Origin of the sequence: Yokenella regensburgei (assembly GCF_003634235.1) — a bacterium.
Classification (GTDB): domain Bacteria; phylum Pseudomonadota; class Gammaproteobacteria; order Enterobacterales; family Enterobacteriaceae; genus Yokenella; species Yokenella regensburgei.
The window spans coordinates 2,140,282-2,332,034 of record NZ_RBIZ01000003.1; the positions used below are offsets into that span (position 1 = coordinate 2,140,282).

General features: G+C 54.4%; 171 protein-coding genes, 7 tRNA genes and 3 pseudogenes (1 of these 181 running past the window's edge). 102 read left to right on the forward strand and 79 right to left on the reverse strand.

The window, feature by feature from the left end; translation table 11 throughout:
• A protein-coding gene (gene pxpB, locus C7387_RS10480; protein WP_006819063.1) for a 5-oxoprolinase subunit PxpB crosses the window boundary here: on the reverse strand, positions 1-336 show its 5' portion. Its footprint begins 321 nt before the window's first position; only the first 336 of its 657 coding nucleotides appear in the window; its start codon is at positions 334-336; its stop codon lies beyond the left edge, outside the window.
• Positions 337-348: 12 nt separating this feature from the next.
• Positions 349-1,092 (reverse strand): type 2 GTP cyclohydrolase I, encoded by a 744-nt coding sequence (locus C7387_RS10485; RefSeq protein ID WP_006819062.1) that lies wholly within the window; start codon positions 1,090-1,092, stop codon positions 349-351.
• Between the two features lie 227 nt (positions 1,093-1,319).
• Here C7387_RS10485 and dtpD point away from each other — a divergent pair, with 227 nt between their 5' ends.
• The gene (gene dtpD / locus C7387_RS10490) at positions 1,320-2,801 is read left to right on the forward strand and encodes a dipeptide permease DtpD (RefSeq protein WP_006819061.1); all 1,482 of its coding nucleotides are present in this window, start codon (positions 1,320-1,322) and stop codon (positions 2,799-2,801) included.
• On the opposite strand, the gene phrB is transcribed toward dtpD, so the two are convergent.
• Complete coding sequence (gene phrB, locus C7387_RS10495) at positions 2,798-4,222, reverse strand: deoxyribodipyrimidine photo-lyase (RefSeq protein WP_120816631.1); 1,425 nt, start codon at positions 4,220-4,222, stop codon at positions 2,798-2,800. The genes dtpD and phrB overlap by 4 nt on opposite strands.
• Positions 4,223-4,379: 157 nt before the next feature.
• Positions 4,380-4,586, reverse strand: coding sequence for a DUF2517 family protein (locus tag C7387_RS10500; protein ID WP_038254803.1), 207 nt, complete (start codon positions 4,584-4,586; stop codon positions 4,380-4,382).
• Between the two features lie 299 nt (positions 4,587-4,885).
• On the opposite strand from C7387_RS10500, the gene kdpF reads away from it, so the two are divergent.
• From kdpF to C7387_RS10550, 10 genes are all read left to right on the forward strand, one after another.
• Positions 4,886-4,975, forward strand: a complete 90-nt coding sequence (gene kdpF, locus C7387_RS10505; RefSeq protein ID WP_081874643.1) for a K(+)-transporting ATPase subunit F — start codon at positions 4,886-4,888, stop codon at positions 4,973-4,975.
• Positions 4,975-6,654 carry a potassium-transporting ATPase subunit KdpA gene (gene kdpA / locus C7387_RS10510; protein ID WP_006819057.1) on the forward strand — a complete coding sequence of 560 codons (1,680 nt, stop codon included), beginning with the start codon at positions 4,975-4,977 and terminating at the stop codon, positions 6,652-6,654. The genes kdpF and kdpA overlap by 1 nt, the downstream gene beginning before the upstream one ends.
• 20 nt (positions 6,655-6,674) lie before the next feature.
• The gene (kdpB, locus tag C7387_RS10515) at positions 6,675-8,723 is read left to right on the forward strand and encodes a potassium-transporting ATPase subunit KdpB (RefSeq protein WP_038254801.1); all 2,049 of its coding nucleotides are present in this window, start codon (positions 6,675-6,677) and stop codon (positions 8,721-8,723) included.
• Positions 8,724-8,733: 10 nt separating this feature from the next.
• The gene (gene kdpC, locus C7387_RS10520; RefSeq protein ID WP_120816632.1) at positions 8,734-9,309 is read left to right on the forward strand and encodes a potassium-transporting ATPase subunit KdpC; all 576 of its coding nucleotides are present in this window, start codon (positions 8,734-8,736) and stop codon (positions 9,307-9,309) included.
• A gap of 1 nt (position 9,310) precedes the next feature.
• On the forward strand, positions 9,311-11,995 hold the full coding sequence (kdpD, locus tag C7387_RS10525; RefSeq protein ID WP_006819054.1) for a two-component system sensor histidine kinase KdpD: 2,685 nt from the start codon (positions 9,311-9,313) through the stop codon (positions 11,993-11,995).
• Positions 11,992-12,669, forward strand: a complete 678-nt coding sequence (kdpE, locus tag C7387_RS10530) for a two-component system response regulator KdpE (protein WP_006819053.1) — start codon at positions 11,992-11,994, stop codon at positions 12,667-12,669. The genes kdpD and kdpE overlap by 4 nt, the downstream gene beginning before the upstream one ends.
• 282 nt (positions 12,670-12,951) lie before the next feature.
• Positions 12,952-13,056 carry a leader peptide SpeFL gene (gene speFL / locus C7387_RS10535; protein ID WP_006819052.1) on the forward strand — a complete coding sequence of 35 codons (105 nt, stop codon included), beginning with the start codon at positions 12,952-12,954 and terminating at the stop codon, positions 13,054-13,056.
• A 259-nt stretch (positions 13,057-13,315) separates the two neighbouring features.
• Positions 13,316-15,514, forward strand: coding sequence for an ornithine decarboxylase SpeF (gene speF / locus C7387_RS10540; protein ID WP_120816633.1), 2,199 nt, complete (start codon positions 13,316-13,318; stop codon positions 15,512-15,514).
• Positions 15,511-16,830 (forward strand): putrescine-ornithine antiporter, encoded by a 1,320-nt coding sequence (potE, locus tag C7387_RS10545; RefSeq protein WP_006819049.1) that lies wholly within the window; start codon positions 15,511-15,513, stop codon positions 16,828-16,830. The genes speF and potE (C7387_RS10545) overlap by 4 nt, the downstream gene beginning before the upstream one ends.
• A 62-nt stretch (positions 16,831-16,892) precedes the next feature.
• Positions 16,893-17,378, forward strand: a complete 486-nt coding sequence (locus tag C7387_RS10550; RefSeq protein ID WP_120816634.1) for a pyridoxamine 5'-phosphate oxidase family protein — start codon at positions 16,893-16,895, stop codon at positions 17,376-17,378.
• Positions 17,379-17,410: 32 nt separating this feature from the next.
• On the opposite strand, the gene pgm is transcribed toward C7387_RS10550, so the two are convergent.
• On the reverse strand, positions 17,411-19,051 hold the full coding sequence (pgm, locus tag C7387_RS10555; protein ID WP_120816635.1) for a phosphoglucomutase (alpha-D-glucose-1,6-bisphosphate-dependent): 1,641 nt from the start codon (positions 19,049-19,051) through the stop codon (positions 17,411-17,413).
• 25 nt (positions 19,052-19,076) lie between these two features.
• A complete protein-coding gene (seqA, locus tag C7387_RS10560) occupies positions 19,077-19,616 on the reverse strand; it encodes a replication initiation negative regulator SeqA (protein ID WP_120816636.1) in 540 nt (179 codons plus the stop codon).
• 183 nt (positions 19,617-19,799) lie between these two features.
• Between seqA and ybfF the strand changes: the two genes are divergently transcribed.
• The 4 genes from ybfF to fur all read left to right on the forward strand — a co-directional run bounded on the left by ybfF (position 19,800) and on the right by fur (position 22,359).
• On the forward strand, positions 19,800-20,567 hold the full coding sequence (gene ybfF, locus C7387_RS10565; RefSeq protein WP_038254789.1) for an esterase: 768 nt from the start codon (positions 19,800-19,802) through the stop codon (positions 20,565-20,567).
• A gap of 133 nt (positions 20,568-20,700) precedes the next feature.
• Positions 20,701-20,991 (forward strand): LexA regulated protein, encoded by a 291-nt coding sequence (ybfE, locus tag C7387_RS10570; protein ID WP_006819043.1) that lies wholly within the window; start codon positions 20,701-20,703, stop codon positions 20,989-20,991.
• A gap of 149 nt (positions 20,992-21,140) precedes the next feature.
• Entirely contained in the window at positions 21,141-21,671 is a 531-nt protein-coding gene (gene fldA, locus C7387_RS10575; protein ID WP_006819042.1) for a flavodoxin FldA, read from the forward strand.
• Between the two features lie 241 nt (positions 21,672-21,912).
• On the forward strand, positions 21,913-22,359 hold the full coding sequence (gene fur / locus C7387_RS10580; protein ID WP_006819041.1) for a ferric iron uptake transcriptional regulator: 447 nt from the start codon (positions 21,913-21,915) through the stop codon (positions 22,357-22,359).
• A gap of 106 nt (positions 22,360-22,465) precedes the next feature.
• Here fur and C7387_RS10585 read toward each other — a convergent pair whose 3' ends face one another.
• From C7387_RS10585 to nagE, 4 genes are all read right to left on the reverse strand, one after another.
• The gene (locus tag C7387_RS10585; RefSeq protein ID WP_038254787.1) at positions 22,466-22,792 is read right to left on the reverse strand and encodes a ChiQ/YbfN family lipoprotein; all 327 of its coding nucleotides are present in this window, start codon (positions 22,790-22,792) and stop codon (positions 22,466-22,468) included.
• Positions 22,793-22,838: 46 nt separating this feature from the next.
• The gene (chiP, locus tag C7387_RS10590) at positions 22,839-24,251 is read right to left on the reverse strand and encodes a chitoporin ChiP (RefSeq protein ID WP_038254785.1); all 1,413 of its coding nucleotides are present in this window, start codon (positions 24,249-24,251) and stop codon (positions 22,839-22,841) included.
• Positions 24,252-24,645: 394 nt separating this feature from the next.
• Complete coding sequence (gene glnS, locus C7387_RS10600; protein WP_006819037.1) at positions 24,646-26,313, reverse strand: glutamine--tRNA ligase; 1,668 nt, start codon at positions 26,311-26,313, stop codon at positions 24,646-24,648.
• A gap of 179 nt (positions 26,314-26,492) precedes the next feature.
• A complete protein-coding gene (nagE, locus tag C7387_RS10605) occupies positions 26,493-28,517 on the reverse strand; it encodes an N-acetylglucosamine-specific PTS transporter subunit IIBC (RefSeq protein ID WP_040903406.1) in 2,025 nt (674 codons plus the stop codon).
• 321 nt (positions 28,518-28,838) lie between these two features.
• Between nagE and nagB the strand changes: the two genes are divergently transcribed.
• The 12 genes from nagB (at position 28,839) to C7387_RS10670 (ending at position 35,710) form a co-directional block, all read left to right on the forward strand.
• Positions 28,839-29,639, forward strand: a complete 801-nt coding sequence (gene nagB, locus C7387_RS10610; RefSeq protein WP_006819035.1) for a glucosamine-6-phosphate deaminase — start codon at positions 28,839-28,841, stop codon at positions 29,637-29,639.
• Between the two features lie 56 nt (positions 29,640-29,695).
• On the forward strand, positions 29,696-30,844 hold the full coding sequence (gene nagA, locus C7387_RS10615) for an N-acetylglucosamine-6-phosphate deacetylase (protein WP_006819034.1): 1,149 nt from the start codon (positions 29,696-29,698) through the stop codon (positions 30,842-30,844).
• 8 nt (positions 30,845-30,852) lie between these two features.
• Positions 30,853-32,073, forward strand: a complete 1,221-nt coding sequence (nagC, locus tag C7387_RS10620; RefSeq protein WP_006819033.1) for a DNA-binding transcriptional regulator NagC — start codon at positions 30,853-30,855, stop codon at positions 32,071-32,073.
• Positions 32,074-32,123: 50 nt separating this feature from the next.
• Positions 32,124-32,876 carry a ribonucleotide monophosphatase NagD gene (gene nagD, locus C7387_RS10625; RefSeq protein ID WP_006819032.1) on the forward strand — a complete coding sequence of 251 codons (753 nt, stop codon included), beginning with the start codon at positions 32,124-32,126 and terminating at the stop codon, positions 32,874-32,876.
• A 246-nt stretch (positions 32,877-33,122) separates the two neighbouring features.
• The gene (gene asnB / locus C7387_RS10630) at positions 33,123-34,787 is read left to right on the forward strand and encodes an asparagine synthase B (protein WP_120816638.1); all 1,665 of its coding nucleotides are present in this window, start codon (positions 33,123-33,125) and stop codon (positions 34,785-34,787) included.
• Positions 34,788-35,006: 219 nt separating this feature from the next.
• Positions 35,007-35,083, forward strand: a tRNA-Met gene (locus C7387_RS10640).
• Between the two features lie 7 nt (positions 35,084-35,090).
• Positions 35,091-35,175: transfer RNA gene (locus tag C7387_RS10645), tRNA-Leu, on the forward strand.
• A 23-nt stretch (positions 35,176-35,198) separates the two neighbouring features.
• Positions 35,199-35,273: transfer RNA gene (locus tag C7387_RS10650), tRNA-Gln, on the forward strand.
• A gap of 32 nt (positions 35,274-35,305) precedes the next feature.
• Positions 35,306-35,380, forward strand: a tRNA-Gln gene (locus tag C7387_RS10655).
• Positions 35,381-35,399: 19 nt separating this feature from the next.
• Positions 35,400-35,476 (forward strand) — tRNA-Met (locus C7387_RS10660).
• 44 nt (positions 35,477-35,520) lie between these two features.
• Positions 35,521-35,595: transfer RNA gene (locus tag C7387_RS10665), tRNA-Gln, on the forward strand.
• A 40-nt stretch (positions 35,596-35,635) separates the two neighbouring features.
• A tRNA-Gln gene (locus C7387_RS10670) sits at positions 35,636-35,710 on the forward strand.
• A gap of 95 nt (positions 35,711-35,805) precedes the next feature.
• Here the strand turns inward: C7387_RS10670 and ubiF are convergent.
• Positions 35,806-36,981, reverse strand: coding sequence for a 3-demethoxyubiquinol 3-hydroxylase (gene ubiF, locus C7387_RS10675; RefSeq protein ID WP_120816639.1), 1,176 nt, complete (start codon positions 36,979-36,981; stop codon positions 35,806-35,808).
• 173 nt (positions 36,982-37,154) lie between these two features.
• On the opposite strand from ubiF, the gene miaB reads away from it, so the two are divergent.
• The 9 genes from miaB (at position 37,155) to C7387_RS10725 (ending at position 46,510) form a co-directional block, all read left to right on the forward strand.
• Positions 37,155-38,579, forward strand: a complete 1,425-nt coding sequence (miaB, locus tag C7387_RS10680; RefSeq protein WP_006819029.1) for a tRNA (N6-isopentenyl adenosine(37)-C2)-methylthiotransferase MiaB — start codon at positions 37,155-37,157, stop codon at positions 38,577-38,579.
• A gap of 174 nt (positions 38,580-38,753) precedes the next feature.
• A complete protein-coding gene (locus tag C7387_RS10685) occupies positions 38,754-39,803 on the forward strand; it encodes a PhoH family protein (RefSeq protein ID WP_038254750.1) in 1,050 nt (349 codons plus the stop codon).
• On the forward strand, positions 39,800-40,267 hold the full coding sequence (ybeY, locus tag C7387_RS10690) for an rRNA maturation RNase YbeY (RefSeq protein WP_006819027.1): 468 nt from the start codon (positions 39,800-39,802) through the stop codon (positions 40,265-40,267). The genes C7387_RS10685 and ybeY overlap by 4 nt, the downstream gene beginning before the upstream one ends.
• A 73-nt stretch (positions 40,268-40,340) precedes the next feature.
• Entirely contained in the window at positions 40,341-41,219 is an 879-nt protein-coding gene (gene corC, locus C7387_RS10695; protein WP_006819026.1) for a CNNM family magnesium/cobalt transport protein CorC, read from the forward strand.
• Positions 41,220-41,241: 22 nt separating this feature from the next.
• Positions 41,242-42,777, forward strand: a complete 1,536-nt coding sequence (gene lnt, locus C7387_RS10700; RefSeq protein ID WP_006819025.1) for an apolipoprotein N-acyltransferase — start codon at positions 41,242-41,244, stop codon at positions 42,775-42,777.
• Between the two features lie 351 nt (positions 42,778-43,128).
• Entirely contained in the window at positions 43,129-44,034 is a 906-nt protein-coding gene (locus tag C7387_RS10710; protein ID WP_006819024.1) for an amino acid ABC transporter substrate-binding protein, read from the forward strand.
• Between the two features lie 336 nt (positions 44,035-44,370).
• Complete coding sequence (locus C7387_RS10715) at positions 44,371-45,111, forward strand: amino acid ABC transporter permease (protein WP_006819023.1); 741 nt, start codon at positions 44,371-44,373, stop codon at positions 45,109-45,111.
• Entirely contained in the window at positions 45,111-45,788 is a 678-nt protein-coding gene (gene gltK, locus C7387_RS10720; RefSeq protein ID WP_006819022.1) for a glutamate/aspartate ABC transporter permease GltK, read from the forward strand. The genes C7387_RS10715 and gltK overlap by 1 nt, the downstream gene beginning before the upstream one ends.
• Positions 45,785-46,510: an amino acid ABC transporter ATP-binding protein gene (locus tag C7387_RS10725; RefSeq protein WP_006819021.1), complete on the forward strand. Its 726-nt coding sequence runs from the start codon at positions 45,785-45,787 to the stop codon at positions 46,508-46,510. Before gltK ends, C7387_RS10725 begins: the two co-directional genes overlap by 4 nt.
• A 39-nt stretch (positions 46,511-46,549) precedes the next feature.
• Here C7387_RS10725 and C7387_RS10730 read toward each other — a convergent pair whose 3' ends face one another.
• Positions 46,550-47,032, reverse strand: coding sequence for a zinc ribbon-containing protein (locus C7387_RS10730; RefSeq protein WP_006819020.1), 483 nt, complete (start codon positions 47,030-47,032; stop codon positions 46,550-46,552).
• 214 nt (positions 47,033-47,246) lie between these two features.
• On the opposite strand from C7387_RS10730, the gene leuS reads away from it, so the two are divergent.
• The 15 genes from leuS to lipA all read left to right on the forward strand — a co-directional run bounded on the left by leuS (position 47,247) and on the right by lipA (position 62,838).
• Entirely contained in the window at positions 47,247-49,829 is a 2,583-nt protein-coding gene (gene leuS / locus C7387_RS10735; RefSeq protein WP_120816641.1) for a leucine--tRNA ligase, read from the forward strand.
• Between the two features lie 14 nt (positions 49,830-49,843).
• Complete coding sequence (gene lptE, locus C7387_RS10740; protein WP_040903405.1) at positions 49,844-50,428, forward strand: LPS assembly lipoprotein LptE; 585 nt, start codon at positions 49,844-49,846, stop codon at positions 50,426-50,428.
• Positions 50,428-51,459, forward strand: a complete 1,032-nt coding sequence (gene holA / locus C7387_RS10745) for a DNA polymerase III subunit delta (RefSeq protein ID WP_006819017.1) — start codon at positions 50,428-50,430, stop codon at positions 51,457-51,459. The genes lptE and holA overlap by 1 nt, the downstream gene beginning before the upstream one ends.
• A 1-nt stretch (position 51,460) precedes the next feature.
• Positions 51,461-52,108 (forward strand): nicotinate-nucleotide adenylyltransferase, encoded by a 648-nt coding sequence (nadD, locus tag C7387_RS10750; protein ID WP_087943296.1) that lies wholly within the window; start codon positions 51,461-51,463, stop codon positions 52,106-52,108.
• A gap of 20 nt (positions 52,109-52,128) precedes the next feature.
• The gene (locus C7387_RS10755) at positions 52,129-52,743 is read left to right on the forward strand and encodes an adenosylcobalamin/alpha-ribazole phosphatase (protein ID WP_038254734.1); all 615 of its coding nucleotides are present in this window, start codon (positions 52,129-52,131) and stop codon (positions 52,741-52,743) included.
• 256 nt (positions 52,744-52,999) lie between these two features.
• Positions 53,000-53,317: a ribosome silencing factor gene (gene rsfS, locus C7387_RS10760; protein ID WP_038254731.1), complete on the forward strand. Its 318-nt coding sequence runs from the start codon at positions 53,000-53,002 to the stop codon at positions 53,315-53,317.
• A 3-nt stretch (positions 53,318-53,320) separates the two neighbouring features.
• Complete coding sequence (rlmH, locus tag C7387_RS10765; protein WP_006819013.1) at positions 53,321-53,788, forward strand: 23S rRNA (pseudouridine(1915)-N(3))-methyltransferase RlmH; 468 nt, start codon at positions 53,321-53,323, stop codon at positions 53,786-53,788.
• 27 nt (positions 53,789-53,815) lie between these two features.
• Complete coding sequence (mrdA, locus tag C7387_RS10770; RefSeq protein WP_006819012.1) at positions 53,816-55,717, forward strand: peptidoglycan DD-transpeptidase MrdA; 1,902 nt, start codon at positions 53,816-53,818, stop codon at positions 55,715-55,717.
• Positions 55,718-55,719: 2 nt separating this feature from the next.
• Positions 55,720-56,832: a peptidoglycan glycosyltransferase MrdB gene (gene mrdB, locus C7387_RS10775; protein ID WP_006819011.1), complete on the forward strand. Its 1,113-nt coding sequence runs from the start codon at positions 55,720-55,722 to the stop codon at positions 56,830-56,832.
• Between the two features lie 10 nt (positions 56,833-56,842).
• Positions 56,843-57,961, forward strand: a complete 1,119-nt coding sequence (rlpA, locus tag C7387_RS10780) for an endolytic peptidoglycan transglycosylase RlpA (RefSeq protein ID WP_038254728.1) — start codon at positions 56,843-56,845, stop codon at positions 57,959-57,961.
• Positions 57,962-58,105: 144 nt separating this feature from the next.
• Positions 58,106-59,305 (forward strand): D-alanyl-D-alanine carboxypeptidase DacA, encoded by a 1,200-nt coding sequence (gene dacA, locus C7387_RS10785; protein ID WP_006819009.1) that lies wholly within the window; start codon positions 58,106-58,108, stop codon positions 59,303-59,305.
• Positions 59,306-59,410: 105 nt separating this feature from the next.
• Entirely contained in the window at positions 59,411-59,674 is a 264-nt protein-coding gene (gene ybeD / locus C7387_RS10790) for a DUF493 family protein YbeD (protein ID WP_006819008.1), read from the forward strand.
• 90 nt (positions 59,675-59,764) lie between these two features.
• The gene (gene lipB / locus C7387_RS10795) at positions 59,765-60,406 is read left to right on the forward strand and encodes a lipoyl(octanoyl) transferase LipB (RefSeq protein WP_006819007.1); all 642 of its coding nucleotides are present in this window, start codon (positions 59,765-59,767) and stop codon (positions 60,404-60,406) included.
• Positions 60,407-60,708: 302 nt separating this feature from the next.
• Positions 60,709-61,662 (forward strand): YbeF family transcriptional regulator, encoded by a 954-nt coding sequence (locus tag C7387_RS10800; protein WP_006819006.1) that lies wholly within the window; start codon positions 60,709-60,711, stop codon positions 61,660-61,662.
• 210 nt (positions 61,663-61,872) lie between these two features.
• Entirely contained in the window at positions 61,873-62,838 is a 966-nt protein-coding gene (lipA, locus tag C7387_RS10805; RefSeq protein ID WP_038254723.1) for a lipoyl synthase, read from the forward strand.
• Between the two features lie 83 nt (positions 62,839-62,921).
• On the opposite strand, the gene tatE is transcribed toward lipA, so the two are convergent.
• Positions 62,922-63,128, reverse strand: coding sequence for a twin-arginine translocase subunit TatE (gene tatE / locus C7387_RS10810; protein WP_038254721.1), 207 nt, complete (start codon positions 63,126-63,128; stop codon positions 62,922-62,924).
• Positions 63,129-63,255: 127 nt separating this feature from the next.
• Positions 63,256-64,044 carry a deaminated glutathione amidase gene (locus C7387_RS10815; RefSeq protein ID WP_006819003.1) on the reverse strand — a complete coding sequence of 263 codons (789 nt, stop codon included), beginning with the start codon at positions 64,042-64,044 and terminating at the stop codon, positions 63,256-63,258.
• Positions 64,045-64,133: 89 nt separating this feature from the next.
• On the opposite strand from C7387_RS10815, the gene crcB reads away from it, so the two are divergent.
• On the forward strand, positions 64,134-64,517 hold the full coding sequence (crcB, locus tag C7387_RS10820) for a fluoride efflux transporter CrcB (RefSeq protein ID WP_038254765.1): 384 nt from the start codon (positions 64,134-64,136) through the stop codon (positions 64,515-64,517).
• 48 nt (positions 64,518-64,565) lie between these two features.
• Here crcB and cspE read toward each other — a convergent pair whose 3' ends face one another.
• Both cspE and pagP read right to left on the reverse strand, forming a co-directional pair.
• Positions 64,566-64,775, reverse strand: a complete 210-nt coding sequence (gene cspE, locus C7387_RS10825) for a transcription antiterminator/RNA stability regulator CspE (RefSeq protein WP_000034826.1) — start codon at positions 64,773-64,775, stop codon at positions 64,566-64,568.
• Between the two features lie 195 nt (positions 64,776-64,970).
• Positions 64,971-65,546, reverse strand: a complete 576-nt coding sequence (gene pagP / locus C7387_RS10830) for a lipid IV(A) palmitoyltransferase PagP (protein ID WP_038254763.1) — start codon at positions 65,544-65,546, stop codon at positions 64,971-64,973.
• 355 nt (positions 65,547-65,901) lie between these two features.
• Between pagP and dcuC the strand changes: the two genes are divergently transcribed.
• Both dcuC and rna read left to right on the forward strand, forming a co-directional pair.
• Entirely contained in the window at positions 65,902-67,275 is a 1,374-nt protein-coding gene (dcuC, locus tag C7387_RS10835) for an anaerobic C4-dicarboxylate transporter DcuC (RefSeq protein ID WP_038254714.1), read from the forward strand.
• Positions 67,276-67,367: 92 nt separating this feature from the next.
• Positions 67,368-68,174 carry a ribonuclease I gene (gene rna / locus C7387_RS10840; protein WP_038254712.1) on the forward strand — a complete coding sequence of 269 codons (807 nt, stop codon included), beginning with the start codon at positions 67,368-67,370 and terminating at the stop codon, positions 68,172-68,174.
• Between the two features lie 57 nt (positions 68,175-68,231).
• Here rna and C7387_RS10845 read toward each other — a convergent pair whose 3' ends face one another.
• Positions 68,232-69,062, reverse strand: a complete 831-nt coding sequence (locus tag C7387_RS10845) for an alpha/beta fold hydrolase (protein ID WP_040903400.1) — start codon at positions 69,060-69,062, stop codon at positions 68,232-68,234.
• A 247-nt stretch (positions 69,063-69,309) separates the two neighbouring features.
• On the opposite strand from C7387_RS10845, the gene rnk reads away from it, so the two are divergent.
• Both rnk and uspG read left to right on the forward strand, forming a co-directional pair.
• Complete coding sequence (rnk, locus tag C7387_RS10850) at positions 69,310-69,720, forward strand: nucleoside diphosphate kinase regulator (protein WP_038254708.1); 411 nt, start codon at positions 69,310-69,312, stop codon at positions 69,718-69,720.
• A gap of 165 nt (positions 69,721-69,885) precedes the next feature.
• Positions 69,886-70,314, forward strand: a complete 429-nt coding sequence (gene uspG, locus C7387_RS10855) for a universal stress protein UspG (RefSeq protein ID WP_006818995.1) — start codon at positions 69,886-69,888, stop codon at positions 70,312-70,314.
• A gap of 63 nt (positions 70,315-70,377) precedes the next feature.
• Here the strand turns inward: uspG and ahpF are convergent, their stop codons facing one another.
• The gene (gene ahpF / locus C7387_RS10860) at positions 70,378-71,943 is read right to left on the reverse strand and encodes an alkyl hydroperoxide reductase subunit F (protein WP_120816642.1); all 1,566 of its coding nucleotides are present in this window, start codon (positions 71,941-71,943) and stop codon (positions 70,378-70,380) included.
• 128 nt (positions 71,944-72,071) lie between these two features.
• Positions 72,072-72,635, reverse strand: coding sequence for an alkyl hydroperoxide reductase subunit C (ahpC, locus tag C7387_RS10865; RefSeq protein WP_006818993.1), 564 nt, complete (start codon positions 72,633-72,635; stop codon positions 72,072-72,074).
• Positions 72,636-72,960: 325 nt separating this feature from the next.
• On the opposite strand from ahpC, the gene dsbG reads away from it, so the two are divergent.
• The 6 genes from dsbG to C7387_RS10895 all read left to right on the forward strand — a co-directional run bounded on the left by dsbG (position 72,961) and on the right by C7387_RS10895 (position 77,695).
• The gene (gene dsbG / locus C7387_RS10870; protein WP_120816643.1) at positions 72,961-73,710 is read left to right on the forward strand and encodes a thiol:disulfide interchange protein DsbG; all 750 of its coding nucleotides are present in this window, start codon (positions 72,961-72,963) and stop codon (positions 73,708-73,710) included.
• A gap of 206 nt (positions 73,711-73,916) precedes the next feature.
• Entirely contained in the window at positions 73,917-74,816 is a 900-nt protein-coding gene (gene citR, locus C7387_RS10875) for a DNA-binding transcriptional repressor CitR (protein ID WP_120816644.1), read from the forward strand.
• A 155-nt stretch (positions 74,817-74,971) separates the two neighbouring features.
• Positions 74,972-76,192 carry a phosphoadenosine phosphosulfate reductase gene (locus tag C7387_RS10880; protein ID WP_120816645.1) on the forward strand — a complete coding sequence of 407 codons (1,221 nt, stop codon included), beginning with the start codon at positions 74,972-74,974 and terminating at the stop codon, positions 76,190-76,192.
• Positions 76,177-76,803, forward strand: coding sequence for an IbrB-like domain-containing protein (locus C7387_RS10885; protein ID WP_038254702.1), 627 nt, complete (start codon positions 76,177-76,179; stop codon positions 76,801-76,803). The genes C7387_RS10880 and C7387_RS10885 overlap by 16 nt, the downstream gene beginning before the upstream one ends.
• Positions 76,804-77,022: 219 nt before the next feature.
• Positions 77,023-77,319 carry a type II toxin-antitoxin system RelE family toxin gene (locus tag C7387_RS10890; protein ID WP_038254700.1) on the forward strand — a complete coding sequence of 99 codons (297 nt, stop codon included), beginning with the start codon at positions 77,023-77,025 and terminating at the stop codon, positions 77,317-77,319.
• Positions 77,300-77,695, forward strand: coding sequence for a helix-turn-helix domain-containing protein (locus tag C7387_RS10895; protein ID WP_006818985.1), 396 nt, complete (start codon positions 77,300-77,302; stop codon positions 77,693-77,695). The genes C7387_RS10890 and C7387_RS10895 overlap by 20 nt, the downstream gene beginning before the upstream one ends.
• On the opposite strand, the gene C7387_RS10900 is transcribed toward C7387_RS10895, so the two are convergent.
• Positions 77,692-77,889, reverse strand: coding sequence for a YbdD/YjiX family protein (locus C7387_RS10900; protein WP_006818984.1), 198 nt, complete (start codon positions 77,887-77,889; stop codon positions 77,692-77,694). The genes C7387_RS10895 and C7387_RS10900 overlap by 4 nt on opposite strands.
• A 58-nt stretch (positions 77,890-77,947) precedes the next feature.
• Entirely contained in the window at positions 77,948-80,053 is a 2,106-nt protein-coding gene (gene cstA / locus C7387_RS10905) for a pyruvate/proton symporter CstA (protein WP_006818983.1), read from the reverse strand.
• A gap of 295 nt (positions 80,054-80,348) precedes the next feature.
• Here cstA and C7387_RS10910 point away from each other — a divergent pair, with 295 nt between their 5' ends.
• Genes C7387_RS10910 through C7387_RS10920 form a run of 3 tightly spaced genes read left to right on the forward strand, consistent with a single transcriptional unit; the run spans position 80,349 to position 82,658 of the window.
• A complete protein-coding gene (locus C7387_RS10910) occupies positions 80,349-81,071 on the forward strand; it encodes a nucleoside recognition domain-containing protein (protein WP_172635575.1) in 723 nt (240 codons plus the stop codon).
• Positions 81,068-81,532 (forward strand): YjiG family protein, encoded by a 465-nt coding sequence (locus C7387_RS10915; RefSeq protein ID WP_006818981.1) that lies wholly within the window; start codon positions 81,068-81,070, stop codon positions 81,530-81,532. The genes C7387_RS10910 and C7387_RS10915 overlap by 4 nt, the downstream gene beginning before the upstream one ends.
• Positions 81,533-81,545: 13 nt before the next feature.
• Positions 81,546-82,658: a M20 family metallopeptidase gene (locus C7387_RS10920; RefSeq protein ID WP_006818980.1), complete on the forward strand. Its 1,113-nt coding sequence runs from the start codon at positions 81,546-81,548 to the stop codon at positions 82,656-82,658.
• On the opposite strand, the gene entH is transcribed toward C7387_RS10920, so the two are convergent.
• From entH to entC, 5 genes are read right to left on the reverse strand one after another with little or no spacing between them, the layout of a single operon-like run.
• A complete protein-coding gene (gene entH / locus C7387_RS10925; RefSeq protein WP_038254698.1) occupies positions 82,655-83,068 on the reverse strand; it encodes a proofreading thioesterase EntH in 414 nt (137 codons plus the stop codon). The genes C7387_RS10920 and entH overlap by 4 nt on opposite strands.
• Positions 83,069-83,824, reverse strand: a complete 756-nt coding sequence (entA, locus tag C7387_RS10930; RefSeq protein ID WP_120816646.1) for a 2,3-dihydro-2,3-dihydroxybenzoate dehydrogenase EntA — start codon at positions 83,822-83,824, stop codon at positions 83,069-83,071.
• Positions 83,824-84,675, reverse strand: a complete 852-nt coding sequence (locus C7387_RS10935) for an isochorismatase (RefSeq protein WP_120816647.1) — start codon at positions 84,673-84,675, stop codon at positions 83,824-83,826. The genes entA and C7387_RS10935 overlap by 1 nt, the downstream gene beginning before the upstream one ends.
• Positions 84,676-84,688: 13 nt before the next feature.
• Positions 84,689-86,299 (reverse strand): (2,3-dihydroxybenzoyl)adenylate synthase EntE, encoded by a 1,611-nt coding sequence (entE, locus tag C7387_RS10940; RefSeq protein ID WP_120816648.1) that lies wholly within the window; start codon positions 86,297-86,299, stop codon positions 84,689-84,691.
• Positions 86,300-86,308: 9 nt separating this feature from the next.
• Entirely contained in the window at positions 86,309-87,484 is a 1,176-nt protein-coding gene (entC, locus tag C7387_RS10945; RefSeq protein WP_040903923.1) for an isochorismate synthase EntC, read from the reverse strand.
• A 186-nt stretch (positions 87,485-87,670) separates the two neighbouring features.
• Here entC and fepB point away from each other — a divergent pair, with 186 nt between their 5' ends.
• Positions 87,671-88,630: a Fe2+-enterobactin ABC transporter substrate-binding protein gene (fepB, locus tag C7387_RS10950; RefSeq protein ID WP_120816649.1), complete on the forward strand. Its 960-nt coding sequence runs from the start codon at positions 87,671-87,673 to the stop codon at positions 88,628-88,630.
• Here the strand turns inward: fepB and entS are convergent.
• Positions 88,619-89,881, reverse strand: a complete 1,263-nt coding sequence (gene entS / locus C7387_RS10955) for an enterobactin transporter EntS (protein WP_120816650.1) — start codon at positions 89,879-89,881, stop codon at positions 88,619-88,621. The two genes, fepB and entS, sit on opposite strands and share 12 nt — an antisense overlap.
• Positions 89,882-89,991: 110 nt before the next feature.
• On the opposite strand from entS, the gene fepD reads away from it, so the two are divergent.
• From fepD to fepC, 3 genes are read left to right on the forward strand one after another with little or no spacing between them, the layout of a single operon-like run.
• Positions 89,992-90,999 (forward strand): Fe(3+)-siderophore ABC transporter permease, encoded by a 1,008-nt coding sequence (gene fepD, locus C7387_RS10960; protein ID WP_120816651.1) that lies wholly within the window; start codon positions 89,992-89,994, stop codon positions 90,997-90,999.
• Complete coding sequence (gene fepG / locus C7387_RS10965) at positions 90,996-91,988, forward strand: iron-enterobactin ABC transporter permease (protein WP_006818971.1); 993 nt, start codon at positions 90,996-90,998, stop codon at positions 91,986-91,988. Before fepD ends, fepG begins: the two co-directional genes overlap by 4 nt.
• Entirely contained in the window at positions 91,985-92,782 is a 798-nt protein-coding gene (gene fepC, locus C7387_RS10970; RefSeq protein WP_006818970.1) for an iron-enterobactin ABC transporter ATP-binding protein, read from the forward strand. The genes fepG and fepC overlap by 4 nt, the downstream gene beginning before the upstream one ends.
• 34 nt (positions 92,783-92,816) lie before the next feature.
• Here fepC and entF read toward each other — a convergent pair whose 3' ends face one another.
• Genes entF through fes form a run of 3 tightly spaced genes read right to left on the reverse strand, consistent with a single transcriptional unit; the run spans position 92,817 to position 98,125 of the window.
• Positions 92,817-96,683: an enterobactin non-ribosomal peptide synthetase EntF gene (entF, locus tag C7387_RS10975; RefSeq protein ID WP_120816652.1), complete on the reverse strand. Its 3,867-nt coding sequence runs from the start codon at positions 96,681-96,683 to the stop codon at positions 92,817-92,819.
• Positions 96,680-96,898: an MbtH family protein gene (locus C7387_RS10980; RefSeq protein WP_120816653.1), complete on the reverse strand. Its 219-nt coding sequence runs from the start codon at positions 96,896-96,898 to the stop codon at positions 96,680-96,682. Before C7387_RS10980 ends, entF begins: the two co-directional genes overlap by 4 nt.
• Positions 96,899-96,910: 12 nt before the next feature.
• Positions 96,911-98,125, reverse strand: coding sequence for an enterochelin esterase (gene fes / locus C7387_RS10985; RefSeq protein WP_120816654.1), 1,215 nt, complete (start codon positions 98,123-98,125; stop codon positions 96,911-96,913).
• Between the two features lie 134 nt (positions 98,126-98,259).
• Here fes and C7387_RS10995 point away from each other — a divergent pair, with 134 nt between their 5' ends.
• Positions 98,260-100,467, forward strand: a complete 2,208-nt coding sequence (locus C7387_RS10995) for a TonB-dependent siderophore receptor (protein WP_006818965.1) — start codon at positions 98,260-98,262, stop codon at positions 100,465-100,467.
• A 58-nt stretch (positions 100,468-100,525) separates the two neighbouring features.
• Positions 100,526-101,182, forward strand: coding sequence for an enterobactin synthase subunit EntD (entD, locus tag C7387_RS11000; RefSeq protein WP_120816656.1), 657 nt, complete (start codon positions 100,526-100,528; stop codon positions 101,180-101,182).
• Here entD and C7387_RS11005 read toward each other — a convergent pair.
• On the reverse strand, positions 101,160-101,891 hold the full coding sequence (locus C7387_RS11005; RefSeq protein ID WP_006818963.1) for a GNAT family N-acetyltransferase: 732 nt from the start codon (positions 101,889-101,891) through the stop codon (positions 101,160-101,162). The genes entD and C7387_RS11005 overlap by 23 nt on opposite strands.
• A gap of 163 nt (positions 101,892-102,054) precedes the next feature.
• Between C7387_RS11005 and C7387_RS11010 the strand changes: the two genes are divergently transcribed.
• The 9 genes from C7387_RS11010 (at position 102,055) to C7387_RS11050 (ending at position 110,276) form a co-directional block, all read left to right on the forward strand.
• On the forward strand, positions 102,055-103,623 hold the full coding sequence (locus C7387_RS11010; RefSeq protein ID WP_120816657.1) for an ABC transporter substrate-binding protein: 1,569 nt from the start codon (positions 102,055-102,057) through the stop codon (positions 103,621-103,623).
• Between the two features lie 21 nt (positions 103,624-103,644).
• Entirely contained in the window at positions 103,645-104,667 is a 1,023-nt protein-coding gene (locus C7387_RS11015) for an ABC transporter permease (protein ID WP_120816658.1), read from the forward strand.
• Complete coding sequence (locus C7387_RS11020; RefSeq protein ID WP_006818960.1) at positions 104,667-105,500, forward strand: ABC transporter permease; 834 nt, start codon at positions 104,667-104,669, stop codon at positions 105,498-105,500. Before C7387_RS11015 ends, C7387_RS11020 begins: the two co-directional genes overlap by 1 nt.
• The gene (locus C7387_RS11025; RefSeq protein ID WP_038254664.1) at positions 105,493-106,329 is read left to right on the forward strand and encodes an ABC transporter ATP-binding protein; all 837 of its coding nucleotides are present in this window, start codon (positions 105,493-105,495) and stop codon (positions 106,327-106,329) included. The genes C7387_RS11020 and C7387_RS11025 overlap by 8 nt, the downstream gene beginning before the upstream one ends.
• The gene (locus tag C7387_RS11030; RefSeq protein ID WP_120816659.1) at positions 106,316-107,020 is read left to right on the forward strand and encodes an ABC transporter ATP-binding protein; all 705 of its coding nucleotides are present in this window, start codon (positions 106,316-106,318) and stop codon (positions 107,018-107,020) included. Before C7387_RS11025 ends, C7387_RS11030 begins: the two co-directional genes overlap by 14 nt.
• Before the next feature lie 70 nt (positions 107,021-107,090).
• On the forward strand, positions 107,091-107,345 hold the full coding sequence (locus C7387_RS11035) for a DUF1158 domain-containing protein (protein WP_006818957.1): 255 nt from the start codon (positions 107,091-107,093) through the stop codon (positions 107,343-107,345).
• A 100-nt stretch (positions 107,346-107,445) separates the two neighbouring features.
• Entirely contained in the window at positions 107,446-108,222 is a 777-nt protein-coding gene (locus tag C7387_RS11040) for a COG4705 family protein (protein ID WP_120816660.1), read from the forward strand.
• A 3-nt stretch (positions 108,223-108,225) separates the two neighbouring features.
• Positions 108,226-108,894 (forward strand): response regulator, encoded by a 669-nt coding sequence (locus C7387_RS11045; RefSeq protein WP_038254655.1) that lies wholly within the window; start codon positions 108,226-108,228, stop codon positions 108,892-108,894.
• Entirely contained in the window at positions 108,870-110,276 is a 1,407-nt protein-coding gene (locus C7387_RS11050; RefSeq protein WP_120816661.1) for a sensor histidine kinase, read from the forward strand. The genes C7387_RS11045 and C7387_RS11050 overlap by 25 nt, the downstream gene beginning before the upstream one ends.
• Before the next feature lies 1 nt (position 110,277).
• Here the strand turns inward: C7387_RS11050 and C7387_RS11055 are convergent, their stop codons facing one another.
• Both C7387_RS11055 and C7387_RS11060 read right to left on the reverse strand, forming a co-directional pair.
• A complete protein-coding gene (locus C7387_RS11055) occupies positions 110,278-110,619 on the reverse strand; it encodes a RamA family antibiotic efflux transcriptional regulator (RefSeq protein WP_038254648.1) in 342 nt (113 codons plus the stop codon).
• A gap of 33 nt (positions 110,620-110,652) precedes the next feature.
• Positions 110,653-111,753, reverse strand: coding sequence for an MBL fold metallo-hydrolase (locus C7387_RS11060; RefSeq protein WP_120816662.1), 1,101 nt, complete (start codon positions 111,751-111,753; stop codon positions 110,653-110,655).
• Positions 111,754-111,945: 192 nt separating this feature from the next.
• Here C7387_RS11060 and C7387_RS11065 point away from each other — a divergent pair, with 192 nt between their 5' ends.
• The 3 genes from C7387_RS11065 to nfsB all read left to right on the forward strand — a co-directional run bounded on the left by C7387_RS11065 (position 111,946) and on the right by nfsB (position 113,666).
• Positions 111,946-112,527 (forward strand): TetR/AcrR family transcriptional regulator, encoded by a 582-nt coding sequence (locus tag C7387_RS11065; protein ID WP_006818951.1) that lies wholly within the window; start codon positions 111,946-111,948, stop codon positions 112,525-112,527.
• The gene (locus tag C7387_RS11070; RefSeq protein ID WP_038254638.1) at positions 112,527-112,895 is read left to right on the forward strand and encodes an MmcQ/YjbR family DNA-binding protein; all 369 of its coding nucleotides are present in this window, start codon (positions 112,527-112,529) and stop codon (positions 112,893-112,895) included. The genes C7387_RS11065 and C7387_RS11070 overlap by 1 nt, the downstream gene beginning before the upstream one ends.
• A 117-nt stretch (positions 112,896-113,012) precedes the next feature.
• Complete coding sequence (gene nfsB, locus C7387_RS11075) at positions 113,013-113,666, forward strand: oxygen-insensitive NAD(P)H nitroreductase (protein ID WP_006818949.1); 654 nt, start codon at positions 113,013-113,015, stop codon at positions 113,664-113,666.
• Positions 113,667-113,706: 40 nt separating this feature from the next.
• Here the strand turns inward: nfsB and C7387_RS11080 are convergent, their stop codons facing one another.
• Both C7387_RS11080 and C7387_RS11085 read right to left on the reverse strand, forming a co-directional pair.
• Complete coding sequence (locus tag C7387_RS11080) at positions 113,707-114,741, reverse strand: DUF2157 domain-containing protein (protein ID WP_120816663.1); 1,035 nt, start codon at positions 114,739-114,741, stop codon at positions 113,707-113,709.
• A 24-nt stretch (positions 114,742-114,765) separates the two neighbouring features.
• Entirely contained in the window at positions 114,766-115,638 is an 873-nt protein-coding gene (locus C7387_RS11085) for a helix-turn-helix transcriptional regulator (RefSeq protein WP_038254630.1), read from the reverse strand.
• Positions 115,639-115,747: 109 nt separating this feature from the next.
• Between C7387_RS11085 and C7387_RS11090 the strand changes: the two genes are divergently transcribed.
• On the forward strand, positions 115,748-117,193 hold the full coding sequence (locus tag C7387_RS11090; RefSeq protein WP_120816664.1) for an MFS transporter: 1,446 nt from the start codon (positions 115,748-115,750) through the stop codon (positions 117,191-117,193).
• Between the two features lie 84 nt (positions 117,194-117,277).
• Positions 117,278-118,522, forward strand: coding sequence for a mechanosensitive ion channel family protein (locus C7387_RS11095; protein ID WP_006818943.1), 1,245 nt, complete (start codon positions 117,278-117,280; stop codon positions 118,520-118,522).
• Positions 118,523-118,552: 30 nt separating this feature from the next.
• Here the strand turns inward: C7387_RS11095 and pheP are convergent, their stop codons facing one another.
• Both pheP and C7387_RS11105 read right to left on the reverse strand, forming a co-directional pair.
• Positions 118,553-119,941, reverse strand: a complete 1,389-nt coding sequence (pheP, locus tag C7387_RS11100) for a phenylalanine transporter (RefSeq protein WP_120816665.1) — start codon at positions 119,939-119,941, stop codon at positions 118,553-118,555.
• 116 nt (positions 119,942-120,057) lie between these two features.
• A complete protein-coding gene (locus C7387_RS11105) occupies positions 120,058-120,966 on the reverse strand; it encodes an N-acetylmuramic acid 6-phosphate etherase (protein ID WP_120816666.1) in 909 nt (302 codons plus the stop codon).
• Between the two features lie 176 nt (positions 120,967-121,142).
• Between C7387_RS11105 and C7387_RS11110 the strand changes: the two genes are divergently transcribed.
• Together C7387_RS11110 and dcuR are read left to right on the forward strand one after the other, a co-directional pair.
• Positions 121,143-122,729, forward strand: coding sequence for a sensor histidine kinase (locus C7387_RS11110; protein WP_006818940.1), 1,587 nt, complete (start codon positions 121,143-121,145; stop codon positions 122,727-122,729).
• Positions 122,730-122,739: 10 nt separating this feature from the next.
• A complete protein-coding gene (dcuR, locus tag C7387_RS11115; protein ID WP_006818939.1) occupies positions 122,740-123,459 on the forward strand; it encodes a two-component system response regulator DcuR in 720 nt (239 codons plus the stop codon).
• Here the strand turns inward: dcuR and C7387_RS11120 are convergent.
• Both C7387_RS11120 and C7387_RS11125 read right to left on the reverse strand, forming a co-directional pair.
• Positions 123,440-124,405: an FAD:protein FMN transferase gene (locus C7387_RS11120; protein ID WP_040903392.1), complete on the reverse strand. Its 966-nt coding sequence runs from the start codon at positions 124,403-124,405 to the stop codon at positions 123,440-123,442. The two genes, dcuR and C7387_RS11120, sit on opposite strands and share 20 nt — an antisense overlap.
• Positions 124,406-124,423: 18 nt before the next feature.
• Positions 124,424-127,201 (reverse strand): flavocytochrome c, encoded by a 2,778-nt coding sequence (locus C7387_RS11125; RefSeq protein ID WP_120816667.1) that lies wholly within the window; start codon positions 127,199-127,201, stop codon positions 124,424-124,426.
• A gap of 641 nt (positions 127,202-127,842) precedes the next feature.
• On the opposite strand from C7387_RS11125, the gene C7387_RS11130 reads away from it, so the two are divergent.
• From C7387_RS11130 to C7387_RS11150, 5 genes are all read left to right on the forward strand, one after another.
• Positions 127,843-129,345 carry a DASS family sodium-coupled anion symporter gene (locus C7387_RS11130; RefSeq protein ID WP_120816668.1) on the forward strand — a complete coding sequence of 501 codons (1,503 nt, stop codon included), beginning with the start codon at positions 127,843-127,845 and terminating at the stop codon, positions 129,343-129,345.
• A gap of 56 nt (positions 129,346-129,401) precedes the next feature.
• Entirely contained in the window at positions 129,402-131,051 is a 1,650-nt protein-coding gene (fumA, locus tag C7387_RS11135; protein WP_120816669.1) for a class I fumarate hydratase FumA, read from the forward strand.
• 125 nt (positions 131,052-131,176) lie between these two features.
• Positions 131,177-131,626: a peptidoglycan-binding protein LysM gene (gene lysM, locus C7387_RS11140; protein ID WP_006818933.1), complete on the forward strand. Its 450-nt coding sequence runs from the start codon at positions 131,177-131,179 to the stop codon at positions 131,624-131,626.
• A 34-nt stretch (positions 131,627-131,660) separates the two neighbouring features.
• Positions 131,661-132,053 (forward strand): YidB family protein, encoded by a 393-nt coding sequence (locus tag C7387_RS11145; protein WP_006818932.1) that lies wholly within the window; start codon positions 131,661-131,663, stop codon positions 132,051-132,053.
• Positions 132,054-132,182: 129 nt separating this feature from the next.
• A complete protein-coding gene (locus C7387_RS11150) occupies positions 132,183-132,818 on the forward strand; it encodes an ECs1377 family protein (protein WP_038254612.1) in 636 nt (211 codons plus the stop codon).
• Here the strand turns inward: C7387_RS11150 and C7387_RS11155 are convergent.
• From C7387_RS11155 to glaH, 6 genes are all read right to left on the reverse strand, one after another.
• The gene (locus C7387_RS11155) at positions 132,815-133,927 is read right to left on the reverse strand and encodes an agmatine deiminase family protein (protein ID WP_006818930.1); all 1,113 of its coding nucleotides are present in this window, start codon (positions 133,925-133,927) and stop codon (positions 132,815-132,817) included. The two genes, C7387_RS11150 and C7387_RS11155, sit on opposite strands and share 4 nt — an antisense overlap.
• Before the next feature lie 253 nt (positions 133,928-134,180).
• A complete protein-coding gene (gene csiR, locus C7387_RS11160) occupies positions 134,181-134,852 on the reverse strand; it encodes a DNA-binding transcriptional regulator CsiR (protein WP_038254610.1) in 672 nt (223 codons plus the stop codon).
• A gap of 53 nt (positions 134,853-134,905) precedes the next feature.
• The gene (gene gabP, locus C7387_RS11165) at positions 134,906-136,306 is read right to left on the reverse strand and encodes a GABA permease (RefSeq protein ID WP_040903390.1); all 1,401 of its coding nucleotides are present in this window, start codon (positions 136,304-136,306) and stop codon (positions 134,906-134,908) included.
• Positions 136,307-136,330: 24 nt separating this feature from the next.
• Entirely contained in the window at positions 136,331-137,779 is a 1,449-nt protein-coding gene (gene gabD / locus C7387_RS11170) for an NADP-dependent succinate-semialdehyde dehydrogenase (protein WP_120816670.1), read from the reverse strand.
• A gap of 22 nt (positions 137,780-137,801) precedes the next feature.
• Positions 137,802-139,070: an L-2-hydroxyglutarate oxidase gene (lhgO, locus tag C7387_RS11175; RefSeq protein WP_120816671.1), complete on the reverse strand. Its 1,269-nt coding sequence runs from the start codon at positions 139,068-139,070 to the stop codon at positions 137,802-137,804.
• Between the two features lie 27 nt (positions 139,071-139,097).
• Positions 139,098-140,075, reverse strand: a complete 978-nt coding sequence (gene glaH, locus C7387_RS11180; RefSeq protein ID WP_006818925.1) for a glutarate dioxygenase GlaH — start codon at positions 140,073-140,075, stop codon at positions 139,098-139,100.
• An 853-nt stretch (positions 140,076-140,928) separates the two neighbouring features.
• On the opposite strand from glaH, the gene C7387_RS11185 reads away from it, so the two are divergent.
• Positions 140,929-142,107: a multidrug effflux MFS transporter gene (locus C7387_RS11185; protein ID WP_147424902.1), complete on the forward strand. Its 1,179-nt coding sequence runs from the start codon at positions 140,929-140,931 to the stop codon at positions 142,105-142,107.
• A 353-nt stretch (positions 142,108-142,460) separates the two neighbouring features.
• On the opposite strand, the gene C7387_RS11190 is transcribed toward C7387_RS11185, so the two are convergent.
• Positions 142,461-145,361: an inverse autotransporter beta domain-containing protein gene (locus C7387_RS11190; RefSeq protein WP_120816673.1), complete on the reverse strand. Its 2,901-nt coding sequence runs from the start codon at positions 145,359-145,361 to the stop codon at positions 142,461-142,463.
• Between the two features lie 637 nt (positions 145,362-145,998).
• Here C7387_RS11190 and lpxO point away from each other — a divergent pair.
• Positions 145,999-146,901, forward strand: a complete 903-nt coding sequence (gene lpxO / locus C7387_RS11200; protein WP_006818920.1) for a lipid A hydroxylase LpxO — start codon at positions 145,999-146,001, stop codon at positions 146,899-146,901.
• Between the two features lie 74 nt (positions 146,902-146,975).
• On the opposite strand, the gene potE (C7387_RS11205) is transcribed toward lpxO, so the two are convergent.
• Both potE (C7387_RS11205) and C7387_RS11210 read right to left on the reverse strand, forming a co-directional pair.
• Positions 146,976-148,400, reverse strand: a complete 1,425-nt coding sequence (gene potE / locus C7387_RS11205) for a putrescine-ornithine antiporter (protein WP_038254574.1) — start codon at positions 148,398-148,400, stop codon at positions 146,976-146,978.
• 33 nt (positions 148,401-148,433) lie between these two features.
• Positions 148,434-150,737, reverse strand: a complete 2,304-nt coding sequence (locus C7387_RS11210) for an Orn/Lys/Arg family decarboxylase (RefSeq protein WP_120816674.1) — start codon at positions 150,735-150,737, stop codon at positions 148,434-148,436.
• A gap of 494 nt (positions 150,738-151,231) precedes the next feature.
• On the opposite strand from C7387_RS11210, the gene C7387_RS11215 reads away from it, so the two are divergent.
• From C7387_RS11215 to C7387_RS11245, 7 genes are all read left to right on the forward strand, one after another.
• Positions 151,232-152,611: a serine hydrolase domain-containing protein gene (locus C7387_RS11215; protein ID WP_120816675.1), complete on the forward strand. Its 1,380-nt coding sequence runs from the start codon at positions 151,232-151,234 to the stop codon at positions 152,609-152,611.
• Between the two features lie 275 nt (positions 152,612-152,886).
• Positions 152,887-153,093 carry a hypothetical protein gene (locus C7387_RS23165; protein ID WP_120816676.1) on the forward strand — a complete coding sequence of 69 codons (207 nt, stop codon included), beginning with the start codon at positions 152,887-152,889 and terminating at the stop codon, positions 153,091-153,093.
• Positions 153,094-153,464: 371 nt separating this feature from the next.
• Entirely contained in the window at positions 153,465-154,166 is a 702-nt protein-coding gene (locus C7387_RS11225) for an oligogalacturonate-specific porin KdgM family protein (protein ID WP_006818913.1), read from the forward strand.
• 136 nt (positions 154,167-154,302) lie between these two features.
• A complete protein-coding gene (locus tag C7387_RS11230) occupies positions 154,303-156,768 on the forward strand; it encodes a hypothetical protein (protein ID WP_244922360.1) in 2,466 nt (821 codons plus the stop codon).
• Positions 156,765-157,838 carry a beta-galactosidase BglB gene (bglB, locus tag C7387_RS11235; protein ID WP_120816678.1) on the forward strand — a complete coding sequence of 358 codons (1,074 nt, stop codon included), beginning with the start codon at positions 156,765-156,767 and terminating at the stop codon, positions 157,836-157,838. Before C7387_RS11230 ends, bglB begins: the two co-directional genes overlap by 4 nt.
• A gap of 35 nt (positions 157,839-157,873) precedes the next feature.
• The gene (locus C7387_RS11240; RefSeq protein ID WP_120816679.1) at positions 157,874-159,514 is read left to right on the forward strand and encodes an alpha-glucoside-specific PTS transporter subunit IIBC; all 1,641 of its coding nucleotides are present in this window, start codon (positions 157,874-157,876) and stop codon (positions 159,512-159,514) included.
• A 69-nt stretch (positions 159,515-159,583) separates the two neighbouring features.
• Positions 159,584-160,417 carry a sugar phosphate isomerase/epimerase family protein gene (locus C7387_RS11245; protein WP_120816680.1) on the forward strand — a complete coding sequence of 278 codons (834 nt, stop codon included), beginning with the start codon at positions 159,584-159,586 and terminating at the stop codon, positions 160,415-160,417.
• A gap of 69 nt (positions 160,418-160,486) precedes the next feature.
• Here the strand turns inward: C7387_RS11245 and C7387_RS11250 are convergent, their stop codons facing one another.
• A complete protein-coding gene (locus C7387_RS11250; RefSeq protein ID WP_174706373.1) occupies positions 160,487-160,819 on the reverse strand; it encodes a SemiSWEET family sugar transporter in 333 nt (110 codons plus the stop codon).
• A 531-nt stretch (positions 160,820-161,350) separates the two neighbouring features.
• Between C7387_RS11250 and C7387_RS11260 the strand changes: the two genes are divergently transcribed.
• A complete protein-coding gene (locus tag C7387_RS11260) occupies positions 161,351-162,388 on the forward strand; it encodes a GGDEF domain-containing protein (protein ID WP_038254559.1) in 1,038 nt (345 codons plus the stop codon).
• Between the two features lie 258 nt (positions 162,389-162,646).
• Here the strand turns inward: C7387_RS11260 and C7387_RS11265 are convergent.
• From C7387_RS11265 to C7387_RS11400, 30 genes and pseudogenes are all read right to left on the reverse strand, one after another.
• Positions 162,647-168,163 (reverse strand): annotated as a pseudogene (locus C7387_RS11265) (autotransporter outer membrane beta-barrel domain-containing protein); the annotation flags it as partial.
• Between the two features lie 267 nt (positions 168,164-168,430).
• Positions 168,431-168,544, reverse strand: a pseudogene (locus tag C7387_RS23380) (ESPR-type extended signal peptide-containing protein); the annotation flags it as partial.
• A gap of 965 nt (positions 168,545-169,509) precedes the next feature.
• On the reverse strand, positions 169,510-171,879 hold the full coding sequence (locus C7387_RS11270; RefSeq protein ID WP_120816683.1) for an SGNH/GDSL hydrolase family protein: 2,370 nt from the start codon (positions 171,877-171,879) through the stop codon (positions 169,510-169,512).
• A gap of 302 nt (positions 171,880-172,181) precedes the next feature.
• The gene (locus tag C7387_RS11275; RefSeq protein ID WP_120816684.1) at positions 172,182-174,302 is read right to left on the reverse strand and encodes a DNA transfer protein; all 2,121 of its coding nucleotides are present in this window, start codon (positions 174,300-174,302) and stop codon (positions 172,182-172,184) included.
• Positions 174,302-175,600, reverse strand: coding sequence for a phage DNA ejection protein (locus tag C7387_RS11280; RefSeq protein WP_120816685.1), 1,299 nt, complete (start codon positions 175,598-175,600; stop codon positions 174,302-174,304). Before C7387_RS11280 ends, C7387_RS11275 begins: the two co-directional genes overlap by 1 nt.
• Before the next feature lie 8 nt (positions 175,601-175,608).
• A complete protein-coding gene (locus C7387_RS11285) occupies positions 175,609-176,265 on the reverse strand; it encodes a DNA transfer protein (protein WP_120816686.1) in 657 nt (218 codons plus the stop codon).
• The gene (locus tag C7387_RS11290; protein ID WP_120816687.1) at positions 176,243-176,719 is read right to left on the reverse strand and encodes a DUF2824 family protein; all 477 of its coding nucleotides are present in this window, start codon (positions 176,717-176,719) and stop codon (positions 176,243-176,245) included. The genes C7387_RS11285 and C7387_RS11290 overlap by 23 nt, the downstream gene beginning before the upstream one ends.
• A complete protein-coding gene (locus C7387_RS11295; protein WP_120816688.1) occupies positions 176,719-177,429 on the reverse strand; it encodes a phage tail protein in 711 nt (236 codons plus the stop codon). The genes C7387_RS11290 and C7387_RS11295 overlap by 1 nt, the downstream gene beginning before the upstream one ends.
• Positions 177,429-178,847: a packaged DNA stabilization protein gene (locus C7387_RS11300; protein WP_120816689.1), complete on the reverse strand. Its 1,419-nt coding sequence runs from the start codon at positions 178,845-178,847 to the stop codon at positions 177,429-177,431. The genes C7387_RS11295 and C7387_RS11300 overlap by 1 nt, the downstream gene beginning before the upstream one ends.
• 8 nt (positions 178,848-178,855) lie before the next feature.
• Positions 178,856-179,338, reverse strand: a complete 483-nt coding sequence (locus tag C7387_RS11305) for a packaged DNA stabilization gp4 family protein (protein WP_120816690.1) — start codon at positions 179,336-179,338, stop codon at positions 178,856-178,858.
• Positions 179,313-179,498: a hypothetical protein gene (locus C7387_RS11310; RefSeq protein ID WP_120816691.1), complete on the reverse strand. Its 186-nt coding sequence runs from the start codon at positions 179,496-179,498 to the stop codon at positions 179,313-179,315. Before C7387_RS11310 ends, C7387_RS11305 begins: the two co-directional genes overlap by 26 nt.
• A 41-nt stretch (positions 179,499-179,539) precedes the next feature.
• Positions 179,540-180,820: a P22 phage gp5 family major capsid protein gene (locus tag C7387_RS11315; RefSeq protein ID WP_120816692.1), complete on the reverse strand. Its 1,281-nt coding sequence runs from the start codon at positions 180,818-180,820 to the stop codon at positions 179,540-179,542.
• Positions 180,821-180,831: 11 nt separating this feature from the next.
• Positions 180,832-181,719, reverse strand: coding sequence for a phage capsid protein (locus C7387_RS11320; RefSeq protein ID WP_120816693.1), 888 nt, complete (start codon positions 181,717-181,719; stop codon positions 180,832-180,834).
• A 13-nt stretch (positions 181,720-181,732) separates the two neighbouring features.
• Positions 181,733-183,856: a portal protein gene (locus C7387_RS11325; RefSeq protein ID WP_120816694.1), complete on the reverse strand. Its 2,124-nt coding sequence runs from the start codon at positions 183,854-183,856 to the stop codon at positions 181,733-181,735.
• A 2-nt stretch (positions 183,857-183,858) separates the two neighbouring features.
• Positions 183,859-185,274: a PBSX family phage terminase large subunit gene (locus C7387_RS11330; RefSeq protein WP_120816695.1), complete on the reverse strand. Its 1,416-nt coding sequence runs from the start codon at positions 185,272-185,274 to the stop codon at positions 183,859-183,861.
• The gene (locus C7387_RS11335) at positions 185,271-185,696 is read right to left on the reverse strand and encodes a terminase small subunit-like protein (RefSeq protein ID WP_120816696.1); all 426 of its coding nucleotides are present in this window, start codon (positions 185,694-185,696) and stop codon (positions 185,271-185,273) included. The genes C7387_RS11330 and C7387_RS11335 overlap by 4 nt, the downstream gene beginning before the upstream one ends.
• 6 nt (positions 185,697-185,702) lie before the next feature.
• Positions 185,703-186,035 (reverse strand): DUF1737 domain-containing protein, encoded by a 333-nt coding sequence (locus tag C7387_RS11340; protein WP_120816697.1) that lies wholly within the window; start codon positions 186,033-186,035, stop codon positions 185,703-185,705.
• 11 nt (positions 186,036-186,046) lie between these two features.
• Positions 186,047-186,304 (reverse strand): hypothetical protein, encoded by a 258-nt coding sequence (locus C7387_RS22880; RefSeq protein ID WP_134436762.1) that lies wholly within the window; start codon positions 186,302-186,304, stop codon positions 186,047-186,049.
• Positions 186,305-186,313: 9 nt separating this feature from the next.
• Positions 186,314-187,006 carry a hypothetical protein gene (locus C7387_RS22885; RefSeq protein WP_134436764.1) on the reverse strand — a complete coding sequence of 231 codons (693 nt, stop codon included), beginning with the start codon at positions 187,004-187,006 and terminating at the stop codon, positions 186,314-186,316.
• A 28-nt stretch (positions 187,007-187,034) separates the two neighbouring features.
• The gene (locus C7387_RS11345) at positions 187,035-187,253 is read right to left on the reverse strand and encodes a hypothetical protein (protein WP_120816698.1); all 219 of its coding nucleotides are present in this window, start codon (positions 187,251-187,253) and stop codon (positions 187,035-187,037) included.
• A 374-nt stretch (positions 187,254-187,627) separates the two neighbouring features.
• Positions 187,628-187,870, reverse strand: coding sequence for a DUF2560 family protein (locus C7387_RS11355; protein ID WP_120816700.1), 243 nt, complete (start codon positions 187,868-187,870; stop codon positions 187,628-187,630).
• A gap of 87 nt (positions 187,871-187,957) precedes the next feature.
• Positions 187,958-188,227 carry an Rz1-like lysis system protein LysC gene (gene lysC / locus C7387_RS23385; RefSeq protein WP_120816745.1) on the reverse strand — a complete coding sequence of 90 codons (270 nt, stop codon included), beginning with the start codon at positions 188,225-188,227 and terminating at the stop codon, positions 187,958-187,960.
• The gene (locus tag C7387_RS22890) at positions 188,109-188,525 is read right to left on the reverse strand and encodes a DUF2570 domain-containing protein (protein ID WP_134436766.1); all 417 of its coding nucleotides are present in this window, start codon (positions 188,523-188,525) and stop codon (positions 188,109-188,111) included. The genes lysC and C7387_RS22890 overlap by 119 nt, the downstream gene beginning before the upstream one ends.
• Positions 188,518-189,012, reverse strand: coding sequence for a lysozyme (locus C7387_RS11365; RefSeq protein WP_120816701.1), 495 nt, complete (start codon positions 189,010-189,012; stop codon positions 188,518-188,520). Before C7387_RS11365 ends, C7387_RS22890 begins: the two co-directional genes overlap by 8 nt.
• Positions 189,012-189,284: a phage holin family protein gene (locus tag C7387_RS11370; RefSeq protein ID WP_021241270.1), complete on the reverse strand. Its 273-nt coding sequence runs from the start codon at positions 189,282-189,284 to the stop codon at positions 189,012-189,014. Before C7387_RS11370 ends, C7387_RS11365 begins: the two co-directional genes overlap by 1 nt.
• Positions 189,285-189,686: 402 nt before the next feature.
• The gene (locus C7387_RS11380) at positions 189,687-190,451 is read right to left on the reverse strand and encodes an antitermination protein (RefSeq protein WP_120816702.1); all 765 of its coding nucleotides are present in this window, start codon (positions 190,449-190,451) and stop codon (positions 189,687-189,689) included.
• Between the two features lie 158 nt (positions 190,452-190,609).
• Positions 190,610-190,789 carry a hypothetical protein gene (locus C7387_RS11385; RefSeq protein ID WP_120816703.1) on the reverse strand — a complete coding sequence of 60 codons (180 nt, stop codon included), beginning with the start codon at positions 190,787-190,789 and terminating at the stop codon, positions 190,610-190,612.
• Positions 190,786-191,325: an HNH endonuclease signature motif containing protein gene (locus C7387_RS11390; RefSeq protein WP_120816704.1), complete on the reverse strand. Its 540-nt coding sequence runs from the start codon at positions 191,323-191,325 to the stop codon at positions 190,786-190,788. Before C7387_RS11390 ends, C7387_RS11385 begins: the two co-directional genes overlap by 4 nt.
• The gene (locus C7387_RS11395; protein WP_120816705.1) at positions 191,322-191,510 is read right to left on the reverse strand and encodes a protein ninH; all 189 of its coding nucleotides are present in this window, start codon (positions 191,508-191,510) and stop codon (positions 191,322-191,324) included. The genes C7387_RS11390 and C7387_RS11395 overlap by 4 nt, the downstream gene beginning before the upstream one ends.
• Positions 191,507-191,753, reverse strand: a pseudogene (locus C7387_RS11400) (recombination protein NinG); the annotation flags it as partial. The gene C7387_RS11395 and the pseudogene C7387_RS11400, both read right to left, overlap by 4 nt.

The window sequence follows — 191,753 nt, forward strand, 5'->3', positions numbered from 1 at the left end:
GCTAAGCTCAGCATGGCGCGCCACATGGGCGAGATCTGGCCCACCGCTGCCGCCATAGGTCACCGGGATCTCGATAAGCCGGGACTCCGGCTCCAGCGCGTCGCTCTCCTCCCACCAGCGCTGCAGCTGCTCTATTACATCCAGCGCCAGGTTCTGCGGGTTGCGCAGAACAACGGTAATGTTATTCATGCCGGGGATGGCTTCCAGCACTTCGGGGACGGTCGCCAGCCGCTGCGTCAGTCGCCAGATCCGTTTTTGCGTGGCAAGGGTGACCGGCGGTTCCAGCTCCAGCACTACCGCCGTTTCTCCCAGAAGATAACAACGCGCTCGCTGCACTTTTCTTCTCCGTCAGGCTGGGTTTGGAATATCAACAAAGGTGACATCGAGGTCGGTCGTTTCATTCAACCATTCGCTGAGCGCGCGAATGCCGCCCCGCTCGGTCGCGTGATGTCCCGCCGCATAAAAATGCAAACCTTGCTCACGCGCCGAATGAATCGTTTGTTCAGAAACTTCGCCGGTAATGAAAGCATCGACGCCGAAGCTGGCGGCGCTGTCGATGAAACTTTGTCCACCACCGGTGCACCAGGCAACGCGTGAAACACGGTCCGGGCCAGTATCACCACACCACAGCGGTTTGCGCCCCAGACGCGCTTCAAGCCAGGAAGCCAGCTCCACGCCGGAAACCGGCATCGACAGCTCCCCCCACGGCACCAGTGGTTCGATTTCACCTTTCACATTAATGCCGAGTAGCGCCGCCAGCTGGACGTTATTGCCAAGCTCAGGATGCGCATCCAGCGGCAGGTGCCAGCCGTAGAGGTTTATGTCGTTTTCCAGCAGCGCTTTCAGGCGGCGGCGCTTCATGCCACGAATGACCGGAGACTCCCCTTTCCAGAAGTAGCCGTGGTGAACAATTACCGCATCGGCCTGTTGGCGCACCGCTTCGTCGATAAGCGCCTGGCTTGCCGTCACGCCGGTGACAATTTTTTGTACCGTCTCGCGCCCCTCGACCTGCAGGCCGTTGGGTGCGTAATCGCTGAACGCCCCGCTGTTGAGTTTTTCATTAATCAGTTGTTCCAGTTCGCTATTTTTCATGACTACTCCTCTTTGGCGGCAGGTACAGAGAATAACATAGCGTATCCTCCCTTCCCCATCAGCAAAAACGCCGCAAAATGATTACCCCACCCTGGTGCAATAATGTATATTTATTCACTCAGGCAGCATATTATCAATGATGTGTTGCTTAAGACCTCACGATAAGATTAAAAAAACAACAAAATGCGGAAGGATGACCTTTCGCGCGACACCGGGATTGCAAGGAAATGAAAACTTCACCGTCACAGCCCCGCGCTATCTATTACGTAGTGGCGCTACAGATATGGGAATACTTCAGTTTTTACGGCATGCGCGCGCTGCTGATCCTGTATCTCACCAACCAGCTCAAGTACGACGACAACCACGCCTACGCGCTGTTCAGCGCTTACTGTTCACTGGTGTACGTCACGCCTATTCTGGGCGGCTGGCTTGCCGATAAGGTGCTCGGCAACCGGATGGCGGTGATGATAGGCGCGCTATTGATGGTGGTGGGTCATCTGGTGCTGGGCGCCAGTGAAATATCTCCCGTCTGGCTATATCTGTCGCTGTCGATAATCGTCTGCGGTTATGGCCTGTTTAAATCCAACGTCAGCTGTCTGCTGGGCGAACTGTACGATCCGGCCGATCCGCGCCGTGACGGTGGTTTCTCCCTGCTTTACGCCGCCGGGAATATTGGCTCCATCGTCGCCCCGATTGCCTGTGGTTTTGTGCAGGAAGAGTACAGCTGGGCAATGGGCTTTGCGCTGGCCGCTATCGGGATGCTCGCCGGGCTGGTGATCTTCCTCTGTGGCCATCGCCATTTTCAGCATACGACTGGGGTGAATAAAGCTGCCCTGCATGCCAGAACCTTCGTACTGCCAAACTGGAGCTGGCTGCTGGGACTGCTGGTGGTCTCTCCGTTACTTATCGCGGTCCTGTTCTGGAAAGAGTGGTCGGTGTATGCGCTGATCGTCGCAACGCTTATCGGGCTGGCGGTACTGGGGAAAATTTATCTGCGGGCAGAAACGCGCAAACAGCGTAAAGAGCTGGGGCTTATCGTGGTACTGACCTTCTTCAGCCTGCTGTTCTGGGCTTTCGCTCAGCAGGGCGGTAGTTCCATCAGCCTGTATATCGACCGCTTCGTCAACCGTCAGATCCTTGGCTATGAAGTACCAACCGCCATGTTCCAGTCGGTGAACGGTTTTGCGGTGATGCTGTGCGGCTTTGTCCTCGCGTGGCTCATCAAAGAGAGCGTGACCGGCAACCGCACCCTGCGCATCTGGGGGAAATATGCCCTCGGACTCGGCCTGATGAGCGCTGGTTTTTGTATTTTGACGCTGAGCGCCCGCTGGTCGGCCATTTACGGCCACTCCTCCATGCCGCTGATGATCCTCGGCATGGCCGTCATGGGCTTCGCTGAATTGTTTATCGATCCGGTGGCGATGGCGCAGATAACCCGTATTGAGATCCCCGGCGTCACCGGCGTGTTAACCGGGATTTATATGTTGCTTTCTGGCGCTATTGCGAACTATCTGGCCGGCGTTATCGCCGATCAAACCTCTCAGAGCGCTTTTGATGCCTCCGGGGCGATCAACTACTCGATTGATGCCTATATCAACGTATTCAGCCAGATAACCTGGGGCGCCCTCGCCTGTGTGGTAATGGTGCTGGCTATCTGGCTGTATCAGGCACTGAAAGTGAAGTTCCGCCCGCTGGCGCTGCAGTCTTAAGCCTCTCCTTTCCTGGCGGCCTCATAGGCCGCCAGCGTCTTCAACCGCGCCTCTTTATGGCTGACAATCGGACGCGGATAATCGAGCTTAACCCCCACTTTATCCGCCCACCCCCACGGCTCATGAATATCGCTATCCGGCACCTCTGCAAGCGCAGGCAGCCAATGGCGAATAAACTCGCCTTTCTTATCAAAACGCTCCCCCTGAGTCGTGGGGTTAAAAATGCGAAAATAGGGCGCAGCGTCTGTCCCGGTTGATGCCGCCCACTGCCAGCCGCCGTTGTTCGCAGCGAGATCGCCGTCGATAAGCTGCGACATGAAATAGCGCTCTCCTTCCCGCCAGTCAATGAGCAGGTCTTTAACGAGGAAACTGGCGACAATCATGCGCAGGCGGTTATGCATCCAGCCGGTATGATTGAGCTGCTGCATGGCGGCATCCACAACAGGAAACCCGGTTTCCCCCTGCTGCCAGGCACGGAGCATTACCGGGTTACTCTGCCACTGTACGTTGTCGGTCCAGGTAATAAACGGACGATGACGGCAGAGTTTCGGATGGTAAGTCATCAGGTGACGATAGAATTCACGCCAGATAAGTTCGCTCAGCCACACGGCCCCGTTTTCACCTTCCAGCGCCTGCGGGTGCTCCTTCAGCAACCGGTGCAGGCACTGGCGTGGCGATAACGCCCCGATGGCCAGGCAAGCCGACAGCCTGCTGGTTCCCTCAATGGCCGGGAAGTCACGGTCAGTATCGTAATTTACCACTCGCTGCTGGCAGAACTGACGCAATTGGTTCAGTGCGTTTTTTTCATCTGCGGCGAATAACGTGTGATCAAAATCCTGCTGTGGGTAGTTGAGTTCGACCGCAGTCAGCGCCTCACGAAGCGCACCGCCAGGGCGAACGTCGGGTGCACGTACGCACTCCGGCAGCCCTTCCCGCAGCCGCCGCAGGTACGCATTTTTAAATGGGGTAAACACTTTATACATTTCGTGGTTACCGGTCATGATACTACCGGGAGCCAGCATGACGCTGTCGTCAAACCCCTGGCACATTACGTTGCTCAGCGTTTTTTCAACGGCGGCATCACGCTGGCGCTCGTTGATTTCATACTGATAGTTGTAGAAAAGCGCATCCACCCGATGCGTTTCGCACGCCTCACGCAGTACTGTGATGCTCGCGGCAAAATCATCAACCGTTTTCACCAGCAGCGGGATCCCCCGCTCGCCAAGCGCCTGTTGCAGGCTATTGAGATGGCCCTGGATAAACGCGGCTTGCCGTGGCGCCATCTGATGCTGGTGCCATTGCCCGGGGGTAGCAATATAGAGTGCCAGCACGGTGGCGTTGGGATGGCGGCAGGCCGCGGCGAGCGCCAGATTATCGTGGATGCGTAGATCGTTACGAAACCAGACCAGATGCGTGGTCATACTGCTCCTTTCAGGGCGATAGTAAAACGTCACCGAAGCCCTCGGTCAGGACCCACGGTTTTGCCCTAAGTGTAACCATTGTGAGGGAGCAGGCACAAAAAAACCGCCCATTATCAGGCGGTTTTTTATGCTGTGTGCAGGCTTTGCGCCTGAAATTTTAGTAGAAGTCGCAGACGGCTTTTTCAGCCTGCTCCATCCACACCGGTTTTTCGCTGGTTTTAGACCAGACGCGGTGCAGGTAGCTGTAAAAACGTGCGCGATCTTTCCAGAACAGCATCACCGGCAGTGCGACAACCCCCGCTACGACGGCGAAAGCGCGACGCAGAAAAACGATGTGTGCCGGATAGTCTTTATACAGATCCATAATTCTCTCCCCATTTAGTAGCCGGTAATCATCACCAGCAATAATCATCTGGCTAAAATAATACCCGTTTGCTTGTAATTTTACTACTCATCCGACCACTTTTTTTAGAACATTTACGATTAGTTTATGAATATCGCGTAACTGAGTTACAGAAAAGTTAAATTAATACTAACCAACAGTTAAATTGTGCCTTTTGCCATTTTTATACTTTTTTTACACCCGCCATCGCGATTTTTGCGAAATCTTTGCACCGAAATTTCTATCCTCATTTCAATAACTCATACATCCGGAGGTGGATTGTGACTGCAGGTGTAATTGCTGGCGTGGTGCTGGTGTTCCTGATACTGGCGTATCTCATTTATGCCCTGATTAATGCGGAGGCATTCTGATGGCCGCACAAGGATTTTTACTGATCGCCGGTTTCTTGCTGGTGCTGTTTGTCCTGGCGCGCCCGCTTGGCACTGTACTGGCGAGAATGATTGGCGATTCACCGCTCCCGGGCGTGGCAGGTATTGAGCGCGGATTATGGCGAGTACTGGGGATCCGCACGGATGAAATGGGCTGGTGCCAGTACCTGATGGCTCTGTTGCTGCTGAACCTGTTCGGCCTGGTCATACTGTTCGCTATGCTGATGCTGCAGGGTATTCTGCCGCTGAATCCGCAAAACTATCCGGGGCTCTCCTGGGACCTGGCGCTGAACACGGCGGTCAGCTTTGTCGCCAACACCAACTGGCAGTCTTACGGTGGCGAAACCACCATGAGCTACCTGAGCCAGATGGCCGGTCTGACCGTGCAGAACTTCCTGTCGGCGGCAACCGGGATTGCGGTTGTTTTCGCGCTGATACGCGCTTTCTCCCGCCATAGTGTGAAAACCCTCGGCAACGCCTGGGTGGATTTAACCCGTATCACCCTGTGGGTGCTGCTGCCAATCTCTCTGGTGATCGCCCTGTTCTTCATTCAGCAAGGCGTGCTGCAGAACTTCCATCCGTACCAGGCTTTTACCTCGCTTGAAGGCGCAAAACAGCTCCTGCCTATGGGGCCAGTGGCGTCTCAGGAAGCGATCAAAATGCTGGGTACCAACGGCGGTGGTTTCTTTAACGCCAACTCCTCACACCCGTTTGAAAACCCTACAGCGCTGACTAACTTCGTCCAGATGCTGTCAATTTTCCTGATCCCGGCCGCGCTGTGCTTTGCCTTTGGCGAGGCGGTAGGCGACCGCCGTCAGGGGCGTACGCTGCTGTGGACGATGACGCTTATCTTCATCGTGGCTGCGGCTGTGGTGATGTGGGCGGAAACTCAGGGTAACCCGCACCTGATGGCGCTCGGTGCCGACAGCAATATCAACATGGAAGGCAAAGAGAGTCGCTTTGGTATTCTCGCCAGCAGTCTGTTTGCGGTGGTGACCACAGCGGCATCCTGCGGTGCGGTCAACGCCATGCATGACTCCTTCACTGCCCTCGGCGGCATGGTACCAATGTGGCTGATGCAGATAGGTGAAGTCGTCTTCGGCGGCGTCGGCGCGGGCCTGTACGGCATGCTGCTGTTCGTTCTGCTGGCGGTGTTTATCGCCGGGCTGATGATTGGCCGTACCCCGGAATACCTCGGCAAGAAAATCGATGTCCGCGAGATGAAAATGACCGCGCTGGCCATTCTGGTGACACCAACGCTGGTACTGCTTGGCACTGCGCTGGCGATGATGACCGACGCAGGTCGTAGTGCGATGCTCAATCCGGGCACCCACGGCTTCAGCGAAGTGCTGTATGCGGTATCTTCTGCGGCCAACAATAACGGTAGCGCCTTCGCCGGACTTAGCGCCAATACGCCGTTCTGGAACTGCCTGCTGGCCTTCTGCATGTTCTTTGGCCGCTTCGCGGTGATTGTTCCGGTAATGGCAATTGCGGGTTCTCTGGTGACGAAGAAATCGCAGCCCGCCAGTATCGGGACGCTGCCGACCCACGGCCCGCTGTTTATCGGCCTGCTTATCGGCACCATTCTGCTGGTTGGCGCACTGACCTTTATCCCCGCACTGGCACTGGGCCCGGTGGCGGAACATCTGTCATTACTTTAAGCGATGTGGAGCCTTATTCTATGAGTCGCAAACAACTGGCCCTGTTTGAACCTTCCCTGGTCCGTCAGGCCATACTCGATGCCGTTAAGAAGCTGAGTCCCGCCACCCAATGGCGCAACCCGGTCATGTTCCTCGTCTGGCTCGGCAGCGTTCTGACTACCGTGCTGGCGATTGCCATGGCCACCGGTCACATCAGCGGCAGCGCGGGTTTCACCGCTGCGGTCAGCGTGTGGCTGTGGTTCACCGTGCTGTTCGCCAACTTCGCGGAAGCGATGGCGGAAGGTCGTAGTAAAGCGCAGGCCAACAGCCTGAAAGGGGTGAAGAAAACCTCTTTCGCCCGCAAACTTCGCGCACCACATCATGACGCCCAGATGGATCACATCCCGGCGGAGGATCTGCGTAAAGGCGATATCGTGCTGGTCGAAGCAGGCGATATCATCCCCTGCGACGGTGAAGTCATTGAGGGCGGCGCCTCGGTTGATGAGAGCGCCATTACCGGGGAATCGGCTCCGGTTATCCGTGAATCCGGCGGCGACTTCGCCTCGGTCACCGGCGGGACGCGTATCCTTTCCGACTGGCTGGTCATCCAGTGCAGCGTAAACCCGGGCGAAACCTTCCTTGACCGGATGATCGCCATGGTGGAAGGCGCGCAGCGTCGCAAAACGCCAAACGAAATCGCCCTGACCATTCTGCTGATCGCACTGACCATCGTGTTCCTGCTGGCAACCGCCACCATCTGGCCGTTCTCCAGCTGGGGCGGTGCCGCGGTCAGCGTCACCGTGCTGGTCGCGCTGCTGGTATGCCTGATCCCCACCACCATCGGCGGCCTGCTGTCGGCCATCGGTGTTGCCGGGATGAGCCGCATGCTCGGCGCCAACGTGATTGCCACCAGCGGCCGTGCCGTTGAGGCCGCAGGCGATGTCGACGTACTGCTGCTGGATAAAACCGGCACCATCACGCTGGGTAACCGTCAGGCCTCCGACTTCCTGCCAGCCAAAGGTGTGGATGAGAAAACCCTGGCCGACGCTGCACAACTCTCTTCGCTGGCGGATGAGACCCCGGAAGGCCGCAGCATTGTGATCCTCGCCAAACAACGTTTCAATCTGCGCGAGCGGGACGTGCAGTCGCTGCACGCCACTTTCGTACCGTTTACCGCCCAGACGCGCATGAGCGGCATCAATATCGATAACCGCCAGATCCGTAAAGGTTCCGTCGATGCCATTCGTCGTCATGTGGAAGCCAACAACGGTCACTTCCCGGCGGATGTCGACAATCTGGTGGAGAGCGTCGCCCGTCAGGGTGCCACTCCGCTGGTGGTGGTCGAAGGTGCACAGGTGCTGGGCGTTATCGCACTGAAGGATATCGTGAAAGGCGGGATCAAAGAGCGTTTCGCCCAGATGCGCAAAATGGGCATCAAAACGGTGATGATCACCGGTGATAACCGTCTTACCGCCGCCGCGATTGCCGCCGAAGCCGGCGTGGATGACTTCCTCGCTGAAGCAACGCCGGAAGCGAAGCTGGCGCTGATCCGTCAGTATCAGGCTGAGGGTCGTCTGGTCGCGATGACCGGCGACGGCACCAACGATGCCCCTGCCCTGGCGCAGGCTGACGTGGCGGTGGCGATGAACTCCGGCACTCAGGCGGCAAAAGAAGCAGGCAACATGGTTGACCTTGATTCTAACCCGACCAAGCTCATCGAAGTCGTACACATCGGTAAGCAAATGCTGATGACCCGTGGATCGCTAACCACCTTCAGTATCGCCAACGACGTGGCTAAGTATTTCGCCATCATTCCGGCGGCGTTCGCGGCGACCTATCCACAGCTTGGCGCGCTGAACGTCATGCATCTGCACTCTCCGGCATCGGCGATTTTAAGCGCGGTGATTTTTAACGCCCTGATTATTGTGTTCCTGATCCCGCTGGCGTTGAAAGGGGTGAGCTACAAGCCGCTGAGCGCGTCGGCAATGCTGCGCCGTAACCTGTGGATCTATGGCCTGGGTGGCCTGCTGGTGCCGTTTATTGGCATCAAGATTATCGACCTGGTGTTAACCGTTCTGGGTCTGGTGTGAGGAAGAAATGATGACTCTTATTCGTCCGGCTTTTGTATTAATGATTTTCCTGACGCTGGTGACCGGTGGTCTGTATCCTCTGCTCACCACGGCGCTTGGCCAGTGGTGGTTTCAGGATCAGGCCAACGGTTCGCTGATTCAGCAGCAGGATGAAGTGCGCGGCTCTCGCCTGATTGGCCAGCTTTTCACTTCTCCGGGTTACTTCCAGGGCCGCCCTTCTGCCACCTCAGACGTGGCCGATAACCCGATGGCCTCCGGCGGGAGCAACCTTGCGGTCAGCAACCCGGCGCAGGATAAAGCCATCGGCGACCGTGTGAAGGCGCTGCGCGCTGCTAACCCGGACGCCCCGGCCCAGATCCCGGTTGAGCTGGTCACCGCCTCGGCAAGCGGCCTTGATAATAACCTGACGCCACAGGCCGTGCTCTGGCAGGTTCCTCGTGTGGCAAAGGCCCGAAACCTGTCGGTGGAAGCGGTCACGCAGCTGGTGAATCGTCAAACCGAAAAACCGCTGGTCAGCTTTATCGGCCAACCTGTGGTAAATATAAATGAGTTGAATATGGCACTGGATGCCCTGAAGGATAAGTAATATGACCGACGAGCCGCTGCGCCCGGACCCGGACCGACTGCTGGAACAGACCGCCTCGCTGCATCGCGGGAAGCTGAAGGTATTCTTCGGCGCCTGCGCGGGCGTGGGGAAAACCTACGCCATGCTGGCGGAAGCGCAGCGGCTACGGGCGCAGGGGCTTGATATCCTGATTGGGGTGGTGGAGACCCATGGTCGCAAAGAGACGGCGGCCATGCTGACAGGGCTTGCCACACAGCCGTTGAAGCGCATCTCTCACCGGGGACGCTACGTTCTCGAATTCGATCTCGATGCCGCGCTTGCGCGGCGTCCGGCGTTAATTCTGATGGACGAACTGGCGCACAGCAATGCTCAGGGATCACGCCATCCGAAGCGCTGGCAGGACGTAGAAGAGCTGCTGGAAGCAGGCATCGACGTCTTTACTACCGTCAACGTGCAGCATCTCGAAAGCCTTAACGACGTGGTGAGCGGCGTGACCGGCATTCAGGTACGTGAAACCGTCCCCGACCCTTTCTTTGATGCCGCCGACGAAGTGGTGCTGGTGGACTTACCGCCGGACGATCTCCGCCAACGCCTGAACGAAGGTAAAGTCTATATCGGTGGCCAGGCCGAGCGAGCTATCGAGAACTTCTTCCGTAAAGGCAACCTGATTGCCCTGCGTGAGCTGGCGCTGCGCCGTACCGCCGACCGGGTTGATGACCAGATGCGCGCCTGGCGCGACCGCCAGGGACAGGAAAAAGTCTGGCACACCCGCGATGCCATTTTGCTGTGCATCGGCCATAACACCGGCAGCGAAAAGCTGGTGCGTACCGCTGCCCGACTGGCCGCCAAGCTCGGCAGCGTCTGGCACGCCGTGTATGTAGAAACCCCTGCCCTGCACCGCCTGCCGGAACATCAACGGCGCGCCATTCTCAGCGCTCTGCGACTCGCGCAGGAGCTTGGAGCCGAAACGTCGACGCTCTCCGATCCTTCTGAAGAACTCGCGGTACTGCGCTACGCCCGTGAGCATAACCTTGGCAAAATCGTCATCGGCCGCTACAACAAACGCCAGTGGTTCCACTCCCGCACCTTTGCCGACCGTTTATCCGCGCACGCCCCCGACCTGGATGTAATGATCGTCGCGCTGGATGAAAAGCCGGTGCCGGCGCCGCGTACTAACGATACCCGCCCGTGGATGGAAAAATGGCGCGTTCAGCTCCGCGGCTGCGCCGTTGCCGTGGCGCTCTGTGCCGCTATTACCATGGTAGCGATGCAGTGGATGTACGCCTTTGATGCCGCCAACCTGGTGATGATCTACCTGCTGGGCGTGGTGGTCATCGCGCTGTTTTATGGTCGCTGGCCGTCGGTGCTGGCGACCGTGATTAACGTGATTAGCTTTGATCTGTTCTTTATTGCCCCTCGCGGTACGCTGGCGGTATCCGACGTGCAGTATGTGTTGACCTTCGGCGTTATGCTGACCGTCGGTCTGGTCATCGGTAACCTGACGGCCGGGGTGCGTTACCAGGCGAGGATCGCCCGCTACCGGGAGCAGCGCACCCGCCATCTGTACGAAATGTCGAAAGCGCTCGCCGTCGGGCGTAGCGCCAAAGATATCGCCACCACCAGCGAGCAATTTATTCATTCAACCTTTGATGCCCGCAGCCAGGTGCTGCTGCCAAACGACGCCGGTAAGCTGATGCCGCTCACCCAGCAGCAAGGAATGACACCGTGGGACGACGCTATCGCCCGCTGGAGCTTTGATAAAGGCCAGCCTGCGGGTGCGGGCACCGATACCCTTCCCGGCGTGCCGTACCAGATCCTCCCGCTCAGAAGCGCCGACCGTACGCACGGGCTGGTAGTGGTAGAACCGAGCAATCTGCGGCAGCTGATGATCCCCGAGCAGCAGCGACTGCTGGAAACCTTCACCCTGCTGGTAGCAAGCGCGCTGGAGCGTCTGTCGCTGACCGAAAGCGAAGAGCAATCGCGGCTTGCCAGCGAACGTGAGAGCATTCGTAACTCGCTGCTGGCGGCGCTATCGCATGACCTGCGTACCCCGCTCACCGTGCTGTTCGGCCAGGCAGAAATCCTGACGCTCGATCTGGCAAGCGAAGGCTCGAAACATGCGCCACAGGCTAACGAAATTCGCCAGCACGTACTGAATACCACCCGCCTGGTGAACAATCTGCTCGATATGGCGCGGATCCAGTCCGGCGGTTTCAACCTGCGTAAAGAGTGGCTGACGCTGGAAGAAGTGGTAGGCAGCGCACTCAAAACGCTTGAACCTACCCTCGGCGGACGGCACATCGCCCTCTCCCTTCCGGACCCGCTGATGCTGGTGCACGTCGACGGCCCGCTGTTTGAACGGGTGCTGATCAATCTGCTGGAGAACGCCGCCAAATATGCCGGATATCGCGCACAGATTGGCATTAAGGCGGAAACCGTGGGCGAACACCTGCAGCTGGACGTCTGGGACAATGGCCCCGGGATCCCGCCCGGACAAGAGCAGGCTATCTTCGATAAATTTGCCCGTGGGACGAAAGAATCTGCTATCCCGGGCGTTGGGCTCGGACTCGCAATTTGCGAAGCAATTGTTGATGTTCACGGTGGCACCATTTCAGCGTGGAACCGTCCCGAAGGCGGCGCCTGTTTTCGTGTTACACTTCCACTGGAAACCCCTCCGCAGTTGGAAGACTTTCATGAGGACCTGTGATTAACGTACTCATTGTTGAAGATGAACAAGCCATCCGTCGTTTTCTGCGCACCGCGCTGGAAGCCGAAAGCATGCGCGTATTTGAAGCCGATACGCTACAGCGTGGCCTGATTGAAGCGGCTACGCGCAAGCCCGATCTGGTTATCCTCGATCTGGGCCTGCCTGACGGTGACGGCATTGATTTTATTCGCGACCTGCGACAGTGGAGCCAGATCCCGGTGATTGTGCTTTCTGCCCGGATAGAGGAGACGGATAAAATCGCCGCGCTGGACGCCGGTGCCGACGACTATCTCAGCAAACCTTTCGGCATTGGCGAGCTGCAGGCACGTCTGCGCGTTGCGCTGCGCCGTCATGCGGGTAAACCGCAGGACGAGCCGGTTATCCAGTTTTCCAGTATCGAGGTGGACCTTGCCTCACACCGCATTACCCGTGGTGAAGAGGAAATTCACCTGACGCCCATTGAGTTTCGCCTGCTGGCCGTATTACTTAATAACCCTGGGAAAGTCCTCACGCAGCGCCACCTGTTAAACCAGGTATGGGGACCGAATGCGATTGAACATAGCCATTATTTGCGTATTTATATGGGTCACCTGCGGCAAAAACTGGAAATTGATCCAGCGCGCCCCCAGCATTTACTCACTGAAACCGGTATCGGTTATCGCTTTATGTTTTGAATAGCTATTCATTAATAATTCAAAACCGCCCCACCTTATTTATTTAATAATAAACGCTGCGCCAGTAATTATTATTCTGCGCAGCATCGATCTATTTTCACCATCAAACTAAACAATGTATTCACAACTGCATTACAATAAAGCAAATTGCTCACCGATATGCATAAGAATCGACTAATTATTTCTGAAATGATCGATATTTATTGATCACCTTCACAGAACGTAGCGCTTTCCTGGATAAAATAGCCATACCTTCAGTTAATCATGTGAAAGGTACATATCATGGAAAACAACAACCGAATGATGCCCCATATAAGGCGGACAACTCATATTATGATGTTTGCCCACCGCAACAGCTTCGATTTTCATTTCTTTAATGCCCGGTAGTCGTTCGACTACGGGCGCTTCAGCATACAGGTCTTCCTGAATCCTCGTTAATGCAGGCTATTGCCTGTAGCTAATCGCGCTCACCCTGATGAATCCTGCTTTTACCAGTGACCGGACTGGTGGGATTTATTGCATCCGAAAAAGCACTCTACTGATGTTTTAACTGTCAGCGGTGAAGTATTGCTTTTTTTCCGGAGTAATCAGTTTCTCATTCGAGAAATTGAGGACCTGCTATTACCTGAAAATAAAGAGATAAAAAATGACTGATTTAAAAATTGCCGTTAGCCATACCTGTCCGGACTGTTTTTCTACACAGCGTAGTATTGTAAACACCTCTGAAACTAATTTTATTGATGTTGCCACAGCAGTATTGACGATCGAAGATGTCGAATGCGGTAAACTCGATGAAATCCAGGCAACCGGATATAATATTCCGGTGTTCATTGCTATTAATAAAGAAGAAGTCGTTCCTTCAGAATATCTTTCAGCTATTCAGGGGGTATTTGAGCACGACGAAACCCGCAATGACTTCTACGGCCGTCAGCTGGAAGCCGCCGCGCATAAATACGAAACGCAGCTGCGCCCACCGTTCTTCCGTGCGTTGGTCGATTACGTGAAACAGGGTAACAGCGCCTTCGACTGCCCGGGGCACCAGGGTGGTGAATTCTTCCGCCGTCATCCGGCCGGGAATCAGTTTGTTGAGTACTTTGGCGAAACCCTGTTCCGCTCAGACCTGTGCAACGCCGACGTCGCGATGGGCGATCTGCTTATCCACGAAGGTGCGCCATGTGTCGCTCAGCAGCATGCTGCTAAAGTCTTCAACGCTGACAAAACCTACTTCGTACTGAACGGTACGTCTTCATCCAACAAAGTGGTGCTGAACGCCCTGCTCACCCCGGGTGACCTGGTGCTGTTTGACCGCAACAACCACAAGTCTAACCACCACGGTGCACTGCTGCAGGCGGGTGCAACGCCGGTGTATCTGGAAACCGCACGTAACCCGTACGGCTTCATCGGTGGGATTGACGCACACTGCTTCGAAGAGAGCTATCTGCGCGAACTGATTGCCGAAGTTGCACCGCAGCGTAAACAGGAAGCACGTCCTTTCCGCCTGGCGGTTATTCAGCTCGGCACCTACGACGGCACCATCTATAACGCCCGTCAGGTCGTCGATAAGATTGGTCATCTGTGCGACTACATCCTGTTTGACTCCGCCTGGGTAGGCTACGAGCAGTTCATTCCGATGATGGCTGACTGTTCCCCGCTGCTGCTGGATCTGAATGAAAACGATCCGGGTATCCTCGTCACTCAGTCCGTGCATAAACAGCAGGCAGGTTTCTCTCAGACCTCACAGATCCACAAAAAAGACAGCCATATCAAAGGGCAACAGCGTTACGTCCCGCATAAGCGTCTTAACAACGCCTTTATGATGCACGCCTCCACCAGCCCGTTCTACCCGCTGTTTGCCGCGCTCGACGTCAACGCCAAAATGCATGAAGGCGAAAGCGGACGCAACATGTGGATGGACTGCGTGGTGAACGGCATCAACGCGCGTAAGCTGATTCTGGAAAGCTGCAACCATATCCGTCCGTTCGTACCAGCAATGGTTGATGGTAAACCGTGGCAGTCTTATGAAACTGCGCAAATCGCCGTGGACCTGCGTTTCTTCGAATTTGTGCCTGGTGAACACTGGCACGCGTTTGAAGGCTACGCAGCACACCAATACTTCGTTGACCCATGCAAACTGCTGCTCACCACGCCGGGCATTAATGCCGCCACCGGCGAGTACGAGAAGTTTGGTGTTCCGGCCACGATTCTCGCCAACTTCCTGCGTGAAAACGGCGTCGTCCCGGAAAAATGCGACCTCAACTCAATCCTGTTCCTGCTGACCCCGGCGGAAGACATGGCCAAACTGCAACAGCTGGTGGCCCTGCTGGCGCGCTTTGACAAACTGCTCGACGCCGATGCGCCGCTGCAGGAAGTGCTGCCGTCTATCTACAGCCAGCACAAAGAGCGTTATGCCGGTTATACCCTGCGCCAGCTGTGCCAGGAAATGCATGACCTGTACGCCCGCCATAACGTTAAACAGCTGCAAAAAGAGATGTTCCGTAAGGATCACTTCCCACGCGTCAGCATGAACCCACAGGACGCTAACTACGCCTATCTGCGCGGCGAAGTCGACCTGGTTCCGCTGCCGAAGGCTGAAGGTCGTATTGCCGCTGAAGGTGCGCTTCCTTACCCGCCAGGAGTGCTGTGTGTCGTTCCGGGCGAAATCTGGGGTGGTGCCGTTCTGCAGTATTTCACCGCGCTTGAGGAAGGTATCAACCTGCTGCCGGGCTTTGCGCCAGAGCTGCAGGGGGTTTACATCCAGGAGCACGACGGTCGCAAACAGGTCTGGTGTTATGTGATAGCACCGCGCGATAAACAAGGCGCGCTGCTGGCAGGGGAAAAATTATGAGTAAATCGAGCAACAAGATGGGCGTTGTTCAGCTCACCATCCTGACCATGGTTAACATGATGGGCTCCGGCATCATCATGTTACCCACCAAGCTTGCGGAGGTGGGGACCATCTCCATCATCTCCTGGCTGGTGACGGCGGTGGGTTCAATGGCGCTGGCGTGGGCCTTCGCGAAATGCGGGATGTTCAGCCGCAAATCAGGTGGCATGGGCGGTTATGCGGAGTACGCGTTTGGTAAGTCGGGCAACTTTATGGCCAACTATACCTACGGCGTGTCGCTGCTGATTGCCAACGTCGCTATCGCGATCTCCGCTGTGGGCTACGGCACCGAATTATTCGGTGCCACACTGTCGCCAGTACAAATTGGTCTGGCGACCATTGGCGTCCTGTGGTTGTGCACCATCGCCAACTTTGGCGGTGCGCGTATCACCGGTCAGATCAGTAGCGTCACCGTCTGGGGGGTCATTATCCCGGTAGTGGGTCTGTGCATCATTGGCTGGTTCTGGTTCAGCCCAACGATGTATGCCAACTCCTGGAACCCGCATCACGTGCCGTTCTTCAGCGCTGTTGGCTCCTCTATCGCCATGACGCTGTGGGCCTTCCTGGGTCTGGAGTCTGCCTGTGCGAACACCGATGTGGTGGATAACCCGGAACGTAACGTACCAATCGCCGTGTTGGGCGGTACCCTGGGCGCAGCGGTTATCTACATCGTTTCTACCAACGTAATTGCCGGTATCGTGCCAAACATGGATCTCGCCAACTCCACGGCGCCGTTTGGCCTGGCGTTTGCCCAGATGTTCACACCGGAAGTCGGTAAAGTGATCATGGGTCTGATGGTCATGTCCTGCTGCGGTTCGCTGCTCGGCTGGCAGTTCACCATTGCTCAGGTGTTCAAATCATCGTCTGACGAAGGCTATTTCCCGAAAATCTTCTCCCGCGTTTCTGCTTCATCCGGCGCGCCGATTCAGGGGATGCTGACCATCGTTATTCTGCAGTCCGCGCTGTCGCTGATGACCATCAGCCCATCGTTGAACAACCAGTTTAACGTGCTGGTCAACCTGGCGGTGGTGACCAATATTATTCCGTACATCCTGTCGATGGCGGCGTTGGTCATCATTCAGAAGGTGGCGAAAGTGGATCCGGGCAAAGCACGTTCGGCCAACGTTATCGCCTTTATCGGTGCCATCTACAGTTTCTATGCCCTTTACTCTTCCGGTGAGGAAGCGATGCTCTACGGCGCTATCGTGACCTTCATGGGCTGGACGCTGTATGGCCTGGTATCACCGCGTTTTGAATTAAAAGATAAACACAGTTGAGCCCCTTTCCCGGCGGTCTATCACTTCTCCTGCCGCCGGGACTTTTCTTTAAGGCCTGAACCATGAGCCATTCAGAACAGGAAGTGCACGACAAGAAGGCCATTGCGGCCATTATTGCCCGACATCAGGTTTGCCGTATCGCCCTCAACGATTCACCCAGTCCCTACGTCGTACCGGTAAATTACGGCTACGAATACCTGGAAGATCGCTGGGTGCTTTATTTTCACGGGGCGCGCACGGGCAAGAAAATGCGCCTGCTGCGGAAAAATGCGGCACTGAGCGTTGAAATTGACGGCGATCACCAGCTACTCCGGGCGGAGCAGGCCTGTGATTACAGCTACGCCTACAGCAGTATTATCGCCAGCGGGAAAGCGGTGATCCTTCCTACACGTGAAGAGATGCAGCACGGGCTGGACGTGATTATGCGCCAGGCTGTACCCGGAAAATCATTTACCTATGATGAGAAGATGATGAAAGCGGTCTGCGTGGTACGGGTCGAGTGCGATATGCTCACCTGCCGACAGCGGCCGGGGCGATTTTCAGCGTAAAACAAAACAGGCTCCTTTCGGAGCCTGTTTTTTTATGCGTTCTTCAGCACTTCGCTGACAATTTCCACCGCTTCTTTTTCGATTTTCTTCCGGTGTTCTTCACCGAGGAAACTCTCACAGTAGATTTTGTAGGCATCTTCCGTACCTGACGGGCGTGCCGCAAACCAGCCGTTGTCGGTCATCACCTTCAGACCGCCGATAGAAGCGCCGTTACCCGGAGCCGCCGTCAGACGTGCGGTGATAGGGTCACCCGCCAACGTGCTGGCGCTAACCATCTCCGGAGAAAGCTTCGACAGTGCGGCTTTTTGGGCCGAGGTCGCAGCAGCCTGCAGGCGGTTGTAGCTCGGCGCACCAAAACGCTGCGCCAGTTCGTCATAATGTTGCTGCGGGTTTTTGCCCGTTACGGCAGTGATTTCAGCCGCCAGCAGACACATGATGATGCCGTCTTTATCGGTTGACCATGGCGTGCCGTCGAAACGCAGGAACGAGGCCCCGGCGCTCTCTTCGCCACCAAAACCAAAGCTGCCGTCAAACAGCCCGTCGACAAACCATTTAAAGCCAACCGGCACTTCCACCAGCTTACGGCCCAGCGCGTTGACCACACGGTCAATCATCGCCGAAGAAACCAGCGTTTTACCTACGGCAACGTCTTTGCCCCACTGCGGACGATGCTGGAACAGGTAATTGATAGCCACCGCCAGATAATGGTTCGGGTTCATCAGTCCAGCCGGAGTAACAATGCCGTGACGGTCGTAATCCGGATCGTTAGCAAACGCCAGATCGAATTTGTCACGCAGCGCCAGCAGTCCCGCCATCGCACACTCAGAGGAGCAGTCCATGCGGATTGCGCCGTCTTTGTCGAGGTGCATAAAGCGGAATGTCTGATCAACCTGATCGTTAACGATAGTCAGGTTCAGCTTGTAGTGCTCTGCAATACGTTTCCAGTATTCAATACCGGAACCGCCCAGCGGATCGACACCCAGGGTCAAACCTGCTTTCTGGATAGCCGCCATGTCGACAATGTCGGCCAACCCTTCAACGAACGGTTGTACCAGATCCTGTGCTTTCACATGACCGCTTTTCCACGCCGCATCCAGCTTGATGCGTTTCACGCCTTTCAGGCCATCAGCCAGCAGCGCGTTGGCACGATCTTCCACCACTTTGGTGACGTTGGTATCAGCCGGGCCACCGTTAGGCGGATTGTACTTGATGCCACCGTCTTCCGGCGGGTTGTGCGACGGAGTAATGACGATACCATCCGCCAGTGCCCCGCCTTTTTTGTTATGGACCAGGATTGAGTGAGAAATAGCCGGCGTCGGAGTGAAACCGTTATTTTCCTGCACAATGACGTCTACGCCGTTAGCAGCCAACACTTCCAGTACGGAAATGAACGCCGGTTCAGACAGCGCGTGGGTGTCTTTCCCCACGAAGCATGGGCCGGTGATACCGTTTTTTGCGCGGTTTTCGGCAATAGCCTGGGCGATAGCCAGAATATGCTGTTCGTTAAAGCTATGGCGGCCTGCGCTACCACGGTGGCCAGAAGTACCAAACTTCACCGCATGTTCCGCATTGCCCACGTCCGGCTGCAGCACGTAGTACTGCGAGGTAAGCTGGGCGACGTTAATCAAATCACTCTGTTGTGCAGGCTGGCCTGCACGGCTATGAATTGCCATTGCCTGGTCCTTCTTAATGCAAGAGTTAGATGGTACCGCAAACCTTTTCAATCAGTTCCGCCGGGAACTGCATGGTCTGCATGATGTGCTCAACCATGCTGCATTTACGCCCGGTATTGGTGTTAGTAATAACCCAGTATGGCGTATTTGGCACCTGACGTGGTTTGGTCTGATTGCCGTTTTTCAGCAGCGTCTGCTCGTCTGCCGCGAAGTAAACGCGGGTGCGGCCGTGCAGGGATTCAGTGGCTTCAGCAAAAGATTTGGCATCCAGCGACCACAGGGTGGACAACACCAGCATAAAGCGGTTAACCGCTTTCTTCTGCTCGGCGTACTCATCGGAAAGCAGCAGTTCGCGCATGGCGCGGACCTTATCTTTCGCCGTCGCCAGTTTTACCTCAGCAGCAGGCGCTGGTGCCACTGCGGCTTTAACAACCGGTGCTGCAGGCTGTGCTACGGCGGAAAATTTCAGCATGCGCCGTAAAATGTCGGACGCACTCTCGCCAATGTGCTGGGTGTGGCTGGCAATGTAGCGATAGAGATCGTCATCAACTTCAATTGTTTTCATCTTCATCCAGTGCGATATCTTTTCTGAATATAAGTTGCCGGGATTATAGGGTTAAAACCCAGCAGCGGATAGCGTCAAACCAGGATGGCGGCAAAATCAAGAACAATCCCCAATCTTGCAGCCGGGCGGCAGAATGGTCACCATGATACCCTAACCCGACAGAGCGAAAAAAAGAACTTTACTATGATTTTGAATACCCGAGCGCAAACTGCACAAAACCTGCACAATAATTCTCCCATTCTGCTGGTCCATGGTTTATTCGGCAGCCTGGATAACCTTGGCATTCTCGCGCGTGACCTTATCAGCACGCACGATGTCCTTCAGGTGGACATGCGTAACCACGGACTCTCCCCTCGTTCAGCGGAGATGAACTACCCGGCGATGGCGCAGGACCTGCTGGATACCCTCGATCACCATCAGGTAGAAAAAGCGATTGTGATTGGCCATTCAATGGGTGGCAAAGCGGTAATGGCTCTCACCGCACTCGCCCCGGAGCGGGTAGAAAAGCTGGTGGCTATCGATATTGCCCCAGTGGATTATCACGTTCGTCGCCACGACGAAATTTTTGCCGCGATTAACGCCGTCACCGAGGCGGGTGCCAGCAGCCGTCAACAAGCTGCCGCCGTGATGCGCGAGCATTTAAATGAAGAAGGCGTCATTCAATTTCTGCTGAAGTCATTCGTCGATGGCGAATGGCGCTTCAACGTTCCTGTACTGTGGGATCAGTATCCGCATATTGTTGGCTGGGAAACGGTGCCTGCCTGGGATAAGCCTGCCCTGTTTATTCCTGGCGGCAATTCTCCGTATGTCACTGAAGCATATCGAAGTGAACTACTGGCGCAGTTCCCACAGGCGCGTGCTCACGTTATCGCCGGTGCCGGTCATTGGGTACATGCAGAAAAGCCCGATGCCGTGCTGCGAGCTATTCGCCGCTACCTCGATGAGGCCTGACTGACTAAAAACTCAGCGACCGCGCGCCAGAATGCCCGCGGTCGTTGGCGTGGGGGTTTCGCTGATGTATGATGGCGCGCTATCCATCCGGGCAATGGCCTGGTTGTTTGTTTCCCCGAAGTCACTCTGAATCATGGCAAAAGAACAAACGGACCGTACGACATTAGATTTGTTCGCAAACGAGCGTCGCCCGGGAAGACCGAAAACCAATCCGCTTTCGCGTGATGAACAATTACGCATCAACAAGCGCAATCAGCTCAAACGCGATAAAGTTCGCGGCCTGAAGCGTGTTGAGCTAAAACTCAACGCCGACGCCGTTGACGCGTTAAATGAACTGGCAGAAGTGCGCAATATGAGCCGCAGTGAATTGATTGAAGAGATTCTGCTGAGCCAGCTTGCCGCGCTGCGTCAGGAGATTGTCTGAAGTCTCACAAAAAACACACTTTCATGTAGCAGAGAGTGCAGTCCAGCGTTATTGCTGTTTCCGTGCACTTCCCCTCTCTGCTATGATTGCCTTATCTGTGGGCAATATGCCACCACCATATCATTAAGTTTCAAGAGGTTATTTTACTCATGGCAATCGTAGGCATCTTTTTCGGCAGCGACACTGGTAACACCGAAAATATCGCAAAGATGATTCAAAAACAGCTCGGCAAAGACGTCGCTGAAGTGCATGACATTGCCAAGAGCAGCAAAGAAGATCTGCAAGGTTTCGATATCCTGCTGCTCGGCATTCCAACCTGGTACTACGGTGAAGCACAGTGTGACTGGGATGATTTCTTCCCGACGCTGGAAGAAGTCGACTTCAACGGTAAGCTGGTGGCGCTGTTTGGCTGTGGCGACCAGGAAGATTACGCAGAATACTTCTGTGATGCGCTGGGAACTATCCGCGACATCATTGAACCGCGCGGCGCGGCGATCGTGGGTCACTGGCCAACGGCGGGCTACCACTTTGAAGCATCCAAAGGTCTGGCTGATGACGATCACTTCGTGGGTCTGGCTATCGATGAAGACCGTCAGCCTGAGCTGACCGCTGAGCGTGTTGAGAAGTGGGTAAACCAGGTTGCCGCTGAGCTGAATCTCGAAGCTATCAAGAACGCGTGATTTGAAAGCGGTGCAACAGATAAGTTGCGCCGCATTAATAGATAAAAGCAATCAAATTAATCGCTACATTTTTTTAACTTTTCAGCGCTTATCTGTACAATATCCTCTGATTTGACGAGGTACATTGGCAGCTTTGCCGATAGTCATTCGTTTTTGAAAGTATACGATGTCAGGTACTTGCAGTTAGTGTTTAACCATGACAATTCTATACCCGAATATTTAGCTACAGGACAGATTCCGCATGACTGACAATAATACCGCATTAAAGAAGGCTGGCCTGAAAGTCACGCTTCCACGGTTAAAGATTCTGGAGGTCCTGCAGGGCCCGGACAACCACCATGTCAGTGCGGAAGACTTATATAAACGTCTGATTGACATGGGCGAAGAGATTGGACTGGCAACAGTCTATCGCGTTCTGAATCAGTTTGACGACGCCGGCATTGTTACCCGCCATAATTTCGAAGGCGGTAAATCCGTATTCGAGCTGACCCAGCAGCACCATCACGATCACCTGATCTGCCTGGACTGCGGGAAAGTCATTGAATTCAGTGATGATTCGATTGAAGCGCGTCAACGTGAAATCGCCGCTAAACACGGTATTCGCCTCACCAATCACAGCCTGTACCTGTACGGTCACTGTGCGGAAGGTGATTGCCGCGAAGATGATCATGCCCACGACGGGAAATAATCTTCAGCACTCCTGAAGCCAGCGACGCCGCTGGCTTTTTTATTTCAGCGACTGAAAAGCAAAAGACCCGCGATGCGGGTCTTTTTTTGTTGCAACTACGGCTGAATCAGTTGTTGTTACTGCGAATTTCCTGCCAGATGCGATCGCATTTCGCTTTAACCGCCTGGTCGTTACCGGTACGGGTCGCCAGGATGCACTGCTGATAGTCCAGCGTGCGCACGGTTTCCTGATTAGCAAACTGCTCATGCGCCTTATCTTTTTTCAGCACATCCAGCACGCTTTGACAGGCAGAAATTTTGTCCGGATTACCTTCCGCCGTATTGATACAGGCGCTATAAGCTTCTTTCAGCTTGCTGTCTTCTTTAGGTGCAGGCGGTTGCGCACAGGCAACCAGACCCGAGGCCATCACAGCAATAAGAATGAGTTTTTTCATCATGTCGTCCTTATGTCAGGAGCGAGTCTCCCCGCCCCTGCCTGCATCAGAAAATGGTGAACGGAGCGATGACCATAAACTTCACGTCGCGCTCATCCTGGAAGATGTTGCCGTAACCGCCGCCCCAGCTTGGGATATCGGAGTGGTTGTCGTACTGAGTGAAGTGCAGTTTAAACAGCGTCCCTTTCGCACGACCTTCCTGTACGGTGTACATCGCATCAAGGCTGTAAGCCGACTCTTTAATTTTGTTAGACGCGTAATCTTCACGCTGACCGGCGCTGTTGATAAACCAGTCCGCTGGCTTGGCATCCCACGCATAGACGTAAGACGCACCTACCGCCCAGCCCGGCATATCCCAGTTCTTCAGGTCATACATGGCGCCGAAGAACACCGCTTTTTCACCGTTGGCGTTGAAGTCTGAGCGGTTATCCCACCAGATATCCAGACGACCGTTAGAGGAAGCGTAAGTTGGAGTCATGCGCTGCAGGAAGTAGCCCTGCTGGCCTTCCGCCTTCACCCAGGTTCCTTCCAGACGCAGGTCAACGACGTCAGCGACTTTGTAGCCGAAGGTCAACGCCTGCAGCCAGGCAGTACCGTCATAGATGTCGTTGATAGTGTTGTTAGCGACTTTATCGCGCGCGCCGTAGAACTGGTAGCTGGTAGAAAGCGGGGTACCGGCAACATCAAATTTGTAGCTGGCTTTAGCAAAGTACTGATCGACAAAACCTTGTGCCTGACCGAAAGCGGCTTCCAGCACCAGGTTGTTTTTAAAGTCGTACTTAGCACCGATGGAGTGCAGGTAGTCGACTTTGGTTTTCTTATCGTTCTGGTAGAAATTGTCGGTCTCAAGGTGCCATGGCGCCTTGTACTCGTTGGTCCACATGTAGGAGAAGCTCAGCGCACCATTGTCGCCGTAATCAAAATTAGCGCCCGCCTCTGCCCCCTGATAGGTACCCGGCATGAAGCTCCAGTGTGGAGCTAACAGGGTTTGTCCGGTCGGCTGGATATAACCAGCACGTGCCCAGGTCGGGCCATATTTGAATTTGGCCGCCGCTTTATACAGGCTGATACCGCTCTTATCGCCAGAATAATCTTCGTCGTAAGCTTTGTTGCTGGAGGAGAAAGCGATTTCGTTCGGGTGTCCACTTTCTGCTGATTCCGCCATTTCAATCGCGGTAAACGCCGCGATATCAATACCGAACATATCTGCCGCATAACCGGACTGGAAGTCCAGGTTGGCGTTCCAGGTAGAGTGAGAAAGGTTGGTTTTATATTTGTCGCCGTCGGTTACATCTTTACGGTCACGCTCACGCTGCCAGTAATAGATGCCGCCGGTTAACGTTGAATCATCGATGAAGCCTGCGGCGTGGGCCTGCGGAACTGCAACCCAGCCGGTGAGTGCGGTGACGCCTGCAATAGCCAGCGCCAGCGTACTACGTTTGCCACTGAACGTACGCATGTGTATATCCTCTTTGACTTTTAAATACGCCGTGGCAAAGGCCGACAGCGAGAAAAATATAAAAATTTTAAAAAGAGTAACGAAGAATGAACTTTTCCGCGTCACTGTGAACAGACTATTTTTCGCGACGCGAATTATCAATCCTTTTTCCGCACGAAAACACAAGATTATGACAAGGCGCACATATTTGATTGCGTTTTGTTACAAAGCCAAAAATTGAGTTGTTTTTGCCAAACCGCGGCTGACGCCGCCTCAGACGAAGCGGTAATAGAGGTGAATCGATTTTGTTACAGCGAGGAGAAATACGAAGATGATATTAATTTGCATCGCGAAAATGTAAAAAGCGCCGTACTTGACGGCGCTTTTGTTTGCTGACGACCTGTGGCTACGGCAATTATTCGCCGATTTTCGCCCAGGTATCACGCAGACCGACGGTGCGGTTAAACACCAGCTTGTCTGCGGTAGCAAGACGGCTGTCGAGGCAGAAGTAACCTTCACGCTCAAACTGGATAGCCTGACCCGCCTGCGCGTTTTTCAGGCCCGGTTCCGCGTAGCCCTGACGGATAACCAGAGACTCCGGGTTCATCACCGACAGGAAGTCTTCCGCCGCACCCGGGTTCGGCACGCTGAACAGACGATCGTACAGACGAATCTCAACCGGCAGCGCGTGTGCAGCGCTTACCCAGTGGATAACGCCTTTCACTTTACGACCATCAGCCGGATCTTTGCTCAGGGTGTCAGCGTCGTAGCTGCAGAAAATGGTGGTGATGTTGCCTTCAGCGTCTTTTTCTACACGCTCGGCTTTAATCACGTAAGCATTACGCAGACGAACTTCTTTACCCAGCACCAGACGCTTGTACTGCTTGTTCGCTTCTTCGCGGAAGTCAGCACGGTCGATCCAGATTTCACCGCTGAACGGTACTTCACGGCTGCCCATCTCCGGTTTGCTCGGATGGTTGGCCATGGTCACCATTTCGCTCGCGCCCTGCGGGTAGTTCTCGATAACCAGCTTAACCGGATCGATAACCGCCATCGCACGCGGGGCGTTTTCGTTGAGATCTTCACGAATGCAGGATTCCAGCGACGCCATCTCAATGGTGTTGTCCTGCTTGGTCACGCCAATGCGCTTGCAGAACTCACGGATAGATGCGGCGGTATAGCCACGACGACGCAGACCAGAGATGGTCGGCATACGCGGATCGTCCCAGCCCTCTACGTGCTTCTCGGTGACCAGCTGGTTCAGCTTACGCTTGGACATCACGGTGTATTCCAGATTCAGACGTGAGAACTCGTACTGACGCGGATGAACCGGGATAGAAATGTTGTCCAGCACCCAGTCATACAGACGACGGTTATCCTGGAACTCCAGGGTACACAGTGAATGGGTAATGCCTTCCAGCGCATCGCTGATGCAGTGGGTGAAGTCGTACATCGGGTAGATGCACCACTTGCTGCCGGTCTGGTGGTGATCGGCAAACTTAATGCGGTACAGCACCGGATCGCGCATCACAATAAACGGTGATGCCATGTCGATTTTGGCACGCAGGCAGGCTTTGCCTTCTTCAAAACCACCGGCACGCATTTTTTCGAACAGCGCGAGGTTCTCTTCCACGCTGCGATCGCGATATGGGCTGTTTTTACCCGGCTGAGTCAGGGTACCGCGGTATTCGCGGATCTGTTCTGCTGAGAGTTCATCGACGTAGGCCAGGCCCTTGTTGATAAGCTCAATCGCATACTGATGCAGCTGGTCGAAGTAGTCAGACGAGTAGCAAACTTTCCCGGCCCAGTGGAAACCTAACCATTGCACGTCGTTCTGAATGGACTCTACGTATTCGATATCTTCTTTCACCGGGTTGGTGTCATCGAAACGCAGGTTGCACAGGCCCTGATAGTCCTGAGCAATACCAAAGTTCAGACAGATAGACTTCGCATGACCGATATGCAGATAGCCGTTCGGCTCAGGCGGAAAGCGCGTGTGGATTGTGGTGTGCTTACCACTGGCCAGATCTTCATCGATGATCTGACGAATAAAGTTACTCGGGCGGGCTTCAGCCTCACTCATCGTGGATTCCTCAAAGCGTAAACAACATATAACGGAGCATGATCTTATAAGCCGGGCGAAGAGACAACTATTAGTTACGGAAAATACGTACTGGAAGGAATATATGGGGTTAATTGCTGCAAAAAAAAGCGGCGGAGGATCTCCCCCGCCGCTAAAGGCACAACTTTACTCAGGAACGATTACTTGCCTTTAATTTCGTACAGTGGTGTCTGGCCCGCAACGACGGAACCCTGCGCCTTGATGACCAGGCCGCTGAAGTCGTCGATGTTGCTGCAAACGACCGGGCTAATCATGGAGCGCGCATTCGCGTTCAGGAAATCCAGATCCATTTCGAGGATTGGCTGGCCTGCGGTCACTTCCGCACCCTCTTCCACCAGACGCTTAAAGCCTTCGCCGTTCAGCGCAACGGTATCGATACCCATGTGGACAACGATTTCCGCACCCTTCTCAGTTTCCAGGCAGAACGCGTGGTTGGTGTTGAAGATTTTCACGATGGTGCCGGCTGCCGGAGAAACGACCAGTTTTTCCGTCGGTTTCACTGCAATACCATCACCGACCGCTTTGCTGGCAAACGCTTCATCAGGCACCTGCTCCAGGGCAACAACGTCACCGGTTACCGGCGAAACGAGCGTTGCGATAGTCACGGCATTCGGTACTGCCTGCGGTTTTGCCGCGGCTGCTGCCGGAGCTGCTGCCGCTGGTGCGGCCTCTGCTGCGGAAACATGACCCGTAGTTTTCATGGCGTTAGCGATTTTCTCAGCCACGAAGCCAACGATAATCTGCACGCTGGTTTTGTTCAGGCGGATAACGCCAGACGCACCCAGACGTTTCGCCATCGCTTCGTTCACCAGGCTTGAGTCTTTCACATTCAGACGCAGACGGGTGATACAAGCATCGATACCGGTCAGGTTGTCAGAACCGCCGACTGCAGCGATATACTGACGAGCCAGTGCAGTCGCGTCCTGCTCTTTATCAGAGCTCACGTTCACGTCCTGACCATCGGCTTCGCTACCGGCAACCGCCAGCTCACGACCCGGAGTCATCAGGTTGAATTTAGTGATAGTGAAGCGGAACACCACGTAGTAGATAACGAAGAATACCAGGCCCTGCGGGATCAGCATCCACCAGTGAGTCGCCAGCGGGTTACGCGAGGACAGCACCATATCCACCAGCCCTGCGCTGAAGCCGAAACCGGCAATCCAGTGCATGCTCGCCGCGATGAACACGGAGATACCGGTCAGGAAGGCGTGGATAACGTACAGTACCGGTGCCACGAACATGAAGGAGAATTCCAGCGGCTCGGTGATACCAGTGAAGAAGGCTGCGAACGCGCCCGCCATCATGATACCCAGCACTTTCGCTTTGTTTTCCGGACGAGCACAGTGGTAGATAGCCAGCGCCGCACCCGGCAGACCGAACATCATAATCGGGAAGAAGCCCGCCTGGTAACGACCAGTGATACCCACTTCCGCTTTACCTGCTGCGATAGACTGCGCACCGCCAAGGAAGTTCGGGATATCGTTGATACCGGCTACGTCAAACCAGAATACGGAGTTCAGCGCGTGGTGCAGACCCACCGGGATCAGCAGACGGTTGAAGAACGCATACACGCCCGCACCGGCAGAGCCCAGTTTCTGGATGTGCTCACCGAAGTTCACCAGACCGTCGAAGATAACCGGCCAAATGTACATCATGATGAACGCTACCAGAATCATGACGAAAGACGTCAGAATAGGTACCAGACGGCGACCGCTGAAGAACGACAGCGCCTTCGGCAGCTCAACGCCGGAGAAGCGGTTGTACAGTTCAGCAGAAATGATACCGACCAGAATACCCACGAACTGGTTGTTGATCTTACCAAACGCCGCCGGAACCTGATCCGCCGGGATTTTTTGGATCATAGACACCGCTGCTGGCGAGCAGAGCGTCGTTAACACGAGGAAACCGACGAAGCCGGTCAGCGCCGCAGCGCCATCTTTATCTTTAGACATACCATAAGCCACACCAATGGCGAACAGTACGGACATGTTGTCGATGATAGCGGAGCCGGACTTAATGAAGAACGCCGCCAGCGCATTCCCACCACCCCAACCCACCGGGTCGATCCAGTAGCCGACACCCATCAGGATGGCTGCTGCTGGCAGCGTGGCCACTGGCACCATCAGTGCGCGACCAACTTTCTGTAAATAACCTAGAATACTCACTTTACTCCCCCTATGAGACCCCGTTCAGACTCATTCAAAGCCGTTTTTTATTGTGTGTAACAAACCTTGAAGCGTGGCGAATTATCACCTACGTTCAGAGTGTGTGAAAAATTAATTCGTATCGCAAATTAAACGCGTATTTTTTGTGATTATAATCACCAAATATCGTATTAACCCCTCCTAATCACTGGCTAACAGTGAAAACTTATTTTATCATTCAAAAAATCGATGCAGATTGATCCCACCTGGGAAAAACCAGTTACGCTTAACCATAGCTGACTTCAATCCGCCACCCTTTCAAATTAACTATAGAGGTGAATAATGAGACTGATTCCCCTGGCAACTGCTGAGCAAGTCGGTAAATGGGCTGCGCGTCACATCGTGAATCGCATCAATGCGTTCAAACCGACGGCTGACCGTCCGTTTGTGCTGGGTCTGCCGACCGGCGGCACGCCGTTGACCGCGTACAAAGCGCTGGTAGAAATGCATAAAGCAGGCCAGGTTAGCTTCAAGCACGTCGTCACCTTCAACATGGACGAGTACGTTGGTCTGCCGAAAGAACACCCGGAAAGCTACCACAGCTTCATGCATCGTAACTTCTTCGATCACGTTGATATTCCGGCAGAAAACATTAACCTTCTGAATGGTAATGCGCCTGATATTGACGCAGAATGCCGTCAGTATGAAGAAAAAATTCGTTCCTACGGTAAAATCCACCTGTTTATGGGCGGCGTAGGCAACGATGGTCACATCGCGTTCAACGAACCGGCTTCTTCTCTGGCTTCACGCACCCGTATTAAAACGCTGACCCACGATACCCGCGTTGCAAACTCTCGTTTCTTCGATGGCGATGTTAACCAGGTCCCTAAATACGCGCTGACCGTTGGCGTGGGCACCCTGCTTGACGCTGAAGAAGTGATGATTCTGGTGCTGGGCTCGCAGAAAGCACAGGCGCTGCAGGCGGCAGTTGAAGGCAACGTCAACCATATGTGGACCATTAGCTGTCTGCAGCTGCACCCGAAAGCGGTCATGGTGTGTGACGAACCGTCCACCATGGAGCTTAAGGTGAAAACGTTGAAATACTTCAACGAACTGGAAGCAGAAAACGTTAAAGGTCTTTGATTGAATTCCGTCCCCTCTCCGGGGGACGGTCGTATTTTTTGAAAACCGGGGGAGTTATGTACGCTTTAACCCATGGCCGAATTTATACCGGTCACGAAATTCTGGATGACCATGCGATTGTCGTCGCCGATGGCCTTATCGAACGAGTCTGTCCACTGGCTGACCTGCCGTCCGGGATCGAGCAACGCTCGGTCAATGGCGCCATTCTTGCCCCTGGTTTTATTGATGTGCAGCTGAACGGCTGTGGCGGCGTGCAGTTTAACGACTCACCGGACGCGGTCACCGTCAAAACGCTGGAAATCATGCAGCACGCGAATGAAAAATCCGGCTGCACCAGCTATCTGCCAACCCTCATCACCTCCAGCGATGAGCTGATGAAACAGGGTATCCGCGTAATGCGCGAGTACCTCGGCAAATATCCAAACCAGGCGCTGGGTTTACATCTCGAAGGCCCATGGCTGAACCTGGTGAAAAAAGGGACTCACAACCCGGATTACGTGCGTAAAGCCTCTCCGGAACTGGTGGATTACCTCTGCGATAATGCCGACGTCATTACCAAAGTGACCCTGGCACCAGAAATGGTTGAGCCGGAAGTAATAAGCAAGCTGGTGAAAGCCGGAATTGTTGTCTCCGCTGGCCACTCCAACGCGACGCTTAAAGAAGCAAAAATCGGCTTCCGTGCGGGTATCACCTTCGCAACGCATCTTTATAACGCTATGCCGTACATTACCGGCCGTGAGCCTGGTCTTGCTGGCGCGATTTTCGACGAGCCGGACGTATATTGCGGCATCATCGCCGACGGCCTGCACGTTGATTTTGCAAACGTTCGTAATGCCAAACGTCTGAAAGGCGATAAACTGTGCCTCGTCACCGATGCAACCGCTCCGGCGGGTGCTAACATTGAACAGTTCATTTTTGCTGGTAAAACAATATACTACCGTAATGGACTGTGCGTAGATGAGAACGGCACCCTTAGCGGATCCTCCCTGACAATGATTGAAGGGGTTCGCAATCTGGTTGAGCACTGCGGCATTGCGCTGGACGAAGTTCTGCGTATGGCCACGCTCTATCCGGCACGCGCGATTGGCGTCGACAAGCAGCTTGGCAGCATTGCCCCTGGCATGGTGGCCAACCTGACCGCGTTCACTCGCGATTATAAAATCACTAAGACCATCGTTAATGGTAACGAGGTCGTCACTGAGTAAGTAAAAGTATGACACCAGGCGGACAAGCTCAAATTGGCAATGTTGACCTCGTAAAACAACTGAACAGCGCGGCCGTGTACCGCCTGATCGATCAACACGGCCCTATTTCGCGCATCCAGATTGCGGAACAAAGCCAGCTTGCTCCCGCCAGTGTGACAAAAATCACACGTCAGCTTATTGAGCGCGGCCTGATCAAAGAAGTCGATCAGCAGGCCTCCACCGGAGGACGCCGCGCCATCTCCATCGTCACTGAAACCCGAAATTTCCACGCCATCGGCGTCCGTCTGGGCCGCCACGATACCACCCTTACGCTGTATGATTTGAGCAGCAAAGTGGTGGCGGAAGAACACTACCCGCTCCCCGAGCGTACCCAGGAAACCCTGGAGCACGCGCTGCTGAACACCATTGCGCTGTTTATCGACAACTGTCAGCGCAAAATCCGCGAGCTGATTGCCATTTCCGTTATTCTGCCAGGCCTGGTTGACCCGGAAAGCGGTGTTATTCGCTATATGCCACATATCGCGGTGGAGAACTGGGGCCTGGTTGAGGCGCTGGAAAAACGATTCAAAGTCACCTGCTTTGTGGGGCACGATATCCGCAGTCTTGCGCTGGCGGAGCACTATTTCGGTGCAAGTCAGGACTGCGAAGACTCTATTCTGGTGCGCGTTCACCGGGGTACCGGTGCCGGGATCATCTCCAACGGGCGTATTTTTATCGGCCGTAACGGCAACGTTGGCGAGATTGGCCACATTCAGGTCGACCCACTTGGGGAACGTTGCCATTGTGGCAACTTCGGCTGTCTGGAGACGGTTGCCGCCAACGCGGCTATTGAGCAACGCGTTCGCCATCTGCTTGAGCAGGGCTACCAGAGCCGGGTGACGCTTGATGACTGCAACATTAAAGCCATCTGCAAAGCCGCTAACAAAGGCGATGCCCTCGCCAGTGAAGTTATCGAGCACGTGGGTCGCCACCTGGGTAAAACCATCGCCATCGCCATTAACCTCTTTAACCCACAAAAAGTGGTGATCGCCGGAGAAATTGTCGAAGCCGAGCGCGTTCTGCTGCCCGCCATTGAAGGTTGCATTAACACCCAGGCGCTGCAGGCGTTTCGTCAGAACCTGCCGGTAGTGCGCTCCACTCTCGACCACCGTTCCGCCATAGGCGCATTCGCACTGGTAAAACGCGCCATGCTTAACGGTATCCTCCTCCAGCATTTGCTGGAAAGTTAAAGCAGTCTTATAGTTACGCCTCTTTTAAAGACGTTGAGCCAGGGTAGTCCATGACCATTAAAAATGTTATTTGCGATATTGACGGCGTGCTGATGCACGATAACGTTGCGGTACCGGGGGCAGCGGAGTTCCTCACCCGCATCCTTGAGAACGGACTGCCGCTGGTATTGCTGACCAACTACCCTTCCCAGACTGGCCAGGATCTTGCTAACCGCTTCGCCACTGCAGGCGTTCATGTTCCGGACAGCGTGTTTTACACGTCGGCCATGGCGACGGCAGACTTCCTGCGTCGTCAGGAGGGAAAAAAAGCCTACGTTGTAGGTGAAGGTGCATTGATTCACGAGCTGTATAAAGCCGGATTCACCATCACCGACGTCAACCCGGATTTCGTTATCGTCGGTGAAACCCGCTCCTACAACTGGGAAATGATGCACAAAGCCGCCTTCTTCGTGGCTAACGGCGCGCGCTTTATCGCCACCAACCCGGATACCCATGGCCGTGGTTACTATCCGGCCTGTGGCGCGCTGTGCGCCGGTATTGAGAAAATTTCGGGTCGTAAACCGTTCTACGTCGGTAAGCCTAGCCCATGGATTATTCGCGCCGCGCTGAACAAAATGCAGGCCCATTCCGAGCAGACGGTCATCGTTGGCGACAATCTGCGGACGGATATTCTGGCCGGTTTCCAGGCGGGTCTCGAAACCATCCTCGTGCTTTCGGGGGTTTCTACCATGGATGACATCGACAGCATGCCGTTCCGCCCATCCTGGATTTACCCGTCCGTTGCGGAAATCGACGTCATCTGACCCTATCTGGCCGGAGAGCGCCTAGCGAATCCGGCCAATTATCATTTCATCAAAAAAATACGTCCTACATTGCATATTCATCAATAACTGGCGTTAATCGCCACGCTTTTTTTAGTATTCCTCAGCCCTTATTGCGTTATTTTTGTTTCCTCTGCCAAAGCTATTGCGCCTTCCCTCCCTTTGCGGCATTTTCACTAGTAAGCAAATTACACAACAGCACCACGCAACAGGTTAACGGAGAAGTCTATGTGTTCTATTTTCGGTGTACTGGATATCAAAACGGATGCGGGCGAGCTGCGCAAAAAAGCGCTGGAGCTCTCCCGCCTGATGCGCCATCGTGGCCCGGACTGGTCCGGCATTTACGCCAGCGATAACGCCATCCTCGCCCACGAACGTCTGTCAATTGTTGACGTCAACGCAGGCGCCCAGCCGCTGTACAACGAAAAGAAAACTCATGCGCTGGCGGTTAACGGTGAAATCTACAACCATCAGGCACTGCGTGCGGAATACGGCGATCGATACACCTTCCAGACCGGCTCAGACTGCGAAGTTATCCTTGCGCTGTATCAGGAAAAAGGCCCGGCATTCCTCGACGATCTGCAGGGTATGTTTGCCTTTGTCCTCTACGATAGCGAAAAAGACGCGTATCTGATCGGCCGCGATCATATCGGGATCATCCCGCTGTATATGGGCCATGACGAACACGGCAACCTGTTTGTCGCCTCTGAAATGAAGGCGCTGGTGCCGGTGTGTCGCACCATTAAAGAGTTCCCGGCCGGCAGCTACCTGTGGAGCCAGGACGGTGAGATCCGTTCTTACTATCAGCGCGACTGGTTTGACTATGACGCGGTGAAAGACAACGTTACCGATAAAAATGCCCTGCGCCAGGCGCTGGAAGACTCGGTGAAGAGCCACCTGATGTCTGACGTTCCTTATGGTGTGCTGCTGTCAGGTGGTCTGGATTCCTCCGTTATCTCGGCTATCACCAAGAAATATGCCGCTCGTCGCGTGGAAGATCAGGAGCGAACAGAGGCCTGGTGGCCGCAGCTGCACTCCTTCGCCGTCGGCCTTGAAGGCGCACCCGATCTGAAAGCCGCACAGGAGGTGGCAAACCACCTCGGTACCGTGCATCACGAGATCCACTTCACCGTGCAGGAAGGTCTGGATGCGATCCGCGATGTTATCTATCACATCGAAACTTATGACGTGACCACCATCCGCGCCTCGACGCCGATGTACCTGATGTCGCGTAAAATCAAGGCGATGGGCATCAAGATGGTGCTGTCGGGCGAAGGCTCTGACGAAGTGTTTGGCGGCTATCTCTACTTCCACAAAGCGCCGGATGCCAAAGAGCTGCATGAAGAAACCGTGCGTAAGCTGCAGGCGCTGCATATGTTCGACTGCGCCCGCGCTAACAAAGCGATGTCTGCCTGGGGTGTGGAAGCCCGCGTGCCGTTCCTCGACAAGAAGTTCCTCGACGTGGCCATGCGCATCAACCCGCAGGATAAGATGTGCGGCAACGGCAAGATGGAAAAACACGTGCTGCGCGAATGCTTCGAATCCTACCTGCCGGCAAGCGTGGCGTGGCGTCAGAAAGAGCAGTTCTCCGACGGCGTAGGCTACAGCTGGATTGATACGCTGAAGGAAGTGGCGGCAAAACAGGTCAGCGATCAACAGCTTGAAACCGCCGGCTTCCGCTTCCCATACAACACGCCGGGTTCAAAAGAAGCGTACCTGTACCGTGAGATCTTCGAAGAACTGTTCCCGGTACCCAGTGCCGCTGAATGTGTGCCAGGTGGTCCTTCCGTCGCCTGCTCTTCCGCGAAAGCCATTGAGTGGGATGAAGCCTTCAAAACCATGAACGATCCTTCGGGTCGTGCCGTGGGTGTGCATCAGTCTGCTTACCAGTAAAAGTGCTGAAATTACGGCCAGGGCCCTGCGGGGCCCTTTGTTGTTTTTGCTCAGCAAAATTGAGAAATAACCAATAATTGCCGAATAATGCACCACGCTGTTCGCAACCTAACCAAACAGTCACATTCCGGGTATTTTCCGTTAAAAAGGAGTTGACGCTACAAGGCTCAATACGCATAATGCGCCCCGCAACGCCGATAAGGTAACGCGAAAAAAGATGGCTACGTAGCTCAGTTGGTTAGAGCACATCACTCATAATGATGGGGTCACAGGTTCGAATCCCGTCGTAGCCACCATCTTTTTGCGGGAGTGGCGAAATTGGTAGACGCACCAGATTTAGGTTCTGGCGCCGCAAGGTGTGCGAGTTCAAGTCTCGCCTCCCGCACCATTCCCATAAAAGCGTTGCACGGATGGGGTATCGCCAAGCGGTAAGGCACCGGTTTTTGATACCGGCATTCCCTGGTTCGAATCCAGGTACCCCAGCCATTTTTTCATCGATGTACTGACGTACCTGTTGTTGGGGTATCGCCAAGCGGTAAGGCACCGGTTTTTGATACCGGCATTCCCTGGTTCGAATCCAGGTACCCCAGCCAGTCGATGAATGCAGTACATGGCTACGTAGCTCAGTTGGTTAGAGCACATCACTCATAATGATGGGGTCACAGGTTCGAATCCCGTCGTAGCCACCAAATTCGGTTACTTTTGATTATTCATAAGTACCAAAAGAAATTGTTGGGGTATCGCCAAGCGGTAAGGCTCTGGTTTCTGATACCAGCATTCCGAGGTTCGAATCCTCGTACCCCAGCCAATTTAAAAAGTCGTTATACTGTTAGTCTAACGCACCCTGTTGGGGTATCGCCAAGCGGTAAGGCTCTGGTTTCTGATACCAGCATTCCGAGGTTCGAATCCTCGTACCCCAGCCATTAAAAACAAAAAAGCTCGCTTCGGCGGGCTTTTTTGTTTTTAGCATTTGTGCTTTCAATTCCCCCTCACACATCAGGAAAGGGGGATCGGTGAGTTACAGCCCTAGCGCATACTTCAGCGCCTGACGCTTCAGCCCCCCCGCACGTTCCGCCGCCATCAGGCCGATATTACGCAAAACCCGCACCGGACCTAAATCATTGCTGAACCCGGCATAGAACAGATCCATCCCCGACTGCATCAGGTAATTATCTGCCATGCGCCGCGTCTGGTAGCGCTTAAGCACATGATGGCTGTGCCAGGCCTCTCCGTGACTGCGCGCGCTGGTTAACACGTCCAGCAGAGCATCCACGTCACGGTAGCCAAGGTTAACACCCTGCCCGGCCAGCGGGTGAATGGTGTGCGCCGCATCCCCCACCAGCGCAAGCCCGGGCTGGACATACTGCAGCGCATGGCGACGGGTCAGAGGAAAGGCACCTGCGGCAATCGGCGTCACGTGTCCCAGACGCGCCGGGAAGACATGTTCTATCTCCTGTTGCAGCTGCGCCATCGACAGCGTCTGAAGCTTGCGGATGCGTGCAGGCGCGTCATACCACACCAGCGATGCCCAGTTATCAAAGAGCGGAAGGAAAGCCCGGGGCCCCTCCGGCGTAAACTGCTGCCAGGTGCTGTCACCTGGATCCTCTTCGCACCGCACGGTAATCAGCATGCATGACTGTTGATATTGCCAGGCATGAATGCCAATCCCCGCCATCTGTCGCACCTGCGACGTTGCGCCATCGGCGCCGATGACCAGCTTCGCGGCAAGGTCGGTATCATCAGCAAACAGCAGTTGGTGCATTTCGCCATCGTGCAGTAGCGAAGTGAGCGTAGCCGGCGTTTTTAACGTCACCTGCGGATGTTCTGCCAGTCCCTGCCACAGTGCGCGTTGCAAAACGTGGTTTTCCACCATATGGCCCAACAGCGGTAGCTTGAGCTCGGAAGCGTCGAACACCACATGGGCATTTTCCCATTCCCAGGTTTCGAGGTGGCGATAAGGGTGACTGCGCATCTCTCGCACCGCCTCCCACACGCCAAGGCTTTTCAACAAAGAGACCGAGGCGGCGCTGATAGCCGAAATCCGCACATCCGGCGGCGCCAGCGGGTCAAACTCCGGCGGCGCGCTCTGCTCGATAACCGTCACCGCAAAACCATGCTGTGCCAGCCCCAGCGCCAGTGCGCTCCCGACCATCCCGCCCCCAACAATGGCGACATCCGTTAGTTGATTACTCATGGTGACTTGTCCTTAAACCCGAATACCTTAAGTTTACCGGATTTTTACTCGCTTGAGGCCAGAGTGTGACCTGACATCGCGATCAATGGCGGGCCGCGACTGGTCACACCCGCCGCAAAGCATTACACTATGCGGCCTGCATTCCTGGCTTTTAACTGAGCACGAGCAAGTCGATGACAAAAAAACTCCACATAAAAACCTGGGGCTGTCAGATGAACGAATACGATTCATCAAAGATGGCCGATCTGCTGGATGCCACCCACGGGTACCAACTCACCGAAGTGGCGGAAGAAGCGGATGTGCTGCTGCTTAACACCTGCTCCATTCGTGAGAAGGCTCAGGAGAAAGTCTTCCATCAGTTGGGTCGCTGGAAGCTCCTCAAAGAGAAGAATCCGGAGATCATTATTGGCGTTGGCGGCTGCGTGGCTTCTCAGGAAGGCGAGCATATTCGGCAGCGCGCCCATTACGTCGATATCATCTTTGGGCCGCAAACCCTGCACCGTTTGCCGGAGATGATTAACGCCGTGCGCGGCACCCGCAGCCCGGTCGTCGACATTAGCTTCCCGGAAATCGAAAAATTCGATCGTCTGCCGGAACCGCGCGCCGATGGTCCGACCGCATTCGTATCAATCATGGAAGGCTGCAACAAATATTGCACCTACTGCGTGGTCCCCTACACCCGTGGTGAAGAAGTGAGCCGTCCAAGTGACGACATCCTGTTTGAAATCGCCCAACTGGCGGCGCAGGGCGTGCGCGAAGTTAACCTGCTTGGCCAGAACGTCAACGCCTGGCGTGGCGAAAACTACGACGGTAGCATCGGCACCTTCGCCGAGCTGCTGCGCCTGGTCGCGGCTATCGACGGCATCGACCGTATCCGCTTTACCACCAGCCACCCGATCGAGTTTACCGACGACATTATCGATGTCTATCGTGATACCCCGGAGCTGGTGAGCTTCCTGCATCTACCGGTGCAAAGTGGTTCCGACCGCGTATTGAACCTGATGAGCCGTACGCACACCGCACTGGAGTACAAGGCCACTATCCGTAAGCTTCGCGAAGCGCGCCCGGATATTCAGATTAGCTCTGACTTCATCGTCGGCTTCCCGGGAGAAACCACCCAGGACTTCGAGCAGACCATGAAGCTGATTGCCGAGATCAACTTCGACGTGAGCTTTAGCTTTGTCTTCTCTGCCCGTCCAGGGACGCCGGCTGCCGATATGGTGGACGATGTGCCGGAAGAAGAGAAAAAGCAGCGTCTGTATATTCTGCAGGATCGCATCAACCAGCAGGCGATGGCGTGGAGCCGTCGTATGCTCGGCACCACCCAGCGTATTCTGGTGGAAGGCACCTCGCGTAAGAGCATCATGGAGCTTTCAGGACGCACCGAGAACAACCGCGTGGTGAACTTTGAAGGCACTCCGGAGATGATCGGCAAGTTTGTGGACGTAGAGATTGTCGACGTTTACACCAACTCCTTGCGCGGCAAGCTGGTGCGTACCGAGGATGAAATGGGTCTGCGCGTTGTGGAAACGCCGGAGTCGGTTATTGCCCGCACCCGTAAAGAGAACGACCTGGGCGTGGGAACCTATCAGCCCTGATCCCAGCGGCCTGTCCGTCCCGGGCAGGCCCTTGCATTTCCCCCACCCTGCCCCCATCTGCAGAGAGTTGCTTGCACCTTTTCCAGGTGCCGTGAATAATTCCCTTAAGAGGCTCGTCGCCCGAGAGCCAGAAATGCGATTCGTATCTGGCAATACCCATAAAAGAGGAACAGATTGAACATAGAAACCCGAGAAATTAGCCTGGAGCCAGCGGACAACGAACGCCTGCTGGGCCTTTGTGGCCCGTTTGATGACAACATCAAACATCTGGAACGACGTCTTGGTATCGAAATCAACCGCCGCGACAACCACTTCAAACTGACTGGGCGCGCCATCTGCGTCAACGCCGCGGCGGACATTCTGCGCAGTCTGTACGTTGATACCGCCCCGATGCGCGGACAGATTCAGGATATTGAGCCGGAGAAAATCCACCTCGCGGTTAAAGAAGCGCGCGTGCTGGAGCAAAGCGCCGACAGCGTGCCGGAGTTCGGCAAAGCTATCCACATCAAGACCAAGCGTGGCGTGATTAAACCACGCACGCCGAATCAGGCGCAGTACATCGCCAATATCCTCGACCACGACATTACCTTCGGCGTTGGCCCTGCGGGAACCGGTAAAACCTACCTCGCGGTTGCAGCGGCCGTAGATGCCCTGGAGCGTCAGGAAATTCGTCGTATCCTGCTGACTCGCCCGGCGGTTGAAGCCGGTGAAAAGCTCGGCTTCCTGCCGGGTGACCTGAGCCAGAAAGTCGACCCTTATTTACGCCCGCTGTACGACGCACTGTTCGAGATGCTGGGCTTCGAAAAAGTCGAGAAGCTGATGGAGCGCAACGTGATTGAGGTTGCCCCGCTCGCCTACATGCGTGGTCGTACGTTAAATGATGCTTTCATCATTCTTGATGAAAGCCAGAACACCACCATCGAACAGATGAAGATGTTCCTGACCCGTATCGGCTTTAACTCGAAAGCAGTGATTACCGGCGACGTGACGCAGATTGACCTGCCGCGCAGCACCAAATCCGGCCTGCGCCACGCCATTGAAGTGCTGGCTGAAGTCGATGAAATTAGCTTTAACTTTTTCCACAGCGAAGACGTGGTGCGCCATCCGGTCGTGGCCCGTATCGTGACCGCCTATGAGGCGTGGGAAGAGGCCGACCAAAAACGTAAAGCCGAGCAGGCCGCCGAGCGTAAACGCGAAGCCCTGCTGGCACAGGAGCAAAAATGAGTCAGGTGATCCTCGATCTACAACCGGCCTGTGAAAACAACGATGGCCTGCCGGAAGAGGCCCAGTTTCAGGCCTGGCTTAACGCGGTGATCCCGCAGTTCCAGGAGGAGTCAGAAGTGACTATCCGCCTGGTGGATGAAGCCGAAAGCCACGAGTTAAACCTGACCTACCGTGGAAAGGACAAGCCAACCAACGTGCTCTCTTTCCCGTTTGAAGCCCCACCGGGTATCGAGCTGCCGCTGCTGGGCGATCTCATCATCTGTCGCCAGGTTGTTGAACAGGAAGCCAAAGAGCAAGGTAAACCGCTTGAGGCCCACTGGGCGCACATGGTAGTGCACGGTAGCCTGCATCTGCTGGGCTACGACCACATTGAAGATGAAGAAGCTGAAGAAATGGAAAGCCTCGAAACAGAGATAATGCTTGCTCTGGGCTATGAGGATCCGTACATTTCCGAGAAAGAATAGTCCGTCATGCCGTCTGCGCTGAATTTACGCGAGGCGGCGAATTTTATATCAACATGAGAACCCAAACGACGCCATGAGCGACGACAATTCACACAGTAGCGACACCCTGAACAGTAAGAAGGGATTCTTCTCCCTGCTCCTGAGCCAGCTCTTTCACGGCGAACCCAAAAACCGTGACGATCTGCTGGCGCTGATCCGTGACTCCGGGCAGAACGACCTTATCGACGAAGATACGCGCGATATGCTCGAAGGGGTAATGGACATCGCCGAACAACGCGTTCGCGATATCATGATCCCCCGCTCACAGATGATTACCCTGAAACGTAACCAGACGCTGGACGAATGCCTTGATGTCATCATCGAGTCTGCCCACTCTCGTTTCCCGGTGATCAGTGAAGATAAAGATCACATTGAAGGGATTCTGATGGCTAAAGATCTGCTGCCGTTTATGCGCAGCGATGCCGAAGCCTTCAGCATGGATAAAGTGTTACGCCAGGCGGTGGTTGTACCTGAAAGCAAGCGGGTTGACCGCATGCTGAAAGAATTCCGTTCGCAGCGCTATCATATGGCTATCGTTATCGATGAGTTCGGTGGGGTGTCTGGTCTGGTGACCATTGAAGACATTCTTGAGCTTATCGTGGGCGAAATTGAAGATGAGTATGACGAAGAGGAAGATATCGATTTTCGTCAGCTAAGCCGCCACACCTGGACCGTGCGCGCGCTGGCTTCCATTGAAGACTTCAACGACACCTTCGACACCCACTTCAGCGATGAAGAGGTAGACACTATCGGCGGTCTGGTGATGCAGGCATTCGGGCATCTTCCGGCGCGCGGTGAGTCGATTGACATCGATGGTTACCAGTTTAAGGTCGCGATGGCCGACAGTCGCCGTATTATTCAGGTTCATGTCAAACTTCCGGACGACGCACCACAACCGAAGCTGGAAGATTAATTTAACGGGAAGACAAATCTAAATGGCATTTGCCTCTCTTCTTCAACGCCAGCGCGTGCGCTTACTGCTGGCGTTACTTTTCGGGGCCAGCGGTACGCTGGCTTTTTCACCTTACGATTTCTGGCCTGCGGCCCTGGTTTCGCTCTTCGGGCTACAGGCCTTAACCCTCGACCGGCGTCCGCTGCAAAGCGCCTGGATTGGCTATGCCTGGGGATTTGGCCTCTTCGGCACCGGCATTAACTGGGTTTACGTCAGTATCGCCCAGTTCGGCGGTATGCCTGGGCCGGTTAACATCTTCCTCGTCGTGCTGCTGGCGGCATATCTGTCGCTCTACACCGGTCTGTTTGCCGGTGTGCTCTCGCGCCTGTGGCCGAAAACCAGCTGGCTGCGGGTGGCGATTGCCGCACCGGTCGTCTGGCAGGTCACCGAGTTTCTGCGCGGCTGGGTGCTCACCGGCTTCCCGTGGCTGCAGTTTGGTTACAGCCAGATTGACGGCCCGCTGAAGGGGCTGGCACCGGTAATGGGCGTGGAGGCCATTAACTTCCTGCTGATGATGGTGAGCGGCCTGCTGGCGCTGGCGGTCGTACGCCGTTGCTGGCGTCCGTTGGTCATTGCCGTGGTGCTGTTCGCTCTGCCCTTCCCGCTGCGCTACATCCAGTGGTATCAGCTGTTGCCGGAACGTGCAACACAGGTATCGATGGTGCAGGGCAACATCCCGCAGTCGCTGAAGTGGGACGAAGGCCAACTGGTCAATACGCTCAAGATTTATCTCGACGCCACCGAGAAGGTCATGGGCAAGTCGCAGCTGATTATCTGGCCCGAATCCGCCATTCCGGATCTCGAAATCAACCAGCAGCGTCTGCTCAGCATGATGGACGATATGCTGCGCGCCAAAAACAGCTCGCTGATTACCGGAATTGTCGATTCACGTCTTAACAGCAAGAATCGCTACGATACCTACAACACCATTATCACGCTTGGCAAAGACAATCCGTACAGCTACAACTCCGCCGACCGCTACAACAAGAACCACCTCGTGCCGTTCGGCGAGTTTGTGCCGCTGGAGTCAATTCTGCGTCCGCTGGCGCCGTTCTTTGACCTGCCGATGTCATCCTTCAGCCGTGGAGCCTACGTTCAGCCTCAGCTGAGTGCACACAACCTGAAGCTGACCGCCGCTATCTGCTACGAGATTATTCTTGGCGAACAGGTGCGGGATAACTTCCGTCCGGACACCGACTTCCTGCTGACCATCTCTAACGATGCCTGGTTCGGTCAGTCTATCGGCCCGTGGCAGCATTTCCAGATGGCGCGAATGCGTGCGCTGGAGCTGGCGCGTCCACTGCTGCGCAGCACCAACAACGGGATTACCGCCGTGATTGGCCCGCGCGGCGAAATTCAGGCGATGATCCCGCAGTTCACCCGCGAGGTGCTGACCACCAAAGTCACCCCCACCAGCGGGCTTACACCGTATGCCCGAACCGGCAACTGGCCACTGTGGCTAATTACCGCCCTGTTCGGCTTTGGTGCGCTGTTGATGAGCCTGCGTAACCGACGTTAAGTTTAACCCCCTCTCCCCACGGGAGAGGGGGGATTCGCGCCTTCTCCCTTCCTCGCCATTCTGGCACAGCAATTGCTTTTATAAATCAGGCTGCTGCGTAACACGCATAAGCGCAACCGGGTTGCACCAGCACGGTACACGGGTAGCACCATTCGAGTGCAAACAGACTTTTTTGCCTCGAAACGGTGCGGCGCACTTCGCAAAAACAAACAATATCGCAGCAAAATATTTACATTAAGCCAAACTAAATGCTAACAAACACACATAACACTGCCCACTAAAGCGGCAGACCATAACAACATCACAATGGGTATCACGAGCGTCTCCGGCGCTGATGATAAGGAGTAGGATATGCAATTACGTAAACTGGCTGCGGCAATGCTGGTCATGGGTGTGACCGCCGGTCTGGCCCATGCTGAAGACGCACCTGCTGCGGGCAGCACCCTGGATAAAATCGCCAAAAACGGCGTGATTGTCGTGGGGCACCGTGAGTCATCTGTTCCCTTCTCTTATTACGATAATCAGCAGCAGGTTGTTGGTTATTCTCAGGACTACTCCAACGCTATCGTTGATGCGATTAAAAAACAGCTCAACAAACCGGATCTGCAGGTCAAACTGATCCCGATTACCTCGCAGAACCGTATTCCGCTGCTGCAAAACGGCACCTTTGACTTTGAGTGTGGCTCCACCACCAACAACGTCGAGCGTCAGCAGCAGGCTGCATTCTCTGACACCATCTTCGTCGTCGGCACTCGTCTGCTGGTGAAGAAAGGTGGCGATATCAAAGATTTCCCGGACCTGAAAGGCAAAGCGGTTGTAGTGACCTCCGGGACGACCTCTGAAGTTCTGCTGCATAAGCTTAACGACGAGAAGAAAATGGATATGCGCATCATCAGCGCGAAAGACCACGGTGACTCGTTCCGTACGCTGGAAAGCGGTCGTGCTGTGGCGTTTATGATGGATGATGCCCTGCTGGCTGGCGAGCGCGCGAAAGCGAAGAAACCGGACAACTGGGAGATCGTCGGCACACCGCAGTCTAAAGAGGCTTACGGCTGCATGCTGCGTAAAGACGATCCGCAGTTCAAGAAGCTGATGGATGACACCATCGCGAAGGCGCAAACCTCAGGCGAAGCAGCCAAGTGGTTTGAAAAATGGTTCAAGAACCCGATTCCACCGAAAAACCTGAATATGAACTTTGAACTGTCCGACGACATGAAAGCGCTGTTCAAAGAACCGAACGACAAAGCACTGAACTAATCAAAAACAATAAGGGCGGGTTCGCCTGCCCTCTCGACTGCCGGGAAACACGGACAGACTATACGCTGAATGGTCGTTCCCCATTCAGCACGAAAATGACACAGCGTTCTTCACATTGAGCTGTAACAAAGCAGGGTGAAAGACGACGTGTTTCCCCAAAATAGTTCGGGCTGCAGCAAGGCGGCGACACTGTGAATCCCCGGGAGCTTACTCAAGTAAGTGACTGGGGTGAACGAGGAAAGCCAACGCGCCTGCGGCTTGAAGTATGAAGGGGAAAGGTTTCCTTAGCAGTCTTCGAGGGTAGCTCTGCTACCCTTTTTTTTCTGGAGTAGATTTATGTCTATAGACTGGAACTGGGGGATCTTCCTGCAACAGGCCCCGTTCGGCAACACCACTTACCTGGGCTGGCTATGGAGCGGCTTTCAGGTCACCGTCGCGCTATCCATTTCGGCATGGATTATCGCATTTCTTGTGGGCTCACTGTTTGGCATTCTGCGTACCGTTCCGAACCGCTTTCTCTCAGGCCTCGGCACGCTGTATGTTGAACTCTTCCGTAACGTTCCGCTGATTGTTCAGTTCTTTACCTGGTATCTGGTTATCCCTGAACTGCTGCCGGAAAACATCGGCACGTGGTTTAAATCAGAACTCGATCCGAACATTCAGTTTTTCCTCTCCTCTCTGTTTTGCCTGGGGCTGTTTACCGCTGCCCGCGTCTGCGAGCAGGTGCGCGCCGCCATCCAGTCGCTACCGCGTGGGCAAAAGAATGCTGGCCTGGCGATGGGGCTGACGCTGCCACAAACCTATCGCTATGTGCTGCTGCCGAACGCGTATCGCGTTATCGTGCCGCCAATGACCTCTGAGATGATGAACCTGGTGAAAAACTCGGCCATCGCTTCGACCATTGGTCTGGTGGATATGGCCGCTCAGGCGGGAAAGCTGCTGGATTACTCGGCGCATGCCTGGGAGTCCTTCACCGCCATCACTCTGGCTTATGTGCTCATCAACGCGGTCATTATGCTGGTCATGAGCCTGGTCGAACGTAAGATTCGCCTGCCCGGCAATCTGGGAGGCAAATAATGTACGATTTCGACTGGAGTTCTATCGTTCCTTCGATGCCTTACCTGCTGGCAGGTCTGGTCATTACGCTCAAGATTACCCTGACCGCGATCGTCATTGGGATCGTCTGGGGCACGATTCTTGCCGTCATGCGTCTGTCGACCTTCACACCGATTGCCTGGTTTGCGAAGGCCTACGTCAACATCTTCCGCTCCGTCCCGCTGGTGATGGTGCTGCTGTGGTTCTACCTGATTGTCCCGGGTTTTCTGCAAAACGTGCTCGGCCTGTCGCCGAAGACGGATATCCGTCTTATCTCGGCGATGGTGGCATTTTCCATGTTTGAAGCAGCCTACTACTCCGAAATCATCCGCGCCGGGATCCAGAGTATTTCGCGCGGACAATCAAGTGCTGCACTGGCGCTGGGGATGACCCACTGGCAGTCAATGCGGCTTATTATTCTGCCGCAGGCGTTCCGTGCAATGGTGCCGCTGCTGCTCACTCAGGGCATCGTTTTGTTCCAGGATACCTCACTGGTATACGTGCTGAGTCTGGCGGACTTCTTCCGTACCGCCTCTACCATTGGTGAACGTGACGGTACTCAGGTTGAAATGATCCTGTTTGCGGGTGCGGTTTACTTCGTGATTAGTTTAAGTGCATCGCTGTTGGTCAGCTGGTTGAAGAAAAGGACAGTACAATGATTACCCTGAAAAACGTTTCAAAATGGTATGGTCACTTTCAGGTGCTGACCGACTGCTCCACGGAAGTCAAAAAAGGCGAAGTCGTGGTGGTGTGCGGTCCTTCTGGCTCCGGGAAATCAACGCTCATCAAAACCGTGAACGGTCTCGAGCCGGTGCAGCAAGGTGAAATTATTGTGGCGGGAACGACCGTTAACGATAAAAAAACCGATCTCGCTAAGCTGCGTTCTAAGGTGGGTATGGTGTTCCAGCATTTTGAGCTGTTCCCGCATCTTTCCATCATCGAGAACCTGACCCTGGCGCAGGTGAAAGTGCTTAATCGTGATAAAACGGCAGCACGTCAGAAAGGGTTAAAACTGCTGGAGCGTGTTGGTCTTTCGGCTCACGCCGATAAATACCCGGCGCAGCTTTCCGGCGGTCAGCAGCAGCGCGTCGCCATTGCCCGCGCCCTGTGTATGGACCCTATTGCCATGCTGTTCGACGAACCTACCTCGGCGCTGGATCCGGAGATGATCAACGAAGTACTGGACGTGATGGTCGAGCTGGCAAACGAGGGGATGACGATGATGGTGGTCACCCACGAGATGGGCTTTGCCCGCAAAGTGGCAAACCGCGTTATCTTTATGGATGAAGGTAAAATTGTCGAAGACGTCGAAAAAGAAGCCTTCTTCGCCAATCCGAAATCCGATCGCGCCAAAGACTTCCTCGCCAAGATCCTGCACTGATCCACTCTAGCCGCCCCTCATCGCGAGGGGCGTTTTTATTTAAGGCTCAAACGGCCGGCGCTGGAACTGATCGTGCCCGCACTTCGGACACAGCGGCAGCACGTCCGGGGTGTACACTGCCAGATGGTAGTGACACTTCTCGCATACCAGATTGCCAAGCCCCACCACTTCTCCGCTGTGGTATACCCCGTGATGGTTGAGATCCTGGAACACTTCGCGCCACTCCAGCTGCGTTTTATCGGTAATATCCGCAAGTTCCTGCCAGAGGCTCTCTTTAATGACGCGCATAAAAACGCTGTCGTTCAGCTCCTCCTGGCTCTCTTCATAGCTACGAGCGAACTCTTCGAGATCGCGACGCACGGCGCGCGTGAGTTCTTCCACTTCCGTGCGCGTTAACTCTCCGGTCTGGATGACCCGCGCGCGCGCCTGCTCCACCAGCGCATCGATATCACGCTCGCCGTTACGCAGTCTTTCGGTCAACGTCGTCACCAGTTCACGATAATATTGAGCAACCTTGTTCATTGTTTCATCTCCCGGGCGGTTAACGTCTGATAATAATAGACGTTATTTACTCAGCGCTTTGTCAGCCAACACACAGACTACGTAAATATTCGCCGCGGCTTAATGTCGTGAAAGACTGTTTTGACGGGCACGTTTGGGCTATGCTATGCCGATCTGAAATATCATATCCATTGGCTACATTTGTAGCTGTACTGAAACAGGACCACTGGCTGCCATGCAAGAGCAATACCGCCCGGAAGAGATAGAATCGAAAGTCCAGCAACACTGGACAGACGCGCGCACATTTGAAGTGACCGAAGACAACAGCAAAGAAAAATACTATTGCCTGTCGATGCTACCTTATCCTTCTGGCCGACTACACATGGGCCACGTGCGTAACTACACCATCGGTGATGTGATTGCGCGCTACCAGCGAATGCTTGGTAAAAACGTTCTTCAGCCGATCGGCTGGGATGCGTTTGGTCTGCCGGCAGAAGGTGCGGCGGTGAAAAACAACACTGCGCCTGCGCCGTGGACCTACGACAACATCGCCTACATGAAAAACCAGCTCAAAATGCTGGGCTTCGGCTATGACTGGAGCCGCGAGCTGGCGACCTGTACCCCGGAATACTACCGTTGGGAGCAGAAATTCTTCACCGAGCTTTATAAGAAAGGCCTGGTGTACAAGAAGACCTCTTCGGTCAACTGGTGCCCGAACGACCAGACCGTTCTCGCCAACGAGCAGGTCATCGACGGCTGCTGCTGGCGCTGCGATACCAAAGTTGAGCGTAAAGAGATCCCGCAGTGGTTTATTAAAATCACCGCCTACGCTGACGAGCTGTTGAACGACCTGGATAAGCTGGATCACTGGCCGGATACGGTGAAGACCATGCAGCGTAACTGGATTGGTCGTTCTGAAGGGGTTGAAATCTCTTTCAACGTCAACAACTACGCCGACAAACTGACCGTTTACACCACCCGCCCGGATACCTTCATGGGCTGCACCTACCTGGCGGTAGCTGCGGGTCACCCGCTGGCGCAGCAGGCTGCAGCAAACAATCCAGAGCTGGCCGCGTTTATCGATGAATGCCGTAATACCAAAATGGCCGAAGCCGACATGGCGACCATGGAGAAAAAAGGCATCGACACCGGCTTTAAAGCGATTCATCCGCTGACCGGTGAAGAAATTCCGGTATGGGCGGCTAACTTCGTGCTGATGGAATACGGCACCGGTGCGGTGATGGCCGTTCCGGGTCACGACCAGCGCGATTACGAATTTGCGACCAAATATGGTCTGAACATCAAGCCGGTTATTCTGGCCGCCGATGGTTCTGAGCCGGACCTCTCCGAGCAGGCACTGACCGAGAAAGGCGTACTGTTTAACTCCGGTGAGTTTGACGGCCTGAGCCATGAAGCGGGCTTCAACGCGATTGCTGACAAACTGGCAGCGATGGGCGTGGGCGAGCGTAAAGTGAACTTCCGTCTACGTGACTGGGGCGTTTCCCGTCAGCGCTACTGGGGTGCACCGATCCCGATGGTCACCCTGGAAGACGGCACCGTAATGCCAACCCCGGAAGACCAACTGCCGGTGATTCTGCCGGAAGACGTAGTGATGGACGGTATCACCAGTCCGATCAAAGCCGATCCTGAGTGGGCGAAAACCACCGTGAACGGCATGCCTGCGCTGCGTGAAACTGACACCTTCGACACCTTTATGGAGTCCTCCTGGTACTACGCGCGTTACACCTGCCCGCAGTACAACGACGGAATGCTGGATCCGAATGCCGCCAACTACTGGCTGCCGGTCGATATCTACATCGGTGGTATCGAACACGCCATCATGCACCTGCTCTACTTCCGCTTCTTCCACAAACTGATGCGCGACGCGGGTATGGTCAACTCTGACGAACCGGCTAAACAGCTGCTGTGTCAGGGCATGGTACTGGCAGACGCCTTCTACTACGTCGGCGACAACGGCGAGCGTAACTGGGTTTCCCCGGTTGATGCCATCGTTGAGCGCGACGAAAAGGGCCGTATCGTGAAAGCGAAAGACGCGGCAGGCCATGAGCTGGTGTATACCGGCATGAGCAAAATGTCGAAGTCGAAAAACAACGGCATCGACCCGCAGGTGATGGTTGAACGTTATGGCGCAGACACCGTTCGTCTGTTCATGATGTTTGCTTCCCCGGCAGATATGACGCTCGAATGGCAGGAATCTGGCGTTGAAGGGGCCAACCGCTTCCTGAAGCGTGTCTGGAAACTGGTTTACGAGCACACTTCCCGGGGCCCGGTTGCAGCACTGAACGTCGCTGCGCTGAGCGAAGACCAGCAGGCTCTGCGCCGCGATGTCCACAAAGCCATTGCCAAAGTAACCGATGACGTCGGTCGTCGTCAGACCTTCAACACCGCTATTGCGGCGATTATGGAGCTGATGAACAAGCTGGCTAAAGCTCCGCTTGAAGGTGAGCAGGACAGAGCGTTGATGCAGGAAGCACTGCTGGCGGTCGTACGTATGCTTAACCCGTTCACCCCGCACGCGAGCTTCACGCTGTGGCAGGAACTGGGCGGCGAAGGCGATATCGACAACGCGCCGTGGCCGGTCGCAGACGAACAAGCGATGGTGGAAAACTCAACGCTGGTTGTGGTCCAGGTAAATGGTAAAGTTCGTGGTAAAATTACCGTTCCGGTTGATGCAACTGAAGAACAGGTTCGTGAGCGCGCAGGCCAGGAACATCTGGTGGCGAAATATCTTGAGGGTGTTACCGTACGTAAAGTGATTTACGTTCCAGGTAAACTGCTCAACCTGGTCGTTGGCTAAGCGCGGGAGGAAGCGTGCGATATCTGGCAACATTATTGGTAACGTTGGCGGTGCTGGTCACCGCCGGGTGTGGCTGGCACCTGCGTAGCACTACGCAGGTCCCGGAAAACATGAAAACCATGATCCTGGATTCCAGCGATCCGAACGGTCCGTTTACCCGTGCAGTACGCAACCAGCTGCGCCTGAACGACATTAAACTGGTCGAGAGCAGCGCTACGCGTAAAGACATTCCGTCACTGCGTCTTGGTACTGCAATCATCTCCCAGGATACCGCGTCAGTCTTCCAGAACGGTCAGACCGCGGAATACCAGATGGTGATGATTGCTTCAGCAAGCGTGCTGATCCCGGGTCACGACATCTATCCAATCAGCACCAGGGTTTATCGTTCATTCTTCGATAACCCGCAGGCCGCGCTGGCGAAAGATGCTGAGCAGCAGATAATCATTCAGGAAATGTACGATAAAGCCGCTGAGCAGCTGATTCGTCAGCTCCCGAGCGTTCGCATTGCGGATACCGAAGAGAGCAAAACTCAGACCCCGGTTAAGGTCACTGAACCCGCAAAACCGGCTTCACGTGTCTCTACCACCCTGGGTAACTGATGATTCGGCTCTACCCTGAACAACTCCGCGCGCAGCTCTCCGAAGGGCTGCGCGCGGCGTATCTATTACTTGGTAACGATCCTCTACTTCTTCAGGAAAGCCAGGATGCGGTCCGTCAGGTGGCGGCTACACAGGGCTTTGACGAGCACCACACCGTCACGATTGATACCAGCACCGACTGGAACGCGTTATTTTCTCTGTGCCAGGCGATGAGCCTTTTCGCCAGTCGGCAAACCATACTGTTACTGCTGCCGGAGAACGGCCCAAACGCGGCGATTAACGAGCAACTGGCCACCCTTGTCAGCCTGCTGCATGACGATTTGCTGCTGATTTGTCGGGGTAACAAATTCACCAAAGCGCAGGAAAATGCCGCATGGGTAACCTCGCTGGCTAACCGCGCGGTTCAGGTGAGCTGTCAGACGCCGGAACAGACGCAGCTGCCACGCTGGCTGGGTTCCCGAGCAAAACAGATGAACCTTCAGCTTGACGACGCCGCAAGCCAGCTTTTGTGTTACTGCTACGAGGGCAACCTGCTGGCGCTTGCCCAGGCGCTGGAGCGGCTGTCACTACTCTGGCCGGACGGCAAACTGACTCTGCCGCGCGTTGAGCAAGCGGTAAACGATGCCGCCCACTTTACCCCCTTCCACTGGGTTGATGCCCTGTTGGCCGGCAAGAGTAAGCGCGCGTTGCATATCCTGCAGCAACTGCGTCTTGAAGGGAGTGAGCCGGTGATTCTGCTGCGCACCGTGCAGCGAGAACTGTTGCTGCTGGTCACGCTGAAACGCCATTCTACCCAGACCCCACTGCGCACATTGCTCGATAAACACCGGGTCTGGCAGAACCGTCGTCCACTGGTGACCGACGCGGTCAACCGTATGAGCGCCGAACAACTACGCCAGGCCGTTACCCTGCTCAGCCGCACGGAGCTGACACTGAAGCAGGACTACGGACAGTCGGTGTGGTCTGAACTGGAAAGCCTTTCTCTGCTACTCTGTCATAAGGCACTGGCAGACGTTTTTATTAATGGCTGATATGACCTCATTACAGGCGATGTACGGCGGTACCTTCGATCCGGTGCACTACGGGCACCTCAAACCGGTTGAGATCCTCGCGAACCAGATTGGGCTGACGAAAGTTATCATCATGCCCAACAACGTTCCTCCCCATCGGCCCCAGCCGGAAGCCAGTAGCGCGCAGCGAAAACGCATGCTGGAACTGGCCATCGCCGATAAACCGCTGTTTGTCCTCGACGAGCGTGAACTCAAACGCAATGCCCCCTCCTGGACCGCGCAGACGCTGGCCGAATGGCGCGAAGAGCAGGGCCCCGACGCACCACTGGCATTTATTATTGGTCAGGATTCACTACTGAATTTCCCGACGTGGCATCAGTATGAAACCATTCTCGATAATGCCCACCTTATCGTCTGTCGCCGTCCGGGCTATCCGCTGGCGATGAAAGAAGAACAGCATCAGCTTTGGCTGGAACAACATCTGACCTTCAATGCGGAAAACCTGCATACGCAGCCCGCCGGTAAGATTTACCTTGCCGAAACCCCGTGGTTTGATATTTCCGCTACGCTTATTCGCGAACGCCTGCAGCGCGGTGAACCCTGCGAGGCGCTGCTGCCGGAGGCGGTACTCACCTATATTCATCAACAGGGGCTATACCAGCACGGTTGATGCTCTGCCAGGAGGCAATAATGAAGTTGTGGCTGATTCGTCATGGAGAAACCGACGCTAACGTGGCAGGGGTTTACAGCGGCCACGCTCCCACCGCGTTAACACCACGCGGCATTGCCCAGGCACAGCAACTTAACCAGCTTTTGCACAACATTCCCTTCGATAGCGTCCTGTGCAGCGAGCTTGCTCGCGCCCGGCACACGGCGGAGCTTGCGCTCGCTGGTCGTGACTATGCCCTGAGCCTCACTCCGCTGTTAAATGAAATGTATTTTGGCGACTGGGAGATGCGCCATCACCGCGATCTTACCGTTGAGGACAGTGACAACTATGCCGCCTGGTGTGCTGACTGGCAGCACGCTGTTCCCACTAACGGCGAAGGTTTTCAGCAGTTCTCCGCGAGGGTGAGTCAGTTTATTACCTCACTGAGTGAGTATCGTGCGCATCAGAACGTACTGGTGGTCAGCCATCAGGGCGTATTAAGCCTGTTGACCGCCCTGCTCCTCAACATGCCCGCCGCCTCAATGTGGCACTTCCCTATTGCCCAGGGAGCCTGGAGCCGAATCGATATTCACGACGATTTCGCCACGCTTAAGGTGCTCAACAGTCGTGCAATTTATGAGAAAGCGGCAAGTTAACGTTATTTTCTGCTGCCGCCCACGCCTGGACCATTGACACGCCGGGACAGGCTGCTATTCTCCGCAGCCGGGCTATCCCCTCACACTGATTTACAGAAATTGTTTTACAAAAATGGCGATGCATTCATTGCCGATGGATGGGATGATAGCCAACCTTAAAATTCGTCTGGTGACATTTGTCCCGACATCGCCGCCAGTTCAGGTATACTGTTCGGCTGTTTACTGCTGTTATTTTTTTAGTTACCAGGGGGAACTCTTGCAGGGTAAAGCACTCCAGGATTTTGTGATCGACAAAATTGATGACCTGAAAGGTCAGGATATTCTCGCCATCGACGTTAAGGGCAAATCCAGCATCACCGATTGCATGGTTATTTGCACCGGCACGTCTACACGCCACGTCATGTCTATCGCGGACCACGTTGTTCAGGAATCCCGCGCAGCTGGCCTGCTCCCGCTTGGCACCGAAGGCGAAAGTGTCGCCGACTGGATCGTTGTTGATTTAGGCGATGTCATTGTCCATGTCATGCAGGAAGAGAGTCGTCGCCTGTATGAACTGGAAAAACTCTGGGGTTAATGCGTGAAGCTGCAGCTGGTCGCCGTTGGCACCAAAATGCCGGACTGGGTTCAGACGGGTTTTACCGAGTATCTGCGTCGTTTTCCGAAAGATATGCCATTCGAACTGGTGGAGATCCCCGCCGGAAAACGCGGTAAAAACGCAGATATTAAGCGCATCCTCGAAAAAGAGGGTGAGCTGATGCTGGCAGCTGCAGGCAAAAATCGCATTGTGACCCTTGATATCCCGGGTAAGCCCTGGGATACGCCCCAGCTGGCGCGCGAGCTGGAACGCTGGAAACAGGATGGCCGCGATGTCAGCCTGCTTATCGGGGGCCCGGAAGGGTTATCTCCCGCCTGCAAAGCCGCCGCCGAGCAAAGTTGGTCTCTCTCCACCCTGACGCTCCCTCATCCGCTGGTTCGGGTGCTGGTCGCAGAAAGCCTGTACCGGGCGTGGAGCATTACCACCAACCACCCTTACCACCGCGAGTAATGATGACCAGGGTAGATTAAGCAGCGGATGAAACTACAGAATTCTTTTCGCGACTATACGGCTGAGTCCGCGCTGTTTGTGCGCCGGGCACTGGTCGCTTTTACCGGGATCTTGCTGCTTACCGGTGTGCTGATTGCCAACCTTTATAATCTGCAGATTGTCCGTTTCACCGATTATCAAACCCGCTCTAACGAAAACCGTATCAAGCTGGTACCGATCCCGCCCAGTCGCGGCATCATCTATGACCGCAACGGGACACCACTGGCGCTCAACCGCACCATCTATCAGCTGGAAATGATGCCGGAGAAGGTCGATAACGTACAGCAGACGCTTGATGCCCTGCGCAGTGTCGTTGATCTTACTGACGACGATATCGCTGGCTTTAAAAAAGAGCGCTCGCGCTCGCACCGCTTCACCTCCATTCCGGTCAAAACCAACCTTACGGAAGTTCAGGTAGCGCGTTTTGCCGTCAATCAGTACCGCTTCCCGGGTGTAGAGGTAAAAGGCTATAAACGCCGCTATTATCCTTACGGCTCCGCGTTAACCCACGTCATTGGCTACGTGTCCAAAATCAACGATAAAGACGTTGAACGTCTGGATAAAGACGGCAAACTCGCCAACTATGCCGCGACGCATGATATCGGTAAGTTGGGAATCGAACGCTATTACGAAGATGTGCTGCACGGTCAGACCGGTTATGAAGAGGTCGAGGTGAATAACCGTGGGCGCGTCATCCGTCAGTTGAAAGAAGTCCCGCCACAGGCCGGACATGACATCTACCTGACGCTGGATCTGAAGCTGCAGCAGTATATTGAAACGCTGCTCGCGGGCAGCCGTGCCGCCGTGGTGGTAACCGATCCACGCTCCGGCGGCGTGCTGGCATTGGTCTCCATGCCAAGCTATGACCCGAACCTGTTTGTCGATGGTATTTCCAGCAAAGATTACTCCGGGCTGCTGAACGACCCGAACACCCCGCTGGTGAACCGTGCAACCCAGGGCGTGTACCCACCGGCTTCGACGGTGAAACCGTACGTCGCCGTTTCCGCGCTAAGCGCTGGCGTAATTACCCGCAATACCGGCCTGTTTGACCCGGGCTGGTGGCAGTTACCGGGGTCAGATAAACGCTACCGCGACTGGAAAAAATGGGGACACGGTCATCTGAACGTCACTAAGGCGCTGGAGGAATCTGCGGATACCTTCTTCTACCAGGTGGCATATGACATGGGGATTGACCGCCTTTCGCAGTGGATGAGCAAATTTGGCTACGGCAAATACACCGGTATAGATCTCTCCGAAGAGCGCTCCGGGAACATGCCCACCCGCGAATGGAAGCTCAAACGCTTTAAGAAACCATGGTATCAGGGTGACACCATTCCGGTTGGTATCGGCCAGGGCTACTGGACCGCAACACCAATTCAGATGAGCAAAGCGCTGATGATCCTAATCAACGACGGGGTGGTGAAAGTGCCGCACCTGCTGATGAGCACCGTTGAAGAAGGTAAAAAAGTGCCGTGGCAGCAGCCGCAGGAAGCGCCGGTGGGTGATATTCACTCCGGCTTCTGGGAAATTGCCAAAGATGGGATGTATGGTGTAGCGAACCGAGGTAACGGTACAGCGCATAAGTACTTTGCCAGCGCCCCTTATAAAATTGCGGCGAAATCCGGTACCGCCCAGGTCTTTGGCCTGAAGGCGAATGAAACCTATAACGCGCACCGCATTGCTGAACGTCTGCGTGACCACAAGCTCATGACGGCTTTCGCCCCTTACGATAACCCTCAGGTCGCCGTGGCGATGATTCTGGAGAACGGTGGTGCTGGCCCGGCGGTCGGGACCATCATGCGTCAGATCCTCGATCACATCATGCTTGGCGATAACAATACCTCGCTGCCTGCGGAAAACCCGGCAGCCGCCGCCGGGGAGGACCAATAATCATGACGGATAATCCGAACAAAAAATCGTTCTGGGATAAGATTCATATCGACCCGACGATGTTACTGATCCTGCTGGCGCTGCTGGTGTACAGCGCGCTGGTTATCTGGAGTGCCAGTGGTCAGGACATTGGCATGATGGAGCGTAAAATTGGCCAGATAGCCATGGGGCTTGTCATCATGGTGGTGATGGCGCAAATTCCCCCCCGCGTTTACGAAGGGTGGGCACCGTGGCTGTACATCTTCTGTATTATTCTGCTGGTTGCGGTAGATGCCTTCGGCGCGATATCTAAAGGTGCACAGCGCTGGCTCGATCTCGGTATTGTGCGTTTCCAGCCTTCGGAAATTGCCAAAATCGCCGTACCGCTGATGGTGGCGCGCTTTATTAACCGCGATGTCTGTCCGCCCTCGCTCAAAAACACCGCTATCGCACTGGTGCTGATTTTCCTGCCTACGCTGCTGGTTGCCGCACAGCCTGACCTTGGGACCTCGATTCTTATCGCCCTGTCCGGCCTGTTTGTGCTGTTCCTCTCCGGGCTTAGCTGGCGCCTGATTGGTATTGCGGTGGTACTGATAGCCGCCTTCATCCCGATACTCTGGTTCTTCCTGATGCACGATTATCAGCGCCAGCGCGTGATGATGTTGCTCGATCCGGAAACCGATCCGCTCGGCGCGGGCTATCATATTATTCAGTCTAAAATTGCGATTGGTTCCGGCGGCTTACGTGGTAAAGGCTGGCTGCACGGCACCCAGTCGCAGCTCGAATTCTTACCCGAGCGTCATACCGACTTTATCTTCGCGGTTCTTGCTGAAGAGTTGGGACTCATCGGTATTCTTATTTTGCTTGCGCTGTATGTGCTGTTGATTATGCGCGGGCTGTGGGTCGCGGCTCAGGCCCAGACCACCTTTGGCCGCGTTATGGCCGGTGGTTTAATGTTGATTTTATTCGTTTATGTGTTCGTAAATATTGGTATGGTAAGTGGTATTCTGCCGGTGGTTGGCGTTCCGCTACCGCTCGTCAGCTACGGGGGCTCAGCCCTGATAGTACTCATGGCCGGGTTTGGTATAGTCATGTCTATCCACACCCACAGAAAAATGTTGTCGAAAAGTGTGTAAGGGGTACGCAATGCGTAAGATTTGGCTCGGAGTCTGCATCGCCGCGGGATTGCTGGCGGGTTGCACCAGTGATGATGTTCAACAGCAGAGCGTATCCACACCACAACCTGCCGTGTGTAATGGCCCAACGGTAGAAATTAGCGGCGCTGACCCGCGTTTTGAACCGCTGAACGCCACAGCAAACCAGGACTACCAGCGTGACGGTAAAAGCTACAAAATCGTCCAGGATCCGTCCCGTTTTACCCAGTCCGGCTTCGCCGCGATTTATGACGCAGAGCCGGGCAGCAACCTGACCGCCTCGGGTGAAGCGTTTGATCCGATGCAATTAACTGCCGCACATCCGACGCTGCCAATTCCAAGCTATGTTCGCGTCACTAACCTGGCTAACGGGCGTATGCTGGTGGTGCGCATTAACGATCGCGGGCCATATGGCAACGACCGTGTGATTTCACTTTCCCGCGCCGCCGCCGATCGCCTGAACACGTCGAACAACACCAAAGTGCGGATCGACCCAATCGTGGTTGCACCGGACGGTTCGCTTTCCGGCCCGGGTATGGCCTGTACGACGGTAGCAAAACAGACCTATGCCCTGCCCTCCCGCCCGGACCTCAGCGGCGGAATGGGAAGTGCTTCTGGTGCACCGCAGGCTCAGTCTCCTCAGGGCGACGTGCGTGCGATCAGTAACTCAACGCTGACGCCTGAAGATAGTACCGGTGCGCCGGTCAACAGCAGTGGCTTCCTCGGCGCGCCGACGCCGCTGAATAATGGCGTACTGGAAGGCAGCGAACCACCAGCCGCTCCGGCAACACCGCCGGTCAGTGCTCCGGTCGCGCAAAGCGCAGCGCCGGTTGCGGCCACCGCCGTCGCCGCCGCAGCGGTGACCAGCAGCAGCACGTCCGCCGCTGGCAGCTATGTCGTTCAGGTTGGTGCTGTTAGTGATCAGACCCGGGCGCAGCAGTACCAGCAGCGTTTGAGCCAACAGTTTTCCGCCCCAGGCCGTGTCACGCAAAACGGTGCGGTCTGGCGTATTCAGATGGGACCATTCGGTAGCAAAAGCGAAGCCAGCGCGCTTCAGCAACGCTTACAGAGTGAGGCTCAACTGCAATCATTTATTACTCGAGCCAACTAAACTCAGGCCCGAACAGGCATCCACCGTCTTCGCGCATGTAAAAGTCATTAACAATCTCGTGCGCAATGTCGGATGCCTGCCCATAGGGCATTTGTTATAGTAAGGCACTTTTTTAACTCCATCACGGATGTCGTTTTCCATACCATGAAGACCACTTTTTTTGCTCGTTTCATCATTACGGCACTCTCCGTTGCAGCGCTCTCTTCCGCTGCCCACGCTGATGACCTGAATATCAAAACCATGATCCCAGGCGTCCCGCAGATTGATGCTGAATCCTATATCCTGATCGATTACAACTCAGGTAAAGTCCTGGCTGAACAGAACGCCGACGAGCGCCGCGACCCGGCCAGCCTGACCAAAATGATGACCAGCTACGTTATCGGCCAGGCAATGAAAGCCGGCAAATTTAAAGAAACCGATCTGGTCACCGTGGGTAACGATGCCTGGGCAACGGGTAACCCGGTGTTCAAAGGCTCTTCCCTGATGTTCCTGAAACCTGGCATGCAGGTACCGGTTTCCCAGCTTATTCGCGGGATCAACCTGCAGTCTGGTAACGACGCCTGTGTGGCGATGGCCGACTATGTTGCCGGCAGCCAGGACGCCTTCGTCGGGCTGATGAATAGCTACGTGAGCGCCCTCGGCCTGAAAAACACCCATTTCCAGACCGTTCATGGCCTGGATGCCGATGGTCAGTACAGTTCAGCCCGTGATATGGCCACCATCGGTCAGTCTCTGATCCGCGATGTTCCGAACGAGTACAACATCTATCGTGAGAAGGAATTTACCTTCAACGGTATTCGTCAGCTCAACCGTAACGGCCTGCTGTGGGACAACAGCCTGAACGTTGACGGCATCAAAACCGGTCACACCGATAAAGCGGGTTACAACCTGGTGGCTTCCGCTACCGAAGGTCAGATGCGCCTGATTTCCGCCGTGATGGGTGGTCGCACTTACAAAGGCCGCGAGACCGAGAGCAAAAAACTGCTGACCTGGGGCTTCCGTTTCTTTGAAACCGTAAGCCCGCTGAAAGCAGGTAAAGAGTTCGCCTCTGAACCGGCCTGGTTTGGTGACAGCGATCGTGCCTCTCTTGGCGTGGATAAAGACGTTTACCTGACTATCCCGCGCGGCCGTATGAAAGATCTGAAGGCCAGCTACGTGTTAAACAACACCGAGCTGCATGCACCGCTGCAGAAAAACCAGGTTGTGGGTACGATTAACTTCCAGCTGGATGGTAAAACCATCGACCAGCGCCCACTGGTGGTACTGCAGGAGATCCCGGAAGGGAACTTCTTCGGCAAAATCATTGATTACATTAAATTAATGTTCCATCACTGGTTTGGTTAAAAATTGCACACTTGAAAGTGTGATTTCCATCCCCATATAATACCTATCAGAAACATTACTCCCGCGCCTGACGCGGGAGTAATTCTTTATACCATCGGAGCTGACATGAAAACCAAACTTAACGAACTGCTTGAATTCCCTACACCGTTTACCTACAAGGTAATGGGTCTGGCGAAGCCTGAGCTGGTTGATCAGGTGGTGGAAGTGGTACAGCGCCATGCGCCAGGTGATTACTCTCCGCAGATAAAGCCAAGCAGCAAAGGCAATTACCACTCTGTCTCCATCACCATTACGGCCACGCATATTGAGCAGGTTGAGACACTGTACGAAGAGTTAGGCAACATCGAAATCGTACGTATGGTGCTGTAATACCGTTGTTACCCGGCCCTGCCGGGTAACTTCCCCCTTCCCTGTGATATACTCCCGGCCACTGTTTTTCCTCCTCTGCGAGATACTGCTGTGGACCACGCTAAAATCCTCATCCGCCAACTCGGGCTGCAACCCTACGAACCCGTTTCTCAGGCGATGCACGACTTCACTGATAATCGCGATGAATCTACGCTGGACGAAATCTGGCTGGTAGAGCACCTTCCGGTGTTTACTCAGGGCCAGGCGGGCAAAGCCGAGCATGTTCTTGCTGCGGGCGATATCCCGGTGATTCAGAGCGACCGCGGCGGTCAGGTAACCTATCATGGGCCAGGACAGCAGGTGATGTACGTGCTGCTGAATTTGAAGCGACGGAAACTGGGCGTACGCGAGCTGGTTACACTTCTGGAGCAGACGGTAGTCAATACGCTGGCTGAGTATCAGATTGCAGCACATCCACGTGCTGACGCACCGGGCGTTTACGTCGGTGATGATAAAATCTGTTCGCTGGGGCTGCGCATACGTAAAGGATGCTCTTTCCACGGTCTGGCGTTGAACATTGCTATGGACCTTACGCCCTTCTTACGCATCAATCCCTGCGGCTATGCCGGGATGCAGATGGTACAAATGTTACAATGGAAGCCTGATGCCAGCGTGGAAAATATCGCCCCGGTACTGGTTTCTAATTTTTTAGCTCTGCTAAACAATCCACCGCACGAATATATTACTGCTTAATATATCATACATAACGACCCGATATTTTGTCGGGTCCGCCTTCCTTTAGCCTGTAACCCCTTTACTTCCCTCGAGACTTTCTATATTTTTTCTCCGCCCGTCTGCCGTTTAAAAAGCGTGGGCTAAGAAATCTTTACAATCGAAGCAGTCAGGCCGGGATAGACGTATATTTACACTCACTCAATCCATTGACAAAAAAGCAAAAAATGTCTACCTCTGCAACACACCATCGCCAAATAGATAATAACAAATAATAGATTTTCAACTATCATTCATATTGTGAATGAATACGGAGCAACAGTGTGGAATATAACGATCTTCCGGAAAACAGAATAACGCAGCGACGTGAGAGTGACACGCCGCAAATCTTTCGCACGTTGCGTAATATTGACCTGAACTTGCTGACTATTTTTGAAGCAGTATATGTACACAAAGGTATCGTTAACGCTGCGAAAATTCTGAATCTCACCCCTTCGGCTATTAGTCAGTCAATTCAGAAATTACGCACCATATTTCCCGACCCGCTATTTATTCGCAAAGGTCAGGGGGTAACGCCAACGGCGTATGCTACCCATCTGCATGAGTACATCAGCCAGGGGCTGGAGTCGATTCTTGGCGCACTTGACCTCACCGGAAGCTATGACAAGCAGCGTACCATTACCATCGGCACGCCCCCTTCTGTGGGTGCTGTGGTCATGCCTGAGATCTACCAAACCGTCAAACAGCATTTTCCACAGTTGCTTATCAGGAACGTTGCTGTCACCGATGCGCCGAACCAGCTCGGACAGTTCCAGACCGATTTAATCATCGACAGCTGTATCCACAGCGCACGCACCATTAGCCACCATGCGCTTTACAGCGACAGCCTGGTGCTGGCATGCCGTGAAAACCATCCTATCCTTGCGCGCAAAGCCACGCCGGAGACGCTTAACGACTACGAATTCACGCTGCTGATGCTGGAAGGGCAAACGCAGGTAGACCTGCGAAGAAGAATGCAGGATATGTTCCCGGATCGCCAGGTCAGCTTCAGTAGCTACAATCTGTTTACCGTTGCCGCGCTCGTGGGTACCAGCGACTTATTGGGACTCATGCCGGGTCGCTTCTTCACGCTCTTTGAAAAATGCTGGCCATTGAAGAAGATCCACTACCCGCCTCTGCAGGAAGAACAGATCGAGTTTTCACTGCACTATAACAAACTCAGTCTGCGCGACCCGATACTGCAGAATCTGATCACCGTTATTCGCCAGACCTTTTAGCACACTACCCGCAGGCATACTGCTGCGGGATGCAGGTTAAAGCGCATTAAACAACAACAACTATTTTACAATTTGCGGGTGAGCGGGCTGCTTTGTCACCCGTTTCAATGGTATACTGCCTGTCATGAATTCAAAAATAGTTGATAAATACAACATTCCCTTGAATTGCAACGCTTTCCTTCTGTTTCTCGCAACTGGAACACGCACGCTATGAGTAAACCCATTGTGATGGAACGCGGTGTTAAGTACCGCGATGCCGATAAAATGGCCCTTATCCCGGTTAAAAACGTGGTCACAGAGCGAGAAGCTCTGCTTCGTAAACCGGAATGGATGAAAATCAAACTTCCGGCAGACTCTTCCCGTATCCAGGGAATCAAAGCAGCAATGCGTAAAAATGGTCTGCATTCCGTGTGTGAAGAGGCTTCCTGCCCTAACCTCGCAGAGTGCTTCAACCACGGTACGGCGACCTTCATGATTCTGGGCGCAATCTGTACCCGCCGCTGCCCGTTCTGCGACGTGGCACACGGCCGCCCGGTTACGCCTGATGCCAACGAACCGCTGAAGCTGGCTCAGACTATTGCCGACATGGCGCTGCGCTATGTTGTGGTCACGTCCGTTGACCGCGATGACTTACGCGACGGCGGCGCTCAGCATTTCGCTGACTGCATCACCGCGATTCGTGAGAAGAGCCCGAACATCAAAATTGAAACGCTGGTGCCTGATTTCCGTGGTCGTATGGATCGTGCACTGGAGATCCTGACCGCCACGCCGCCGGATGTGTTCAACCACAACCTGGAAAACGTACCGCGCCTGTATCGTCAGGTTCGTCCTGGCGCGGATTACGCCTGGTCGCTGAAACTGCTGGAGCGCTTTAAAGAAGCGCACCCGAACATTCCGACCAAATCCGGTCTGATGGTTGGTCTCGGTGAAACCAACGAAGAGATCATCGAAGTGATGCGCGATCTGCGTCGTCACGGTGTGACCATGCTGACGCTGGGACAGTACCTGCAGCCAAGCCGTCACCACCTGCCGGTACAGCGCTATGTAAGCCCGGATGAGTTCGATGCAATGAAAGCCGAAGCCATGGCGATGGGCTTCACCCACGCCGCCTGCGGCCCATTTGTACGTTCGTCTTACCACGCAGATATGCAGGCGAAAGGCGAAGAAGTGAAGTAACAGCGTTACATTAACTTACAAACATCATAAAAAAACCGGCATCTCAGCCGGTTTTTTCTTTGCTGCAAATCACTCAATTAGCATTACGGCTCTTTATGAGTAATTTTCTCCGCTGGTGCATCTTCCTCAGCGCTTTTCTTCGCAGCAGAATCATCATCATTCATGGCTTTTTTGAAGCCTTTGATGGCGCTACCCAGGTCTCCGCCTAGAGTACGCAGCTTTTTAGTACCAAACACTAAGACAATCAGCGCTGCCACAACCAGCAGTTTGGTAATACTAATCTCACCCATAGATACCTTCTTCATTAAAACAGGCTACAAAAACACGCCATGAACCCATAACGTATTAACGGTCATTTGACGCCGGCACACAATAGCAATCTGTAACAAGGTGAATCAAGCGTAGTTTAAAATAACATCACAACAATTGCGGTGGCGCAAACCGGCGATTGAGCAGAACCGGAAGTTGCTCACGAATTTGCCGCACCGCTTCCCCCGTCACCTCAGCAAAAATGAGCTGCGGTGTGGCACCCGCCCCCGCAACGGTGACCCCGAGGGGATCCACAATCCGGCTTTGTCCTATGTTACGTGAACCACACTCCCCTGACGCTACCATATAACAGGTCGTATCGAGCGCCCTTGCGGCAAGCAGCGTGGCCCAGTGCTGCTCCTTCAATGGCCCTCGCACCCAGGCGGCGGGCAATACCAGCAGTTCAGCCCCCTGCAAAGCAAGCGACAGCGCCAGTTCCGGGAATCGCAGGTCATAGCAGGTCATTAGCCCAATCCGCATGCCTTCAACTTCAATAAGTGCAGGCAGATGGGTTCCGGCATCCACGCGTCGCGATTCCTGAATATTGAACGCGTCATACAGATGCAGCTTATCGTAACGGGCGATAACCTCACCGTTGCGCAGGACTATCAGCGAATTTGTCGCCCTGCCCGCTGATGACGGCACATGGATCGTCAGCACGGTGGTCATCGTGTTGCTGCGGCTCTCCTCCTGCAGGCGGCTAATAAATCCCCCATCCAGCGCCTGCGCCGACTTAACCGACAAATCGGGATCGTTATCCGCCCGGGCCAGAAGCGCCTCAGGCAGTACCAGCAACGCAGCCCCCTGCTGTGCCGCCTCGCGCATGAGCCTGACGCACTGCCCGGCATTACGCTCCCACTCATGGGTAACGATAAATTGTCCAGCTGCAACTTTCATGTTCCGCTACTCTCTTTGCAATGCCATAGTCAGAAGGCAAGTGAAAACGCTACACTCTTCCCATTCTCTTTTTCTAGCAGGAAATGACGGTGTTACAAATGCTTTTGGCTGTTTTTATTGGCGGTGGGACCGGGAGCGTACTGCGCTGGATCCTCGGCATGCGTTTTAACCCACTGCATCACGCTATCCCTATCGGCACACTAACCGCTAACCTGCTCGGTGCCTTTATCATTGGCGCGGGGCTTGCCTGGTTTAACCGCCTGACCGGAATAGACCCGGTCTGGAAGCTGCTCATCACCACCGGTTTTTGCGGCGGCCTGACAACATTCTCAACGTTCTCGGCGGAAGTGGTGTTCTTACTGCAGGAAGGGCGTTTTGGCTGGGCATTACTGAACGTAGCGGTGAATCTGCTCGGCTCTTTCGCGATGACCGCGCTGGCATTCTGGTTGTTCTCAGCGGCAGGTGCACGATAAAAAAAACCCGCCAGAAGGCGGGTTTTGAAATTCAGCTGTCGTTTACTCTTACAGAGCAGTTACGTTAGCAGCAGAAGGGCCTTTGGCACCGTTAGTGATTTCGAACTCTACACGCTGACCTTCAGCCAGAGTTTTGAAACCGTTGGTCTGGATTGCAGAGAAGTGTACGAACACGTCTTTGCTACCATCTTCAGGAGTAATGAAACCGAATCCTTTGGACTCATTAAACCACTTAACGTTACCTTTAATCTTAGACATCAATATTACCTTTACATGAAAATGGACACAAATGCTGTGTCGAGTACCAGTACATCAATTGTGGTGGCTTTTGTCCAGTGCAACTTTGCTAAAAAGTGATAAAAGTCTCTATATTTCAACAACCACTTACTTTAGTCATTGTTTTACAAGGTAAGTTATGACTTATGACTTTTACAAATATCATTATGCAAACGTTTAAAACTGGAAGCGCAGCCATGCAAAGAAAACGTTACCGTTATTATAGGTACCAGGAATGTAAGTCATCTGGAACGTCGCCGGGCCATAGCCAACCGATGCCAGCGGCAGCACGACAGGAATAGGGATGTAGTTCCAGTTGTCACGCGCCGTCACGCCTACCGTATAGCCGAGACCAACGTGAAAGTTCTGATCGGTCAACGGTCGCCAGGTGCTCTCCCAACCGTAGCCGCCAATCGGTTCCCATTTGTTAAAAGAGTCCTTAAAGGCCATCAGATACAAGCCGTGCCAGTTTCCCTTCTCATCCCAACGAGACGCGCCGAAGCCCGCCCCCCAGGGACGCTCGTTATACTTCTCAATCTTTTCTTCATCGTAGGCGAACCGTGCATGCCAGGTAATAGCTGGAACATACAGATCGTAATGCTCTGGCGAATTCCACGTTTGCGCAATATTATCCGTCAACGTGTTATATCCATCTTTAACCGTTGCAGTTAGCGAAGCTTGCGCAAAAGAAGAGCACACCAGTTGGCCGGAAATGACCACAAGAAATAAAAAAAATCGTTTCAAACTCACCACGTTGTTAATACCGCTTCCATTTACAAAGCCGATCATCTTAGCGAATTTTATATTAATACTGTCTTAACGAAATAAGATTTAATCTGAATTTGCTGACCCTGGCGATAACACACTGATTCCAAAAAATTATTCACCCGCCGTCGTGTTAATTTTAACGCCCTCTCTCCTCAGTGAAGCACCAGGATCCCCTCGTCAAAAGTGTGATAAGAGTGATCAAACTGAGAAAACGTCGTGCTGAAGACGGCGTTTATTGATTTTAATCAGCAAGTTCTGCCCACAAATTCGGCAGATTGCTTTACCTTCTTTTTCAAATTGTAGCACTTACAGTACATTCTTTGGGCAACAGGTGATAATGATGTTAATGATGTTAGAACTCCTCATCGGGGTGGTGGTGATTGTGGGCGTTGCCCGATATATCATCAAAGGTTACTCCGCGACCGGGGTGCTGTTTGTCGGCGGTATCGCGCTGCTGATTGCCAGCGCCGTCATGGGGCACAAAATCCTGCCAGGCAGCGCCACCAGCACCGGGTACTCTGCGACCGATATTGTTGAATATATTAAAATTCTGCTGATGAGCCGCGGCGGCGACCTCGGTATGATGATCATGATGCTGTGCGGGTTTGCCGCCTACATGACGCATATCGGTGCTAACGACATGGTGGTGAAACTGGCCTCCAAACCGCTACGCTACATCAACTCTCCTTATCTCCTGATGATTGCTGCCTACTTCGTCGCCTGCCTGATGTCCCTGGCCGTCTCCTCAGCCACCGGTCTTGGCGTATTACTGATGGCGACGCTGTTCCCGGTGATGGTAAACGTCGGGATCAGCCGTGGCGCAGCGGCGGCCATCTGTGCTTCTCCTGCGGCTCTCATTCTCTCACCAACGTCAGGCGATGTGGTGCTGGCTGCCAAAGCTGCTGAAATGCCGCTTATCGACTTTGCCTTTAAAACCACCCTGCCTATCTCCATCGCGGCAATTGTTTGCATGGCGGTCGCGCATTTCTTCTGGCAGCGGTATCTGGATAAAAAAGAGAATATTTCTCATGAAATGCTCGATGTCAGCGAAATAACCACCACGGCCCCGTCCTTCTACGCCCTCCTGCCATTTACCCCGATTATTGGTGTGCTTATTTTTGACGGAAAATGGGGGCCGGAACTGCATATTATTACCATTCTGGTGCTGTGCATGCTGATTGCCGCCGTGCTGGAATTCTGCCGTGGTTTCAACACCCAGAACGTCTATTCCGGGCTGGAAGTGGCCTACCGCGGAATGGCCGACGCCTTCGCCAACGTGGTCATGCTGCTGGTGGCGGCCGGTGTTTTTGCACAGGGGCTCAGCACCATTGGCTTCATCGACAGCCTGATTTCTATCGCCACCTCATTCGGCTCTGCAAGCATCATTCTGATGCTGGTACTGGTCGTGCTCACCATGCTGGCGGCAATGACGACCGGTTCAGGTAATGCGCCATTTTATGCCTTTGTTGAGATGATCCCTAAACTTGCCCACTCTTCCGGCATCAACCCGGCGTATCTCTCTATTCCGATGCTGCAGGCCTCCAACCTTGGCCGCACGATCTCCCCGGTTTCGGGTGTGGTTGTGGCGGTTGCCGGGATGGCGAAGATCTCGCCATTTGAAGTGGTTAAACGCACCTCGGTACCGGTGCTGGTGGGTCTGATTGTAGTTATTGTGGCAACCGAGATCCTGGTACCAGCAACCGCAGCGTTATAATGGTTTCTGGACACGAAAAGGCGCCTTATGGCGCCTTTTTTATGCTTTAATAATTTTCAGTGATTAATCAATACTTATCATTGGGAATACAAATGTTCAGGAAGGATGTTGTTGCCTGCTGCGTTGCTGCTGCCGCGTTTTGTTCTGCCAGCGCTTATGCCGACCCACTTACCGCCACCCGCTACGGTGATTTTGACCGTTACGTTCTCGCCCTCAGCTGGCAAAACGGCTTTTGCCAAAGCCAGCATGACCGCAACCGCAATGAACCTGCTGAATGCCGTCTCCAGCATGAAAACGGTGACGAAATCAACAGTCTGACCGTTCATGGCCTGTGGCCGGGTCTGCCAAAATCTATCGCTGCCAGGGGCGTCGACGATCGCCGCTGGATGCGCTACGGCTGTGCGACCCGCCCTATCCCCAACATGCCGGAAGCCCGTGCCAGCCGGAAATGCGCTGCTGCTGAAACCGGTCTGTCGCTTGAAATGGCTAACAAGCTTAATGGCGTCATGCCCGGGGCCGGCGGGGGTTCGTGCCTCGAGCGTTATGAATACGCCAAACATGGCGTTTGCTTCGGTTTCGACCCGGATGCCTATTTTGGCACCATGGTGCGACTGAACGGTGAAGTGAAAAATGGCCCAATTGGCCGCTTCATCACACAGAACTACGGCAAAACCGTCAGCCGGAGTGATTTTGATGCCGCCGTCGCCAAAGCCTGGGGCCAGGATAACGTGAAAGCCGTGAAGCTCACCTGCGACGGCAACCCGGCTTACCTCACAGAAATGCAGATTTCTATTAAGTCTGCCGCCATCAATGCCCCGCTGGATGCGACGTCATTCCTGCCACAACCCCATCCGGGTAACTGCGGCAAACAGTTTGTGATCGACAAAGCAGGCTATTAATCGCCTTACCGGTGGCCCTTCGCCACCGGTAAAACTCGCTTCACGGCAGGCTCAACATCAACGTTTGATGAAGGCTAACAGATCTTCATTAATCTGCTGCTTGTGGGTAGTGCAGATCCCGTGTGAACCGCCTGGGTAAATCTTCAGCTCAGCGTTCGGCAGGATCTTCGCCGCCGCCTTACCGCAGGTTTCAACAGGCACGATCTGGTCGTCATCGCCGTGAATAACCAGCGTTGGGATCGTCATCTTTTTCAGATCTTCACGCAGGTCTGTTTGTGAAAAAGCGTTAATGCAGTCGTACATCGCTTTGATCGACCCCTGTAACCCCTGCGCCACAAAAGCGTTGCGTACGGCTTCGGAAGGCTTAACGCCCGGACGATTATAGCCATAGAACGCCAGCGTCAGCTCGTGGAAGAATGCCCCCCGATCGGCTATCACGCCGGAGCGAATCCCATCAAAAACTGCTTTTGGCACCCCATTGGGGTTGAAATCGGTTTTGATCATGATGGGCGTGACCGCGCCAATCAGCACCGCTTTTGCCACGCGCTGCGTGCCATGACGACCGATATAACGCGCCACTTCACCACCACCGGTGGAATGGCCCACATGCACCGCGTCCTTGAGATTAAGGTGCTGCGTCAACTGCGCCAGATCGTCGGCATACTGGTCCATATTGTGCCCGTCCCAGGGCTGCGCCGAACGCCCGTGCCCTCGTCTGTCATGGGCAATCACCCGATACCCCTGCGATGCCAGGAAAAACATCTGATCCTCAAAGGCATCCGCCGACAGCGGCCAGCCATGGCTGAACACTACCGGCTGCCCGTTTCCCCAGTCCTTAAAGTACAGATAGCTGCCATCTTTCAGAGTGAGTTTATCGAAATCGCTCATAGGTTCTCCCATAACGGAATGGCACCACGGAATGTGACACCGCCAGAAAAGGATAAACCACAGCGACAAAAGGTGACGGAATTAGCAAAAAATTCATCCTTCTCCCCGGATGAGCATGAGTTATTGTGTGCTTTATCACTTCAAACCACCGTCAACTCTCAGTATGATGGGGAAAGATTAACCCTTGCCGTTGACGGTGAGGGTTTTCTTTTGGACACAAGGTACCTGGAAAAACATGGAGTCGATAATGACCAGACCCACCATCATTATTAATGAGTTCGATGCTGAACGTATCGATCGCCTGCTTGAGCAACCTGCGTTCGCCAGCCTCCCGGTGGCGGCAGCGCTCAATGACGAACTGGACCGCGCCCAGATGTGTGCGCCGGAAGAGATGCCTGCTGATGTGGTAAGCATGAACAGCAAAGTGCGTTTTCGTGATTTATCCAGCGGAGAAGAACGTACCCGTACGCTGGTGTTCCCGTCGAACATGACGGATAGCGCCACACAGCTCTCGGTAATGGCACCGGTTGGTGCAGCGCTGCTGGGGCTGCGCGTAGGCAGCACTATTAACTGGCAGTTGCCGGGCGGTGCCACCACTCACCTGGAAGTGCTGGAGCTTCTGTATCAACCGGAAGCCGCAGGCGAGTTTCACCGCTAACCCGTTCGTTTTCAGAGGATGTTATACATCCTCTTTCTGTATCAGCCTTTCGCCCAACGTCACACTCCACGCCCTTCGTCTGGACAAATTTGCGACCTGAATGACACAATCATCAGGCAGAGTATGTTTGACTACACATAACGACGATGACAAGGAGCTACGCATATGTACAAAACGATCATTATGCCGGTTGATGTCTTTGAAATGGAGTTGAGCGACAAAGCAGTGAAGCACGCTGAGTTTATGGCGCAAGAGAATGGCGTCATTCACCTGCTGCATGTCCTGCCCGGCGCGGCCAGTATGACAATGAGCCGCTTTGCGGCTGACCTACGTCGCTTTGAAGAGCATTTGCATCAGGAAGCCGAATCCCGGCTCAAAACCATGGTCGGGCATTTCCGCATTGACCCTTCCAGAATCAAGATCCACGTGCGCCCAGGGAACATCCGCGATGTGGTCAACGAGCTGGCAGAAGAGCTGCACGCTGATGTGATTGTCATTGGCTCACGCAATCCGTCCATCACCACTCACCTTCTTGGCTCCAGCGCATCTAACGTGATTCGCCACGCCCATATCCCGGTGCTGGTCGTTCGCTAACAAAAAAAGAGGCTACCTCGCGGTAGCCTCTTCATCTTGCAGGTGTTGCCTTACTTGCTTTTATTATGCGGTCTTAGTGCGGATCAGGTAATCAAATGCGCTCAGTGACGCTTTGGCACCCTCGCCCGTTGCAATGATAATTTGCTTGTACGGTACCGTGGTGCAGTCACCGGCTGCGAAGACGCCCTTCACGCTGGTTTCGCATTTCGCATCGATAATAATTTCACCCATGCGGTTACGCTCAATAGCACCTTCCAGCCAGTTCGTGTTCGGCAGCAGGCCAATCTGGACAAAGATCCCGGCCAGTGGCACCTGATGAACGTCGCCGCTGACGCGGTCGCGATACTCAAGTCCGGTCACTTTACTACCGTCACCTTTTACTTCGGTGGTCTGTGCATTGAGGATGATATCTACGTTCTTCAGGCTACGGACTTTATCCTGCAGCACCTGGTCTGCCTTCATTTCCGGCGCGAACTCCAGAAGCGTGACGTGTTCAACAATCCCGGCCAGATCGATAGCAGCTTCCACACCGGAGTTACCGCCGCCGATCACCGCAACGCGTTTGCCTTTAAACAGCGGGCCATCGCAGTGTGGGCAGTAGGTTACGCCCTTAGTGCGATACTGATCCTCACCAGGAACGTTCATATTGCGCCATTTCGCACCGGTGGCAATGATGATACTGCGCGCTTTTAGCACCGCACCCGATGCAGTTTCAATCTGATGCAGGCCACCCTCGACGCTTGCCGGGGTAAGCTTACTGGCGCTCTGACTATCGATAACGTCCACGTCATAGTCGCTGACGTGGGCTTTGAGGGCACCCGCCAGTTTCTGACCTTCGGTTTTTGGCACCGAAATGTAGTTTTCGATATCAACGGTATCCAGCACCTGGCCACCAAAACGCTCGCCCATCAGGCCAGTACGAATACCTTTACGCGCAGAGTAGACCGAGGCGGCGGCTCCGGCAGGGCCGGAACCAACGATTAACACGTCGTATGCCGCACGCTGGTTCAGCGCTTCAGCCGCACGCTTTTCAGCACCGGTGTCTATTTTCGCCACGATTTCGGTCAGCGTCATACGCCCCTGACCAAACTCTTTGCCGTTAACAAAAACAGCCGGAACGCCCATCACGTTACGATCGGTGATTTCGCTCTGGAAGGTCCCACCGTCAATAGCAGTATGGCTAATACGTGGATTCAGCACCGCCATCAGGTTCAGAGCCTGAACCACATCCGGGCAATTATGGCAGGAAAGCGAATAGTAGGTCTCAAACGCGAAATCACCGTCGATATCGCGAATTTGCGCCAGCAGATCCTGCGTTTCTTTCGATGGATGCCCACCGGTCCACAGCAGCGCCAGCACCAGTGAAGTAAATTCGTGCCCCAGCGGAGAACCGGCAAAGCGTGGCCCGTGTTCAGAACCTGGGTTGGTTATCAGGAAGGACGGTTTACGTGCCGCCAGCGTGTTGTCTTCCTTAAACGTCACTTTCGGAGAAAGCTCGGCGATTTCTGTCAGCAGTTCCTTGATTTCCGCCGATTTTGCGCTGTCATCAAGCGTCGCAATCAGCTCAACAGGTTTGGTCAGTTTCTCAAGGTAAGCCTTGAGCTGGGTTTTCATGTTGGTGTCGAGCATTATTCTTCCCTCTCTAAAAACGTCATCATGCAAATTGCCTTATGTCGGCAATCTGAACGCAACTTGCATCATGGTGGTTTTCTTGAAATGGGCGCAGATGCGCCCATTGATTGCTGATGGGGTCAGGCTTAGATTTTGCCGACCAGATCTAAGGACGGAGCCAGCGTCGCTTCGCCTTCTTTCCATTTCGCCGGGCACACTTCACCCGGGTGGGAAGCAACGTACTGAGCAGCTTTCACTTTACGCAGCAGGTCAGACGCGTCGCGGCCGATACCTTCAGCGGTCACTTCGATAGCCTGGATGATACCCTGTGGGTCAACAACGAAGGTTGCGCGGTCAGCCAGACCTTCATCTTCACGCATGTTGTCGAAGTTACGGGTCAGCGCCCCGGTCGGGTCACCGATCATCGCGTATTTGATTTTAGCGATGGTTTCAGAGCTGCCGTGCCATGCTTTATGGGTGAAGTGGGTGTCGGTAGAAACGGAATACACGTCTACGCCCAGTTTCTGCAGTTCTTCGTAATGGTCAGCCACGTCGCCCAGCTCGGTCGGGCAAACGAAGGTGAAGTCAGCCGGATAGAAGAAGAAGACGCTCCAGCGACCTTCGGTGTCTTTTTCGGTAACTTCGATGAATTCACCGTTTTTGAACGCCTGGTTTTTGAAAGGTTTGATTTTAGTATTAATTAAAGACATCTGTACTTCCTCCGTGTTTTCGTTGACAGCAAAGGTAACGAACTTTGCCGGGTACGGCTAATGCGTTTCCTTTATCAAATCAATAAGCGCTGACTAACAACACGTTCGGAAACCCTGAACGTAAAAAGGCCACCTGAAAACAGGTGGCCTCGTTACCCGAACCGTGAGACCGGTTCAGTGCGTTGCGCTCTCCACTTCCTTCGCAAAGGTCGTAAAAGCGCAGCGATTACACCATTCGTCCCGTAAAAGGGCAATAACTGGAAACCTGGTCTTTCCTATGACTGTGATAGGCTAAGGCCTGGCTTTTCAATTGATGAGGATGATAATGCTGAAACATGTGCTACTTCTGAGCCTGCTCCCCGGCTTCGCCTTTGCGCAGGAGCTTCCCGACGCGGTTAAAGCCATCGAAAAGCAAGGCATAACCATCATTAAACCTTTCGATGCGCCGGGCGGCATGAAGGGCTATCTCGGGAAGTATCAGGACATGGGGGTGACGATTTATGTCACACCCGACGGCAAACATGCCATCTCGGGCTATATGTATGATGAGAAAGGCAGCAACCTGAGCGAAAAAATCATTCAGAAAGAGATCTACGCTCCTGCAGGACGCGAGCTCTGGCAACGCATGGAAAAAGCGAGCTGGATCCTCGATGGCAAAAAAGACGCCCCGCAGATTATTTACGTGTTTGCCGATCCGTTCTGCCCGTATTGCAAGCAGTTCTGGCAACAGGCACGCCCATGGGTAGAATCAGGGAAGGTTCAGCTCAGAACCCTGATGGTGGGTGTAATCAAGCCCGAAAGCCCGGCGACGGCAGCGGCCATAATGAGTGCCAAAGACCCGGCCAAAACCTGGCACGATTACGAACAATCTGGCGGCAAGCTCGCCCTTAACGTCCCTGCAGCCGTTCCACCGGCACAGATGAAAATTCTTAATGAGAATCAACACCTCATGGACGCATTAGGCGCTAACGCCACCCCCGCTATTTATTACATGAATAATGAAAAAGAACTTCAGCAGGTAGTTGGTTTGCCTGATGCCGAACAACTCAAAGCAATGCTTGGTGAAAAACCATAATATACAATAAGTTAATCAGAGTAAGAATCCATTACCCTTGCTCTGATTAACTACAAATGATCCTTAGCAAAATTTCATTTATCGAATATACTGATTCATCAAGGCATTTGTTTTTAGTCGCATATATTAAAGAAAACAACAACATGTCGCCTGGAATGGCGATGGTTTGTATTTAACTAATATCTTTGCCAGAAAAAGGAATCCCAATGGCTAACCTCTATAATCTAAAAAAATTTGATCTCAATCTGTTGATCGTTTTTGAGTGTATTTACCAGCACCTCAGTATTAGTAAAGCGGCAGAAACTCTCTTTATCACGCCCTCAGCCGTTAGCCAGTCGCTCCAGCGCTTACGCACCCAATTCAACGACCCTTTGTTTATTCGTTCCGGTAAAGGCATCACCCCGACAACGATGGGTGTCAATTTGCACCGCTATCTTGAGGAAAACCTCAATCAGATAGAACAAACTATCAATATTATGCATACCACTGCCCTGAAAAAGAGCTTTGTTATTTACTGCTCGCAATTATTACTCGCCGGAGGGATGCTGGAACCTATTACCACATTACGTAAGCAAAATAATTACGAGATCGAGCATCGGGATATATTTATCACACAGGAGTCTGCGGAAGATTTATTGGCCTTTCGCAAAGCCGATATTATTTTCTCACTTTTTCCTATCAATAACCGCTCCATTGTTTCCGAACTGTACGTTACGACACCCGCCGTACTAACCTGTCGTCAAAACCACCCTCGGGTCTACAGCGGTTTAGCGCTGGATAAGCTGCTTGAAGAAGAGTTCACCTACTATATCACCTCTGAGCCCGGGGCTAAGCGCCTTCAGGATCAGAGCGAAATGCTGTTCATGAATCGAAAAATCACTTTCCGTAGCGATTCACTGATCTCAATTATTAATATTATTTCCCATTCTGACCTGCTGGGCCTGCTCCCTAAAGTAGCCTTCGATTATTATAAAGACAGCCTGAAACTACAGGAAATAGCGACCCCCTTCACCCTGCCAAGCGTTGACATATTTATGATGTACAACCGTGCATCCCTCAACAGCAAGGCATTTGTAGATTTTATAAATCAGGTGAATCAGCACTAGTTCACATCTCTCAATACATTAAACATTTGAATGTGTTTCTAATTGTTTATTAATTTTATTGATAGATTTCGGTTGACCAATCATTTATATCAACTAAAAGCGAAACGATCTATATTATATGAAATTCTGGATATTTTCCTGTACGGAAACTGACTATGTCGCTTTACAAACTTCCTCTCAACCAGACCGTTCTGGAGGGCAGCACAGAGCGCATTACCTGGGCTCTGGAGAATTTACCTAAGGTCTGCGTTTCCTTCTCCGGAGGGAAAGATTCAACCGTCATGCTGCACCTGACGGCGCTGCTGGCGCGTCAGTTGAATAAAAAAATACATGTGCTGTTTATTGACTGGGAGGCGCAATTCTCCTGCACCATCACCCATATTGAGAAAATGCGTGAGTGCTACGCTGATGTGATAGAAAAATTCTGGTGGGTAGCATTACCGCTAACCACCCAGAATGCTCTCTCGCAATTCCAGCCTGAATGGCAATGCTGGGATCCTGCAGCTGACTGGGTACGCACACCACCAGCAGATGCGATTACCGGGCAAGACTATTTTCCCTTCTACCACGTTGGCATGACGTTTGAAGCTTTCGTCCGCGAGTTTGCAGCCTGGTTTGCTGAAAAACGTCCGGCCGCGATGTTAGTGGGGATTCGTGCCGACGAGTCCTACAACCGCTTTTTAGCTATCGCCAGCGCACGCAAACAGCGTTTTGCCGATGATATGCCATGGACCAGCGTCGCTCCGGGAGGACATACCTGGTATGTCTATCCAATATACGACTGGAAAACGGCGGATATCTGGACCTGGTTTGCGAAAACGAAGCGCAGCTACAACCCGCTCTACGACCTCATGTACCAGGCCGGGGTCCCCTTTCGCTATATGCGCATCTGTGAACCTTTCGGCCCGGAACAACGACAAGGGCTGTGGTTGTACCATGTTCTGGAGCCCGAACGTTGGGCCAGCATGTGTGAACGTGTCAGCGGGGTACAAAGCGGCGGTACCTATGCCGGGCTCGACAATCAATTTTACGGCCACCGCAAACTCGAGAAACCGCAGAATCACAGCTGGGAAAGCTATGCGTTGTTCTTGCTGGACAGCATGCCGCAAAAAACCGCCGAACATTACCGCAACAAGATCGCCGTCTATCTGCACTGGTACCAGAAAAAAGGGGAAACCATTCCAGATACCCAACCAGGAGATATTGGCTCGAAAGATATCCCTTCCTGGCGCCGGATCTGCAAGGTCATGTTAAACAACGATTACTGGTGCCGCATGCTCTCCTTCAGCCCCACCAAGCCGGGTAACTACCAGCGCTATAGCGAGCGAGTTAATAAAAAACGCAAGGAATGGGGAATTTTATGCAACAAAGACTAATTCAACAGATGGAAGAGTATCTCAGCAACCTGCCTGAGAATGAACGCATCGAAGCCATTAATGCCTTCCGTCTCGCGCTTCATCATCAAAGTCCGTTTCAGAACCAGCCCATTGACTGCGTCCTGTGGGTCAAACAGGAGACGGTTTCACCTAATGACTACAACCCGAACAACGTTGCCCCACCGGAAAAACGGCTGCTGCAGAAATCATTAGAAACCGACGGTTTTACCCAGCCCATTGTCGCAGTTCAGCATACCGATCACCGGTTTGAAATCATCGACGGCTTCCATCGCCAGGAGCTGGCAAAATCAAAACCCGTGCTGAAAAAGCAGCTGAAAGGCTATCTTCCCGTCACCTGCCTGAGCGGCGAGCATGATAAACCAGACGCCCACATGGCCTCGACAATCCGCCACAACCGCGCCCGTGGTCGCCATCAGATAAACGCGATGTCCGACATCGTCCGTGAGCTGTCGCTGCTGGGCTGGGAAGATAAAAAAATCGGCCTGGAGCTGGGTATGGATAGTGATGAAGTCCTGCGGCTAAAACAGGTAAGTGGTCTGCTGGAGCTGTTTGCCGACCGCCACTTCTCACAGGCCTGGACGGTCAAATAATAACGTTGGGGGTGCATCCGCGCCCCCGCTCGCTTCTGCGAGCGGCTTTCCATAGCATCTGCAATTTCCAGTACCTTCGTTAACTTTTTTCCGTGATGCTTCCCAGCCTCGACATCCCTCCCTTTTGGCTCCGCGCGCCATTAAGTACTCTGCCTTCATGAGTTATTTAGAAAATCTAATTATCTAATAATTTACTTATACTGTAACGTGGAGGTCGAAATGAGGTTTATGTGGTCCAGAGCCGCCTGTAAGCAATTAGCAAAGATAGATGTACGTTATCGGGACAGGCTGAAAGAACGGCTTTTCGATATTGGCGACCAAAGCGCGCCGCCCGTTGACCTAAAGCGGTTAGCATATCCGGAAGACCATTTTCGGCTGCGCGTAGGGGACTACCGGATCATCTTCACCGTTCAGGGGGAGCGGCAGGACATCTGCTACGTTGTGGCAGTCAAACGTCGAACCTCCACCACGTATCTGCATGAGGAGAGTGTCACTTATGGATGTGCAATATATTAACGATCAAAATGGTGAGCCGCAGTTTGTCGTTATTCCCTACGACATGTGGTTCCGTATGCGTCTCGGTCAGGCTGCTATTGCCGGGAGCAATGATAGTGATGAGTGGGAAGAGATCCCATATGAGGCCGATGAGTACGATAACGTCGGTATTCCAGCCAATATCATTAGCATCATGGATACCCAGAACGTGAGTCTGCAGGCGGCCTGGCGTATCGCCAGTGGTTTATCACAGCAGGAAGTGGCTGAAAAACTTGGTATCACCCAATCTGCCATTTCTCAGCTGGAGTCTACCGACTCTCGCCCGCAAAAACGCACCCGCGAAAAACTGGCGGCGATTTACGGTTGTACCCAGCAACAAATCAGCCTTTACCTCTAACAGCAGCGCGCCCCGCCTTTGCCGCCGTAACGGGCGTCCTGACGATCGCGGAAAAACGCTTCATAGGTCATCGGCGTCTGATCCGGATGATTGACTCGCATATGCTCGACGTAATTATCATAGTCGGGCACACCAATCATCATCTTCGCCGCCTGGCCCAGATATTTTCCTGCTTTAGAAAGCGTGTCGAACATTTTTCATTTCTCGCTTTTAGCCCCTCTCCCACTCAGGGGAGAGGGTTACGATGAGGCGTTAATGCGCCCCTTTTGCCTGGCTTACGATCCCATCCAGGTTCTCCGGCATCGGCTCGTATGGCGTCTCTTTCGCCGTCGGTTTGTCTTCCTTCAGCGCCGCCAGCGCGGTCTTCAGAGAATACAGCGCCAGTACCACAACGACCACCATGAAGAAAATGGTCAGTCCGGCATCAAGACGGTTATTAAACACCAGCTGCGTCAGCTGCGACTGGGTGTACTGCGACGGAATATTACCGCTGTCGATCATCGCCTGGAACTTATTAGCGATCGCCAGGAAGCCAATCTTAGCATCCGGACTGAAGGCCTTCTGCCAGCCTGCCGTCAGAGTACAGATCAGCAGCCACGCCGTCGGCAGCAGCGCCACCCAGGCATAACGCTGACGCTTCATCTTGAACAGCACCACCGCGCAAAGCATCAGCGCCATTCCCGCCAGCATCTGGTTAGCAATACCAAACAGCGGCCACAGGGTATTAATACCGCCCAGCGGATCGACCACCCCCTGGTGCAGGAAATAGCCCCACGCCAGCACGCACAGCGCCGTTGCCAGCAGGTTCGCAGGCAGTGAGTCCGTTCGTTTCAGGTTCGGGCTGATAACCCCGAGCAGATCCTGCAGCATAAAGCGCGCCGCACGGGTACCGGCATCGACGGCGGTCAGGATAAACAGCGCTTCAAACAGGATAGCAAAGTGGTACCAGAAGGATACATCCATCAGGCCGCCCAGCGAACCATGCAGAATATACGCCATCCCCACCGCCAGCGTCGGCGCTCCACCTGCGCGGGAGATTATCGACTGCTCACCCACTTCGCTGGCAATCTGCTTAAGCGTATCTGGGGTGATGGTGAAGCCCCAGCTGCTGACCACCTGTGCCGCCGACGCGACAACGTCGGTGGTGCCTGCCGGTGCCAGCACCGCCATCGGGCTGTTCATGGCAAAGTAGACGCCCGGGTCGATAATACAGGCCGCCACCAGCGCCATGATCGCCACAAACGACTCCATCAGCATACCGCCGTAGCCGATAAGGCAAGCCTGCCCTTCGCTCGCCAGCATCTTAGGCGTCGTACCGGAGGCAATCAGCGCATGGAAGCCAGAAACCGCGCCACAGGCGATAGTAATGAACAGGAACGGGAACAGATTACCGGTCCATACCGGGCCTGTACCATCAACAAACTTGGTCAGCGCCGGCATCGTCAACGTTGGGCGCATAATCAGAATGCCAATCGCGAGCCCGACAATGGTACCAATCTTCAGGAAGGTTGAGAGGTAATCACGCGGCGCCAGCAGCAGCCACACCGGCAGCACCGCCGCCACAAACCCATACCCCACCAGCATCCACGTCAGTTGCACCCCGGTGAAGTCAAACCACGGCGCCCAGGTCGGGCTTTCTGCTACCCAGCCGCCAGAGATAATGGCAAAAACCAGCAGCACCAGACCGATAACGGAAACCTCGCCGATCCGCCCGGGACGCAGGAAACGAATATAGACTCCCATGAAAATTGCCAGCGGAATGGTAAAGGCGACGGTATACGTTCCCCACGGGCTATGGGTCAACGCTTTCACCACGATCATTGCCAGCACCGCGAGGATTATCACCATAATCATAAATGTGGCGATGAGGGCAATGACCCCAGCGGTGGGGCCCATTTCCTCTTTCACCAGCTCACCAAGCGAACGCCCGTCGCGGCGCGTGGAGACAAACAGCACCATGAAGTCCTGTACCGCACCGGCCAGCACCACGCCGGCGAGGATCCAGATCATCCCTGGTAAATAGCCCATCTGCGCTGCCAGCACCGGGCCGACTAACGGGCCTGCCCCGGCGATGGCGGCAAAATGGTGACCGAACAGCACTTTCTTGTCGGTCGGCACATAGTCCAGACCGTCGTTGTGGCGCACGGCGGGCGTCATGCGCGTGGGATCTACCGCCAGCACGGTTTTGGCAATGTAGCGGCCATAAAAACGGTAGGCGATGAGATAAATACAAACCGATGCCACGACAATCCACAATGCGCTGATTTGTTCACCGCGATTGAGGGCGATATAGCCGAGGGCAAAGGCTCCGACAACGGAAAGCAATGCCCAGACAAGGTATTTCCCTGAGTTATTCATTGTGTTGTTTCCATGAGTGGAGAGGTGAGTTGTTACATTTTGTATCTATAACATTCGGTCAAAAATTAACAACACAACAACCAATTAAAACAGACATATCACCATCTTTTTACATCACATTGTTAAGTCGATCACTTTCACGCCGTAGCAACGCCTTTCACTGTACAAGCTCTCCCTGTCACAGTTTTTGCTTTTGCTCGATCTAATACCGTCACGAAATGATTTGTATCATTTTTTTTGTTCCCATCCTCGCCAGAATAAGCAGGCGGATCCGCATATAAACAAGGACATGGATATGAAAAGTTCAACACCTGAGGACTACAAGGTTGGGCCAGGCGCGTACTTCGCCCTGGCGTTTGCTGCCGTCTTCTTTTCCGGCCTGCTGGGAGGAAAAGAGTGGTACGGCGTATTTGATTTCACCACGCTCAACGGTGCTTTCGGCAAAGTCGTCAGTAAAGCATCGCTTGATGATGGCACCCTGACCACCGCCACCAGCGCCTTCCGCGGAACCGGCGGCAGCGGCGCGATGGATGGTTTTCTGTTTGCTCTTGGTCTGATCCCGGCGGTGATGTTTGCGCTCGGGATGATCAACGTTCTCGAGCACTACGGTGCCCTGCGCGCCGCACGTCGTTTGCTCACGCCGCTATTACGACCATTGCTTGGTATTCCGGGCACCACCGGGCTTGCACTGATCGGCAGCCTGCAAAGCACCGATGTCGGAGCCTCTCTCACCCGCAACCTGTCTGATGAAGGGCAAATCAGCGAAAATGAAAAAGACGTTTTCGCCATGTTTCAGTTTTCAGCGGGAGCAATGATCACCAACTTCTTTTCCTCCGGTGCAATCCTCTTCACCCTGGTTGCCATTGATGGCACCGCTGCCGTTCCTACTTCTATCGGCGCCTGCGTGGCCGTCATGTTCATCATGAAAATTGTCGGCGCCAATATGCTGCGTCTGGTTGTGCGTTTTAGCGCCAAAGATGCTCCCGCCCCTACTCAGGCAAAAGGAGAAGCCTCATGAGCGTATCGCCATCTAAACCGGTCATTACCGATGTTTTTGTTGAAGGCGCGCGTAAAGGCTGGGGGATAGCCACCAGCAGTACCCTGCCTAACGTCGTGATGGCATTCATCATTATTAAAGCTCTGGAGATCACCGGGGCACTGAAGGGCCTGGGCATGATTTTCGCTCCGCTGATGGGGCTTTTCGGTCTGCCGGGCGAAGCGGCTGCGGTGTTAATCGGCGGCTGGATGTCGATGGGAGGCGGGATCGGGGTCGCTATCGGTCTGTTCGATAAAGGCATTCTCACCGGCGAACATCTGGCGATCCTCGCTCCCGCCATCTACCTGATGGGTTCGCAGGTGCAGTATATCGGCCGCATTCTCGGTGTCATCGGCACCCGCGCCAAACGGATCCCACTGATGATTGTTATCTCAGTCATCAATGCCTTTTTAGCCATGCTGCTGATGCGCATTATTATCTAGAACAGGACGCAATATGAATCTTGAACGCTATATTGAAGAGCTAAAATCACTGGTCAACGTCGACTGCGGCACCGCAACCCTCTCCGGTGTTGCTACCGTCGCGGGCGTCATGGAAACCCTGTGGCAGAAGGAAGGCTGGCACACCCAGCGTGTTGATCTTGGAGATAAAGTTGGCCCGGGCGTGTTTGTCACCAACAAGCCAGAAGCCAAAGAGTATGACGTGCTGCTGGTTGGCCATCTGGATACTGTATTCCCGCAGGGTACCGTGGCTGAACGCCCGCTTACTCAGGATAGCGAACGCTTGTACGGGCCGGGCGTATCCGATATGAAAAGCGGTCTGCTCAATATCTTGTGGGCGATGCGCAGCCTCAGCAACACCCATCTGGAAAGATTATCTATCGCCATTGCCATGAATCCGGATGAAGAAACCGGCAGCGTCCATTCACACCAGTGGATAGGGGAAATCGCCAAACGTTCCCGCTGCGTACTGGTTTGCGAGGCCGCACGCGCCGACGGCTCACTGGTTAAAGCACGTAAAGGTATGGCGGGCTATCGTCTCACCTTCAGCGGCGTCGCAGCACACGCCGGGAACGAGCCGGAGAAAGGCCGTTCTGCGGTAACCGCGCTGGCTAACAGTATTCTCGCCATCAATGCGTTAAGTGATATCCCACGCGGCACCACGCTGAATGTGGGCGTTATCTCTGGCGGCAGCGTTGCCAACGTGGTTGCAGACCACGCCGTCGCAGAGCTGGACGTACGCTTCTGGGAAAACGACGAGTATGAGCGGGTGAATAAGGCGCTGGAAGCGCTGTGTGCCGAAGGATTCCTCGACGGGGTTACCACATCGCTTACTCGCATTAACCACAAACCGGCGATGGCAGCCAGCGAAGAGACACAGCTGCTGATGCGCCTCGTCGAGCTTGCAGGTCAGGAAGAAGGCGTAAAAGTGACCTGGCAGGCGGTAGGCGGCGGTAGCGATGCTAACCATACCGCCGCTTTGGGGATCCCTTCGCTGGATGGGTTTGGCCCGGTCGGCGCAGGTTTCCACAGTCCGGCGGAGTGGCTGGATATTGCGTCCATTGAACCACGTATCCGCCTGCTTCGCCGGGTTATATCAATGCTTTAACCCATCACCATCGTACTTAACCGGCAGGTGCAGCAGCGCCTGCCCTGTTCATCAAACACCACAATCTCCCAGCTCTGACTCTGCCGCCCCAGGTGCAACGGCTGGCACACGCCGCGCACTTTACCCTGAGAAACCGGGCGATGATGGGTAGCATTAAGCTCGGTTCCCACTACGCACTGGCCGTCGCGGGTCATCAGGTATCCCGCCATCGAACCCAGCGTTTCTGCAAGCGCCGCCGAAGCCCCGCCGTGCAGCAGGCCAAAAGGCTGATGTGTGCGGGCATCCACCGGCATTTCCGCTTCCAGCATGTCATCACCGAGACGGGTATAGACAATCCCCAGATGCTCAACCATGGTGTGGCGGCTGGTTTCGTTCAGTGCTTCGAGCGTTAAATGACGTTTCCAGATCATCTAAGCCCCCAGCGTCGAGCCGCCGTCGACCACAATATCCTGCAGCGTGATATGGCTCGCCTGCTCGGAGGCCAGGAACAGCACCGTACTGGCAATCTCCTGCGGGCGGGCGATTTTGCCCAGCGGAATGCCGAGCTTAAACTGCTCGCCGAACCCACGAATGCGCTGCTGCTCGGCGTCGTCGCTGCGCCACAGCGTGCGCTGCATATCGGTATCGGTCGATCCCGGCGACACCAGATTACAACGCACACCGCTGGCGGCAAGCTCCAGCCCCACCGTCAAAGCCAGGCTTTTCAGCGCGGCCTTCGAGGCGCCATAGGCGCTCATGCCAATGCGCGGCGTGTGGGCGGCATCAGATGCTACGGTGACCATTGCCCCACCCTGCTGTTGGCGAAACTGCGCCATGGTGTTCTGAAACAGGTTAAAGGCGCCGCCAACGTTGACCGCAAAAGTCTGCTGCCAGTCCTGCTGGCTCAGCGCATCGGTCACGCCCATGCGCAGGATCCCGGCGGCATTCACCAGCACATCCAGGCGGGGCTGATGCGCCAGCAGACGGCGGCTTACCAGCGCCACCTCTTCGGCATCGGCGACGTCCAGCACTTCAGTGGCAAAAGGGTAATGCTCACCGTCAAAGGTCAGGTCGAGACCGGTAACGCTGGCACCCGCCTCGGTGAACGCCAGCGCGGTAGCATAACCAATGCCTTTGCCCGCGCCGGTTACCCAAACGTGTTTGCCGTGAAAATCAAACCCGGCCATCACTTCACCTCGCGAGAGAGCAGCGTCCACCAGGCGTCAATCGTCGGGTTCTTCGCCAGCATCACAAAATCGATATCGCCGTGCACTTTGCGCCAGCGGGCGGCAAGGGACATCATGCGTACCGAATCGAGGCCATAATCAATCAGATTCTCATCATCCAGCGGCACGTCGGATTCATCGAGCAGCGGCAGAATGGTGGTGCGCAGCGCCGCTTTTGAAAGCGGTACCGGCAGCAGATTTTCCGTCATCACCACCCGGCCTGAACGACCGGCTACGTAGTTGAGCGACATCAGGTGTTCCTCGCGGCTGAAATCCGCCAGCGCGTCGGCCACAAAGAACGGTTTAATGTCGCGCATGAACGCATCGGTGGCGGTGGTCATGCAGCCGATATGCGCATACACGCCGGTGATAATCAGCTGATTGCGCCCGGTTTGCTTCAGCATCTCTTCCAGCGGAGAGCGATGGAATGCGCTGTAGCGCCACTTCACCAGCACGGTATCAGCTTCATCGGGCGCCAGTGCGGCAATCACCTGCTGCTGCTCCGGGGAACGGGTTAACCCCGGCCCCCACATATCGTTCAGTAACGCACGGTCTTCATCGCTTTGCGTTTTCGGCTGCGCGGTGTAATACACCGGAATATGGTGCTGCTTGCAGTACTGACGCAGGGCCGCAATGTTGGCGACGACGGTTTCCATCATCAGGCTGTTCTCACCCCAGAAGTTGAGGAAGTACTCCTGCATATCGTGAATAAGCAGCGCGGCGCGCTCAGGCTCAAAGGCCCAGTCAACTTTGTTCGCCGGAATGTCATCGGCGCCTGGCAGGGCATAAGCCTGCAGTTTAGGAATAGCCATGTTGTTGTCTCCTTCAGGCTGAAGCGTTTACCGCCAGCCACTGACGCAATTTTTTCTTGTCCACTTTGCCAACCGGGGTCAGCGGCAGCGTTTCTACGCACTCCACGCGATCCGGCAGCTTAAATTCCGCGACGCCCTGCTCACGCAGGAAACGACGCACGGCAACCGCCCGCAGCGGAGCCGTAGTCACCAGGTACGCGCAGCTTTTCTCGCCGAGCAGGCTGTCCTCCATACTGACCAGCGCCGCATGGATAACCGACTCATGACGCAGCAGCAGATTCTCAACTTCTTCCGCCGCGATCTTCTCGCCGCCGCGGTTGATCTGATCTTTCTCGCGTCCCTGAACGGTGATATAGCCGTCTTTGTCGATAGAAATAAGATCGCCGGAAGCGTAAAAACCGTTCTTGTCGAAGGCTTCGGCATTATGTGCAGGGCTGCGGAAATAACCCCGGAAGGTGTACGGGCCACGGGTCATGAGACGCCCGACTTCACCGAGCGGTAACGGGTTACCTTGTTCATCCGCAACCCAGACTTCATCGTCCGGGCTCATCGGGCAACCCTGGGTGTTAAGGATGCGTGCCTCGCTGTCGTCCAGGCGGGTGTAGTTCACCAGCCCCTCCGCCATGCCGAACACCTGCTGCAGCTGACAGCCGATTTCCGCCGGGATCCGCGCCGCGAGCGAGGCAGAAAGCCTTGCGCCGCCCACCTGCAACAGCTTCAGAGAGCGTAACGAAGCATTGCTCCCCCACTCGCTGATCGCCTGCAGCCACAGGCTGACCGCCGGAGGGACCAGTGCCGTAACGTTGACCTGGTGTTTTTCGATGAGCGGGAAGCACAAGGTGGCGCTCGGATCGCTCGCCAGCACCACGGCGCCGCCGGCAAGAAACACCCCCAGCGCGCCCGGCGAGCTCATCGGGTAGTTATGCGCTGCCGGCAGCGCGCAGAGATAGCGGGTCTGCGCATCAAAATGACAAATCTCATTACTGCGGCGAATGCTGTAGTAGTAGTCATTGTGAGTACGCGGGATAAGCTTCGGCGTACCGGTGCTGCCGCCGGAGAGCTGGAAGAACGCCACCTCATCGGCGGGTGAAGGCGTCGGTACCAGTGCGTCACTCGCCTGTGCCATCGCGGCTTCGAGAGCATGTTCCCCCATATCCCCACGTAGCAGCACCAGGCGTAACGAAGGATGCTCTGCGACAAAAGTATTGAGGAAGGTATCGTCGGCAAACAGCGCGTGCTCGCGGTCGGCGATGAGTAGCGTCGGCGCAATCTGCTGCGCATAGGCGCTAAGCTCATTGCGCTGATGGCTGAACAGCGCGTTAACCGGTGCCACGCCAAGGCGCAGCAGCGCAAAGAGGGTGACATAAAACTCCGCCACATTGCCAAGCTGCACCAGCGCGGTTTCGCCGCATTTTATCCCCTGACGTTGCAGGTGGGCCGCGAGGTTATCAGCCGCCTGGTTGAGCTCGCGGTAGCTGAAGGTGCGTTCACCATCGTACACGGCGATGGCGTCGTTATCAGCGTGGCGGGTCAGAATGTCAGTGAGGGGCAGATCCAGCCAGTAGCCTTTCTCCCGGTAGCGAGCGGCAGCTTCCTGCGGCCAGCGGGTAAACGGAATAGTCATACTCGCTCCTCAGTGCAGGCCAAAAACGTTCAGCATGGTGGAAAGCTTCACACCGGTTTCGCGCCACTCGGAAAGCGGTGAAGAAGCCGGAACAATTCCGGCGCCCGCAAACAGGCGAACCTGGTTCTCACGCACGCGGGCGCAGCGGATGGTCACCACCCACTCGCCGTTGCCTTCGTCATCGCACCAGCCGACGATGCCGCCGAACAGTTCACGATCGAAGGGTTCCAGTTCGCTAATCAGGCGTTTTGCCACCTGATGCGGGAAACCGCTCAGCGCCGGAGTCGGGTGCAGCAAACAGGCCAGCGACAGCGCATTCTCTTCGTCATGAGCAATCCCTTCGATAGGGGTCGCCAGATGCCACAGGGTTGGCGTCGTCACCAGCTGTGGGGAATCCGGCAGCTCCAGCATTTTGCTGCGCGGTGCAAGCACCGCCTTCATCGCCTGGGTAACCAGCTCATGCTCGTGGCGATCTTTTTCCGACGCCAGCAGCTTATTGCCCGCCTCGCGATCCAGCATGTCATCCGGCTGGCGGCGCGCAGAACCGGCCAGCGGCAGCGAACTGTAGTGCCTGCCCTCTTTACGTAACAGCAGCTCCGGGCTTGCCCCCAGCAGCACACCGCCGTCAGGCAGAGGGATATGGAAGTTGTAGCTCGCCGGGTTCTGTGCAATCAGACGTTCGAGCAGCGCACCGCTGTCTAACGGCGCATCGGTCGAAATCTCTATCAGGCGGGAAAGCACCACCTTGTCCACTTCCGGCGTAGCGGTAAGCCCGGCGGCGCTGGCGACCATCGACATGAACCCGTCCTGAGGCGGGATTTCCTGCCGCTCGGTGACGTTCATCTCCGGCAATGCCGCGGCGTAACGGGCAGCGTGCTGTCGGCTGGTACGGGAGAAGGTTTGCCACTGCTGTGGAATAAATAGCGCGGAAGGCTGCGTAGTATCGAACGGGATTGCCCCGACCATCACCGGTTTGCGGATCCCGGCGGCTTTTGCCTCGCGGAACGCCGTACTGATGCTTTGCTGGAAAGCGCTATTCAGATCGTCGCCGCCCTCAACGGGGGTCGACACACGGCTAAAGCAGCCAGAGGTAGTAAAACTGCGGTACGGGGACATGAAGAAGAAGCTATCGGGCGACAGCGTTGTCGTCTCGTCCAGCACATCCTCAGCCAATGACGTTTCCATATCATCCTCCGAAACGATAAAGATATTAATAATGATTATCATTTATATTTTGGTTCGGTAAGCTAAAAGTAAATGCGTATGATGTCAACCGCTCAACCCGCATATTGCACGATGAACACTTGCAACCCGGAGAGAGGATTGTGAAAATGAGACGCATTCACTCCAATAAAAACAGGACATTAATTCGTGAAACTTTGTTCTATGTGGTCCCGTAGCTTACTGATTTCAGCACTTTTTCTTTTCGGATTTGCCTCAGCGTATGCCGCCGACTGGCCGCGCCAGGTAACCGACAGCCGCGGCACCCATACCCTTTCAAGCCAACCTACGCGAATTGTCTCCACCAGCGTGACCCTGACGGGTTCCCTGCTCGCGATTGATGCGCCGATAGTTGCCAGCGGCGCCACCACGCCAAACAACCGCGTTGCCGACGACCAGGGTTTTCTGCGCCAGTGGAGCACTGAAGCAAAATCTCGCCAGCTCGCGCGCCTGTATATCGGCGAACCCAGCGCAGAAGCGGTAGCGGCGCAAATGCCAGATCTTATTCTCATTAGCGCCACCGGCGGCGATTCCGCCATCGCGCTGTACGACCAGCTCTCCGCCATTGCCCCTACGCTCATCATCAACTACGACGATAAGAGCTGGCAGGCGCTGCTGACGCAGCTCGGCACCATTACCGGTCATGAGAAACAGGCCGCCGCGCGGATCAATAGTTTCGCCCAACAGCTTGCGACGCTGAAAACCAAAATGACGCTACCCCCGCAGCCGGTGAGCGCGTTGGTGTATACCGCCGCTGCGCACAGCGCTAACCTGTGGACCGCCGACTCCGCGCAGGGCAAACTCCTGACCCAGCTCGGTTTTACCCTTGCTCCATTACCGGCGGATCTGCATACCAGCCAGAGCCAGGGTAAGCGCCACGATATTCTTCAGCTGGGCGGTGAAAATCTGGCTGCAGGACTTAACGGTGAGTCACTGTTCCTGTTTGCCGGCGACCAGAAGGACGTCGATGCCATCTATGACAACCCGCTGCTGGCACATCTGCCAGCGGTACAGCACAAGCGCGTATACGCCCTTGGCACCGAAACCTTCCGCCTCGACTACTACAGCGCCATGCTGGTACTCCAGCGGCTGGAGAAATTATTTGGCTAACGGCTTTGCTGGGGTGAGAGATTCAGGCCCTTCGCGCTGAAAACGTCGCAGCTCACCCAGCAGCCACACCAGCAGTAAACCCACGATCGCCAGCGCCCAGCCGCTGGTACTGGCGGCGGATACCGGCGTCAGTATGGCGCCAAGCCCCCCGAGCACCGCCGCGCCGATAGCGTCCCCGGTGACGTTTTGCGCGGTCCACAGGCCGTTAATACGCCCGAGCATCGCCTCCGGTGTTTGTGTCTGGATCAGGGTGTACTGCAGCAGAGAACTGATAGCGCTGAGCCAGCCGAATAGCGCCAGGCATACCACGCCTCCCAGCCACAGCGGCATTACGCTAAAGAGCGCTATCGCCACGAAAGAAGCAACCGTCGTCAGCAACATCACCCGCCCTGGACGTGAAGTTTGCGCCAGCTGCCCGCTGGTCAGCGCCCCCAGCGCTGCGCCGAGCGGGATCGCCGCGTACAGCAACCCAATCTGCGAAGCCGACATCTGCCAGCCCTCCGCCAGCGCCGGATACAGCACCCGAACAGCACTCGCCATGGTCAGCAGTCCGCCCAGCAGCGCAATGCCGCCAATCAGCGGGCTCTGGAATAAGAAGCGGATCCCACCGAGCAGTGATTTCAGCGGATGTTCACGCTGCTGCGGTGGCGGTGGCAGTAGCGGTAAACGCAACAGAGTGAGCGTCGTAATGAAGGTCCCGAGCGCCGCCAGCAGGAAGTTCCACTCCATGCCGCCGGTCGCCAGCAGCAGCCCGCCAACCATCGGCGAAATCACCGAACCTAAGCGGACGGTCAACATCGTGATCGCTCCGGCCTGCATCAGGTTCTCACGCCCGACCAGCGTCGGCGTTGCGGCCAGCAGCGCCGTCACGCCAAGAGAGGCAAAGAAGCCATCCCACAGCCCCAGCAGGTATACCGCCAGCAGTGAGGGTTCAGGCAACAGCGCATTCAGCCACAGCCCGAGAAAACCAATACCGCAGGTCCCACGCGCCAGCAGGATCAGTTTTTTTCGCTCGTAGCGATCCGCCAGCACGCCGCCCACCATCAGGCCGACAAACATCGCCCCGCCGGTCAGCGTCACCGAGAGACCCACCTGCCAGGTGGAGTGGGTCATTGTCTGAATTTGTACCGGGACAGCCACGCCCAATAACCCAAGAGAAAGAATGGAGATAAAGCGAGCAATAAACACGGCACGAAAGGCCGGATGCGTTTTCAGGAGGCTTAAATTGAGTAGCCAGGATTGTCGATTCATGAGGCGCCTTGCGCTAATTCCTTACCAGATTCATGGTGGTGCATGGTAACATATACAAATAAGATCGATAACGATAAGTACTATCATTATCATACTCATGGATGTTGCCTATGTCGTGTTCTAAAACCGCGTTGCGCGCCATTGCCGTTCCCGGTTTATTGCTTTTGCTCGTTTTTGCCGCTGCACTCAGCCTGCTTATTGGCGCAAAACCGCTCCCGGTAAGCATCATTTACGATGCCCTCTCAGGCACCTGCCAGACCGCCGACTGTACCATCGTGCTTGACGCACGACTGCCGCGAACCCTTGCCGGATTACTGGCCGGCGGTGCTTTGGGCCTGGCCGGGGCGTTAATGCAATCCCTGACCCGTAATCCGCTCGCCGACCCGGGGATCCTCGGCGTTAACGCCGGGGCCAGCTTTGCAATCGTCCTCGGCGCTGCAATTTGGGGGTTGACGTCGCCGCAGGAACAGCTGGCGATGGCCTTCGGCGGCGCGCTGGCAGCATCACTCCTGGTGGCGTTTACCGGCAGCCAGGGTGGCGGTCAGCTAAGCCCGGTACGATTAACCCTCGCTGGCGTTGCCCTTGGTGCGGTCCTGGAAGGGCTGTCCAGTGGGATCGCCCTGCTCAACCCCGACGTTTACGATCAACTGCGTTTCTGGCAAGCCGGTTCGCTTGATATCCGCAGCCTCGTTACCCTGAAGGCCGTGCTGCTGCCGGCGCTGATTGCCGGTGCCGTCGCACTCGGCCTGAGCCGGTCGCTGAACAGCCTGAGTCTCGGCACCGATACCGCCACCGCGCTCGGTAGCCGCGTCGCCCGAACCCAAATTATCGGCCTGCTGGCCATTGCCGTGCTGAGCGGCAGCGCCACCGCCCTCGTCGGCCCGATAGCCTTTATCGGCCTGATGATGCCGCACGTCGCACGCTGGATAGTCGGCGCCGATCACCGCTGGTCGCTGCCGGTGACGCTGCTCGCGACACCAGCCCTGCTGCTGTTCGCCGATATTGCTGGCCGCCTGCTGGTGCCGGGTGAACTGCGTGTATCGGTGGTCAGCGCCTTTATTGGTGCGCCAGTGCTTATCTGGCTGGTACGCCGCCAGCCGAAAGGAGGTGCCCAATGACCGCACCTTCTCGTCGGCTGGTCGTAAGCTGCCTGCTGCTGTTGCTGGCAGGAACCGGTATCGCGCTGTGGGGGCTTTGCAGCGGAGCGGTGACGCTGGAGCTCAGCCAGGTTTTCGCTGCGCTGATGGGCGATGCACCGCGCAGTATTACCCTCGTGGTGACCGAATGGCGTCTGCCACGTGTGCTGATGGCGCTGTTGATTGGTGCCGCCCTTGGGGTCAGCGGCGCCATATTTCAGTCATTGATGCGTAACCCGCTGGGCAGCCCGGACGTGATGGGCTTCAACACCGGCGCATGGAGCGGCGTGCTGGTGGCGATGGTGCTGTTCGGTCAGGATCTCACCGCCATTGCGCTGGCGGCGATGGCGGGCGGTATTTTGACCTCTGTCGTGGTGTGGGCCCTGGCGTGGCGCAACGGTATCGATACTTTCCGCCTCATTATCATTGGTATCGGCGTGCGTGCGATGCTGATTGCCTTCAATACCTGGCTGCTGCTGCGCGCCTCTCTAGAGACGGCGCTGACCGCCGGTCTGTGGAACGCCGGTTCGCTCAACGGCATCACCTGGGCGAAGACCTGGCCCTCTGCACCGCTTATTCTGCTCGCGCTGGTGGGCGCTACGCTGCTGGTACGCCGTTTACGTCTGCTGGAGATGGGTGACGACAGCGCCTGTGCGCTGGGAGTAAGGGTCGAGCGCTCGCGGCTGCTGCTGATGCTGGTCGCGGTGGTGCTAACCGCCGCCGCCACGGCGCTTGCAGGCCCCATATCCTTCATTGCGCTGGTCGCTCCACATATCGCGCATCGCCTGAGCGGCACCGCACGCTGGGGGCTTACCCAGTCGGCGCTGTGCGGCGCGCTACTGCTGTCGCTTGCCGATTTCTGCGCCCAAAAAATCTTTTTACCGTATCAGCTCCCGGTGGGGGTGGTCACCGTCAGCCTCGGCGGCATCTACCTCATCGTGTTGTTAATTCAGGAGTCTCGTAAAAAATGACCGATACCACTGCCCGACTGCGCGGCGACCAGTTAACCCTCGCCTGGGGCAAGAAAACCATTGCCGAGCAGCTTAACGTGGCCATTCCGGACGGTCACTTCACGGCGATCATTGGCCCAAACGGCTGCGGTAAATCAACGCTGCTGCGTACCCTAAGCCGTCTGATGACACCAGCGCGCGGTCACGTCTGGCTCGATGGCGAACACATTTCGCACTACCCCAGTAAAGAGGTGGCACGGCGTATTGGTCTGCTGGCGCAAAACGCCACGACACCGGGAGATATCACGGTGCAGGAGCTGGTAGCGCGCGGGCGTTACCCCCACCAGCCGATGTTCAGTCGCTGGCGGCAGGAAGACGACGAGGCGGTCAGCCGCGCGATGCAGGCGACCGGCATTACCGAACTGGCCCAGCAGAGCGTCGATACGCTCTCCGGCGGGCAGCGGCAGCGGGCATGGATTGCCATGGTGCTGGCACAGGAAACCTCGATTATGCTGCTGGATGAGCCAACCACCTGGCTTGATATCAGCCACCAGATAGATTTGCTGGAACTGCTGAGCGAATTAAATCGCGAGAAGGGTTATACGCTGGCAGCGGTACTGCACGACTTAAACCAGGCCTGCCGCTATGCCACGCATCTCATCGCACTGCGCGATGGCAAGATAGTTGCCGAAGGTGACCCAAAAGTCATCGTCACCACCGACCTGATTGAGAAAATTTACGGCCTGCGCTGTACCATCATTGACGATCCGATTGCCGGAACGCCGCTGGTGATCCCGCTTGGCCGTCACCGTTAAGTATTCCCTCCCCAGCGGGAGAGGGAAACCTGATTTAGCCCAGCAGCTCACGCAGCACCGGACCAATCTTTTCAAACGCCTGCGGGGAGATGATATCCACGTGGGCACAGTCCTGACGGTACACCTCAAGCGCCTCCACCCACGGCGCCCAGGCCGTTTGCGGGTTCATACCTGCCGGCAGAGTGCGCTCCGCCACGAACAACGTCGCCTTACCCGCAAACGGTACGCTGTGCGCGGTGGTTAGCAGACGCACCGCGTCGGCATAGTTACCTTCGATGGCGTTGAAAAGCTCGCTCGATCCCTGCCCCTGCTGCGCGGCAATAAAGGCTTCCCGCTCGCGGGCAATTTCCGCCAGGACCTCAGGATCCAGACCGTTAGCCTCTTTCTCCGCCCAGTTTTGCGTCTCCGGCGGCCAGGTATCCAGCAGGCCTAAGAAAGCGACCGTTTCACCGCGTTGCTGGAGACGAGCGGCAATACCCTGCGCCAGCGTCCCTCCGAGCGAGTAGCCGAGCAGGTAATACGGCCCCCGGGGCTGCTGCTCCAGCAGCGTCGCCAGATGGTGCTCGCACACTTCGTCGAGGTTAGCCGCATTCTGCATAGGGCCATCAGGACGCGGAGACTGAATACCGGTGATGTTCCAGCACTCGCTCAAATAGCGCGCCAGCACGCTGAACTGCCAGGCGAAGCCGGAGGCCGGGTGGAAGCAGAACAGCGTCGGGCCATCGCTTTCACGCAGCGGCAAAATGGTCTCAAACCCGAGACGCTCCGCGCGACCATCGTCCTCAGCCGCCAGCAGCGCGCTGAGCTGCCCTACCGTAGAGGCGACCATCACCTGCCCCGGCGTGACCCGTCGGGCGAAGGTGCGGCTCAGCATGGCGGCCAGACGCATCGCCAGCAGCGAGTGTCCACCAAGCGCGAAGAAATCAGCATCCACGTCGTTCACCTGGCAGCCGAGCAGCTCGCTGAACGCGCCAGCCACCGCCACTTCTTCATCAGATGACACCGCCCGTCCCGCCGCTTTTTGCGTGAGCTGCGGCAACGGCAGCGCCTTGCGATCCAGCTTACCGTTAGCGCTGAGCGGTAATGCATCCAGCTGCAACAGCACCACCGGCACCATATGAGCAGGAAGTTGCAGACGCAATTGCGTCTGCAACGCCTCAAGCGGCAGCGGCAGGCCGGATTCAGAAACCAGATACCCCACCAGCTGGCGGGCATCACCGCCGGTTGCCACGGCCTGGTTAAATACGCAAGCATGCGCCACCGCCTGAACAACATCCGGCAGCGCCGACATCACCCGGTCGATTTCACCAAGCTCAATGCGCTGACCGCGAATTTTGAGCTGATCGTCGCTGCGGCCAAGGTATTCCACCGCCCCGTTATCCAGCCAGCGGGCAACGTCACCGGTGCGGTACATACGCTCGCCCGGGACGAAAGGATCGGCAATAAAACGGCTGGCGGTCAGGTCCGGGCGCCCCAGATAGCCCTGCGCCAGCTGAATGCCGGTGAGATACAGATCGCCTGCCACACCGAACGGCACCGGGCGCATCATGGCATCCAGGATCCGCAGACCGGTATTCCAGACCGGGAAACCTATCGGCACGCTGTTGCCGGTGACCGCCGCCAGTTCCGGGCCACAGGCCGGATACCAGCTCACGTCCACCGCCGCTTCCGTCGGGCCGTAGAGGTTGTGCAGCGGGGCAGCGGTCAGCTGTTCCCATTCGCGACACAGTTCGGCAGGCAGCGCTTCACCGCTGCAGAATACCCGCTGCAGGCTCCGGCAGCCATGGCGGTTTTCCGCCGTCAGCGAAGCGACAAACGCCGCCAGCATCGAGGGGACAAAGTGGGTGGTGGTGACACCATAGTTTTCGAAAAACTGCAGCATCGCCTGCGGGTCACGATGCGCTTCCGGCTCTGCCATCACGAGCCTTGCACCGGTGATAAACGGCCACCAGAACTCCCAGACCGAGACGTCAAAGCTGCACGGCGTTTTCTGCGCCACGACGTCGTTTGCCGTTAACGGATAGCTTTCCTGCATCCACAGCAGACGGTTAACGATGGCGGTTTGCCCCACCATCACGCCTTTCGGACGCCCGGTGGAGCCGGAGGTAAAGATGATGTACGCGGTATGTTCCGGACGGGAAAGCAAGAGCGGCGCCCCGTCGGTGACCGGCAGCGGTTCGCTGTAGCACAGCGTCTCAACGCCACAGAAGCGAGAAAGTTGGTCCTCTGAGGTGATAAGCAGCGATGGCTGTGCGTCTTCCAGCATCATTCGCAGCCTGTCGTCCGGATAACCGGTGTCGAGCGGCAACCAGGCCGCCCCGGCTTCAACAATCGCGTGCAGTGCGAGGGTTAAAAATACCGATCGTGGCAGCGCCACCGCCACGCTATCGCCAGGCTTCACGCCTCGGGCGCGCAGCAGTTCTGCAAGTGCCACCACCTGTTCACGCATCTCGCGGTAGCTGAACTGCCAGCGGGCATCCACCAGCGCTATCGCGTCCGGTGTCTTCGCCGCCTGCTCCGCCACCAGCGCGCTGAGGGTGGTTTCCGGCAGCATCACGGCGGTGTCGTTAATGGTCGCCAGCCGCTGGTGTTCTTCCGCACTGAGCAGATCGACATCGCCGCAGCGCAGGTTTGGGTTATCCGCCAACTGGCGCAGCATGGCGCTCAGTCTGTCGATATGCCCGCGCAGCGTTGCTTCGTCGTAGCGCTGCTGGTTCGCCAGGATCTCAATCGACAGTCCACCGTGCTCATCCGGGAACAGCGCCAGTTCGATATCGTTCACCGGGCCGGTCGCCAGCGTGTGGGTTCTCGCCGAAACGTTGGGTAGATCCAGCTGATACTCAAACACTTTGACGTTCAATACCGGGCCAAACAGGGCTTCATCACCGGCGGCTCTCCCGGCGTCGCGCACAATCTGTTCGGCATCATAACGCTGGTGACGACGCATTTTTTTCTGCTGCGCGGCGAGGCGCTGCGCGAGCTCTGCCACCGTCAGAGCGGCGTCGAGCCGCACCGCCATCGGCAGCACGTTCAGCACCGGGCCGGTGGAGGTGAGCGCCGCGGAACCCATGCGGCGCATGAAGATAAACCCGGCGGCATATTCCTGACGCCCGCACAGACGACCCAGCCACAGCGCCACCAGCGCCAGTGCCAGATCCGCGCGTTGACAGCCCGTCGCGTTGGCAAGCTTGCCAAAGTCGCGGCTGTCTGCCGTTAAGTGAAAACGCCAGATATCAGTGGTGGTAGCCCGTCCGGGGAGCGGTAGCGGCGATAGCGACGCCGGAGACGGCAGCGCCGCGCGCTGCTCCGCCCAGAACAGTTTATCGCGCTGATATGCTTCACTGTGTGGATACTGCTGATACTCGGCAACCACCTCTTCAAACGGGGTAAACGGGGATTCCGGAGTCGCCTCACCCTGCTGCCAGGCACGATAAATCGCGGCAATCTGGCGAGTAATAGCCGGGAAACTGAAGCCATCAACCAGCAGGTGATGGTAGCGCTGGTACCAGAACCAGCGGTCATCGGCCACGCGCAGCAGTTTGTGCATCACCAGCGGATTATTGCCATCGGCACGCAGGTTTTGCTTGAGATCGTTTTGCATCACCCGCTTCGCCGCGGCTTCGGCGTCTTCCTGCTGGCGCAGATCGAGGCACTCAGGGGTACTGAAGATCATGGCATCGTCAATCCACTGGCTGACCTCGCCCTCCTGCTGCAGAAAACGCAGACGCAGCGTATCCGCCTGCGATAAACCCGCGACAATCGCCCGGCTCAGCAGCGGGGCATCCAGCTCACCGTTCAGCTCCACATAGTGCGCCACGCTCCATGCATTCGGTAGCGTTGAGAGCTGCTCTGCCATCCAGATCCCCGGCTGTGCGGCAACCAGCGGTAAAGTCTTCGTCATGCGGCGCTCCCTGCGATGGCGTAATGAGCGGGTGTCAGCGTGGTAACCTGTCCGCTAAGCCAGGCATTACACTGCTCCAGCGGCTGTGGTTCGAGCATCACCTGCCAGCCAGCCGGAAGGTCGCACTGCTGCGGCCACAGGCTGTACTGCAGTTGGGCGTTACGCAGAATGTAAAACTGTCCCTGCGGATCGTCGAAAGGGTTACTGCCTTGCATACCAAACTCCTTTTATATCCCTGCCTGAATAACCGGCTGCCAGAGTGCCATCAGCCCGGCCGTCAGCCCGCCTCGCCAGCACAGCGCGTCGTGCCCGCCATCAAATGGCTGCCAGAAAACCGGCTGCGGCGTTTTTTGCAGTTGCGATAACAGCGCCTGATTGGCGCGATAGATAACCGGTTCACGCTTCCCGGCCTCAAGCCAGATCCGCAAACCCTGCGGCGAGAGTTCGCCATGTTTGAGTTTTTCGAGCACCACGCCTTCCTGCTGTTCGTGACGATGCGGCCACCAGAACGAGCCGGACTGGCTCAGCACGCAGCCAAAGCGCTGCGGCCATTTCAGTCCGGCGTACATGGCCGCCAGACCACCAAAACTTTGCCCGGCCACCACGGTGCGCTCGGGCCTGTCGCTGAACGGCGCGATGCACTGCACCTGAGGCAACAGCTCCTGCTGCACCGCCTGCCAGAAATCATCTTTGCAGCTAAGTTCTCGCCCACGGGTGGCGATATCAATGGCATCAATCAGTACGTACACCGCCGGGGGTAATTTCCCCTGCGCGGTGAGTCCGGCGAGCACCGGCCAGAGCGGCTGGCTCTCGGCCCAGAATTGCCCGTCCAGCAGGACTGCCAGCGGTCGACTGGCGTCATCACTCCTGCCGGTGCTGTACACCCATACCCGTCGGATGTTGTTCAGGCGTGTGCTGCGCCAGGTCAGGTTAACCGGCGGCGTAAAGCACTCTGCGGGGGTATTCCAGCCGGGCTGTACCGGGGCCTGAGGCATCTCAAGTGCCGATACGCCATGTCCGCGCCCCCCTCTCCAGCCCTGCGGATTACGCGGGTCGGCAATCGCCTGCGGCAGCAGTTTCGCCCAGCCGCTGCGTAGCGCCCCGCGCTCGGGAGTAGGGCTAAAGGCTTCAGAGGGAAAATCGTCGTCGCGCACGGAGGGGATAAAGCAGTAGGTGCCGCGCCAGGTGCCAGGCAGCAGAGTTTGCCACTGCCAGACGTCAGTTCCGGGCAGGCGTTCAAGGGTTTGCGGGGTGGCGCCCTGGTGATGGTCGGTGACGCCGGTGATGTAAATCCACACCCGCTGAATAGCGGAAGTCTGCTCGCTACCCGCAGGATCGCGCCACCAGAACGTGACCCGATAGTCATCCCCTTCCGGCTGCCATTGCGGTCCTTTTTTGCTTTCCCACCAGGCTTCGCTACCCGTCGTTAACAACTCAGACACATTAACCCCATGTTTGCAATGCGTTTTGTGTTACAACGCAAAATATATTGATAATATTATTGATAACTATTTGCATTTGCAATAGCGTTATGCCGCGCGTTTTTTTATTAAGAACTTTCACAGCAGGACACACAATGAATAACAAAATCACATCCCTGGCCGTTCTGGTCTCTCTGGGAATTTACGGGGTTGCATTACCACTGCATGCAGAAGAAACCATGGTCGTGACCGCCGCCGAGCAGAACTTGCAGGCGCCAGGCGTGTCGACGATCACCGCCGATGAAATCCGTAAAAATCCGCCCGCTCGCGATATCTCGGAAATTATCCGCACCATGCCCGGCGTGAACCTGACCGGTAACTCCACCAGCGGCCAGCGCGGCAACAACCGCCAGATCGATATCCGTGGCATGGGCCCGGAAAACACGCTGATTCTGGTTGACGGAAAACCGGTCACCAGCCGCAACTCTATCCGCCTCGGCTGGCGTGGCGAGCGTGACACCCGCGGTGATACCGGCTGGGTACCGCCAGAAATGATTGAACGCATTGAAGTGATTCGTGGCCCGGCAGCAGCCCGCTACGGTAACGGTGCCGCCGGTGGTGTGGTGAATATCATCACCAAGAAAAGTGATGGCCAGTGGCACGGCTCGTGGAATACCTACTTCAACGCCCCGGAGCACAAAGACGAAGGTTCCACCAAGCGTACCAACTTCAGCCTGAGCGGCCCGATGGGCGAAGGCTTTAGCTTTAACCTCTACGGCAACCTTGATAAAACGCAGGCCGATGCCTGGGATATCAACCAGGGCCATCAGTCAGAACGTACCGGTATCTACGCCGATACCCTGCCAGCCGGGCGTGAAGGGGTCACCAACAAGAATATTAACGGGGTACTGCACTGGGACTTTGCGCCGATGCAGTCTCTTGAAATGCAGGCGGGCTACAGCCGCCAGGGCAACCTCTACTCTGGCGATACCCAGAACACCAACTCCAACGATCTGGTGAAAGAGAACTACGGTAAAGAGACTAACCGCCTGTACCGCCAGAACTACTCCATGACCTGGAACGGCGGCTGGGACAGCGGCGTCACCACCAGCAACTGGGTGCAATACGAGCGCACGCGTAACTCGCGTAAAGGCGAAGGCCTGGCTGGCGGCACCGAGGGGATCTTCAGCAGCAACAGCTTCTCAGATATCGATCTCTCCGATCTGATGCTGCACAGCGAGGTCAACCTGCCCCTCGATTTCGTAATAAATCAGAACCTGACCCTCGGCAGCGAGTGGAACCAGCAGCGCATGAAGGATATGTCCTCCAACACCCAGACCTTCATGGGTGGCGATATTCCGAACTCCAGCAGCACCGGACGCAGTCCGTATTCCCAGGCCGAGATCTTCTCGCTGTTCGCGGAAGACAACATGGAAGTCACCGACTCCACCATGCTGACCCCGGCGCTGCGCTTTGACCATCACAGCATCGTGGGCAACAACTGGAGCCCGGCGCTGAACCTGTCTCAGGGCTTAGGTGACGACTTCACGCTGAAAATGGGTATCGCCCGCGCCTATAAAGCACCCAGCCTGTATCAGACCAACCCGAACTATATCCTCTACAGCAAAGGCCAGGGCTGCTACGCCAGCGGTAACGGCGTCGGCTGCTACATGATGGGTAACGACGACCTCAAGGCCGAAAACAGCATCAACAAAGAGATTGGCCTGGAATTCAAACGTGATGGCTGGTTAGCCGGTATCACCTGGTTCCGTAACGACTACCGCAACAAGATTGAAGCGGGCTATGCGCCAATCGGTCAGACCGCCAAAGGCACCACGAAAACGGATATCTACCAGTGGGAAAACGTGCCTAAAGCGGTGGTAGAGGGACTGGAAGGGACGCTGAACGTACCGGTCAGCGAGACCGTCAGCTGGACCAACAACGTCACTTACATGCTGCAGAGCAAAAACAAAGAGACCGGCGATCGTCTCTCCATCATTCCGGAGTACACGCTGAACTCGACGCTGAGCTGGCAGATCCAGCAGGATCTCTCCGTGCAGTCCACCTTCACCTGGTACGGCAAACAGCAGCCGAAGAAGTACAACTACAAGGGTGAACCGGCCACCGGCAGCGAGACAAACGAAGTCAGCCCGTACAGCATTGTTGGTCTGAGCGCCACCTGGGATGCCACCAAAAACGTCAGCCTGACGGCGGGTGTGGACAACCTCTTCGATAAACGCCACTGGCGTGCAGGTAATGCCCAGACCACCGGCGGCAACACCGGCTATATGTACGGTGCGGGTGCAGAAACCTATAATGAATCCGGCCGTACCTGGTTTATGAGTGTGAACACGCACTTCTGATACGTTATTAATTGTTAATCCAGCCCTCTCCGCGAGGAGGGGGCCTGTGAGACGCTTCATGCAAAATCAGCACACCACGTTTTGCCTCGCCGGTGCCGAAGTTCATCAACTGGAATTCGATGCCGCCACCTTTCTTGAGCACGACTTACTGTGGCTTCCGCACCACGCACAGCTCAGCCACGCCGCCATCAAACGCAAAGCCGAACATCTGGCCGGGCGTATTGCCGCAGCCCATGCGCTGAAGGCGCTTACCGGGCGCGTCGATATTCCGGGCATCGGGCCGCAGCGTGAACCACTCTGGCCACGTGAGGTTCGCGGGAGTATTAGCCATAGCGCGAGTCTGGCGGTCGCCGTCGTGGTGAATAACGACCGGGCGCTGGTCGGCATTGATATCGAAAATATCATGGAGGAATCAATAGCAAGTGAGTGCTGGCAAACCGTTATCAATGACGCGGAACGCCAGCGTCTGCACTCACTCCCCTTCGCCACCGCCGTCACGCTGGCTTTCAGCGCGAAAGAGAGTCTGTACAAGGCGCTGCATTACCGGGTCAACCAACTGCTGGATTTTACCTGCGCCGAGGTGGTCGCGCTGACGCCTCTCACCATGACTCTGGCGCTCACCGAGCCGCTGGCGGGCTTCCCCAAAGGCACCGCCTTCACGCTGCACTGGCAGGCTGAGGCGGAGCGGGTACTTACTCTGCTGTGCGCGGCGTAGCGCTTAAAGCCTGGCGCACGTCATGCATCGAGCGCCGCTGTTGACCCTCTGAGGTAAAATTATTCGCTTCCAGCCAGGCCTGAAGCACCGCATCACGCTCGGGCCATTCACCATCAATGATGGAGAGCCAGTCGCTGTCACGGTTACGTCCTTTACGCACGATCTTCTGGCGAAAACGCCCCTCAAAAGTGAAACCAAGACGCTCTGCCGCTCGTCTTGAGGCGGTATTGAGCGAATCACATTTCCACTCCACGCGCCGGTAGCCGCAGGCAAAGGCTTCGCGTAGTAATAGCCAGACGGTTTCCGTACCCAGTACGCTATTTTTCATTCGCGGCGACCAGGTCACGTGGCCGATTTCCACCGTGCCGTTGGCGCGATCGATAGCCATCAGACACACCAGCCCTACCGCCCTGTCGCTACGGCTATCGATCACCGCAAACGGCACCAGAGAAGGGTCGGCGGTTTTCAGTAACAGCCAGGTCTGAGTGTCCGCGACCGATTGCGGGCGCCGGCTTGCAAGCCACGTCCAGTCACGCTCATCCTCAGCCTGTGCGTAGGCATCATACAAATCTGCGGCATGCGTCTGGGCACACAGCGTTTCCAGCCGACAATAGCGGCCCGTCAGCGTCTTTCGACGCAACTGCTCAGCCCCCTGCCATTGTGGCAACGGGGTGCCAACCTCCTGACCATATTCATTTATTTCCGTCACATAGTGCTCCTTTTAAAGAGATATCTGGCGACTCATGCTTTCTACTTCTTGGTTATGCATTTATCGCATAAGCATTTCTGAATTATGACTTTACGGATTTTCAATCGAGCCCTAACGTAGCAAAGCATAATAATCACACAATATCATTTTTCAGGGATTGCTCATGGCTAAAAAACTGTTATCTATCGTGGTATTGGCCGCGCTGTCGGCCCCATCCTGGGCCGCAACGCCCCCGAATACGCTGGTCGTTGCCCAGGGTCTTGACGATATCGTCAGCCTTGACCCGGCGGAGGCAAACGAACTCTCCAGTATTCAGACCGTCCCGAGCCTGTATCAGCGCCTGGTACAACCCGATCGCGACAACCCGGAAAAAATCACCCCGGTGCTGGCTGAAAGCTGGCAGGCCGATCCGGCCGCCAAAACCCTGACCGTGAAGCTCCGGGGAGAGGCTAAATTCGCCTCCGGCAACCCGCTGCGTCCGGAAGACGTCATTTTCTCTTACCAACGCGCGGTGAAGCTCAATAAATCACCGGCGTTTATCCTTAACGTGCTCGGCTGGCAGCCGGACAACATCGACGGTCAGTTGAAGAAAATCGACGACCATACGCTACAGCTGCACTGGACCGCCGACGTCAGCCCGGCGGTGGCGCTGAACATTCTCTCAACCCCCATTGCCTCTATCGTCGATGAGAAGCTGGTCAGCGCCAACGTGAAGGGCGACGACTTCGGTAATAGCTGGCTTAAGATGCACTCCGCCGGCAGCGGCGCGTTCAAAATGCGCGTGTATCAGCCGCACCAGGCGATTGTGCTCGACGCCAACGAATCCGCCCCCGGTGGTGCACCGAAACTTAAAAATATCATCATCAAAAACGTGCCGGATCCGGCCTCCCGCCGCCTGCTTATCCAGCAGGGTGACGCCGATGTCGCGCGCGATTTAGGTGCCGATCAGATTGCGGCACTGCAAAACAAGCCTGGCGTAAAAGTGCTGAGCATTCCTTCCGCCGAGCAAAATTATCTGGCGTTTAACACCGCCAACAGCGCTAACCCACTCCTGAACAACCCGGCATTCTGGGAAGCCGCACGCTGGCTGGTAGACTACGAAGGCATCACCAAAGACCTGCTGAAGGGTCAGTACTTTGTGCACCAGAGCTTCCTGCCGGTTGGTTTACCGGGCGCGCTTGATAACAATCCGTTCAAGTTCGATCCGCAAAAAGCGAAAGCGATTCTGGAAAAAGCCGGGATTAAAGACGCCCACTTCACTCTCGATGTGGAAAACAAACCGCCGTTTATCACCATCGCCCAGTCGATGCAGGCCAGTTTTGCCCAGGGCGGCGTGAAGGTCGACTTACTCCCGGCCGCCGGTAGCCAGGTGTATGCCCGCGTACGTGCGAAGCAGCATCAGGCGGCAATTCGTCTGTGGATCCCGGACTACTTCGATGCCCACTCAAACGCCAGCGCTTTTGCGTGGAACGACGGAAAATCCAGCACCGTAGCCGGACTTAACGGCTGGAAAATTCCCGAGCTGAACCAGCAGACGCTCGCCGCCGTCGCCGAGCCGGATCCGGCCAAACGACTGGACCTGTACAAGAAAATGCAGGAAGAACTACAGCGCAGTTCACCGTACGTCTTCATCGACCAGGGCAAAACCCAGATAGTCGTGCGTAATGCGGTGAAGGGTTATCAGCAGGGGCTGAACGCCGACATGGTCTGGTATGACAAAGTGACGAAGTAATCGGGCAACAAGAGATCCCCAATGCCACAGTTTTCCACCCATGTGACGCGCGTGCTGCAGGGTCTGTTGACCCTGTTGCTAACGCTTTTCGGGCTGCTGCTCGTCACGTTTGCGCTCTCCGCGCTCTCCCCGGTCGACCGGGTGTTGCAGATAGTCGGCGATCACGCCAGTCAGTCGACTTACGATCAGGTTCGTCACCAGCTTGGCCTTGACCGTTCGCTGCCCGTCCAGTTCTGGCACTATCTGCAGAATCTGGCCCACGGCGATCTGGGCATCGCCAGCGCCACCGGGCAGCCGGTGTTGCACGATCTGCTGGCGGCCTTCCCCGCCACTCTTGAGCTGGCGACGCTGGCGTTAGTCATTGGCGCATTTTCAGGGGTAATAGCCGGGGTGCTCTGCGCCCGCTATGTTGGCTCACCGCTGGATCTTGCGGTGCGCACCTTTACTCTGCTCGGCAACTCAGTGCCTGTTTTCTGGCTCGGACTGCTGATGCTGGCGCTGTTCTACGCGAAGCTGCAGTGGAGCGCGGGGCCAGGGCGACTCGACGATATCTATCAGTTCACCGTCGAGGCAAAAACCGGCTTTGTCCTTATCGATACCTGGCTTTCTGGCGACCACGAGGCGTTCAAAAACGCCCTCAGCCACCTGGTGCTACCGGTGCTGCTGCTGGCCTACTATGCCCTTGCGAGCATTACCCGCCTCACCCGCTCCGCCTGCCTGAGTGAGATGAATAAAGAGTACATCTTGCTGGCACGCGCCAAAGGGGCCGGGGAAATGACGATCCTGCTGCGCCACGTCCTGCCCAATATTCGCGGCACACTGCTGACGGTGATCGCCCTCTCCTGGACCGGCATGCTGGAGGGCGCGGTGCTGACCGAGACCGTCTTCTCCTGGCCGGGCATTGGCCGCTACCTCACCACGGCGCTGTTCGCCGGGGACACTACCGCCATTATGGGTGGAACGCTGCTGATAGGCGTCTGCTTTGTGCTTATCAATAATCTCACCGATCTGCTGGTGAAGCTGACCGACCCGAGGGTGCGCTGATGCCGGTATCATTATTTTTACAGCGCCTGCGCCGCTCTCCTGCTGCCTTTTGCGGGCTGATTCTGGTCGGGCTGCTGCTGGCAATCGCCCTTTTTGCGCCGTGGCTTGCGCCACAGGATCCCAACTGGCAGGACGCCGCCGCGCGCCTGCAGGCACCTGATGCTCAGCACTGGCTCGGGACCGACAGCTACGGGCGCGATCTGCTATCACGCCTGCTGTACGGCACCCGTCCGGCACTGGGTCTGGTGGCGCTGGTGACAATAATCACCCTGCCCGTCGGACTGCTGGTGGGCATTCTTTCCGGCTACTACGGCGGCTGGCTGGAGCGGATCCTGATGCGTTTTACCGACGTAGTGATGTCGATGCCGCGCCTCATCCTCGCCTTCGCCTTTGTCGCGATGCTGGGTCCGGGGCTGGTCAACGGCGCGCTGGCACTGGCGCTCACCACCTGGCCCGCCTACGCCCGCCAGGCACGCAGCGAGATCCAGCGCCTGCGCCATAGCGACTATCTCGCGGCGGCCGAGATGATGGGTATCCGGGGCTGGCGCCTGCTGGTGGGCCACATTTTACCGCTGTGTCTGCCCTCGGCGATTGTCCGCCTGGCGCTCGATCTGGCCGGCATTATCCTCGCCGCCGCCGGACTTGGCTTCCTCGGGCTCGGTGCCCGCCCGCCGATGGCGGAATGGGGGGCCATGATTGCCGACGGTATGCAGGTAATCTTCGATCAGTGGTGGGTTGCCGCCATCCCTGGCGGTGCTATTTTGCTCGCAAGCCTGGCTTTTAATCTGCTGGGCGATGGCCTGCGCGACGTTCTGGAGCCACAACATGACTGAACCACGGCTTTCCGTTCAGGGGCTGAATATTGACTATCCCGGTGCCCGAGTGGTTAACCACCTCAGCTTTACCCTTGGCACCGAACGCCTGGCGCTGGTGGGCGAATCTGGCTCCGGTAAATCGATGACCGCCAGAGCCCTGATGGGGCTGGTACGTAAACCCGGTGTGGTCAGCGCCGAAACGCTGCAGGTGCTGGATAACGACCTCCTGACGCTCAGCGGGCGCGACTGGCAGCGGCTGCGCGGCAACGGTATCGCGATGGTGCTGCAGGATCCACGCTACGCGCTGAACCCGGTGAAAAGTATTCACGCACAAATCAGCGAAGCGTTAACCCTTCATCAGCGCCTGAACCGCGCCCAGCGCGAAGAGAAAATCCAGCAGGCTATTGCCGCCGTGGGTCTCGATCCCCGGGTATTGCAGCGTTACCCCGGCGAACTTTCCGGCGGGATGGGCCAGCGGGTGATGATTGCCATCGCCCTCATCAACGATCCGCAGGTGCTGATTGCCGATGAACCCACCTCGGCGCTCGACGCCCGCCTGCGTAACCAGATCCTCGAACTGCTGGTTGAACAGTGCGAACTGCGTCAAATGGCGATGCTGCTGATAAGCCACGACCTGCCGCTGGTAGCGGAGCACTGCCACCGCGTGCTGGTGATGTACCAGGGGGAAAAGGTTGACGAAATGCCGGCACATGCGCTGGCGCACGCGACGCATCCCTACACCCAAACGCTGTGGAACTGCCGTCCCAGCGCCAGCACCTGGGGTACATCGCTTCCTACTCTTGACCGTAGTCTGAGCTTCACGGAGAAACCGCATGACCATCGTTGATATCAACGCGCTTCAGGTCCGCTTCGTCGACAAAGTTGCGGTGAAAAATGCCACGCTCAGCGTGCAGGCCGGGGAAACCTTCAGCCTGATAGGCGAGTCGGGCTGCGGTAAATCCACCATTTTACGGGTGCTGGCCGGGTTACAGCGGGAGTGGCAGGGCGACGTGTCGCTGCTGGGATCGGCGATTGTCCCCGGCGCCCGTTTTCAGGGGGCGCTGCGGCGAAATGTGCAGATGGTGTTTCAGGATCCCTACGCCTCTTTGCATCCTAACCATACGCTGTACCGCACGCTCGCCGAGCCGCTGCACATTCAGGGCGAAACTCACCTTGATAGGCGTGTGGCAACGGCGCTGGAAGAAGTGGGCCTGCCTGCCGACGCCAAAGAGCGCTACCCGCACCAGCTTTCCGGGGGTCAGCGTCAGCGTGTCGCTATTGCCCGGGCGCTACTGTTGCGCCCGCAGCTCCTGCTGCTTGATGAGCCCACCTCGGCGCTGGATATGTCGGTACAGGCTGAAATCCTTAACCTGCTGAATAAACTCAAGCAGGAGCACGGCATGACCTATCTGCTGGTGAGCCACGATGCCGACGTTATCGCCCATATGTCGGACCGCGCTGCCTTTATGGCAGAAGGCGTGATCCAGCGCTTTTTCGACCGCCCGGCTTTGGTGCGAGGGGAACACCGGATGGGCTAATCTCAACTTCTGCTGCGTTATGCGGTACATTACGCAGCATGAGTTTTCTTTAACGGATAATTAACCTCTGATGAAACACCCGCTGGAATCGCTGATGACCGCCGCCGGTATCTTGCTGCTGGCCTTTCTTTCCTGCCTGCTGTTGCCGGCCCCTTCTCTCGGGCTGGTGCTGGCGCAAAAGCTGGTGGTGCAGTTCCACCTGATGGATCTCAATCAGCTGTACACTCTGCTGTTTTGTCTGTGGTTTTTACTGCTGGGCGTGGTGGAGTATTTTGTCATTCGCTATATCTGGAGACGCTGGTTTTCGCTCTCCGACGCCGCCTAAGTCATCTCTAAGTTTTCACCGGTAAACTCAACCACCTCAACGACGCTTCTGGCGTTACTTACCTGAGTTTACCGGCACAGAGATGCCTGAGGCAGGAATCATGCTTTCCACACTTAACACCCCCTCATCGTTTTCAATGAACAAAGTCCCGGAAGTCACCCTTCTCTTCTGGCTGATTAAAATGATGTCCACCACCGTCGGGGAAACCGCCGCCGACTTTCTGAATGGCAATCTGGGCTGGGGGCTGACCAATACGTCGCTGTTTACTGGCCTGCTGTTTGTGGTGGTGCTGTTTTTCCAGATGCGCTCCGATCGCTACATTCCGGTGCTCTACTGGTCGACGGTGCTGTTAATCAGCGTGTTTGGTACGCTGGTCACCGATAACCTGACGGACCATTTCGGCGCACCGCTCGCGCTCTCGACCCTCGTTTTTACCGCTCTGCTGCTGGTGGTCTTCGGCATCTGGTATGTCAAAGAGAAAACCTTATCCATCCACAGTATCAACACCTTTAAACGTGAGGCGTTTTACTGGACCGCCATTCTGGTGACCTTTTCGCTCGGCACCGCCGCAGGCGACTGGGCGGCGGAAGGACTGGGCCTCGGCTATCTGAACGCGGCAGTGATGTTCGGCACGATGATCCTGATGACCGCCACCAGCTATTATCTGTTTCGCGCCGACAGCGTGCTGTGTTTCTGGATTGTCTACATCCTGACGCGCCCGTTTGGCGCTTCCTGTGGTGACCTGCTGTCACAGCCTCCGGCCAACGGTGGCATTGGGCTTGGCACAACGGGGACCAGCGTCCTGTTCCTGCTGGCTATCATTAGTCTGATTGGCTACCTTACATACCGGATGAAAATCGATTCGCTTGAGCCCTAATCCATGAGAATACTGCTGGTTGAAGACGATGTAATGGTTGGCGAAGTGCTGGAAAGCTCGCTGAAAGACGCCGCCTACGCCGTAGACTGGGTGAAAAACGGCAACGATGCCCTGAGCGGTTTTGCCGCTCAGCCCTACGATGCGGTGCTGCTCGACCTCGGTTTACCGGATAAAGACGGTTTTGCCGTACTGAGCGGTGTGCGGCAAAAAAATGCCAACGTACCGGTATTAATTCTCACCGCCCGCGATGCGCTGCCCGATCGGCTGAAAGGGCTGGATGGCGGCGCGGATGACTACATTCTCAAACCTTTCGAAATGAGTGAACTGCTGGCGCGGATCCGGGCGGTCATCCGCCGCCAGACGGGGAGCCGCTCGCCGGTGATGAGCAATGGCATGATGACGCTGGATCCCGCCACCCATGAAGTGTGCCTTGTCGCCAGCAAAGCGTGCTTTGTCTTATCGAGCCGGGAATACGCCCTGCTCGCGGCGCTGATGATGCGTCCTGGAGGGATCTTCTCACGCCGGGAGCTGGAAGACAGCATTTACGGCTGGGGCGAAGAGGTCGAAAGCAACGCCGTCGAGTTTCTTATTCATGCCCTGAGAAAGAAACTGGGCCGCGAAGCCATTAAAAACATCAGGGGAGTCGGATGGCAGGTCTCAAAAAACGGGTAACCCACTCGGTACAGCGGCGCTTATCCGCCGCGTTGTGCGTCGCCATCTTCGCAACAGCCCTTATTTCAGGCGGGTTCACGTTCTACTTTGCGCTCGATGAAGCCCATGAGCTGCAGGACAACACCCTGGTGCAGTTGGCCACATTGGTAACCTCTTCCGCAGGCAACGATGGCGCTCAACATAGCGTAAGCCCGCGACCGGAAGGCGATAACGACGCCCGGATAATCGTGGAGTACCTCACCACACAGGTTCAACAGACGCCGGTGGCAAACAACATCTTCCACCTGCGCCCGCCGTTCAAAGAAGGTTTTCAGGATATTGTAACCGCCGACGGCGCCTGGCGGGTGCTGGTGCATCCGCTCACCACGCAGCGTTGGGTTGCGATTGCTCAACCGACCAGCGTGAGAAATGAAATTGCCCTGAACAGCGCGCTCCTCACGCTTATTCCTTTCGCTATTTTGCTGCCCATCCTGCTGCTGGTCACCCACGACCTTATCAGAAAAACCTTTCGCCCGGTCGTTCGCCTGGCAAACGATGTGCATCGCCGGGATGAGCAATGTCTGACGCCGCTGGAAGCACAGGGCGTTCCGGAGGAGATCCGTCCTTTCGTCAACGGTATCAATAATCTCCTCAACAAAGTCGATGTGGCGATGCAGAACCAGCAACGGTTTATTGCCGATGCAGCCCACGAGCTGCGCACGCCGCTGACCGCGCTTTCTCTGCAGGCCGAACGACTGGCAGCCTCGGAAATGTCCAGCGAAGCGCAGAGCCGCTTGAGTGCGCTGCGTCAGGGGTTAAAGCGTACACATCATCTGCTTGAACAACTGCTGGCGCTGGCCAGAGAGCAGCAAACCCCAGCGGAGTCACTCAGAGAAAACGTCGCGATCGATGCGCTATTCAGGCAGGTTATCGAAGCCCTGTTGCCGCTGGCAGCGGATAAGCATATTGATATTGGCGTGGTCGAGCCGCTACCGGTAAATACGCAACTCCTGACCGATCGAAACACCCTCTACACGGCGTTAAAAAACCTGGTGGAGAATGCCGTGCGCTATGTCCCGGAAAACGGGCAGGTCGATTTGCGGCTGACGCAGGACGGGAACAAAATGGTCATTGAGGTTGAGGATAATGGTCCAGGGATTGATGAGAACAAGCTCGAACGGGTGTTTGACGCCTTCTACCGGCTGGAAGGCACGCAACAACCGGGGTCCGGTCTTGGATTATCGATTGTAAAGACCTGCGTGCAGCGCCTCGGCGGCAGTATCACCCTTACCCGCTCGGTACATTTTGCCTCTGGATTACAGGCAAGGCTCACGCTCCCCCTGGTGTCAGGAGATATTTTCGATACAGAGAAGCCACCCCTTCCAGGTGAGAAAGGGGTGTAGATTAATGGGCGTTGCCGTGATGAGCTTTACGCCAGGCACCCGGCGGCTGTTTGTAAGCGCGGGTGAAAATGCGGGTAAAGGTCTGCTGGGAGTCAAACCCGTATTTCAGGCAAATGTCGTACACCTTCTGGTCAGTGTCGCGGAGATCGCGTGCCGCCGACTGCAGTTTACGTTCACGAATATAGCGCCCCAGGCTTTCGCCTTTATGCTGCAAAAACAGCCGTTGTAGATGCCATTTTGAGTAACCCGCATGACGCGCAATATCGTCAATACGCAATGGCTGATGCAAGTTGTCGTCTATCCATTCAACGATGGTTTCAATCACCTGAGTGGAAATGGTCATACTGCTCTCCCCTCTGCTAAAAAACGGGGTGGATTACTCCCACCACGCTTGAAATTGCTGGCTACGGTCGTGAAGGTTTACCGGTTCTCCCTGAACGGGGGTCAGTAAACGGTAGTGCTTGTCCTGACTCGCAGCGGTCAAGCGCTTCCACGGATCGTCCCAGGTATGTTTTGCCAGCACAAAACGCCCGGAGTGCCCCGGCAGTACCGCTTCTGCATTGAGATCAACCGCCGCCTGCGCCGTCTCTTCCGGCATCATGTGGATGTACTTCCAGTCCTGGTCGTACTGCCCGTTTTCCATAATCGCCAGGTCGACTTTGCCAAACTGCTCACCGATGGCCTTAAAGTGCGGGCCATAGCCGCTGTCACCGCTGTAGTAAATATTTTGCTCCGGGGTAACAAACATAAAGCTGCCCCACAGGGTCTGGTTGCGCTTGAGCCCACGCCCGGAGAAGTGGCGGGCGGGCAGCACGTGCACCGTCAGGTTATTCGTCACCGTGATGTGCTGGTTCCAGTCCGCCTCACTAATAATGCTGCCGTCCATACCCCAGTAACGCAGGTGCGAACCCACGCCCAGCGGCGTAATCACCCGGCGCACCTTCGGCATCAGCGCCTTGATCGTGGCGTAATCAAGATGGTCGTAATGGTCATGGGAGATAATCAGCAGGTCTATCTCCGGCATATCCTGCGCTTTCCACGGATACTCTCCGGCAAAAGCTTTATTCAGAAAACTGAACGGCGCGGCGTAATCGCTGAACACGGGATCTATCAGGATGCGCTGCCCCGACAGCTGCAAATACCAGGAGGAGTGGCCGAGCCAGATCATCACCTCTCGCTCACGCGGCAGGCTGGCAAGATCGGTTTTCACCATTGGCAGCGGCTGCGCCGGGCGTGCGTTCTCACGTTTTGCGGTCAAAAACTCCCACCAGGCCGCCAGCATGTTTTTATCGCTGGTAAAGCCGGGGGTGGGTAACTGATTTTGAAACTGGCCGTCACGGTAGTGCGGCGAGCTCTCTATCGCCCCACGCTGCGCGCCCTGCGGCGCTTGCCCGAAACCGGGATTAAGCACAAACGGTAAACTCGTTGCAGATGCAATTAACATGAGTACAACCACGCTGAAATAGTGTCGCTTCATTTCCCGACCAGCAAAAACCGTTCCATCCACCTGGAACGTCTGAGTAAGACTTGATTATGAGTGAGTAAGCACTCATTATAGAAAGAGAGCGAAAGTCGTCAAGCCGATTTTCAATTTTTGACATTCCCCGTTGAAGTGTAAGTATCCTGCATGTTTCAATCTGGGGTTTAGGCGTCAGAGAGGTAAAGTGTAGTGGCTCGTCCGAAAAGTGAAGATAAAAAACAAGCATTGCTGGAGGCGGCTACCGCCGCGTTTGCCCAGTCAGGGATTGCGGCCTCAACCGCGACCATCGCCCGCGGCGCTGGCGTGGCCGAAGGCACCCTGTTTCGCTATTTCGCCACCAAAGACGACCTGCTGAACGTACTTTATCTGCATATCAAAGCCGATTTGATTGAGGCGATGCTTTCGCGTCTCGATCCTAACGCCACCAGCTCAAAAGAGCATACCCGCAATATCTGGAACAGCTACATCGACTGGGGGATCCGCAACCCCATGCGCCATAAGGCGATCCGCCGCATGGCGCTCAGTGAAAAAATCACCGAAGACACCAAAGAGCAGGTAAATAGCATGTTCCCGGAGCTGCACCAGCTCTGTGAGCGTTCGGTGCGCCCACTGTTCTTGACGGCAGAGTATCAGGCCTTTGGCGATGCGCTGTTTCTGGCTCTTGCGGAAGCCACCATTGAATACGCGAGCAACGAGCCGCAGCGCGCCGATGATTTTATCGCCGTCGGTTTTGAGACCATGTGGCTGGCGCTGGCAGAGGAGAATCCCTGATGGAGGCCAGCACCTTCCACGCTATCGCCCACCGCCTGGCACTGGAGCATCCCTTCACCGAGCACTGCTGGCCGTTCGGGCCGGAGTATGACGTGTTTAAAGTCTGCAACCGCATCTTCATGCTGACGATGACCGTCCGCGGGCGTACGCTGATTAATCTCAAAGCCGACCCGCAAAAATCCCTGCTTAACCAGCAGATCTACCGCAGTATCGAACCCGGCTATCACATGAACAAAAAGCACTGGATAACGGTGACGCCGGGGGAAGATATCAGCGAAGATCTGCTCGCCGAACTGATCGCCGACTCCTGGCATCTGGTCGTGGATAAACTGCCAAAAAAAGATCAGAAACGGCTACGCCCGGGCTGATTTTGTTGGTAAAACGATAAGTGTTATCGTTTTTTTGCCCCTTATCATGCCCCCCTTCGCCCTGTAATCTGCGTAAACGAATCGCACCCCGGGTGCACAAAATATTGAGGAATCGTTATGGATATCGTGTCTGTTGCCCTGAAACGCCACTCGACTAAGGCTTTCGATCCGAGCAAAAAACTGACTGCTGAGCAGGAAAAAAACCTGAAGACCCTGCTGCAATACAGCCCGTCCAGCACCAACTCGCAGCCGTGGCATTTTATCGTGGCGAGCACAGACGCCGGTAAAGCGCGCGTGGCCAAAGCCGCCGCCGGTGGTTTCTCCTTCAACGAGCGTAAAATTCTTGATGCTTCTCACGTGGTGGTGTTTGCGGCTAAAACCGCGATGGACGACGCCTGGCTTGAGCTGGTGGTCGACCAGGAAGACCGCGATGGTCGTTTCGCCACCCCGGAAGCAAAAGCGGGCAACCATAAGGGCCGCACCTTCTTTGCCGATCTGCATCGTAAAGATTTAAAAGATGACGGGCACTGGATGGCAAAACAGGTCTACCTGAACGTGGGTAACTTCCTGCTCGGTGTGGCAGCAATGGGTCTGGACGCCGTGCCAATTGAAGGTTTCGACGCCGCCGTGCTGGATGAAGAGTTCGGTCTGAAAGCAAAAGGCTTCACCAGCGTGGTTATCGTTCCGGTGGGACACCACAGCGTGGAAGATTTCAACGCCGCACTGCCGAAATCTCGTCTGCCACAAAGCGTCACGCTGACTGAAGTTTAATCCTCACAGGCCCGGAAAACGACTTTCCGGGCCAACATCCTTAGCCCCTTTTCTCCCCCGCATGCCAGATTTTCTCCGCATAGCGGCCCAGCACTGCCAGCGAAACGGCGAGGATCAGGAAGAACAGCACCTTGTGCAGGCTATCCCAGAAGTATTCAAAGAAGCGGGTATAGAGGTTGATGGCAAGGAAAGTCAGACCGAAACCGCGCAGCATCCCGTCGTCGGTTTTGAAGCTAATCCACAGACAAATCCCTGCCGCTACGGCAAACAGCAGCGCCCACGGCAGCAGCGCGTCGCGGGTGACCGCGCTCCAGCTATCGATATCATAGTTGCCAAAAATCGACATGATCCACAGGGCGATAAAGAGCCAGGTCAGCCCCATCGCTTTACTGACGGTGAACAACCTGCGTTGTTGCAACCAGCCTTTCAGCAGGTAGCAGGCCAGCAGCAGCACGGCGCCAAACAGCACGAAGCGAATCGGGTAGTTCATCCCAAGCCAGTAGGCTCCCCAGCCCGACATATACCCCGTTTCGGCACCAAACCAGTTGCCCAGCGAGAGCAGAAAGAACAGCCATACCAGCCCGGAACGGCCAAAAAAGCCGATAAGACCATAGATGGCGCAGCCCAGCAGAAACAGCGGCGCGACATGACCGCTGCCGTTATCGAGCTTTTCCCCCACCTGCCAGAGCATTACCGCCGTAAACACAACGCCGAGAAACAGGATAGCTTCCGTACTGTAGTGCCACTGCGTTTCTCGCCGCTGACGGCGGAATCCCCAGACGTAGCAACCCACCGCCAGCAGCAACGGAACGCCAATCCGCGCGAGATCGGTGGAGTAGAACAGGCCGATAAACCAGGCCATCAGTTCACTGTCGGCAAACAGGCTTGCCAGCGCTATCAGCAGGCAGGCGAGCGCCGTCCAGAAGGCGTATTTGCTCAGGCGCTGCCAGTCGAACGTTGCCGGGTGTAGTGAACCGGCCAACCGTTGCTTATCCTCGGCGGTCAGTTGCCCCTGTTGTTCCCATTCGTCGAGCGCGCGACGGATAATGCGGTCCTGCTTACGGGTAACGATCATCCTGATTCCCTGTGTCACAATAAGTTATTGAGCCTGCTGCGCCAGCCACGCAAGCGCGTTCTCTCCGGCATCATCCACCGGTAAATAGACCAGCAGCCGCGAACCGTTTCGCGGTGCGGAATACCAGTACATCTGCTGCAGGTTGAATACGCCAAGCTGCGGATGATTAAAGGTTTTGATCTGGTTTTCTACGCCACGCACCTCATAACGCTGATGCCACAGCGCTTCAAACTCAGCAGAGGCGGCAAAAAAGCGCGCCAGCTGGTTTTCCCACGCCGCGTCTCCGCGATGCTCCGCCATCGCCGCGCGAAAGTAAGAGACGAAGGTCGGCAGCACGTCGCGGTTCTCCAGGCGGCTACGCCATGCCGGGTGAGTAAGATAAAGATAGATGCAGTTGCGGTCTTCTTCCGGCAACGTACTGAAATCAACGCCCATCAGATGACAAAAACTGTCGTTCCACGCCACGATATCAAAATTAGGTTTCTGGATACTCGCCGGCTGTGGCATCAGGCTGTCGAGCATGCGCCGGGTACCGGCGCTGATACCTTCGCACTGCGGCACGTTGAGCGACTCCACCGGGGGCAAACCCGCCAGCACGAACAGGTGGCGAGTCTCCAGCGGGCTGCACTTCAGCGCCGCCGCCACCGCCTCCATCACCGCCGCCGACGGATTCACTTCTCTGCCCTGCTCAAGCCAGGTGTACCAGGTCACGCCGACATCGGCAAGAAACGCGACCTCTTCCCGCCGCAGTCCCGGCGTGCGACGACGCCCGCTGCGCGGTAGCCCGAGGCGCTGCGGGTCGAGGCTCTCACGCCGGGCGCGTAAAAATGCCCCTAACTGTTTTCGGCGATCGTCCTGTGCCGTTGTGTGCGGCTCCGTTGGGATCATTATGCTCATCGGCTCCCCCCAGCATAGTAGTGCCAGTACCAGTATAAGCAGGAACTGGTACCCGTTTTATAGTTCAGCGATGCTACGTCCATTATCAGAATGACGCAATGGAGCTAACATGAATTCATCTGCTGTTTCACCCCTTGTTTCTCCCGGAAAAGCGGGCCTGCTGCTGTTGCTCAGCGGGCAGATGTTGCCGCTTATCGATACCTCAATCACCAACGTCGCACTGGACTCCATTACCCTGTCACTACACACCTCTGCCACACAACTGGAGCTGATTGTCGCCCTCTACGGGGTCGCCTTCGCCGTATGCCTGGCGATGGGCAGCAAACTTGGCGATAACTTTGGCCGTCGTCGCCTGTTTATGTGGGGCGTAGCGCTGTTCGGTATTGCTTCGCTGCTCTGCGGGATGGCGGGAAGCGTGAACGAGCTGCTGGCTGCCCGCACGCTGCAGGGCGCAGGTGCAGCGCTCATCGTGCCGCAAATACTCGCCACCCTGCACGTCACCCTGCGGGGGAGCGCTCATGCCCGCGCCATCAGCCTGTACGGCGGTATCGGCGGCATCGCGTTTATCGTGGGGCAGATGGGCGGCGGCTGGCTGGTATCAGCGGATATCGGTGGCCTCGGCTGGCGTAACGCCTTTTTTATCAACGTGCCTATTTGCCTGTTGGTGCTGGCACTAAGCCGCCGCTATGTGCCGGAAACGCGCCGGGAGACACCGGCGCGTATTGACTGGCAGGGAACGTTGTTGCTGGCGGCCCTTCTTTGCTGCCTGCTGTTTCCTCTGGCGCTGGGCCCGGAGATGCACTGGCCGCTGACGCTGCAGCTGATGCTGGCAGCAACCGCACCGCTGCTGGTGCTGATGTGGGCGAGCGCCCAACGTAAAGAACAGCGTGGCGAACAGCCGCTGCTGCCGCCTCGCCTGCTGCGCATGAACAGCGTACGTATCGGAACGGTGATTGCGCTGCTATTTTTCAGCGCCTGGTCTGGATTTATGTTCTGTATGGCGCTGACCATGCAGGCTGGTCTCGGGATGGCTCCGTGGCAATCCGGCAATAGCTTCATCGCCCTTGGCGTGGCTTATTTTGTCTCTGCGCTGTACGCCCCGCGTCTGATCGCACGCTACAGCATGGGGCGCATTTTGCTGACCGGCATTACGGTACAAATCAGCGGCCTGCTGCTTCTGATGCTTACGTTCTGGTATTACGGCCGGCATACCTCCACCCTGACGCTGGTGCCTGCAACGTCGCTTGTCGGTTATGGCCAGGCGCTGATTGTGAACACCTTTTATCGCATCGGTATGCGCGATATCTCCGCCTGCGATGCCGGTGCGGGCAGCGCGCTGCTGAGCACTCTACAACAATCCTCGCTGGGGCTCGGCCCGGCGGTGTTAGGCACGTTGTTTCTGACCCTCGAGCAGCACAGCGGCGGCAGCTACCGCGAGGCGATTGTCGGTTTCCTCAGCGTCGAGGTGTTAATGATGGTTGTGCTGGGGGGATTCGGGCTCTGGCAGCGCCAGCGTCTGAACTGCCGGGTGTTAATCGGTGCAACCGCGAAGTAGCACACCTGACCAGGCCCGCCCGGGCCTGGTTTGCATAATAAGCGCTCAACGGTCATGATAAATGCTGATTGAACAGGAGACGTTATGCAGGAATTGATATCCGCGATTGAAGCACTCGGCATTAAAATTAATCACACCAGTACGCTGGCGATTATCTTTGGCATCATCTTTCTCACCGCAATTATTGTGCATCTGATACTTCATCGGATTGTGCTGCGGACCTTCGAAAAACGGGCTCAGGCCAGCCAGCACCTGTGGCTGCAGATTATCACCCAGAATAAGCTCTTCCACCGCCTGGCCTTTACCCTGCAGGGGATTATTGTCCAGATCCAGGCCATGCTGTGGCTACAAAAAGGCAGTGACGCCGCCAGTATCCTTATCACCTGCGCTCAGCTGTGGATCATGCTCTACGCGCTGCTGTCGTTTTTCTCGTTACTCGACGTCGTGTTTAACCTGTCGCAGAAGCTGACGTTCTCATCACAGCTGCCGCTGAAGGGGATCTTCCAGGGCATCAAACTGGTGAGCGCCATTTTGGTCGGGATCCTGATTATCTCGCTGCTGTTGGGACAGTCACCGACCATTCTGATTAGCGGCCTCGGCGCGATGGCCGCGGTACTGATGCTGGTCTTTAAAGACCCTATACTCGGGCTGGTGGCGGGGATCCAGCTGTCGGCAAACGACATGCTGCGCCTCGGCGACTGGCTGGAAATGCCGAAGTACGGCGCTGACGGGGCCGTGACCGATATCGGCCTGACCACGGTCAAAGTGCGCAACTGGGACAACACCATCACCACCATTCCCACCTGGTCGCTGGTGTCTGATTCCTTTAAAAACTGGAGCGGAATGTCGGCCTCCGGCGGTCGCCGCATTAAGCGCAGCATTAACCTCGATACCACCAGCATTCATTTTCTTGATGCCGAAGAGCAGCAGAAACTGATTCAGGCGCGCCTGCTGAAGCCGTACATGGATTCGCGCCACGAGGAAATTAACCAGTGGAATGCGCAGCACGGCCTCGGCGAGTCGGTGCTTAACCTGCGCAAAATGACCAACGTGGGCACCTTCCGCGCCTATCTGAACGAATATTTACGCAACCACCCGCGTATTCGTAAAGATATGACGCTGATGGTTCGCCAGCTGGCGCCGGATAACAACGGTTTACCGATCGAGATCTACGCGTTTACCAACACCGTGGTATGGGCGGAATATGAGAGCATTCAGGCCGATATCTTCGACCATATTTTCGCGGTCGTGGATGAGTTTGGTTTACGGATCCATCAGTCGCCAACCGGCAACGATATCCGGGCGCTGGCAGGAAGTATGGTAAGATAAATGAACGGGCGCGAGAAGCGCCCGTTTTCATCAGGCCTTACGGCGCAGCAGTTTGAACGCCGCGAAGAGGAAGAGCACCCACACCGGCAGCAGCATCGCCGAGGTGCGCATGCTGTCGATGGTGCACATCAGCCCCAGCACCATCAGCAGAAACGCAATGCACAGATAGTTGCTGGCAGGCGACATCAGCGCCTTAAACTTCGGCTCACGACCTTTGCGGCGCATGGCGCAGCGGAACTTCAGGTGCGCCATACAGATCATTATCCAGTTCAGCAGCAGCGTCACCACCACCAGCGCCATCAGCAGACCAAAAGCCTCCTTCGGCAGCACGTAGTTCACCAGCACCACCAGCGACGTAATCGCCCCCGAGAGCAGCAGCGAATTTACCGGTACGCCGCGGCGGCTGATACGGGTGAGGAACTTCGGTGCGTTACCCTGTACGGAGAGACCAAACAGCATACGGCTATTGGAATAAACGCCGCTGTTATACACCGACAGCGATGCCACCAGAATGACGAAGTTCAGCGCAGAAGCCACCACGCTGCTGTTCAGATTATGGAAAATCATCACGAACGGGCTGCTGTCTGACTGTACGCCTACCCACGGGTAGAGCGTCAGCAGCACCACCAGCGAGCCGATATAGAACAGCAGAATACGGTACACCACCTGGTTTACCGCTTTTGGAATCGATTTTTCCGGGTCACAGGCTTCAGCGGCAGTAATGCCCACCAGCTCAAGCCCGCCAAAGGAGAACATGATAACCGCGAGGGAAAGAATCAGCCCATGCCAGCCGGTTGCCATAAAGCCACCGTACTTCCACAGGTTGTCGACGCTGGCGTGCTCGCCGCCGTTGCCGGAGAACAGCATCCACAGGCCAAAGCCAATCATACCGATGATCGCCAGCACTTTAATCAGCGCAAACCAGAACTCGGTTTCGCCATACAGGCGCACGTTGACCAGGTTAACGGCGTTAATCAGCACAAAGAAAATCGCGGTCCACGCCCAGGTGGGGACGTCAGGTAGCCAGTACTGCATGTAGATCCCGGCGGCGGTAAGCTCAGCCATGCCAACCAGCACGAACATCACCCAGTAGTTCCAGCCGGAGAGGAAGCCGGCGAACGGGCCCCAGTATTTATAAGCAAAGTGGGCAAATGACCCGGAAACCGGCTCTTCGACCACCATTTCGCCCAGCAGGCGCATGATCAGGAAAGCGATGATCCCGGCGATGGCGTAACCTAGCAGTACGGCTGGTCCCGCCATCTGAATAGCGGGCCCAATCCCGAGGAAAAGCCCGGTACCAATGGCGCCACCGAGGGCGATAAGCTGAATATGGCGGTTCTGTAATCCACGATGAAGCGTCGGCTCTTGCGACGACGCATCCGCTGACGTCTGGTCAGATGCTGATGACGCGTTATTCACGTCTTTCCCCTGTCATTTTTTTCGAAGGGGCACCTTTTAACACTTAGGGGAGAATGTCGCAAGGAGGCGAGTCAAATGATTGGCGCGGCCGCTGCAGACCGCGCCAGTATGCGGCATTAATTTGTCATTACCGGGGCGTCACGCAGGGCAAGGCGCACAAAACCGTTGTGCCCAGCGAGTAAGGCATTGGCCTCCCAGGCGTTTTGCCCGGTCAGCACCATCAGAATGGCGGTTTTACAGTGGTAGTGGCAGCTCTCCAGCGCATTTTTCGCCTCGGTCCGCTGGCAACCGCCCGCTTCCATCACGATGGCAATCTGCCGCTCCTGCCAGCGCATGCTGTCGCCTTCCACATCCACCCGCAGGTTGCTATAAACCCGTCCAGAGCGGATGGCAAGCCCGGTCATCAGCATATTGAGGACCATTTTCTGCGCCAGGTGTGCTTTCGGATTACCGTAACCGGCAATCACTTCCGCACCGGCTGGCACCGCCACCACAATATCTGCAAGCTGCGCCGCTTCACTTTCGCTATCAGGCGCGATCACCGCGACCCGAGCGCCCAGCGACCAGGCATGGCGCAGCGCCCCCCACGTCCACGGCGTTTTTCCGCTCACACTAAGCCCAATGAGCATGTCGTTGGCGGTAAAATCCACTTCACTCAGGTTTTGCACACCGAGATCGTAGTCTTTTTCTGCGGCTTCGAGGGTTTCCAGCATCGCCTGCGGTCCCCCGGCAATCAGCCCCAACACCTGATGATGATTGCCCGGCGCGTACTCGCTGGCGGCCAGTACCGCAGCACGGCCTGAAATACCCGCACCGGCCAGCACCACGCGACCGCCACGGCTCAGCGTCGCAGCAGCGTTATCAACTAAACGGGTAATAGCGGGGAGACAGGAGGCAACCGCGTCAGCAATGTGCTTATCTTCCTTATTGATGGTGGCCAGCATGTCTTCTGTGGACAAACGGTCGATATCAACCGTGCTGACGTTGCGTCGTTCCGTGACTGAACCGGTTAGCTCAATGCTCATAACAACCTCCTTTGTATGGGTTCTTCCCTACTATAAAGTTATTTTTATGATTGACCTGCGAATGGGGTCACGAAACGCCGGGACAACCCGGATTATTCACGCACTTTCAGCATGGCTTTAAGAATTTCTCGTCATCGGCGATAATTACCGTTTTATGATAAGGCGTTGAGATCCTGATGACCCCTCAAAAGCGTCCGATGAAGCTCAGTACTGCCGTGACGCTGATGGTTGGTTGCGTTACCGGTTCCGTGCTGCTGGTGGTATTCGTGCTCTATTTTCTGCAGCTCGGCAATGCCACGCGTGACGGTGTCAAGGAGACGGCGCTGGCTATCGCCCGAACGCTGGCGGACAGCCCGGAGGTACAGCGCGGGCTCACCCTGCCCCCGGACAGCAACATCATTCAGCCCATCGCTCTCGCGACTCAGCAGCGCAACGACCTGCTGTTTGTGGTTGTCACCGACATGAATGGCCGTCGCTTCTCACACCCGAAAAATCAACAAATTGGCAAACGGTTCATCGGTAATGACATCACCCCGGCGCTGGAAGGCCACGAGAACGTGGCGGTGAACCACGGGGTGCTCGCCGAGGCGTTACGCGCCTTCACCCCGGTGTACGATGCTCGCCACCAACAGATTGGCGTGGTGGCCGTTGGGATTTCACTCAGCAAAGTCGATGGACAGATTGACCGTGCGCGCTGGAGCATTTTCTGGACCCTGCTGTTCAGCGCGCTGGTCGGTACGCTCGGGACTTTCGTGCTGGTACGCGTGCTGAAACGTATTTTATTCGGCCTTGAACCTTACGAAATTTCCACCCTGTTCGAGCAGCGTCAGGCCATGCTGCAGTCGCTGAAAGAAGGCGTGATGGCGGTCGATGCAGAGGGCCGGGTCACACTGATTAACCATGCGGCGCGGCAGATGCTGTTCGCCGCTCCCGGGGCCGCTCCGGCGGATAACGCCAGCACTCCCCTGCTGGTTCCGCTTAAGGAAGTGCTGGAGAGTGGGATGGCCCAGCAGGACCGCGAAATTGGCTGCAACGGACGACTGCTGTTGTGCAATACCGTCCCTGTGCGCAATCAGAACACGGTGATCGGCGCTATCAGCACCTTCCGCGATAAAACCGAAGTCAGCCAACTGCTGCAGCGTCTCGACGGCATGGTGAACTACGTTGACGCGCTGCGCAGCCACTCCCACGAATTTATGAACAAGCTCCACGTCGTGCTGGGGCTTTTGCACATGAAGCGTTATGACAAGCTCGAAGAGTATGTCCTGCAGACAGCGCATAACTATCAGACCGACATTGGCGCCATTCAGCTGCGGGTGAAATCGCCGGTGATCGCCGGTTTCCTGCTGGGCAAAATGAACCGCGCCAAAGAGGCCGGGTTTACTCTGACGCTCTCTGACGACTGCATGGTGCCGGATAACGAGCACGAAGAGCAGGTCACCGTACTGATTACCGCGCTCGGCAATCTAATCGAAAACGCGCTGGACGCGATGAGCGGGCAGGAAGATGGTGAGGTGAGCGTGCTCATGCACTATCAGAACGGCTGGCTTAGCGTGGAGGTCAGCGACGATGGCCCCGGCATTTCGCCTGAGCATATTCAGGCTATTTTTGATAAAGGCTACTCAACCAAAGGCGAAAACCGCGGCGTGGGGCTGTTTCTCGCCCGTCAGCAGGTCGAAAACCTCGGCGGTACGCTCGCCGTAGAGTCTGAACCCGGCGTCTTTACCCAATTTTTTGTACATCTCCCCTGGGGACCACAGTAAGGAATATCGTGTGATAAATGTACTCATCGTCGATGATGACGCCATGGTGGCAGAACTGAACCGCTGCTACGTTGCCAGGGTGCCCGGTTTTCAGTGTGTGGCAACCGCGTCTACGCTGCGCCAGGCACAGGAGATAGTGACCGATCCCGCGCAGAATATCGATTTGGTCCTGCTGGATGTGTATATGCAGCAGGATAACGGGTTGGATCTTCTGCCAACCCTGCGCGCCAGCGGTCGGCCCATTGATGTGATTATGATCTCCTCCGCCGCCGATGCCGCTACTATCCAGAAATCACTGCACTATGGCGTGGTGGATTATCTGATTAAACCATTCCAGTTCCCGCGCTTTGAAGAGGCGCTGACGACGTGGAAAGAAAAGAAGAATCTGCTGGGTGCGCACAAATACCATGAGCAGTCGGATGTCGATCGCCTGCTGCACGGTGGAGCGCCGGAAGTGGCTGACGCGCGCCGTCTGCCGAAGGGGCTCACACCACAGACGCTGCGCACTATTTGCCAGTGGATTGACGCTCATCCGGGAGTGGAGTTTTCCACCGACGATCTGGCGAATGCGGTGAATATTTCACGGGTATCATGCCGTAAGTATCTTATCTGGCTGGCGCAGATCAATATCCTGTTCACCAGCATTCACTATGGTGCGACCGGCCGTCCAGTGTATCGCTATCGCCTGCTGGCCGAACAGTACGGGTTGCTTAAGCAGTTCTGTCAGTAAGCCGGTAGCTGTCGTCCTGCAGCGTGAAATGAAAATTCCGCTGCGACGACAGCACCACCCGCCTGTCTTTGGTGACAAAAATCGCTTCAAGATCGTGGCGCTTTTCCAGCGCCGCACATCCCTTCTCCACGCCCAACCCGTACAGCAGCGTGGTCCAGATATCGCCATCCAGAGAATCAGCGGAAACCACGGTGACGCTGTCGAGCTCGTTATCCAGCGGGTAGCCGCTGCGCGAGTCCAGAAGATGATGATAGCGGCGGCCGTCCTGCTCGAAAAAGCGCTCATAGGTGCCGGATGTCACCACCGACTGATGGTTGACGGTGATAGTGCCCAGCGTCTCCTGCGCGGCGGCAAAGGGTTTCTTTAAGCCAATACCCCATTCGCCCACGGGAGAGCCCAGGGTCAGCACGTTACCGCCGAGGTTAATCAGCCCCTCTTCCACGCCGCTACGGCGCAGGAAATCGCGCACGCGGTCGGCAATGTAGCCCTTAGCGATGGCGCCGAGATCGAGCTCCATGCCAGGCCTTGTGAGAAACACGCTGCCTGCGGCATCATCGAGAATGACATCCTGCGGCCGGGTCAGCGCCAGCAGCGCGGCTATCTCCGCCGCTGGGGGCACTTCATCGCCTTTAAAGCCAATCCGCCAGCGTTTGACCAGTGGCCCAATCGCCAGGTTGAACGCGCTTTGCGGCAGCATACTCGCCGCTTTCGCACAGCGGATGAGCTCGAACACCGGGCGGCTCACCTTCACCGGATGCAGCCCGGCGGCGTGGTTGATATCCATCACCTCCGAGCTCTGGCGGTTAACGGTCAGCAAATCTTCATAGCGTTTAATGAGCTGGAAAACTCGCGAAGCCAGCGCTTCATCGTGGACAAACAGCTTGAGCAGAATGGGAGAACCCATCAGCACGGCGGAATAACTGTATACCCGAGAGTCGGTTGGCATCGCGAAGTCCTTCCTCATTTAGTTCCGGGCGCGCAGCGCGGCCTGGTGTCCTGCAAGAGTGCCGAAGATAATGATATCCGCGACGGCGTTGCCGCCGATACGGTTGCCCCCGTGGATACCGCCAACCACTTCACCTGCGGCATACGCCCCCGGAATAGCCTGCTGCTCAGTGTTCAGCACCTCTGCCTCGGTGGTGATGGTAACACCGCCCATGGTGTGGTGGACGCCCGGCGCAATGCGGATGGCATGGAACGGTCCTTCGTTTATCGGGTTACGCAGCGCGGTGGTACGACCAAAGTCATCATCATGCTGTTTTTCCACAAAGCCGTTGTAGCGCTCGAGCGTTGCCAGGAAAGCATGTTCGTCCATTCCCAGTTTCGCCGCCAGAGCGCGCGGCGAGCTGGCGCTGGTGACGAAGCCTTTCGCGATATACTCATCCGCTGCTTTGTTTTTGGCACGCACGTGCTCATCAAACACGATGTAAGCGTAGTGCTCCGGCAGCGCGATGATGGACGCCGAGACCTTATCACGGGTCTCCATCTCGTTGAAGAAACGGTTCCCCTGCTGATTCACCAGAATCGCGCCGCCGCCGCGGATAGACTCGGAAATCAGATACGACGTGTTCTGCTCCACGGTCGGGTGGATCTGGATCTCGCCCATATCCACGGTCCCGGCACCAATCTGCTCCAGAAGCGCGATACCGCCGCCGGTAGCGCCTTTATGGTTGGTGGTAACAAACCCCGCCAGATCCGGGCGGTATTTCACCACCATGGCGCTGTTAGCGCTGAATCCACCGGTGGCTACCACCACGCTTCTGGTCTGTACCGTAATCTGCTCCTGCTCATCGTTCAGCAGCCGCACGCCGCTGACTTCACCTTCGGTCAGCAGGATCTCATCCACGCTGGTATCAAGCATCACGTCAATGCCACGACGGGTGACGTTACGCACCAGGCCACTAATCAGGTAGCCACCCACTGCAGATCCGTCGCGCGGACGGTGGGTGCGATCGATGCTCATCCCGCCGGTGGTGGTAATGTCGTTCAGCATAATGCCGCGCGTCGCCAGCCACTCAATCGCCTCTGGCGCGTTCTCGACAAAGCGCTGCAGCAGCTGCGGGTTGTTTTTGTTCTTGCCGCCCTTCAGGGTTTCGGCGTAGAACAGCGCTTTGCTGTCCTCAATGCCTTTCACCCGCTGGAAGCGCGTTTCTGCGGCGTTCATCCCGGCGGAAGCCTTAATGGTGTTCCCGCCAATGGTCGGCATTTTCTCAACGACAAGCACGCGGGCGCCGTCGTCATGGGCCTGGATCGCCGCCGATAAACCTGCCCCGCCGCTGCCAATGACGACCACGTCATACGGTTTCGGCGTATCCGTTGCACAACCCTCTTCTGCGGCCAGCGCTTTGCTCGATTTCACCATCGCTTTCGCCACCGCTTTTTTAACGGCTTCACTCTGGCTGGTCGCACCGGTTATCGCATCCACATGCGGGGTGTTGGCGGTCAGAATACGCTCACGGATCTCTTCAAAACTGGTGGTGAACTCCACGCTCTGCGCTGGCTCTCCGGCCAGCACAATATCGGCAATACGATCGTTTTCAAGGCTAACGTTAACCACCAGCTCGCGGCTATCGTCCTGGACAGTTTCGACAAACAGGCCGGGTTTGAATTTCGCATCGCCCATGCTCATGTCGCGGATCATCGCTTCTACCAGCGAGAAGCGCCACAGCGGCTGCGGGATGTTCAGCGCTTCACGCTGGGTACTGTCCATAAACAGTTCGAGGTTCTCGCCGCTGGCGATACGATCGGTCCAGTCCGGATATGCAATGCAGGCACGGCCAACGGCCATCAGGTCATAGCCATGGTCAAGACCGGAAGTCACGTCGGCTGCGTTAACCACTCCGCCCACGCCCATCACCGGTACTTCAGCGAGGGTAGCCGAGCGACGGGCGCAGTATTTTTCAATCAGCGGCGTCGGGTCTTCGGTTTCAACAATCGACGGGCGCAGGGAAGCGCCAAGGGAGAAGTGCAGGTAATCAACGCCTCGCGCGGCCAGTTTTTCCAGCAGATACAAGGTGTCATCAAAACGGATACCCGGCTCTTCAAGCTCCTCCGGCGAGAAGCGATAGCCGATGATGAACGCATCGTCAGCGTACTGGCGCGCCATTTTGTGGGTGATATCCAGCACGGCGAGGGGGAATTTTGCGCGGTTGTCGCGGCTGCCGCCCCACTCATCATCACGCTGGTTAGAATTTGGTGAATAGAACTGCTGGATAAGGTAGGTATTCGCGCCGTGAATCTCCACGCCGTCAAAGCCGGCCTGAATAGCGCGACGAACGCCGTCCCCGAATTTGCCAATCATTGCCTCAACTTCTGCAGCCGAGAGCGCTCGCGGAGTCGCAGCGCCATCACGCGGTGCCGCGACCGCGCTTGGGCCAACGGGGGTGCGGCCGCCGATTAGCTGCGGGTCAACCATCCGGCCACCGTGATAGATCTGCAGAATCGCTTTTGAGCCTTTCTCCTGAATGGCTTCGGCGATTTTCGCCAGGCCTGCGACCTTCTCATCGTTATCGATACCGATAGCGCCCGGGAACGCCAGACCATCGTTATCGACAAAGCAGCATTCCACAATGATGGTTCCGATGCTGCCCGCACGGGCACGGTAATACTCCACCAGCTCGCTGGTGACGGTGCCATCGTAATAACCGGTGCAGGTGGTCATTGGTGCCATTAACAAACGGTTTTTCAGCATAACCCCGTTGGGTAGCGTAAATGGACTCAGAATACGTTCGTCACTGGTCATAATAGAAACTCCAGAAAATTTAAAATTGAAATTCAGAATTCGTTATCGGTGTTTACTCTCGTTATATTTCTTTCCGATCTCATGATATTAATATAAGGCTTTTTTTAGTTACCAAAGTAGTTACTCTAGTTATTAAACTATTTAACACCAGCAATAACACCAGTACCCACAAAGCATTATTAATATCTGCGCATTACGTTTACCAAAAATTAAAAACATGCAACATCTTCATTACTTACCACAAAACAGCAAGCTGAAATCAATGCACAACAAAAATCATTACAATCAATAGATTAAGGTAAGTTTACGCAGGAAAACCCTATATATGCACGACGCCATACGACTAAAACTCGTACGACTACAGGCCATAACCACACTAATCTTTGTGGGTATTATTTTTTACATTAAAAATCGTTATTAGCGGTAACTTTGTGATCCAGATCAAATGAAACAGCGTCTGAAAATGCATTATAGAATTAACCAGAATTTATATTTAAGCCGATTATGAAATCAGCTTAAACCGTTATTTATCGAACACCTTTAACGCTTAAAAATTAATTAAAAAAGCTATTGTAACTAAAGAAAGCAATAAGGCATGTTCGCATCGCAACCGAATTCTTAACTACTTACAGACGTGTATTATGAAACTAAAAACTGCAACACCTGCACCTGCGTCAGGCACAGCCGGAAAATCTTCCCGGCTTATCATGATGGCGCTGCCCATCATCGTGGCAGTGCTTCTGCTCTTCATACCGGTTCCGCAAGGGTTACCGCCGTACGCCTGGCACTACTTCGCCATCTTTGTTGGCGTGATTGTCGGTCTTATCTTTGAGCCGTTGCCCGGCGCGGTTATCGGTCTTACCGGCGTCGTGGTTATCGCGCTGTGTAGCCAGTGGCTGCTGTTCAGCCCGGAGCAACTCGCCGACCCGCACTTTAAACTGGCAGGCGCCTCCTTTAAGTGGGCGGTCAGCGGCTTTGGTAACTCAACCGTATGGCTGATTTTTGGTGCCTTTATGTTCGCGGCGGGCTACGACAAAACGCAGTTCGGTCGCCGTCTGGCGCTGATCCTGGTAAAATACCTCGGTCGTCGCAGCCTGACGCTCGGCTATGCCATCATGTTCGCGGATCTGCTGCTGGCACCGTTTACGCCGTCTAACACCGCGCGTAGCGGTGGGACTATCTACCCTATCATCGCCAACCTGCCACCGCTGTATGGTTCTAAACCTAACGATCCAAGCGCGCGCCGTATTGGTTCTTACCTGATGTGGGTTGCCATCACCGCCGCCTGTATCACCAGCTCCATGTTCCTCTCGGCGCTGGCGCCGAACCTGCTGGCGCTGGCGCTGGTTAAAAGCATCGTCGGGATCAGCATCAGCTGGGGGACCTGGTTCATCGCCTTCCTGCCGCTTGGGATCCTGCTGCTGCTGACCATGCCGCTGCTGGCTTACTGGTTCTACCCACCTGAAGTAAAAGTGAATGATGAAGTGCCGCTGTGGGCCAGCCGTGAGCTGGAGAAACTGGGGAAACTGTCGCGTAACGAAATCCTGCTGCTGATTTTCGTTTGCTGTGCGCTGATGATGTGGATCTTCGCCGCCGAGTGGATTGAACCGGCAATGGCCGCCCTGCTGATTATTGTGCTGATGCTGTGGACCGGCGTGCTGGAGTGGAGCGATATCACCGGCAACAAACCGGCGTGGAATACCTTCGTCTGGTTCGCCACCCTGGTTGCCCTTGCCGATGGCCTCTCCTCTACCGGCTTTATTGCCTGGCTCGGTAAAGAAGGTGGTGCGCTGATGGGCGGCATCTCACCGGGTACCGCAACCATCGTCCTGCTGCTGGCGTTTTACCTGCTGCACTATCTGTTTGCCAGCACCACGGCGCATACCACCGCCCTGTTGCCTGCGATGCTGACCATCGCCGCCACCATTCCGGGCATGAATATGGAAGTCTTCGTGCTGCTGATGGTGACCTCGCTCGGCGTGATGGGGATTATCACCCCGTACGGTACCGGCCCAAGCCCGATTTACTACGGCAGCGGCTACCTGCCGACCAAAGACTACTGGCGGCTCGGCACCATCTTTGGCGCCATCTTCCTCGCCGCGCTGCTGCTGATTGGCTATCCGTGGATGAGCATGATGTTCTGATTCAGAGCCGCTGGCGGGCAACCGTCGGCGGCTTTTCTTTTATGGAGTATGTGACAATGTCGAATAAACCTTTTGTTTACCAGGATCCGTTCCCGCTGTCGAAAGACGATACCGAATACTATCTGCTCAGCAATGAGTACGTTTCCGTCACCGAGTTTGACGGACAGCCGGTACTGAAAGTTGAACCTGAAGCGCTGACCCTGCTGGCGCAACAAGCCTTCCACGACGCTTCCTTTATGCTGCGCCCGGCACACCAGCAGCAGGTTGCAGCTATTCTTCACGATCCCGATGCCAGCGAAAATGACAAATACGTGGCGCTGCAGTTCCTGCGCAACTCGGAGATTGCCGCCAAAGGCATTCTGCCAACCTGCCAGGATACCGGTACCGCCATCATCATGGGTAAAAAGGGCCAACGCGTATGGACCGGCGGCGGTGACGAAGCCGCCCTCGCCCGTGGGGTGTACAACACCTATACCGAAGACAATCTGCGCTATTCGCAAAACGCGCCGCTGGATATGTACAACGAGGTGAACACCGGCACCAACCTGCCGGCGCAGATTGACCTCTACAGCGTCGACGGCGACGAGTACAAGTTCTTGTGCATCGCCAAAGGCGGCGGCTCCGCCAACAAAACCTATTTGTACCAGGAAACCAAAGCGCTCATTACCCCGGCAAAACTGAAAAATTACCTGGTCGAGAAAATGCGCTCACTCGGCACCGCAGCCTGCCCGCCGTACCACATCGCCTTCGTGATTGGCGGCACCTCGGCGGAATCTACGCTGAAGACCGTGAAGCTCGCCTCCACCCACTATTACGACACCCTGCCGACGGAAGGCAACGAGCACGGCCAGGCGTTCCGCGACGTACAGCTGGAGCATGAGCTGATGCAGGAAGCGCAGAACCTGGGGCTTGGCGCTCAGTTCGGCGGCAAATACTTCGCCCATGATATTCGGGTGATCCGCCTGCCGCGCCACGGCGCATCCTGCCCGGTGGGCATGGGCGTCTCCTGCTCTGCGGATCGTAACATTAAGGCGAAGATCAACCGCGAAGGGATCTGGATTGAAAAGCTGGAGCACAATCCGGCCCGCCTCATCCCCGAACACCTGCGCGAGCAGGGCGAAGGCGACGCGGTCAGCATCAATCTGAACCAGCCGATGTCGGCTATCCTGGCGCAGCTGTCGGCGCACCCGGTTTCGACCCGCCTGTCGCTTTCCGGCACCATCATCGTGGCGCGCGATATTGCCCACGCCAAACTCAAAGCCCTCATCGACAACGGTGAGGCGCTGCCGCAGTACGTCAAAGATCATCCAATCTACTACGCTGGCCCGGCGAAAACGCCGGAGGGCTACGCTTCTGGCTCACTCGGCCCAACCACGGCAGGACGCATGGACTCCTATGTCGACCTGCTGCAGTCCCATGGCGCCAGCATGGTCATGCTGGCAAAGGGCAACCGCAGCCAGCAGGTGATCGACGCCTGCCACCAGCACGGCGGTTTCTATCTGGGAAGCATCGGTGGCCCGGCGGCGGTACTGGCGCAGCAGAGCATCAAGAGCCTGGAGTGCGTGGCGTGGCCGGAGCTTGGCATGGAAGCGGTATGGAAAATCGAAGTCGAAAACTTCCCGGCATTTATCCTGGTGGATGATAAAGGCAACGACTTCTTCCAGCAGATCCAGAACCGGCAGTGTGCAGGATGTACGCAGCGGTAACTTCACCATACGCTGACGCTAAGCCGGGGATTTCCCGGCTTTTTTATTTCCGCAAAGCATCACGCTGATTTTGGGCTACCCTTATGATGTTTCTGTTTGAGAGACTCATCACGTAAGGAGAAAATATGGGACTGTTTAACTTTGTGAAAGAAGCTGGGGAGAAGCTCTGGGATGCGGTGTCAGGCAAAGACACGAAATCTCAGGCCGATGAGTTGAAAAAGCATATCGATAACCTCGGCCTGCCGGGGGCAGAAAAAGCGAATATTCAGGTGGCGGACGACGGCACTGCAACGGTGACCGGCGATATCGCCTCTCAGGAGCTCAAAGAGAAGATCCTGGTTGCCATTGGCAACGTGGCAGGGATAAGCAAAGTCAACGACAGCGCAAGCGTCGCGCAGAGTGGTGCCGAAAGTACCTACTATACGGTGAAATCCGGCGATACCCTCAGCGCCATCTCAAAACATGTTTATGGCAATGCCAACGACTATCAGCGGATCTTCGAAGCCAATAAACCGATGCTGAAGCACCCGGATAAAATTTATCCCGGCCAGGTGCTGATTATTCCAGCGAAATAACGCTTTTTCATACTGACACTACGTGGAGCCCATCATGGGACTATTTGATAAACTCACTGGCATGCTGGGTGGTGAAACCGGCGAAGGGTCACAGATAACGGCCATTCTGTCGTGGATCGAAAACCAGGGCGGTATTCAGGGGATCCTGGCGAAGTTCCAGAGCGAAGGTCTGGGTGGCGTGGTCGAATCGTGGATTAGCGGTGGGGCTAATCTGCCGGTTTCCGCCGATCAAATCACCTCCGTTTTCGGTTCTCCTGCTATTCAGGAACTGGCGGCGAAGCTCGGGATTGATACCGACGCCGCATCGTCGATGATTGCCGAATATCTGCCTAAGATTGTCGACGGCGTTTCACCCGACGGCGAAGCCCCGCAGTCTGACCTGCTGTCTGCGGGAATGAACCTGCTGAAAGGCAAATTCCTCGGTTAACCGCAAAACGCCAGAATAACCCAGCCCTCCGGCTGGGTTATTTTTTTAACTGGCGCTACGACGGGATTTCAGAACGGCACATATCAGGGTAAGGTGAGCGATGAAAAGCGCTTATCCACGAGGAAGCTGATGACCGGACGCATCGACTACCAGATTGAGAAGTACCATTTCACCGCCATCGATGAAGCTCCCCGCCTGACCCGCCAGTGGGAAGAGGTGCTGGAGGAGTGTCGCCAGGAGAAGGCCGGCAGCGAATCACGTCTGCGCATCGCCCTGCTGAACGTCGATTACGTTACCAGTTTCGAACTCCCCTTCCGCCTGCTATTGGTTCGCGCCCCGCAGTTAATCGATAAGCTACGCGGCGAGTTCGCGCTGAACCAGAAAAACGCCGTGATTAATACCAGCAAACGCGGCTGCGTCTACAGCCTGAATGAAGACTTTCAGACCGTGCCTGACGAATTCCGCTACCGCTTTTCTCACCGCATCCGCCGGGTTGCAGAAGACGGCGTTACGGCGGCGCCCTTCCAGCAGGTTGCCACCCAGAGCAAGCTGCCGCGAGAACGGTTAAGGCTGGCGCTGGAGGCCGGGCTTGCGGTCAACGCGCTCGACGGTTTGTTCTGGCTCAGCTGTCAGCGCATTGCCGCCGAAGTCGCCACCCTCAGAACGTCGGGTCTGACCATCGTCACCGGTGAGGTCGAAGTGAGCGACAGCCTGACCGGCACCACGCGGCAGGTTCCGGTGTACCGCCTCGCCCGCCCTGCTTAACGGGGCTGCTGTTGGGTGGTGCAGTGAATACCGCCGCCGCCCGCGGCGATACCATCGATGTTCAGCTGAATAATTTCGCGGTCAGCAAACAGTTCCTGCAGAATGTCCCGGGTATTACGATCAGCCCGTTTATCGCCGAACTCTGGCGCAATCACCGCCCCGTTGCAGACGTAGAAATTAATATATCCCGCGGCAAAGTCATCGCTCGCGTATTTCTGCCGTACTGACGCAGGCCCTTCCAGCACTACCACCTTCAGGCGTCGGCCTTTGGCATCCGTCGCGCTGCGTAATATTTCCAGATGGCGCCGGGTGACGGCGTAATCAAACATCGACGAGTCCTGCTCAAGCCCGGCCACCACCGTACCCGGATGAGTAAAGCGGGCATAAAAATCGGTATGCCCGTCGGTGATATCTTTTCCGGCGATGCCCGGCAGCCAGATGATTTTTTTAAGCCCCAGCAGACGCATCAGCTCCGCCTCGCACGCCGCTTTGCTGACGCCAGGATTGCGGTTCGGGTTCAGAACACAGCTTTCGGTAATAATTGCCGTCCCTTCACCGTCCACTTCTATTCCACCGCCTTCCAGTATTAGCGACGATCGTATAAACGTCGCGCGGGCTTCTTTCGCCACGAACGCTGCAACGCCAGCATCCTGCTCGTGCTCCTGCTTATTGCCCCAGCCGTTAAAATTAAAGCCCACACCAGCAAGACCGCCGCTGCCGTTTTTCACGAATACCGGCCCGGTATCACGCATCCATAGATCGTCTATCGGATGCTCAATAAGATTTACCGACGGTCCGCAGAGCCTGCTCGCAATATCATAATCTTCTTCCCGTACCAGCATATTCAGCGGCTCAAATGCGGCTATCGTTTTTGCCACCGTTGCCAGATTCTCGCGCACCACCGGTAATAAATGCGGCTCCCAGATAGCTTCACTGGCGCCAAATGCCATCCAGGTAGCCGTGTGAGGCGCTCCTTCATCTGGCATCTGCCAGAGATTATCCTCGCGGGCAAACGCGATGCTGCTGAAACTGCTGCCCACGGTTCCCGCCACCAGCATACCTGCGGAAGCCATCAGGCCCTGCCTGACGAAAGAGCGTCTTGTCATCATAGGGATAAAACCTTATGTGTTTATTCACCACAGTCACGATGAATAAAGTGAATAAAATAATGAATTAAAGCCAGCACGTTACTTATTAAATAAATAATAATATTAACACTATAGTCAAAGTGCGGGACGGCTGAAATATAACACAGGCGATATATGTTGCAACGCCCGCGCTTTATATAGCACCAAGAAACAGGCCGATATTAGAATTTCTCAATTATATTAATATAATTAATTAATATTTATCGGCCGCGGTTCAGTCGCGCATCGCCTGCTGAATGATAGGGATTGGCGTTAACAAGTGCTCACGCATCAGGTTGCTGGCACGTGCGGTATCGCGGGCAAGAATGGCTTCAAGAAGGGTATGGTGCTGGACATGTTTATCCTCCAGCATTTCGACGGAAAGTACGGTAGTGCGTAGCCAGATGTAGCGGTAGCGCGCGGCCAGGTCGAAGAGTCGTTCCCGCATTTGCAGCAGATACTGCGAGCCGCATCCGGCGACAATGGCGGTGTGGAACGCCTGATGGCGCAGATCCCACTCATCCAGCATGCTTTCACTGGCGTCCGTCGATTCCAGCTTGTTCAGCAGATGTGCGCGGGCGAGAAGCTCAGCTTCCCACTCATCGCCTCCGCGCTCGATGGCGAGGCCGACTAACATTGCCTCCATGTTGGCGCGGGCGTCGAAGATATCGAGCAGCTCCTGCTCAGACATCGGCGCAACCCGGTAGCCCTTCTGATTGACTACCGTCACCAGCCGCTCGGCCACCAGCTGCGAAAGCGCTTCCCGCAGCGGCCCCACGCCCAGCGCGTAGCGCTCCGTGAGCCCGCTCATACGCAGCTTTTCGTCGGGCTGATAAACACCGCGAATAATGTCGTTTTTAAGCCACCGGTATCCATCTATGGCCGTCGGTTGAGGCATTACGGTCATGGTTAAAGCTCCTGCTTATCTGGTGATATCCCGGCTCACGCCGGGATACTCCCCTAACGCGTGTTGTGCAGCGGCGATTTTTGCCACAATACCAGTTTTTTCCAGCGCGACATAATCGGCACGGTACAAATAATTCCCAGCCCCAACACCACGGTGGAAACCACCTCCAGCTGCTGCGCCGGACGGAACAACATCACCACCAGGACAAAGATGATGAAGGCGATAACCAGCCAGGTCAGCCACGGGTAGAGCCACATTCGCAGCTTAATGTCGTCCCCTTTCGCCAGCAGGATCTTGCGCATCCGCAGCTGCGAGACGGCAATGACCAGATACACCAGCAGCGCAATGGCACCGGAGCTGTCGATAAGAAACTTAAACACCTTCGCCGGAGCATAGTAGTTGACGATAACCGTCAAAAACGCCGCGCCGGTAGAGATAAGCACCGCCATGTACGGCGTTTTGCTGCGATTGGTTTTGCCCATGACGGCTGGCGCATCACCGCGACGGCTCAGGGAGTAGAGCATTCTGGAAGACGTATACAGCGCCGAATTCAGGCAGCTCGTCACCGACAGCAAAATGACCCCATCCATGATCAGTTTCGCATACGGTATGTGCAGCAGCTCCAGCACCGAACGGTACGATCCCACCTCTTTAAGCCCCGGCATATTCCACGGGATCAGCGCCACCACCACGAAGATGGAGCACAGATAGAAAATAGAAATACGCCAGATAACCGAGTTGGTGGCACGAACGATATGCTTATCCGGGGTATCGGACTCCGCCGCCGCGATAGTAACAATCTCCGCCCCCATAAATGAGAACATGGTGATGAGCATGGCACTGAGCACCGCGCCAAAGCCGTTCGGCATAAAACCGCCATGATCCCACAGACGGGAAATACCGCTGACTTCGGCATAGGGGTAAAAGCCGCCGATGGCCGCCGCCCCGAGGATGATAAACGCCAGGATCGCGATAACCTTACACAACGCCAGCCAGAACTCGAACTCGCCGTAGTTTTTCACGCTGAGCAAGTTACTGCCGGTGAGCGCAAGCGTTATCACCAGCGAGAACAGCCAGACCGGTATCGCTGGCACCCAGGAGTGCAGAATGATAGCGGCGATGTTTGCTTCAAGCGGAATAACCAGCACCCAGAACCACCAGTACAGCCAGCCGATGGTATACCCCGCCCAGCGGCCAATGGCTTTATCCGCATAGGTTGAGAAAGAGCCGGTATCCGGTGTGGCAACGGCCATTTCTGCCAGCATGCGCATGATCATCACCACCAGCAAGCCAGCAAACAGGTAAGCCAGCAGCACCGCAGGACCCGCCTCTGCAATGGCCACGCTTGATCCTACAAACAGGCTGGCGCCGATGACGCCAGCAATAGACAGCATGGTGACGTGCCGCGATTTCAGCCCGCCCCCTAAATCATGTGAAGTCGATGATTGCCCCATCTTGAATCCTCTTCTGCGTCCGGGTTACAGGCCAATGCACATATATTTGATTTCTAAATAGTCTTCGATGCCGTACTTCGACCCTTCACGACCAAGACCTGAGGCTTTAATCCCGCCAAATGGAGCCACTTCGTTGGAGATAATGCCGGTGTTGATGCCGACAATGCCGTACTCCAGCGCTTCGCCAACGCGGAAAACGCGGCTCAAATCGCGGGCGTAGAAATAGGCGGCCAGGCCAAACTCGGTGTCGTTGGCCTGACGAATAACATCGGCTTCGTCGGTGAAGCGGAACAGCGGCGCCAGTGGGCCAAAGGTCTCTTCTTTCGCCACTTTGGCGTTATCCGGCACGTTGACGAGGATCGTTGGCTGGAAGAAATTGCCGCCAAGCGCGTGCGATTGACCGCCGGTCAACACGCAGGCACCTTTGGCGACCGCATCGGCGATGTGCTCGCGCACTTTCACCACCGCCTTTTCATCAATCAGCGGCCCGGTGGTCACGCCCGGCTGCAGGCCATCACCCAACTGCAGCTTCTCAACCGCCTGCTGCAGTTTTTCGGCAAAGCGCTCGTAAACCCCATCCTGCACGTACAACCGGTTGGCGCAAACGCAGGTCTGCCCGGCGTTACGGAACTTTGAGGCCAGCGCTCCTTCCACCGCTTTATCGAGGTCCGCATCATCGAACACGATAAACGGCGCGTTACCGCCAAGCTCCAGCGAAACCTTCTTGATGTCTTTCGCGCACTGCGCCATCAGCTCACGGCCAATTTCGGTTGAGCCGGTGAAAGAGAGCTTACGTACCAGCGGGTTGCTGGTAAGTTCATTGCCCACGGCGCTTGCGGCACCGGTCACGACGTTGAACACGCCATCCGGGATCCCGGCGCGTTTTGCCAGCTCCGCCAGCGCCAGCGCGGAGTACGGCGTCTGGCTCGCGGGTTTCAGCACCATAGTGCAACCTGCGGCCAGTGCTGGCCCTGCCTTACGGGTGATCATCGCCGACGGGAAGTTCCACGGCGTGATAGCCGCGGTCACGCCGATAGGCTGCTTAATCACTATCAGGCGTTTGTCAGCCTGGTGGCCGGGAATGGTATCGCCATAAATGCGTTTACCCTCTTCCGCGAACCATTCAATAAAGGAGGCGGCGTAGCTGATTTCGCCCTTCGCTTCTGCCAGCGGCTTCCCCTGCTCGAGGGTCATCAGCGTTGCCAGATCGTCCTGGTTTGCCATCATCAAATCGAACCAGCGGCGCAGAATGTTGGCTCGCTCTTTCGCCGTTAGTGCCCGCCAGGCGGGTAGTGCACGGTTAGCCGCTTCAATGGCTTCGCGAGTTTCCACCGCGCCCATTTTCGGGACACTGCCAAGCTTCTGGCCGTTGGCCGGGTTAGTCACGGTGATCACTTCGCCGCTGTTTGCATCGCGCCATTCTCCGGCAATAAAGGCCTGCTGATGAAATAAGCTTGAATCGTAAAGTTGCATGATGGCTTCCAATTGTGGGTGTTTAACGGGTAAATGCGGCGTGTAATGTGTCAACGCTACGTGCCGCACGTAGCGTGCGTCCTGGGTTATGCTGGCTTTCCAGCAGTGTTTGTACTTTGCTCACGATATGGGCGCCAATCGGCAGAGCCGACGTGGCTGCCGGTGAAGGCGCGTTGCAGGTGTGGATCGAGCGCGCGGTGGTAACAAAGAGGAAATCGTCAATCAGCTTGCCCTGTGGAGATACCGCCTGCGCACGCACGCCCGCGGGCCACGGCTGCAAATCGTTTAACGTCAGGCTCGGGCAGTATTTCTGTACCAGGCGCAGATAACCGCTGCGGCATAGCGAGTTTTTCATCTCATTAAGGCCCGATCGCAGGTTGTTCTGCAGCACGCGACGAATGCCCGGTGAGCCTAAGATTTCCAGCGTGTCGCTTAGGGAGATATCACGTTTGCGGTAGCCCTCACGTTTAAACGCCAGCACCGCGTTCGGCCCGACCGTCACGCTACCGTCAATCATGCGGGTCAGGTGTACGCCGAGGAACGGCATCGCCGGATCCGGGATGGGATAAATCAGGTGGTTAACTATCTGGTTATGCTGCGGCGCCAGGCGGAAATATTCACCACGGAACGGACAAATGATAAAGCCCGGATCGATACCGAGCATTTTCACCAGCCTGTCTGCCATCAGGCCAGAGCAGCTAATCAGGGTTGAGCCCTCAAACTCCTGGCCGTTTTGGGTATGCACCACCACGCCGCTGGCGTGCTCTTTCAGCGCGCTGACCTCGGCCTGGTAAACAATTCTGCCGCCTTTGGCCTCGAAGATTTTGCCCATCGCCGCGGTCACTTCGCGGTAGCTGACAATGCCGCTTGAAGGAACGAAGATCCCGCCAAGGCCGGTGATATTCGGCTCCCGCTCGTGCAGCTCTTCCGCACTCAGCCATTCACGCTCAATGCCGTTGGCGGCGGTACGATCCCACAGCGCGCGCATGCGTTCCATTTCCAGCGCCGAAGTGGCGACGAGCATTTTTCCGCAGGTGTCGTAGCGAATGCCATTTTCATCGCAGAACGCTTTGGTCGCGCGGTTACCGGAGAGGCAAAACTGCGCCTTCATGCTGCCGGGGGTGTAGTAGACCCCGGCATGGATCACGCCGCTGTTATGGCCCGTCTGATGACAGGCCGGGCCAGATTCCTTCTCCAGCAACACGATGCTGGCATCCGGGTAAACGTCGATTAACTGCATGGCGGTCGACATACCAATGATGCCGCCGCCGATAATCACAAAATCATACATCCGCTCAATTCCTTCGCCGGGCGACATTTACTGGTGAGTCTGGTAGTGGTTAGTGGCGTAGGCAAAATAACCACGCTGGCGCATCAGTTCACGGCGCAGATCCGGGTGCGGCGTAAAGCGGTCGCGGCCGTGCAGCCAGAACAGGTTGTTAATAAGCAGGAACTTACCCACCGCAACCGGAACGGAGAGAATGCTTTTGCTGGTTTCGATGGCATCTGACAAATCGCTGAGCCAGGTCCCCTCTTCAAAATCCTTCGGCTGCACGAACTGGTCGATATAGCGCATCACCGGACGACCCTGGCTATCCACGTCGAACACCGGATGGAACACATCGTGACTGACGTTTTTGCTCGGCGGAGCGGCCCAGCGCATCGCGCGGCGCGCCAGCGGATGAGTGAAGTACTGTTCCAGATGCTCCCAGTCGTCGAGGTGCAGCAGCAGCGAGTTACCGCCCTGCATGTTCTGCTCATCGATTTTCATCATCAGCACGTAGTCGGTCTGCTCTTCGACGTAGGTACCATCGTTGTGCAGCTCCATCACCCGGTGAGGCTGACGCAGGTAGCTATCTGAATTATCCGCATTTTTCACCACGAAGCGGGCATAGTACTGACCGCTCATAGCATCATAGTTGGAGCGACCAATCAGGTGCGCCACCGCGGTTGCCAGCTTCACCATCTCATCGGCCTGGGCCACGTTGTCTACTCCGACGGCGTTAATCAGCAGCGCCCCTTCGGCGCGGTCCAGCAGGGTTTTAATCAGCAGCGGCTGCAGCTGATTTGCACACAGATTGTCGAGGATCTGCCCGACCTTAAAACGAAGGAAGGATTTGTACTCCAGCGCCTGTACCGGCCACTGAGCCACGGCATCCAGAAACTGTGCGGTGGTCTGGGCGTTAAAAGTCAGCTCCAGCAGGCGCGGAGACTGTGCGGAAGGCGTAAGCGTAAATCCGGTAAAACTACGGCCTAAATCATCAGCGTTTGGTTTAACGGCGGAGAGTGCGTTCATCAGGATCAATCCTCAGGGTAGAGAGTCAGGGAATGCTCATTTCGTAGCCATAACCTAAAAATATCTACATTTTTGAAAATTGCGTACAAAACGAACGCCAATGTTTCTTTTTTGTGATCTAAATTACAAATAATTAACAAGTGAGTATCAACAGCGCGACACAAAAAAGCCCCGGCGAAGGCCGGGGCTCAGGAGAGATGCTGCATGGAAGGGCTTATTCCGCCGCTATAAAAGGATCCAACCTTCCTGGGCAAGGAAATAGAGACCTGCGCCGACGAAACCTATTAATCCTGTAGTGAATAGTGCGAGCGCGATGGCGAACTGCTCCTGATTCGAAACGCGAACCCGGTGCTTTCGCCCGGCAACGGTGGTTCTCGTCCTGCCTGGTGCACGAGGAGATCTTGCTGCCAAAGGTAAAGTCATCTCTGACATTGCTTGAGTACCTGCTGTGTATAAAAAGAACGGCGAGAAAGGCTCACCCTGAAAACATTAAGGATAATCTCAATCGAAATTGGCTACCGGGATGTATCTCACGATTAGTCGCTAATACCTTGCCTGGAAACGATTTTATCTGTAACGACCTCATGCTGACTGTAAGCAGTCATGGGCAGAATTTACAAAAACAATAAAAATGTCAGATTTTTGATATTCATTGTCCGACTCCTGATAACAGGCCAGAACGTCATTCCCTACAATATTGTTCTTTATTAATTATATTCCCTAAATAATTCGAGTTGCAGAAAGGCGGCGACGCAGTGAATCCCCAGGAGCTTACATTAGTAAGTGACTGGGGTGAGCGAGGAATGCCAACGCACATGCAACTTGAAGTATGACGGGTACAGAGGGGATTAAAATGTTTAGCCGTAATAGCATGGCGTTATTAACAATGCTATTGATGTTCCCACAAATTGTTGAAACTATTTATAGTCCGGCACTTACCGATATTGCGCTGCAATTTTCGGTGAGCACCCAGGAAGCATCACAAACTCTTTCCGTTTATTTCTTTGGTTTCGCTTTTGGTGTTTTAGCCTGGGGCCGCATTAGTGACATATATGGCCGTCGGCCAGCTCTTCTGGGCGGACTGCTGGTGTACGGAACAGGATCTCTGACAGCGCTGCTGGCGAAAGACTTTTCCGTCATCCTGATTGCCAGGGTTTTAGCCGCATTCGGCGCAGCCTGCGGCTCCGTGGTCACCCAGACGATTTTTCGTGACCGCTTCAGCGGCAACGCACTGGCAAAGATCTTCTCGTTTATCGGCATGGCGCTCGCTATTAGTCCTGCTATTGGGGTTTACCTCGGTGGGGTGCTGGCCTCCTTCGGTGGATACCGGATGGTCTTTGCAAGCCTGGCCACCCTTGCCCTCGTGCTGCTCGCCTGGTCATGTTTCACTCTTGAAGAAACGCGCCCGGCGATGACCAACAGCACCCCGTTTACGAGTGTACTTCACCGTGCAATCAAGGATGGAAAACTCTGGCAGGCGACGATACTGGTGACGTTATTTAACGTTTCATTATTCAGTTATTACAGCCTGGCGCCGTTTATGTTCCAGCGTCTGGGGCAGACTCCAGAATCCTTCGGCTATACCGGAGTTATTCTGGCGGCAGGTTCAGTGGTTGGGGCACAGATAAATCGTCTGTTGCTGAAAAGCCAGCGCGGCAGTGACGCCATACTTCCGATTGCCCTCATGATGAATATCATTGGCGGCACCGGCGTGTATCTGCTCGCAAATTCGCTGTGGTTTCTCGCACCGATGGCAATAGTGATGATTTCTTACTCAATGGCTATCCCTGTCGTTCTGGGCTCCGCGTTAAGCGCCTATAACGACTGTCGCGGTACCGCCGGAGCGCTGTTTGGCCTTTTCTACTATCTGCTGATAGCACTGGGGCTGGGGTTATCCGGTGTATTCCAGAGCCTGGGGTTAACGCTTATTATCAATGCCATTATTATTGCTCTGATCGGATGGCGCTATATCCTGAAACTCCGGGCAGAAAATGGCGGACTGGGTCGGGGAATGACTGCGCATAAAAAGTAACTTGGTTCTGACCTGCGTACTGGCAAACAAGCTGGTCAGGATAGACAAGGCGCTTACGACGCGACAACAAACGTTCGCGTCGTAAGTCTCTACAGCAATAAATTATTTAAATAATCATTTATCTAGTTTTGCGAATACTGATAATTGATGATGCAAACGGCAGACCAGCCTATTGAAGAACCTGTATATCGAGATGGCTCATCTGAAACAGAATAATCTTTCTGAGGTTCATCTGGCGTGGAACTTACCGTGGCGCGATTTGGACGACGGATAAAATTAAGCCAGCCAATGATATATCTGTGTTGTAAAAAACGGGAGTGACCACAGATTCTATATACAAACTTCCCCATATATTACATATCCCTTATGCAAGTAACAGAAAGGCTGTGGCTGGGAAGGTAAGAGTTTATTATCCCAGATTGACTGTTTATCCCATAAATCATAGCTCCAGGCGCCCCTTCGGATGTCCAGTAGTTATCACGAATGAAACCAGAACCCGGGTAGTGAGATGGTCCCCCCCATTCACTGAATAATTTCCCTACAACACCATCCGATGTCGTTCCACTACTCAGGTTGGTCCGGAATGGCAGTCTTTGCCCCTGAACTCTGCATAAGGCAGTGGCATCGGTCCAGTTCATTGAACCACTATAACTGGTAAACCAGCCCGTCAAAGCAAACTGGTATCCTAACGTCTGAACGCCACCGGACGCCGGTGTTGCAATAATTTCGACACTGGCATCAGTTGCGCTGGTTGGTTCACTGTTGAATGTAACAATACCGGTGCTGTCAACACTTAGCCATGAAACGGGACTTCCGTCCTTATGCTGTACTTTCCATGAATATTCTGCGGCATTGTGTCCTGCCGGAGGATTGACAGTGAAAGTCGCCTGAGTAAATCCGGTTTTCGGAAAACCGGAATTTGCGGCGTAATTCCAGGAAGCCAAATGTGTAGTCGCAGTCAGTGTAAATTGAGTGCCAGGCGCCGTCAGCGTCACCGACGTAATCGCACCGGACAGTGCCACACCGCTGATCATCGCTGTCACGGTTGCTGTACCCGTGTCGGCCCCTCTCAGCGTTGCTGTATAGATACCATTCCCGTGGTCTGCCGTGTCGCTTATTATCGTGGCATTGCCGTTAACCCCCGTCACACCGAACACCACCGGCTTACCCGGCTGTACCGTACCGTTCTGGTCCGTCAACGTCAGGGTCAGCGTACTCACAGTCGTATTATCCGCCGGAATAGACGCTGGGCTGGCCGTCAGCACCCCCTGCAACGGTACCACGGAAAATGTCACCGGCACCGTCCGACTCCCACCACCTGCTGCCGCAACCACCGTATAAGTATTTGCGGCCACACTGGTCAGCGTCACCTGAGCCACACCGTTACCGTCGGTGGTGACATCAGAAGAGGACAGGGTAGCTCCCGACGTTACGCTGAAGTGCACCACCGTGTTCGTCTGGAGGATACCTGCCGGGTTTTTCACCACTACACTGACCGTATTCCTGTCCTGCCCGTTAGCCAGCGCATTGTCTGCCGGAACCGTCACCTCCAGGTTAAGTATCTCCTGTGGGCCTGTATCCGTATTCTGTGCAAACGATGTGGTGGTACTGACCGCCGGCGCCGTACCCACCTGAGCCTGCAGGCTGTAGGTTCCCGGCGTCAGGCTAATCAAATCCAGTTTAGCGACACCGTTGCTGTCCGTCGTCACTCTCACCTGGGTGCTGTGTACCGCACCGGCGACGCTTAATCCGGCAGGTAAGGTGAAGAGCACTGTCTCACCAGAAACTCTTCGTCCGGCACCGTCGGTGACCATGGCCGTCACGGTGTTAACATCAATGCCGTTCGCCCGCGCACCGCTTCCGGCAGTCAGGTTACCAGTAAGTATCTGTACGCCTGTATCTTTGACAATAAGGGTGCTCTCCGCCCGGTCAGAACGGTTACCCTGACTGTCCCTGGCCACGGCGGTAATGATATAAGTGTTAAGTCGCGACGTTTCTGCAGCATTTGCGCCCGCTCGCCAGGCAGGCAGGGTAAACTGCGTAGTCGGGCCACTGCCGGTCATCCGTCCGCCCGCCCCCAGGAAGTCGCCGGCGCTCCAGTCGATAGCCTGTAGTGGGTACTTCGTCTGCAGCCCGGTTACCAGGGTAAACACTTGTCCCTGTGTGCCCTGCGCACGCTCGCGCAGTGCCAGCTTAATTAGCGCCTTCTTGCGGTACTCGAGGACGATGTTGTTGTTACGCTCCACCAGGTCAAGCCTGCTGCCTGCCAGGGTGCGCCGTTCACGTACCGCGTCCGGATCAAGCTGCTGCGCCAGGCTCAACCCCGGCGTCCAGGTCAGCTGCAGTCCGAAGCGGGAGTCGTTCATCCCTCCGTTGCCCATGCTGTGCTCCGCACTCAGCGTGACCAGCGGTACTGGCGTCCAGTTCATCCCCGCGGTGATAGCCTGTGGGTTGTCCTGCCTGTTACTGGTGCCAAACAGTGCCACTTCTTTACCGTAGTACTGCTCATAAGTCAGCTTCCCACCCACCTGTGGGTACGCTGGCAGCCAACCTTCGGCACGGAGGTCCCAGCCGTTAGCCGGTCGGGCCTCATAGTCATTGTTCAGCTCCGGCGCATCCCGCCAGCCGCTGAGACGGAAGTAGCCGTTGGCACCGAGCTTCAGGTAGTCGCGCCACAACTCAGCGCCAAGCCCGGCCCGCTGATGGTAGCGGGTCAGGTCATAGTCATAAAAGGCGTTAGCCCCGGCCATCCACCCAGCACCGAAGTGGCGAACACCGGCACCGAGGTTCATCTGAGTACGGTCGTCGGTACGGTGAATGCTTTGCTGAGTGAATACTACCCACTCCGGTGCGTTGTACCAGGGGAGAAGAAAATCAAGATCAGAGTTTTTCAAAGTGAAGTCGCGGTCAACGCCGAGACGGACCCGTGCCGTACCAAAACCGGAGAGCCAACGCTCTACCTCTGCAGTAGCAGCGCCAGCGGCGGCGTTGCGTAGCTGGTCGCCAGCCACGGTGCTCATATCAGTATCGGCGTGAACGGAAGCCAGAGTCGAGCCAGCGGACTGCGCCCAACCGGCCAGGGTGCGGGCGGTCTCATCATTAGCATCCGTGCTACTGGAACGTGATGTTTCCTGGGGATCATCCGGGGCCGAAAGAATGGCAGCGTAAGCCGGAGCAACCGGCAGGATGACAAAAGACCAGAGGCTCGCCACCAGGGCGAAAAATGCTCTCAAAAAAGAGTTAGATATCATCATTACATCTTCATATTTTAAATGAATAAGCTATTTAATTTCGGCTTCATTAAAAGTTTGTTTAAACCATCTATAAAGAAAAAGGTTTCGCAGGCCGTTTCTGCTAAATGATAATACCCTCTGCACCGCATAATATATCATTTAGCGGGCGCTATTATATCAGAGGTCATTTAGCTATAGCGGTATGATGAAATCATTTGAGAATAATTCCTGATATTGTTAGTTATTTGCTAACATAATGCTTCTCATTGGTGATATACCAGATCGGAAATCTCATTGGTAAGCCGGAGGATAAGTGCTATATCGAGGCATTGATTGTGACAGGCAGCCAGTAATGTATGCTGCTGACAAGATATCATCAGCGTCACACAGCCATCCTGGACAATGGTGTGAATCGTTTTCACCCTGTCCTAACTCGATGGGAAAAGAAGACCGAAAATTAGCGGCATGCTGCATTCTGCCTGTGGTCTCCTCGCCTGGAATAAAGTTCAATTGATGTAGGCTCTAAGTGCACCGAATATATTAATGATGACATAAGAAAATCTGTACTATCTTTGTAAGTGGTTTGAGCTATTGCAGCATAAAAAAAACAGTTCTCTTTTGGGATGCATTTATCTCGTTGATGGCAGGATAAAACCACATGAAGTATATCGTCTTATTTATTATCGTTATCTCTGTGCTGTACGTACATTTTCGTGGAAAGATCCGATACCGCTTCTGGCGCCAGCTTTCGGATCATTCCACCTTCACCGCACCGCTCAACGGTTTTATGTACCTTTTCTCCCGCGTGCCGAATACGCCCTACCTGGGGACAGTTGCGTTTCCAGAGCTAGCCGTTCTTCAGCAGCACTGGCAGATTATTCGGGAAGAAGGCATTTATCTGCAGCAGGTGGAGCAAATTAAAGCGGCGGAGAAATACAACGATGCCGGATTTAATTCGTTCTTTAAAACCGGATGGAAGCGTTTTTACCTGAAGTGGTACGAAGACGCTCACCCTTCCGCCAGCCTTTTGTGTCCTAAAACCACCGAGCTGCTACGCAGTATTCCATCGGTTAAAGCAGCGATGTTTGCGACGCTACCGGATGGCAGCCGCCTGCCGCGCCATCGCGATCCCTACGCCGGTTCACTACGCTTCCACCTCGGGCTTTCCACCCCTAATGATGACCGCTGTTTTATTGAAGTGGATGGTGAACGCTATAGCTGGCGGGATGGCGAAGGCGTGCTGTTTGATGAAACCTTTATTCACTACGCTGAAAATACCAGCGGCGAAAACCGGCTGATTCTGTTCTGCGACATCGAACGCCCGATGCGCTATCGCTGGGCGCAAAAAGTGAATTACTGGTTTGGGCGTCATTTAATGAGCGCCGCCGCCGCGCCGAACGACGTCGGCGACCGTGTTGGCGGTATCAACAAAAGCTTCCGTTATATCTACCAGATCCGTATCGTCGGCAAAAAGCTGAAAGCGTGGAATAAAACGGTGTACTACATCGTTAAATGGCTCGTTTTCGGCGGTATTGCGGTGTCTGTCTGGAGCTTGTTTTAAACGTGTTGGCTCCCTTGATAAAGCCACGCATATAAAGCGGGCCGCAGTCCCTTCAGGACCCGGCCCGCTGGCGATTATTTATCGCGATAAGGGATCGCCGGGACATCCTCTTCGCCGGTAATGACCCGATCCGGATGCGCCAGCTGTTCGCCTTTCACAAACCGCGCACTGACCGCGCCAAACAGCGTGAAGCCCAGGATGGTCGCCACCCCGCCGTACATCAGCGCCTTATCACCCGAGTTCACCAGCGCAAAGTAGCTATAGGCCGCGCCAACCCCGGCAACCATATTGTTAATAAGCGCCTGGCGTGTCGGTACTTTATGGACTGCCTGAATGGTCACCAGCGCCGCCATCGACAGGATATACGGGATGAGATTCGTCACCACCGACAGGTCTACCACCGCCGAGAACTGGTCAGACACCCCCACGTTGCCGGTGGCCATATGATGCGCCCAGCCGTAGCGGGTGCCGCTGGCGCTGACCGGTATCGAGAGCCAGCTGAGAACGGTCTGGATAGCCAGCAAAATCAGCATCCCGACAATCGGCGTGCCGCTTTTATTGGTCTTCGCAAACACCTTCACGAAATAGCCCACGTCCGCCGAACTTTTAAACACCTGGGCGGTGGTGAACTGCCAGCCCAACAGAGAGCCGATACAGGCAATGATCATCAAGCCGGTGACGATATTGCCAACCATCGGGGTGAACATGGTGGCAAATACCAGACCGAACGGGGCGTTAGAAACCGCCAGTTCAGCATTCGGAATAATGCCGCCGATGACGTTGGTCGACACAATGTAGATAATTGCCGAACCGAGCGTGCCAAACAGCACCGCAATTGGCACGTTCCTCTGTGGGTTTTCCACCGCATCGCTGTTCGCACAGGCCGACTCCAGGCCGAGGAAGGCCCACAGCGTCACCGCCACCGACGAACTGGCGGCGCCGAACAGACTGGTGTTATGCGGGTTCCAGCCTGCGGCGTAGATTTCCGGCTTGAACCAGAACCAGCCCACGGTTGAGACCACCACTACCGGTGCAATGACTCCCCACACCGTTACCCCGCCAATTTTACCGGTGATACTTGCGCCACCGAAGTTAGCAAACGTGGTGAGCCATAACAGCCCGATGGTCATCAAACCAATTTGCAGCGGGTTGGGGTTGATATGGAACAGACCAATAATATAACCCACCGCCGTTATCGCTATCGCCACGTTACCGATGACAATCGCCAGACCATACGTGTAGTTAGCAATATAGTTTCCCGCTTTACCGAAGGCATATTCAGCATATCCCCCCATACCGCCAGGTCTGTTGCTCAGGGTGCCGCAGCGGGCAAATGCCCAGGCCAGCGCCATGGAGCCCGTGGCGGTCACCAGCCACGACACAATCGAGATATTCCCTACCTGGGCCAGTTTCGTCGGTAATAAAATAATCCCCGACCCCAGCATGTTAATCGCGGTTAACATCGTTAACTGCACGACGCTCAGTTTTTTAATCGCCATAGTCTTTCTCCGTACAGCAGGAATAGTTCCGCGTTAGTTGCTGGTTTTCAGGCACTGCACGTAATAGGTACCGTCTTCATTTTCCACGCCATGAATATCATGACCAAAACCTGGAAAACGCCGATCCCACTGCTGCAATATCTGGAGATAGCGAATATAGGGACTGGATTGACCCCCGGCACTTTCACCCGGCATGATCATCGGAATACCTGGTGGATACGGCACCACGCCGGTCGCCAGAATGCGATCGTAAAGGTTATCCACGCTGACCGTTTCAATCTCGTTATGCACCAGCTTGACGTAGGCCTCTGCCGGGGTCATGGCGGGCTGCGGTAACGTTGTAAAGGCTTCCGCCTGCACCTGGGTAAATCCGGTTTCCTTAAAGAAAGCAAACATCTCGTCCGCGAGAGTTTTTAATCCCTTGCCTTTATATTCCTCCGGGCAATCTTTTTCATGCGCATACAGCACTTGCTCTACGGGAATATTACTGTCGTAGGCATCTTTAAATTTCAGCAGCGCGTTAATTAACGTGCCGTATTTACCTTTGGTGATCCCAAGCGAGAACAGGAACAGGATCGTAAAGTCCGTGGTTTTTTCTACCTGAATACCGCGCAGGCTGAGGAAGGCTGTCACCAGCGTCGCCGGGATCCCGGTCGCTTCCAGCGTGCCGTCGGTCGCGACACCCGGCATCACCACCGAAACTTTGATAGGGTCGAGCATGCAGTAGCCGTCTTCGATATTGTGAAAACCGTGCCACTCGTCGCCGGCGCGCAGTTCCCAGCAGCGCGGGTCGGTGACCAGCAGCGGCACCGGCGCATCTTCGAAGGAGATTTTCTTCCCGGTATCCGGGTCGGTGACAAAATCAGCATTCCAGGTTGAGAAGAACCAGTCCTGATTTTCCTGAAGGTCACGACGAATACGGCGAACAGCTTTACGGAAACGCACCGCTTCGGTAATGGATTCTGTCGTCAGGTATTTACCACTCTCCCCGCGCATCATTTCCGCCGACACTTCGTTGGTCATGATGATGGGGTACAGCGGCGAGGTAGACGCATGCATCATGTAGGCTTCGTTAAAACGAGCATGCGGCACCGGATTACGCCCGTCACGAACGCCAATCAGCGAGGCCTGAGAAAGTGCGGCCAGCAGTTTATGCGTGGAAGTGGTGGTGAAAATCGTTGGCAGATCACGCGGATAATCGTCGGCTTCACCATACATACCAAAACGATCGGCATACAGCGGATTAAAGCGTGCATAGCCGTACCACGCCTCATCGAAGTGAATACGATCGACGCTGGCATCCAGCTGTTTAACCACCGTCGGCACATGATAAGTGAGCCCGTCGTAGGTCGAGTTGGTGATAATCGCGTGCAGCGCCTTTTGGTTTTTGTCCTTCGCCAGCGGGTTGCGGGCAATGGCCTGCTTAATTTCATGCTCACTCAACGTGTTAGCATAAACCGGCCCGATAATACCGAGATAATTTCGTGACGGCATCAGGTAGGTTGGCACCACGCCGGTCATCGTCAGCGCCTGCTCCGTCGATTTGTGGGCATTCCGGTCACAGAGCGCGTAGTCGCCGCGTGCCACCGAGGACATCATGATAACGCGGTTCGACATCGAAGAGCCGTTGGTCACCGTGTAGGCACGGTGAGCGCCAAAAACCCGGGCGCAAAACTTTTCGCTTTCGCCGATAGGCCCGCTGTGATCCAGCAAAGAACCGAGTTCACCAACGGAAATGGAGAGATCCGAACGCAGCAGGTTTTCACCAAAATAGTCATGAAAAGCGCGGCCAACGGCAGATTTCATAAACGCCGTCCCACCAGCATGGCCTGGCGTGTGCCACGAATATTCGTATTTCTGTGCAAATTCAAAAATAGCTCTGGTCAGCGGAGGAACGATTTTTTCCCGGTAAGCTAAAATCGCCGAATGGATACGCCCGGCAAGAAATACGGGGGTATCTTCCTGGATCCAAATCAGTTCATCGGTTTCACGCATTATTTCGTGCGTTAAGTTTTCACCCTGCCGGTTATCCAGTAACAAAAATAAGGGAATCGCCTGACTTTTACTGCGCAGCGCCTCGATGACTTTTTTGGCCGATTCGTTCTGCTGCTCTTCGTTATTTATTATCCAGTCGAGGAGCACCAGTTCAATCGTCGCATCGTTGCGCAAAACTGCCGCCGCATCGTCGGCAGAATCCGCCACTACGGTGATGATACCTTTATGATTTAATGCATCGATTAGCCGGGTTATTGAGTCATTAACCACCCCAACATGGCTGGCACTGTTATGGACAACCAGGGCTTTTAAAGATATTAATCTTTCACTACGAACTTCCATGACCACCTCCACTGTCGAATTACTCCCCGAAGGTAAATATGCTACCTGGGGCGCCGATTAAAACACTTGCAATAAAAATGAAAACGTCGCGTTATTAATTCCTGGCACACAAGCACAGCAATTCACTTGCATAATGCAAGTAAACTAAAGAGGTAGCCTGTAAATAACCTTGTAAGCTGTAAGCCTTTCTGGTGGGTATCATCATAGTAATGAAGGTTATTTTGAGGTTAGTACTGAATGATGTTTTAAGGTTAGCAGGGAAAAAAAGAATAGGTAAATAAGTAATAATATCTATAGATATCACTAAATTACCTTTGTTAAATAAATCTCAATGCTGTTCATCATCGGGATCAGAACGCTGTCTTTCTGCCTTTCAAGCACTATTCATAGCATGATTCATTCGACGGGTTGATTCTCGACCGAACCGGGAATGGCTACCTATACTGGTGCTCATGTTTTGAGCATGGTGCTCAAAATATTGCTCCGGAGATAATATGTACCCTGCATATAAAGATAATAAGACCCTACGTTTTTTCGGCAGCGTGCTGGCATTGTGCCTCCCTCTAACCAGTTTTACCGCCAGCGCTTCGGCGGTACCCAACAAGGCGCAAGATAAGATTGGTGCGGCGACAGATTTTTTGACGCTCAAACACGATCTGCAGCCCGGCACGTACCGTAACGTTGACCAAATTTTCAATACCCGCACTTTTCATCATGGTGATGATGTTTCACCACTCCCGGCCGCCGCAGTCCCCCTCAGCACGGTGCAATATTCACCTGATGGTATTCACACCTACGACATCGACGATTTCATGAAACGTAATAACGTCGCCGGACTGCTTATCATCAAAGACGGGCATATCGCGCTTGAACGCTATGCCCAGGGTAACAGTGAGACCTCAAAATGGACGTCGTTTTCCACCGGGAAGTCTATCGTGTCAACGCTCATCGGGGTGGCGGTCAAAGAGGGTAAAATCAAAAACATCAACGATCCGGTGACCAACTATCTCCCGCAGATGAAAGGAACCGCCTATGACGGAGTCACCGTCCGTCAACTATTGCAAATGACCTCTGGCGTGCAGTGGAACGAAGATTATCGTGACCCAAAGTCTGACTTTTCCGCCATGTTCAAATGCGTTGAAGAAGGTAAAGCGAATTGCATTCTTGGGGTGATGTCCGGACTACAACGAGTCGCCACACCGGGAACCCGTTTTAACTATAAAACGGGCGAAACGCACATGGAGGGAGAGGTGCTGACCGCCGCATTAGGCGGTGAATCGTTGTCGAGTTATTTGTCGCGTAAAATTTGGGTTCCAATGGGGATGGAATCCGATGGTTACTGGCTGCTGGAGTCAAAAAATGGCAAAGAGTTTGCCGGCGGATCGTTGAGCATGACGCTGCGAGACTATGGCCGTTTCGGTCAGTTTATTCTCAACAATGGCGTTATTAAGGGCCAGCAAGTGCTTCCAGCGGGATGGGTCGCTGAAGCCGGGTATCCCGCGCCAGACTCCCCGGAAAATCAGCAGGGTGCTCTCTATTCTGCGATTAATGAAACTTCTCATCCCTACGCTAACCCTATGGGTTACGGCTATAACTGGTGGTCGTTTCCAAAAGGTCAATGGACGGCCTGGGACTACCTTACAGACCCAAAAGTATGGGGTAACGATGCCTACAGCAGCACCCCTGTGAAAAACTTTCCGAATTTATCAGGCGCGTTCACGGCGCAAGGGGTCTTTGGGCAATTCATCACCATCAACCAGAAAGAAAACCTGGTTGCCGTGGTCTGGAGTACCTGGGAAACGCCCTGGATCGATCCTAAAGAGCATGAAACCTACAGTTTCCTTGATGCTGCGACGGCAAAGTTGAGGATGTAATCCTCAAACGACACACCTAATGTGTTCGTTATCATTCATCCCGGGACATCACGTTATTGCGGCATCTGGCCATGCTCCCGGGGTTTTAATCGCCATTTAGTCGTACTGGAAAAAATGATTTGCCCACAACGCTATAACTGCCTCAATTAAGTAGACTTCAAGCCCTCAACAGGATCCCTTCTCCAGAATTAAACACCGTGATGATTGTCCCCCCGTTTTATCAGCGCTATGTTATGACAATGTTAATCTGAAGTGCACGGCATTGGAGAGATGATATGAAGCTCCAGAATGGACCGGTATTATGCCCTCACTGCGACAGCATGAGCGCCTACTGCGAGATTGATCGACTCTGTGCGATAAGAGCGAGGGCCTCAGAAGGCGAACACCCGCAGGAATGGGCCAGCATATTGACCGTTCACAAGAAGAAAGCATTTTGCCTTACCTGTCATCAATCCATTGTGGTTTCCACTACGTTGCCGTAGCCATCCCTTCTCAGATTCGACCCGCCGTCATTGCACGTAAGTGACTCCAAAAATTACCAATTAGATTTATTAATTTCCAGAAAGCACGCCGCAGTGGCTTCACGTGTGCTTTATCTCATCGTTGCAAACTCTGCACCAGACCAGGTGCAGAGCGCTTTCGCACGTCCGTCAATCCCCCGATAAGACCATAAGATATATAAAAAGAAACGTTATTTCATTTTGATTAAACGCTAATTTCAATTTTTATATGTCCACACGGCTTGTCATGGAAAATGAAACTGTGCCGTTTCAGGTCAGAGAGCGTGCCGCAGAGCATGTCATCTGGCGATAAAAACCTTTAGTAGTTCTTTTCACAGGATTGATTGATAGGTATGACGTTGAAATCTGTTTATGTTGCCCTTGCCGTTTGTTCGGCGTTAACAAGCCTGAATGCAAATGCCTGGAGCCTCAATTACCGCCACGAATTTCTGGAGAAATCGGAACAGCAAAGCGATCGACTTGTCGTAGGGCATCGTTTCGATAACGGCTGGGGCTTTAGCGTTGAGTCCAAATTTACCAACGAAGGTGAAGGGGCATTCGATGGTTTTCATACCACCGGTACTGAATACGATCTGAGCTATCTCGCCAAACCGAATGAAACGTGGTGGTGGGAAGCCGGATTTAATACCGAGATAACCGACGATGTCCAGGATCTGCGCGTTCATTTCAAACCAACCTACTGGATTACCCCTGAGCTTTATACTGCTGCGCGTTTCAGGGTAGGTCAGCGTAATTATACCGATGCTTCTGGACAAGATAATGGACACTATTTTCAGCTGAACTATTACCTCGGTTATAACGCTGAGAATTGGTCTATCGCCTACGACTTTGAATATAAGAAACTTGATTACCCTGACTTTAAAGGTGAGGAATATTCTTATCTGAATAACGTAACCATTCGGGTTCCTATTAATAAAAACTGGCGTCCTTATACCGAAATTGGTTACGTATCGTATAACGATCCTACTGATACCAGCCCCTACCCTGACGAGTGGCAGTGGCGCTGGCGCGTCGGGATTGAATACGTATTCTGACGATCGCGCCTCTGGATAATTTGTATTTAAAGATGGGTTAATTACCGCAGGCTCGTTTTCGTCAATGGAAAAGGGTCTGCTCTTATTTTCAATGTCATTAGCGCCAACAGGCGACAATGATGACAAGGAGAATTGTATGTCTCTGGGAAATTGGGAGCTTAAACCGGGAGAAGCACTGACGCGTTTTTGCGTATCGGCCTCCCGCGAAGAGCGATTCGCCGAGTTTTTTACCGGTGAAGCAATGGATATGACCATGGATTACCATTTCCAGAATGGAGCCGGACCGTCAGAGGAGACGTTTTGCCGGCAGATTTTTCGCCAGCAGATGGCGGAACGCTACGTCGATCCCTCACAGGCGCTACCGCGCTCACAGGTCACCTTTGCCGGTGAGAGCGATACCGTGTCGTTTTCGTCCTTCAATCGCCTGCCGTTCCACGTCCAGCGTTGGCTGGAGGTGGAACTGCATACTGAATGCGCCGGGCTTTACCCGTTTCAACTGTCAACCTGCGGTGGCGTTCGGGTCTGGCGCGATGGCAAGGCCCTCGCCTGCTTCACCCCTTTCACGCGCAACACGCAGCAACACAGTGACGTCCTGCTGCCGCTGAAAAGCGGAAAAAACACCCTGCTCATTCACCTTGAAGAGCTCTTCGAGCGCGACACCCATTTTGTACTGCGCCTGATTTATCGCGGTGATGTGCCGTTGGGCGTATCGCTACCGAACATCGAGGCAAAAACGCTGGATGCGTTAACCCGGTTCGCCAGCAGTATGCGCCCTGAACTGACGGCCCGGAACCATCAGGCACGCGTCCGCCTTGCTGCCACATCGCCTGCCTGTAGCGTTCATCTTGAAGGTGAGATACACGGGATGGGCAACGATAATTTCACTCCGCGCCAGGTCGATTTTGGGCTGGTCGCTCCAGAATCTGAGTCGTTTACCCTTGAGATCCCTCCCGACATTGGCGCTGCGCACTATCAGATTGCGCTACGTTTGCGCTGCGAGAATGTTTGTCTCACCCGCGCCATCGGGGTGAACATCATGCAGCCGCCGGGTACGGCAGAATCATCAACCCGACTGCAGGATCGCAAGCTACAGGCGCTGCGTTACACGGCGCATCATGGGATGGACCGTACCTCGCGCCTGCTGGCTATGCTGCACTGCGGCGAAGTCACGGAGGCTGCCACTCAGCTGCTGCTTGATACCCTGCAGCGGATCAGCGCCAGGGAAGATTGCTCTGATTTCTCACTGGTGCCGCTGCTGTGGATTTGGCGCGATCACGAGGGTGAGCATTTTCCCCCCGCGCTCTGGCGACGCGTGCGCAGCACCATTCTCGGCTACCGCTACTGGCTGGATGAGCCAGGTAACGACGTGATGTGGTTCTGGAGTGAAAACCATACGCTCTGTTTCCATACCGCCCAGTATCTGGCGGGCCAGATGTTCCCTGACGCGCTGTTTCTGGCATCGGGGCGTTCTGGTGAGCAGCAGCGCGACATTGCCGCCCGCCGCCTGGCACAGTGGTTTGACGCCGTTGAGCAGCACGGCTTTGTCGAATGGAATTCCGCGCCGTATTACCCCGTTGACTATATCGGTCTGTTTGCCCTGTACGAGCTGGCGGCGGATGCCTGGGTCAGTGAACGCGCAAAAGCCCTGATCGACCGGCTGATGCTGCTGAGTTCCCTGCATTATCAGGCCGGTATTGCCGCCGGTACCATGGGGCGGGTGTACGAAAAAGAGCTGCTGGCGGGCATCCTTACCGAGCTGTCAGCCTACGGCAACGTGGCCTGGGGCGGCGGCTGGTACAACCGTAAATGCGCCTCACTGCCGCTGTTTTGCGCCAGCGACTATCAGCCACCAGCCGACACTCACCGCTATGCCGCCTTACATCAGGGAACGCTGTCTGCCAGTTATCAGGCCGGCGGTGGGAATATTGTCGTGTGGAAAGCACCCGGCGTCAGCCTCTCCAGCTGCGTTGATCACCATACCGGTAAACGGGGCCACCAGCAGCATCTGGTGGATGTTCAGTTCGCCACCCACCATGACGCGAAACTGTGGGTTAACCATCCGGGAGACCACGAGCCCGGCGGTGAAAAACGCCCCTCCTACTGGTCAGGCAACGGCGTATTACCGCGAGTCATGCAGGTCGACAACCGCGCGATGCAGATTTACAGCCTGCCTGAAGAGGAAATATTCCCCTGGACCCACCTTTACCTGCCAGGCGACGCGTTCGATCGGGTCATTAGCACCTCTCATACCTGCCTGGTTCGCGCCGGTGAGGCGTTTGCAGCTATCTGCTGTTCCGCGCCGCTGGTGGCCGTGACTCAGGGCATGACCGCCGGTCACGAATACCGTGCACAGGGACGCCGCGTTGCCTGGTATATCGAAGCAGGGTACGGCGATGAGCATGACTTCGACGCCTTTTGCCTGCGCATGTCGACGCTGAGCGTTCATCTGGACGACCACAGCCAGGCCATTGCCGCCACGGCGGACGGCGAGCTGATGCGCCTTGACTGGCAAGGCAACTGCCAGGTTGACGGCACTGAACGCACCTTTCCTGCCGATGCCGGATGCCATCCCGTCGTGAATTATCGTGGAGACGCACAATGAAACCACAACAACTCATCCCTGCCCTCGAGCGGGTCGTTCATGGATTCTGTCAGCTAAAAGGCATGGGCGAGCTGAGCGCCAGCAAAGGTCTCGCTATTCAGTTTGAGCAATGGGAATGGGAGGTCGGCGTCGGCCTTTATGGCTTCTGGCGTTATGCCCTGCATCAGAACGACGCCGCGCTACAGGCGTCGCTGCTTGACTGGTATGAGGGGCAGATAGCGAAAGGTTTGCCGGCGATGCAAATCAACACCACCGCGCCGATGATAACCCTCGCGCTGCTGGCCGGGCATGGCGATCGCGCCGATCTGCGCACCGAGGTCAACGCCTGGGCTGACGACCTGATGGCAAACCTCCCCCGGACCGAAGAAGGCGGTTTTCAGCACGTGGTGAAGGAACAGCCAAATACCGGGCAGCTCTGGGATGACACCCTGTTTATGACCTGCCTGTTCCTCGGCACCGCCGGGATCGTACTGAAACGCCAGGATCTGATAGACGAAGCCGTCTACCAGTTCCTGCTGCACACCCGCTACCTGAGCGATCCGCGCAGCGGCCTGTGGTATCACGGCTGGACCTTCCTTGGTAATCACCACTTCGCGGGCGCCTTCTGGGCGCGCGGCAACGCGTGGATAACCGTCGCGATCCCTGAGTTTATCGATCTGATGGGCGAACACCTGGATGCCGGCACCCGCCGCTTTTTAACCCAGGTTATTTCACGCCAGGTGCGCACCCTGTGTGACCTGCAGGCGGAAAACGGCATGTGGCACACGGTGCTGGATGACCCTTACTCCCCGCAGGAGTCATCCGCCACGGCGGGGATGGCCTACGGCATGCTGCGCGGCGTCCGTCTTGGCCTGCTGGATGAGGCGGTTGTAGAACCGGCGCTGCGGGCCGCTCGCGCGGTGTGGCAGCGCATTGATGCCGACGGCATCGTCCTTGAAGCCTCCAAAGGGACCATGGTGGGGCATGACCATCAGTACTACTGCGACATCGCCATTGCCCCTGTGCCTTATGCCCAGGCGCTGACGATGCTGCTACTGCTCGAGCTCGAACAGGGCCAGTGGCTGGCGTAACAGATTTAACGTTGTCATTATTCGGAGAACATTTGATGTCCAAACGGAATATTATGGGGGCCTTCCAGACTTTTGGCGGCGCCATGGCTGTCCCCATTGCCTTTCTACCTTTTACCGGTTTACTGCTCGCTATCACTGGCCTGCTGACCATGCCCGACGTGATGGGCGGCCTTGCCCATCCGGACTCTAACTTTTATAAGGTGATGACCATCATCAAGTCCGGCGGCTGGACTATCTTCAGAAACTTCCCGCTGCTGTTCTGTATGGCGCTGCCGGTAGGGTTGGCCAGAACCGGCCAGGCGCGTGCGGCGCTGGTCGCCTTCTTCGCCTATATGGCCTACAACTACTTCACCAACAGCATGCTCACCTTCTGGGGGCCTGAGTTCGGCGTTGATTTCGACAAAGCAATTGGCGGCTCCAGCGGTCTGGCGCTGGTGGGCGGTATTAAAACGCTGGATACAAGTATTGTCTTCTCGCTGATTATCGGCGGCGTGGTGACCTGGGTGCATAACCGCTTCTTTGAGAAAAAGCTGCCGGATTACCTGGGTATTTTCCAGGGGATGAGCCTAGTGTTTATCATCTCCTTCTTCGTGATGCTGCCGATGGCGTACCTGACCTGCCTGCTGTGGCCAAAGGTGCAGCTTGGCATCAACACCATGCAGAGCATGTATGTTGAAGCGGATGCGTTCGGCATGTGGATGCTGGCGTTTGTTGAACGTATGCTGGTGCCGACCGGTCTGCACCGCTTCGTCTACTTCCCGTTCTTCTTCGGTCCGGCGGTGGTTGACGGCGGTCTGTACACCCACTGGATTGAAAATGTCTCCACCTACGCGGCCTCTACCGTTCCGCTGGTTGAACAGTTCCCGGCGGCGGGCTATTCCCTGTATGGCAACATCAGCGTCTTCTGTTCATTAGGGGCGGGTCTTGCAATCTATGCCACGGCGAAGAAAAGCCAGAAGCGCAAGATTGCCGCGCTGGTGATCCCGGCGATTATCACCGCCATGGCGGTGGGGATCACCGAACCGATTGAGTTTACCTACCTGTTTGTGGCGCCAGTGCTGTATCTGGTGAACGCCCTGATCGGCGCGACCCTGTGCGTGGTGCTTTATTTGTGCGGCGTGGTGGGGTTCATGGGCGGCGGTCTGAATGACATCATCCTGTTCAACTGGGTCTTCTACGCCAAGAATCACGCGCATCTTATCTGGATCCACCTGGGTCTGGGGCTGAGCTTTGCGGCGATCAACTTCTTCGTGTTCCGTTACATGATCCTGCGCTTTAATTTCCTGACGCCGGGCCGTGGCGAAGACGAAAAAGAAGAAGTCCGTCTTTATACCAAGCAGGACTATCGCAACAAGCAGTCTGGCGCACCGGTCACAGGCCAGGAGCCGGACAGACTTAAGGCGGCGGCTATCCTCCAGTGCGTTGGCGGCTACACCAACATCGACACGATCGGCAACTGCCAGACCCGTTTGCGTCTGGTAGTGAAAGATCAGGCGTTGGTCGCGGACGATAAGATGCTGAAGCAGGCGGGCGCGCTTGGCGTTATGCGCGCAGGCAAAAACCTGCAGGTTGTGGTTGGTCTCTCGGCACCGATGGTGCGCGAGTACTTTGAACAAGAGTTCAATAAAGGGCCGGGTGGTATCAGCGCTGAGCTGGCAGACGCGCCTGCGGTCTGATGTCTGAGTGAGATAACCTTGTGGGGGAGCAATGCTCCCCCATTGTCATGATCCCAACAGGAGCAGCGTATGAACCGACTGAACATCGGCGCCCGCGCCCACGATCTGAACGGCCACTCCCTGCAGGCTATTATCGACGAGGCCCGGGTTCTGGGCCTCGACGGGCTACAGCTGGCTATCCATAAAACCTGGGAGGCCGACTGGAAGGCCCGGGATGAAGAGGCGATCGTTGCCAGTATTCATCACCTTCAGTGTTCCGGACTTTCTCTGTTTCTGCTGGCGAGCTACTTTAATCCGGCACATTCCAGCCCCGACGTGCTGGCACGAGAGCTTGAACGTGTCCGCTTTACCATCGCCGTTGCCAGCAAAAGCGGAGTTGCGGCAGTGGGAAGCGAAACGGGTTCCCTCAACGACGATGACTGGACATGGCATCCGGATAACCACGGCGAGGCGGCCTTCCTGGCCGTAGAACAAACGCTGTCACAGCTGCGCCCTTCGCTGGTGATGCATGACCGGCACTTTCTGGTTGAGGCGGTCAGCGACCATATTATTCACGACGCCCGCCGTCTGGCGCAGCTAAACGCGCGATTAGGGGCCCGTTTTCAGGTCACGCTGGATCTTGCGAATCTGCTTAATGCCGGTAACGCCACGCGCTGGCGCGAGGTGCTGGAGCATTTTCTTCTCACCCATGGCGGGCAGATTCGCCTCCTCCACTTTAAGAACTTCATCCTGAAAGACGGTCTTAAAGTGCCGGTGGGGCTTGAGGAAGGGATTATCGACTATGCGTGGGTACTGGAGAGACTTGAACGTCTTCAGTTAAGCCATATTCCCATCATTGTAGAAGAGCTGACGGGTACCGCCTTAGCGGAGAGCGTGAGGTATCTTCGAGGGTTAAGCGGGTAATTCAGCAAATATCGTCACAATAGCTAAAAATAAACAGCGCATTAAGCGCTGTTTATCTTTCATCTGTTATCAGACGCGTTCGTTATTCCATTTCAACACCATCACGGAGCTTGCCAGCAGCAACGTAATGCCGTTAGCAGCAATCAGCGGTATATCTCCTGATTTAATCCCGTAGGTTAACCACAGTAACAGACCACTAATAAAGACCAGATACATCTTGGTTGAAATCGCCCTGGTCTCGCGCGTTTTAAGAATATCGAAAACCTGTAAGGAGAATGAGCCTGTTGTCAGGAAAGCCGCACACAGGCCAATGGATGCAGCGTCAAAAGCAAACAGCACGATGCTTAACGCCGCTGTCCCTGCCAGGAAAATAACCTGGTTTGATGAAATACGTTTACTCACGGATAAACCTGTTGATAAATAAAGTTCACGAGGACAGTTAAATAATGAAAAGCGACACTGTGAATCAGTGCCTGTCGAATAGTGTAGTTGCATCACTGAAAATTTAAAACGGTGCTTTTATTTTATTTTGTGATATTTTTAAATAAAATCAATATTTACAAATATAGTAGTCAGCGTAGAGCGCCACATCACTCGATAAAAATACCCAGAGAAAATACACCCCCCCAAAAAATCACTCCATCATACATAAAATTCTGACTTATTTGTTAAGTACATTATCAAGTCAGGAACTCAGAACGTTTTATTTACGGTTCAATAGATTCCTGGCGCAGAATATTGCCAGAATACTTGAAATCTCAGAAAAAACGGTCAGTGCACACAGATTAAGCAGGCTAAAAAACGGGGCTGTAACAGCATGAAATGCCTTGTTATGACGGTGAAAGCCCGGCACAGCATCATAAAATTTTAGCGGCTTGCAGCTGACAACCTCGTATACTCAGGTCAGGGTATGGGTAGCTGGAGGGGCTAGCTATGGGCGCGCGAACGGCTAACGATTTGTACGAAGAGATGAAAAGCATGACGGTTGAGGAAAGAATACGCTTCTTTTCTCTCTCTCTGGCGGAGGTGCATCGTGAACTGCAGGAAAGTATTACTCAGATTGAGACCATGCAATCGGCTCTGCAGGAAAGTGAGCAAAACCATCGCCAACTGGTCGAAACAGCACAGGATGCGGTAATAACCATTGATTTGACCGGGTACGTCATTAACTGGAACCATGCGGCGGAGAAGATGTTTGGCTGGCGTGCCGACGAGGCCATTGGCAGTGATTTGAGTGAAATGATTATCCCGGAAGCATTCCGCGAACAGCATAAACGCGGTTTGATGCGTTTTCAGGCTTCCCAGCCGTCTGATATTCTGAACCGGACGATTGAAATCACAGCACTGCACCGTGAAAAGGGACAATTCCCGATTGAGCTGTCAATATGGCCGTACCAGCAGTCCGGCAAACAGTTGTTTTCAGCCTTTATCCGCGATATTACCGACAGAAAGCAGCGCGAGCATATCGCATGGCTGCATGCAAATTTTGATTCGCTGACGGGATTACCTAATCGCCGGTTACTGGTGAATCGCCTTGAGCTGGCTATCACTCAGGCTATTGCCAGTAATAAGGAGGTGGCTCTCCTGTTTATCGATCTTGATCGTTTTAAACCCGTAAATGATATTTACGGACATGCAGTAGGGGATGAACTGCTCCGTCTGGTCGGATTCCGTTTACAGAGTTGCCTACGGGAAGAGGACACACTTGCCCGACTGGGTGGGGATGAGTATATAGCCTTACTTCCGGACTTAAATAAAGATGAGATTATTCTCAGGCCAATTATAGACAACATGGCTGCGGCACTTTCGCAGTCGTTTTTGATTAATGAGTTCGTTATCAGCATTTCCGGAAGCATCGGCATTTCCATATTCCCGCTGGATGCACAGGATGCGGACTCGTTACTGAATTATGCTGATAAGGCCATGTACATGGCGAAAAAGACATCGCATACTGAAGCGCCACGAGTTTAACCGGTACTTCTGAGCCAGATATGATAGTGTAAAGGTAGCAATATCTACTATATCTGCTCAGGCTGGATGTAAAAGCCATCAATTGCAGCCCTGTATACGCCGTAATAAATCACATATCACTCTCTTCTTTTTGCTATTGCGGTATTACTGCAGTTAAAGTTGTGCCCCGGATCAGTTTACTTGCAGTACTAAAAGCCGGAGCCACAAATCCTGGCTCCAACTTTTTGTTCAGCAATCATTTGCGGCATATCAAGAAACTTACCAGCTGTATTTCACCCCCAGCATACCCTGGGTGTCGCTGTACCCCTTGTCACCCATCTGTACACCCACGTTACCCCATACGCTCAGGCGGTCGTTCAGCCGGCCTTCCACGCCGGTACGCACTTCACCCAGGTTACGCGCACCGTCACGGTTCACCGTCGTACCATCCATCTTCACGCCGAAGGTCTCTGTGTTATGCAGCCAGTTCACCTCCACGAACGGCTGGAACTCACGCTGTTTACCGTCATCCATTTTGTGGTGGCTGCTCAGATACGTTCTCACCCCGAGACGCGTCTGAATGTTACCGTCTCCTTCTGACCCAACACGGGTGCCGTCGTTCCGGGTGTGCGAGTCAGCCTTCACCCCCATCCACATGACCTGCGCCTGCGGCTGCACATACCAGCTGTTCAGCGTGCCCTGGCTGCCGGAGAACTCTCCGGCTTTCAGCGTGTAACCCACCTCCAGTGACGCCGTCAGCCCCTTCGAGTCATAGCTGTCACTCCCGCGGTTATCCGCTTCCACCGTATTGTCGAACCAGTTGTACAGCATCCAGCTGTCCACATATGCCCCGGCTTTATCGGCCTCGTTCTGGTACCACGTTCCGTACAAACCGGCGCTGTATCCACTGATGCGTCCGTCAGAGCCGTAGCCTGCTTTACTGCTGCGGGTATTGCTGTGTTCGTTTGCATAGCCACCCATCACGCCCAGATGCCAGCGGTCGAGGCCGTTCGAGCTCCACCGTGCGATATCGCCGCCAAGCTGCAGGACGTAGCGGTTGCTCTGCGTCTTCAACTGACCGTCGCCGGCAGAAGAACGTTCATGACCACCGACGTGGCGTATCCACAGGCTGGTGTTACCCTCGCCGTTATGCTGCGTATCCGCGTACAGAGAAGTGTCAGGACGGTCATGCAGGCGGTGACCGAACAGCGTGTTGGCCGCCGCAATGTTGCTGATATAACTGCCCGCTTCCGGGCGCAGCGCATCCGGTGCCGTCGGGTCGACCACCGGCGGATTGTCCTGGTCCTGCGGCGGTACCGCACCGTTCCATTTGCTGGTCAGGTACCAGTTCTTCGCCGCATCATCCGGTCCCTTCGCCAGCGTGTAGACATACGCCCCGGCTTCCACCGTACCGTTTGTCAGCCCGAAGTTACCCGCAGAGTTACCGTCCACCTGCACCAGCTCAATACCGTTAATGGTCTGCGCACCGCTACCGCCCACATTATTCACGTCAACGCGAGTGTTACCGCTGGTATCGCCATGCACCGTCAGTTTGTCCGTCGGCGAGTCGTCGCCACCCAGAGTCGTGTTGAACACCATCAGACCGTCGTTGCCGGTATAGTTACCGTTAACGGTAAGCTGATTACCAGGTTGCCCGCCATCATGGTTCAGCAGAACAGCGCCGCTGTTGGTCAGGTTGCCGCCCACCGTGAAGTCGTTCATCTGCATCGTACCGCCCTGCATGACGTCCACATCCCCGGCGGTGCTGCCGTAACCGGTAAACGAAGCGCCGTCGTGAACGTTGACCAGACTGCCAGCCATATCCACTGCATTGTCTGCGTCACTGCCCAGCGCCAGCGTACCTGCGCTGATATCGGTCGTACCGGTATAGGCTGCAGATTCAACGGTCAGGGTCAGGGTGCCGGTACCAGATTTGGTCAGGCCGCCGCTGCCGCTGACGCTGTTGCTGAGCGTCCAGTCGCTGGCGGTGTCCACGGTCAGCAGGCCGTTATCGTTAACCGTAGCGGTGCCGAGGTTGTTCTGTTCGCTGACCGTCAGGCTGCTGCCATCATCGATAGTAAACAGCCCGCTGAAGCCGCCGTTGTCTCCGGTAAGCGTCGTTTCCGTGGTGTTCGTCGCATCGACGCTGCCGGAGCCGCTGATGTTGTTCGCGAGCGTCCCGGTCACACCGTCCAGCGTCAGGGTGCCGTTGTCCGCAATATTACCGGTACCTGCACCCTGTGCATCGTTAATCACCGCTTCCGCACCGCTGCTGATGGCGGTGGTGGCGCTGAGGCCACTGTTCGCACCGTCAATCGTCAGCGTGCCGCCGTCAACGTTCAGACTCCCGGCTCCGGTCAGGCTGCCGTTGCTGTATCCGCCGTCTGTCAGACTCAGGGAGCCGCCGTTAATGTCCAGGACTGAACCGGCATCGGCTGCCAGTTGACCGACAGTCTGCTCAGTACCGTTCAGGTCAGCCTTCGCAGTGCTGTAGATATGCAGTTCACTGGTGTTACCCAGGGCGCCGTCTGCATCGGTCCGCAGGGTACCGCTGAGCACCGTAGTACTGCCGGTGTAGTCGTTACCACCGTCGGAGAGCGACAGCACGTCACCGCCCGTGGTACTGATGGCAAGATTGCCGCTTCCTGTGATGCGGGCAGACTGGTCTGCGGCCGCACCGGTGGCGCCCGGTGTCCCGTCAAGCGTCAGGGTCTGGCCCTGCAGGATGTCCAGCTCTGTCAGACCGTAGTTGACGTACAGGCCATCCTGGTTACCTGAAGCACCCGCCGTGGTCAGCCGATAATCGTATGTGCCTTTTGCAACCGTATTGCCGTCCTGAGCGATATCCACCTCTGTGGCATCACTGATGGTGTTGCCGTTCTGGTCCTTCAGCACGAAACTGCCGCCGCTGCCGGTAACCTGAGAGGCACTCACCAGCTCCAGTCCGATATTAGTATCATCCTGGGTCATCAGTGATGCAGTGGTGGCGGTGTCATGGCCCGGAACATACGGTGCAGGCACATTAATCTGTACCGTACCGGTACCGGACGCATCCAGTTTTCCGGTCGTCAGATGGCTGGTTGCCACTTTCTGCTCCGGCGCCGTTGCGTTAAAGACCATCTTACCGCCGGCAAAGGTGAGGCCACCAGTGGTCTGCTCCCCGTCACCCACCGTGGTGGTGTTACCGGTACTGGTCATCAGCATGGCCCGGGCCAGCGCTGCTGCGCTCCCCCCGGACAGGGCAAAGGTGCTGTCCTTCAGCTCCACCGTTCCCGTAAAGGCCGTTCCTGTTGAAGAATCAAAAGAAAAGATGTCGTCCGCAGACGCCAGGTCCACGCTCAGCAGACCGCTGCCGGTGAGCACATTACTGAATGTGAAGTTACCCGTACCGTCCGTCGTGGCGCCGGCCACTTCCAGCGTACCCGGTGTGGCAATGTTCACCGTACTGGAACCCAGACCGGTGTTGCCCGTGTTGGACTGCAAGGTGGTGGTGAGCGTGCCGCCGTTAACCTGTGTGGCACCGCTGAAGGTGTTCTCTGCACGCAGGACCGTATGACCTGCATCCTGTATCACGGTACCGTTGCCGGTAATCAGTGGGGTGAACTGATAACCACCCGCCGTGGTCGGGTCAGTCTCGGTATGGTTAAACACCAGAGTGCCACTGCCGGCCCCCATGTTCACACTGTCTGCGCCGGTGATAAACCCGGCACCCGTTGCCGCCTCACCGTGGGCCGCTCCAATATTAAGTGTGCCGCTGCTGCCGGCCTTCTGCGAAATGCTCACCACACCAGGCATGGAGCCTGTTATTGCCAGCATTCCACCATTGCTCAGGGTGAGCATCCCGGTACCGGTATCCCCGACCGTTATCAGCGAGCTGCCTGACGAAGAGGCGTCAACAGTCCACTGCCCACCGCGGCTGACAGTAACAATGCCGTCGCTGCCGGCAAACTGGCCAATTGTGCCGCCTTTCGACGTCATCAGGCCGCCGTTGCGGATCTGTACTTCCCCGGTCCCCATATACCCCACTGCCCAGATAGGGGCTGAAGCTACTCCGGTATTGAGCACGGCATCAGTACCATCCACAACCACGGCCCCCTTACCTCCGGCCACCGTCCCGACAGCAAAGGAGTCTGTATTTACCGTACCGCCCGCATTAATATTGAGAGAGCCCGTTCCGGCAGACCCTACCTCGATGACGTTCATGGCACTGTTCCATACCGCACCGGAACTGACATTAACCGTACCGATACCTCCGGCTGATTTGCCAATGGTCCCACCGCCATCGGTCTGCAATAACGCGCCATCGGTGAGCGTCATGGTACTGGAACCAGAATCACCAACGAACAGAGTTTTAGTAAGCCACTGAGAGCCAGCCCCATCCACGACAACTGTACCGGTGCTGCCTGCACCGACACCTGCTGTACTGGTGATAACTCGGCTATCCACCACACCACCATTGGTGATTGCCAGTGAGCCCGTACCGGACTGACCTACCATCAGGTTATCCGCATTCAGCACCGAGCCCGGGCCATCCACCGTAACAGATCCATCACCCGTCACGGCATTGCCCAGAATGATGGAAGCCGAATCAACTTTGCCTCCGTCATGAATGTTAAGGGTGCCTGTTGCGGCGTTGCCCACCGTAAGCGCAGCTCTGATGCCTGATGATAGAACTGTACTGTCCCACATCGCACCGGTACTCACGTCCACTGTACCGAGACCTTTACCGGTATCACCCACAATGCCACCCCAACTGGTTACAGAGGCAGCGTTAGTCAGGGTCATGGTTCCGGTACCGGCGGCACCCGTAACAAGTCTGCCAGTCAGGTTCCACCGCGAACCTGCGCCATCCACAGTGACGGTACCGGTGCTGCCGGCCGCACTGCCTGTGATACCGGTGCCAACACCTGCGCCGGCTGTGTTCACCACACCACCATCAGTAATGGTAAGCCTGCCCTGACCGCTGGCGCCGGTGACCAGGGCAGTCGTGTTCATCACTGCCCTCACACCATTGACATTGACGGTACCAGAGCCTGTATTCAGACTGCCGAGGGTGGTCGTACCCGCGTTCACGGTACCGGAGGTATTAATATTAATGATGCCGGTATCCAGATTGCCCACCGTGAGCGCGCCGCTGGTACTCCAGACAGAATCAGAACTGACCTCAGCAACATCTGAGGTGGTATTACCCACGGTCGCTGTGGTATCGGTCATTACCGCGCCATTGGTCAGGATAAGAGTCCCCGGCCCACCGACACCACCCAGGCCAACTATCAATGAAGTGCTGTCCCATCTGGAGCCCACGCCATCGATAGTGACCGTACCATTGCTCACATAGTCGTTCCAGCCACGCGTTGTGTTCACCACACCGCTATCAGCGATGGTGAGCGTACCGGTCCCGGTATCATGACCTCCCCCTACCGTGATGCCCAGGAAGTCCAGTACTGAACCCAGGCCGGTCACGTTCACGACGCCTTTACCGCCACCGGTAGTCTGACCGCCGATAGTCATTCCCGAGCCGGTAACAGTTCCCCCTGTCAGTATATTGAGCGCTCCTGTGCCAAGTTGACCGACAACCAGCGGAACCGTATTGTTCCAGGTGGAACCAGAACTGACGGTGACCGTACCATTACCGCCAGCACGTGACCCAATAAGACTACTCATGGAGTTGCTCGACAGCACGGCACCGTTAGTCAGTGTTATGGTACCGGTACCGGCATTACCCACAACTAACCCGTTTCCGGTTGTGAAACTGGAGCCAGTACCGTCAATATTAATCACGCCAGTGCTGCCCGCTGTGTCACCGACTTTGACACTGGCAGCAGCAACGCTACCACCATCGCTGACGTTGAGAACGCCGGAGCCACCGCTGCTGTTGCCCACAATGACATTACCTGCATTTGCAATGCCATTGATCTGAGTGACTGAAAGGGGGTTGTTACCCAGACTGCTGTCCACAGTCAAATCTGCAGAGGCAATACCAGATAGTGCAAGCAGTACGGGGAGAAAAAGCAGGCTTACCCTCGAAGGAAATGAAATGTATTTACCCTGCGAATGCGTGCTGACAGACACCGTCCGGGTTACGGAGGACGCACTTCGTTTTCCAATCACCAGTTCAGAGCAGACCTGTAATATCCTCAAGGTGCTATTCCATACAACCTGATAACATTTATTCATATAAATCCAACCTTCTTTTTCTTGATGACATCTACAGATGTAGAGAAATTCACACCTCAGAAATAAAACATGAACAGGAAGATGAAAGGATTTAATAAAACCTCAGGAAATATAGAGGGCAGCAAGAATGTTAAAATAGCATTCAGGTGATTAAGTATTAAATATCAATCGCATTCTTTGGTTTTACTGGCTACTATTTACCATTGCGGCAAGCAGCTCAAACCCCGATAGTGAAGAGCTCAACTTCCTTGCGATATAATACCAACCCGCCCGTCTGAAGGCGATGGGGGCCCAACGATAAGAAGATTAAAAAACACAACAACCATAGTACTTAACAATGAAGCACAGTGAACTGCAGAAATAAATTCTTATTACACCAAGCAATAGACGCACAGCACGACAAAATTTCCCTCGGCCAATTAAGAATAAACACAAAATAACCAGGAATTTTCCACAAATAACACTGTAATTATTTTTTACAAAGTTAATGTAAGTATTTTTAAATCATCTGAGAGTCTTCTTTTATTCGTAATCACGCATCCCTATGTTATTCAAAAAGAAATAACATCTTAATATCACTACCCACAGTTTGTAGGCCTGGATACGCCGAAGCAATAGATGCCGAAGCGACTCTTTTCCTGGTAACCAGGACTGGCATCTCTGAGGCAGAAGACCAGAATACGAAGCGTATTGCACTAGCAGCTCTGCAGAGAGAACATGCATGAAAACTGGGTTTGGTAGATTTCAGGAGATTCGAGCAGAAGTGAAAATGGCACGCCCTACAGGATTCGAACCTGTGACCTACGGCTTAGAAGTTCCTGGAACTACCTGAGCTAACAACAACTTACCCTATCACCACGGCGCTCACACGTCCCATCTTAGAAAAACATGCAAAGCCTTGCAAACCGATGCAAAGCTTTGTGTGTCCCGTTTTTGTCCCATCAATGGTTGTTATTTTGTCTATATCATGTGCAATATGTTGCACATAGATGAATAAAATTGCCTCCTGATAGTCCATAAACTGTTATCTCTCCAGATGTATTAACTGTAACCCGGGCCTGCGTCCCATCAGCAGCTACACAGAATGACTCCCCAAGAGATGGCGTTGCTCCTATTGGTAGTTTTGCAACAATCACCCCACTCACCGGTCCTGGTGATGTGTTGTTAATTAATAAATTTACAGAGACTGCACCATCAGATAGCTTTCTATACTTTGCATCTGTTGCGGATGTCCACCCATTCATTCCTATTCCGAACAAAGAGAAGTCTTCAGTTTTAAGCCCACTTCCAGAATCAGTTACATCCCCCATAAGTGATTTGGCGAACGCTCTTGAAACTAGGAATTGAGAGTTTTGTGTTAAATGTAGTGTGTCATATACGGCTGGATCTTTGTGTTGATTTGCAAGTTCTGGATTTGTTGAGGTGTTTCTAAAGTCAGCAAGAATCGGTCCGGTTATTGTGGTTAAATCAACAAGCCTTACGCGAGGACTATTCCAGCTTGCAACCTCTCTAATAAGTGCTGATCTATATAGTTTCCCCTTATCATAATTTACAGCTCCACCTCCTCCGCCTGGTAACTGCGCTTGGGTATACCACATTGGAGGAACACCGAGGATTACCCTAGACCCATTATTCAGGATATTGTTAATCATGGCATGTACATTTGATATGTAAGTATCAACGCCTGACTGACCTTGGATGTCATTAGTTCCAATTAGAATAAAATGATAATTATAATCACCAACTTGTACTGTATCCATTTTTGCAAGTTGATCAGCAGACCCCGCTCCTGGTATGGCGTAGTTATCAAACTTAGAAATACGAATCCCATTTGACGCATCCAGCATATCTTCAAGAATCTTTGGCCATGTAGTTGGCATGCTAGATCCTGTCAAAGAGTCTCCCCATGAAGCAATCCTAAGAAATCTACCAGTATCAGGCGTGACGCCTTTATGGGTAGTCATATCTTTGAGCGTCAACTGGCCAGTTCCTTGTATCCCACAGCCATATTCAAGGATATCAGAAGGTGTATCTTGTGTATGAACAGCAAAACCATTAAGCAAGATAGTAAATCTTCTTTTACTATCTACTCTAATAGTTACCACGCTTTCAAACATAAAGTAACTTGCATGAGTATGCATTCCCTGATAGACAATATCATCTACAGAAACAACTCCACCAACAGGTTTTGTTGCAATCTTTGGAGTTAAATTAGAAATCCCATTACCATCACTCCAAAACCAATAACGCCTATCTTCACATAAAATAATTCCTGAGCTTGATACTGATGTTGCAGTAGGTGAATCAGCAGAAAAGTTTAGCGACTCACCAGGAGAGCATCTTAACATTCCATACTGAGTGATAAACAGATCTGTATTTGTTATCGCAAAAGCATATTGATTTGCAGCAGGAGATACAGTGGTTCTTATATCTGTACGTTGATCAAATGCATAATATTTAAGATCACTTGTAGCATCTATAGGAATCCATCTTGAAGAATCTCTATCTTGAATATCTGTCCATAATGGCCTATCTGCAGCCCTTCGATTAGTTGATTTTGTATACTGGAATGTGCAAGCACCAGAACTGTTAATGAAATCAACATCAACATTCCTTATCCAATGGATTGAGTTACTAAGATAACCAGCGTCAGGAACAGTAAATTTAACTCCATCTTCCACATCTAAGGTGATATTATCAGTATCAGACATAAGTATTGATGAAAATTTATAGTTCCTTCCACCACTTACAGGGAATTTAACTATACCTGAGTGACCCAGCGCGCTTACTGCTCTCTTTAGAGCCTCTGAGTTATCAGTAACTCCATCTCCAGAGGCTTGAACACCAGGAGAAACTTCAAAATCTAAAATACTAACAACCCTTTCATTGTATTCATGTTGAGTTGTAGAGAAGCTTCCATTTTCTGTTTTTTGGACCCATACTCTTGAATCATTAACAAGTACTGGTGGGCCATCAAGCATCAACTCTTGTCTAAACTGGTCAGGATCGTACTTCAAGATATTAGGAAAGTAGAATTGCTGTGTTCCATAGGCATCATATACAGCCATTGAATGGCCTTGTACTGTAACAAACTTAGCAATTTGCCCATTGTATACAGGGTATCCTCCGGTATTGATAATCAGAGGTTGAGCAACCGGAACATAGCTACCATCTTCATTTTCAAGATAAACCTGAATCTGATTTGCAGGGTTTACGGGGTCAGTGTTAATCTGACCAATATAGATTTTACCACTGGCTGCCGCTTTGAATGAGCGAGCCAAGGTGAATAGCTGTGAAGGCATGCTAACTACTACGTTGGCAGTGATATCTGACATTTACTGTGCTCCAGGCGCAGCAATACCGCACAAGCTAAAACTTGCGCAGTATTGCATGATAGTTGGATGGTTTATAATTAGGCGGTCACGCCATTAGAGGAATAATATGAAGAACAAAATTGTTAGTTGTTTAAAAACCATCGCATTCATCATTATGATGACGTCAGCAGGATATGGTTTAATTCCTGAAGTTGGAGATTCTCATGGAGCTTTTTCATTTCTGTGCTTATCGATTGCAATTCTGATAGCTTGGAGTGATATAAAATCATTCCTGAGAGATTTGAAAATGTAGCCATCCATGGTTACTCTTCATTCATTCCGCTTAGAGTTGCTACGATGCCAGCCCTTGATAGATTGTTGAACTCTTCTGTGCTCAATGTATCTCTCAGGGCTTTTACTGCTGCGCTATTAGACAGGAATCTTTTTTCAGCTGCAGAGACTGCTCGCTCACCCCCCCCTGACTGAACGGCTTTAGACGCTTCCTGAATTGCCTTCTCAATCGCATATCTCCCACTTCTCTTCGTCGCTATCTTGCCGGCAGCAGATTTAATCGCCGTACTGGCAACCGCTCCCGCAACAGCACCTGGCATTCCACCACCACCAAGCCCAACTATAGATCCAGTTGCAGAGTTGCCAGCTGCATTGATAATAGCCTGCAAAATCTTTGGCATTCCTGCATTCAATTGCTCAAGAGCAGGTGCGGATCTTCCAGTTTGCTCTACATACTGCAGTGGTTTTGTGGCTGCCCTCGCAAGCTTTCCGTAAGCGTCAGCAATACGGCCAACTTCAGGTGAATAGCGACTTATAGCGTTGACGTTCTGAGGGGTTAGGATTGAAGCTATGTGTTTTATTCCTGAAGCCTCAGCAGTTCCTCCCCTAACACCATGCGATGCTGCATCCTGGAGAATTGATGATATAGCTGATCCCCTTTCGGCAGGAGGAACTGCAGACATGATTTTGTGGAAATCATTAACACCACGCTTAGAAGATGACTGAAGAGCAGTAACACCCTTAGTTACTAAGGCGTCACTGGCAAGGTCTCTTCCGAATACTGACTCTGCATCTTTCTGAGCTGATATTCTTGCCTTGGATAAATCATTGGCCTTTGACCAGTCGTCAAGAAAACCACCTTTACTGGCCATGCTCTGCATGTCATCAGTAATGGCTCTCCTAACCTCTCCAGCTCGTCTGGCAGCATTAGCCTCACCACTGCGGATATACTTCTGCTCAGCATCAGCAAATTTAGACCGCCATGCCTTCATTCCATCAAAAGTAACTCCGCCTTTACTGTTTGCCGCTTCAAACTGCTTCATCTCTGGTGACAGTGGAACTCCAGCAGACTTCTCACCTTGAACGACAGCGTTCGCATTTCCCATGCGCATCTTCTGATTTGGCATTGTTGAGCGAACGTCATTCCATGCGTTTTGTTCAGCAGACTTCATCTGGTCGAGGTTTGAGATTACACGCTGCTTTATAGCAGCACTTTTCTCTGATGCATTACCGGCCGCCGCGCCTAAGTCATCAAGGTTTTGATTAAGCTTTGTCGCAATCTCACTAAATGCAGCCTTATGAGCATCCTGTGCGGCACCAGGAATAGATGAGAGTATCCCTTCAGCCTGAGCAACACCTTCACTTCCTGACCTCATTCCAGGTGTGAGGGCTCTTACATCAACTCCAGCAGCATTTGCAGCCTGTGCAACGTCATCAGTAACATTTGCAGCCTGTGACGCTATTGCCTCTCTACCGGCAGCCGTTCTTGATAACTGTGAAACATTATTAGCTGTTTTGATCGCATTAGATGGAGCGTTACTTGCAGCCGGAGATATTGCTTTTGCCAGGCCTGAGAGCACCCCTTGTGCCCCGAGGTTAACCCCTGCGTTAATCGCTGCATTTTGCGCAAAATCCCCTTGTTGATTGGATGCATCTGCAAGAGAACCAAGCGCCATATTTCCAGCAACACCAATTCCAGGAGTTAGGTAGTTTCCTACTGTCTCGCCTGCCTGAGCATATGGGTCTGTTGGTCTATCTACTGGTCGATACACATCATCAAGAATCTTTGGACCCCCTAGATTCTGACTTAGTGCGTTGATAAGACTAGCACCACCCTGAAGAGCATCAAATGGGATATTTACCAGGCCGCGCCCCGCTTGTTCTGCAATCTGACCAGCTGATTTACCGCCTGTTAGCCAGTCTCCAACCTGCTGCATCATGGATTGCTCTGGTTGTGTTGGCTGCCGCTGAGTTTGCTGAGGTGCTGGAGAGGGATATGCAGAGTAAAAAGCCTGTTTTGCCTTTTCTGTATCGCTACCAGCCTGCGGTGCAACAACCTCATTGAAGTACTGCTCTTGGGCCTGTGATTTCTGCTCTGGATTTAGAGATTGGTATTGCTGTGTGGAAATGACATCTTTCCATGCCTTAGCCATTAATCACCCCACAATGATGAATACCCGCTTTGCTGGCCGGACTGGTTTGATTGTGAGCCTTCTTGTGGCTCCTGATAGTCAAACTGCTTCTTCACGTTTGATAACTTACCCTGCAACTGACTGCGGATTTTACCCATTGAAGATCTGAATTCTTTTTCACTCATCTTCGGGCTCAATGCGCCAACTGCATCACTTAGCTTTTTACCCTCCGCATCTGATAGCGCACCCATACCCTTCATAGACTGGACCATAGGCAGGAATGTCTGTGCTTTGAATGTATCTAGTCTTGCCTCAAAGTTAGCGGCGTCACTTCCCGGTATTGTCGGGAATGCTGATTTGATACCAACTGCCTTAGATAATCCCGGGCTGTTTTCAAGTTCATTAAGCGAGTCAAGAGCCGTATTAAATGTATCAACAGCACCCTTTCCAACCGCCTGGCGGTCTGCTGTTGCTTGTTGCGCTTTCTGCTGAGCATCAGCTTGCTTCTGTTTCAGTTCATCAAGTTTTACTGAATTCGTTTCTCGAGCGATTTGACGATCAAGGCTCTTATCCTGAAGTTCTGCCAGCTGAATTTCACGACTTAGCCTGGCGTTTTCAGCGCTAATGTTTTGACCGCGAACTTGAATATCCTGGCCACGCTGCTGAAGTGCTTCTCCTGCCTGGTTGCTTCTTACCTGCTCAGCTAGCTTGTCTTTATTCAGAGCCTGAGTAGCAATCTTGTCCTGTGCGTTGTAGTAGTCTACAGGACCAAGTGCAGCCATGCCGAGGTGGTCAGCAAACTCAGCGAATCCTTGTGGATTTTGCTGATACATCTGTGCAACGTCTTGTGGATTTATCCCTGAGCGTACTAGGTCAGCAGCATTATTCTGAAGCCATGAACCCATTGCCTGAGGCGATGATGAAGCAAGTCTAGCGCTGGCTGCGAGATTTCCTACAGTAGAACGCTGCTCATCATCGACAAACTTCATCCCTTTCTGGACTGCATCAAACTGCTCAGGATAAGCAGAGGCCAGTTGTCGCATAGCGTTACGGTCTCCGGATGCATATGCATTGCCATATGCTTGCTGGAACTCCTGCTGTCGCAGCGCTTGCTCTTGTTGCTTATAGATATCCATTACAGATGAAACACCTTGCAATGCCTGCAGGCCAACGTTATTTCGACCTGAGCGATCATCTTCGTTGTTCTGCCTGATGTACGCTAATGCAGCATTTGCATCACTAGCTTGCGGAGCATTAACGTTACTACCGCCAAGACTAGCAAGCAGACCCCCGGCATTACCTTGCTGCCATGTAGCCATCTTTCACCTCAGAATAGTAATGAACCAAGAGCACCAACGCCTGCGCCGATCGCCGTACCCCAACCAGGCATGATTGCTGTACCCATTGCTGCGCCAGAAGCCGCACCGCCAAGCATTTTCTGCCCTGTTGATGGCTGATTGGCATTTGCCGCTGATGCGTTAGCCTGCTGCTGATATAACTGACCTACGTTATTTGCGTAGTTCTGTCCGGCAGTTGCTTGACCAGTAAGGGCACCCAACCCGATATTCGCCAGGTTCTGATAGTTGTTCATCTGGCCTGATAGCCAGTTCTGACCAAGCGTGGGGGCGATGGTGGCAAGTGAGTTAGTTGTAGCCGTAGAGCCTAATCCACCTGTTGCTTCAGCCGAGTTAAGCGCCTGGTAACGAAGTTGCCCAGCCATATCTTTGTACTGCTGAGAGCCGTAATAATCGTTCAGCGCTGATTGCTGACCTTGCGGAGTTGATAATCCCTGAAGCTGCTGAATGTACTGCTGAGCAAGAGGAGTGAAAGGTGCCAGGTTATTCATGTTCGTCTGCCACATCTCACGCTGCAGATCGATACCTTTCTGTGTTGCTTCAGCCTGGGCTCCTGCTCCGTTATCTCCACCGCCTTTTTGATACACTGCCTTACTGAGGTGCTTGTTAGCTATCTGAAAAATTAACATCGATTAGTTCCTCGTATTTCGAGCGCGGTAATTGGTAGAGAGTGATTCCTACAGGATTCCCATTGCTCATATAAGCATCATCAAGATGACCAACACGAGTAGCGCCAAGCAGTCTGATGATTGCGCGGCCGTACTTTGTGGTGTCAGGAACCATTGTGATGCTGTTAAGGAATGGAGAGTTTTCAAGAAGCCATTTGCAGAAGAGCCTGTGACCTTGCAGAGCGTATTCACCACGAAAACCAGGCTGATAAATCGCATGGCATTCCACTACGCTGTGCCAGAAGTTACGAACCTCATGAACGCCAGCCAGAAGAACGCCTTCATAGATACCGAGATATACCGCATCAGGCTTGATGTAGTACTTATCTCCGCTGTCTACGATATTTCCTGTGTTTTCTGGATTGTTGAGGAATTCTGCAAGCTTCACCGGATTATCGATGAGCTTTATTTCCATTATGAATCTATCAACCCGTGACCGGAAGTTGCTCCTAGGGCGTTTTGAAGCGCTACAGTTAACTGCCTAACCTGCTGCAGTCCTGTAGCGATAGCCTGAACTTCAGCTTGTGAATAAGTAGCACCAACAGTATATGTCGTACCCCCATTTATCCCTGACTTTGATGCTGTACCGGTAGATGCTGTCCAGCCTGTATTTCTTGAGCCGATAACTTTTGTTGCGCCTACAGAGTATGAGGTCGCTACGTTGAGTGGTGATGCCAACGATTGTGATGTTGTTACTGACTTAGAAACATAATCAGCTTGTAGGTTGTCGATATCCGTTTCTGCTGTTGATACCCTACCTGTAAGCGCAGTCAGATCGGACTGAATGGTTACTATCTCTCCTTCAGCCGTGGTGAGTCGAACATCAAGAGCGGAAATTGCTGCAGTATTTGCAGTAATCCTTACCTCATGACCATCAACCTCAATGCGAAGCTGTTGAATCCTTGCTTCGTGGTCAGCAAGCTCAACATCCTGTTCGGCATTCTTTACCTGCGCATCATATGCACCTTGCCCAGCATCATTGGCCTTTCCGGCTATATTTGTGAAATCTACGACCTGAGAAAGGATATATTGTTCATATGCAGGATTTAGGCCTCTTGGTAGAGATGACGCATTGATTCCTATAGCCCGTACAACGACAGGGTCTTTGAGTGAATCATCAGCCATTACTCAATCCTTATCTGACACCCAGACAGAGTTACAGGTGACTTAGTGATTACGCGAAGTTTGAACCCTACCGATTTTCGAATTCGACCAATGCGCTTCCAGATTACGCGCATGTCGTACACGAACGGCTTATTCTGCTCAATCATCTGCTCACGGCCGTAATTTATGCCATCAGTTGTTGCTGAAAGAAAAAGCCTGTCGGCGTACTGAGCAACGCCAGTTGATGAGTCAACCTCAAGGTCAAACACTCTGGCGTTATCGGCTTTAAATAGCGGAGTGAAAAGCAAGTGCTCTTGCTGCTTGTCATACTGCGATGAAATATCGAACTTCATTCTGCCGGTAATTGGCTCTAACTTATCACCGCAGGTTATGTCATTTCCTTCATACATGAAGTCAATGCCACGATAGACATCATCATAAAGACCTGTTTTCAGTATCGCCCACTGAGGCCCGTTAGCGCTTGACGAGGCGTCATATACGAGAACATGCCTAGGCAGGTGGATAATTAGAAGCTCATGAGCATCAAACCGCAATGCTTCCATCACCGTCTGAGAAAGCTCATCAGATGTGTAAGAACGAATGATCTTCTCGACGCTAGCGGTAGCTATGGGATTTGAACGACCAGAGTCGATAATATAAACGGATGGAGCACCATTTGCCGGACTACTAACAATGGCTATTGCATCCATGAACGAACATTTGCAATAGGTTCCTGCAATACCTTTCTGGACCATGTAAGCCGGGTTTGCAACGTAAATGGCTGAGCCTACAGTTGTTGAACCAGTTAGCGTGAAATACTCTATTGTCGAAGAGCCAAAGCATACGATGAAGTCTCGCCATGAACCTATACCAACAATCCCATCAGGCTGTGATTCTGCTCGATATTCTGCGCTGTATCTGTCTGGGTGAGACTCATCTTCCAGGTCAGAGATAAACCATGAGTCAGAATTATTTTTAGCCCATGCGTACCGACCTCTAAGCCTTGTAACGTCCCTAGCTTCTCCCAGGTCGTATTGTGTGAAGGTTGACCCCTCTGGCCAATTGCTTATTACCTTCACTCCTCCATCATATCGATAAAGGCTTATCTTTCCATCAACACATACAGCTTGAGATGTCCTTCCATAGGCCATTGAAACCCTACCAAAATAGCCTACATCAGCAATTTCCCTTTGCGAGTTGTAAAGCTTATTGCCAAGAACGCGATATACAGAGTTTTGCGCAGTGTTATATATGACACCTCGAGATACTCCGTTAACATCGCTTAGCTTCTCCATACCAGGAAATGAGCGCAAGTAACCGCTGCTGTTCAACACTTCTTTCGGTGTAGCCAACATGTTCACTGGAAGATAGTCAATATAGTCGGCATTTCTGAAGTCTTTGCCGACTCCTTTCATCAATGGAAGCTGCTGAATCGGCATTAGATCACCTATGGGTTTGGTATGTCGCCATCAATAGGTGGCAAGTCACCAGGGTAGTATCTGTTAACGGTGTAGACGTCATATTTATTACCCTGACCAACAGGGAAGTCGCCACGACGCCGCATTGAAGGAACGACTAATGTGTCAGTTAGAAGTGCGTCGTATGAACGTTCAGCATTACTTAGAACCTGTGCCGATGGCTCAAGGCTATAATCAGACAGCATTCTCAATAGCAGCTGGTATCCAACTGCATGCTTGTATTTCCTTGGAAGACCAGAATCATCATCAGGAAGTGGCTCTTCATCGACGAGAGAAAATGAATAGCCAATGTCACCAGGATTAATTAGCCATTCTGACATCATGTCTTCAAGATCTTGAATTGCATCTTCTACTGACTGTGGCTCTACATCTGTTAATGAAGCATTTGAAGCTATAGCGAACTTACGAAGTGAAAAAAGAACTATCTCACCCTTTGTCAGAATCGTTGCCATTGTCTGCCGCCTTACGTCCGCGCTTGGTTGCAGGCTTTAAATCGTCAACCGATGCGACGAAGCCTAGCTTTTCGTAAATCGGGAAGTCTTTCTCTACGATAACGGCCTGAACGTGTCCAGCTTCGTTATCTGCAGTAAGGAATACACTCATGCGATCCATGTCTTCTCCTCAAAAAATAAAGGGGCCGAAGCCCCTTAATGTTATGGGTTGCCGAAGAACTGGCCGCCCATGTGTGGGTTGAAGCACACGTAAGCAGGCAGCAGGTCGAAACGCATTTTCTGCACGTTGGCGTCGCCATCAGCATATTTGTGCACGCGGATGGAGAACCCTTCGTAGGTTGCGACTGCGGAGTCGATGCTGTTCAGTTTCGGAAGCGGGATGGTACCAAGTCCGCAGAAGAATTTGTTGTAGAACAGGTTCGGCTTCATGGTCTGGCTGGCGGTTCCGATCACAGTAACAGCGTCACCTGCTACAACCTGGCGGCTAACGGCGTTGTATTGCTGCTGCGGTGCTGCGTCGTAAATCGGAACACCTGACAGGGTTACAGTTACCTGACCGCCTGCGGTAGAGTTTGCGTCCTGCAGGACAGTTGCCGTGAAGCTGATCGGAGTTGAACCATTATACAGTGCTTGTTTGCTCTGCTGGTTCAGCCAGAAGGTGTTGGTGAACTTAATCTGGTCGCCAGCTTTCAGGAAGCCGTTGACAGATGCCGTTGCGCCAGCCAGCGTTACGGTAAACTGGTATGAGTCCTTAACCGCAATATAGGTAACTGTTGGGTTTGCCTGTACGGTCAAAGTTCCGCCAAAAGCACCCTGAGAACGTGAAGCCAATCCATTGGACATCAGGGCGCGGATGCCACCGAAGTTACCGGAGATTTGCGCATCTTCCCAGGCAGTCTGGATCAGCTTGTCAGAGCCATGCAGCCCCGACTGCGCATCAGCCAGGCGCTGAGCAGACCATGGGTCCATAACCGCGTAATTTTCACCTTCATTGACACCCAAATCCTTCAGGAATGAGGCAGTTTGCGCCACATCAGACCATTTGTTGATCGGGGTATTCGGGCTGCCGAGAGAAAGAGCACCGTTGTTCATCATGAACTTGGCGAGTTCAGTTTCCAGATCAGTGACGATGCGTTGACGAACCGGCATCAGAATTTCATCCAACTGGTTCAGCTTAATAGCTTCTTCCAGTTGACCGTATTCCACTGCAACAGTGATGTAATTACCAACTCGGCCAGTTGCTTTTCCTGATACCAGGTTGTTTTTGGTCTGCCCGGAGATATCACCGGTAGCGGTACGCAGAGATGAGAACTGATGTGGGCGCTTGAAGCTTACGCTATCACCAGTGCTGGAGTTGATTTCACCTGCCAGCAGCTGACGGTCAACTGTTTTAGCCAACACCAGGTCAGACATAAAGCCAGGAAGGAATTTCTTCAGGACGATCTGACTGACGTTACTGTCGAGGTTGTTAGTAGTAGCCATTTATGGTTCCTTTATTCGATGATTGCGCCGGGACATTTTTTGTTGAAGTCATCTTGTTTCGCATCAGCGCCGCCACCGCGAACTTCCGGCTCTGGTTTGATGGCTTTCTTAGGTTTCGGTGCAAGGCTAACCTGCTTGCTAATCTGGCCTAAGAGGAATGCTGCGCGAATTGGGTCTGTCTCAGCGGCTACACGCTGGCGTAGTTGTGGGTTCTTACCGAGCGCATAGGCGATCAGTTCCGAACCCTCGTCTGCTGCATGAATAATAATTTCCTGCTGAATAGGCTTAAGCTCACTAAGCACGATGCTCTCCATCTCCTGGTAATCTTTTACCGGGAGCTTTGCTGCTCTCTGCTTGTGCGCTTCTACCCGCTGCTGGAACCTTTGTTGATATTCCTGCTGCTGACGCTGTTGCTGCTGCTTCTGCTGCTCGGCACGGCTCTTTTTCTCATGCCAGTCAGTCACTGCCTGTTCAAACGCCGCCTCATCGTAGTCGCACGACTCAAGAGTCGGCTTTGGAGGTAATGCGTCTGATTGCGGTTGCTGCACTTCTGCAGGCTTGGATTGGATATCCTCAAGCTGGCGGCGCAGTTCCCGTAACTCTTTATCTTTCTCGCGGTTGTTCTTGCGTAAATCTTTCACCCACTGAGGTGCAGGCTGACCATCTACGTGATCGTCATCCTCTTCCGTCAGTTGAATTTCTTCGTCACCGATACGCAGGGAGTATTCATCCGGCTGCTCTTCGGCCTGTTCATTTTCGGTCTGCTCTGGCTTTTCAGTAGATTCCTGGCTTTCGTTCTCAGTTGGCTTCTGTTGCTGCTCAGCACCTGCTGCTTCGGTCGATTCCTGTTTTTCAGACAGGTCAATAACCTGACCGTCGATGATCAGTTCGCTTTCCATTGATTACTCCTGATTAACTCGACAGTGAGCCTGTCGGTGGCTGTGGTGATGGGATTTGGCTTTGTTGCTGTGAAAGAAGGTCATTAAGGAGGTTTATTGCATCCATAACTCCCTGCTTATTTATTTGCTCTGCCTGAGAAAGCTTATAGATAACATTCGCCTGGCTTTCTCTTGCATCCTGTTGAGCTGTGTACGCTTTAATCTGCGTCTGAACAGTCTCGTTTTGTGACTTCTGAACTTCAGCCTGCGCCGCTACCATTTGAGCCTGAGCTATAACCATATTTGGGTCAGGTTGGTTTTGCGCAGCCTGTTGTGCCTGCTGAACAATCTGCTGTTCTTTGGCGTTTCTAGGCTTGGCGATTCCTGAAGTTAGCAACTGGTTGCGGTTGTACTCTTTGAAGTCATCCAGACCTTCTCCGTCGATGTTGTCCAGAATGATTCCCTGAATAGCAGGACGCATCGGGTCATTTGGTAACATCGTGCTGAGAACATTTGTCAGTACTGACACTGTCGCATCGCGCCGCGCGGTATAACTTGGCCCTACATCGACAGTGACATCGTAACGACCAGTAGACAGGTCATTCAGTGCAACAACATTCCCAGTCTGGCGATCTACAACCTGCGCATTCATCAGCGCGATATCGTCGGTACCATCCTCGTTGACGACGCGAACCTCGCGATCTGAGCCGTAAACCTCTCGCGCCATAGACAACCAGACTTCACCGGCGCGCTTAAGGCTCTTCGCCATGTTGTCCAGATAGATGAACGATGCCATGTCGGCGCGATTCATCAGGTTGTTTACCGTTTCCTGAGCGACGTTGCTAGGCATCTGCTGCATAGCCTGGCTGCCACCGGTTACTTCCTGAATATCTGCACTTGTCTGCTGAAGTAATGCAGCAAGAGCTTGGTTCATCACTGCTGGTTGCGTGTAACCTGCTGGCGTAGCACCCGCGATGATATTCCCAGCCTTATCTTTCACTTCACGAAGAGGAAGAAACGCAGGACGTTTCTTATTTCGTGCTTCCCAGTGTTTCTCGAGCCCTCGTATCTGCTCCATGCCAACGATAGGTATTTGCCCAGGGTCTTGTGCTGCTGTATCTGCCAGCATCGAAACCTGAAGGTTGTATAGACGCTGTGGGTCCATAGCCTTGGCAATATGACCTTCAACGCGCTCAATGTCGTCGATAAACCAACGCTTGCCATACACTGGGATTAGCGGGATATGCTCACCAGGTATCCGGCGCGGCTTATCAAGGAATGCGTCACCATCAACCACAGACACATAAACTCGACGGCGCTTTACTGAACGCCTGGCAACCTCCACGAATCCAGAAGCAACCAGTTCATCTTCAATATCTTCAATCTGGTCGCTATCGTATGTTGCGATTTCTCCAGTCAAAGGCTGCTGATAACTGATTACATCCACTGATTCTTTGCGTACTTCGTAATACTTAGCGATGTAAACAACTTCAGGCTGGAACCAGTCGTAATCCCAAAGTGATGTAGTTGCTATATCTAGTGATGCAGGTGGTTTCTTGCCGTATTCAGCTTCATATTTTTCAGGTGACATTGAGTACATGCAGAACGCCCAAAGGGCATCTGACTTATCGTACTTCTTCGCGTCAGGGTCGAACCATACAGAGCGTGATGGGTCATAGATTGGTTCGATAGCAATACGCTGACGCTCATCCATCGGGTCATATTCGTTTACCAGCATCGATGTCAGGCGGAAGCAACCAAAACCACCAGTAGCCGCATCATCAAATGCGTTGTCACACGCCTCACCGCCATCCGTCTCTTCGTAGTCAGCGCGGAACAGGCCGTTTAGCTTGTTCGCTAACTCTTCGCTGGCCTCTTTGTCGCCTGGGCGAAACTTAACAGTGATTCGGTTATTGCGATATTCAGCAATGATGCGGTTAAGCTCTGTAGCAACCTTGTTTATTTCGAACTTTGGATACTTCTCGAACTGGTCATCAAGCTTGGTTCCCGCAGCTGTTGCTCCTTCCCATTGACCGCCAGGGACACGAGCGAATCGCGTAGCCTCAATGCACTTTTCGCGCACGTCTTGCTGCGGCGTATAGGCGCGGTCAAACCTGAGCATGACGCGCTCATGTTTTTTCTCTAATGTCTCTGCCATTTTTACCAACCGGAGGATGAGGGAACGTAGATTTCCGTTTCTTCTGGCGCCATCGCCGGACAATGCATGCACATCATCAGAGAGTCGGCCAGGTTAGGTGACGGAATGCCAAGCTTTTGCTTCATGTCTACCTTCGTCATAAGCTCAAGCTTTCCGTTGCCATTGAATTTGCGCTGTATCTGCGTGAGTTCAGCGAATGCCTTTTCAAGCATCTTCTCGCCGATAGCTTCCTTGTCGAAGCTAAGCATGCTGTCAGGGTCTGCGTAATCACCGTGTACAACGGCGCGGTACGTCATATATAGCCTGTCAGCCAGGGCGTAATAGAATTGCGCGCGCTTATTGCGGAACACATCGCCAATGGTGCGGATGTTGTCACCCTGCACCACTTCATCAGCCCATGCGCCAGACTGATACGGCGCATCCTCATCGAACGGTGATTCGCTACCCTTGAACATGGTAGCGGTGATCTTCTTGCCGGCGAATGAGTCAGTCACCTGGCGACGCAAGCCTGCGCCGAGGCCGTCACCATCCCAGAGGAAGTGATCAGCGCCATCGTTAATAGCAAGCCCAGTCGCCCAGTCGGCGCCATCGTTAACGTCGATATGCTCTGGCGGCTCAGCAATGCGCTTGACTACCGATCCATGGCGCATGGCATAGCCTTTGGCATCCGGCCCGGTGTCTGATGGGTCGTGAGAAGCAACGACAGCGCCTCTCGCTTTCCATCCTAGCTTCTTGTGCGCATCTGTGGCCGCTTCCAGCCACTCACGCTTGATGATTGCCATGTCGCTTGCGCTTACCGGCTCACCGAGCCAGATGTGACGATACAGGGTAGGGTTGCGCCGCTTGCACTCTTCCATCTCAAGGCGGAGAACTTCAGGGAAGTGCGGATTGTCGGTATAGTTCACCGTCAGCAGACAAATATCATCAGGATGGTCGACAACGAAGCGCTGATAGGTATCGTCCAGGATGTTCTTCGGGTTGAAGCTGACCCAGATTTCAGAGTTAGGCTTTCGGATGGTCGGGATAAGAATATCCCATGACTCCTTCGTCACAGCCTCAGCCTCTTCAACCCAGCAGATGTCTATCCCCTCGAGGGATTTAATCTTCGTCGGGTTATTCTTGATGCCGTAGAACATGAACTCGGCGTTGGTACCGAGGTGCCGAATCATTGACCTCTGGATTTCAAACTCAGATGAATATCCTTCGCGTTCTATTGTGTCCTCAAGCAATCTGATCACCGAGTCACTGATACTGTTCTGCAACTCGCGAGCACATAGTATACGAACAGGCTGTCGCCTTGCCGCTTCAACAAGCAAGCGAGCCATCGCCCATGACTTACCGCTACCTCGACCGCCCTTAGCGACCTTATAACGATGCGCATTGATGAACGGTTGGAAGATAGGGTTAATCGTTGTCATTTTCCGAATAGCGTACTCATTGGTGATGTTTCAATTTTGATAGCGCCACCGTCTTTACCTACCAACTCATTGGTGACCTTATCTCCGTATTTTCGCGGGTTCATTCGAGCAAGCGCCCACTTCCTGGTATCAACGCGCAACCTTGCCTTTGCAACCTCAGCTGAATCAGGAAGAACATCATCAGCGATGTCGAACATCTCTTCGAAAATGGCATCAGCTCTCGCCTCGGTTGCCTTCACGTACTTGTCGCGAAATTCCTCGTGCTCTGCCATCCAGCGGAATACCGTAGACTTATCTGGCATGCCTGGACGCTTGCAAACCTTAACTAAGCTTTCACCGGAGGAGAGAAGCGCACAAATATCATCAGCCACCTCCGGCATGTAATCCGAAGGGCGACCGGCTTTACCTTTCTCAGCCGCCATAATTCTTTACGCCTTAGTGAATGCCTGAGCGTATTCAACCATACGGCCAGGAGTTAACTGGATAACGCTCATGTCACCCAATGGCAGGAAGCCAGCAGCGATCTTCGCGTTGCACTTAATGGTGAAGTCTGCTCGATCTGAGCTAACCGCAATGTCGTAATCAGTAATAGTCGTTCCACCTGCTGCGACAACCTGGAAATACTCTGTCTTTGTTGGCGTAGCCTTTACGCCAACGAGGCCGCCATTAGGAAACCGAGAAGCAGCAATGTGAGCTTTTACGACAGGAATGAGGTTAGCCACAGAGCCAGCCGTTGTTGTCTGCATAGAAGTGATTGCCATGATATTTCCTTTTAGCTAATTGAGACTTCGGCAGAGTCGCCGTCGCTTGAGGCTGTGCGTATCCACGCGATAGTAGGAGGTGTAATCGTTGCCCAGTTATCGTCGTTATCTGTAAGAATGTGACCTTGCCAATATCCGACGCCGGGGCTTGTTGTTGCATCTGCCAGACGAACAGCTCCATATAGAACTTGAATGGTTTTGTTCTGCGTTCCATCAGATACCTGAATCCAGGTAGAGCCAACAGTCAGCATTTGGGTATTTACTGCCATTGGTTATCCTCAGGTCAGGAGTTGTGTATAGGCTTCAGGAATCGTCGCGGTAGTTCCGGCTGTGCGCCTTACTGCGAAATACCATCCTGCAGGAATAAGAGCTTCAACGGATCCACGCATTCCAACACCAACACCAACAAGCGTCAGCGTTCCGGTTAGTGATCCTCGCCATGTATCAGCTTTTGTTCCGCCAGTGGTGCCGACAGTGTTCGTTGCGCTAATCCACAGCTCACAGGTATCACCAACCGTACCAGCCACGGCGATTGCATAGTTAGCGTCTATCATGACTGATACGCGGTATGGTTTGGTTGTGTCTGCAGGTCTATATGCAGTTCCGAAGGCCACTGTAAGAGACGCAGGAGCGGATGGAGATAATCCAATGCCTTGCGCACCAGTTGCTCCAACAGGAATGCCGAGGTTTAACGTCTGGTTTGGTGCTGCACCAGTTATGTTTGCGGTAGCCGAACTCCCTACTGGCAACGTTGTTACAGTGCCAATAGTAAGAGTGTTGGCTGGCCCTGGTGTTCCTGTTCCGGTATTACCTATTGGAATTCCCAGATTCAGTGTCTGATTCGGCGATGTTCCAGTGATTGTCGCTGTTGCGGGAGAGCCAGCAGGTAAAGAAGTTACCGTTCCAATCGCAAGAGTATTTGATGCGCCAGGTTGACCGGCAATAACAATTGCTCTTCCTTTGATGATCATGCTAACCCCTCACGATTTCACAACGAGCTTACTTACCTTTCTTTGGCTTCTTGAGCACCTTGTTAGCCTTGGCGTCAATTTTTTCTTTTGCAGATGGAGATAACTTACCTTCGTTTTCCATCTGAGTAGCACGAGCCTTTGCGTTGGCTGCATGAGCTTTATCCGGCATTGGATAACTGCGAGTACCTGGCATTCCAAATTCAGATTTTGGAATCTTCTTGCGTTTTGCTGCTGTTAGCTTTGCCATTTTGTGATTCCTGAAGAAATGGAGAGAAGTGGGTAAACATCCTGTCAAGCATGTAGCAGTACGTCTCGTTTGCTTTTGATGCGTCGATATCTACCCCAGCATCGCTACAGCAGAAGAATGTTGCATGAGCACATTCGTGGACAAGTGTTGACAACTTTCCATCAAATACGCCAACGATGTAGAAGTTCTCTGAAGATGAGTCATTGACGAAGTGTCTACAGAGTCCGTTATTAAGTGATATTCCATCTGCACTGCAGCCAATCGCCTTCATTGCATCAATATATTCTTGCTTGCTTCTGCACAGATAGATTGTTGCGCACTGGAACAATGGCACTAAGTAACTTGGCAATTTAGGCCACTTAGCTTTAGCCATTTCATGCCCCGGATGTAAAAAGCGTTAATGCTTCTTGAGCTTCGCGAACTGCTTTATCAACACGGGATACTGGAGTTGGCTGTGCAGCCGCAATAACCAACTGGTCTTTGAACAATTCAAACTTGAGCTTGTTACCCGCGACGAAGGTGATCGCCTTTTCTGCTGCCGCGGTATCACTCTGAACCAAGCGAAGGATATCGAGGTTCATCTGCTGCAATTCTGTCAATGCGGTAATCTCTGCCATTGTTGGCTCCGGTTGTTGGGATAAGCCATTATCAAAGCCACTCAGAGAATGGCTTTTGTAGTGTCTATCCGATACGAGGGATATTTGTTATTTATCCGCTTTAGAGGATAAGCCTTCTTCTATCTGCCTGATTGCGTCTAACTGCCCGTTGCAGTTCTCAATGGAGAGAAGCAGCGCAACATTAAGGTTTACGCTGTCGCCAAATGTCATCTTTTCGGGAATGTCAGGGACTACGCAATCAATCAGCAGATTTGCTGGAATGGGAGGATTTTTTACTTTTACTGCCTCTCGCACTATCTGCTGCTTTGCGCACCCCGATAACAGCATTAGCAGGGATATACTCAACAGCACATGCATTGCCTTTGAGCGCATCCTTCACCTCTTCTTGCAGTTTCTGGGCTTTCATTTCAGCTGCAGCACGACGACGCGCTTCAGTTGCCACAATCTTGTTCATTACGCCGATCTGCTCTACCAGGCCATCAATAGAGTTAGCCAGCCCTTCGTTCTTCTGTCCGATGTCTTTAATCTGCTCGGACAGACGACCGTTATCTTCACTGAGCTTTTTGTTATCCGAGGCTAGGCGAAGCGTCAGAAGAATCACAATGACTATCGCTGCTATGGTGATGATCTCGCCTATAGGCCACTTCTTAAGCATTCTTCTGGCTCCATGTGCAAACCTGGTATTCAACATCGCGGCGATTAATTAAGCCTTTCCACTTTTGACCACCTGCAAATACCCAGCGCTTCAGCTCATCGCACGCGCCAGCGTAATCTTTGGCGTTGAGCTTCTTCATAAGCGTTGAATTAATGGCTGCGCTTGCTCCGACGTTATAGGCGAAGGAGTAAATGGCGGCGCGTTGTGTTTCAGTGGTGGGAACCTTGATGGCCGGGTCAACCTGTCTTGCTATGCGAGTCAGATCGCTCTTTGTAATCGCATCGCATTCTTTGTCTGTATATCGCTTTCCGGGAATGATGTCTTTGCCGGTGTGTCCATCACATACAGTGAGAACGCCAACGACATCTTTGTAGGCGACGTATTCCCTGCCCTCAAGCCCTCCCTTTCCGGAAAGCATTGCGGTGGCAATAGCGATTGCGCCAGCACCAATTGCGCCAGCTATTTTATTTCTGAGCGCACTATCCATCAGAGTTCCTTCGGAGCTTTTTGCCCGAGCTCAGCAATCACTCTGGCAGTAGCGGAGGGATTGTCTGTGTCTGTTTTGTTTAGGATGTCCTGCAGGATCTTCGTTCGCTTCATCTGCTCACGCTTATTGAGCCGGTAGGTAAGCACGCCGAGGGTGATACTGAATGCGACGCCAATAATGAAGCCCCAATCCTGCAAAGACAGGCTGGCGAAGAAAGCTGCAAGACCAGCGCTACCATAGGAAGCATTGCTGTATCTCTCATCCATCTTCATGTCTCACCCCCAGAGTTCGGGGATCTGTTCAAAATAGGAATTAACGTGGTTGTTGAGTGAACAAATCCAGGATACATTTTTCGGTAACGTGGTTTGTTCGTGACTAAAGGCATGAGCAGATCAGGCAGGAGGCTGTTAGCGCAGTCTCTTGCCGCCCATCTTCACGAAGCCCAGCCATAGTGCTGGGTTTTCTTTTTTGGCAGCACTCTAATCCGTAGCCACAGATGCACAGAGGGTATTTGATGAGGTCTGGTTGTTGGATATAGAGTGCTTTCAGAAAGGTCGTGCTAGAAATGAAAAAAGCCCCTGCATTTCTGCAAGGGCTCTTATTTTTAACGCTTAACACAAAGCGCAACTATCATTGTTATAAACAATAACCCCATATTCGGGAAAAGTAAATAGCTATTTAGTTACAGCGCGAAGTTGGCTATCAGCCCACGCTTCTTCAGTATCAAATTTAGTTATTAGCTCGTCGTAGAATTTCTTAACTGACTTCTTCCATGTGTCCAGGCTAATTGCATCCGTTAACTCACATACAGCAGAGAAGGCTTCGGTTGATGGAAGTCGTGAATACCCAACACCACCACACCTTTTGCAGTTTGCTATAACAGGTACACCTTGCCTCTTGGTTTCCTCTTCCGATATTGCTTTACCCCTTCCCTTACAGTCTGAGCATGCATTTGATATCTCGCCTTTCCCTTTGCATTTGTGGCATAGCACTTTTACGGGCTCTCTTCGCTCCTCCAGATGTGGATTGCCGATGTATTTCATCGTCATCACCTCTGCATCAATAAACTTATTCCCTCCGCAGAAATCACATGTTCTCTTACTTGCTGAGCTGCGCGAGTAATCCTCAAAGGCATAAGTTGCGAGTATTTGCACAATATCTGACTTAATATTACTTTCAAGTTTACGCAAGGCTGCAACCTTGTCGCACTTCGTCAACCCATAGGCAGTCAGCAGTTCAATAGCTTTCTCACGGTCATTGCTGCTGACACCCATTTTCCCCATAAATGCCGCAAACCCCATCTGGGCACGAGCCTGAACCATTCCTTGTGCAGCCATAACATCAGTGCCCGTCAAAGAATCTGAGGCTGTCGCTCTGGGTGAGTCAGTGATTTGTGTTGATTTCGGGAAGTGATATTTAACGGTATTTTCCAAGTTCATCGCTTGCTACCCCATACATACCAAGGCCAGATAAATGCAGCAATTAACGAGGCAAGGATAAGTTTGTCACTAAGTACCATGCTCTTTCCTTTGGTGTGAACATACTCCGCCGTCATGCCGCCCATGAACGCATAAAAAATAAGGAAAACAGTAATCATCTAAGCTGCCTCCGGTCCTGTTGGCTTGTTATGGCCGAGCCTGTTTACCAACTCCCTCTCACGCTCGTTCAGATAATCAAGAGCCTTGATGTGCTGCTCTGTCATCTCTCTGACACTGCGTAGTTCTGCTTCATCGCGTTCACGCTGATGCTTTACCTGGCTGATGTTAGTTACGCTCATGGCAAATTCCTCGAATGTACTTGTCCAGATGAGCTAACAACGAAACCTGCCTCATCTCTAAAGTTTTTAGCTACCTGATAGGCAATTCCTGCATCTTTAGCTGTGGAATAGTACCCAAGATGAATTAACCTCAAATTAAGGCGTATTTTCGCCTCCCATTTCTTTGTGTTTTTGTGAAAGTTGCACCCCTGATATCCGCTAGTGTTATTTTTTCTTATTGATTGATTCCATGTATTATCAAGGTGGCTAACGTCCCTTAGATTTGAAAATCTATTGTCTGCTCTAACTCGATTAATGTGATCTATGATTCCGCATGGATTATCACCAGTAACATATATCCATGCTAATCGATGAGCTTGATACTCAATTCCGTTTAGTTTTATAACAACATACCCATTATTGTTTATTTTACCTGCAACTTTTCCTTGTCGATTTCGGCCTGGAGTTTTAGCTTTCCATCTAAATACTCCAGTTTCCTTGGAGTAATCAAATACGCTTCTTAGATAAGTGATATCAGTTGTTTTATCACCATTCATGTCCGACCTCTCTGACCTTGCTTAACCATTAACTGACCGTTGATGATGACGTGACGTTTTGCGTCTTTGTCCCATGCATAGCGATTTACTGTGTTTCGATGACAGTTAAGTCTTCGACCTACTTCGCTTTGGTTCCCGTGAGCAGCAATTAGCATTTCAGGAATAGTGGTTATTTCGTGATTCACGCGGCCTCCACTCTGCAGTTACGCAGGTCTTTGAGCTTCTGCTGATACTCCGCCTTAATCGCTTTGCACTCTTCTACAGTCCAGCGATGGCGCTTATGGTCAGATTCGATTTCGTCTACAGCTAGTTGCCCGATACGCTCGATAAGCATCACGCGATAAGGAACCAGGTTGCCGCTCTTGTGCTGATTACACACGACGCATTGTTTGTGGATATTGCGTTCTCAAATCGGAGTTGAGGTGCCG

Excerpts from the sequence above, each read along its gene's own strand:
- C7387_RS10730 (WP_006819020.1), bottom strand. The coding sequence starts at position 47,032 with ATGAACAAGGTTGCTCAATATTATCGTGAACTGGTGACGACGTTGACC.
- C7387_RS11090 (WP_120816664.1), top strand. The coding sequence starts at position 115,748 with ATGAATTCATCTGCTGTTTCACCCCTTGTTTCTCCCGGAAAAGCGGGC.
- kdpD (WP_006819054.1), top strand. The coding sequence starts at position 9,311 with ATGACCGACGAGCCGCTGCGCCCGGACCCGGACCGACTGCTGGAACAG.
- C7387_RS11055 (WP_038254648.1), bottom strand. The coding sequence starts at position 110,619 with ATGACCATTTCCACTCAGGTGATTGAAACCATCGTTGAATGGATAGAC.
- C7387_RS10910 (WP_172635575.1), top strand. The coding sequence starts at position 80,349 with ATGAAAAGTTCAACACCTGAGGACTACAAGGTTGGGCCAGGCGCGTAC.
- C7387_RS11260 (WP_038254559.1), top strand. The coding sequence starts at position 161,351 with ATGGGCGCGCGAACGGCTAACGATTTGTACGAAGAGATGAAAAGCATG.
- C7387_RS10715 (WP_006819023.1), top strand. The coding sequence starts at position 44,371 with ATGTCTATAGACTGGAACTGGGGGATCTTCCTGCAACAGGCCCCGTTC.
- rnk (WP_038254708.1), top strand. The coding sequence starts at position 69,310 with ATGACCAGACCCACCATCATTATTAATGAGTTCGATGCTGAACGTATC.
- C7387_RS11025 (WP_038254664.1), top strand. The coding sequence starts at position 105,493 with ATGACTGAACCACGGCTTTCCGTTCAGGGGCTGAATATTGACTATCCC.
- C7387_RS11330 (WP_120816695.1), bottom strand. The coding sequence starts at position 185,274 with ATGACAACGATTAACCCTATCTTCCAACCGTTCATCAATGCGCATCGT.
- speF (WP_120816633.1), top strand. The coding sequence starts at position 13,316 with ATGACTGATTTAAAAATTGCCGTTAGCCATACCTGTCCGGACTGTTTT.
- C7387_RS10485 (WP_006819062.1), bottom strand. The coding sequence starts at position 1,092 with ATGAAAAATAGCGAACTGGAACAACTGATTAATGAAAAACTCAACAGC.
- C7387_RS11290 (WP_120816687.1), bottom strand. The coding sequence starts at position 176,719 with ATGGAAATAAAGCTCATCGATAATCCGGTGAAGCTTGCAGAATTCCTC.
- C7387_RS11285 (WP_120816686.1), bottom strand. The coding sequence starts at position 176,265 with ATGTTAATTTTTCAGATAGCTAACAAGCACCTCAGTAAGGCAGTGTAT.
- C7387_RS10895 (WP_006818985.1), top strand. The coding sequence starts at position 77,300 with ATGGATGTGCAATATATTAACGATCAAAATGGTGAGCCGCAGTTTGTC.
- miaB (WP_006819029.1), top strand. The coding sequence starts at position 37,155 with ATGACAAAAAAACTCCACATAAAAACCTGGGGCTGTCAGATGAACGAA.
- potE (WP_006819049.1), top strand. The coding sequence starts at position 15,511 with ATGAGTAAATCGAGCAACAAGATGGGCGTTGTTCAGCTCACCATCCTG.
- C7387_RS10755 (WP_038254734.1), top strand. The coding sequence starts at position 52,129 with ATGAAGTTGTGGCTGATTCGTCATGGAGAAACCGACGCTAACGTGGCA.
- bglB (WP_120816678.1), top strand. The coding sequence starts at position 156,765 with ATGAAACCACAACAACTCATCCCTGCCCTCGAGCGGGTCGTTCATGGA.
- seqA (WP_120816636.1), bottom strand. The coding sequence starts at position 19,616 with ATGAAAACAATTGAAGTTGATGACGATCTCTATCGCTACATTGCCAGC.
- ybfE (WP_006819043.1), top strand. The coding sequence starts at position 20,701 with ATGGCAAAAGAACAAACGGACCGTACGACATTAGATTTGTTCGCAAAC.
- entS (WP_120816650.1), bottom strand. The coding sequence starts at position 89,881 with ATGAATCGACAATCCTGGCTACTCAATTTAAGCCTCCTGAAAACGCAT.
- C7387_RS11110 (WP_006818940.1), top strand. The coding sequence starts at position 121,143 with ATGACCCCTCAAAAGCGTCCGATGAAGCTCAGTACTGCCGTGACGCTG.
- C7387_RS10725 (WP_006819021.1), top strand. The coding sequence starts at position 45,785 with ATGATTACCCTGAAAAACGTTTCAAAATGGTATGGTCACTTTCAGGTG.
- rlpA (WP_038254728.1), top strand. The coding sequence starts at position 56,843 with ATGCGTAAGATTTGGCTCGGAGTCTGCATCGCCGCGGGATTGCTGGCG.
- rna (WP_038254712.1), top strand. The coding sequence starts at position 67,368 with ATGTTCAGGAAGGATGTTGTTGCCTGCTGCGTTGCTGCTGCCGCGTTT.
- cstA (WP_006818983.1), bottom strand. The coding sequence starts at position 80,053 with ATGAATAACTCAGGGAAATACCTTGTCTGGGCATTGCTTTCCGTTGTC.
- entC (WP_040903923.1), bottom strand. The coding sequence starts at position 87,484 with ATGGAAACGTCATTGGCTGAGGATGTGCTGGACGAGACGACAACGCTG.
- kdpA (WP_006819057.1), top strand. The coding sequence starts at position 4,975 with ATGGCCGCACAAGGATTTTTACTGATCGCCGGTTTCTTGCTGGTGCTG.
- fepG (WP_006818971.1), top strand. The coding sequence starts at position 90,996 with ATGACCGCACCTTCTCGTCGGCTGGTCGTAAGCTGCCTGCTGCTGTTG.
- C7387_RS11020 (WP_006818960.1), top strand. The coding sequence starts at position 104,667 with ATGCCGGTATCATTATTTTTACAGCGCCTGCGCCGCTCTCCTGCTGCC.
- dcuC (WP_038254714.1), top strand. The coding sequence starts at position 65,902 with ATGTTAATGATGTTAGAACTCCTCATCGGGGTGGTGGTGATTGTGGGC.
- C7387_RS10710 (WP_006819024.1), top strand. The coding sequence starts at position 43,129 with ATGCAATTACGTAAACTGGCTGCGGCAATGCTGGTCATGGGTGTGACC.
- entE (WP_120816648.1), bottom strand. The coding sequence starts at position 86,299 with ATGACTATTCCGTTTACCCGCTGGCCGCAGGAAGCTGCCGCTCGCTAC.
- C7387_RS11060 (WP_120816662.1), bottom strand. The coding sequence starts at position 111,753 with ATGAAGCGACACTATTTCAGCGTGGTTGTACTCATGTTAATTGCATCT.
- fumA (WP_120816669.1), top strand. The coding sequence starts at position 129,402 with ATGTCGAATAAACCTTTTGTTTACCAGGATCCGTTCCCGCTGTCGAAA.
- csiR (WP_038254610.1), bottom strand. The coding sequence starts at position 134,852 with ATGACCGTAATGCCTCAACCGACGGCCATAGATGGATACCGGTGGCTT.
- C7387_RS11085 (WP_038254630.1), bottom strand. The coding sequence starts at position 115,638 with ATGAGCATAATGATCCCAACGGAGCCGCACACAACGGCACAGGACGAT.
- corC (WP_006819026.1), top strand. The coding sequence starts at position 40,341 with ATGAGCGACGACAATTCACACAGTAGCGACACCCTGAACAGTAAGAAG.
- kdpB (WP_038254801.1), top strand. The coding sequence starts at position 6,675 with ATGAGTCGCAAACAACTGGCCCTGTTTGAACCTTCCCTGGTCCGTCAG.
- lysM (WP_006818933.1), top strand. The coding sequence starts at position 131,177 with ATGGGACTGTTTAACTTTGTGAAAGAAGCTGGGGAGAAGCTCTGGGAT.
- fepD (WP_120816651.1), top strand. The coding sequence starts at position 89,992 with ATGTCGTGTTCTAAAACCGCGTTGCGCGCCATTGCCGTTCCCGGTTTA.
- mrdB (WP_006819011.1), top strand. The coding sequence starts at position 55,720 with ATGACGGATAATCCGAACAAAAAATCGTTCTGGGATAAGATTCATATC.
- C7387_RS10585 (WP_038254787.1), bottom strand. The coding sequence starts at position 22,792 with ATGAAAAAACTCATTCTTATTGCTGTGATGGCCTCGGGTCTGGTTGCC.
- fepC (WP_006818970.1), top strand. The coding sequence starts at position 91,985 with ATGACCGATACCACTGCCCGACTGCGCGGCGACCAGTTAACCCTCGCC.
- C7387_RS11080 (WP_120816663.1), bottom strand. The coding sequence starts at position 114,741 with ATGATCGTTACCCGTAAGCAGGACCGCATTATCCGTCGCGCGCTCGAC.
- ahpC (WP_006818993.1), bottom strand. The coding sequence starts at position 72,635 with ATGTCTTTAATTAATACTAAAATCAAACCTTTCAAAAACCAGGCGTTC.
- C7387_RS11130 (WP_120816668.1), top strand. The coding sequence starts at position 127,843 with ATGAAACTAAAAACTGCAACACCTGCACCTGCGTCAGGCACAGCCGGA.
- C7387_RS11150 (WP_038254612.1), top strand. The coding sequence starts at position 132,183 with ATGACCGGACGCATCGACTACCAGATTGAGAAGTACCATTTCACCGCC.
- ybeD (WP_006819008.1), top strand. The coding sequence starts at position 59,411 with ATGAAAACCAAACTTAACGAACTGCTTGAATTCCCTACACCGTTTACC.
- citR (WP_120816644.1), top strand. The coding sequence starts at position 73,917 with ATGGCTAACCTCTATAATCTAAAAAAATTTGATCTCAATCTGTTGATC.
- C7387_RS10935 (WP_120816647.1), bottom strand. The coding sequence starts at position 84,675 with ATGGCTATTCCTAAACTGCAGGCTTATGCCCTGCCAGGCGCCGATGAC.
- C7387_RS10815 (WP_006819003.1), bottom strand. The coding sequence starts at position 64,044 with ATGAAAGTTGCAGCTGGACAATTTATCGTTACCCATGAGTGGGAGCGT.
- C7387_RS11240 (WP_120816679.1), top strand. The coding sequence starts at position 157,874 with ATGTCCAAACGGAATATTATGGGGGCCTTCCAGACTTTTGGCGGCGCC.
- ybfF (WP_038254789.1), top strand. The coding sequence starts at position 19,800 with ATGATTTTGAATACCCGAGCGCAAACTGCACAAAACCTGCACAATAAT.
- C7387_RS11105 (WP_120816666.1), bottom strand. The coding sequence starts at position 120,966 with ATGAGCATTGAGCTAACCGGTTCAGTCACGGAACGACGCAACGTCAGC.
- C7387_RS11040 (WP_120816660.1), top strand. The coding sequence starts at position 107,446 with ATGCTTTCCACACTTAACACCCCCTCATCGTTTTCAATGAACAAAGTC.
- C7387_RS11035 (WP_006818957.1), top strand. The coding sequence starts at position 107,091 with ATGAAACACCCGCTGGAATCGCTGATGACCGCCGCCGGTATCTTGCTG.
- asnB (WP_120816638.1), top strand. The coding sequence starts at position 33,123 with ATGTGTTCTATTTTCGGTGTACTGGATATCAAAACGGATGCGGGCGAG.
- C7387_RS11190 (WP_120816673.1), bottom strand. The coding sequence starts at position 145,361 with ATGATGATATCTAACTCTTTTTTGAGAGCATTTTTCGCCCTGGTGGCG.
- C7387_RS11095 (WP_006818943.1), top strand. The coding sequence starts at position 117,278 with ATGCAGGAATTGATATCCGCGATTGAAGCACTCGGCATTAAAATTAAT.
- C7387_RS11315 (WP_120816692.1), bottom strand. The coding sequence starts at position 180,820 with ATGGCTACTACTAACAACCTCGACAGTAACGTCAGTCAGATCGTCCTG.
- ybeY (WP_006819027.1), top strand. The coding sequence starts at position 39,800 with ATGAGTCAGGTGATCCTCGATCTACAACCGGCCTGTGAAAACAACGAT.
- C7387_RS11300 (WP_120816689.1), bottom strand. The coding sequence starts at position 178,847 with ATGCCGATTCAGCAGCTTCCATTGATGAAAGGAGTCGGCAAAGACTTC.
- cspE (WP_000034826.1), bottom strand. The coding sequence starts at position 64,775 with ATGTCTAAGATTAAAGGTAACGTTAAGTGGTTTAATGAGTCCAAAGGA.
- gabD (WP_120816670.1), bottom strand. The coding sequence starts at position 137,779 with ATGCAACTTTACGATTCAAGCTTATTTCATCAGCAGGCCTTTATTGCC.
- entF (WP_120816652.1), bottom strand. The coding sequence starts at position 96,683 with ATGACGAAGACTTTACCGCTGGTTGCCGCACAGCCGGGGATCTGGATG.
- C7387_RS22880 (WP_134436762.1), bottom strand. The coding sequence starts at position 186,304 with ATGGCAGTAAATACCCAAATGCTGACTGTTGGCTCTACCTGGATTCAG.
- fur (WP_006819041.1), top strand. The coding sequence starts at position 21,913 with ATGACTGACAATAATACCGCATTAAAGAAGGCTGGCCTGAAAGTCACG.
- kdpC (WP_120816632.1), top strand. The coding sequence starts at position 8,734 with ATGACTCTTATTCGTCCGGCTTTTGTATTAATGATTTTCCTGACGCTG.
- leuS (WP_120816641.1), top strand. The coding sequence starts at position 47,247 with ATGCAAGAGCAATACCGCCCGGAAGAGATAGAATCGAAAGTCCAGCAA.
- C7387_RS11070 (WP_038254638.1), top strand. The coding sequence starts at position 112,527 with ATGGAGGCCAGCACCTTCCACGCTATCGCCCACCGCCTGGCACTGGAG.
- C7387_RS11145 (WP_006818932.1), top strand. The coding sequence starts at position 131,661 with ATGGGACTATTTGATAAACTCACTGGCATGCTGGGTGGTGAAACCGGC.
- chiP (WP_038254785.1), bottom strand. The coding sequence starts at position 24,251 with ATGCGTACGTTCAGTGGCAAACGTAGTACGCTGGCGCTGGCTATTGCA.
- C7387_RS10500 (WP_038254803.1), bottom strand. The coding sequence starts at position 4,586 with ATGGATCTGTATAAAGACTATCCGGCACACATCGTTTTTCTGCGTCGC.
- C7387_RS10885 (WP_038254702.1), top strand. The coding sequence starts at position 76,177 with ATGCAACAAAGACTAATTCAACAGATGGAAGAGTATCTCAGCAACCTG.
- C7387_RS23165 (WP_120816676.1), top strand. The coding sequence starts at position 152,887 with ATGAAGCTCCAGAATGGACCGGTATTATGCCCTCACTGCGACAGCATG.
- lnt (WP_006819025.1), top strand. The coding sequence starts at position 41,242 with ATGGCATTTGCCTCTCTTCTTCAACGCCAGCGCGTGCGCTTACTGCTG.
- C7387_RS11380 (WP_120816702.1), bottom strand. The coding sequence starts at position 190,451 with ATGAACTTGGAAAATACCGTTAAATATCACTTCCCGAAATCAACACAA.
- C7387_RS11230 (WP_244922360.1), top strand. The coding sequence starts at position 154,303 with ATGTCTCTGGGAAATTGGGAGCTTAAACCGGGAGAAGCACTGACGCGT.
- C7387_RS11015 (WP_120816658.1), top strand. The coding sequence starts at position 103,645 with ATGCCACAGTTTTCCACCCATGTGACGCGCGTGCTGCAGGGTCTGTTG.
- C7387_RS10880 (WP_120816645.1), top strand. The coding sequence starts at position 74,972 with ATGTCGCTTTACAAACTTCCTCTCAACCAGACCGTTCTGGAGGGCAGC.
- C7387_RS10900 (WP_006818984.1), bottom strand. The coding sequence starts at position 77,889 with ATGTTCGACACGCTTTCTAAAGCAGGAAAATATCTGGGCCAGGCGGCG.
- C7387_RS10920 (WP_006818980.1), top strand. The coding sequence starts at position 81,546 with ATGAATCTTGAACGCTATATTGAAGAGCTAAAATCACTGGTCAACGTC.
- C7387_RS10890 (WP_038254700.1), top strand. The coding sequence starts at position 77,023 with ATGAGGTTTATGTGGTCCAGAGCCGCCTGTAAGCAATTAGCAAAGATA.
- C7387_RS10980 (WP_120816653.1), bottom strand. The coding sequence starts at position 96,898 with ATGCAAGGCAGTAACCCTTTCGACGATCCGCAGGGACAGTTTTACATT.
- C7387_RS10915 (WP_006818981.1), top strand. The coding sequence starts at position 81,068 with ATGAGCGTATCGCCATCTAAACCGGTCATTACCGATGTTTTTGTTGAA.
- C7387_RS11030 (WP_120816659.1), top strand. The coding sequence starts at position 106,316 with ATGACCATCGTTGATATCAACGCGCTTCAGGTCCGCTTCGTCGACAAA.
- C7387_RS22885 (WP_134436764.1), bottom strand. The coding sequence starts at position 187,006 with ATGATCATCAAAGGAAGAGCAATTGTTATTGCCGGTCAACCTGGCGCA.
- C7387_RS11275 (WP_120816684.1), bottom strand. The coding sequence starts at position 174,302 with ATGGCTAAGGCATGGAAAGATGTCATTTCCACACAGCAATACCAATCT.
- C7387_RS11270 (WP_120816683.1), bottom strand. The coding sequence starts at position 171,879 with ATGTCAGATATCACTGCCAACGTAGTAGTTAGCATGCCTTCACAGCTA.
- entD (WP_120816656.1), top strand. The coding sequence starts at position 100,526 with ATGCAAAATCAGCACACCACGTTTTGCCTCGCCGGTGCCGAAGTTCAT.
- lpxO (WP_006818920.1), top strand. The coding sequence starts at position 145,999 with ATGAAGTATATCGTCTTATTTATTATCGTTATCTCTGTGCTGTACGTA.
- C7387_RS11305 (WP_120816690.1), bottom strand. The coding sequence starts at position 179,338 with ATGGCAACGATTCTGACAAAGGGTGAGATAGTTCTTTTTTCACTTCGT.
- C7387_RS11320 (WP_120816693.1), bottom strand. The coding sequence starts at position 181,719 with ATGGAAAGCGAACTGATCATCGACGGTCAGGTTATTGACCTGTCTGAA.
- holA (WP_006819017.1), top strand. The coding sequence starts at position 50,428 with ATGATTCGGCTCTACCCTGAACAACTCCGCGCGCAGCTCTCCGAAGGG.
- pgm (WP_120816635.1), bottom strand. The coding sequence starts at position 19,051 with ATGGCAATTCATAGCCGTGCAGGCCAGCCTGCACAACAGAGTGATTTG.
- C7387_RS11245 (WP_120816680.1), top strand. The coding sequence starts at position 159,584 with ATGAACCGACTGAACATCGGCGCCCGCGCCCACGATCTGAACGGCCAC.
- ubiF (WP_120816639.1), bottom strand. The coding sequence starts at position 36,981 with ATGAGTAATCAACTAACGGATGTCGCCATTGTTGGGGGCGGGATGGTC.
- C7387_RS11280 (WP_120816685.1), bottom strand. The coding sequence starts at position 175,600 with ATGGCTACATGGCAGCAAGGTAATGCCGGGGGTCTGCTTGCTAGTCTT.
- C7387_RS10995 (WP_006818965.1), top strand. The coding sequence starts at position 98,260 with ATGAATAACAAAATCACATCCCTGGCCGTTCTGGTCTCTCTGGGAATT.
- lhgO (WP_120816671.1), bottom strand. The coding sequence starts at position 139,070 with ATGTATGATTTTGTGATTATCGGCGGCGGCATCATTGGTATGTCGACC.
- C7387_RS11120 (WP_040903392.1), bottom strand. The coding sequence starts at position 124,405 with ATGCCAACCGACTCTCGGGTATACAGTTATTCCGCCGTGCTGATGGGT.
- C7387_RS11010 (WP_120816657.1), top strand. The coding sequence starts at position 102,055 with ATGGCTAAAAAACTGTTATCTATCGTGGTATTGGCCGCGCTGTCGGCC.
- nadD (WP_087943296.1), top strand. The coding sequence starts at position 51,461 with ATGACCTCATTACAGGCGATGTACGGCGGTACCTTCGATCCGGTGCAC.
- fldA (WP_006819042.1), top strand. The coding sequence starts at position 21,141 with ATGGCAATCGTAGGCATCTTTTTCGGCAGCGACACTGGTAACACCGAA.
- C7387_RS11210 (WP_120816674.1), bottom strand. The coding sequence starts at position 150,737 with ATGGAAGTTCGTAGTGAAAGATTAATATCTTTAAAAGCCCTGGTTGTC.
- C7387_RS10550 (WP_120816634.1), top strand. The coding sequence starts at position 16,893 with ATGAGCCATTCAGAACAGGAAGTGCACGACAAGAAGGCCATTGCGGCC.
- glnS (WP_006819037.1), bottom strand. The coding sequence starts at position 26,313 with ATGAGTGAGGCTGAAGCCCGCCCGAGTAACTTTATTCGTCAGATCATC.
- tatE (WP_038254721.1), bottom strand. The coding sequence starts at position 63,128 with ATGGGTGAGATTAGTATTACCAAACTGCTGGTTGTGGCAGCGCTGATT.
- gabP (WP_040903390.1), bottom strand. The coding sequence starts at position 136,306 with ATGGGGCAATCATCGACTTCACATGATTTAGGGGGCGGGCTGAAATCG.
- C7387_RS11310 (WP_120816691.1), bottom strand. The coding sequence starts at position 179,498 with ATGGATCGCATGAGTGTATTCCTTACTGCAGATAACGAAGCTGGACAC.
- C7387_RS11050 (WP_120816661.1), top strand. The coding sequence starts at position 108,870 with ATGGCAGGTCTCAAAAAACGGGTAACCCACTCGGTACAGCGGCGCTTA.
- C7387_RS11295 (WP_120816688.1), bottom strand. The coding sequence starts at position 177,429 with ATGGCTGATGATTCACTCAAAGACCCTGTCGTTGTACGGGCTATAGGA.
- gltK (WP_006819022.1), top strand. The coding sequence starts at position 45,111 with ATGTACGATTTCGACTGGAGTTCTATCGTTCCTTCGATGCCTTACCTG.
- C7387_RS11335 (WP_120816696.1), bottom strand. The coding sequence starts at position 185,696 with ATGGCGGCTGAGAAAGGTAAAGCCGGTCGCCCTTCGGATTACATGCCG.
- C7387_RS11185 (WP_147424902.1), top strand. The coding sequence starts at position 140,929 with ATGTTTAGCCGTAATAGCATGGCGTTATTAACAATGCTATTGATGTTC.
- speFL (WP_006819052.1), top strand. The coding sequence starts at position 12,952 with ATGGAAAACAACAACCGAATGATGCCCCATATAAGGCGGACAACTCAT.
- nagA (WP_006819034.1), top strand. The coding sequence starts at position 29,696 with ATGTACGCTTTAACCCATGGCCGAATTTATACCGGTCACGAAATTCTG.
- dtpD (WP_006819061.1), top strand. The coding sequence starts at position 1,320 with ATGAAAACTTCACCGTCACAGCCCCGCGCTATCTATTACGTAGTGGCG.
- C7387_RS11365 (WP_120816701.1), bottom strand. The coding sequence starts at position 189,012 with ATGGATAGTGCGCTCAGAAATAAAATAGCTGGCGCAATTGGTGCTGGC.
- dsbG (WP_120816643.1), top strand. The coding sequence starts at position 72,961 with ATGCTGAAACATGTGCTACTTCTGAGCCTGCTCCCCGGCTTCGCCTTT.
- ahpF (WP_120816642.1), bottom strand. The coding sequence starts at position 71,943 with ATGCTCGACACCAACATGAAAACCCAGCTCAAGGCTTACCTTGAGAAA.
- C7387_RS11045 (WP_038254655.1), top strand. The coding sequence starts at position 108,226 with ATGAGAATACTGCTGGTTGAAGACGATGTAATGGTTGGCGAAGTGCTG.
- dacA (WP_006819009.1), top strand. The coding sequence starts at position 58,106 with ATGAAGACCACTTTTTTTGCTCGTTTCATCATTACGGCACTCTCCGTT.
- C7387_RS11370 (WP_021241270.1), bottom strand. The coding sequence starts at position 189,284 with ATGAAGATGGATGAGAGATACAGCAATGCTTCCTATGGTAGCGCTGGT.
- C7387_RS11355 (WP_120816700.1), bottom strand. The coding sequence starts at position 187,870 with ATGGCAGAGATTACCGCATTGACAGAATTGCAGCAGATGAACCTCGAT.
- nagC (WP_006819033.1), top strand. The coding sequence starts at position 30,853 with ATGACACCAGGCGGACAAGCTCAAATTGGCAATGTTGACCTCGTAAAA.
- potE (WP_038254574.1), bottom strand. The coding sequence starts at position 148,400 with ATGGCGATTAAAAAACTGAGCGTCGTGCAGTTAACGATGTTAACCGCG.
- lipA (WP_038254723.1), top strand. The coding sequence starts at position 61,873 with ATGAGTAAACCCATTGTGATGGAACGCGGTGTTAAGTACCGCGATGCC.
- nagD (WP_006819032.1), top strand. The coding sequence starts at position 32,124 with ATGACCATTAAAAATGTTATTTGCGATATTGACGGCGTGCTGATGCAC.
- lysC (WP_120816745.1), bottom strand. The coding sequence starts at position 188,227 with ATGCATGTGCTGTTGAGTATATCCCTGCTAATGCTGTTATCGGGGTGC.
- glaH (WP_006818925.1), bottom strand. The coding sequence starts at position 140,075 with ATGAACGCACTCTCCGCCGTTAAACCAAACGCTGATGATTTAGGCCGT.
- C7387_RS22890 (WP_134436766.1), bottom strand. The coding sequence starts at position 188,525 with ATGCTTAAGAAGTGGCCTATAGGCGAGATCATCACCATAGCAGCGATA.
- uspG (WP_006818995.1), top strand. The coding sequence starts at position 69,886 with ATGTACAAAACGATCATTATGCCGGTTGATGTCTTTGAAATGGAGTTG.
- C7387_RS11340 (WP_120816697.1), bottom strand. The coding sequence starts at position 186,035 with ATGGCAATCACTTCTATGCAGACAACAACGGCTGGCTCTGTGGCTAAC.
- phrB (WP_120816631.1), bottom strand. The coding sequence starts at position 4,222 with ATGACCACGCATCTGGTCTGGTTTCGTAACGATCTACGCATCCACGAT.
- C7387_RS10845 (WP_040903400.1), bottom strand. The coding sequence starts at position 69,062 with ATGAGCGATTTCGATAAACTCACTCTGAAAGATGGCAGCTATCTGTAC.
- nfsB (WP_006818949.1), top strand. The coding sequence starts at position 113,013 with ATGGATATCGTGTCTGTTGCCCTGAAACGCCACTCGACTAAGGCTTTC.
- C7387_RS11215 (WP_120816675.1), top strand. The coding sequence starts at position 151,232 with ATGTACCCTGCATATAAAGATAATAAGACCCTACGTTTTTTCGGCAGC.
- C7387_RS11345 (WP_120816698.1), bottom strand. The coding sequence starts at position 187,253 with ATGGCAAAGCTAACAGCAGCAAAACGCAAGAAGATTCCAAAATCTGAA.
- C7387_RS11225 (WP_006818913.1), top strand. The coding sequence starts at position 153,465 with ATGACGTTGAAATCTGTTTATGTTGCCCTTGCCGTTTGTTCGGCGTTA.
- entA (WP_120816646.1), bottom strand. The coding sequence starts at position 83,824 with ATGGCCGGGTTTGATTTTCACGGCAAACACGTTTGGGTAACCGGCGCG.
- mrdA (WP_006819012.1), top strand. The coding sequence starts at position 53,816 with ATGAAACTACAGAATTCTTTTCGCGACTATACGGCTGAGTCCGCGCTG.
- C7387_RS11385 (WP_120816703.1), bottom strand. The coding sequence starts at position 190,789 with ATGAGCGTAACTAACATCAGCCAGGTAAAGCATCAGCGTGAACGCGAT.
- C7387_RS11155 (WP_006818930.1), bottom strand. The coding sequence starts at position 133,927 with ATGATGACAAGACGCTCTTTCGTCAGGCAGGGCCTGATGGCTTCCGCA.
- C7387_RS11125 (WP_120816667.1), bottom strand. The coding sequence starts at position 127,201 with ATGACCAGTGACGAACGTATTCTGAGTCCATTTACGCTACCCAACGGG.
- C7387_RS11325 (WP_120816694.1), bottom strand. The coding sequence starts at position 183,856 with ATGGCAGAGACATTAGAGAAAAAACATGAGCGCGTCATGCTCAGGTTT.
- C7387_RS11390 (WP_120816704.1), bottom strand. The coding sequence starts at position 191,325 with ATGAATGGTGATAAAACAACTGATATCACTTATCTAAGAAGCGTATTT.
- entH (WP_038254698.1), bottom strand. The coding sequence starts at position 83,068 with ATGATCTGGAAACGTCATTTAACGCTCGAAGCACTGAACGAAACCAGC.
- nagB (WP_006819035.1), top strand. The coding sequence starts at position 28,839 with ATGAGACTGATTCCCCTGGCAACTGCTGAGCAAGTCGGTAAATGGGCT.